Consider the following 226,852-nt stretch of genomic DNA (forward strand, 5'->3'; position numbering starts at 1 on the left):
GGGATTCCCTCAGATGCAGCCGAGCAGGCCCGAACGGCAAGGCACCGCAAGGTTAGAACCCTGACGGGCCGACCATTACAGTGGACACCAGGTACGCACTGTCGGCCCCTTTGCCGACAACGATGAAGTACCGGGCGAGGGAGAGCAGGTAACCACCGATGTTCGAAAGATTTACTGACCGTGCCCGCAGGGTGGTCGTCCTGGCCCAAGAAGAGGCCCGGATGCTCAACCACAACTACATCGGCACCGAGCACATCCTGTTGGGTTTGATTCACGAAGGTGAAGGCGTCGCGGCGAAGTCGCTGGAGTCGCTGGGGATCTCGCTGGAGGGCGTCCGCAGCCAGGTCGAGGAGATCATCGGCCAGGGGCAGCAGGCACCGTCCGGGCACATCCCGTTCACCCCCCGCGCCAAGAAGGTTCTCGAGCTGAGCTTGCGCGAGGCGCTGCAGCTCGGCCACAACTACATCGGCACCGAGCACATTCTGCTGGGCCTGATTCGTGAGGGCGAGGGCGTGGCCGCCCAGGTGCTGGTCAAGCTCGGCGCCGAGTTGACTCGGGTGCGCCAGCAGGTGATTCAGCTGCTGAGTGGCTACCAGGGCAAGGAGGCCGCAGAGGCCGGGACCGGTGGCCGCGGCGGCGAGTCGGGCAGCCCGTCCACGTCGTTGGTGCTCGACCAGTTCGGGCGCAACCTGACTGCTGCCGCGATGGAAGGCAAGCTGGACCCCGTCATCGGCCGCGAGAAGGAAATCGAGCGGGTGATGCAGGTGCTGAGCCGGCGCACCAAGAACAATCCGGTGCTGATCGGCGAGCCCGGCGTCGGGAAGACCGCCGTGGTCGAGGGCCTGGCGCAGGCCATCGTGCACGGTGAGGTGCCCGAGACGCTGAAGGACAAGCAGCTCTACACGCTGGACCTGGGATCGCTGGTCGCCGGTAGCCGCTATCGCGGTGATTTCGAGGAGCGCCTGAAGAAGGTGCTCAAGGAGATCAATACCCGCGGCGACATCATCCTGTTCATCGACGAGCTGCACACCCTGGTGGGTGCCGGTGCCGCCGAGGGCGCGATCGACGCCGCGTCGATCCTGAAGCCCAAGCTGGCGCGCGGTGAGCTGCAGACCATCGGTGCCACCACGCTCGACGAGTACCGCAAGTACATCGAGAAGGACGCCGCCCTGGAACGCCGCTTCCAGCCGGTGCAGGTGGGGGAGCCGACGGTGGAGCACACCATCGAGATCCTCAAGGGTCTGCGCGACCGCTACGAGGCCCACCACCGGGTGTCCATCAGCGATAGCGCGATCGTGGCCGCAGCCACCCTGGCCGACCGTTACATCAACGACCGGTTCCTGCCGGACAAGGCCATCGACCTGATCGACGAGGCCGGCGCAAGGATGCGGATCCGCCGGATGACCGCGCCGCCAGACCTGCGTGAGTTCGACGAGAAGATCGCCGACGCACGCCGGGAGAAGGAATCGGCGATCGACGCCCAGGACTTCGAGAAGGCCGCCAGCCTGCGCGACCGTGAGAAGCAGCTGGTCGCCCAGCGGGCAGAGCGCGAAAAGCAGTGGCGTTCAGGCGATATGGACGTTGTTGCCGAGGTGGACGACAATGAGATCGCCGAGGTGCTGGGTAACTGGACCGGTATCCCGGTGTTCAAGCTCACCGAGGCCGAGACCACCCGGCTGTTGCGCATGGAGGACGAGCTGCACAAGCGGATCATCGGCCAAGTGGACGCCGTCAAGGCCGTCTCCAAGGCGATCCGCCGCACCCGCGCCGGGTTGAAGGACCCCAAGCGTCCGTCGGGATCGTTCATCTTCGCCGGGCCCTCCGGCGTCGGTAAGACCGAGCTGTCCAAGGCGCTGGCCAACTTCCTGTTCGGCGACGACGATGCGCTCATCCAGATCGACATGGGCGAGTTCCACGACCGGTTCACCGCGTCGCGGTTGTTCGGTGCCCCGCCGGGATACGTCGGCTACGAGGAGGGCGGTCAGCTCACCGAGAAGGTCCGGCGTAAGCCGTTTTCCGTGGTGCTTTTCGATGAGATCGAGAAGGCGCACCAGGAGATCTACAACAGCCTGTTGCAGGTCCTCGAGGACGGTCGGCTCACCGATGGCCAGGGCCGCACGGTCGACTTCAAGAACACCGTGCTGATCTTCACCTCGAACCTGGGCACCTCGGACATCTCCAAGCCGGTTGGCCTGGGCTTCACCCAGGGCGGCGGTGACAACGACTACGAGCGGATGAAGCAGAAGGTCAACGACGAGCTGAAGAAGCACTTCCGCCCGGAGTTCCTCAACCGCATCGACGAGGTCATCGTCTTCCACCAGCTGACCCGCGACGAGATCATCCAGATGGTCGACCTGATGATCGAGCGCGTCGGCAAGCAGCTCAAGACCAAGGACATGGCGATGGAGCTGACCGACAAGGCCAAGTCGTTGCTGGCCAAGCGTGGGTTCGACCCGGTGCTGGGTGCTCGCCCGCTGCGGCGCACCATCCAGCGCGAGATCGAGGACCAGCTCTCCGAGAAGATCCTCTTCGACGAGGTCGGGCCGGGACAGGTCGTCACCGTCGACGTGGACAACTGGGACGGCGAAGGCACCGGCGAGGACGCGGTGTTCACGTTCACCGGAACGCGCAAGCCGCCGGTCGAGCCGGAACTGACGAAAGCCGGAGCGCACGCCGCACCCGACAACCAGTAGCACTACAGCAGGCGGGTGGTTAGTCTCTGACCGGACTAACCACCCGTTTTGCTGTGCTGAGGGCTAAGGGGCTCACCTGTGCTGATCGTCACCACGAATGACCTTCCGGGCTGGGAGATTCGGCGCGTCTGCGGCGAGGTGTTCGGACTGACCGTCCGCTCGCGCAATGCCTTCGCCCAATTCGGTGCCGGACTGAAGTCGATGTTCGGCGGCGAGCTGGCCGGAATGACCAAGAATCTCGCCGAGAGCCGCAACGAGGCGATGGGGCGGCTGATCGCCGAGGCGCGCAACCGCGGCGGCAACGCGATCGTCGCGATGCGGTTCGACACCACCGAGATCGGCGACGTGTGGACCGAGATCTGCGCCTACGGCACGGCAGTGGAGGCGGTGCCGGTCACGGATGGCGCGAAGTACACAGCCAGCCAGCTCGGCTACGGCGGACGGCCCGCGCAGCAGTAACTGTTTGTTCAATCGTGCAGTCCGTTTAGACTGACGACTGTCATCGACGGGCAACGGAATCTGGTGAAATTCCAGAACGGTCGCGCCACTGTAGAAAGTCAGACCCGGAACCCGTCACCAAAGTGGGACGCGTCATTCCCAGAAGGAGTCAGCAGTGTCCAGTTCCGAGACGACCGGCACCCGCTCGATTGATTTGTCGGCGGCAAGTGCCGCGCTCTGGTTGGCGGCAACCGCCTTCCTGGCGTTGTTGGCGATTTACTTCGTCGGCGTCGATCAGGGCGCCGTGTCGCTGTTCGGCAGCGACTCGCATGTGCACGAATTCGTGCACGATGCGCGCCACCTCCTCGGCTTCCCCTGCCACTGACCCGGCGTGGAGAAGCGTCTGATCGGACGCGGGCTGCTGGCGGGCGCAATCGGCGCCGTGCTGGCATTCGTATTCGCCCGTCTGTGTGCCGAACCCGTGATAGCCCGCGCGATCGACTTTGAACACGGCCGAACCGACGCCGAAAATTCCCACGGTGTGCACGAGCATGGCGTCGAGCTGTTCACCCGTGGTGTTCAGTCGAACCCCGGACTGGGCTTCGGTGTGCTGATTTTCGGTCTCGCCATGGGGGCACTGTTCGCCGTCCTGTTCTGCGTCGTCTATGCCCGCACGGCCGGTCGTGCGGAAAGCCCTGCGCCACAGCAACTTTCGCTGCTGCTGGCGGCGGGGGCCTTCGTGGCGGTGTACCTGGTCCCGTTCCTGAAATATCCGCCCAACCCGCCCGCCGTCGGCCAGTCCGACACCATCGGGGCGCGCACCGGCTGGTATCTGGGAATGGTGCTGGCGTCGGTGGTGCTGGCGATCGGGGCGGTATGGCTGGCCCGGCGACTGGCCGAGCGATTCGGCGCGTGGAATTCACGGCTGCTCGCGGCCGCGGCGTATCTGGTCGCCATCGTGGTGGTGATGGTGCTGCTACCGACGGTGGACGAGACGCCCGAACCGTTGCACGACGCCTCGGGTGCGATCATCTACCCCGGCTTTCCCGCCGATGTGCTCTACGAATTCAGGTTGCTGTCGCTGGGCACGCAGCTGCTGCTGTGGGTGACCATCGGCTTGGTCTTCGCGACACTCGCGGGCCGGTTGCTGACAGAGCGGTCCGAGAGCGGACGGGTATCGAGCATCGCGGCGTGACGGAGGTCGTCCGGCTGACCCTGGTGTCGCACGCGATGACCGACGCGATGGCAGCCGTACGCTTTCCAGCCGACGAGCCGCTCAACCAGACCGGCCGTCGACAGGCCGAAGTTGCTGCGGGCCTTGATATCCCCCGGGCTCGTCACCTTACCGGCCCCGAACAGCGCGCCCGCCAAACCGCGGAGCTGCTCGGCCTGGACGCCACAGTCGAGCAGCGGCTGGCCGACCTCGACTGCGGCCGCTGGCGCGGACAAACACTCGATGCCGTGGCCGCGGAAGACCTCGAGGTGTGGCTGACCGAGCCGGCCCGGGCGCCGCACGGTGGGGAGTCCATCGTCGACCTCACCGAGCGGGTGGCCGGATGGCTGGCGTCGTTGATCGAAGGACCTTCGCGAACCGTTGCGGTGACCCATCCGGCGGTGATCCGGGCGGCGATCCTGCTGGTTCTCGACATTCCGCCGAAGTCGTTCTGGCGCATCGACATTGCACCGGTTGGCCTGACGACGATGCGTTACCGCAACCACTGCTGGACCCTGCGGCTGCAGTGACTACTGCGGTGCGAACAGCGCGAACGCCCGTTTGGCGACCTGCAGCATCCAGCCGGTTACCTTCGGCCCGTGGTCGCGGGGCCAATTCAGCTGGAAACTGACGACCCACGGTTGCTGCGTCTTGTCCACGGCATACCAGCTGAAGGTCAGATCACCCGGCAAGCCACCGGCTTTCGCGCCGATGTACGGCCAAACGTTTCGGTCCAGCTGAATACCCGAAACGGCGGACAGGATCTGCTTGACGGGTGCGGCCTCGCCGACCGCGTCGGCTTGCAGAGCCGCGTGGACCCGGCAGATGTCCTCGGCGCTGCCGTACCACTCCGCTCCGTAGGCCGAGGCCGGGGTGTGGGCGCGAGTCGGATCAGGTTCGTAGGGAGCCGAATTCGCCTGTGCCAGCAGCTGGGCGCGGACCTGCGGGGTCGCGTTCTGCCACTGGCTGCGCAGATCCGGTTGGCCCCAGCCGATGGAGAACAGCTCGTACATTGTGGGGAACGGAGTCATGCTGGCCGGATCGTGATGGCCGGCCGTGGCGAGCGCCTCTTCGATGGCGTGCGTGCCCATTCTTTCGATCAGCAAGTCGGTGGCCATGTTGTCGCTGTTGGCGATCATCTTCGCGGCCGCGGTGCGTACCGAAACATGGTCGCCCGGAGCAAGTCCCAAGCCCGACGAGCCGACCGCCTTGCTCTTTTCGGTGACGGTCAACTGATCGTCCCAGGACACGGTGTGGTTCTTGACCGCGCCGGCCAGGGCGTGCAACACGTAAAGCTTGAAAATCGATGCCAGCGGCAGAGATTCGCCGGTGTTGGTGCCCATCACCGGATCGCAATGGCCGTTGTCGACCTTGGCGACCTGATAGGAGTATCGGGCACCGGTCTTGCTCAGCGTGGCGTCGATGTCATGCCATGAGGTGATCGTCGGCGCCAGCGTCTCGAGCTCGAACCGATCAACGCGTCCGACGTCGTCGGTGTGAATCCGGATGTCTTGGCGCGCGCCGTAGGACGAGGTGAGGTGCAGCGTGGCAACGCTGGCGCTGATGTCCACCCCGTCGAGGGTGAAGGGGCGATCCCACCACAGTTCTTCCATGCTGGTTTCGACCGAGTCCACCTCGTCGGACGCGGCGAGAGTGCGAACTCCGACCGGGCCGATCGGCCAGTCCGAGTTGAGCATGTCGAGGGTCTGTTGAGCCCGCAGCCCGGGGGGAGTCCGGGTGTCGATCGCCCGTCCGGCGTTGGCCGCGTTCGCCTGCGGTGACGGCGACGGGGAGCAACCCGGTGTCAGCGCCGCAACCAGTGCGGCGGCCGCGGTGACGGCCAGCGCGCGCTGCGGCGTCAAACGTCGCCTATTCAGTCGGCTTGCTCCCGGCCACGTCCATGACGACCTCGAATTCCAGCAGCGACGCGCCGGTCGCCACTGGATTGGCACGCTGACCAGCATGGGCTTCGACAGCGGGCCCACTCGCCCACGTCTGGAATGCTTCATCGGACTCCCAGTGTGTCACGACGAAATAGCGGTTCTCACCCTTGACCGGGCGCAGCAACTGAAAGCCGAGGAAGCCGGGTTGATTGTCCACGGCGTGTGCGCGGTGGGCGAACCGCTTCTCCAGCTCAGGACCAGCGTCGGCGGGTACTTCGATGGCATTGATCTTCACCACGGGCGGCATGTTCGCTAGGCTACCCCGCCCCCCTGCCCTGTCCTGCTCCTGGGCGGGACACGCAAGATGGTGCCATGCCCACCGATCTGTTGACCGCTCACGGCGGGCACGGTGAGCCGTTGATCTTGGTGCACGGCCTGATGGGCCGCGGCACCACCTGGTCGCGTCAGCTGCCGTGGCTGACCCGGCTGGGCACCGTCTACAGCTACGACGCGCCGTGGCATCGCGGCCGCGACGTCGAGGATCCGCACCCGATCCGCACCGAGCGCTTCGTGGCCGATCTCGCCGACGCGATAACCACATTGGGGGTGTCGGTACGACTGGTGGGTCATTCGATGGGCGCCCTGCACTCATGGTGTCTGGCCGCCGAACGTCCCGAATTGGTCTCGGCGCTGGTGGTCGAGGACATGGCGCCGGACTTCCGTGGCCGCACCACCGGTCCGTGGGAGCCGTGGTTGCATGCACTGCCGGTCGAATTCGACACTGCGGAGCAAGTATTCAACGAATTCGGGCCGGTCGCCGGCCAATATTTCCTGGATGCCTTCGACCGCACGGACACCGGTTGGCGGCTACACGGCCATACCTCGCGATGGATAGAGATCGCCGCCGAGTGGGGCACCCGGGACTACTGGACGCAGTGGCAGGCGGTCCGGGCGCCGGCGCTGCTGCTCGAGGCGGGCAACTCGGTCACCCCGCCGGGTCAGATGCAGGCGATGACGCAAAATGATTCACCGACAAGATATTTGGCGGTTCGCGAAGCCGGCCACCTGATTCACGACGAAGCGCCGCGGGTATACCGCCAGGCGGTCGAATCGTTCTTGACCGCACCCACCGGCTGAGGTGCTACTCCTCGCCGGCCAGCCCGAATAGGCCGTCGCTCGTCTGGGTCACCAGGCCGTCGGCGAGCAACGAATACAGCGCCCGGTCGCGCTGCGCGGTATCGGTCAGCCAGGCCACGTCCAGCTGGGCTCGGGTGACCGGAAAGTCGCTGAGGCGCAAGACGTCCAGCAATAGACCACGGACCTGACGGTCGGTGCCCGCGTAGGTTTGAGCGCGGCGCGCCGGGCCCTTTGCCGGGGGATAGCCCGCAGCTCGCCAGGCGCACTCGCTGAGCGGGCATAACCCACAGCGGGGCGTTCGTGCGGTGCACACCGTGGCACCCAATTCCATCAGTGCCACCGAAAATTGGGGCGCCGTATCGTCTTTCGGCAGCAGCGCCGAAACATCGGCATGGTCGCGTGTCGCGGACGGCGTGCCGGCGTCCGCCAGGCCGTGCACGGCGCGGGCCACGACCCGTCGCACGTTGGTGTCCACCACCGGTACCCGCTCGCGGTAGGCGAAGCACGCCACGGCCCGTGCGGTGTAGCTGCCGATACCCGGCAACCCCAACAGGATTTCAACGTCGTCGGGAACGACGTCGCCGTGATCACGCGTGATGACGATCGCGCATTCGTGCAAGCGCTTTGCTCGCCTCGGGTAGCCCAGCTTGCCCCAGGCCCGCAGCACGTCGGCCGCGCTGGCGGCCGCGGTCGCCGATGGGGTGGGCCAGCGTCGTACCCATTCCGTCCAGATCGGCAGCACCCGGGCGACCGGCGTCTGTTGCAGCATGAATTCGCTGACCAGGATCTGCCACGCGTCCACATCCGGTTCCCGCCATGGCAGATCGCGGCGCGCGCGTTCGTACCACCCCAGAAGTTCATTCGCCGGGATTTGCCCCCGGCTAGTCATCGGCGCCCGCGGCACGCCAGAATGTGACGCATGCCCAACTCCAATCCGGTATCCGCATGGAAAGCACTCAAAGAGGGTAACGAGCGATTCGTCGCCGGACAGCCTGCGCACCCGAGCCAGAGCGTCGAGCATCGCGCCAGCCTGGCCGCGGGTCAAAAACCCACCGCGGTTGTGTTCGGTTGTTCGGACAGCCGGGTGGCCGCGGAGCTCATCTTCGACCAGGGTTTGGGCGACATGTTCGTGGTTCGCACGGCCGGGCAGGTGATCGACTCGGCCGTGCTCGGGTCCATCGAGTTCGCGGTGACGGTGCTCGACGTGCCGCTGATCGTCGTCCTCGGCCATGACAGCTGCGGCGCCGTCAAGGCCGCCATCGGCGCGGTCGACGATGGTGCGATACCCGGGGGCTTCGTGCGCGACGTGGTGGAGCGGGTCGCGCCGTCGATCCTGATGGGCCGCCGCGACGGCCTGAGTCGTGTCGACGAGTTCGAGGCGCGACACGTAAGCGAGACGTTGGCGCAGCTCACGTCGCGTTCCGCCGCCATCGCCGAGCGGGTTTCGGCAGGCACGGTGGCGATCGCCGGGGTCACCTACCACCTCGCCGACGGGCGCGCGGCGTTGGTCGACCACATCGGCGACATCGGCGAGTAGGGCGGTTTCCGCCCCAGCGCGGCGGGGCCACTAACACGGGCCTAACATGCCCGAAGGCCAGCTAACATCGCGACACGCCGAGTCGGATCGGGCAAATCGGCGTGACCTGGACTTACGGTGTGAACGTGCTGGATCTGGAACCGCGTGGCCCGCTACCCACGGAGATCTATTGGCGGCGCAGGGGGCTGGCCCTGGGGATCGCGGTCGTCGTAATCGGCATCGCTGTCGCCACTGTCATCGCCTTTATGGGCCACAGCGCGGGTGCCAAACCCGCCAGCGTCAACAAGGCCGGGTCGGCGCAGAACACGCCGGCCGCCCCCCCGCCGCAAGCGCCACCACCGCCGGGGCAGGAAGGTGTCACTCCGGTACCGGCGGCGCCGGGGCAGAACCCCGAGTCCGTGACGCCAACCGCTGCGGTGCAGCCGCCGCCGGTGTTGAAGGAGGGCGATGACTGCCCCGACTCGACGCTGGCCGTCAAGGGCCTGACCAACGCTCCCCAGTACTTCATCGGCGACCAGCCGAAATTCACGATGGTCGTCACCAACATCGGGCTGGTGGCCTGCAAGCGGGACGTCGGTGCCGCGGTTCTGGCCGCCTACGTGTACTCGCTGGACAACAAGCGGCTGTGGTCCAACCTGGATTGCGCCCCGTCCAACGAGACCCTGGTCAAGACCTTTACGCCGGGCGAACAGGTGACGACGGCGGTGACGTGGACGGGGATGGGATCCGCGCCGCACTGCCCGTTGCCGCGGCCGGCGATCGGCCCGGGCACTTACAACCTGGTCGTCCAGTTGGGCAATCTGCGTTCGCTCACGGTTCCATTCATCCTGAATGTGCCGCCGCCCCCGCCGGGGCCGGTTCCGGGTCAGCCGGCGGTGCCGCAGCCCGAAGCCCCGCCCGGGGTTGCTCCCGGTCCCTCGCCCGCGGGGTAGTTGGTTCGCTAGCTGAGCGGGTCGGCGATCGTCGACTCCGCCAGCTGCGACAACCCTTCCCGCACATGGCGGGCCCACATCGAGCCGATGCCGTCGACCGATTGCAGGTCGTTGGCGCTGGCTGCCAGCAGACCCTGCAGTGTCCCGAAGTTGCGGACCAAGAGATCCACGTGGGCGAACTGCAGCCGGGGGATACCGGCCATCGCTTGGTAGCCACGCGGGCTCAGCGCCGAATCCTGCGCCTCCGTCGTCGTCGGATATCCGAAAACCTTTGCCAGCGAGGTGATTTCGAGCAGCTCGGTGTCCGACAACGAGTCCAGCTCGTCGAGCGTGGCGGTCATCTGCGCATCCGACAACGGCTCGGGGCTGGCGTGGTAGTCGCGCACGATCAATCCCCGGGCGATGTCGTTGCCACCCAGCAGCTCCTCGAGCTGCAGCCGCAGTTGACGCCCGTCGGTGCCCAACTCGACGACGTCGTAGTCGATCACCAGCCCGATCCGCCGGACCAGCTCGAGTCGCTGCACCACGGTCATCACGTCGCGCAGCGTGACGAAGTCTTCGATCTCCGCGCGTGACAGCAGCCTGCTGACCTCGTCGAGGCGGGTCTTGTAGCGCTCCAGGGTCGCGATGGCCTGGTTGGCTCGCGACAGGATGGTCGCGGAATCGGCCAGCACGTGGCGTTCCCCGCCGACGTAGACGGTGACGATGTTCATCGAGTGGCTGACCGAGATCACCGGGTGACCGGTCTGGATCGCAGCCCGTTCCGCCGAGCGGTGCCGGGTGCCCGACTCGTCGGTGGGTATCGACGGATCGGGAACCAGCTGCACGTTGGCCCGCACGATGCGGCTCGCGTCGGTGGACAGCACGACGGCGCCGTCCATCTTCGCGAGTTCGCGCAACCGCGTCGGGGCGTAGCGGACATCCAGAGCGAAGCCGCCGTCGCAGATGGCTTCGACGTTCTCGTCGTTGCCGAGCACGATCAGCGCGCCGGTACGGCCACGCAGAATGCGCTCCAGGCCATCCCGGAGCCCGGTGCCCGGTGCCAGGCGGGCGATTGTTTCACGCAGGGTCGGACGCGTCACAGCCTGTCATTCTGCTACGCCAGCGCTCGCGGCGTAGCAATGTCTAGCCGTTCAAGCCCAAAAGGCCCACTGCTGCGGTGGTCGCCGATGTCGACCATGTGCTCCAGCGCCGCGCCGATCGTGGGTGCGCTGAGCGCCCGCATACCCCGCGGAACGGCGTCGCATCCCGGCGGAATCAGGGCGATGGTGAATCCCTGCCGTGCGGCTTCGGCCAGCCGCCGGTCCATCCCGCTGACCCGGCGCAGATCGCCCGCGAGACCGACCTCGCCGACCATCACCGCGGTAGTCGGCAGCGGCAGGTCGGCCAACGCCGAAGCCAGCGCGATCGCGACGGCCAGGTCTGAGGACGGATCGGTCAACCGCATGCCGCCCACGGTGGACAGGTAGATGTCGTTGGCGGCGAGCGGCAGCTTGGCGTGCTTTTCCAGCACGGCGGTGATCATCGCGGCGCGGGAGTGATCGATCCCGCTGACCGCGCGGCGCGGTGAGCCCGCGTTCGGCGTCGCCAGCAACGCCTGGACTTCGCCGATCAGCGGCCGCTTGCCGTCCAGGGCGACCGTGATCGCGGTACCGGCGACCGGGGTGGGCCGCTGATCCAAGAACAGGTTCGACGGGTCGGCGACGCCTTCAATTCCGTTGTCGTGCAGCATGAAACAGCCGACTTCGTCGGCGCCGCCGAATCGGTTCTTGATGCCGCGGACCATCCGCAGCGCGCCGTTGCGGTCACCCTCGAAATGCAGGACGACGTCGACGAGATGTTCCAGCGAGCGTGGTCCCGCGATCGCCCCGTCCTTGGTGACGTGGCCGACGAGAATCAGCGCGACGCCGTTGGCCTTGGCCGCGGCCGTGAGCGCGGCCGTCACCGCGCGTACCTGGGTAACCCCGCCGGCGACGCCGTCGGATTCGGTGGTGGACATGGTCTGCACGGAGTCGACGATCACCAGTGCGGGCTGGACCGTCGCGATGTGCTCGAGGACGGTGTGCAAGTCGGATTCGGCGGCCAGGTAGACCTCGTCCGACCCGCAGCCGATCCGGTCCGCGCGCAGCCTGATCTGGCCCGCGGATTCCTCACCGGAGATGTACAGCGCGCGCCGCCCGGCCTGCGCCCACAGGTGGGCGACCTTGAGCAGCAACGTCGACTTGCCGACGCCCGGATCACCCGCCATCAGCGTCACCGAGCCGGGCACCACACCACCGCCGAGCACCCGGTCGAGCTCGTCGATGCCGGTCGCGCGGTGCTGGCTGGCGCCCGGCTCGATGGAACTGATCGGAACGGCGCGCGAGGCCCGGTTTATCGAACGACGGCCGCCGCCCACCGTGCTGAGCACGGCTACCTCGTCGACGGTGCCCCAGGTGCCGCATTCTCCGCAGCGGCCCACCCATTTGGCGGTGACGTGTCGGCACTCCGAGCAACGGTATTGCGAGCGCGCATTTGCCACGTCATGACGGTATCCGGCGGGGCCGACAAGCCCCGCTGTGACACGGCCGTTTAGGCCTCCGGCGGTGCCATTCCGGCGGAGATCGGCACCAGCAAGCTGGCCTGTCCGGCCTTCTCAAAGGTGAAGGTGAACTTGTAGCTGAGGCCGTTCGTGATGGGCTTGGCCAGGCTGACGGATGCCTTGGCCGCACTGTTGGGGTTGAGCGGGCCCGGCGCCACCTTCTGGCCTTCCGGCGTGCCGATGAACAGCATCCCGCTGGCAGGCAAGCTGGGGTCGCCGGTCACGGTCACGGTGCCGATGTCACTGGTGATGCCCAGCAGCCGGTCCGCGACGTCCGGCGACTGATTGACGGCCACCAGGACCAGCTCCACGTTCTTGCCGGGTCGCAGGTAGTCACCGGTCTGCGAAGCCTGGATGCGGACGTCGCGCAGCGCCACGTTGTTGATCGCGATCTTGTTGCCGTTGACGGCGGGCTCCTGGGTGGCCATCTGCGAGATCTGCCCGGCGCCGCAACCGGTGAGCACGGCGGCGACCAGCGCGGCCAGGCCGACGACGGCGACTCGGGCGCGAAGGCGGACCGCGAGGCTGGTCTTGAAGCGGTTCACTCGATGCCTCCTGGGCTCGGTCTGGCTGGTCAAGGCGAGTCGCGGCACGGTGACACCGGGGTCAACCGTGCAACTATGCACAGTAGTAGGAACGTCGTTCCAGCGGTAGCGCAGGTGGCAGACCAGCACCGCAGCCCCGCCGGCGGTGGCGCTGCGGGGGCGCTGCGGGGGCGCTGCGGCGGGCAAGAGGGGGCATTGATAGTGTGTTCTACTGCACGTCTTCTCCCGTCTGTCAACCCCTATTGAGCGCGCGTTGTGGCCCCTGACCTGCACCGTTGCTTCACGCGTGTTGGACCGCCGTGCTAGACTGAAGTAACGAAAGGGGCTCGAATCAGATGATCTTCAAGGTCGGCGACACCGTTGTTTATCCACACCACGGTGCTGCGTTAGTCGAGGCGATCGAAACCCGCACCATCAAAGGGGAGCAAAAAGAGTATCTCGTCTTGAAAGTTGCGCAGGGTGACCTGACCGTTCGAGTTCCCGCAGACAACGCCGAATATGTCGGCGTCCGCGACGTCGTCGGACAAGAAGGCCTGGACAAGGTCTTCCAGGTTTTGCGCGCCCCGCACACTGAGGAGCCGACCAACTGGTCGCGCCGCTACAAGGCAAACCTGGAAAAGCTTGCTTCCGGCGACGTCAACAAGGTTGCCGAAGTGGTTCGCGACCTGTGGCGTCGCGATCAGGAACGCGGCCTGTCCGCGGGCGAAAAGCGCATGCTGGCAAAGGCCCGGCAGATTCTGGTCGGTGAGTTGGCGCTCGCCGAGAGCACCGACGACGCCAAAGCGGAGACCATCCTCGACGAGGTTCTGGCCGCCGCTTCCTGAAGGTCCTGAGCTCACGTGGTCGGGGGCACAGTTGTCGCAGTGGTCCCGGCCGCGGGGTTGGGCGTGCGGCTGCGCGCCGGTATTCCGAAAGCATTCTGCGAACTCGACGGTCGCACTCTGCTCGAGTGGGCGGTCGCGGGTCTGCTGAAATCGGGCGTCGTTGATCATGTCGTGGCGGCGGTACCCGCCGATCACATCGAGGCGGCCAAGCAAGTCCTAGGCCCGCAAGCCACCGTCGTGGCAGGCGGCGCCGGGCGCACCGAATCGGTCAATCTGGCTTTGTCCGCCATGCCCGGCGAACCGGAGTTCGTTCTGGTACACGACGCCGCCCGCGCGTTGACTCCACCCGAGTTGATCGTGCGGGTGGTCGACACTTTGCGGGCCGGGCACAGCGCTGTCGTGCCCGCGCTGGCGCTGCATGACACCATCAAGGCCGTGGATGCCAACGGCGTGGTGCTGGGCACGCCGGAGCGGTCCGGGCTGCGGGCGGTGCAGACGCCGCAAGGGTTCGCCACCGAACTGTTGCTGCGCGCTTACCAGCGCGCTGCCGGCGCGGTTTTCACCGACGACGCATCCCTGGTCGAGCACGTCGGAGGCCAGGTTCAGGTGGTCGACGGCGACCCGCTCGCATTCAAGATCACCACTGCGCTGGATCTGCTGCTGGCCCAAGCGATTGTGCGCCGGTGAGCGAGTTGCCGCGGGTCGGTCTGGGCGCCGATGTACACCCGATCGAGCCAGGACGGTCCTGCTGGTTGGTGGGGCTGCTGTTTGCCGATGCCGACGGCTGCGCCGGTCACTCCGACGGCGACGTGGCCGCGCACGCGCTGTGCGATGCCATGTTGTCGGCCGTCGGGCTGGGCGACATCGGGGCCGTGTTCGGGGTCGACGATCCGCGGTGGAAGGACGTCAGCGGTGCCGACATGCTGCGCCACGTCGTCGATTTGCTGTCGGAGCACGGCTTTCGGGTCGGAAACGCCGCCGTGCAAGTGATCGGAAATCGGCCGAAGATCGGTCCGCGGCGCGCCGAGGCGCAGCAGGTGTTGTCGGATCTCCTGCGGGCGCCGGTATCCGTCTCGGCGACCACCACCGACGGGCTGGGCCTGACCGGGCGGGGCGAGGGTTTGGCGGCGATCGCGACTGCCCTGGTCGTCGCGCGCGGATAGCCCCGCGAGCTGCGGTCGGCCGATCTGAAGTAGCAGGTAAGCTGGCACGTCGTGACCGATCGCCCCCGCATGCGGCTACACGACACGGCAGCTGGTGCTGTGCGTGATTTCGTTCCGCTGCGCGAGGGGCACGTCTCCATCTACCTGTGCGGCGCCACCGTTCAGGGGCAGCCGCACATCGGGCACGTTCGCAGCGGCGTCGCCTTCGACATCCTGCGCCGCTGGCTGATGGCGCGTGGCTACGACGTCGCCTTCATCCGCAACGTGACCGACATCGACGACAAGATCCTCAACAAGGCCGCTGCCGCATGCCGGCCGTGGTGGGAGTGGGCGGCCACCTACGAGCGTGCGTTCGCTGCGGCCTACGACGCCCTGGACGTGTTGCCGCCGTCTGCGGAGCCGCGAGCCACCGGCCACATCACCCAGATGGTCGAGTTAATGGACCGCCTGATTGAAAATGGTCACGCGTATGCCAGCGGCGGCGATGTGTACTTCGACGTGCTCAGCTACCCGGAGTACGGCCGGCTGTCCGGCCACAAGATCGACGACGTCCATCAGGGTGAGGGCGTCGCCACCGGTAAGCGCGATCAGCGCGACTTCACCATGTGGAAGGGCGCCAAGCCCGGCGAGCCGTCATGGCCGACGCCGTGGGGCCGTGGCCGCCCGGGCTGGCACCTGGAATGCTCGGCGATGGCCCGGACATATCTGGGGCCAGAATTCGATATCCATTGCGGTGGAATGGATTTGGTATTCCCGCATCACGAAAACGAAATCGCTCAGAGTCGTGCGGCCGGGGATGGGTTCGCCCGCTACTGGCTGCACAACGGATGGGTGACGATGGGCGGCGAAAAGATGAGCAAGTCGCTGGGCAACGTGTTGTCCATCCCGGCGATGCTGCAGCGCGTCCGTCCGCCCGAACTGCGCTACTACCTCGGCAGCGCGCACTATCGATCGATGCTGGAATTCTCCGACACCGCCCTGCAGGATGCGGTGAAAGCCTATGTGGGAGTTGAGGAATTCCTGCACCGGGTGCGCGTCCGCATCGGTGGCGTCGTCCCCGGTGAGTGGACGCTGCGATTCGCCGAGGCGCTCGACGACGATCTCGCCGTCCCGATCGCGCTGGCCGAGATCCACCAAGCTCGCGCGGAGGGCAACCGGGCTCTTGACGCCGGCGACCATGAAGGCGCCTTGCGGCAGGCCGGTGCCATCCGGGCGATGATGGGCATCCTGGGCTGCGATCCGCTCGACGAACGCTGGGAATCGCGCGACGAGACGTCGGCGGCCCTCGCGGCGGTCGACGTGCTCGTCCAAACCGAACTGGAAAGCCGCAAACAGGCGCGCGAGCAGCGCAATTGGGCTCTGGCGGACCAGATCCGGGACCGACTCAAGAACGCCGGCATCGAGGTCACCGACACCGCCGACGGGCCGCAGTGGGAACTGCTGGCCGGTGACGACAAATAGATGGCCGGCAACTCGCGGCGCCAGGGGGCGATTCGTAAATCCGGCACCAAGAAGGGCCAGACCGTAGGTTCGGGCGGCCAACGACGTCGCGGACTGGAGGGTCGCGGTCCCACGCCGCCGGCGCACATGCGCCCCAACCATCCCGCTGCCAAGCGCGCCACGCAGGCCCCGCAACGCCGGCCGGCCAAACGCAGCGACGAAACAGAAACGGTGCTCGGGCGCAACGCGGTGCTGGAATGCTTGCGCGCCGGGGCTCCCGCGACGGCGCTCTACGTCGCGCTCGGTATCGAAGCTGACGAGCGAGTAACCGAATCCGTCACGCGTGCGGCTGATTTGGGCATCGCAATCCTGGAAGTGCCGCGCTCCGACCTGGACAAAATGACCACCAACCATCTGCACCAGGGCATCGCGCTGCAGGTTCCGCCGTACAACTACGCCCACCCCGATGACCTGCTCACGATCGCTCTGCAGTCGCCGCCGGCATTGCTGGTCGCATTGGACAACATCTCCGATCCGCGCAACCTCGGCGCGATCATTCGCTCGGTGGCGGCCTTCGGCGGCCACGGAGTCCTGATACCGCAGCGCCGTTCGGCCTCGGTGACGGCGGTGGCCTGGCGAACCAGTGCCGGTGCGGCCGCCCGCATTCCGGTGGCGCGGGCCACCAATCTCACCAGAACACTGAAGAATTGGGCCGAACGCGGGGTCCGGGTGATCGGATTGGATGCCGGTGGCGACACCGTAGTCGACGACCTGGACGGCGCCGATCCGCTCGTGGTGGTGGTCGGATCCGAAGGCAAGGGCCTCTCCCGCCTGGTGCGGCAGAATTGCGAACAAGTGCTGTCGATACCGATGGCCGGTGATGCCGAATCGCTGAATGCCTCGGTGGCCGCCGGGGTGGTGCTCGCCGAGATCGCGCGTCAGCGCAGGAGTTAACCGGATTGTCCGGCCGACTCGCGCGCCTGGGTGCGGTGCTGAGCGCCGTCGTGTTGCTGGTGCCGCTGCCTGTTTCAGAGGCGCAAGCACCCGGATTCGACCTGCAGGCCCACCGCGGCGGGCGTGGTGAAGCGACCGAGGAATCGCTGCGCGCATTCGCCAAATCACTCGAACTCGGTGTCAGCACACTCGAACTCGACATCGTCATCACCAAAGACGGGCAACCCCTGGTGTGGCACGATCCGACGATCGACGCCGAGAAATGCGTCGACACCGGGGCCGCGTCTCCCGGCGATCCGCAATACCCTTATGTAGGAAAGCTGGTGCATGAGCTCACCTTGGCGCAGATCCACACGCTGGACTGTGGCCGCCGACTTGCCGAGTTTCCCCACGCCGAAGTGGTGCGGGACAACAAGATAGCGACCCTGCCGGATGTCTTCGCGCTGGCCGACTCGTATCGCGCCGCGGTGCGCTACAACATCGAAACCAAAGTGGAGGCCGACAAGCCGAGCAGGTCGGCCGAGCCGCAGCAGTTCGTCGACGCGATCCTGGCCGCAGTCAGGTCGGCGGGCAAGGTCGACGCCGTGGAGATTCAGAGCTTCGACTGGCGAACGCTGCCGATGGTGCACCACGCCGAACCGTCGATTCCGTTGGTGGCCTTGTACAACGAGGAGACCTGGGGGCCCGGGTCACCGTGGCTGGCCGGCATCAACGCCGCCGCCGTCGGCGACCCGATGATCGGGGCGCTGATGGTGGGCGCGAACATCGTGTCGCCCAGATACCAGCTGGTCAACGGCAAGTCGTATGTTGATCACGCACATGCGTTGGGGCTCAAGGTTATTCCGTGGACTGTCAACGATGCCGGCGCGATGCGCGAGCAAATCGGCTACGGCGTCGACGGCATCATCACCGACTATCCCACGCTCTTGCGCGGCGTGCTGGCCGACCTCGGCATGCCGTTGCCGCCCGCCTACCACCGCGGTTAGAGGCCGAGCAACCGCGCAGAACCCCACAGCGCGATCACCGCGACCACCAGTGCAGGAGGTACCGTACACAACCCGAGGCGGGTGTACTCGCCGACGCCCGCTTCGACATCGTGCTGTCGAAGCACTCGCCGCCACAGCAGGTTTGACAGCGAACCGACGTAGGTCAGGTTGGGCCCGATGTTGACCCCAATCAAGACAGCCAGGATCGCGACCGGACCGCTGGCGGCGACCAGCGGCAACAGCACCAGCGTTGCGGGCAGGTTGTTGACGATGTTGGCCAGCACGGCCGCCACCGTAGCGATGGCAAGCAACGCCGGCAGCCCGGACCCGTGCGGCAGCACGGCGGACATCACCCTGTCCATTCCGTTCAGCGTGACGGCTTGCACCACGACACCGAGCGCCAGCACGAACACCAGAAACGAGACCTGCACCGAGCGCAGGATTTCGGACACGGTGGTGTGCCGGCGGCGCAAGCTGCGCACCGCCAGCACCGAGGCGCCGGCCAGCGCCACCCATGCGGGGGCGACTCCCAGTGGCTCGGACAACGCGAACCCGGTCAGCGTCAGCCCCACGACCACCAAGACGAAGACCGGCGGTCGCGGCGCCGGTCCGAGCTGTTCGGGGTTCGGAGCCACGCGCAGATCCCGGGCGAAAAAGCCGCGGAAGACCAGATACAGCGTGGCGACGGTGGCCAGCCACGGTAACGCCATCATCAGGGTGAACTGGGTGAAGGAGACTTTCGCGAGGTGAAACGCCAGCAGGTTGGTCAGGTTGGATACCGGAAGCAGCAGCGAGGCGCCATTAGCCAGATGCGCCGTCGCGTAGGCGTACGGGCGAACCGGGGTTCGCAGCCGGCGCACGGCGGCCAACACCACCGGCGTCAGCAACACCACGGTGGCGTCCAGGCTCAGAACGGCGGTGATGCTGCCGGCGATGATGAACACGTGGCCCAACAGCCCGTGCGAGCCGCGCGGTGTCCGGGCGATCGCCGCGCCCGCGGCCTCGAACAGGCCTTCGTCGTCGCATAGCTTGGCCAGCACCAGCACCGCGCCCAGAAACGCGACCACCCCTGACAAATCGGCGACCTGCTTGGCCGCCTGATGAACCGAGATCGCGCCGATCGCGATCACAATAAGGGCTGCCGGAACCGCCGCAAGCGCCTCCGGCCAGCCCCGGGGGCGCGCGACCGCGAACCCCAGAACCACGGCAAGCAGCAGCAGCGAAACGATCAGTGCCAACGTCTGGACCGCTTCACAACCAAGGGTTTTCGCGTCGCCACACCGTCGGCATGTGCAGCGCGACACCGTCGCGCGCGGCCAGCTCATCGAGAGTACGGATGGACACGTCCAAGTCGTCACCCGCATACGGCAAGGCCCGCAATGGCTTTGACAATGGGCGGAAGAAGTCGTCCCAGTGGATGAGGATCACTCGTCGCGCGCCCACCGCTTGCACGGTCTCGGCCCAGTAGTCGAGCAGGTATGACCGCGGCCGCAAACCCAGCTGGCCGACCGACAGGTAGACCGCATCGGCGCGGTGGGTGGCCAGCGCGCCTTTGACGAAGCCGGCGCTGCCCTGAATCAGCAGTCGCTTATCCGATGGCAGGTGGTGGATCAGCGTCGACCACGACTCCCCGCAGCGATAGGCCGACACCTTGACCGGTGGCACCAGGGGCGCGTCGATCACACCGGGGTACCGGTCGGGCGGACAGTGGTGTGACTCTACAAGTGTTACGTCGAAGGCGCCCAATCGAATTGGTTCGCCCGGGACCGCGACGACGAGGCGGTCCTCCGGTAGGCCATGCCCGCGCCCGACGTTGGCCGCCGACTCGCCGCCGACCAGCTGCGCGCCGGTGCGGTCGGCGACCAGTGCGGAATCCATCACGTGGTCGACGTGGGTGTGCACCGGTATGACGGCCGCCAGCCGCGACACCTGGGCCCGAGCCAGGCAGCCGTCCACGCGGGCCGGTGACGGCGACAGCTTGCCGGCCGCGACCTGCGCCAGGCTGGGGCGGGAGAAATAGCCGTCGGTCATCAGCGCGCACGACCCGTCGTCGATCAGCAGTGTCGCCACACCCATCCACGTCGCCGACAGCCCAACGGCTTCGGCGCCCGGCGCGTCGAACCGGTCCGAGTACCGCCCGATATCGGGGCGACCGAGTCGCAGCCGCATCAGCAGAATGCCCTGAGGTCGACGCCCGCGGCCTTGAGCTGATCGCGCACCGCGGTCGCGATCTGTACCGCGCCGGGCGAATCACCGTGCACGCAAACCGATTCCGCACTGACGGCGATCTGGGCGCCGTCCACCGCGGTGAGGAGTCCGGAGGACACCATGGTCACCACGCGCTCCGCGATCGCCGCCGGGTCGTGCAGCACCGCGCCCGGTTCGCGACGGGACACCAGCTGCCCGTCCGCTTGGTAGGCGCGATCGGCAAACGCCTCGGCCACCGTAGTCAAACCGAGGCCCGCCGCCTCGTCGAAGAACACCGAACCCGCCATGCCCAATACGGGCAGCGTGGCGTCCACCGAACGCACCGCCTCGGCGACGGCAGCGGCCTGCTCGCGGTTGGTCACGATCGTGTTGTACAGCGCGCCATGGGGTTTGACGTAGCAGACCGCCGAGCCCGAGGCGTGGGCGATCGCCTGCAACGCGCCGATCTGATACACCACGTCGGCGACGAGGTCCTCGGCAGCGACGTCGATGAAGCGCCGGCCAAACCCGGCCAGGTCGCGATAGCTCACCTGCGCGCCGATCCGCACACCCCGCTCGGCGGCGCTGCGGCACACCCGTAGCAGTCCGGCCGGGTCGCCGGCGTGGAAACCGCACGCGACGTTGGCACTGGTGACGATCCGCAGCATCGCGTCGTCGTCACCGAGACTCCAGACGCCAAAGCCCTCGCCCAAGTCGGCGTTCAGGTCGATACCGGCCACCTGCCTAGCTTATGGCGTCGATTTACGCGCTGGCCTCCCGCCGTCGGCCCAGCAGCCAGCAAAATACATAGATCAGAAACGAGATCGTTGCGACGAAAACCGACACCGGGACACCGGGCGCCAGGGACAGCACAATGCCGCCAACCGCGGCGATTTCGGCAAAGATCACCGAGGCCACGATGGCTACCACCGGTGAGGCGACGATCCGCGCGGCCGCGGCCGCCGGTGTGATCAGCAACGACATCACCAGCAGCGCGCCGACGATCTGCACGGCCTGGGCGGCCACCACGCCGACCAGCGCCGCGAACACGATGCCCAGCGCCCGCACCGGCACGCCGCGGCCGGCCGCGACGTCGGGATCGACGGTGGCGAACAGCAGCGGTCGGTAGCACGTCGCCAGCACGGCGATCACCAGCAGGCAAACGAGCGCCAGCGTCGCCAGTCCGGTGTAGCCCACGCCCACGATCTGGCCGGTGAGCAGCGCGAAACTCGTCGTCGTGCGCCCGGGGTAGAGGTAGATGAACAACACCGCCAGGCCCAGGCCGAAGGCCAGCACCACCCCGGTCACTGAATCGCGCTCCCGGGCCCGCTGACCGAGGACGCCGAACAGCGCGGCAGCCACGGCGCTGCCGATCAGCGCGCCCAAGCCGACCTGGAATCCGACCAGCAACGCGAAAGCGGCGCCGGTCAGCGACAGTTCGCTGGATCCGTGCACGGCGAACGACATTTGGCGCATCACGATGAACGGGCCGATCAGCCCGGCCACGAGGCCCAGCAGCGCGGCCGCCAGCAGTGCCTGCTGGACGAAGTCGTGGTTCAGCAGCGCCGCGGTGATGTCGAAGGAGAACAGATGATCCAGCACCTCGGAGAGCTGGTGGTTCATAAGGCGTGCCCGCTGTCGTCGCCGATCACCACGTAGCGGTCTTTGACCTTCACCACCTGGATGTCGGCCCGGTACAGCGTCGACAGCGTTTCGGTGTTCATCACCTGCTCGACGGTGCCGATCCTGAATCGGCCGTCGACGAGATACAGCACCCGGTCGACATACGGCAGGATCGTGTTGATCTCGTGGGTGACCACCATGACCGTGGTGTTGGCCTCGCGGCGGCGGCGGTCGATCAGCGCGGCGACCAGCTTGGCGTTGGCCGGGTCCAGGGCCAGTAGCGGCTCGTCGCACAACAGCAGCATCGGGTCGCTGGCCAAGGCCTGAGCGATGCGCATCCGCTGCAACTCCCCACCCGACATCAGCCCGACGCGCACATCGGCCAGCCGCTCGCCGTTGACCTGCGCCAGCGCCTGCCGAACGGCCGCGCGGCGGCGGGCCCGCTCGGCGGACCGCAATGGCATGACGCCCCAATGGTTTCCGTCGATGCCCAGCCGGACCAGGTCGCGCCCGACCAACATCACGTCGCGGTCGATCGGGCGGTGTTGCGGCACATAGCCGATGTCGCCGCTGCCCGAGGTGACCTTCCTGCCGGCTACCAGCGCCGCACCGGCGCTCAGCGACTGTTGCCCGAGCAACACCTTGAGCAGTGAGGTCTTGCCGGTGCCGTTGGGACCGAGCACCGCGATGAACTCACCGGGCGACACCGACAGGTCGAGCTCGTCCCACAGGACGCGATCGCCGAACGCCAGCCGGGCACCGGTGAGCGAGACGGCCGGTGGCTGCGGGTCGGCCGTCTCGACCGCTTGCTCAATTACGGGCATTGTTCTCACTCGAGCGCAACGCGGCTCGCAGCTGGTCGACGGTGTTGCGCTGCCAGCTCAGATAGTCGGCGCCGTCGGGCAGCGTCTCGGTCACTTGAGTGACCGGGATGCCAGCCCGTCGGGCCGCATCCTGCAGGCCGTTGATCGCGGGTGTGGATGTCTGCGGGTTGACCAGCAGCGCCGCGACTTGGTGGCGGTTGACCAGGTCGAGGACGAATGCCATGTCGGCCGGCGAGGGATCGGTTCCGTTCTCGTTGGCCGACATGAAAGCGGGGGGAGTGCGATTCACCAGGCCCGTGGCCTTCAACAGGTAGAACGCGACGGGCTCGGTCGCGACCACGGAGGTGCTGGGATACGTGTTGGCGATGGACCGTTCCGAGGCGGCGATGGCGTCGGTGTCGCGGCCGAATCCGGCGGCGTTGGCCCGATAGTCGGCGGCGTTGTCCGCGTCGGTGGCCGCGAGCCGTTCGGCGATGGCGTTAGCGACGGTCTTGGCGACGCCGAGGTCGTAGAAGACGTGCTCGTTGGGCGGATTCCCGTTGTCCGCCTTGTCGACGAACGAGTAGGCGTCGACCGACTTGATGTCGGAATGGCCGGTCAGCACCGAAGTGACCCACGGGTCGTAGCCACCGCCGTTGTAGATCAACAAGGCGGCGTCCATGACGGCGGCGGCGTCCGAGGCACTGGCCTGGTAGGTGTGCGGATCGATAGTGGCGCCGGACAAGATCGACTTGACGCTGACATGCCGCCCCGCGACGGCGTGCGCAACGCTGCCCCACACATCGGTGGAGGCCACCACGCTGGACCCCTGCAGGTGGGCAGAACCAGCGACGCCGCATCCCGTGATGACCGTCGTGCCGATCAGGCAGGCGGCCAGGGCCGGCAGGAAGCCCGAGAGCCGTCGTCCCGCATTGACTTGTGCCATTTCGTCCCGTCCGCGCCGCACGCAGGTGTGTTTCCGTCGGCCGTCCCGTTTGCCGACACATAATACTAATGAAAATCGTTTCCATTAGAAAGTAGCAGATCGCGGCCGCGTAGGCGCAGGCGAGGATGCGCTGTAGCGTCACCGAGCGTGAGTCCCACACCGCGCCGGCGTGCGACTCTGGCGTCGTTGGCGGCCGAGCTCAAGGTTTCCCGCACCACCATCTCGAACGCCTTCAACCGGCCGGATCAACTCTCGCCCGACCTTCGCGAACGTGTATTCGCCACCGCCAAGCGGCTGGGCTACGCCGGCCCCGACCCGGTGGCACGCTCGTTGCGGACTCGCAAAGCCGGTGCGGTCGGCCTGTTGATGGCCGAGCCGCTGACCTACTTCTTCAGCGACCCGGCGGCGCGCGATTTCGTCACGGGAGTGGCGCAGTCGTGCGAGGAGCAGGGGCAGGGGCTGTTGCTGGTCGCCGTCGGACCCAGCCGGAGCCAGCAGGACGGCGAGGCCGCGGTGTTGGCCGCCGGGGTGGACGGCTTCGTGGTGTATTCGGTGCGCGACGACGATCCCTACCTGCAGGTGGTGCTGCAGCGGCGCGTGCCCATTGTGGTGGTCGACCAGCCGAAGGGCCTGTCCGACGTGTCGCGGGTGGGCATTGACGACAGGGCGGCGATGCGCGAGCTCGCCGAATATGTGCTGGGGCTTGGGCACCGTGAGATCGGGCTGCTGACCATGCGGCTGGGGCAGGACCGCCGCCAAGACCTGGCGGACGCGGAGCGGTTGCGCTCGCTGACTTTCGACGTGCAGCGCGAACGCATCACCGGGGTGTGGGACGCCATGCGGGCCGCGGGTGTGGACCCGGATTCACTGACCGTGGTGGAGAGCTACGAGCACCTGCCGACGTCGGGCGGTGAGGCGGCCAAGGTGGCGCTGGAGGCCAATCCGCGGATCACCGCATTGATGTGCACCGCAGACATCTTGGCGCTTTCGGCGATGGATTACCTTCGGGCGCATGGCATTTACGTGCCTGGTCAGATCAGCGTCACCGGATTCGACGGTGTGCCCGAGGCGATCAGCCGCGGCTTGACCACGGTGTCGCAGCCGAGTCTGCAGAAGGGCCATCGGGCCGGGGAACTACTGCTGAGCCCACCGCGGTCCGGCCTGCCGGTCGTCGAGCTGCTGGACACCGAGCTGATCCGGGGCCGTACCGCCGGTCCGCCGGTCTAGCTCTGGGCGGACTCCGTGTCGCCGATCAGCAATCGCACGGCCAGGTCGAGGCGCTTGCTGACGTCGGTCGCCGAGGCGCGCCGGGTCAGCCACGCCAACAGGTTCGACAACCACACGTCCGAGATCACCCGGGCGATGTGGTACTGGTCCTCGGTCGGCTCACCGTCACTCATCGCGCGCGCGAACATGCTGTCGATCAGCTTCTCGACCTGGTCGACCTCGCTGGCCGCCGACGCGTCGGCGAAAACGTAGGCGCGCGTCATCGCCTCGGTGAGCAACGGATTGCGCTGCATCGCGCGGTTGAGCTTGCCGACCATGAAATTCAGCCGCTGGAACGGCGTGCCGCCGGCCATCGCGGAGCGGTCGGTTTTCGCGTCGATGCGGCCGAACTCCCGGCCCAGGGCCGACACCAGCAGGTGCACTTTCGACGGGAAGTAGCGATACAGCGTCCCGACCGCTACGTCGGCTCGATCGGCCACCGCACGCATCTGAACTGCCTCGTAGCCGCCCTTCGACGCGATGGCCATGGTGGCGTCCAAGATGCGCTTACGACGCTCCCGTTGTGCCTCCGAACCAAGCTCGGACTCAGCCAGAACTGCCACGTTCATGACCTCGCGTGGCTGCGAGTCAGAGACGTGGCCAGAGTTAGTGTTCGCCGGCGACATCTGACGGGTTGCTCCTCTTCCGGGCGGTTCGTTCGCAAACGATACGCAAGCCGAGTGTGAATTTCCCACCTCCGTCCTGCCGGGCCAGCGAGTTGTCCTGCTGTAATGGCGTTCGACTTGACGGTCGTTCGCTGGCACTATTAGAACACGTTCTAGTGGGCTGTAGCGCCCCTAATGGTCACGTTGAATCGAGCACGCGGAGGGCCCCAGGTGGTAGCGACCGTCACTGACGAACAGTTCGCGGCACGCGAGTTGGTGCGCGACTGGGCCCGGAACGCGACCTCCGGGCCGGGTGGGACCGCCGCAATCCGCGCGGTCGAGCAGGGCTGGGACAAGGGAGAGATCGACGCCTGGCGGCCGGTGTTCGCCCGTCTGGCCGACCTCGGCCTGTTCGGCGTCGCCATTTCCGAGGACTCCGGCGGGGCCGGCGGCAGCATCGGGGACCTGTGCGCGATGGTCGAGGAGGCGGCCAAGGCGCTGGTGCCTGGGCCGATCGCCACCACCGCGCTGGCCACGGTGGTTCTCTCCGAGGCGGGCACCGATCCCGAATTACTGTCCGCGCTCGCCACCGGCGAGCGCTTCGCCGGGCTGGCGCTCGAGGGTGACGTGCAGTTCGACAGCAAGTCTTCGCAGGCGTCGGGCACCGTCGATTTCGTGCTGGGCGCCTCGAACACGGTGCGCGGCGGGGTGCTGCTGCTGCCCTCTGACGGGCAGTGGGTCCTGGTCGACACCGGCAGCGACGGCGTTCGGGTGGAGCCGTTGCAGGCCGCCGACTTTTCCCGGCCGCTGGCACGGGTGGTGCTGACGTCGGCGCCGGCGACCCCGATCGCCGAGTCGCGGGAGCGGGTCGAGGAGCTGGCCGCGACGGTGCTGGCGGCCGAAGCGGCCGGCATCACACGGTGGTCGCTCGAGACCGCCGTCGCCTACGCCAAGGTGCGCGAGCAGTTCGGCAAGCCGATCGGTAGCTTCCAGGCCATCAAGCACCTGTGCGCGGAGATGCTCTGCCGCGCCGAGCAGGCCGAGGTGGCCGCCGCCGACGCTGCCCGCGCCGCAGCGGACTCCGGGGAGGCCGACCAGTTCTCCATCGCCGCGGCGCTGGCCGCGAGTGTGGGCATCGCTGCCGCGAAGGCCAACGTGAGGGACTGCATCCAGGTTCTCGGCGGCATCGGCTGCACGTGGGAACATGACGCGCATCTGTACCTGCGCCGCGCGCACGCCATCGGCCGCTTCCTCGGTGGCGCCGAGCGCTGGTTGCGTCGCATCACCGCGCTGACGCAGGACGGGGTGCGCCGCCGGCTGGGCATCGATCTCACCGAGGTCGAGGGTCAGCGAGCTGAGCTCGCCGCGACCGTCGCCGAAATCGCCGCACTGCCCGCCCAGAAGCGGCAGGCGGCCCTCGCCGATGCGGGGCTGCAGGCGCCGCACTGGCCGAAGCCGTACGGGCGCGGGGCGTCCCCGGCCGAACAGCTGCTGATCGACCAGGAGCTGGCCGCGGCCGGAGTGGAGCGACCCGATCTGGTGATCGGCTGGTGGGCGGCGCCCACGATTCTCGAGCACGGCACGCCAGAGCAGATCGAGCGCTTCGTGCCGGCCACCACGCGTGGCGAATTCCTTTGGTGCCAGCTGTTTTCCGAGCCAGGAGCGGGCTCGGACCTGGCGTCGCTGCGCACCAAGGCGGTACGTGGGGACGGCGGCTGGTTGCTGACCGGGCAGAAGGTATGGACGTCGGCGGCGCACAAGGCGCGCTGGGGTGTGTGCCTGGCGCGCACCGACCCCGATGCCCCGAAACACAAGGGCATCACCTACTTCCTGATCGACATGAAATCGCCGGGCATCGACATCCGGCCGCTGCGAGAGATCACCGGCGACTCACTGTTCAACGAGGTGTTCCTGGACAACGTGTTCGTCCCCGACGAGATGGTGGTCGGCACGGTGAACGACGGCTGGCGGCTGGCCCGCACCACGCTGGCCAACGAGCGGATCGCGATGGCCAGCGGGACGGCGCTGGGCAACCCGATGGAAGAGCTGCTGAAGCTGCTGGCGGAGATGGACCTCGACGTCGCCGAACAGGACCGGCTTGGGCGGCTGATCATCTTGGCCCAGACCGGCGCGTTGCTGGATCAGCGCATCGCCCAGCTGGCGGTGGGCGGTCAGGACCCCGGCGCGCAATCCAGCGTCCGCAAGCTCATCGGCGTCCGCTACCGGCAGGCGCTGGCCGAATTCACGATGGACGTCGCCGAAGGCGGCGGCCTCGTTGACCGCCGGGCGGACGGCGACCGCGCGGTGTTCGACTTCCTCAACACGCGCTGCCTCACGATTGCGGGAGGCACGGAGCAGATCCTGTTGACCGTGGCGGCCGAGCGGCTCCTGGGCCTACCGCGTTAGCGAAATTGCCGTCCAGGCTGTCGATTCCAACGATTCGCAGCCGCAGGCGCAATCTCGGCGACGGCTCGGGCCCGCGAAGGGGCTTTTGGCCGTGCAGAGCAGGACTTATGGCCGCTGACTGTCGACGCCCGTGCTCCTAGCGTTGTCATCGTGAGCCATAACGTCGTAATTTTCGTCGTCGTCGCGGCCTTCCTGGCCCTCCTCCTGTTGGGCGCCTCGATCCGGGTGGTGCAGCAGTACCAACGCGGCGTGCACTTTCGCCTCGGCCGGGTGATCGGGGTTCGCGAACCCGGTTTGCGGTTGATCATCCCGATCATCGACCGTCTAGTGCGGATTTCGATGCGCATCGTGACCATGCCGATCCAGTCGCAGGGGATCATCACCCGCGACAACGTGAGTGTCGACATCGCCGCGGTTGCCTACTTCCGCGTCATCGATGCTCGCAAGGCCGTCGTCGTCATCGAAAACGTCAGCACCGCAATCAATCAAATCGCACAGACCACCCTGCGCAACGTCGTCGGGCAGCACTCCCTCGATGAGGTGCTCTCGCAAACCGAGAAGATCAACGGCAGCATTCGCCAGATCCTCGACACCACCACCGTGGAATGGGGCGTGGAGGTCACCGTGGTCGAACTCAAGGACATCCAGCTTCCCGACAGCATGAAACGTGCGATGGCGCGCGAGGCGGAAGCCGAGCGCGAAAAGCGCGCCAAAATCATTGCCGCAGAAGGTGAAGCGCGCGCGGCCGCAGCGCTCGGTGATGCGTCCGACACCATGATGAAGCATCCGCTGGCCTTACAGCTGCGCAACCTGCAGACGCTGCTCGAGCTGGGGGTGGAGAAAAACACCACCATCGTTTTCCCCGCTCCGCTGATGACCGCGATCGGAGAACTCACCAGCTTCCTGACGCGCGAGACGAGCGCCTCCAATATCCCTGCGCCCAGCGGCTTGCCCGGCATCCCCGCCGCGAACTGACCCGAAGGGTAGGCAGGGCGCTGAGCATGTCGGTTGTGTTCTGGGCGCTACGCCGCCGCGTGGCGGCTCGCACCGTCTACAACCGCGCGATTTCGCCTCGGTCGTTAGCGGCGATCAGGAAAACGTCGTCTGGGCGCAGGTACTCGGCGAGGTGGTGTTGATCCCGCTGTAGACCACTTGGATGTGGGTGCAGACGATCACGTTGACGTCGGTCTTGGGCTGGCCGGTCGACCAATCGGTCGAGTCGATGCGGCCGGTCGTCTGGTACTTGTCCGGCGGGCCCTCACCGAAGTAGACGGTGGTGATCTCGTCGGTTCCCATTGATTTCATGACCCGCTCGTATTGGCCGTTGGCGTGGGCGTCCAGGTAGGCCATCCGGTTCGACGACCGGATCTCCATCGTCTGGCGCGCCCACAGACCGGGCGGGAACCCGGTCACACCGTCGGGAGTGCGCACGTCGGCCCCGGCGATGAAATCGCAGTGGCCATCCGATTTGAAGCAGTTGAGGAACGTATGCGTTTCCAGCTGGTTGGGGCCGTCCAGCGGGAACAGCGTGGTGGCCGTGTTGCTCGCCGCCCAGGAACTCGGAACGGGCAGCAACGTCGCCATCAATCCGACGGCTGCCAAGCCCATTACCGACCGGATCATCGGCGCTTCCTTCCGTCGGAACCCTCGATGGAGAACTTAACTCCGCGACTATTCGTCGTAGGTGACTTCTACCGAATCAGATTCCGGGTGAGATTGACAGGCCAAAATTAGCCCCTCATCCAGGTCCTGCTGCTCGAGCACGTCGTTGACCTCCATGTTCACTTTGCCGCTGCGCAGGGTGCAGGCGCATGCCCCACAGTGGCCTTCCCGGCAGGAGAACGGCGCATCCAGGCCTTTGGCGAGCAGGACGTCGAGCAGCTTGGCGCTGCGCGGCCACGACACGGTGTGGGTTTCGCCGTCCAGCTGCACCACCGCGGTGGCCGGCGGCTGGTCGCCCTCGTCGGTGTCCTCGATCGTCACCGCCGCGAACGGATCGGAATCCAGCGACTTGAACACCTCGATATGCACCTGTGGTGCAGGCACTTTCAGCGTCTCGAGGGCTTGGCGCGACGCGTCCATGAACGGGCCGGGCCCGCAGATGAAGGCCTGCCGATCGGTGAACGGCGCGGCCAGCTTCGCCAGCGCGGCCGCGCTCGGCAGGCCCTGCAGCGACTCCAGCCAGTGCAGCACCGTGAGCCGGTCGGGATACTTGGCGGCCAGCTCGCGCAGTGCATCGGCGAAGATCACCGAGCTTTCGTCGCGGTTGGCGTAGACCAGCGTCACCTGCCCGCTGCCTTCGGAGAGTGCCGACTTGCAGATCGACATCACCGGGGTGATCCCGCTGCCCGCGGCCAGCAGCAGGAAGTCCTGGTCGAGCGTCTTGGGCACGAAGTTGCCCGACGGGGCCAGCACGTGGATCCGCATGCCCGCGTGGGCGTTGTCGCACAGCCAGTTGGACGCGTATCCGTCCGCGGTTCGTTTGATCGTCACGGCCAGGGCGTCGTCGGTGAACGGCGAGCTGCACAACGAGTAGCAGCGTGCCACCGAACCGGTGCGGTCGCTGGGCACCCGCAACGTCAGGAACTGGCCGGGTGCGTAGCGCAGCCGCTGCGGCGGAATCGCGGGGTCGCCCGAGGCGTCCGGCACCGCGAACACCAGCGAGCGCGCATCGTCGGTTTCGTCGACGACCTCGGCGATCTGCAGTTCAAGGACGTGGTCGCCGAGCGGCTCGTCCAGATCCGCTTCCGTCAAGACCCACCCTCCCTTTGTTAACAACTAGAACATGTTACAGAAAACCCGATTCATATCGCTACCAGGCGCAGGAATACCCTGCTCGACACAAATCGGAACGTGTTCTAGTCTGCTGTGTAAGTCCACTGAGTAAGTCTGGCCCAGGAGGCAAAGGTAAGTGACGTCCATTCAACAGCGTGATGCGCAGTCGGTCTTGACGGGGATCGACGATCTGCTCCCGAAGATTCGGGAGCGCGCTCAGGCGACAGAGGACCTGCGCCGGCTGCCCGATGAGACCGTTGCCGACCTCGACGAGGTCGGGTTCTTCACCCTGCTGCAGCCCGAGCAGTGGGGCGGTCTGCAATGCGATCCCTCGCTGTTCTACGAGGCGGTGCGGCGGATCGCCAGCGCGTGTGGTTCCACCGGCTGGGTCAGCTCGATCATCGGCGTGCACAACTGGCACCTGGCACTGTTCGACCAGCAGGCCCAGGAGGAGGTCTGGGGTGAGGACCCCAAGACCCGGGTCTCGTCGTCGTATGCCCCGATGGGCGCCGGCGTGGTGACCGACGGCGGCTACCTGGTCAACGGATCCTGGAACTGGTCGTCGGGCTGCGATCACGCCACTTGGGCGTTTCTCGGCGGGCCCGTCATCAAGGACGGCCGGCCCGTCGACTTCGGCAGCTTCCTGATCCCGCGCAGCGAGTACCGCATCGACGACGTGTGGCATGTCGTCGGCCTGCGCGGCACGGGCAGTAACACCGTCGTGGTCAAAGACGTCTTCGTGCCGCGGCACCGCTTCCTGTCCTACAAGGCCATGAACGACGGCACCGCGGGCGGCTATCAGACCAACACCGCGCCTGTCTACAAGATGCCTTGGGGCACAATGCATCCCACCACCATTTCGGCGCCGATCGTCGGGATGGCCTACGGCGCGTACGACGCACACGTCGAGCACCAGGGCAAGCGGGTGCGAGCCGCGTTCGCCGGTGAGAAGGCCAAGGACGACCCGTTCGCCAAGGTCCGCATCGCCGAGGCGGCCAGCGACATCGACGCCGCGTGGCGTCAGCTGAGCGGCAACGTCGCCGACGAGTACGCGCTGTTGTCCGCCGGCAAGGAGATCCCCTTCGACCTGCGCACCCGCGCTCGCCGCGACCAGGTGCGGGCCACCGGTCGTGCGATCGCCTCCATCGACCGGTTGTTCGAGGCTTCCGGCGCCACGGCTCTGGGCAACGACCAACCGGTGCAACGGTTCTGGCGCGACGCGCACGCCGGCCGGGTGCACGCGGCCAATGATCCGGAGCGGGCTTACCAGATCTTCGGTAACAACGAGTTCGGGTTGCCGCCCGGCGACACCATGGTCTAATCCATGGCGGTGACTGACTCCAAGACCGAGGAATTGACGTTCGAGTCCACCTCGCGCTTCGCAGAAGTGGACGTGGATGGGCCGCTGAGGCTGCACTACCACGAGGCGGGCGTAGGTAACGAGCAGACGGTGGTGCTGCTGCACGGTGGCGGTCCGGGCGCGGCGAGTTGGACGAACTTCTCGCGCAATATCCCGGTGCTGGCGAGGCAGTTCCATGTGCTGGCCGTCGATCAGCCCGGGTACGGACACTCCGACAAGCGCGCCGAGCACGGGCAATTCAACCACTACGCGGCCCGGGCACTCAAAGGCCTCTTCGACCAGCTGGGTCTGGGACGTGTTCCGCTGGTCGGCAATTCGCTGGGTGGGGGCACCGCGGTCCGGTTTGCGCTCGACTACCCGGACCTGGCCGGACGCCTAGTGCTGATGGGCCCCGGTGGGGTGAGCGTCAACCTGTTCGCCCCCGACCCGACCGAGGGCGTCAAACGGTTGGGGAAGTTCTCATCTGCGCCCACCCGCGAGAATCTCGAGGCGTTTCTGCGGGTGATGGTCTACGACCAGAAACTGATCACCCCCGAGTTGGTCGAGCAGCGCTTCGCGTTGGCCAGCACGCCGGAATCGCTGACCGCGACCCGGGCGATGGGAATGTCTTTCGCCGGAGCGGATTTCGAGCTCGGCATGATGTGGCGCGAGGTGCATCGGCTGCGCCAGCCGGTGCTGCTGATCTGGGGCCGCGAGGATCGGGTCAACCCGCTGGACGGGGCACTGGTCGCGTTGAAGACCATTCCGCGTGCACAGCTCCACGTTTTCGGGCAATGTGGGCACTGGGCGCAGGTGGAGAAGTTCGACGAGTTCAACAAGCTCACCATCGATTTCCTGGGAGGTGCGCGATGAGCATTCGCTCTCTGGGCTACCTGCGCATCGAGGCCACCGACATGGCGGCCTGGCGTGACTACGGCCTGAAGGTTCTCGGCATGGTCGAGGGCAAGGGTACAGGCGAAGGCGCGCTGTATCTTCGAATGGACGATTTCCCGGCCCGGCTGGTGATCGTCCCCGGCGAGCAGGACCGCCTCATCGAAGCAGGCTGGGAATGCGCGAACGCCGCAGGCCTGCAAGAGATCCGGAACCGGCTCGACGTCGAGGGCACGCCCTACAAGGAGGCCACCGCCGCCGAACTCGCCGATCGCCGGGTGGACGAGATGATTCGGTTCTCCGACCCGTCCGGCAACTGCCTGGAGGTCTTCCACGGCGCCGCCCTCGAACACCGCCGGGTGGTCAGCCCGTACGGGCACAAGTTCGTCACCGCCGAGCAGGGGCTGGGACACGTGGTGTTGACGACCCGCGACGACGAAGAGACATTGCACTTCTACCGCGACGTGCTGGACTTCAAGCTGCGTGACTCCATGCGGCTGCCGCCGCAGGTGGTCGGCCGGCCCGCCGACGGGCCGCCGGCGTGGTTGCGGTTCTTGGGCTGCAACCCGCGTCACCACAGCCTCGCCTTCATGCCCGGAGAGACACCGAGTGGCATCGTGCACCTGATGGTCGAGGTCGAAGAAGCCGATGACGTCGGGCTGTGCCTGGACCGGGCGCTGCGGCGCAAGGTACCCATGTCGGCGACGCTGGGCCGCCACGTCAACGACCTGATGCTGTCCTTCTACATGAAGACCCCCAGCGGATTCGATATCGAATTCGGTTGTGAGGGAAGACAAGTCGAAGACCACGATTGGATCGCCCGGGAGAGCACCGCGATCAGCCTGTGGGGTCACGACTTCAGCGTCGGCTTCAAGGGTTGATTTCGAGGCCGACCATGACTACCGCGCCGATCGACCCGCGCACGTTCCGCAGCGTGCTGGGTCAGTTCTGCACCGGGATCACGATCATCACCACCGTGCACGACGATGTCCCGGTCGGCTTCGCCTGCCAGTCTTTTGCCGCGCTGTCGCTGGACCCGCCGCTGGTGCTGTTCTGCCCGACCAAGGTGTCGCGATCTTGGAAGGCCATCGAGGCCAGCGGCCGGTTCTGCGTCAACATGCTGACCGAGAGTCAGAAGCACGTCTCGGCGCGATTCGGATCCAAAGAGCCGGACAAGTTCGCCGGGATCGACTGGCACCCTTCGGAACTCGGCTCGCCCATCATCGACTCTTCGCTTGCCCACATCGACTGCACGGTGGCATCCGTGCACGACGGTGGAGATCACTTCGTGGTGTTCGGTGCGGTGCAGTCGCTGTCGGAGGCGCCCAAGATCAAGCCGCGGCCCCTGCTGTTCTATCGCGGCGAATACACCGGGATCGAACCGGACAAGACGACGCCGGCCCAGTGGCGCGACGACCTAGAGGCGTTTCTCACCACCACGACGCAGGACACCTGGCTCTAGCCCGGGCTCAGCCTGGCGCCCCGCGATAGGTCTCCTGCCGCACGGCTTCCGCGTTGGTCGGCGCTTGCGCCGACTCGGCCGACCATGCCTCGCTGGGGTCGGACGTGGGCTCGTCGGCCTCGCGATCCTGCTTGCCGGTCTTCGGGTCGATGCGGTCGGCGTGATCCCATCGCTCTTGGAGTTGCTCGCGTGATGCTGCGGCCGCGCTTTGATGCTGGGCTGCATGCTCCTGCAACCTGGCGGCCTCGGCGGCCTTGACCTCGGCCTCGGCTTGGGCGGCACGAGCTTTGGCGGCCGTTTCCTGAGCCAGCGCTTCACGGCGCTCGAGCTGGGCCGACTCCAACTTGGCCTGCTCACGAATCTCTTCGGCCTGCCGATGGCGGCGGCGATTCCTGGTGGTACTGACCGCCACGACCAAGGCGGCGACCAACAGAACTGCTACTACTGCGGCGATGACGATCCACATGGTGTTGCTGGACATTAGGGGGCTCCGTTATCTGTGTGGTGGCGTTTGATGACAGCCCATCTCCACTCGGTTCCCCATATTCGACATATATAAAACAAGCGGTCATCGCGCCCCGAACCCGGCGGTGTTGTGGGTGTCTCGCGCTCTAGCGCTCTCAGCCGCCTTGGCGCAGATGAATGTTTGGCGGCGCCGCAATTTGGAAAATCGATTCGGCATGCACTCGCCGGCTGCCCGGGCATTGCGCTCGCAGCTCGGTGATGGGTTCCCGGTGGCCCGTTGAGGGGGCGGGCCACCGGGCCGATCCGTTTCTACGGATCCCCATATTAGACATATATCAAACAAGCGCAGGATGCGCTGCTCCAGGCGGATTTTTCTGGGCTAATGCGCTTGATTCGCCGCCGGCAGCTGTGAGAAGTCGGTCACTACATGAAGTCGAGCGCCTCGACGGTCGCGATCGGACCCTCATGCGTGGGCCGGTTCGCGCCACCGATGACATAGATCGTGTTGCCCACGGTTGCCACCACCTCGGCGTGCCGTGGCGTCGGCATCGGGGCCAACGTGCTCCACTTCCCGTCGGCGATGTCGTACATCTCGACCACGTTCAGCACCATCGCGGGTTCTTCACCACCGACGGCCACGATCCTGCCGTCGATGTAGGTGGCGCCGTAGCTTCCCCGCGGTGTCGGCATACCGATCAACTTGGTCCATTGCCCGGATTGCGGGTCGAACCGCTCTAAAGCCGCGGAGTTCTTGTCCGAGGACAGGAACCGCCCGCCGATCGTGTACACATAAGTGCCATCCGACACCGCGGCCAGGTGTTCGCGCGGGGTCGGCATGTCGGCGGCGTCTGTCCAGGAGCTGCCGTCGAAGACTTCGGTCTGCGGAACGAGCTGCTTGGCGTTCTGCCCGCCCACGACGACGAGTTTGTCACCCACCACCGCCGCGGCCGGCGCCACCCGAGCATGCGTCATCGGCGGTAACTCCACCCAGTTGCCGCCGCGCAAGGCGAACACTTTGTTAGACCCTTGGGCGATGCTGTCGCTCGTGCCGCCGAGCACCACCACCTCGCCGCGATAGGTCGCCGCCGCCGCATGGTGCAGCGGGATGGGCAGCGGCGGGCCGGCTTCCCAGGCTCCGGTTTTCGGGTCGAAACTCTCGACCGTCTGCAGGGCAGCGCCGTTGCGCAGGCCGCCCATGATCCAGATCTTGTCGTTGAGCACGGTCCACGCCATCATCAGGCGTGCGGTCGGTGCATCCGGCAGGGAACGCCACTGCGAGGCCGGCTGGATCTTTCGTGTCGGCAGTTTCAACGCTTCCGCCGTCGAGATCGCCTGGCTATCTCCGATGGCACTCGATCCGCCGATCGCATAGACGGACTTCTCGACCGCCGCGACGGCCATGCCGTGCCGCGCGGTCGCCATGTCCGGCAAACCGCCCCACGTTTTCGTCATCAGATCGAACACCGAAACGCTCTTGAGGACCTGCCCCCCGAACACACCTCCGACGGCCACCAGCCGTCCGTCGGCAATGGCAACGCCAAGATCACTGCGTGCCTGGGGGAGTCCGGGCAGGGTCGTCCAGGTTTTCGTGGCCGGGTCATACGCCTCGACGTTCACCTGGTCGGAGTCCCCGGTGGTGCCGCCGACCGTGTAGACGAGCTTTCCGTCCGACGCTGCGGCGAGCAGCTGCCGCGGCGTCGGTATCGGTGCGCCCAGGCTCCAGGAAGTGCCGTCGAAAACCTCGGTGGTGTTCAGCAGTGCGCCGTTGGCGTCGACACCGCCCGTGACGACGAGGCGGTCGCCCACGACGGCGGCCGCCGCCGCCGCCCGGGGCTGCAGGAGATGGGGCAGCTCCACCCAGCGACTGTTGATGACCCGCCAAACCTGGTCCGTCGCAACCTTTTTGCCGCCAACGGTCTTCCAGCCACCGAGCACGACCGGGTTTCCCTGCCAGTTGACCGCCATCGCGCGCTGCACGGCAACGGGTAGATCGTCGCCACCTTTCCAGCTGTCGAGGACGGGGTCATAGCCCTCTTGTATGGCGGAGACGGCGCCGTCGCTGCGAATCCCGCCGAAGATCCAGATCGTGCCGTCGACCTGCGTGGTCGCCGCCGCAACACGCGACACGCGGTCGTTCGTGATCGGCTTCCACTCCACCGGCGCCTGGGTTGTCGGTTGGCTCGCGACGGGCTTTTTGTTGTTGTCGGGTGCAAGCCCGAAGTAGAGACCGCCGACGACCAACAGCACGACCAGGACGGCAGCACCGCCGACCATCGCGACGCGATTGCGTTTCTTGCCCGGCTCGGCGAACCACTCCCGCGCCTTGACCAGGAACGGCTTGCGCCAAGATGGCGGGACCGATCCGGATGACGCGGGTTGCCCGGGACCGCCCGGCGGGCTCATTCCTGAGCCGCCGCCCGCCATTTCCGTTACCTGTCCCGCCGGTGCCGATCCGCCGACCAACGCCTGGGTTTCTCCGTTGTACGCGCCGCGCAAGATGCTGGCCGCTTTGGAGAACTCGTCCTGGTCAGGCGGCTGCAGACCCGGCGAAGCGCCCCCGACGATGTCACTGAATGGCCTGGTGGCGCTCGCCGGATCTGCCGCCGGTGGGGCCGATTTCGGCACGGTCGACGTAGTGCGGTCCGGCACGTGCGCCGCCGTTCCGGAAGCGACCGCAGTCTCCGGGGATACGTTCGGTTGTTTGTTGCCCGTGCGTGCTGCGTCGGGCCCGGTGCTGGTGATCGCCATCGAATCGGGTCGCAAACCGTTGAGGCGCTGGGCGGCCTGCAATTCGCGGCCCCACTCCTCCGCGGACGCGGGCCGTTCCGCCGGGTCGATCGCCATCGCATGCTCGATCGCCAAGCACACCGCGTCCGGGATTCCTTCCGGACGCATGTCCGGGACCTTTGTCGTACTGATGCGCAGATACTGCGCGACCAGGTCCTCGTTGTTCTTGCGCTCGTGGGCAGCACCGCCCGCGATCAGCGCATAGATCGTGGCGCCCAGCGAGTAGACGTCGGAAACGACCGTCCCCGGGGTACCGGTCATTACCTCGGGCGCGGTGTAGTCGATTGTGCCGGAGAAGAACCCGGTCGCGGTTTCGTAGCCACCTTCGATGTGGGCAATCCCGAAATCACTGAGTTGCGGCTCGCCGTAGTCGTTGAGCAGCACGTTCGCCGGCTTGATATCGCGGTGCAAAGTGCCGCTTCGGTGCGCGGTTTCCAGTGCCCCGCATAACTTCACGGCGATCCGCAAAGTCTCCGGCCACGCGATCGGCCCTTCTCGGCGCAGCCGGACAGCCAACGAATCCGAGGCCATGTACGGCATCACGATGTATGGTCGGCCACTCGTGGTTACGCCGACGCGCAGGATGTTGACGATGTTGGGATGCCCCGAGAGCCCGCCCATCGCATAACCTTCACGCAGAAATCGCTCCTGGCCCTCAGCGTCGATATGCGTCGGCAGCACCTTGATTGCGACGTTGCGCCCGAGCGCCGTCTCGTAGGCGCAATAGATCACCCCAGCGCCGCCCCGGGCCACTTGGCGCGCGTCTTGGAACCCAGCGGAGGCCAACTCCGATATGAGGCCGCTGGGCTCCGGCGCTGGTGCGTCGGTCGGGGGTCCCACAGTCATTTTCTTGTCGCTCAGCTTCCCGGAGATTGCCGAAATTTGCGAGCTCAAGAGTATCGCTCGTCACCTACTTGGGGATACGAATCCGCGATGCGCAATCAGGCTGTGACCCGCAATGGCCCTGTTCGTGCTGAGCGCGAACGCGCAAAACGACCAGTTAACGGCAGGCGACAACAGCCGAACCAGCTGAAATCGGGGGCCTCGACCGTGGCGACGGGACCATGCGCCCGCCGTCAGCCGAACGGCACCAGTGGGGCATGAATTTGACCCAAACACCTTCGCGCGCCGTGGGTTTTCTGTCGGTCGACCCTCGGCCAGAATGGACCCATGACACTGGATCTGACCGCGTACTTCGACCGCATCAACTATCGCGGTGCCGTCGAACCGACCCTCGAGGTGCTGCAAGGTCTGATCACTGCTCACACGCAGGCCATCCCGTTCGAGAACCTCGACCCGGTGCTGGGCGTGCCGGTCGACGATCTGAGCCCGGACGCACTGGTCGACAAGCTGGTTCACCGGCGCCGGGGCGGCTATTGCTACGAGCAGAACGGGCTGATGGGTTACGCGCTGGCCGAGGTGGGCTTTCAGGTGCGCCGATTGGCCGGGCGGGTGATCTGGATGCTGCCGCCCGCCGCGCCGTTGCCGGCCCAGACCCACACCGTGTTGGCCGTGACGTTCCCCGGCTCGCTGGGGTCCTATCTCGTCGACGTTGGCTTCGGCGGTCAGACCCTGACGTCTCCCATCCGCTTAGAAACCGGCAACGTCCAGCAGACAACGCACGAGCCCTACCGGCTCGAGGACCGCGGCGACGGCCTGGTGCTGCAGGCCCAGATCCGTGGTGAGTGGCAGTCGCTGTACGAATTCACCACCCAAACCCGCCCGCAGATCGATCTGAAGATGGGTAGCTGGTACGTCTCGACAAACCCCGCCTCGCACTTCGTGACCGGCCTGATGGTCGCACTCGTCAGCGACGACGCCCGGATCAACCTGTCCGGCCGCAACCTGGCCATCCATCGCGACGGTGGGACCGAAAAGATCGTTCTCGACGATGCGGCCGCGGTCATTGACGTCCTTAGCGATCGGTTCGGAATCAATATCGGCGATGTCGGCGAACGCGGTGTGCTCGAAGAGCGCATCGCCAATATTTTCGGCAATTGAGCGCCCTCTGCGGGCGAAAATCGGGGCCCGAAAACGGCGGTCGAGCAAATCTGCCCGTACTGTTTTGGCAGCGCTAACAGGCCCCGAGCAGTGACAATTGGGCCGATAGTGGCCCGATCGTGATCTCCGCCATAGCGAACCGGTGCGGCAAATAACACATGCGCGGATTAATCTGTCCTACCGTGAGTCGGGAACTCTGCTTGGAGGACGTCGTGCCCACTTCGGGCGCTGTGGACCCTTTCGCGTTGCGCGCGGGCGCCATCGCCGTGCCCGAGGGTTTGACGTTGACCTCGTATTTTGACCGCAACCGGGCCGAGCACGGCGACAGTCCGGCATATCGCTTCCTTGACTACTCGCAGGAACCGGATGGCCGGCCGGAAGTGCTCAGCTGGAATCAGCTGTGGGCCCGGGTCTGCGCAATCGGCGCCCGGCTGCAGCAGGTCACCAAGCCGGGGGATCGCGTGGCGATCCTCGCGCCGCAGGGCCTCGATTATGTGGCGGCGTTCTTCGGTGCTGTCTATGCGGGCAATATCGCGGTCCCGCTCTTTGCGCCGACCATGTCGGGGCATGCCGAGCGGTTGGCTGCGGTGCTGGCCGACGCCCGGCCCGCCGCGGTGTTGACCACGACCGCCGTCGCGGAGTCGGTTCGGACGTTCATCCGGACGCTGGCGCCCAACGAGCGACCGCGGATCATCGCGGTGGACGCACTGCCGGAGACGCTCGGTTCGACGTTCTCCGGCGCGGCCCTCGACACCGACGACATCGCCTACCTGCAGTACACGTCGGGCTCGACGCGGTCACCGGCCGGCGTGGAGATCACCCATCGATCCGTCTACACGAACGCGATGCAGATGGTCATGACCGGTGCGCTGGATGTGGACGTCCGAACGGTGAGCTGGCTGCCCCTGTACCACGACATGGGCTTGATGATGATCATGTTCACGGCGTTCTTCGGGGCGCAGGTCACGCTCATGGACCCGATGGCGTTTTTGCGCCGGCCCTACCGGTGGATCAAACAACTTGGGATCGAGGCGAGCTACGGCCGCACCTTTGCGGCGGCGCCGAACTTCGCCTTCGAGCTGACAGCCGAGCGAGGTCTGCCGCCGGCGGGCGAGACCCTCGACCTCAGCAACGTTGTCTGCGTCCTCAACGGGTCCGAGCCCGTCACTATGCCGGCGATCGAGAAGTTCACCAAGGCGTTTGCTCCCTACGGTCTGCCCGCCAACGCCGTCAAGCCGTCCTACGGGATGGCGGAAGCGACGCTCTCGGTGGCCAGCATCTCCCAGGAGGCCGCGGCGAGCGCCATCTTCCTCGACCGCGAACAGCTCGGCGCGGGCCACGCGGTGATCGTGGCCCCCGAGGATCCGGGCGCTGTCGCACAGGTGTCGTGCGGGCAGCCGATCCCCGATCAGTGGGTGGTGATCACCGACCCGGACGGCAGCGAGGTGCCGGACGGCGCCGTGGGCGAAATCTGGTTGCAGGGCAACAACATCGGTCGCGGATACTTCGGGCGCGAGGACGAGACGCGACGCGTGTTCGGCAACAAGCTGCATTCCCGTCTCGCCGCCGGCAGCCATGCCGAGGGCGCCGCCGACAAGGGCTGCTGGTTGGCGACCGGTGATCTCGGTGTCTACGTCGACGGCGAGCTGTACCTGACCGGCCGGATCAAGGACCTGATCATCATCGATGGTCGCAACCACTACCCGCACGACATCGAGACCTCGGTCAGCAACTCGTCGCCCGCCGTCCGTACCGGCTATGTCGCCGCGTTCTCGGTTCCCGCCGACGTGCTCGCATCTCCGGATGGCGGCTCCGGCGAGCAGTTGGTGGTGATCGCCGAGCGGGCACCGGGCGCGGGCCGTACCGATCTGAGTTCGATCGCGGACACTGTGCGAGCGACCATTTCGCGCAACCACCAGGTCCGCGTAGCCGACGTGCGGCTCGTGGCCGCCGGCACCATTCCCCGCACTACGAGCGGCAAACTCGCCCGTAGCGCCTGCCGGGCCGAATACCTCGCGGGCAAGTTCAACCGCTGACCGACAGCCACGGCCCCATTCGGCGCACGGCTTCTTCGATGTCACTCGTCGGTCCGGCGAACGACAGCCGGACGAACTTGCCGCCCTGCTCGGTGTCGAAGTCGATACCGGGAGCGATCGCAACCCCGTTGTCGGCCAACAACTTCGAGCAGAACGCGAGCGAGTCGTCGGTGAATTCCGAGACGTCGGCGTAGACGTAGAACGCCCCGTCGGTCGGTGCCAGCCGGTCGATGCCGATTCCGCGCAGCCCGTCGAGCAGCAGCGAGCGGTTGACCGCGTAGTGGTTCAGGTTCCCGTCGGCTTCGGCGGTCGACTCCGGGGTGAACGCCGCCACCGCGGCGACCTGCGACAGCGTGGGCGGGCAGATGGTGAAGTTCCCGGTCAGGCGGTCCACCGCGCGAAGTAACTCGGGTGGCACCAGCAGCCAGCCCAGCCGCCAGCCGGTCATCGCGTAGTACTTGGAAAAGCTGTTGACCACCACGGAATTTCGCGATGTCTGCCAGGTACAGCTGGTCTGCGGGGCTCCCTGGTAGACCAGTCCGTGGTAGACCTCATCGCTGATCAGCCGCACGCCGGAGGCGTCACACCAGGACGCGATCGCCGCCAGCTCCTCGGGCGGTATGACGGTTCCCGTGGGATTGGCCGGGCTGGCGACGATGACGCCGCGTACCGGTGGGTCGAGTTCGGCGAGCATCTGCGCGGTGGGCTGGAATCGGGTCTCTGGACCGCACGGGATCTCCACTACCTCACATCCCAACGCGGACAAGATGTTCCGATAGCACGGGTAGCCCGGACTGGCCAGTGCCACCCGATCGCCGACGTCAAAGCACGCGAGAAACGCCAGCAGGAACCCTCCCGAGGAGCCCGTGGTGATCACCACAGCGTCGGACTCGACGGAGATACCGTGCAGGCGTTGGTAATTCGCCGCAATCGCGGAGCGCAGCTCCGGAATGCCCAAGGCCACCGTGTAACCCAGCTGCTTGCCATGCAGGGCGGCCGCCGCGGCGGCACGCACCGGTTCGGGAGCGCCCACGCTGGGCTGGCCCGCCGACAGGTTAACCAAGTCGCCGTGGCTGCGCTGACGCTCTGCGGCCGCCAGCCAAACATCCATCACATGGAATGGCGGGATGCCGGCGCGCAGCGCGACGGAGCCGTTCACGACGTCTTGAGCACCTCGGATTCCAGCCGGCGCAGCACCTCTCGCGGCGAGTCGAGCAGCTGTGCGCTGCCGTGCGCGCGTTTGAAATAGAAATGCATGTCGTGTTCCCAGGTAATCGCTATGCCCCCGTGCAGCTGGATGCCCTCGCTCGTCACAGTACACAGCGCCTCGCTGGCGGCCAGCCGAGCTGTTGCGGCGTTGGTGGGAGTGGGGTCGCTGCATGCGTCGGTCACCACGGCCTTGGCCGCGGCGATCGCGACATACAGATCGGCCATCCGGTGCTTGAGCGCCTGGAAGCTACCGATCGGCCTGCCGAACTGCACCCGGTTCTTGGCGTATTCGACGGTCAGCTCCAGACAGCGTTCGGCGGCCCCGATCTGCTCGGCCGCCAGCAGGATGGCCGCGATGTCGGCCAGGCCGGGGTCGGGGCCCAGCGTGACGCTGTCCTCGGGCTGGACCCGGGCCAGCCGGCGGGTGGGGTCCATCGTGGTCATGGGTTGCGCGTCGAATCGGGTCCACCTGCTCAGCTGGCCGTCGTCGACGGCGACGACGACGTCGGCGATGTCGCCGTTGATCACGTAGTCGGCGTCCAGGACCAGCGCCCCGATCGAGCTGCCCTCGGCGAGCGATTCCAGCGTTTGGGCGTCCGGCTCGGGTGCGGCCAGCAGTGCCAGCTCCGCCAACGTGGTGCCCAGTAGCGGGGAGGGCACCAATGCGCGGCCAAGCTCTTGCAGAACCGTTGCGGCGTCGGCTAATTCACCGCCGGCCCCGCCCAGCTCCTCGGGTATTACCAGCGCGGCGGCACCGACCTGCTCGCACAACAGCTGCCACAGCGACTCGTCATAGCCGCGCTCGGATTCGATCGCCGCGCGGACCGCCGCGGGGTTGGCGTGTTTGGTGACCAGCGCGGCGACGGTTTCGGCCAGCAGCTCCCGTTCTTCAGTCATGGCGCCGCTCCTCTCCCCCGCAAGCGGGTGGGGGTACCTCCCTCTGGGGGCGTACCCCCACATCGCTTCGCTCTGCATCGTCGACGGCGCGACTCACAATGCCTCCAACACTCGGCGCCGGTGCGCCTCCGGCGTGCCCCAGGCCGATCGCAAAGCTTGCACCCGCAGCAACCATAGTGACAGGTCGTGTTCCTGGGTGAAACCGATTGCGCCGTGCGTCTGCAACGCCGAGCGGGCGGCCAGCAGACCGGCGTCGGACGCCGCGGCCTTGGCCGCGCTCACGTCGCGCGCGGCAGCACTCGTATCATCGGCCAGTGCCAGCGCGGCGCCGTACACCAGGGGGCGAGCCAGTTCGATCGCGATGTGCACGTCGGCCAGCTTGTGCTTGATCGCCTGATACGAGCCGATCACCCGACCGAACTGGCTGCGCTGCTTGGCGTATTCGACGGTGTCATTCAGCTGCGCCTCGGCGGCACCGACCAGCTGCGCGGCGGTCGCCAAGGCCCCGAACTCGTAGGCGCGCTTGATATCTGCCTGCCAAGCCTCGCCGCTTGCAGCCACGTCATAGAGACGCCGGCTGGGGTCGACGGACCGGTGGGACTCGCCCGCGGTCGCCTCGCTGACGCCCTTGTCGCTGGCTAGCAGCACCAGTCCGGCGGCCTCGGCGTCAACGGCGCGCGGCGTGTGCGGCGGCAGCGCGACCGTCGCGATCAGTTCACCGGACGACAGCTCGGCGCTGCGTTCGTCGCCGGCGAGCAAAATCGGTGCTACGGCAATGGATTCGGTGACCGGGCCGGGCACACACCAGCGTCCGAGGCGTTCGAGCGCCACCACCAGGTCCACCGGGTGGGCGTCGAGGCCGTCGAATTTCTCCGGCACGACCAGCGCGGTGACGCCGAGGTTGGCCAGCTGCTCCCACACCTTGCGACCGGGCGCGATGTCTCCGTCCGACCAAGCGCGCAGCGCGCCGGGCAGGTCCGCCGCGCCCAGAGCGGCATCGATGCTGGCCGCGAAGTCGCGCTGCTGTTCGTCGAGCGCAAATTTCACTTCTTGCCTCCGGACTTTTCGCGCGGCAGGCCCAGTAGCCGCTCGGAGATGATGTTGCGCTGAATTTCGTTGGTGCCGGCGTAGATCGGGCCGCCCAGCGCGAACAGCAAGCCATCGGTCCACGGCCCGGCTAGCTCGCCGTCGGCGCCCCGGATGTCCAACGCGGTCTGATGGATCGCGACGTCAAGGTCGGACCAGAACACCTTGGTCACCGACGATTCGGCGCCCAGCTCGCCCCCGGCTGCCAGCCGGGTCACCGTACCGAACGTCTGCAGGCGGTAAGCCTGAGCTTTGATCCAGGCATCGGCGACGCGGTCGGCAAGGGCATCGGGGGAGCCGCTGTCCTTCCAGAGCTGCACCAGCCGTTCGGCGGCCGCCAGGAAGCGGGCCGGGCTGCGCAGTGACATACCGCGTTCGTTGCTCGACGTGCTCATGGCGGCGCGCCAGCCGTCGTTGGGGGTGCCGATGACGTCCTCGTCGGGGACAAAGACGTCGTCGAGGAAGATCTCACCGAAGCCGGTGTCGCCGCCCAGCTGCACGATGGGCCGCACGGTCACACCCTGTGCCTTGAGGTCGAACATGAAGTACGTCAGCCCGTTGTGCCGCTCCGCGGCGGGGTCGGACCGGAACAGCCCGAAGCCCATCTCGGCGAACGGCGCCCGCGAGCTCCAGATCTTCTGGCCGTTCAGCAACCAGCCGCCCTCGGTCTTAGCCGCGGTGGACCGCAACGACGCCAGGTCGCTACCGGACTCGGGCTCCGACCAGGCCTGGGCCCAGATCTGTTCGCCGCTAGCCATTTTCGGCAAAATTCGGTCCAGCTGCTCGTCAGTGCCGTGCGTGAACAAGGTCGGCGCCAGCATCGAGGTGCCGTTGGCGCTGGCCCGGCCCGGTGCTCCGGCCCTGAAATACTCCTCCTCGAAGACCACCCAGTGCAGCAGCGGCGCGTCACGGCCCCCGTACTTCTTCGGCCAGTTGATCACCGACAGGCCGGCGTCGAACAGCACCTTGTCCCAATAACGGTGCTGGGCAAAGCCTTCCGCATTGTCGTACGACTTCGTCGGGATCGAGTCGGCGTTGGCCGAGAGGAAGTCCCGCACTTCGGCCGCAAACGCCAGCGTCTCTTCGTCGAGTTCCAGATCCAATTCAGGCCAACTCTCGCAGTTGTGGTTTGAGTACCTTGCCGCCGGCATTGCGCGGCAACGCGTCGACGAACCGCACCGACCGCGGTGCCTTGAAGTTCGCCAAATGTTCTCGGGTATAAGCGATTACTGACTGTTCTTCGAGGTTTGCGCCCGGCCGGGTCACCACGAACGCGCGCCCCACCTCACCGAGGCGCTCGTCGGGTACTCCGATCACCGCGGCGTCGGCCACCCCAACCATGCGGGCCAGCACCTGTTCGATCTCGGCGGGGTAGACGTTGAACCCGCCGCAGATGTACATGTCCTTGAGCCGGTCGGTGATGCGCAGGTTGCCGGCCTTGTCGAGGACGCCGATGTCGCCGGTGTGTAGCCAGCCTTCGGCGTCGATGGCCGCGGCGGTGGCCGCCGCGTCGTCGAGGTAACCCAGCATCACGTTCGGCCCGCGCAGCAGCACCTCCCCGGATTCGCCGGCAGTCGCCGAGTCGATGCGCAATTCGAAGCCGGCGAACGGACGCCCGCACGTGGTGGCGACGGTCACGGCGTCATCGTCGGCGCGGCAACTGGTGCCCATGCCGTTGGCCTCGGTCAGGCCATAGGCGGTCAGCACGATGTCGATGTCGAGCTCGGATTGCATGCGCTCCACCAACACAACCGGAACGGTGGCCGCGCCGGTCACCGCGAACCGCAGCGAGCTCAGGTCGTAGTCGTGGCGCGCCGGGTGATCGAGCAGCGTCTGGTAAATCGTTGGTGGCCCGGGCAATACGGTGATGCGGTGCTGCTCGATTGCCTGCAGGGCGCGCAATGGATCGAAGGTGAGATGCGGAATCAGCGTCGCACCGGTTTGCAAGCAGGCCAGGATGCCGGCCTTGTACCCGAAGTTGTGGAAGAACGGGTTGATGCACAGGTAGCGGTCGTCACTGGTGATCTTGCCGTTGGCGGCCCATGACGCCGAGGCCGACAGCGATTGCCGGTGCGCGCACAGCACACCTTTGCTGCGGCCGGTGGTTCCGGACGTGAACAGGATGTCGCTGACGTCGTCGGGGACGACGGCGGAGGCACGAGTGATCACCGCGGCTTGGACCTCTGGGTCGGAGCCGCCGGCGATGAACTCGTCCCAGGTTCCGTCGTCGGCGTCGATCGGAATCCGGACGATGTGCCGCAGCGCCGGCAGTGCGGCGCGGTCCAGGTCGCCCAGGCGATCGTTGCCGAGGAATTGCCCCATCCCGAACAGCACCGGCGCACCGGTTCGCGCCAGGATGTCACTGGCCTCCGATGCGGTGTAGCGGGTGTTCAGTGGCACCATTGCGGCGCCGGCATGATGAATCGCCAGACAGGCGATGACCCAGTGCCAGGTGTTCGGCGACCACACGGCCACCCGATCGCCATGCTCGACGCCGAGTGCGATCAGGGCCGCGGCCGCGCGGTGTACCTCGTCGCGCAGTTCGGTGGCGGTGAAGGACCGGTCGTCGGTGATCAGCGCGGCCTGGTCGGGGAATTGGTCCACGAAATGATCCAACGCCGCGGGCACAGTGCGCGGATCGTCGGTCATCGGGATACTCCTAACAAAGCAAGTGCTTGGTAGGTTAGCCTACAGGGCATGCAGGACGTCGAGGAGTTCCGGGCGGAGGTCCGCGGTTGGCTCGCCGACAATCTGGTCGGCGAATTCGCAGCACTCAAGGGTCTTGGCGGCCCCGGGCGTGAGCACGAGGCATTCGAAGAACGACGGGCATGGAATCAGCATCTCGCGGCGGCGGGGCTGACCTGTCTGGGCTGGCCGGTCGAGCACGGTGGCCGGGGGCTTTCGACCGCGCACCGGGTGGCGTTCTACGAGGAGTACGCAAAGGCCGATGCTCCGGACAAGGTCAATCACTTCGGCGAGGAGCTGCTCGGCCCGACGCTGATCGCGTTCGGGACACCCGAGCAACAGCAGCGTTTCCTGCCGCGCATCCTCGACGTCACCGAGCTGTGGTGCCAGGGCTATTCGGAGCCAGGCGCCGGCAGCGACCTGGCCAACGTGGCGACCACCGCCGAACTTGACGGCGACGAGTGGGTGATCAACGGCCAGAAGGTGTGGACGTCGCTGGCCCACCTGTCGCAGTGGTGTTTTGTGGTCGCGCGCACCGAGAAGGGCTCCAAGCGGCACGCCGGCCTGTCGTATCTGCTGGTGCCGCTGGACCAGCCGGGCGTGGAAGTGCGACCGATCGTCCAGATCACCGGCACCGCGGAGTTCAACGAGGTCTTCTTCGACGACGCCCGCACCGAGGCCGGCTTGGTGGTCGGCGAGCCGGGCGACGGCTGGCGGGTCGCGATGGGGACGTTGACCTTCGAGCGCGGAGTGTCGACGCTGGGGCAGCAAATCCGTTACGCCCGTGAGCTTTCCAATCTGGCCGAGGTGGCCCAGCGCAACGGTGCCGCCGACGACCCGTTTATCCGAGAACGGCTGACTCGGGCCTGGACCGGCCTGCGGGCCATGCGCAGCTACGCGCTGGCCACCATGGACGTTGAGCAGCCCGGCCAGGACAACGTGTCAAAGCTGTTGTGGGCCAACTGGCATCGCGATCTGGGCGAGCTGGCGATGGACATCATCGGCAAGCCCGGCCTGACCCTGACGGACGGTGAATTCGACGAGTGGCAGCGGCTGTTCTTGTTCACCCGCGCCGACACCATCTACGGCGGATCCAACGAGATCCAGCGCAACATCATCGCCGAGCGGGTACTCGGCTTACCCCGGGAGGTTAAGGGATGAGTTTGGCCGAAGCACCGAAAGAGATTGCCGGACACGGGCTCTTGACCGGCAAGGTGGTGGTCGTGACCGCGGCCGCGGGCACCGGGATCGGCTCGGCGACCGCACGCCGGGCCCTGGCCGAGGGCGCCGACGTGGTGATCTCCGACCACCACGAGCGAAGGCTGGGGGAGGCCGCCGAAGAGCTGTCCGCGCTGGGCCAGGGGCGCGTCGAGCACGTGGTGTGCGACGTGACCTCGACCGCCGCGGTCGATGCCCTGATCGACTCGGCCACCGCGCGCATGGGGCGCATCGACGTGCTGGTCAACAACGCCGGGTTGGGCGGGCAGACGCCGGTGGCCGACATGACCGACGACGAGTGGGACCGCGTCCTGGACGTGACGCTGACGTCGGTGTTCCGTGCCACCCGCGCGGCGTTGCGGTACTTCCGCGACGCGCCGCACGGCGGAGTGATCGTCAACAACGCCAGCGTTCTGGGCTGGCGGGCGCAACACTCGCAGGCGCACTATGCAGCGGCCAAGGCCGGCGTGATGGCGCTAACCCGTTGCAGCGCAATAGAAGCCGCCGAGTACGACGTCCGGATCAACGCGGTGTCGCCGAGTATCGCGCGGCACAAGTTCTTGGACAAGACGACGTCGTCCGACCTGCTCGACCGGCTCTCCGCCGGTGAGGCGTTCGGACGGGCCGCCGAGCCGTGGGAAGTAGCGGCCACCATCGCGTTCCTGGCCAGTGACTACTCCAGCTACCTCACCGGTGAGGTCATCTCGGTGTCGAGCCAGCATCCATGATCCCAACTGGCCAAGCAAGCGCTTGGTTGATACTCTGATCGGGTGGACCGAGTGGCCGGACAGGCCAACAGCCGACGCGACGAGTTGCTAAAGCTCGCCGCGTCCATGTTCGCCGAGCGTGGACTGCGCGCCACCACCGTGCGCGATATCGCCGACGGTGCCGGCATTCTGTCCGGCAGCCTGTACCACCATTTCTCCTCCAAGGAGGAGATGGTCGACGAGTTGCTCCGCGACTTCCTGGACTGGTTGTTCAACCGATACCGCGAAATCGTGGACAGCGAAGCCAATCCGCTGGAGCGGCTCAAGGGGCTGTTCATGGCGTCGTTCGAGGCGATCGAGAACCGGCATGCCCAAGTCGTCATCTACCAGGATGAAGCCCAGCGGCTGCTGGCACAGCCTCGGTTCTCCTACATCGAAGACATGAATCGGCAACAGCGCAAGATGTGGGTCGAGTTGCTGAATCAGGGCGTCGAGGAGGGCTACTTCCGGCCCGACCTCGAAGTCGATCTGATCTACCGTTTCATCCGTGACACCACCTGGGTGTCAGTGCGCTGGTATCGACCCGGCGGACCGCTCACCGCAAAGCAGGTGGGCCAACAGTATCTCGCCATCGTGCTCGGCGGGATCACCAAAGAAGGAGTCTGAAGATGGCTGAGGCGTACGTCATCGACGCTGTGCGTACCGCGGTCGGCAAGCGCAACGGCGCACTGGCCGGGATACATCCCGTCGACCTGGGTGCTCACGCATGGCGCGGCCTGCTCGACCGGGTCGACGTCGACCCCGCCGCCGTTGAAGACGTGATCGCCGGCTGCGTCGACGCGATTGGCGGACAGGCAGGCAACATCGCCCGGCTCTCGTGGCTGGCCGCCGGCTATCCCGAAGAGGTCCCCGGCGTCACGGTGGACCGGCAGTGCGGTTCCAGCCAGCAGGCGGTTTCCTTTGGCGCACAGGCGATCATGGCGGGTGTGGCCGATCTGATCGTGGCCGGCGGAATGCAGAACATGAGCTGGATCCCGATCTCGTCGGCGATGACGGTCGGCGAGCAGTTCGGTTTCACCTCGCCGACCAACGAATCCAAGCAGTGGCTGCACCGCTACGGCGATCAGGAGATCTCCCAGTTCCGCGGCGCGGAAATGATCGCCGAGAAGTGGAACCTGTCGCGCGAAGAGATGGAGCAGTACGCGCTGACCAGCCACGAGCGCGCGTTCGCGGCGATCCGCGGCGGCCACTTCGACAACGAAATCATCACCGTGGAAACCGAATCCGGGCCGTTCCGGGTCGACGAGGGTCCGCGCGAGTCGACGCCGGAGAAGCTGGCCGGCCTGAAGACCCTGGTCGAAGGGGGCCGGCTGACCGCAGCGATGGCCAGTCAGATTTCCGACGGCGCCAGCGCGGTACTGCTGGCTTCCGAGCAGGCCGTCAAAGACCACAAGCTGACACCCCGCGCCCGCATTCACCACATCAGTGCCCGCGCGGCCGACCCCGTGTTCATGCTGACCGGCCCCATCCCCGCCACCCGCTACGCGCTGGAGAAGACCGGGCTCTCGATCAGCGACATCGACACCGTCGAGATCAACGAGGCCTTCGCGCCGGTTGTGATGGCGTGGCTCAAGGAGGCCAAGGCCGACCCGGAGAAGGTCAACCCCAACGGCGGCGCGATCGCCCTGGGACACCCGCTGGGGGCCACCGGCGCAAAGCTGTTCACCACAATGCTCAACGAGCTTGAGCGCATCGGCGGCCGCTACGGGTTGCAGACCATGTGCGAGGGCGGCGGCACGGCCAACGTCACGATCATCGAGCGGCTGTAGCGGCTGCGAACCACTCGGCGGGCTTCGCCCGCCTCGTTGAGTGTTGCACTGCGGCATTGAGTGTGTACCCAGGGCGGCTTTTCCGCTCATTTGCCGCCGTGGCGTCACACTCGGCGGACTATTCGATGAACGCCGAAGCCGCTTGCAGGTGCTCGACTGCCTCACGCACGATCGACTCGATCAGCTCGGCGCACGACGGCAGGTCCTCGAGGATGCCCGCGACCTGTCCGGAAGCCAGCACCCCGGCCTCGGTGTTGCCCTCAACGAGCCCGGCTTTCAACAGCATTGGGGTGTTGGCCGCCATCACCACCTGAGACCAGGTCATCTCCTTGCCGCGGCGCATCGCCAGGCCGTCGGTGATCATCGATCTCCAGGTCATCTGCGACATGTGCTTGAACTTGCCGGCGTTGCGCACCGCGGCGGTCAAACCCCGCACCGGCGAACCGCCTTCCAGCTTCTCGACCAGCCCGGTGCGCAGCACCCGGTGTGGCATGCCGTCGACGCGTGTGGTGACCACCGTGCCGTCCAGCGCAGAATCCAGGTAGCGGCGCTTAACCGCCTCGGGCACAGTGGAATCCGAGGTGAGCAGGAATCGAGTGCCCATCGCCACACCGGCCGCACCGTAGGACAACGCCGCCGCCAGCCCGCGCCCGTCGAAGAAACCGCCCGCCGCGATGACCGGGATGCCGGTGCCCTTCACCGCGTCCAGCACCGACGGCAGTAGCAGCGTGGTGGCGACGGGTCCGGTGTGCCCACCGCCCTCGCCGCCCTGCACGATCATCGCGTCGGCGCCCCAGCTCGCGACCTTGCGCGCGTGCTTGGCCGCTCCGATCGACGGAATAACCACCACCCCGGCAGCTTTCAACCGGGCGATCAGCTCCTGCTTGGGCGCCAGCGCAAACGACGCCACCTTCACGCCCTCGCGGATCATCAACTCGACTCGATCACCGGCGTCGGCGGCGTCGGCGCGCATGTTCACGCCGAAGGGCTTGTCCGTGGCGGCCTTGACCTTGCCGATGGCCGACGCCAGCTCGTCCAGCGTCATCGTGGCCGATGCCAAGATGCCGAGCCCGCCGGCGTTGGCCGTGGCCGACACCAGCCGTGCTCCGGCCACCCAGCCCATCCCGGTTTGCACCACCGGGTGCTCGACGCCGACCAGCTCGGTCAGCGGCGTGCGCAGCTTCATGACCGTATCTCGCGGTCGCGCAAGGCCTTCGGGTCGATTCTCTCGCGGATCAGGCGTAGTTCGTCGTCGGTCGGCAGCCGGGTCTCTTCGGCGCCGTCCAGGCCGTCGATCTCAAACGACGTGTTCTCCCGGACCTCGTCTGCCGAGACGCCGGGATGCAGGCTCACCGCCCGCATGGTGCGCCCGGGCCCGCCGAAGTCGAACACGCCGAGGTTCGACACCACCCGGTACGTGTTGGCGAAACGGAACGCCGGATTGTCGGTGTCCACGTTGTCCCAGCCGACTCCGCAGACGATGTCGACCTTCTCGCAGAACACCCGCTTGGAGTGGTTGCCGACCCAATAGCTGGTCGCGTGGTTGATGGCATTGCCGGGCGCACCGCGGACGCCGAACATCTGCCGCTTGGGTTGCTGCAGCGATCCGAACGCCGAGATGTTCTGATTGCCATAGCGGTCAACCTGATTGGCGCCCATCACCACGTGGCGACGGCCCCAGGCCAGTGTCTCGAAGACCCGGCTGAACGGCATCCATCCCTCGACGTCACCCGAGGCGCCGAGTGCTGGCGTGTCGGCCAGCAGCTGGGCTTCGCCGTCGGTCAGCAGGATGTCGGGGGAGAATGTCAGCCGGGCCAGCCGCGCGCCGACCGAGGCCATGTTTGTCATCGGGCTGACCATGATTTCGCCGGCGTTCCTGAACAACTCGGCGCAGGCGACCGCACACACTTCGGCTCGGGTGCTCACTTTGACGCCTCCTCTGCGAAAGTGCGTACGGCGGCCTGATATTCGGCCTCGCCGCCGGACAGGTAGGTCGCGACGAACTGCTGCCAGCTCTCTTCGGTCGAGGCGGCCTCGGCGTAGTGTCGCTGGAATTTCTCGTCGCGGCCGTAATCCGGTGCAGCGGTAGTGAAGTGGGCACCGTTCGGTGCTTCCACCACGCCGTCGACCATCATCCGGTTCACCAGCAGTGCCTGCGGCGGCACGGCCTTGATCAGCTCTTGGGTGGACACCACTCGTTCCACCGACAGGTAGCGCTTTTCGGCGGCCATCAAGAACAGGTCGTCGAAGTAGGGGTCGATGCCGGTGTATGCCGCATTACCTTGGCTGTCACCGAGATTGAGGTGTACGAACGCCGCGTCCAGGCGCAGTGCCGGCATCGCGATCAGCGTCTCGTGTCCACCGTCCGGTGCCGTATACGGGCTGGTCACCGTCGCCAGCTCGCCCTCCCAGAAGTCCAGCACCGAGCTGCCCAGCCCGGCGCGGATCGGCAGGAACGGCAGCCGCTGGGCCGCGGCTTGCAGACCGCAGCGCAGCATGCCCTCGTCCATCTCCCGGGCCTCGATCGCTCCGGCGCTGCGCGCTTTGGCGAACCACGGGTCGTAGAAGGGCGGCGAGTCCAGCGAGACGAAGCCGTAGTAGACCCGCTTGACTTTGCCCGCCGCGCAGAGCAACCCGAGGTCGGGTCCGCCGTAGGTGACGACAGTCAGGTCCTTGATGTCGGTGCGCAGCATGGCACGCACGAAGGCCATCGGTTTGCGCCGCGACCCCCAGCCGCCGATGCCGATGGTCATGCCGCTGCGCAATTGCGCGACGGCGTCGTCGAGAGTTGTTCTCTTGTCGCTCACGCGTCCTTGCCCTTCGTCGTACCGGCGAACGCGTCGCGGTGCTCGTCGGACACCCCGGCGAGGTTGAGCTCGAACGTAAAGCCTTGTTCCATACGGTAACTCGAGTTGACTCGCTGCACGTCGATCAAGTTCAGCGCCTCCTTGGCCGCGCGGATCACGCGAGTGTCCTTGGCCGCGATGTCGCGGGCCACTCGCAGGGCGGCCTCGTCCAGCTCGTCGCGGGGGACCACCTCGTGCACCGAGCCGAAGTGGTGCAGCGTCGCGGCGTCCACGGTGGCCGCGGTGAAGAACAACCGCCGCATCATGTGCTGCGGGACCAGTCGCGACAGGTGTGTGGCCGCGCCCAGCGCGCCGCGTTCCACCTCGGGCAGCCCGAAGGTGGCGTCGTCGGAGGCCACGATGACGTCGGCGTTGCCGACCAGGCCGATGCCGCCGCCGACGCAGAAACCGTTCACCGCGGCGATCACCGGAACGGCGCATTCGTAGACCGCGCGGAACGCCGCGTAGCAGCCGCGGTTGGCGTCGATCAGCGCGGTGAAGCCCTCGGTGCGCTGCATCTCCTTGATGTCGACACCGGCGTTGAATCCGCGGCCTTCGGCGCGCAGGATCACAGCGTGGGTCTCGGGATTCGCCCCGGCGGCCGTGATCGCCTCGCCGAGTTCGAACCAGCCTTGCGACGGGATGGCGTTGACGGGCGGGTAGTCAACGGTGACCGCGACTATGCCCGGTTCTGTGCTGGTGGATGTGATGGTCAATTGGCACTTCCTCGTGAAATTGAGGCCGACTACCTAAGCAAGCACTTGCTTGGTACGCTAGCATAGTGACTCGCGCCGAAGCAGCCGCCGCCATCAATTTAGGGTTGGCCGGGCGGGTGGTTCTAGTCACTGGCGGCGTTCGTGGCGTAGGCGCCGGAATCAGTGCGGTTTTCGCCGAGCAGGGCGCGACCGTGATCACCTGCGCCCGCCGCGCCGTCGAGGGATCGCCGCATGAGTTCCATGCTTGCGACATTCGCGACGAGGACGCGGTCCAGGCGTTGATCGACACGATCGCCACGCGGCATGGACGGCTCGACGTCGTCATCAACAACGCGGGCGGATCGCCCTACGTCCTAACAGCGGAGTCCAGCCCCAAGTTCAACCGCAAGATTATCGAGCTCAATCTCATTGGTGCACTACTGGTTTCGCAGTGCGCCAACGAGAAGATGCAGGACCAGCCGGGCGGCGGGTCGATCGTCAACATCTGTAGCCTGAGCGGCCGGCGGCCGTCCCCGGGCACCGGCGCGTACGGGGCGGCGAAGGCCGGCCTGGAGAGTCTGACCCAGACGCTGGCCGTGGAGTGGGGACCCAAGGTCCGGGTGAACGCTTGCGTGGTCGGCATGGTCGAAACCGAACAGGCCGACCTGTTCTACGGCGACGCCGAGTCGATCGCCGCCATCTCCAAGAATGTGCCACTGGGCCGGATGGCCAAGCCTGAGGACGTCGGTTGGGCCACAGCCTTTTTGGCGTCCGACGCGGCTTCATACATCAGCGGCGCCTCGTTGGAGGTGCACGGCGGTGGCGAGGCGCCGCACTATCTGGCCACAACGAACGCCAGCGCGATCAAGTAGAGGAGACAGGAAATATGGGCGTGGTCGACGGCCGTGTCGTCATCGTCACCGGAGCGGGCGGCGGTATCGGTCGCGCGCATGCGCTGGCCTTCGCGGCCGAGGGCGCGCGCGTCGTGGTCAACGACATCGGCGTGGGTCTGGACGGATCACCCGCGAGCGGCGGCAGCGCCGCGCAGACCGTGGTCGACGAGATCACCGCTGCCGGTGGCGAAGCCGTCGCCAACGGGTCCAACATCGCGGACTGGGACCAATCGGCCGCCCTTGTCCAGACCGCTGTGGATACCTTCGGCGGCCTGGATGTCGTGGTGAACAATGCCGGCATCGTGCGCGACAGGATGATGGCCAACACCAGCGAGGAAGAGTTCGACGCCGTCATCGCCGTGCACCTCAAGGGACACTTTGCGACGATGCGCCACGCCGCGTCGTATTGGCGCGGGTTGTCCAAAGAGGGCAAAACCGTTGACGCACGGATCATTAACACCAGCTCGGGTGCTGGCCTGCAGGGCAGCGTCGGGCAGGGCAACTACAGCGCGGCCAAGGCCGGCATCGCGGCGTTGACGCTGGTCGCCGCCGCTGAGATGGGCCGTTACGGTGTCACGGTCAACGCGATCGCGCCGTCCGCCCGGACTCGCATGACCGAGACGGTCTTCGCCGAGATGATGGCAACGCAGGACCAGGCTTTCGACGCGATGGCGCCGGAAAACGTTTCGCCACTTGTCGTTTGGCTGGGCAGCGTCGAATCCCGCGACGTCACCGGCAAGGTGTTCGAAGTCGAGGGTGGCAAGATTCGCGTCGCCGAGGGCTGGGCGCATGGGCCACAGATCGACAAGGGTGCACGCTGGGATCCCACCGAGCTCGGGCCGGTCGTCTCCGACCTACTGGCCAAGTCCCGGCCGCCGGTCCCGGTCTACGGGGCCTAGCGCGCTAACACCGAACGTGCACTGGCGGCGGTATTTTCGCTGATTTATCGCCGTGGTTCACGTTCGGTGAGAACTGGGCGGCGAGCTAGACCGGGTCGCAGATGACGACCGGGATCACCCGGTCGGTCCAGGACTGGTAGTCGTCGAAGTTGGAGTACATCGCCACCAGCTTGGGCCAGTACTCGTCGCGTTCTTCGGCGTTGGCGTCGTGCGCCTGCAGCTGCAGCACCTCGTCCTTGATCTGCACCGTCACTTTGGGATTGGCCTTGAGGTTGAGGTACCACATCGGGTGCTTGTCGCGGCCACCCTGGGATGCGACCAGAATGACGCGGTTGCCGTCGCGCAGGTAGAGCAGCGGGCTCACCCGCGGTTCACCGGTCTTGCGGCCCGTCGTGGTCAGCAGCGCGACCGGGCTGTTCTGGAAGACGCCGCCGAGTTTCCCGTTGCTGCGCTTATAGATCCAGGTGTTGCCCTTCGACATCCACTTGATGAAGAAGCCGACCACGGGCGAATTGAGGGATTTTGGTTTTTCCATGCGCTGTGCGTTCCTAACGGCGGATGAAGGGGTGAAACCGGACCTTGATGTGGTGGATTTCTGCTTGTCCGCTTGGACTTTCAGCGGGGATCACGAATGTCTCGTCAACCCGCGCGGCCACGCGGCGGCCGCCGAACGCCGCCTTGGTCAGCACCACGTAGGCGGCATGCACCTCGTCGCCGGTGATGGAATAGTCCGGCGGCGTGGTGTCGGCGAGGAAACGGTACTGCGGGCCGCGATTGAGGCTGCGCCGCAGGTGGTTTCCGGAGAAGCCGTTCTTGATCCCCTGTTCGATACGGGTGCATCCGGTCGCGAACGGAACGGCGTCGCCGTCGTGGCTGACCAGTGCGTCGATGTACGCCTGCGCCGCCGCGACGCGACTCTCGTCGGAGACCAGCACTGAGCGGTTAGATGCGCTCGATAATGGTGCCGGTGGACAGCGCGCCGCCCGCGCACATCGTGATCAGCGCGGTGGTCTGATCCGTGCGCTCCAGCTCGTGCAGCGCGGTGGTGATCAGCCGGCTGCCGGTGCTGCCCACCGGGTGGCCCAACGCGATCGCGCCGCCGTTGACATTCACCTTGTCCATGTCGGGGTTGTGCACTCGCGCCCACGACAGCACGACCGACGCAAAAGCCTCGTTGATCTCGGTGATGTCGATGTCGCCCATCTTCATGCCGGCCTTTTCCAGCACCTTGGCGGTCGATTGCACCGGGCCGTCAAGGTGGTAGTACGGCTCGGCACCGACCAGCGCCTGGCTGACGATGCGCGCGCGCGGCGTGAGCCCCAATGCTTTGGCCTTGTCCTCGTCCATCCAGAGCACCGCCGCCGCGCCGTCGGAGATCTGCGACGACGTACCCGCCGTGTGGATCCCGCCCTCGATCACCGGCTTCAGCGATGCCAGACCCTCCAGCGTGGTGTCGCGCAGGCCCTGGTCACGAGTGACGACATGACGGTCGGAGGTCGGCTGCTTCTGCTCGTCGAGCACCGGCGCCTCGATGCCACTGATCTCGCGGTCGAACCGGCCTTCGGCCCACGCCTGCTGAGCCTTGCGCTGCGAGTCGAAGCCGAGCTGGTCGATGTCTTCGCGGGTGATGCCGCGCCGCTTGGCGATCCGCTCGGCGGCGGTGAACTGGTCAGGCAGATCGATGTCCCACGACGCGGGCCGCAGGATCCCGCGATCGGGGCCGGCGTTGGCGCCCAGTCCGACGCGGCTCATCGCCTCGATGCCGCACGCGATGCCCACGTCGATGGCGCCCGCAGCGATCAGGCCCGCGATCAGACCGTTGGCCTGCTGGCTGCTGCCGCACTGGCAGTCGACGGTCGCCGCGCCGACGTGCTCGGGCAGGCCGGCGACGAGCCAACTGACGCGGGTGATGTTGTTGGACTGCTCGCCGAACTGCGTGACGCAGCCGCCGATGACTTGTTCGACGTCGCCGGCGTCAATGCCGGCCTTCTCTACGACAGCCCTCTGCGTGGCCCCCAGTAACTCGGTGGCGTGCAGACCGGATAGCCATCCGTTCCGCTTGCCGATGGGGCTGCGTGTTGCTTCGACGATGACAGGGTTACCCATTCCGTCAGGCTAGAACACGTTTCATTACTCTGACAAGCGAGGATGGTGACCTGCCTTTTATCTGCGCAGGAGCCGTGTTTTACTGGAACTAGAACACGTTGCAATTGAGGAGCGCATAGACATGGCACCCCCCAACATTCCCTCCGACTTCGACTTCCTTGACCCCGACGTCAACCTCGCCGGGCTGCCCGTTGCGGAGCTCGCCGAGCTACGCAGGGCAGAGCCGGTCCACTGGGTTGACATCCCAGGCGGTTCGGGCGGCTTCGAAGACAACGGATACTGGATCGTCACCAAGCATGCTGACGTCAAGGAGGTGTCGCGCCGCAGCGACGTCTTCTCGAGCTGGCTAAACGGCGCCATCCCGACCTGGCCGCCGGAGATGAAGCGTGAGCAGGTCGAATTGCAGCGCAGCGTCATGCTCAACATGGACGCACCGCATCACACCCGGCTGCGCAAGATCATCTCCCGCGGGTTCACGCCACGGGCCATCGGACGGCTGGAAGCCGAACTGGCCCAGCGCGCCGAAAACATCGCCAAGACCGCGGCGAGCGAGGGCTGCGGTGACTTCGTCGAGCAGGTGTCGTGCGAGCTGCCGCTGCAAGCCATCGCGGGCCTGCTCGGTGTTCCCCAGGAGGATCGCGACAAGCTCTTCCGCTGGTCCAACGAGATGACCGGAGGCACGGACCCCGAGTACGCCACCGTCGATCCCGCGCAATCGTCGATGGAACTGATCATGTACGCGATGGCCATGGCCGATGAGCGGGGTAAAAACCCCACCGATGACATCGTCACCACGCTCATCCAGGCCGACATCGACGGTGAGAAGCTCTCCGACGACGAGTTCGGCTTCTTCGTGGTGATGCTCGCGGTCGCCGGCAACGAGACCACGCGCAACTCGATCACGCACGGCATGATCGCGTTCGCGAACAACCCCGATCAATGGGAGCTCTTCAAGAAGGAGCGCCCGGCCACCACGGCCGACGAGATCATCCGGTGGGCCACCCCGGTCTCGGCCTTCCAGCGCACCGCCAACGAGGACATCGAGTTGGGCGGCGTCTTGATCAAGAAGGGGCAGCGGGCGGTGATGTCCTACCGGTCGGCCAACTTCGATGAAGAGGTCTTCGAGGACCCGCACAGCTTCAACATCTTGCGTGACCCGAATCCGCACGTCGGCTTCGGCGGCACCGGCGCCCACTATTGCATCGGCGCGAACCTGGCCCGCATGACCATCAACCTCATCTTCAACGCGGTTGCCGATCAGATGCCGGACATCAAGTCGATCGGCGAGCCCGAGCGGCTACGGTCAGGATGGCTCAACGGCATCAAGCACTGGCAGGTCGACTACACCGGAAAGAGCGCGGTTAACTCCTGATGGATTTCGATCTCACTGCAACGCAGCAGGCTGTCGCCGATGTGGCCACGTCGGTACTCGAAAAGGACTTGGGCTGGGACGCTTTGGTCAGTGGGGGCGTGACGGCGCTGCCGGTGCCCGAACGTCTCGGCGGCGACGGCGTCGGCCTGCCCGAGGTCGCCACGGTGCTGACCGAGGTAGGCCGGCACGGCGCCATCACGCCGGCACTGGCCACGCTGGGTTTCGGCGTGGTGCCGCTGGTGGATCTGGCATCCGACGAACAACAGGACCGGTTCCTGGCCGGCTTGATCAAAGGGGCCAAGGGTGCGGTGCTGACCGCAGCGCTCAACGAGCCCGGCTCGGCGCTGCCCGACCGGCCCGCCACCACAATCGCCGATGGGCGGTTGTCGGGCACCAAAGTCGGTGTCGCCTATGCCGAACAAGCGGATTGGATCATCGTGACGGCCGACAGCGGGGTCGTCGTGGTGTCGCCGAAGGCCGACGGTGTGGAGCTGGTTCGCACCCCGACGTCGAATGGTTCCGACGAGTACACGGTGACGTTCGCCGCGGTCGCGGTTCCCGACACCGACGTGCTGGCCGGTGCCACCGCGCGCCGGGTCAATGAGCTCGCGCTGGCGGCGATCGGTGCCTTCACCGACGGGCTGGTGGCCGGGGCGCTGCGGCTGACCGCGGACTATGTGGCCGGGCGCAAGCAGTTCGGCAAGCCGCTGTCGACCTTCCAGACCGTCGCCGCGCAGCTGGCCGAGGTCTACATCGCTTCGCGCACCATCGATTTGGCGGCGAAGTCAGTGGTCTGGCGCCTCTCCGAAGGCCGGGACGCAGACGACGACTTGGACGTGCTGGGCTACTGGATCACGTCGCAGGCCCCGCCGGTGATGCAGATCTGCCACCACCTGCACGGCGGCATGGGAATGGACATCACCTACCCCATGCACCGGTACTACTCGACGATCAAGGACCTGGCCCGGCTGCTGGGCGGGTCATCTCATCGTCTCGACCTGGTCGGAGCGCAATGTTCATAGATCTGACTCCCGAGCAGCGTGCGCTGCAAGCGGAGCTTCGCGAATACTTCTCGAATCTGATTTCGTCCGACGAGGCGAAAGCGATGGAGTCCGACCGTCACAACGACGCCTATCGTGCGGTGATCCGCCGAATGGGCCAGGACGGCAAGCTCGGCGTGGGATGGCCAAAAGAGTTCGGCGGTCTGGGCTTTGGGCCGATCGAGCAGTCGATCTTCGTCAACGAGGCGCACCGGGCCGACGTGCCACTGCCCGCGGTGACGCTGCAGACGGTCGGTCCGACCCTGCAGCGGTTCGGCAGCGACCTGCAGAAGAAGAAGTTCCTGCCGGCCATTCTGGCCGGTGAGGTGCACTTCGCAATCGGCTACACCGAGCCGGAAGCCGGTACCGACCTGGCGGCCTTGCGTACCACCGCGATTCGCCACGGCGACGAGTACATCGTCAACGGACAGAAGGTCTTCACCACCGGCGCACACGACGCCGACTACATCTGGCTAGCGTGCCGCACCGACCCGGAAGCCGTTAAGCACAAGGGCATTTCGATCCTGATCGTCGACACCAAGGACCCCGGCTACTCCTGGACGCCGATCATCCTGTCCGACGGTGCCCATCACACCAACGCGACGTACTACAACGACGTGCGGGTGCCCGCCGACATGCTGGTCGGCGAGGAGAACGGCGGATGGCGGCTGATCACCACGCAGCTCAACAACGAGCGCGTGATGCTGGGCCCGGCGGGACGTACCGCCGGCATCTACGACCGGCTGCACGCCTGGGCATCCAAGCCCGGTGGTGACGGTGTCACGCCGATCGATCACCAGGACGTCAAGCGAGCGCTCGGTGAGATCTACTCGATGTGGCGGATCAACGAGCTGCTCAACTGGCAGGTCGCCGCGGCCGGCGAGGACATCAACGTGGCCGACGCCGCGTCGACGAAAGTCTTTGGTACCGAGAGTATTCAGTACATCGGCCGGCTCGCTGAGGAGATCGTCGGCAAATACGGCAACCCGGCCGAGTCGGACACCGCCGAGCTGCTCGAATGGCTCGACTCGCAGACCAAGCGCAACCTGGTGATTACCTTCGGTGGAGGCGTGAACGAAGTGATGCGTGAAATGATCGCTGCGTCCGGCCTCAAAGTGCCGAGGGTGCCCCGATGACCGACGCGAACGACATCAAGGAGCGCGTCGCAGAGATCACCGCCACCGTCGTTGCAAAGTCGCGCGCGGCCCGGGATCCGGTGAACCAGCCGATCATCAACAATTGGGTCGAGGCGCTGGGTGACCGCAATCCGATCTACGTGGACGATGCCGCCGCCAAGGCCGCCGGTCACCCCGGAATCGTCGCGCCACCGGCCATGATCCAGGTGTGGACCATGTTCGGTCAGGGTGGGGATCGCCCGACCGACGATCCCATGGGCCCGATGATGAAGCTGTTCGACGACGCGGGCTACGTCGGGGTGGTCGCGACCAATTGCGAGCAGACCTACCACCGCTACCTGCAGCCCGGGGAGCAGGTCACTATCTCCTCCGAGATGCGCGACGTGGTCGGCCCCAAGCAGACCGGGCTCGGTGAGGGCTGGTTCATCAACCAGCACATCACTTGGCGGGTCGGTGACGAGGATGTCGCCGAGATGGCTTGGCGCATCCTCAAATTCAAGCCGCGCGAGGCCTCGGATGACGCCACGCCGTCTGCTGTGCCCGCCGACCTGGATCCCGACGCCATGATGCGTCCCGCGTTGTCGCGCGATACCGCGTTCTTCTGGGAGGGCGTCACTGCGCACGAGCTGCGAATCCAACGGCGGCCCGATGGCAGCCTGCAGCACCCACCGGTCCCGGCGGTGTGGCAGGACAAGGAGCAGCCGGTCGACTACGTGGTGGCCGCTGGTACGGGCACGGTGTACAGCTATGTCGTGCACCACGCGCCCAAGGTGCCCGGGCGCACACTGCCCTTTGTGATCGCTCTGGTGGAGCTGGACGAAGGCGTGCGCATGCTGGGCGAGCTACGGGGGGTGGACCCGGCCGAGGCGGCGATCGGAATGCCGGTTAGCGCAACCTATATCGACTTTCCGGCCGGCGAGTCCGGCCCCCAGTGGACCCTCTACGCCTGGGAGCCCCAAGCATGAGCGCACCCGTCATCGAAGTGGGCACGACGCTGCCCGAGCTCAAGCTCTACGGCGATCCCACGTTCATCATCTCGACGGCCTTGGCCACCAGGGACTTTCAGGATGTGCACCACGACCGGGACCTGGCGCAGGCCAAGGGTTCCAAGGACATCTTTGTCAACATCCTCACCGACACCGGTCTGGTCCAGCGCTTCATCACCGACTGGGCGGGGCCGTCGGCGCTGATCAAGTCGATCGGGCTGCGTCTGGGGGTGCCGTGGTACGCCTACGACACGGTGACCTTCTCCGGCGAGGTGACCGCCGTGGAGAACGGGTTGATCACGGTGAAAGTGGTGGGCCGCAACAGCCTTGGTGATCACGTGATCGCGACGGCCACACTCACGATTGGGGACGCTTAATGCTGTCGGGTAAGGCGGCGATCGTCGGTATCGGTGCCACCGACTTCTCGAAGGACTCCGGCCGAAGCGAGTTACGGCTCGCGGCCGAGGCGGTAGGCAACGCCCTCGACGACGCCGGGCTGAGTCCCGCCGATGTCGACGGGCTGACGACCTTCACCATGGACACCAACAACGAAACGGCGGTGGCGCGGGCGGTCGGCATTGGTGAGCTGAAGTTCTTCGCCCAGACCGGGTATGGCGGTGGTGCTGCCTGTGGGACCATCCTGCACGCGGCAATGGCCGTCGCCACCGGTATCGCCGATGTTGTGGTGGCCTACCGGGCGTTCAACGAACGGTCCGGCATGCGGTTCGGCCAGGTGCAGACCCGGTTGGCGGGAAATGCTGGCGTGCAGGCTGATTCGACGGCTGCCGACAACTCCTTCTCGTATCCGCACGGGCTGTCGACGCCCGCCGCGCAGGTCGCGATGATCGCTCAGCGTTACATGCACTGGTCCGGGGCGACCAGCCGCGACTTCGGCGCAATCTCGGTGGCCGATCGCAAGCACGCCGCCAAGAACCCGAAGGCTTACTTCTATGAGAAGCCGATCACCATTGAGGAACACCAGAATTCACGCTGGATTGCCGAACCGCTGCGGCTGCTGGACTGCTGTCAGGAGACCGATGGCGCGGTCGCGATCGTGGTGACGTCGGCGGAGCGCGCCAAGGACCTCAAGCACCGTCCGGCCGTCATCGAGGCGGCGTCGCAGGGCGCCAGCCCCGACCAGTACACGATGGTCAGCTACTACCGCCCCGAACTGGGCTTGCCCGAGATGGGTGTGGTGGGTCAGCAGCTGTGGCAGCAGTCGGGCCTCTCGCCGGCCGACATCCAGACCGCGGTGATTTACGACCACTTCACCCCGTTCACTCTGATTCAGTTGGAGGAGTTGGGTTTCTGCGGCAAGGGTGAGGCCAAGGACTTCATCGCCGACGGCGCTGTCGAGATAGGCGGACGGCTACCGATCAACACGCACGGCGGCCAACTCGGCGAGGCCTACATTCACGGCATGAACGGCATCGCGGAGGGCGTGCGGCAACTGCGGGGCACATCGGTGAACCCGGTGCCCGACGTCGAGCACGTCCTCGTCACCGCCGGAACCGGCGTACCCACGTCCGGCCTGATCCTCGGCTAACCTTCTATCGGCCGAATGCCCGGCCAGCCGGGCATTCGGGGCTCAGCGTGTGGCTAGCCGGGCACTCGGCGACTGAAGTGACGCCGATGGTATGGCATGCGACGCTGCGGCGATGGGCGAGCCGTTTGTCGGGACCGAAGCCGTTACGTTGGGATTGTTGACCAAGAGTCAGTTGGAAACGCGCCACGTCCGGCTGTTTCGAGGCGTCTACATTGATCGCGAAACTGATCTCACGGCCGCGGTGCGCGCCAAGGCCGGGTGGTTGTGGACTGGACGCCGGGGCATTGTGGCGGGGTTCTCGGCGGCCGCGCTACACGGAAGCAAATGGGTCGACGACAGAAGAGCTGTGGAGCTGATCCACGACAACCACCATTGCGCGGCGGCGATACAGCTGCATAGACACGTCGTCGAGGCGGACGAAATCGAAATGATTGGCGGCGTAGCGGTTACATCGCCGACGAGGACAGCGCTGGACCTCGGCTGCTGGTATCCGACGATGACCGCAGTGGCAGGTATCGACGCGTTGGCCGGAGCGACAGAAATCAAAGCAGCCGATGTCGAGCTGCTAGCCCTCAGGTATGCGGGACGCCGAGGCATCGCGCGCGCACGCCGGGCCGCGGACCTATTCGATGCCGGGGCGCAGTCGCCGAAAGAGTCGTGGCTTCGCGTCGTGCTGATCGAGGCCGGCCTGCCGCGGCCGCGGACACAGATTCAGGTGCTCGACGAGTTCGGCAGTGTCTTCGCGTATTTGGACATGGGGTGGGAAGACGTGAAAGTCGCCGTGGAATACGACGGCGATCACCATCGCAGCGATCGCTCGCAGTACAACTGGGACATTAGGCGGCAAGAAAGGCTGCAACGTCGCGGGTGGGTCCTCGTCCGGGTGGTCGCTGGTGACCGGCCCGGCGACATCGTTCGCCGGGCCGGTCAGCGCGTGCTGGCCGAACCCCCGGCTAGCCGGGCGTTCGAACCCTTGGGCCCGGCTGGCCGGGCGCTCGGCGAAGAAGAAGAAGGGACCCTAGGCCGGGACCAGCTCGACGCCGGACAGCACTACTGCGTTGTCGCGCGAAGGCGCGACAACACTGGCCAGGAAGCGGTTGTCGTCTTTCCAGATGCCGACCTTGAGCGTTTCGCCGGGGAACGCCACACCGGCGAAACGTGCGCCGTAAGCGGCCACGGCCGTCGCGTCGCCGTCCAGCAGCGCATCGACGATGGCCTTGCACGTCATGCCGTAGGTGCACAGCCCGTGCAGAATCGGCTGGGAAAAGCCTGCGGCAGCCGCGAATTCGGGATCGGAATGCAATGGGTTGCGGTCGCCGCACAGCCGGTATAGCAGCGCCTGCTGCGGCAGGATCGGCACGTCGACCTCCAGGTCGGGAGCCCGATCGGGTGCTCCGTCCGACGACGACGGACCACGATCACCGCCGAATCCACCTTCACCGCGGGCGAAGATCGACCGCCGCTGCGTCCAGAGCACGGTGCCGTCCGGCGCGGACGCCGTCGTCTCGCTCCAGATCACCGCGGCCTTGCCCTTGTCCCAGATATCGGTGAACCGGGTGACCGCCTTAGCGGAGCCCGACGGCGGCAGCGGCCCGGGCACTTCGATCCGCTCACTGGCGTGCAGCACCTTGCCCAGCTCGATGTCGATGCCGGGGAACTGCACCGTCGGCGGCTTGGTCATGTGAAAGGACGCCGCGACGTTGCCGAACGTCGGCAGCACCTGCGGAGTGTCGTCGATCAGGTAGCGCAACTCGCGCGGGTCCATCGGGTCGCGGCCGGCACCAAGCCCAAGGTGATACAGCTGGATATCGCTGCTGGCCCAAGAGAATTCGATGGGCTCAAGCTCAGCGGCCAGCGCGACTTCTGCGTCGATCGGCATATCAGTTCTCTCCTGCGATGTGCAGTGCGGCGAGGTACCCGAAAGTCATCGCCGGTCCAATGGTGCCGCCCGGGCCCGGGTAGGTGTGTCCCATCACCGGTGCACTGACGTTGCCCGCGGCGTAGAGGCCGTCGATGATGCTGCCGTCGTCGCGGAGCGCGCGGCCGTGGACGTCGGTGCGGATACCGCCCTTGGTGCCCAGGTCGCCGGGCACCATCTTGGCGGCGTAATACGGTGCGTGGGTGAGCTCGCCCAGGTTCGGGTTGGGCTTGTTGGTGGGGTCGCCGTAGTACTTGTCGTAGGCGCTCTGGCCGCGGGCGAAGTCCTCGTCGACACCCGCGCGGGCGAAGCCGTTGAACCTGGCCACGGTTGCGCTGAACTCGGCGACCGGCAGGCCTGCCTTCTCGGCCAGCTCCTCGAGCGTGTCGGCCCGGATGATGACGCCGGACTCCATCCACTTGGTCGGAATGCGTTGTCCGGGCTGCAATCCCGCGAAGATGTAGCGATCCCGGTACTGCTGGTCGAACACCAGCCAGGCGGGAATGTTCTCGCCCGGCCCCGGTCCCTGGCCGAATTCCCCGCCGTACATGTGGTGGCAGGCCTCGACGTAGGGCATCGACTCGTTCATGAATCGCTTACCGGACATGTTAACGATGATCGACCCCGGCGAGTTGCGCTCCGACAACGCGAACCACGGCGCGCCGACCAGCGGCACCGTCGGGCCCCACCAAGCGTCCTCCATGACATCCAGTGCGGCGCCAAGCTTTTCGCCCGCGATGATGCCGTCACCGGTGTTGGCCTTGGCGCCGACGGTCCACTCGGTGGTGATCGGTGCGCGCTGGTACTTCACCCGCATCTGCTCGTTGTGCTCGAAACCGCCGCTAGCCAGGATCACTCCGCGGCGTGCCCGAAGCAGCTGCGGCTCGGCGGATTCCGACGTTCCGGTGTCGCGGACATAGACCCCGCGCACGACGCCGTCTTCGACATACAGATCGGTCAAAGCGGTGTTGAGCACCACCGGAACCCCGGCCCGCTGCAACCCGATTCGCAACGGAGCGATCAGGGCCCTGCCCATGCCCACCAAGTTCTTACCGGTTGCCTTCGCCCACATCGTGCGAGCGCCGACCTTCAAGCTGCGCAGCACTCCCCGCGGGTGCCGCTTGAGCATGTTCAGTCGCACGTAGTCCTGCTGCATCACAACCACATTGAGTGGCACTTTGCCATAAGCAGGTTCGAGTCCGGCTTCATCTTCACCGAGCTTGCGCGCATTGAACGGCTTGGGCTCGATCGAACGCCCCTCCGCGCGGCCGCCCGGCGCCTCGGGGTAGTAGTCCGAGTAACGCGGCACCCAGCACATCTTCAACGGCGTGTGCTTCAGCACGAACGAGATCATCTCGGGACCGCGCTGCAGGTAGGTGTCGATGCGCTCCGGCTCGACGACGTTGCCGATGATGCCGTGCAGGTAAGTGCGGGCAGCCTCGGGGGTGTCACGAACGCCGTCACGCTTGAGGACCTCGTTGTTCGGGATCCACACGCCGCCGCCGGAACGAGCGGTGGAGCCGCCGAAATGCGGGGCCTTTTCGATTACTACTGTCGAAAGGCCTCGGTGCGCGGCGGCAAGGGCAGCCACCATGCCGGCTCCGCCGCTCCCGACCACGACGACGTCGTACTCCTGCGCTGTCATGTAGAACACGTTATAGAATTGCCCGGGCTGGCCGCTACCGGCCCGGTCAAACGGACGAGGGGACTTCGGTAAATGCTCAGTGTTGCAACCCGCGACGAGCTGGCTGCCGACTTGGCGCAGGCCGAACGCAGCCGTGTGCCGATCGCCCCGCTGACGTCCGCCCACCCGGACATCGATGTCGTCGACGCGTATGAGATCCAGCTGATCAACATCCGTCAGCGGGTCGCCGAGGGCGCCCGCGTGCTGGGCCACAAGGTCGGTCTGTCCAGCAAGGCGATGCAGCAGATGATGGGTGTCGACGAGCCGGACTACGGGCATCTGCTCGACGAGATGCAGGTGTTCGAGGACAACCCGGTGAAGGCGAACAAGTACCTGTACCCGCGGGTGGAGGTCGAGGTCGGCTTCATCCTGTCCGCCGACCTGCCGGGCGCCGGGTGCACCGAAGACGACGTGCTGGCGGCCACCGAAGCCCTGGTGCCGTCGATCGAGCTGATCGACACCAGGATCACCGACTGGAAGATCGGGTTGTGCGACACCATTGCCGATAACGCCTCTTCGGCGGGTTACGTGCTGGGCAAGGCCCGGGTGTCGCCGGCCGACCTCGACGTGAAGACGATCGACGCGGTGCTGACCCGCAACGGCGAGGTGATCGCCGAGGGTCGCAGCGACGCCGTGTTGGGAAACCCGGTGACCGCGGTGGCCTGGCTGGCCCGCAAGGTGGAAAGCTTCGGGGTGAGGCTGCGTAAAGGTGACGTGGTGCTTCCCGGCTCGTGCACGAAGGCCATCGATGCCCGCCCCGGTGACCAGTTCGTCGCCGACTTCGCGGGGCTGGGTTCAGTTCATTTGTCGTTTGAATAGGCTCGGATTAGTTTTGAATCAGTCGATTTAAAGCTTCGAAAAAGGGAGCATCATGCCGTCGAAGGCAAGCGTCGCCATTGTCGGGTCGGGAAACATCAGCACCGACTTGCTCTACAAGCTACTGCGATCGGACTGGCTGGAACCGCGCTGGATGGTGGGGATCGATCCGGAAAGCGAAGGCCTGGCGCGGGCCCGCAAGCTGGGTTTGGAGACCACCCACGAGGGGGTCGACTGGCTGCTGGCCCAGTCAGAGAAGCCCGACATGGTGTTCGAGGCCACCAGCGCCTATGTGCACCGGGATGCGGCGCCGAAGTACGAGGCCGCCGGCATCCGGGCCATCGACCTGACGCCGGCCGCGGTGGGCCCGGCGGTCATCCCGCCGGCCAACCTGCGCGAGCATCTGGATGCCCCGAACGTCAACATGATCACCTGCGGCGGACAGGCGACCATTCCGATCGTGTACGCGGTCTCGCGAGTGGTGCAGGTGCCCTACGCCGAGATCGTGGCGTCGGTGGCATCGGTGTCCGCCGGCCCCGGCACCCGCGCCAACATCGACGAGTTCACCAAGACCACCAGTAGGGGCGTGCAGACCATCGGTGGAGCCGACCGCGGCAAGGCGATCATCATCTTGAACCCGGCCGATCCGCCGATGATCATGCGCGACACCATTTTCTGTGCCATCCCCGAGGACGCTGACCGCGACGCGATCGCCAAATCCATCCACGAGGTGGTGGCCGAGGTGCAGACCTACGTGCCTGGATACCGGCTGCTCAACGAGCCGCAGTTCGACGACCCGTCGCTGCACTCCGGCGGGCAGGCGCTGGTCACGACGTTCGTCGAGGTCGAGGGTGCCGGCGACTACCTGCCGCCGTACGCGGGAAATCTCGACATCATGACGGCGGCGGCCACCAAGGTCGGCGAAGAGATCGCGAAGGAATCCTTATCCGCAACGGCGGGAGGAGCACAGGCATGAGTACCGACATCTTCTTCAACCCGGTCTGGGACGTCCGCATGACGGACACCTCGCTGCGCGACGGCTCACACCACAAACGCCACCAATTCACCGAGGATGAGGTCGGTGCGATCGTCTCGGCCCTCGACGCGGCCGGCGTGCCGGTGATCGAGGTGACCCACGGCGACGGACTGGGTGGTTCGTCGTTCAACTACGGCTTCTCCAAGACCCCCGAGCAAGAGCTGATCAAACTCGCCGCCGAGACGGCCAAAGAAGCCAAGATCGCGTTCCTGATGCTGCCCGGGGTGGGCACCAAAGAGGACATCAAAGAGGCACAGGACAATGGCGGATCGATCTGCCGGATCGCCACGCATTGCACCGAGGCCGACGTCTCGATCCAGCACTTCGGTCTGGCCCGCGAGCTGGGCCTGGAAACCGTCGGGTTTCTGATGATGGCCCACACCATTTCGCCGGAGAAGCTGGCCGCCCAAGCCCGCATCATGGCGGATGCCGGGTGTCAGTGCGTCTACGTCGTCGACTCGGCCGGCGCCCTGGTGCTTGACGGCGTCGCCGACCGGGTGAAGGCGTTGGTTGCCGAACTCGGCGACGACGCCCAGGTCGGTTTCCACGGGCACGAGAATCTGGGGCTTGGGGTGGCCAACTCGGTCGAAGCCGTGCGCGCGGGTGCCAAGCAGATCGACGGCAGTGTGCGCCGGTTCGGCGCCGGTGCGGGTAACGCGCCGGTCGAGGCCCTGATCGGGGTGTTCGACAAGATCGGCGTGAAGACCGGTATCGATTTCTTCGACATCGCCGACGCCGCCGAGGACGTGGTGCGCCCGGCCATGCCGGCCGAGTGCGTGCTCGACCGCAACGCGCTGATCATGGGCTACTCCGGGGTCTACTCGAGCTTCCTCAAGCACGCCGTCCGTCAGGGCGAGCGCTACGGCGTTCCGGCGCACGAGCTGTTGCACCGGGCCGGCCAGCGCAAGTTGATCGGCGGCCAGGAGGACCAGCTCATCGACATCGCGCTGGAGATCAAGCGCGAGCGCGACGGCGGCGCCGCGGTAACGCGCTGACTGCACCCGAGCACAGTCAGGGCACAGCCCGGGCACAGCTGGCCCGGGTAACCTGACCCGCATGAGCACATCCAACACACGCGGCCTTCGGCGCCGCGGACTGTACGGCCTGCTCGCCGGGGGGCTATTAACTTCCACCGCCGCGACGCTGATCGCGCTGCCTTTGGCGGGGACAGCCAACGCGGATCCGTGCAATCAGACCGTGGGTCAGTCCATCAACGCGTACCTAACGCGGCATCCCGACGTCAAAGCGCAGCTGTCCGCCAAGTCTCAGGCGGAGGGCGGCGGCCCCAACGTCATGGACTACCTGAGTCGGCATCCCGATGTGCGGCAGCATCTGATCGACCTGTCGCAGCAGTGCACCTCTTAGCGATCGGGCCTCGTCGGCAAACGTAAGCGGCGACGCGCGGGAATGTTCGCCATTGACGAAAAAGTAGAACACGTTCTAGCGTCTAGGCGTGTTCTCTGATCCCCTTACCTCCGCGATCGCCGAGGCCGAAGAGTTAGTCGCCGCCGCTCCCTTCATCGAGACCGAAGCCGACCTGCTCGAAGGACTGCAGTATCTGGCCGGTGGTATCTCGGCCTGCATCCACATGGCCGTCGACTACGACCGCGACCATCCCTTCCTGCAGTCGGGCACCGGGCCGTTCACCAAGATGGGTCTGGACAACCCCGACACGCTGTACTTCGGGACCCGTCTGCACGCCAACCATGACTACGTGGTCACAGGCCGGCGCGGTACCACCACGGACCTGAGCTTCCAGTTACTCGGCGGCGAGTACACCGACGACAACGTGCCTGTCAGCCAGGCCGCGTTCGACGACCGTGAACTCGAGATCGCCGCGGACGGCAGCTTCGAGTGGCGGGTGCGCCCGACGAGCAACGGTCAGCTGGTGATGCGCGAGGTGTACGGCGACTGGTCGGCGCAACGCGGCACGCTGGCGATCTCCCGGCTGGACACCGCCGGCACCGCGCCGCCGCCGCTGACCCGCGAGACGATCGAAAGGCGTTATGCCACAGCGGCAAAGCAGCTAGTGCAGCGAATCAAGACCTGGCTGCAATTCCCGCAGTGGTTCTATGACAATCTCCCGGTCAACACCATGGTGGCACCGCGGCTGACCCCAGGCGGACTGTCCACCCAGTACTCGTCGGTCGGGCATTGGGATCTGCGGCCCGATCAGGCGCTGGTGATCACGATCCCGGTGTCGGATGCGCCGTACCTCGGCTTCCAGTTAGGCAGCCTGTGGTACATCTCGCTGGACTACATCAACCACCAGACCTCGCTGAACAACACTCAGGCCCAAGCGGATCCGGATGGCAAGGTTCGCATCGTCGTCGCGGATGGGAATCCGGGTGTTACCAACTGGGTCGAGACCCTCGGCCACCGCCGCGGCTATCTGCAGTTCCGCTGGCAGCGGGTGTCTCGCCAGCTCACCGACGCCGACGGACCCACGGTCGAGTTGGTCGACCTCGGCGCGGTGGCAAGCAAGCTGCCCTACTTCGAGCACAACAAGATTTCTGAGGACGACTGGCGTGCGCGAATTGCGCTGCGCCACCAACAAATTCAGGCGAGGATGCTGGGATGACGAAGTTGCTTGACGGCAAGGTTGTGGTGATCAGCGGTGTCGGCCCGGGTCTGGGCACCACGTTGGCACACCGATGCACCCAACAGGGCGCCGACCTGGTGCTGGCGGCCCGCACCCCAGAACGCCTGGACGACGTCGCGAAACAGATCGCCAACGCCGGCGGTCGTGCGGTGACGGTGCCCACCGACATCACCGACGACGACCAGGTGAACAACCTCGTCGCTGCCACGCTAGAGGCCTATGGGAAAGTCGACGTGCTGATCAACAACGCGTTCCGAGTGCCGTCGATGAAACCGTTGGCCGGCACCACCTTTCAGCATATCCGCGATGCGATCGAACTCAGCGCACTCGGCGCGCTGCGGCTCATCCAGGGCTTCACCCCCGCGCTGGCCGCGTCGCACGGCTCGGTCGTGAACGTCAACTCCATGGTGATCCGGCACTCGCAGGCGAAATACGGCGCCTACAAGATGGCCAAGTCCGCCCTGCTGTCCATGTCGCAGTCGTTGGCCACCGAGTTGGGCGAACAGGGTATTCGCGTCAATTCCGTTGCACCCGGCTATATCTGGGGCGACACCCTGCAGGCGTACTTCAACCATCAGGCCGGCAAGTACGGCACCACGCCCGAGCAGATCTACGAGGCCACCGCCGCCAACTCCGACCTCAAGCGGCTGCCCACCGAGGACGAGGTGGCCTCGGCGATTCTGTTCATGGCCAGCGACCTGTCCAGCGGTATCACCGGGCAGACCCTGGATGTCAACTGCGGGGAGTACCACACCTAATGGCAGAGCGCACCGGCCTGACCAATGTAGGCACCGTCGACGACCTGCAAGCGTCGGCAACCAAGCTGGTCGGGCTCGACGACTTCGGCGTCGACGACGACAACTACCGCGAAGCGCTAGGCGTGCTGCTGGACTCCTACCAGCGTGACGCCGGCCTAACCGCGTTGGGCAGCAAGATGAATCGGTTCTTTCTGCGCGGCGCGCTAGTGGCCAGGCTGTTCTCCGAGTCCGCGTGGAAGCAGTATCCGCAGCACGCCGACGTCGGCATCGAGCGGCCGATCTTTGTCACCGGGCTGCCGCGCACCGGCACTACGATTTTGCACCGGCTACTGGGGGCGGACCCGGTCCATCAGGGCCTGCACCTGTGGCTGGCCGAGTTCCCGCAGCCGCGTCCGCCTCGCGACACGTGGGAATCAAACCCGTGGTACAGCCAGCTGAATGCGCAGTTCAACCAGCATCACCAAGAGAACCCGGAGTACACCGGCCTGCATTTCATGGCCGCCTACGAGCTGGAGGAGTGCTGGCAGCTGCTGCGGCAGTCGCTGCATTCGGTGTCATACGAGACGCTGTCGCACCTACCCACCTACTCGCGGTGGCTGTCGCAACAGGACTGGACGCCGTCGTATCAGCGGCACCGCCGCAACCTTCAGCTGATCGGGCTGAACGACACCGAAAAGCGTTGGGTGCTCAAGAATCCCAGCCATCTGTTTGCGTTGGACGCGTTGATGGCGACCTATCCGGACGCCCTAGTGATACAGACCCACCGGCCGGTTGAAACGATCCTGGCGTCGATGTGCTCCTTGGCACAGCACACCGCCGAGGGATGGTCGACGACCTTCTCCGGCGCCCAGATCGGTGCTGACGCAATGGAAACCTGGTCGCGCGGTCTGCAGCGGTTCAACACCGAACGTGCCAAGTACAACCCCGCCCAGTTCTGCGACGTCGACTACCACGATTTGATCGCCGATCCGCTCGGAACGGTCACAGGCGTGTACGGTCACTTCGGCATGACGCTGACCGACGACGCACGAAAGGCTATGGAGGACAGCCACGCCGAGAGTCAGACCGGCGCCCGGGCTCCGAAGCACAAGTACTCGCTGGCCGATTACGGACTCACCGCTGAAGAGGTCAAGGAGCGGTTCGCCGGGCTGTGAGCGACTGGTCCGTGCCGAGCTTGTTCACGATGTGCGGGCACAACGACAGTTCCTTTCGGCAGAGGCAGGTGTGGCGAGACGCCACAGGGTAGTCGGGTGCTGCCCCAGCAGCGTTGAGTCAGTCGCCGTCCGGTGTCGAATCCAAATAGCCCTCGGCGACCGCATGTTCGATGCTGTCGCTCAGCCTGGGGCAGGACCTCGTTCGTGCGGTGTCGCCGCCGGACGCGCGCACCTCGGCAAAGTGGGCACAGCGCTGCGACGCGTCAGCATTCCATTGCACCGAAGTGTGTCCCGGCCCCAGCCTGCGCACGGTCACCGTGACGTGGCAGAAGCGGCAATCCACCGGCTGCAGACCGGACGTGAGATAGCGCTCCCGGTCGGCGCGGCTGGCCTCACGGACTTCGGCCGCGCGCTGTGGGTCGTTGGCGAAATCTCTTGACTTCGACCAGATTCCAGACCCGCCGTTGCCAGCGGGCTTGTCCTCGTGGTCGTGGCCGTCACCATGCAGCAGCAGCATCGACCGAGCGAGCCGATCGACGTCGGGAACCGCCGGCTGATCGTCAGACATGTCGTCAGTGTTGTTCGACTGGAACTTCTTGTGCCGCAGGGGCTTCGGCATCCTGTGCCTTCAGGTTCTCGGCGACTTCGACGTTCCAGTGTTCAATGGCACGGGTGGTGTCCACCTCGATCTCGAAGCGCTCCACCATTTCCGGCTCGACGTCGGCGGCATCGACGTAGAACTGCTGATACCAGCGACGCAGCTGGTACACGGCGCCGTCTTCTTCGACCAGCAGCGGGTTGTCGATCCTGGTCTTGTGCTTCCAGATTTCGACGTCCTGCAGGAAGCCCTTGCTGACACCCTCGGTGAAAACCCTGGACAGCTTCTCGGTCATCTTTTCGTCCATGCCCTTGGGCTTTTCGACGATGACGCCCCACTGCAGAACGAACGAGTTCTGGGTCACCGGGTAGTGGCAGTTGATCAGAATCGACTCGGCCTTGTAGCCGCCGTAGCTGTTGTGCAGCCAGTTGATCATGAACGACGGACCGAAGTAGGACGCCTCGGAATCCAGGTGCGCCTCGCCGTAGGAGGTGCCCAGATCATTGACGTCCGGCCGACCCACGTTGTGCAGGTATTGCGAGGCGATGTGGCCCTCGAAGACGTTCTTGAAGTACGTCGGCAACCCGAAGTGGATGTAGAAGAAGTGCGCCATGTCGGTGACGTTGTCAATGATGTCGCGGCAGTTGGACCCCTCGATGAGGATGCTGTTCCACCGCCACTCGGTCCACTCGTCGCTGTGGGACTCCGGGATGTCCGGAATGCGGACGGCGGGGTCCGGCGGGTTGTTCTCGTGGTCGTGCCAGACGAACAGCAGGCCACCGCGCACATCGGTCGTCCACGACCGCGTGCGCGCCGTTTTGGGTGTCCGCTTGGCGTACGGCACCAGCTTGCAGCGGCCGTCGCCGCCCCAGCGCCAGTCGTGGAACGGGCACGCGACCTCGTCACCCTTGATGGTGCCCTCGGACAGATCCCCGCCCATGTGGCGGCAGTAGCCGTCGAGGACCTTGATGTCCCCCTGCGAGTCTGCGAAGACCACCAACTTGGTGCCGAAAGCCTCGACGGAATGCGGCTTGCCGTCCTGGAAGTCCTTTGCAACGCCCAGGCAGTGCCAGCCGCGGGCGTATCTGGTCGGCAACGCGCCGGGATCGATTTCCCGGATGCCGACCGCTTTGGTGTCGGTAGTCACCTGTCACCTCCAACTTTCTGCCCTCTAACTAGAACACGTTACAGTTTTCTGACCCGTAAGCGCAACGACAGCGGGTCTAACCACGGGATATTCATGCTGGGGTATATCTAGACGATGCCACTGTTTGCTTTCGAGGGTCGGGCGCCACGGATCGATCCGACGGCTTTCGTAGCGCCGACAGCGACCCTGATCGGCGACGTCACTGTCGAGGCCGGGGCGTCGGTCTGGTTCAACGCCGTACTACGCGGCGACTATGGGCCGATCGTCGTGCGGGAAGGCGCCAATGTGCAGGACGGGTCGGTGTTGCACGCGCCGCCGGGGATCCCCGTCGATATCGGACCGGGTGCGACGGTGGCCCATATGTGCGTCATTCACGGGGTGCACGTCGGTGCTGAGGCACTGATCGCCAACCACGCCACTGTTCTCGACGGGGCCGTGATCGGTGCGCGCAGCTTGATCGCAGCCCATTCTCTGGTGACGGCCGGCACGCAGATTCCGGCCGGCATGCTGGCGGTCGGCGCACCGGCTCAGATCAAGGGCCCGATCGCCGGAACCGGCGCCGAGATGTGGATCAACCTGAACCCGCAGGCCTACCGCGACCTGGCGCAGCGGCATCTCGCCGGGCTGGAGCCGATCTAGACGCGGGTCGGCACCGATTCGATTGCGTGCTCGGCGAATTCGCTGCTGCCCGGATCAATGCGCGAGTTCGGTCGTATGGTATCCCGCCGGCAGTTTCACCACTCGGTTGTCGAAGTCGACCACGTACACGTCTCCCTGATCGCCCACGGCTATTCCATAGGGAGCGAAGAGATCACCGAAGGGGAGCTGGGACACGGTGTTGGAGCCCGCCGTCAGTCGTAGCACCCGGTTGTTGTTCAAGTCGGTGATGTAGACGCTGTTGCTGCGGTCGACCGCCACACTGTTCGGAAAGTTCAGGCCGCCAAACGGGAGGATGACCGGGGTGGTCGTGCCCGCGGCCAGCTTCTGCACCCGATTGTTGCCGGCATCGGCGACGTAAATGCCGTCGTTGCTGTCCACCGCCAGGTCGTATGGCTGGTTCAGCCCAGTGAACGGCACCGGGAGCTGGGTGTTCGATCCGGCCGGCAGTTCGAGCACCTGGTTGCTCTTGAAGTCGGCGACGTAGACGTTGCCGCTGCTGTCCACCGTCACACCGTGCGGCTCGATCAGGCCGGTGAATGCGAGCTCGACCTGAGTCTTGGAGCCGGCGGCGAGAATCAATACCCGCTTGTTGGACTGGTCGACGACGTAGAGGCCGCCCTGCTTGTCCACCGCCACACCGGCCGGACGGTTCAGGCCGGTGAACGGCAACTCGATGGGTGTGCTCGCACCGGCCGGCAGCTCGAGCACCCGGTTGCCGCCAGAGTCGGCGACGTACACATTGCCCGCGCTATCCACCTCCACGCCTTGGGGGTCCGCCAGTCGCAGCGGCAGTACGACCGCGCTCGCGGCGGGCGGCGGGGAGCTCGACGTCACGGTCTGCGTGGACGCGGCGTTCCCTGACGACGGGCGACCGAAGACGAAGTATCCGGCCACGCCGAGGACCGCGAGCATGACAACGGCTACCGCGCCCACGATCGCCAGTGTGGGTCGGGTCCGACGCGAGTGCCGCGAATCGTCCTTCGCGGGCGCTTCGAACTCCCAGTCGTCGTCCATGGGCCGCCTCTCTGCACCACCACGGTGATCGCGACACCAGGACACTACCGCGTGGGACCGGCCGGCGCGAGAAGAGAGCTTCCTAGACCTTCCGGGTATTGGCGGCCGCTTGGTCCATCTCCCAATAAGCGCGCAGGGCAACCAGTTTGCCCTCGTCATTGGCCTTGTACGTGAAAACACCCTCGGCCGTTGTCTGGTACTCGCCGGTCGTGATGAGGATGTGGCCGACGTTCGCTTCCTCGTTGCCGCACTGGTAGGTCTCGCGGAAGAAGAACTCGATCTTCGTCGTGGGGGCGATGGCCTGGTCCCAGAACGCCGAGATCGCGTCGCGGCCCCGGTGTCCTTTGCCCTCGGGGTCGAACGCCGACGGCCCAATGGGATCCTCGACGATGGCGTCCTCGGTGAACGCCGCCAGCCACGCTTCCTTGTCCCTGGCCCCGACCGCCTCGCGCGAGCGACGGCCGGCCTCATGGGCCGGGTGCTTCGTCTTCTCGGCGTGGCTCACGCGTCTACCTTTTCGGGCTTGTCGGCACTGACCACCCACATGGAGTAGTACTGCGAACCGCCACCGTAGGCGTGTCCCAACGCTTTTCGGGCGTTAGGCACCTGGTGGTCGCCGCCCTTGCCCATCACCTGGATTGCCGACTCGGCGAAGCGAATGAGGCCCGAGGCGCCGATCGGGTTCGACGAGAGCACGCCGCCGGACGGGTTCACCGGGAGCCGTCCGCCGATCTTGGTTTCGCCGGCCTCGGTGAGCTTCCAGCCCTCGCCCTCGGGGGCAAATCCCAGGTTCTCCAACCACATTGGCTCGAACCAAGAGAACGGCACGTAGATCTCGGCGGCATCGATCTCGTCGATCGGGCTCTTGATGCCGGCTGCTTTCCAGAGAGCGGCGGCGGCGTCGCGCCCGGCTTGCGGGCTGACCTGGTCGCGGCCCGAGAACTGCAGCGGCTCGGTGCGCAGCGCGGTGGCGTGTATCCAGGCCACCGGTTGTCCTTGCGCCAAGCGGGCTTCGGCGATTTCCTCATTGCCGATGACGACTGCAGCTGCGCCATCGGAGGACGGGCAGGTCTCGTCGTAGCGGATCGGGTCCCACAGCATCGGGGACTCCATCACCTTTTCCACGGTGATGTCGGGCTGGTGTAGATGGGCCAGCGGGTTGCGTGCGCCGTTGAGCCGGTCCTTGACCGCGACGATGGCACCGATGTTCAACGGTGCGCCCGAGCGGCGTATGTAGGACCGCACGTGCGGAGCGAAATAGCCACCCGCGCCCGCGCCGACCGGCTTGATGAAGGGGATCGGAATCGACAACGCCCACATGGCATTTGATTCCGACTGCTTCTCCCAAGCCATCGCCAGCACGCGCCGGTACTTCCCGGACTGCACCAGGCTGGCGGCCACCACCGCGGTGGACCCACCGACCGAACCCGCGGTGTGCACCCGGATGAGTGGCTTGCCGGTGGCGCCCATGGCATCGGCCATGAACAGCTCCGGCATCATGACGCCCTCGAAGAAGTCCGGCGCCTTGCCGACCACGATCGCGTCGATGTCGTCGAAGGTCGAACCGGAGTCTTCCAGCGCACGGTCGATCGCCTCGCGCACCAGGCCGTTCATCGAAACGTCTTTGCGCTTGGCTACATACTTGGTTTGCCCGGTACCCAGTACCGCGGCGAGATGCGCACCTGCACCGGCCATCAGTTTTTTCCTTCCATGACCGCGACCAGGTTCTGTTGCAGCGCAGGACCGCTGGTGGCATGCGCCAGCACCCGGTTCGCCGAACCATCCCAGATGTGTTGTGCGGCAAATCCGATGCGCTCGAGACCGGCAACGAACATGGGGTTCGCCGACAGCGCACCGCCGGACGGATTTACTCTTGTCTTCCCGGGAATCCGGATGGCATCCGCCAGGATCAGGTGCTGGTGGGTGAACGGTGCATGGATCTCGGCGACGTCGAGGTTGGCCGTGTTGTCGCCGGTGGCGATCTTGGCCGCTGTCCGGGTGGACGGGGAGCTGGTCAGATCACGCGCACCGAGCACGGGGGTTTCGATGCGATGCTCGATTCCGGTTATCCAGGCCGGGTTTTCGCGCAACTCGCGGGCGCGGTCGTCGGCGGCAAGCACGATCGCGGCCGCGCCGTCGGTGATCGGTGCGATGTCGTGGCGTCGCAGCGGATCAGCGAAGAAGGGCCGGTCGAGCAGGTCCTCGACGTTGACCGCCGACTCCACCCTGTCGACTCGGCGGGCGTTGGCGAATGCATCGAACGCGACGCGGGCCATCTGGATTTCGGTCCACTTGCCGGAGTCGAGCCCCATACGGGCTTGCAGTCCGGCCATCGACACCGAGTCCGGCCACAGCGGAGCGACGGTGTAGGGGTCGGTCTGTCGCGACAGGATCTGACGCAGAATCCCGGCCGAGGACTTGCCGAAGCCGTACACCAGCGCGGTGTCGACCTCGCCGGTCAGGATCTTGATGTAGGCCTCGTAGAGGGCCCAGGCTGCGTCCATCTCGACGTGCGACTCGTTGATCGGTGGAACGGCGCCAATCGAGTCGATAGCGGAGATGAACGAAAATGCCCTCCCGGCAAGGTAATCGGACGATCCCGAACACCAGAAGCCGATGTCGGTCCTGGCGATACCCAGATCTTCGTAGAGCTGGGCGAAGCACGGTATCAACATCTCGACACCGTTGGTGGTGCCGTCGGTACGGCGGACATGCGGGGCGTGGGCAAAGCCGACCACCGCAACATTGCGTTCGCTCATGTGTAGGCAGGCCCTTTACAGGTGGTGCTTGTAGGTGTCGTACTCGGCGTCCGGCTCACCGGTAGGCCGGAAGTACTCGATGTTGTCGATACCGAAACCCCACTCCTCGCGGGGCCTCCAAATCGCTTCCACCCGCATGCCCATCCGCACCTCGTGCGCGTCGATGTCGGCGACGAGATGCAGGAACGGGATGTCGGCCCCGTCGAGCAGCACATAGGCCGCGACGTACGGCGGCTTGATGCGCTGGCCCTGGAACGGGATGTTGATGATGGCGAACGTCGTCACGGTGCCCTTGTCCGGCAGCTCGACGAATTCGGTGGTGGGCTGGCCGGTGGCCGGGTCCGCGCCGTGCGGCGGGAAGTAGACCTTGCCATTCTTGCCGGTCTTGGCGCCCAGCAGTTTGCCTTCCGCGATGGCCCGCAGGTAGGCGCTTTCCTCGTGCGAGGCGGTGTGCTGAATGGTCAGCGAGACCGGTGTGACGATCATCGTGACCGGGTCCTGGTCGCTGGCGGGTCCCTCGGGCTCGGCGTCCTCACCGAGCGCGAAGTAGGCGATGTCGGTGATAGCGCCCACCGTCTCGTCGGCCCAGTGCACATGCACCCGCGCGCCGGTGTTGATCTTGTCCGGTTCGCCGGCGTCGACCGCGTGCATCAACGGGGTGTCGGCACCGTCCAGCTTGATCAGTGCCCAGGCGAATGGCCGGTCCAGCGGCTGGCCCTCCAGCGGGTCGGGCTGCCAGGTCCATGACACCACGGTGCCGACTGACGACACCGGTACCATCTCGCCCAGCGGTTCGTAGGTAACCGGGTCGTACTCCGCCGGTGGCACATGCACCCGGCCATCCGATCCGCGCACCCCGAGGACGCGGCGGTCACGCAGTGCGGTGAAGAACTTGCCTAGCGTGGTTCCGACTGAACGGGTGTAGTCGAAGGCCAGAGTTAACGGCGCTGAGAGAGGCGGCTCGGAGTGATCGATCGTGGTCGGGCCGCTCGAAGTGGCTGTCACGCCATCGAGTAGAACAGGTTCTAAGAACCGTTTCAATATCGGGTCCGGTTCGGCCAGGAAAGGCGGAGAAATGAAGCTGGGTTTGCAGCTGGGATATTGGGGCGCTCAGCCTCCGGATAACCATGCGGAGCTCGTCGCCGCGGCCGAGGATGCTGGATTCGACGCCGTGTTCACCGCCGAGGCGTGGGGCTCCGACGCCTACACACCGCTGGCCTGGTGGGGCTCGTCGACGCAGCGGGTGCGACTGGGCACGTCGGTCGTTCAGCTCTCCGCGCGGACCCCGACGGCGTGCGCGATGGCCGCGCTGACGCTCGACCACCTGTCCGGTGGCCGGCACATTCTCGGACTCGGGGTGTCCGGCCCGCAGGTCGTAGAGGGCTGGTACGGCCAGACATTCCCCAAGCCGCTGGCCCGCACCCGCGAGTACATCGACATCATCCGGCAGGTGTGGGCCCGCGATGCGCCGGTGACCAGCGATGGCCCGCACTACCCGCTGCCGCGGACCGGGGAGGGCACCACGGGCCTGGGCAAGCCGCTCAAGCCCATCACCCACCCGCTGCGCGCCGACATCCCGATCATGCTGGGCGCCGAGGGGCCCAAAAATGTGGCGCTGGCCGCTGAGGTCTGCGACGGCTGGCTGCCGATCTTCTACACGCCGCGGATGGCCGACACCTACAACGAGTGGCTGGACGAGGGCTTTGCCCGCCCGGGCGCACGCCGCAGCCGCGAGGACTTCGAGATCTGCGCGACGGCCAACATCGTCATCACCGAGGACCGCAGCGCTGCATTCACGGCCATGAAGCCCTACATCGCGCTCTACATGGGTGGGATGGGCGCCGAGGACACCAACTTCCACGCCGACGTCTATCGCCGGATGGGTTATGCCGAGGTGGTCGACGACGTGACCAAGCTGTTCCGCAGCAACCAGAAGGACAAGGCCGCGGAGATCATCCCCGACGAGGTCATCGACGACGCCGCGATCGTCGGTGATGTTGACTACGTGCGTAAGCAGATCAAGGCATGGGAGGCCGCCGGCGTCACGATGATGGTGGTCTCTGGCCGCTCTTCCGAGCAGGTCCGGGACCTCGCCGCGCTGATCTAGCGATTTGCTTGCCCCGTCAATAGAACGGGTTCTAGATTGACCGGATGACAGCCTCGCAGTACACCATCGCCGGCACGGTGATCACCATGCCGGTACAGATCCGCAAGGCAAATCAGCACATGGCGATGTTCTCGGTGGATGCCGACGCCGCTCAGCACCTGATCGACTACAGCGGCCTGCAGGTCTGCCGCTACCTGCCCGGGCGCGCCATCGTGGTCCTGATGCTGATGCACTACATCGACGGAGACCTGGGCCAGTACTACGAATTCGGCACCAGCGTGATGGTCAACCCACCGGGCACAGCGCCTGGATCAAAGGCGAGCCCGCGGGCCCTGCAATCGGCCGGCGCGTTCATCCACCACCTGCCCGTCGACCAGCCGTTCACGCTGGAGGCGGGAACCAAGATCTGGGGCTACCCGAAAGTCATGGCGGACTTCGTCATTCGAGAGGGCCGTCAGTTCGGGTTCGACTGCACGGTCGACGGGCAACTGGTGATCGGCATGGACTTCCGTCCCGGCCTGCCGATTCGACTGACCCCGCGCCAGCAGGCGCAGCGCAGCTACTCGCGCCGCGACGGAATCACCCGCGAGACCGCCTTCGAGCACACGCTGGACGGTGTGCGGACGCGGCTGGGTGGCGTGCGCGTCCGGCTGGGCGATCATCCATACGCGAAAGAGCTTGCGTCGCTGGGGCTTCCGAAGCGCGCGATGTTGTCCAGCTCCGCTGACCAGGTACAAATGACATTCGGCGATGCCCAGGAGATCTCATGACGATGACCAAACCCGACGTCGACTTGACCGACGGGACTTTCTACGCCGGCGACTCCCGGTCCATCTATCGCTGGATGCGGGAGAACGAGCCGGTCTTCCGGGATCGCAACGGGCTGGCAGCGGCCTCGACGTATCAGTCCGTGATCGAGGCCGAGCGCAACCCCGAGTTGTTCTCGAACGCCGGCGGCATCCGACCCGACCAGCCGGGCGTCGAGATGATGATCGAGATGGACGATCCGCAACATCTGTTGCGCCGCAAGCTCGTCAACTACGGGTTCACCCGTAAGCGGGTGAAGAACCTGGAGTCCTCGATCACCTCGTTGTGCGACACGTTGATCGACGCGGTGTGCGAACGCGGTGAATGCGACTTCGTCTGGGATCTGGCCGCGCCACTGCCGATGGCGGTCATCGGGGACATGCTCGGTGTGCGCCCGCAGGAACGCGAGATGTTCCTCAAGTGGTCCGACGATTTGGTCAGTTCCTTGAGCAGCACCGCGGCCGAGGCGGATGTCCAGGTGACCATGGACGCCTTCGCCGCCTACAGCCAATACATGATGGGCATGATCGAGAGCCGCAAGAAGGAGCCGACCGACGACCTGGTCAGCGTTCTGGTGCACGCGGAGGTCGAGGGTGCGCGGCTGGAAGACCACCAGATCGTCACCGAGGTGCTGCTGCTGCTGATCGGCGGCGACGAGACCACGCGGCACACGCTGTCCGGCGGAACCCGGCAACTGCTGCTGCACCCCGATCAGCACAAGCGTCTCGGCGGCGATCTGAGCTTGCTGCCCAACGCAATTGAAGAGATGCTGCGGTGGACGGCGCCGGTGAAGAACATGGCGCGCACGATCACCGCCGATACCGAGTTCCACGGCACCCAGCTGCGCGAGGGCGAAAAGATGATCCTGCTATTCGAGTCGGCGAACTTCGACGAGAAGGTCTTCGAGAAGCCGGAGAGCTTCAACATCGAGCGCTACCCGAACAACCACCTCGCGTTCGGCTTCGGCACGCACTTCTGTCTCGGCAACCAGCTTGCGCGGCTGGAACTGTCGATCATGCAGACCCGGCTGCTGGAGCGGCTGCCTGACATGCGGCTGGCATCTCCAGACGAGGCTCTGCCGTTGCGGCCGGCCAACTTCGTGTCCGGCCTGGAGAAGATGCCGGTGGCGTTCACCCCGAGCGCGTCGCTTTCTTGATTCCTTGCGTCGAATGTGCTCTGAGGGCGGGATTTAGGCGATTTTCTCGCCCTCAGAGCACGTTCGGCGAAGGGGGCGCCGCCAGGCAAAGGGGGCGGCGTCAGGCGAAGGGGGTAACCGTTAGGCGAAGGGGCAGGCGTCGCGCCGGGAACGTTAGCGGTTCTGGAAGTTGGGCTTGCGCTTCTCGGCGAATGCCCGCGGGCCTTCCTTGGCGTCGTCGGACAGGAACACCTTGATACCGATCTGGGTGTCGATCTTGAACGCGTCGTTCTCGTGCATGCCCTCGGTCTCGCGGATCGCCCGCAGGATCGCTTGCACGGCCAGCGGCCCGTTGTTCTCGATGAGCTCCGCGATCTCGAGCGCCTTGGTCAGCGCCTGCCCGTCGGGCACCAGGTGCCCGATCAGCCCGATCTCCTTGGCCTCGGCGGCGGTGATGTGCCGGCCGGTCAGCAGCAGGTCACAGGCCACGGTGTAGGGAATCTGGCGCACCAGCCGCACGGCGGAGCCGCCCATCGGGTAGAGGCTCCACTTGGCCTCCGAAATCCCGAACTTGGCGCTCTCGCCGGCGATGCGGATGTCTGTGCCCTGCAGAATCTCGGTGCCGCCGGCGATCGCGGGGCCTTCGACGGCCGCGATCAGCGGTTTGGTCAGCCGACGGCCCTTGAGCAGGGCGTCGATGCGTGACGGGTCGTAGCTGCCATCTTTGAACGAATCGCCCGGCGGCTTTTTGGTTGCTGACTTGAGGTCCATCCCGGCGCAGAAGTAGCCACCGGATCCGGTCAGGATGCAGCAGCGGATGTCGTCATCGTCGTCGACGCGGTCCCAGGCCTGCACCATGATTTCCATCATTTCCGTGCTCAGCGCGTTGCGGGCATGCGGTCGGTTCAGGGTGACGATCAGCGTGTGACCGCGCTGCTCAACCAGCGCGTCGGGTCCGGATTCAACGTTTGCTGGCGCCTCGGCCACGGCGACCGCCTTTCCCTCCACATCGGGCATGAACTTGTCAAGAAATGTAACACGTTCTAATTTGGTGGCCGTGGCCCTGAATATTGCCGATCTTGCCGAGCACGCCATCGACGCCGTGCCTGACCGTGTAGCACTCATCTGCGGCGATCAACAGCTGACCTACGCCGAGCTGGAGGAGAAGGCCAACCGTCTCGCGCACTACCTGGCCGAACAGGGCGTGCAAAAGGACGACAAGGTCGGGCTCTACTGCCGCAACCGCATCGAAATCGTCATCGCGATGCTCGGCATCATCAAGGCCGGCGCCATCCTGGTGAACGTCAACTACCGCTACGTCGAGGGAGAGCTTCGCTACCTGTTCGACAACTCCGACATGGTCGCGCTGGTCCACGAGCGCCAGTACTCCGACCGAGTGGCCAACGTGCTGCCCGAGACGCCCAACGTCAAGACGATCCTGGTCGTGGAGGACGGCAGCGACGACGACTTTGCGCGCTACGGCGGTGTCGAGTTCTATTCCGCGATCGCGCAGAGCTCACCCGAGCGCGACTTCGGCGAACGCAGCGCCGACGACATTTACCTGCTCTACACCGGCGGCACCACCGGCTTCCCGAAGGGCGTGATGTGGCGCCACGAGGACATCTACCGCGTGCTGTTCGGCGGAACCGATTTCGCGACAGGCGAATTCATCTCCGACGAGCACGACCTGGCCAAGGCCGCAGCGGAGAACCCGCCCATGGTCCGCCACCCGATTCCGCCGATGATCCACGGCGCCACCCAATCGGCCACCTGGATGTCGATCTTCTCGGGTCAAACCACCGTTCTCGCACCGGAATTCAACGCCGACGAGGTCTGGCGCACTATTCACAAGCACAAGGTCAACCTGTTGTTCTTCACCGGCGACGCGATGGCGCGGCCATTGCTGGACGCGCTGCTGGCGCACCAGGAGCAGGGAAACGAATACGACCTGTCGTCGCTGTTCCTGCTCGCCTCCACCGCGGCGCTGTTCTCGCCGAGCATCAAGGAGAAGTTCCTCGAGCTGCTGCCCAACCGGGTCATCACCGACTCAATTGGCTCCTCGGAGACCGGGTTTGGCGGTACCAGCGTCGTCGCCAAGGACGCGCCGCACAGCGGCGGCCCGCGTGTGACGATCGACCACCGCACCGTCGTTCTCGACGACGACGGCAACGAGGTCCAGCCCGGTTCAGGCGTGCGGGGCTTCATCGCCAAGAAGGGCAACATTCCCGTCGGCTACTACAAGGACGAGAAGAAGACCGCCGAGACGTTCAAGACCATCAACGGCGTGCGCTACGCCATCCCCGGGGATTACGCAACGGTCGAGGAGGACGGCAGCGTCACCATGCTCGGCCGTGGCTCGGTGTCGATCAACAGCGGCGGCGAAAAGATCTACCCCGAGGAGGTCGAGGCCGCGCTGAAGGGGCACCCCGACGTCTTCGACGCACTGGTCGTTGGTGTGCCCGATCCCCGGTACGGGCAGCACGTGGCCGCCGTCGTGCAGGCGCGGCCCGGGACGCGGCCGTCGCTGTCGGAGCTGGATGCCTTCGTGCGTTCCGAGATCGCGGGATACAAAGTCCCGCGCAGCCTTTGGCTGGTCGACGAGGTGAAGCGCTCGCCGGCAGGGAAGCCGGACTACCGGTGGGCCAAGGAGCAGACCGAGGCGCGGCCCGCCGACGACGTGCACGCGGCTCACGTATCTGCGTGATCCGCACCTAGCCGCGGTGTGACCGACTTCGTCAAACACCACTCGGGCGCGCCTGCCGGCTACTTCGCCTGGGAAGCCGCGGGGCTGCGCTGGCTTTCGTCGGTCGACGCGGGCGTGCCCTGTGCGCAGATCGTTTCGGTTGACGCCGCGAGCCTGACCCTGCGGCGTCTCGAATCGGTGAACCCCGACCCGGACGCGGCGCGGATCTTCGGCAGTCAACTGGCCGTCACGCACGACGCGGGCGCTTCGGCGTTCGGCCTGGGGCCCGGCGGCTGGGACGGGCCGGGGTTCTTCGGGCCGTTGTCGCAGCCGTTGCCGATGTCGCTGCGGCCCCATCAACGCTGGGGCGACTTCTACGCCGAGGAGCGGCTGGCCCCGATGCTCGAGCTCGCGGCGGCTCAGCTCGGTGCGCCGGCCCGTGCCGCTATCGATTCCGTCATGGCGCGTTGCCGCGCAGGCGATTTCGACGACGACGACCGGCCGGCCCGGCTGCACGGCGATCTATGGAGCGGCAACGTGATGTGGACACAAGACGGCGTGGTGCTGATCGACCCGGCCGCGCACGCCGGTCACCGCGAGACCGACCTGGCGATGCTCGCGCTGTTCGGCTGCCTGCACTATGACGATGTCGTCGCGGGCTACCAGGAGGTGCGACGGCTGCAACCCGGCTGGCGCAATCGCATGGGGCTGCATCAGCTCTTTCCGCTGCTGGCCCACGTCGTGCTGTTCGGCGGCGGGTACGCGGCGCGGACGCATGCTGCCGCCCGCGCGGCGCTGGCCGTCTGAGGGCACGCGGCTAATGTTGAGTTGCGATGACGATCGATGTGTGGATGCAGCACCCGACTGCGCGGTTCCTGCGCAGCGACATGCTGGCGTCCCTACGGCGCTGGACGGGTGAGTCCATACCGGATACCGACATCCCGATCGAAGTCACGATCGCGGCGATGGACGCGGCCGATGTCGGCTTCGGCCTGCTCAGTGCCTGGCGCGGCCCCAATGGTCAGGACCTCGTCTCCAACGACGAGGTTGCCGAGTGGACCCGGTTGCACCCGAACCGATTTGCCGGTCTGGCGACCGTCGACCTCGATCGTCCGATGCAGGCGGTCCGTGAGCTACGGCGCCGGGTCGCCGAAGGGTTCGTCGGCCTGCGGGTAGTGCCCTGGCTGTGGAACGCGCCGCCCACCGATCGCCGTTACTACCCGCTTTTCGCCGAATGCGTCGAGGCCGCCGTCCCGTTCTGCACCCAGGTCGGTCACACCGGCCCGCTGCGGCCCTCGGAGACCGGACGCCCGATTCCCTACATCGACCAGGTCGCCCTGGACTTTCCCGAGCTGGTGATCGTGTGCGGACACGTCGGCTACCCGTGGACCGAGGAGATGGTGGCCGTCGCGCGCAAACACGAGAACGTCTACATCGATACCTCCGCCTACACCGTCCGGCGGCTTCCCGAAGAACTGATCCGGTTCATGAAAACCGGTACCGGACAACGCAAAGTCTTGTTCGGCACCAACTACCCGATGATCACTCACGAGCACACGTTGGCCGGGCTCGACGAACTCGGGCTCGGCGACGAGGCTCGTCACGACTTTCTCCACGGCAACGCCGAACGCGTATTCAGACTGGAGGCCAACAGGTGAACGGTGCGCAGGCTCTGATCAACACTCTGGTCGACGGCGGTGTCGACGTGTGCTTCGCCAATCCCGGAACTTCGGAGATGCACTTCGTCGCCGCCTTGGACACCGTTCCGAAAATGCGTGGCGTGCTGGCCCTTTTCGAGGGCGTCGCCACCGGCGCTGCCGACGGTTATGCCCGGATCGCCGATCGGCCGGCGGCGGTGCTGTTGCATCTCGGCCCCGGATTGGGCAATGGTCTGGCCAACCTGCACAACGCGCGCCGGGCTCACGTGCCGATCGTGGTCGTGGTCGGTGACCACGCCACATATCACAAAAAGTACGACGCCCCACTGGAATCGGATATCGATGCGCTTGCGGGCAGTGTCTCGGGGTGGGTGCGCCGCACGGGTGCCGCCGCCGACGTCGCGCTCGACGCCGTCGAGGCCATCGCCGCGAGTCGGGCCGGCTCACAGATCTCGACGCTGATCCTCCCCGCCGACGCATCCTGGTCGGACGGCGCCCAGCCCGCCGCTGCGCCGCCAGCGCAACCGACGGGCGCCGACCCACTGCTGGTGCCCGAGGTCGCGGAGCTGCTGCGATCCGGAGAACCGACGGTGATCATGGTGGGCGGCGATGCCACCCGCGCCCGCGGGCTGGCCGCGGCGGTGCGGATCGCCGAGGCGACCGGGGCCCGCGTGATCTGCGAGACCTTCCCGACCCGCCTGGAACGCGGTGCCGGCATCCCCGCCGTCGAGCGGTTGGCGTACTTCGCCGAGGCCGCCACCGCGCAACTGGACGGCGCCACGCATCTGGTGCTGGCCGGCGCCAAGTCGCCGGTGTCCTTCTTCGCCTACCCCAACATGCCCAGCGACCTGGTACCGGCCGGCTGCGAGGTGCACATGCTCGCCGCGCACAGCGGTGCGGCCGACGCTCTCGTCGCGTTGGCCGACGAGATCGCGCCCGGCACCGTTGCCCCGGTGGCCGCAGCGTCACGCCCGCAGCTGCCGACCGGCGCACTGACCTCCGCGTCGGCGGCCGACGTGATCGGCGCGCTGCTGCCGGAACGGGCGATCGTCGTCGACGAGTCGAACACCTCGGGCCTGCTGCTGGCGCAGACCACCGCCGGGGCGCCCGCCCATGACTGGCTGACGCTGACCGGCGGGGCGATCGGCTACGGCATCCCCGCCGCGGTGGGTGCCGCGGTGGCCGCCCCCGACCGCCCAGTGCTCTGCCTGGAATCCGACGGGTCGGCGATGTACACGATCTCCGGATTGTGGACTCAGGCGCGCGAGAACCTCAACGTGACCACCGTGCTGTACGACAACAGTGCCTACGACATCTTGCGGATCGAGCTGCAACGCGTCGGCGCCGGGTCGGCTCCCGGCCCAAAGGCGCTGGACCTGCTCGATTTATCGCGTCCCACAATGGATTTCGTCAAGATCGCGGAAGGTATGGGCGTACCCGCGCGGCGCGTGAGCACCGCCGAGGAGTTGGCCGATGCGCTGCGCGCCGCCTTCGCCGAACCCGGGCCGCATCTGATCGACGCCGTGGTGCCGTCAATCACGGGTTAAGGCGCGGTGATCGTCAATAGCGGGCCAGCACGGGAAGCCGGCTGACGAGCCAGTCCATTACCGTGTTGACGACTTCGACTCCGGTTTCGAAGCCGCCGTCGTGGACTTCGGCCGCCAATGCCACACCCCATTGCCCCGACGACGTGGACAAAAGTCCGAACTGGCGGACCAGGTACTCGCCGTTTACGCCGGGCCCCCAACCCCCTTTTGCCGCAGCGCCGTTGGCGGCCAGGCCCCATCGCTGATCGGGAGCCAGCGCGCCCATGAGCTCGATCACGTCCGCCGCGTCGGGGATCAGAGGCAGCTCCGCGGCGAACCGCGCTTGCCGCTGCAAAGTCCACTCCGTCTGGCCGAATGCGGTGAAACCGCGCCGCAGCCGCCGTGATTCGACCACCGTGGCGGTGTCGCCACCTTCGGCGACCACGCCTTGAACCTTGCGTGCCGCCTCGACCGGCTCGCCCAGCAGTGACCACAACTGTTCGGATGCGCGATTGTCGGATTCGGTGATGGCCTTGACCGCGAACTCGCGGGCACCGAGCCAATCGCTGCGCAACGCCGCGATCGCCAAGGGCACTTTGATCGTCGACCAGGCGACCCCCGACCACCACCTGCCCAGTGAATAGGTCCGGTCCGGACGCGCGATGGCGACACCAATGTTGGCCGGGACGGTATCGGAAAGCTGTTCGAAGCTCGCCTCCAGCGCGAGTTCTAGGGGCCGCGCATTCATCGGGTTATCGGGGTATCGGCCATACCCGATCATCGCAGTCGACACCTTCGGCTGCCAACTGGCGCTTGAGAACCTTGAATGTCACCGTCCGCGGGAGCTCCGCACTGATCCTGACCTGCGACGGCCACTGCTTGGGTCCCAGGTCGGGCTGTTCGGCCAGGAACGCCCGAAATTTCTCGGCATCGAACTCGGCACCCCGCGCCATCACCAACGCGGCCATCACCTGGTCGCCGACCACGGGATCGGGGATCGCGTACACGGCGACCTCGGCCAGGTCGGGGTATCGCAGCAACACCCGTTCGATCGGGGCGGCGCCGAGATTCTCGCCGTCGACCCGCATCCAATCGCCAAGCCGTCCAGCGAAGTACGCGTATCCGGCCTCGTCGCGATAGGCGAGGTCGCCGCTGTGGTAGACCCCGCCGGCCATTCGCTCGGCCTCGGCGGCCGCGTCGTTGTAGTAACCCTCGAAACGGCCCGGTCCGGCGGTGTTCACCAGCTCGCCGACCACTCCCACTCCGCAGGGCTTGCCGGTGTCGGGGTCGACGATCTCGAGCCCCTCGGTCAGCGGTCCCAATGCGCCCGGCGGCGTATCGGGCGTGCGAGCGATCGCCACCCCGCCTTCGGTCGATCCGAATCCGTCCTGGACGACGCAGCCGAATCTGCGGCCGAACCGTTCGATGTCGGCGGGAACACCCTCGTTGCCGTAGACCGCGCGCAGCGGGTTGTCGGCGTCGTCGGGTTGTTCCGGCGTGGCCAGCACATAGGACAGCGGCTTGCCCACGTAGTTGGCGTAGGTGGCGCCGTAACGTCGCACGTCCGGCAAGAATCCAGACGCAGAGAACTTACGCCGCAGCGCCATTGAGCCCTGACACGCGGCCGCCACCGCCCAGCCGACCAGAACCGCGTTCGAGTGGAACAACGGCATCGACACGTAGCAGACGTCGTCGCGGCCGAGGTCGAACCGCTGCGCCATCGTCGTTCCGGCGATCGCGACCTTGCCGTGGCTGCACTTCACCGCCTTGGGCTCGCCGCTGGTGCCCGAGGTGAAGATCAGCATGAAAAGGTCTTCGGCTGAGGCGGACTGGAAGCTCAGTTCGACGCCGCGATGCGCGTCGACCTCGGCAGCCCAGTTCGCGGAATCGACGTTCAAGTGGTCGATATCATCCAGCGGCGCAGCAGATTTCGAGTCGGCCAATACCAGCTGGCAGTCGGCCCGGCTAATGTCGCGGACCAGTGCCTCGCCGCGGCGCACCGGGTTGAGGCCAACCGGCACAATCCCCGACATCCCGGCCGCCGTCAACATCGCCGAGAAGAACGGCGTGTTTTCCAGCAGCACGCCGACGTGCGGTGGCTTGCCGGGGTCGAGGCGCTCGCGCAGCGTCGCCGCAATCGCGGCACCGTGTTGCAGGTGATCGCGCCAGCTGGTGAACGAATCCTCGAAGTAGACGCCCCGGTCGTCGATCTCTGCCAGTGGCTCCAGCAGTTTGGTGACCGTGGGATCGGGAGGAATCACGAAGCTAGGCAGGAGTTTCCGCCAGCTCACGACCGATCCGGCGGAGCTGCCCGGTGGCACCGCCCAACGCGAACTCGGTCTCCTTGGCGGCCAGGAAGTAGCGGTGCGCCGGGTGATCGGTGTCGACGCCGACGCCGCCGTGCACGTGCACGACGGTGTGCGCGACCCGGTGTCCGGCGTCAGCGGCCCAGAACGCGGCGCTGGCGACGTCGATCTCGGCGGGGATGTCTTCCGAGACCTTCCAGGCCGCTTGGGTGAGCGTCAACCGCAGCCCTTTGACGTCGATGTAGCCGTCGGCCAGCCGTTGCGACACCGCTTGGAAGCTGCCGATCGGGCGGTCGAATTGCTCACGCTCGCGGGCGTATTCGGCCGTCATCTGCAACCCGCGATCGAGCACCCCGAGTTGATACGCGGTGCGGCCCAGAGTGCCGAGGGTGCCGAGCCAGGCGGCGACCTCGCTGCCGCCGACCTTCCGCGCTTCGCCCACCGCGACGCCGTCCAGCGCCAAGTGCCCGATGCTGGTGCGGCCGGTGGTCGCCAGCGAGGTCACACTGACGCCCGGGTCGTCGGCGGCGACAAGGAAAACAGCTGTGCCGGAATCGGTTTCGGCGGGAACCAGGAAGGCGTCCGCGACGGGGCCGAAGCCGGCCTGGGTGCGGGTTCCGGTCAGCTGGTAGCCGTCGCCGGAGCGGGTGGCCTGCACGGGGCCCTCGCCCATCTCGCCGTCGAGGGCGACCGTCAGGATCTTCTCCCCCTTGACGGCCGGCACACCCCAGCCCTGCTGCAGCTCTTCGGAGCCGAACCGGGCCAGCACTCCGGCGCCCAGCATCACCGACTCCAGGTAGGGCACCGCGGCCAGCTGGCGGCCGAGCGCAACGAGGATCGCGATCTGCTCGAGCGCACCGAAACCGTCGCCGCCAAGCGCGGACGCCGATGCGCTGGTGAGGATGTCGGCCTCGACCAGCTTCTGCCACAGGACGCGGTCAAACCGTTGCTCGAGCCCGTCGAGTTCGCGTTGATGCTCGGGCGTGCACACCGAGTCCACGATCGTGTCGACCAGGCCGCCGAGGTCGTTTGCCGCTTCGGTTGTCGTGAAATCCATTCCGATGCTGTCCTTTGAAAGTAGAGAGCTGCTCAGCGGTTCCGGGGCAGGCCGAGGGCGACCATGCCGATGATGTCGCGCTGCACCTCGTTGGTGCCGCCGCCGAAGGTCAGGATCAGGCAGGCCCGGTGCATCCGCTCGACCCGGCCACGCAGCAACGCGCCCGGCGAATCCTGGCGCACCGTCGCCGCGGTACCCAGCACCTCCATCAGAAGCCGGTAGGCCTCGGTGGCCAGCTCGGTCCCGAACACCTTGGCCGCCGACGCGTCTGCGGGCGACAGGGCTTCACTTGCCGCCGATGCCAGTTCCCAGTTGATCAGCTTGAGAACCTCGACCTTGGCGTGCACCCGGGCCAGGTTCAGCTGCACCCACTCCGAGTCGATCAACCGCGCCCCACCGGAATCCTTGGTGTTTTGCGCCCATTCCCGAACCTCGCGCAGGGCCAGGAAGATCGGTTGCGCCGACACCAGGGCGACCCGCTCGTGGTTGAGCTGGTTGGTCACCAGCTTCCAGCCGCCGTTCTCCTCGCCGATCAGGTTGGTCACCGGGACTCGCACGTCGGAGTAATAGGTGGCGCTGGTGTCCACACCGGCCATGGTGTGCACCGGTGTCCAGGAGAAACCCTCGGCGGTGGTCGGCACGGCCAGCATCGAGATGCCGCGGTGCTTCTTGGCTTCGGGGTTGGTGCGCACCGCCAGCCAGACCCAGTCGGCGTAAGCGATCAGACTGGTCCACATCTTCTGGCCGTTGATGACATAGTCGTCGCCATCGCGCACCGCGGTGGTGCGCAGGTTGGCCAGGTCGGTGCCGGCACCGGGCTCGGAGTAGCCGATCGAGAAGTGCAGATCACCGGCGGCAATCTTGGGCAGGAAGAACTTCTTCTGCTCGTCGGTGCCGAACGCCATGATGGTCGGCGCAACGCTGTTGATCGTCAGGAAGGGCACCGGCACGCCGGCGACCGCGGCCTCGTCGGTGAAGATCAGCGAGTCCATCGGGGAGCGGTCCTGGCCGCCGTACTCCTTGGGCCAGTTCAGGGTGAGCCACCCGTCTTTGCCCATCTGCGCAACGGTGTCGCGATACGCGTTGCCGGTTCCGACCTCTCCCTGTGCGGAGCTAAGCGCCTCGCGGCGCTCGGGCGTCATGAGCTTGGTGAAGTACGACCGCAGCTCGCGACGCAGCTCCTCCTGTTCAGGGGTGTAACTGATGCGCATTCCAGCCGTCCTTTTGGTTAAACGTGACAAGCGGCTATTCGACCAACGGCTACCCATTCGTCTTCCCGGTTGTAACACGTTCTAGTCTGGGAATCCAGCGACCGTTTCCTCAGGTGCACGTGAGCCCTATGGTGGAGCTACATTCTGATGGGACATGGAGCCAGATCCGGGCCAGCTTCAAGGAGGATGCCGTGCGGGTGATCGTGGATCGTGACCGGTGCGAAGGTAACGCGGTGTGCTTGGGAATCGCGCCGGATATCTTCGACCTGGACGATGAGGACTACGCCGTCGTGAAGCTCGATCCGATTCCGTCCGACGAAGAAAATCTCGCCGAGCAGGCGATCGCCGAGTGCCCGCGCGCGGCGTTGCTGCGCGAAGACTAGCGGCGAGGGACTCCGAAACTAGAGGTATTCATAAATTGACTAGCAGCACGAACGCGACCGATCTATCCGGGAAGGTCGCGGTGGTGACCGGTGCGGCCGCGGGACTGGGGCGCGCCGAAGCGCTGGGCCTGGCCCGCCTGGGCGCCACCGTCGTCGTGAACGACATCGCCGCCGCGCTGGATGCCTCGGACGTCATCGACGAGATCAGCGCCGCCGGCTCGAAGGCCGTTGCCGTGACCGGTGACATCAGTCAGCGCTCCACGGCCGACGAACTGGTGTCCTGCGCCGACGGGCTGGGCGGACTCGACATCGTGGTCAACAACGCCGGCATCACCCGTGATCGGATGCTGTTCAACATGTCCGACGAGGAATGGGACCAGGTCATCGCCGTCCATCTGCGTGGGCACTTCTTGCTCACCCGCAACGCGGCGACCTACTGGCGCAGCAGGGCCAAAGACGCCGGGGGATCGATCTTCGGCCGGATCGTCAACACCGCGTCGGAGGCCGGACTGGTGGGTCCGGTGGGGCAGGCCAACTATGGCGCTGCCAAGGCGGGCATCATCTCGCTCACCCTGACCGCGGCGCGGGCGCTCGGTCGCTACGGGGTGTGTGCCAACGCGATCTGCCCCCGCGCGCGCACCGCGATGACGGCCGACGTGTTCGGCAGCGCACCAGATACAGAGGAAGGCGGTGTCGACCCGCTGTCGCCCGAGCACGTGGTGAACCTGGTGCAGTTCCTGTCGTCCCCGGCGGCCGCAGAGGTCAACGGCCAGGTGTTCATCGTTTACGGGCCTCAGGTGACATTGGTCTCGGCCCCGACGGCGGAACACAGGTTCATCGCCGACAGCGCCGCGTGGGACCCGACTCAACTGAGCGGCGCCTTGCAGGACTACTTTGCTGGTCGTGATCCAGAACGTAACTTTTCCGCGACCGCGTTAATGGAGCAATAGCGGCATAATACTGTTTCTCGGGGGGGAAATCCGCTAGTAGAACGTGTGTCAGATTGGGAATACCGCAAGGGCGCTGACCAGGACAAATTAACGCTTCGGACAGAGATAACCTGTTCATTGACACGGTGAACTTCTTCTGAGTTAATATGATCCGGCTCACACGCAGCCGGGTGCGACCGAAGACAACGCAAAGGCGACGCACAGGCTTCGCCGTGAGCAGCAAAGGGGGGGCCCGCGTTGATCGAACAACTTGCGGTTCCGGCCCGTGCTGTCGGCGGGTTTTTCGAAATGATGATCGATACGGCCCGCGCATCTGTCCGGCGGCCGTTCCAATTCCGCGAGTTCCTGGATCAGACGTGGATGATCGCGCGCGTGTCGTTGGTCCCGACGCTCTTGGTGTCCATCCCATTCACCGTCCTGGTGGCATTCACCCTGAATATCTTGCTGCGCGAAATCGGCGCGGCCGATTTGTCCGGCGCCGGAACGGCATTCGGCACCATCACCCAGCTGGGCCCGGTGGTGACCGTGCTCGTCGTCGCGGGGGCCGGCGCCACCGCGATCTGCGCCGACCTGGGCGCCCGCACCATCCGTGAAGAAATCGACGCGATGCGGGTACTCGGCATCGATCCGATCCACCGGCTGGTGGTACCCCGCGTCCTGGCGTCGACCGTTGTCGCACTGTTGCTTAACGGTTTGGTCTGCGCCATCGGTCTGTCCGGTGGGTACGTATTCTCCGTGTTTCTGCAGGGCGTCAACCCGGGCGCATTCATCAACGGCCTGACCGTATTGACCGGACTGCGCGAGTTGATGCTTGCGGAGGTCAAAGCGCTGCTCTTCGGCGTGATGGCCGGCCTCGTCGGGTGTTACCGCGGCCTCACCGTCAAGGGTGGGCCGAAGGGCGTCGGCAATGCGGTCAACGAAACCGTCGTCTACGCGTTCATCTGTCTGTTCGTCATCAACGTGGTGATGACGGCCATCGGCGTGCGGTTCTCGACGAAGTGAGCACGCGATGAGCTACGACCTCACTTACCGGTTCCGCAACATCGCGGCCAGACTGCAAGGCCCGATCGACGACTTCGGCGAGCAGGCCCTGTTCTACGGCCAGACAGTGCGCTACGTCCCCAATGCGCTCACCCGGTACCGCAAGGAGACGATCCGGCTCATTGCCGAGATGACCCTGGGCGCGGGCGCTTTGGTGATGATCGGAGGCACGGTCGGCGTCGCGGCATTCCTGACCCTGGCCTCCGGTGGGGTCATTGCCGTCCAGGGCTACTCGTCCCTGGGCAACATCGGCATCGAGGCATTGACCGGCTTCCTGTCGGCGTTCCTGAACGTGCGCGTTGTCGCGCCGGTCATCGCCGGCATCGCGCTGGCGGCGACGATCGGTGCCGGTGCCACCGCCCAATTGGGTGCCATGCGGGTGTCCGAGGAAATCGACGCGGTGGAATGCATGGCTGTGCACTCGGTGTCCTACCTGGTGTCGACTCGGCTGATCGCCGGCCTGGTGGCGATCATCCCGTTGTATTCACTGTCGGTGCTCGCGGCGTTTTTCGCCGCCCGGTTCACCACGGTCTTCATCAACGGACAGTCGGCCGGTCTCTACGACCACTACTTCAATACGTTCCTCATCCCGTCGGACCTACTTTGGTCGTTCCTGCAGGCCATCGTGATGTCCATCGCGGTGATGCTGGTCCATACCTATTACGGCTACAACACCAGCGGTGGGCCGGTAGGCGTGGGCATCGCGGTCGGGCAGGCGGTGCGGACCTCGCTGATCGTCGTGGTCGTCATTACTTTGTTCATCTCGCTGGCCGTTTACGGTGCGTCCGGTAACTTCAACCTCTCTGGATAAGGGGACCGCTTAAAACACATGTCAGATACCGCATCACGACGTTCAACTGTACGGCTGGCAGCGGCGCTGCTGGCCAGTTTGTTGGTGGCGTTTGCGGTGGGGACTTACCTCTCGTACACGGCGGCTTTCGCGTCGGTCGACACGGTTACCGTCGCGGCGCCGCGGGCCGGGCTGGTGATGGACAAGGGCGCCAAGGTCAAGTACCGCGGCATCCAGATCGGCAAGGTCACCGACATCAACTATGCGGACGACCAGGCACGGCTGACGCTGGCGATCAACAGCGACGACATGCACTTCATCCCGTCCAACGCGACGGTGCATATCGCGGGCAACACCATTTTCGGCGCCAAGTCGGTCGAATTCATTCCGCCCCAAGCGCCTTCGCCGACCTCCCTGCGTCCTGATGCGCACGTGCAAGCCTCCGCGGTGCAGCTGGAAGTCAACACCCTGTTCCAGTCGCTGATGAATCTGCTGCACAAGGTCGACCCGGTCGAATTGAACGGGACGTTGAGTGCCTTCGCCGAAGGCCTGCGCGGTCATGGCGACGACCTGGGCGCGCTGCTTTCAGGTCTGAATACCCTTACGCGACAAGCGAACCCGAAGCTGCCGGCGCTGCAGGAGGACTTCCGCAAGACCGCCGTCGTCACCAACATCTACGCCGACGCCGCCCCGGACCTGAACACCATCTTCGACAACCTGCCCACCATCAACAAGACCGTCGTCGACGAGCAGAAGAATCTCAACGACACGCTGCTGGCAACGATCGGCCTGTCCAACAACGCCTATGACACGTTGGCGCCGGCCGAGCAGGACCTGATCGACGCCCTCAACCGGCTGCGGGCCCCCATCAAGGTGGCGTCGGATTACTCGCCGGAATTCGGTTGCCTGTTCGCCGGTATCGAGCGAGGCATCAAGGAGTTCGCCCCCTTGCTCGGTGTTCGCAAGGCGGGCCTGTTCACGTCGTCGAGCTTCGTGTTGGGCGCGCCGTCGTACACCTTCCCGGAGTCGTTGCCGGTCGTCAACGCGTCCGGCGGTCCAAACTGCCGGGGATTGCCGGACATTCCGACCAAGCAGACCGGCGGGTCGTTCTACCGGGCACCATTCCTGGTCACCGACAACGCCAACATCCCTTACGAGCCGTTCACCGAATTGCAGTTCGACGCACCCTCGACGCTGCAGTTCTTGTTCCACGGCTCTTTCGCGGAACGGGACGACTTCTGATGGCGAGTTCGGAACTGCCGTCGCACCGGTCGATGGTGATCAAGGTCAGCGTCTTCGCGGTGGCGATGTTGTTGGTGGCCGCGGGGTTGGTGGTGGTCTTCGGCGACTTCCGGTTCGGCGACGAAAACACTTACCACGCAACGTTTATTGACGCGTCTAAGTTGAAGGCCGGCCAAAAGGTTCGCATTTCCGGGGTGCCGGTCGGTTCGGTGGACGGCATCAAGCTCAACCCGGACAACAGCGTCGACGTGGCTTTCGGAATCGACAGCCGCTACACCCTCTACTCGTCGACGCGGGCCTTGATCCGCTACGAAAACCTGGTCGGTGACCGGTTCCTCGAGATCACGTCGGGTCCCGGGGAGCTACGCAAGCTGCCTCCGGGCGGGACGATCAACTCCCAACACACCCAGCCCGCACTGGATCTGGATGCGTTGCTGGGTGGGCTGAAGCCCGTGCTCAAAGGCCTGGATGCCGACAAGGTCAACACGATCAGCAGCGCTGTAATTGAGCTGTTGCAGGGCCAGGGCGGAGCGTTGTCGAACGTGCTGGCCGACACCAGCGCTTTCTCGACGGCGCTGGGCCAGCGCGATCAGCTCATCGGTGACACGATCACCAACCTGAACACGGTGCTGGGCACCATCGACCAAAAGAGCGCGCAATTCTCGGCCAGCGTGGACCAACTGCAGCAGTTGATCAGCGGACTGGCCAAAAACAAAGACTCGATCGCGGGAGCAATTCCGCCACTGGCGTCGACAACGACGGATCTTACTGAGTTGCTGAAGAATTCACGCCGGCCGCTGCAAGGCATCCTGGAAAATACCCGGCCGCTGGCCACCGAGATCGACAACCGCAAGGCCGAGGTGGACAACGACGTCGAGCAACTGGGCGAGGACTATCTGCGCCTGGCCGCACTCGGCGCCTACGGGTCGTTCTTCAACATCTACTTCTGCTCAGTGACCATCAAGATCAACGGACCGGCCGGCAGCGACATCCTGCTGCCCCTCGGTGGTCAGGTGGATCCCAGCCAGGGGAGGTGCGCTTTTGTCAAATAGCCCAAAGCGTGAACGCGATCCATTGCGCACCGGGATCTTCGGCGTGGTGCTGGTTGTCTGCGTCGTGTTACTCGCATTCGGCTACGCCAACTTGCCGTTCTACCCGCAGGGCCGGGTGTACGACGCCTACTTCAGCGACGCCGGCGGGATCTCGCCCGGCAACTCCGTTTACGTGTCGGGCTTCAAGGTCGGCAAGGTGGCGTCCGTCGGTTTGGCCGGAGACAGCGCAAAGGTGACGTTCTCGGTGGACCGGCACGTCGCGGTCGGTGATCAGTCGCTGGCCGCGATCCGCACCGACAGCATCCTTGGCGAGCGCTCGATTGCGGTGACTCCGGCCGGTCATGGCAAGGCGACCACGATTCCGCGGAGCCGCACGACCACCCCGTACACGCTGGCCGGCGCGCTGGAGGACCTGGGTCAAAACTCAAGCAACCTGAACAAGCCCCAGTTCGAGCAGGCTTTGAACGTGCTCACCGACACGCTGCACGGCGCCACCCCGGAATTGCGCGGCGCGCTGGACGGGGTGACTTCGCTGTCCCGCACCCTGAACCGCCGTGACGAGGCCCTGCAAAGCCTTCTGGCACATGCGAAGTCGGTGACATCGGTGTTGTCCGACCGCGCCAACCAAGTCAACAAGCTGGTCGACGACGGCAACGAGCTGTTCGCCGCGCTCGACGAGCGCAGCGCCTCGCTGGGCCAATTGATCTCGGGCATCAACGGTTTGTCAGCACAGATTTCCGGCTTCGTCGCCGATAACCGCAAGGAATTCGGCCCCGCCCTGAGCAAGCTCAACGATGTACTGGGCAATCTCAACGAGCGCCGCGATTACATCACCGAGGCCCTGAAACGACTGCCCACCTATGCGACAGAGCTCGGCGAGGTGGTCGGTTCCGGACCGGGATTCAACGTCAACGTCTACGGCGTGATCCCGGCGCCGCTGCTTGCGGCGATGTTCGACTTCTTCTATCAGCCGGGCAAGCTGCCCGCCAGCCTTTCCGACTACCTACGCGGATTGATCCAGGAACGCTGGATCATCCGGCCGAAGTCACCATGATCAAGCGAATCGCCGGCAGCCGCGGGCTGCGCAACACCACCATCATCGCGCTGGTCGCGGTGCTGGTGGGGGGCGTGTATGTGCTTTCCACGCAAGCGAATAACCGGACCATCATCGGCTACTTCACGTCTGCGGTCGGGCTCTATCCCGGCGATCAGGTCCGCGTCCTCGGCGTGCCGATCGGCAAGATCGACTCGATCGAACCGCGGCCGTCGGACGTCAAGATCACCATGACGGTCCCCAAGGACGTGAAGATCCCGAAGGACGCCAGGGCCGTCGTCATGTCACCGAACCTGGTGGCGGCGCGGTTCATTCAGCTCGCCCCGGCATACACCGGCGGGGCGGTGTTGCCCGATGGCGGCAGCATCGACCTGAACCGCACCGCGGTCCCGGTGGAATGGGACGAGGTCAAGGAAGCGCTGACCCAACTAGCCGTCTCGCTGGGCCCGACGAGCGGATCGATGCACGGGCCGTTGGGCGCGGCAATCAACCAGGCCGCTGACACGTTCGACGGCAAGGGCGAGTCGTTCCACAACGCACTGCAGGAGCTTTCGCAAGTCGCTGGGCGGCTTGGGGATTCGCGCAGCGACATCTTCGGCACCGTCAAGAACCTGCAGGTCCTGGTCAACGCGCTATCGGCGAGTAACGAGCAGATCGTGCAGTTCGCCGGAAACGTCGCCTCCGTCTCGCAGGTCCTCGCCGACAGCTCGCGGCATCTGGACAACACCCTGGGCACTCTCAATCAGGCACTGTCCGACATCCGCGGCTTCCTGCACGAGAACAACTCGACGTTGATCGATACGGTCAATCAGCTCAACGATTTCAGCAAGACATTGAGCGACCAGAGCGACAACATCGAACAGGTGCTGCACGTGGCGGGCCCCGGTATCGCCAACTTCTACAACATCTACGACCCGGCGCAGGGCACGCTGAACGGTCTGCTGTCGATACCCGAATTCGCCAACCCGGTGCAGTTCATCTGCGGCGGTTCCTTCGAAACCGCCGGCGGTCCGCGAGCACCCGACTACTACCGGCGCGCGGAGCTGTGCCGCGAGCGGCTGGGGCCGGTGCTGCGCCGGCTGGCAGTGAACTACCCGCCGATCATGTTCCACCCGCTCAATACGATCACGGCGTACAAGGGCCAGATCATGTACGACACCCCGCAGACCCAAGCCAAGGCGCAGACGCCGATTCCGCAGCTGACCTGGGTACCGGCCCAGGGTGCTGCGCCGGCCCCCGCCCAGAACCCGGCCGATCTGCAGGCCCTGCTGGTGCCGGGTGCTCCGCAGGCCGTGCCACCGCCGGGGGCGCCGGCTGGTGCTAACGCACCCGCTCCGGGTCCAGGCCCGGGCTCCGCGTTCGGGCCCCTGCCGGGTCCGGCGCCCAACCAGGGGCCTTCCGCCGGGTTGCAAAATGGTCAGGGGTCTGGCGGATGAGGCGAATCTTATTGCGCGGCAGCGCATTGGTGGCGGGCGTCGCGCTGTTGGCCGGTTGTCAGTACGGCGGACTGAACTCGCTTTCGATGCCCGGCACCGCGGGTCACGGCGGCGGCGCATTCTCGGTTACCGTCGAAATGCCCGACGTGGCGACCCTGCCGCAGAACTCACCGGTGATGGTCGACGATGTCACCGTCGGCAGCGTCGCCGGTATTTCGGCCGAGCAGCGCAGCGACGGGTCTTTTTATGCCGCAGTGAAATTGGCACTGAACAAAAATGTCGTGTTGCCGGCCAATGCGACTGCAACCGTCGCGCAGACATCGCTACTGGGTTCGCTGCACATCGATCTGGCTGCCCCGAAGGGCAAGCCGGCGACCGGCAGGCTGACTAACGGATCCAAGATCTCGGAGTCCAACACCGGCCGCTTCCCCACCACCGAAGAGGTGTTTTCGGCTCTCGGTGTCGTGGTCAACAAGGGCAATCTCGGTGCGCTGGAAGAGATTACCGACGAGACTTACCAGGCTGTGGCAGGCCGGCAAGACCAGTTCACCGGCTTGATCCCGCGGCTGGCGGAACTGACGTCGGGACTCAACCGGCAGGTCGGCGACATCATCAACGCGGTCGACGGTCTGAACCGATTTTCCGCGAACCTGGCGCACGACAAAGACAACCTGGGCCGGGCGCTGGACACCCTGCCTGAAGCGTTGCGTGTGCTCAACAAGAACCGGGAACACATTGTCGAGGCGTTCGCCGCGCTGAAGAAGCTGGCGACCGTCACCTCGCACGTGCTGTCAAAGACTAAGGTGGACTTCGCCGAAGACCTCAAAGGGCTGTATTCGGTCGTGAAGGCGCTCAACGACAACCGGAAGAATTTCGTCACGTCGCTGCAGTTGTTGTTGACGTTCCCCTTCCCGAACTTCGGTATCAAACAGGCGGTGCGCGGCGACTACCTCAACGTGTTCACCACCTTCGACCTCACCTTGCGCCGGCTCGGTGAGACGTTCTTCACCACCTCCTATGCACTTGATCCGAACATGATGCACATGAGCGAGATCCTCAATCCGCCCGACTTCTTGATCGGCGAAATGGCCAACCTGTCCGGACAGGCGGCCGACCCGTTCAAGATTCCGCCCGGCACGGCAGGTCAGTAGGGGCCGCGCGAATGATAGACAAACTCACCAGAATTCAGCTCTGGATATTCGCGGTGATCACCGCGATCACGCTGACGATCATGGCGATTTTCTACCTTCGGCTGCCCGCCACATTCGGTCTCGGCACCTATCTGGTCAATGCCGACTTCGTTGCCGGCGGCGGCCTTTACAAAAGCGCCAACGTCACCTATCGCGGCGTCGCGGTCGGCCGGGTGGAGTCGATCGGGCTGAACCCCAATGGCGTGACGGCCGAAATGCGGCTCAACAGTGGCACTCCGATTCCGTCGAATGTCACCGCGACCGTGAAGAGTGTGTCGGCCGTCGGTGAGCAGTACATCGACCTGGTGCCGCCGAACATCCCGGCATCGGCCAAGTTGCACAACGGGTCTCGGATCGATCGTGCCAACACCCGGATCGGTCAAGACGTCGCCGATCTGTTGAAGCGGGCGGAGACGCTGGTCAACAGCCTGGGTGACACCAAGTTGCGAGAACTGCTGCACGAGACGTTCCAGGCGGCCAACGGGTCGGGCCCAGAGCTGGCCCGCCTGTTTGAATCGGCCCGGTTGCTGGTCGACGAGGCCAACGCCGACTACCCACAAGTCTCGCAGTTGATCGATCAGGCGGGCCCGTTCCTGCAATCCCAGATTCGCGCCGGCGCTGATGTCAAGTCGCTCGCCGACGGGCTGGCTCGGTTCACCTCCGAGGTGCAGCACGCCGACCCGCAGCTTCGTTCGACACTGTCGGTCGCGCCGGGCGCCACCGACGAGGCGAGCACCGCGTTCTCCGGTATCCGGCCGGCATTCCCGGCGCTGGCCGCCAACCTGGCCAACCTGGGCCGGGTGGGCGTGATCTACCACAAGTCGATCGAGCAACTTCTGGTGGTCTTGCCCGCCTTGTTCGCCGCGATCACCACGGCCGCGGGCGGTGCCCCCCAGGATGAAGGCGCCAAGCTGGACTTCAAACTCGACCTCAACGACCCGCCGCCGTGCGCTGTGGGCTTCCTGCCGCCGCCGTTGATGCGAACGCCGGCCGACGAGACGGTGCGCGAGCTCCCGAGAGACATGTACTGCAAGGTCGCTCAGAACGATCCCAGTACCGTGCGTGGCGCACGTAACTATCCCTGCCAGGAGTTCCCCGGCAAACGGGCCCCGACAGTTCAGCTATGCCGCGACCCGAGGGGTTACGTGCCGGTTGGCCGTAACCCGTGGCGCGGTCCGCCGGTCCCGTACAACACGCCGGAAACCAATGGGCTAAACACCCTGCCGCCCAACAAGTTCCCCTATATTCCACCGGAGGCGGAGCCGGATCCAGGTACTCCGATCGTCGGGCCGCCCCCGCCGGGTGTGGTGCCGGGGCCGGGGCCGCTGCCCAACCATCAGCCCGCCTACGCTCCGCCGCCACCCAACGACAGCGGGCCGCCGCCGGGCAACCCGTCGTGGATGCCGCCGGGCGTTCCGCCGGTGCCGCCGCAGATCCCGTATCCGAAGTGGCTGCCGCCACCGGCAGCGCCGGAAGCCCCCGCGCCGGCACCTGGACCGGGTCCGCAGGCCAGCGGTCCCGCGTACACCACCTATGACCAAACCACGGGAGCCTTCAGGGACCCGGCAGGAGGCACTGGTATCTTCGCGGCCGGCGCGAACACGTCCAGCGCCGAGAATTGGGTGGACCTCATGCTTGATCCAAGGCCGATGTAGTGGCCTCTGCAGTCAGCGGCGAACAGACCACGACTCAGCGTGCTCGGCGCCGGGCATCGCGCGCGGCGGGCCCGGCGACGGGCGAGTCGAGCGCGGCCACCGCGGTTGCGCTCGAGGCTCCGGCCGGGCCGAAGAAGCCAGCGGCCAAACGCGCCAAAACCCTCAAGACGGTCAAGCCGCCACCACGGCGCCGGCCGAGCGGTGTCAAGGTCGCCTGGGTTGCGTTCGCCGCCGCGTTGTTGGCGATTGGCGCGCTGGCCGGCTGCCTGACCGCCTTGATCATCCAGCAACGGCACGCCGAAGCGGGGCGGGCCCGCGATCAGCGCTTCGTCGACACCGCCACACAGACGGTGGTCAACATGTTCAGCTACAAGCAGGACAACATCGACGACAGCGTGAACCGGTTCTACAACGGCACCAGCGGACCGCTGCGAGGCATGCTCGGCGCCAACAACAACATCGAAAACCTGAAGGCTCTGTTCCACTCCACCAACGCGACCTCAGAGGCAGTGATCAACGGGTCGGCTCTGGAAGGCATTGACACAGTTACCGATAACGCTTCGGTGCTGGTGTCGGTGCGTGTCACGGTGGCCGACATCGACGGAGTTCATAAGCCGTCCATGCCCTACCGGCTCCGGGTCATCGTGCACGAGGATGAGCAGGGCCACATGACGGGTTACGACCTGAAGTACCCCGACGGGGGCAACTGATGCGATTGCGGCGGTGGCTCATCGCCATCACGGGATACCTTGCGGTCGCAGGCATTGTCGGCTTGTCCGCGGCGGCTGGCTGGTTCTACTGGGAGCGGGTGGAGATCCGCGGCGAGCAGGCGGCGCGGGCGGTGCTGCCGCAGCTTGCCGCCAAAGAGGTGCCCGCGGTTTTCGCCTACGACTACCAGACCGTCGAACGCAGCCTCGCCGACGCGTATCCGATGCTGACGCCTGACTACCGCCAGGAGTTCCAGAAGAGCGCCAATGCCCAGATCATTCCCGAGGCGAAGAAGCGCGAGGTGGTCGTCCAGGCCAATGTCGTTGGCGTTGGGGTCATGTCGGCCAAGCGGGATTCGGCGTCGGTGATGGTGTACATGAACCGCACCGTGACCGACAAGTCGAGGCAGCCGCTTTACGACGGCAGCCGATTGCGGGTGGACTTCAAGAGGATCGGCAACAAATGGCTGATCAACTACATCACGCCGATCTAAACCCGATCCGCTCAGTAGCAGATCGCAATGTTGTTGCACTGCAGGGGATAACGCTGGACCGGGCTGGGCGGCGGCCCGGCCATCTGCAGCGAGAACGGCGTCTTTTTCATCGCCGGTTCCATCCCGCAGACGGCACCGTGCATGGTGGTGTGGGTGCCGCTCATCGTTTCGTCACTGAACGCGAAGGTTTCGGTGGATGGAGCGGTGCCACCACCCGGACATGAGACACCGTCCGCCTTGTCGACCTTGAAACTCCATAGCATGCTGGACATCCGGGCCCGGCCGCTGAAGTTCTGCAGCTTGTCGGCAGCGCTGATCTGTTCGGGCGTCGAACTCACGATGTTCAGCGCACACTGCATCGCGAAAACGATCGGGTCGGAATAGTCGTTCATGTTTCGGGTTCCGGACGGCTGATCGCACAGTGCCGAGATTGTCCAGGTAGCTCCCGAGACGCCCGCCTCGTTGTAGGTGTAGGTGCCGTCGGCCGGTGGTCCGGTCGCGCGCGCCGGATTACCCGACTCCAGCGCGATTCCGATTGCCACTGCCGAGAAGACGCCGGCCCCTGCGGCCAACGCGCGACGGATTCTCACAGTGCCCTCCCTTCGGGCCTTCCCTGCACGCTGCATCGAGTATCACAGCGTTTCGACGTCAACACCATGGGTCTGCCGCCGCTATTTCGCGTCCGGCGGATGAGCCTCGGCGAGCGCATCGAGAAATGACCGCGCCCAGCGGTCCACGTCGTGAGCGAGCACCTGACGTCGCAAAGATCGCATCCGGCGGCGGCCCTCGTCGGCCGGCTGATTGAGTGCCGCTTCGATCGCGTCCTTGACGCCTTCGAGGTCGTGCGGGTTGACCAGGTAGGCCTGCCGCAGTTCGGCTGCGGCGCCGGTGAATTCGGACAGAACGAGCGCACCACCCAGATCGCTGCGGCAGGCGACGTACTCCTTGGCCACCAGGTTCATCCCGTCCCGCAGCGGGGTGACCAGCATGACGTCACTGGCCACGAAGAATGCGATGAGTTCGTCGCGGGGAACCGCGCGATGGATGTAATGCACCATCGGATGGCCGACTTCGGCGTATTCGCCGTTGATGTGGCCGACTTCGCGTTCGATGTCGTTGCGCAGAATCTGGTAGCTCTCCACACGTTCACGGCTCGGTGTGGCCAGCTGGACCAGTACCGTGTCGTCGCGTTTGACGCGCCCCTCGGCAAGCAGCTCCGAAAAGGCCTTCAACCGCACGTCGATGCCCTTGGTGTAGTCGAGCCGGTCGACGCCGAGCAGGATCTTGCGCGGGTTGCCCAGGTCTGCGCGAATCTCTTTGGCGTGGCGGCGGATATCGCGGTGCCGCGCTGTCCGGTCGAGAGCGCCGGAGTCGATGGAGATGGGAAAGGCACCCACTCGAACGGTGCGGGATTCCAGCTGCACCTCGCCGAATCGTGACCGCACGCCGACGGCTCCACGCGAGGTGTTGGCGCCCACCAGTTGCCGGGATAGGAACAGGAAATTCTGTGCGCCACCGACCAGATGGAATCCGACCAGGTCGGCCCCGAGCAGGCCCTCGATGATCTCGGTGCGCCACGGCAACTGCATGAACAGCTCTACCGGTGGGAACGGGATGTGCAGGAAGAAGCCGATGGTCAGGTCCGGCCGCAGCGTGCGCAGCATCTTCGGGACCAATTGCAATTGGTAGTCCTGGACCCAGACGGTGGCGCCGTGGGCGGCCGCGCGGGACGTGGCTTCGGCGAAACGTTGGTTGACCTCTACGTAGCGATCCCACCATTCGCGGTGGTAGATCGGCTTGACGATGACATCGTGGTACAGCGGCCACAGGGTCGCGTTCGAGAACCCCTCGTAGTACTGGGCGACGTCGTCGGCGGACAGGCGCACCGGGTAGAGGTGCAGCTCGTCTTGGGCGATGGGCTCGTCGTCGAAGTCGATCTCATGGTCGACCACGCCCGGCCAACCGACCCAAGCCCCGCTGCGGCGTCGCAGTAACGGCTCCAAGGCTGTGACCAACCCCCCTGGGCTGCGCTTCCAGGTTGTGGTGCCGTCGGGCAGCCGCTCCAGATCAACCGGCAACCGGTTGGCGACCACGACAAAGTCGGAATTCCCGAAGTGTGAAGCCTTCTTCGAGTTCTGGCCGCCCCGGGGAGCCATTTATGCGTCGAGCTTCGCCGGTCCAATACCAAGCATGGACAAGAAAACGCGGCACTCGTCAGCGTCGCTCGCGTATGCGGCGACGACTCGCCTGGCCTGGCTTGCGGTGCTGTCGGCCAGGGGCTCGACATCGCCGATTTCGCCAGGGTCAGATTTGGTAGGCATGACACAACTCTATGCGACGCGGGGATTCGCCCGCAGCCGTCTGGGGCGGGGCGGGCTCAGCCCCGCCGGCGGGACCCGGTTTGTCGCTACCCACACCTGACGGAAACCTATGCGCAGCGAATCGTTCATATAAACAAACGGAGTTGTTAACGAATTCGGAATTAATCTCGGACGAGATTCGGTCTTCGGCATTGCGCCCGATGCCAAGCAAAGGGCTGGATTTAAATCAGCAGATACGAACTCAACACATTCCCGGAGGCGATTCTGCAGGGCGTCCTGGCGAACGTTCGCGGTGGCTCTGGCGGCAGGCGTCCGGCGGGGTGCGTGCCCGGTCCCAATTGGCGGCCGGGTAAGACCCTTATGTGGGCCAACGCAATTCGCGGTTAGGATCGCGAAGGGAGAAGATGTCGTCACACGGTGGTGTGCGGCTGGATCGGTTGGCCGTAGCCCGCGGCGCGTCTACCCTGGCTGTCTACTGGCTGCTGTCCAGTTGTTCAAAGGTAAACCGGAATGCCATCGCGACACAGGCATTATCCTGAGTCGCAGTGCACGAGATTTTGACGTTGCGCTATGTCGAAGACTTCGGGAGAGGAACAATGGCTCTCACGCCGGCCGATGTTCACAATGTTGCGTTTTCCAGGGCGCGTGTCGGTAAGCGTGGCTACAGCGAGCAGGAAGTCGATCTGTTCATCGACCTGGTTGAGCAAGAGCTGATTCGCCACATCGAGGAGGACGCAGAGCTTCGTCACCGCAACGCCGAGCTGCGCAACCGGGACGGGGGGCTCAAGAAGCGGGAAGCCGAGATTGCCCAGCGGGAAGCCGCGCTGCACGAGCACGAATCCGAAGTCCGCAGGCACGAGGCAGAAATTCGCAAGCTCGAAGACCAGATCCGCCACCAGGAAGCTCAGCCGGCCCACCGGGGGACGCCGCTTCCTCAGCAGGTCGCCCAGCTGCGCTATCGGGAAGCCCAGGTTGCTCAGCGCGAATCCGAGGTTCGCCACCGGGAAGCCGAGCTCAACCGGTGGGAGTCTGAGCTTCGCCGGGCGGCGACCGTGATCCAGCAGCAGCAGGCGCAGCTCGCCGAGCGGGGATCGGAGCTCGAACGCCAGGAAGCCGAACTGAACCACCTGCTGGAGCAGCCGCACGCGGTCGCTTCCGGTGCCGAGGCCGCAACCGGCCAGATGGCGCGACAGCAATTGCGGGCGGTGCCGGCGCCCGCCGCGTTCAACGGGGCGGCGGACCTGGGGGAGACGCGTACGGTCGCGGCGGTGCACGGGCGCCACGACATGGAACGGATGGCCATCCGGGCGGTCACCGACACGCTCGGCAATACGGTGACGGAAACGGTGCACGAGCGGACCCGCCGAAGCGCCGTCGAGAATGCCATCCCCGCCGTCGCCTCCGAGCGGTCCACCGAACTCGACCAATTGAGGGAAGAGAACGCGGAACTCGCCCGCTCGCTGGGTCTGCTCAAATCCGCTGCCGCGCTGCTGGCGGCGGCGCTCGACCGCCCGTAGCTCGGCTGGAGGCGACCAACCCAACTCGGACCCGCTTACACACTCGCCGTAATGTGTAAACAAGGCGATTCAACGACGAACGAGGTGGGCGGAATGACAGTCTCCGAACAAGCCGACGCCGCGGCGGCCAACTCCAGCTCCAACTCCAACGAGCTGGTGGCCTACGAGACCCTCGACGAGGGTCGCATCGCCCGGATTTGGCTTAACCGGCCCGATGCGCACAACGCGCAGAGTCGCGGACTGCTGGTTCAGCTCGACGAGGCTTTCGGCCGCGCCGAGGCCGACGACACCGTTCGCGTGGTGATCCTCGCGGCGCGTGGCAAGAACTTCTCAGCCGGTCACGACCTGGGCTCCGAGCAGGCCCTCGCGGAACGCGCGCCCGGACCGGGGCAGCATCCGACCTTCCGCTCACACGGCGCGACCTACGAACCGATCATGGAGAAGCTGTACCACCAGGAGTGGCATTTCTTCTTCGAAAACACTTGCCGCTGGCGCGATCTGCGCAAGATCACGATCGCCCAGGTGCAGGGCAACGCGATCTCGGCCGGCCTGATGCTGATCTGGGCGTGCGACCTGATCGTCGCGGCCGACAACGCGAAGTTCAGCGACGTGGTCGCCGTCCGGCTAGGCATGCCGGGCGTCGAATACTACGCTCACCCATGGGAATTCGGTCCGCGCAAGGCCAAAGAGCTTCTGCTGACCGGTGATTCGCTGGATGCCGACGAGGCGTATCGGCTGGGGATGGTGTCCAAGGTTTTCGCAGTCGACGAATTGGAGGAAAAGACACTTGAATTCGCACGGCGCATCGCCGAGCGTCCCACGATGGCGTCGCTGCTGATCAAGGATTCGGTCAATGCCGCCTCCGACGCGATGGGTTATACCGAGGCGTTGCGGCACGCATTCCATGTCCATCTGTTGGGGCACGCGCACTGGGCGGCGTTCAACGAGAACAGGTGGCCGGTCGGCCAGCCGCCGCACGTCGAGGACTGGCGCAACGCGAAGCCGACCAAGGTCGCTCGCCGCGATACGCCGTAGCACCTACCGCACTCATCGGAGGCGATGCTCGATCTGCCCGCCTCAAAGCGACAAGTTCGTCGTTGCGGTGTGGGCCAACCCCTTTGTCGCTCGGAGGCGGGCACATCGGTGTCCGTCGTAACGAGACCGGGGGTAGCGATATTCACCGTGGGTGCTGCATGCTTCTATATCTAGAACCTGTTCCAGTTTGAGAGGGCCCTCGTGCAGCTAACTTTCGAAGACCGGACGTATTTGATCACCGGCGGCGGCAGCGGCATCGGGAAGGGCGTGGCCGCCGGGCTGGTCTCGGCCGGGGCCTCCGTAATGATCGTCGGCCGCAACCCGGACCGGCTGGCGGGCGCCGTCGAGGAGATCAAGCCGCTGGCCGCCAACGGCGGCGCGATCCGCTACGAGCCCACCGACGTCACCAACGAGGACGAGGTGGCCCGGGCGGTCGACGCGGCTACGGCGTGGCACGGCCGGCTGAACGGCGCGGTGCACTGCGCGGGCGGCTCGCTGACCGTCGGGCCAATCACCCATACCGACTCGGAGGCGTGGCGAAACACCGTCGACCTCAACGTCAACGGCACCATGTACGTGCTCAAGCACGTCGCGCGTGAACTGGTGCGGGGCGGCGGCGGCTCGTTCGTCGCGATCTCGTCGATCGCGGCCAGCAACACCCACCGGTGGTTCGGGCCCTACGGCGTCACCAAGTCGGCCATCGACCACATGATGATGCTGGCCGCCGATGAACTCGGGCCGTCGTGGGTGCGGGCCAACAGCATCCGCCCGGGCCTGATTCGCACCGATCTCGTCGACGCGGCCGTTATTCAGTCGCCGGAGATCAGCGGTGACTACGCGCTCTGCACGCCGCTGCCTCGGGTGGGTGAGGTCGAGGACGTCGCCAACCTGGCCATGTTCCTACTCAGCGATGCGGCGACCTGGATCACCGGGCAGTGCATCAATGTCGACGGCGGCCACATCCTGCGCCGCGGCCCGGACTACTCCTCGATGATGGAGCAGATGTTCGGCGCCGACGCGCTACGCGGAGTGGTCTGACCTAGGAGGAATAGATGAACAGACTCGAGGGCAAGCGGATCCTGGTGACGGGCGCCGCGTCCGGGATCGGCCAGGCGACCGCGCTGCGGTTGCTGAGCGAGGGCGCCAAGGTGGTGGCCGCCGACATCTCGGCCGACGGTCTGAACAACACCCAGGCCCGCGCCGTCGAGGCCGCGACGGCGCTGCGGCTCACCACCATGCCCCTCGACGTGGGCAACGAGGACTCGGTGATCGACGGTGTTTGCTTGGCCGTCGAGAACCTCGGCGGCCTGGATTCGCTGGTCAACGCGGCGGGCATCCTGCGCGCTTGGCACACCCACGAGACCACCCTCGACCAGTGGAATCAGATCATCGCCGTGAACCTGACCGGTACTTTTCTGGTGGTCCGGGAAGCGCTGCCGGCGCTACTGGCGAATTCGCGCAGCGCGATCGTCAACTTCAGCTCGACCTCGGCGTCGTTCGCCCACCCGTACATGGCTGCCTACGCCGCGAGCAAGGGCGGAATCCAGGCCTTCACTCATTCCCTGGCCCTGGAATACGCGAAGGACGGTCTGCGCGCGGCATGCGTGGCACCCGGCAGTATCAAGTCCGGGATCACCGATGCCACCGGCGGATACATCCCGAAGGATGCGGATTGGTCGCTGTTCCCCCGGCTGATGCCGATCCTGCCGACCACGACGGAATCCAGCGGCGCGGGGATGGCCGAACCCAACGCGGTCGCCGGTGTGATCGCCATGCTGGTGTCCGAGGATGGAGCCTGGATCACGGGCACCGAAATTCGGATGGACGGCGGCACGCACGCCTGAGGCGTGCTAGTTAACGCACGGCACCCCGCCGCCGTCGATCGGCTTGCCTTGATCGGGCGTCGGGTAGGTGCTGGTGCCGTAGCCGGAATAGCTGCTGCTGCTCTTGCTCGACGTCGTGGTGGTGGACGACGAAGACGTTAAGGAATCGTCCATGGATGCGTCGATCGTCGGCATCGAGTAGTTGGTGTCGACGGTCACGCGGATGTGTCCGGGCTGCAGACTGGAATCGGGTTGTTTGGGTGTATCCAGGCCGAGCAGGCCAGCGATGTTCTGGGCGTCGGATTCTGCGCCCGCGCCGTACTGGATGGTCGTGGAGTTCGGATCAAACCAGTTGCGGTCGCGGGCTTGAACCGAGGTGTAGCCATACTTTTTCAGCGCGCGCGACACCTGGCTGGCGAGACCGCTCATGCTGCCGACGTTGACCACGTCGACGGCGGTGGACGGATTGGGTTTGGCGGCCGTCGTCGGGGACGAGCTTGTCGAGCTGTCGACGCCGATCGCCGCCGCCACCTCGGCCTTGATCGCGACCGGGTCGATGATGTTGACGTCCTGCCCGTTGATGTTGTCGTAGCGGACCACCGGCAGGGTCCGGAATTCCACCTGGTTTGCCGCTGCGCTACCGGCGATTTCGCCAATCCGGCGGAACATGTCCTCGTCCCAACCGGACGACAGCACGACGTCTTTGCGAGCCACCGCCATCAGGCTCTTCATCTTGTCCAGGTTGGTGAACGTGCCCGAATCCTGCAGTTCCCGCATGACCGACGAAATGAAGGCTTGCTGGCGGTGGGTACGGTCCAAATCGCCGTTGTCCAGGCCATGACGTTGCCGGACGAACGCCAGCGCCTCCGAGGCGTCCAGCCGCTGCGGGCCGGCGGGGAAATCGGCGCCGGAGTAGGAGTCGGTGACGGCGTGGTTGAGGCATACGTTGACCCCGCCCAAGCTTTGCGCCAGATCGTAAAAGCCCGCCAAGTTGACCTCGGCGAAATAGTCGATCGGAACACCGGTCAGGCTTCGCACCGCGCGCAAGGTCGCTGCCCGGGCGGCTTCGCGGCCCTTCGTCTCCAGCTCCTTTTGGCTGCCCACCCCCTGGTTGACCAGCTTTTGGGCGACGTACTGCTTGGTCAGGCCGTAGGCCTCTTTGATCTTGATGTGGTTGTACCCCGGTACACCGTTGAACGGCACCCAGTCGTCGCGGGGGATCGAGAAGGCGACCACCTTGTTGTCGGCGCTGACGTGCACGAGGATCAGCGTGTTGGTGTTGTAGCCGCCGTCATCGGAATCGCCCGCATGCAACTGCTTGAGGATCGAATTGGGGAGGTCGTTGCCCTCCTGGTCTTTTCGCGAGTCCAGGCCGATCAGCAGGATGTTCATGTTGTCGCCGCTGGACCGCGGATCATCGGGGCTCAGGGCTTGCGAGACGGTGATACCGCCCAGCGCCCCGTGCGCCACGTAATACCCCGCTCCGGTCATCAGCACCGCCGCCGTGGACACCAGCGTCATGAACGCCCGCGTCACCCCCCTGCGGAGAGGCGACGTTCGGCGAACCGCTCGATGGCGGTGATGCGCACCGCCGGAGCGTGCCATCAGAGACCTCGACCCTTAATCCGCGCACCACTGGATACCGCATCAGCGGTTTGCGGCGATGACGCGAAAAGCATGAGGTCAAGTATGCGATAGCTTGCTGTGAAGCCCCCAATCAAGACCGCCCGGAACCGGTCACTGTGGCCCTTCTCACCCCCGAGAATCGATGGAAGCGCCGACGGCAATCTTTCCGCTACCAGCATGTTTTGGCTAAGATGCCCCGAGCTTGGGGTCCGGAAGCGTCGCGGGCAGGTCTCAGGAGGAAAACGTGGCTGACGAGATCGGTCCCAACCCGTCACCGGACGGAGACAATGCCGATCCAGAGGAGCCTGAGCACGGGTTACGGCGAACCTGGCAGCGGCTCCCGCCAGGTCTACGGACGGTATTACCCCTCGCATTGTTGGTGGCCGTCGTGGTCGTCGGCTTCTACAACTGGGTACGGCCGTCGCCGGATGATTGGTCGCACCTGCCGGACCGACTCGTTTGCCAGGTGCAGTCCGGGACCCTCCCGCCGCCGGCAACAAAAGTGGCCTCGGTCGGTGTCAGCCATCCCCGGGCCAACGTGCTGCAACTCGCGGTTCGATTCGCCGAACCGCTGCCGGCATCGCCGGCCTACCAACTGACCTACAGTCTCGCCAACAACGGCACCGCGTTCGCCGTGCTGAACCAGCAGCCGGGCAACGACGACGTGACGATCCGCAACGCCCGACACAACGCCGCCGACATCCGGACGGACCTCGGCTCACACGCCAGGCGCACAGCACCCGACACCGTCGAGATGACGCTGAACCTAACGAAATTCGGTATCAACAACGAGTTCGTGAACCCAGCGCTCACGGTTTCATCTGAGCTCGGCGCGCCGTCCGGCGAACCGGTGAATTACGCGTTGCAGGTCTGCCACGGCTGACGAAAGCTGTTGCAGCCGAACGGCTAACGCACCTTTTCGAGGTCCTCGCCCGAGTGGTAGAAGATACGAATATTCGACCCCGTGATGATTTCTGCGAGGTACACGCCGACCGGTTCGACTTCGTAGTAGTAATGAACGTAGCCGTGCTTATCCAATGCCGTCGCACACGTCAGGCCCGGTGCACCGCACCTTTGCTTGGTCGGCAGCGCGAGCACTGTGATCACGAGCATTACGACGATTCCGGCCAAGACGTGGGCTCTGTTCACTTTGTGCCTCGTTTGCACGGAATTCGTCACCGATGGAGTCTAAGCGCAACATCGAGCAATCCCGGGGAAGTAGGGTCTCACAGCTATGACGCGTGCAACCTCTGGTGACCCGCCGCCGCCGACGCGGGTTGAGGTGCTGGGCAACATCGGGCCCAATTGGTTCGCCTCGGTCATGGGCACCGGGATCGTTGCGATCGGCGGTGCCACGCTGCCGGTCCACGTGTTGGGGCTGCGCGCATTTGCCGAAGTGGTGTGGGTCATCGCCGCCGCGCTGCTGGTGGTGCTGATCGTCTTGGTCGGTGGTCACTGGCTACGCCACCCGACGGTGGCCCGGGGCCACGCCCGCAATCCGCAGATGGCCCATTTTTACGGCGCGGCGCCCATGGCGCTGATGACGGTCGGTGGGGGAGCGATCGTGGTCGGCAAGGATCTGATCGGCGAGCGCATCGGCGTCGACCTGGACTGGGTGCTGTGGACCGCCGGCACCCTCGGTGGGCTGTTCACCGCGGTCAGCATTCCGTTTCTGATGTTCACCCAGCACGACGTCGAACCCGATGCTGCATTCGGCGGTTGGCTGATGCCCGTCGTTCCGCCGATGGTGTCGGCCGCGATGGGGGCGTTGCTGCTGCCGCACATAGCGGCCGGCACCGGCCGTCAGACCATGCTCTACGGCAGCTATGCGATGTTCGGGTTGTCGTTGCTGGCCTCGTTGAACATCATCGCGATGATCTGGAGCCGACTGGTGCTCTACGGCACTTCGGGCACCGCGCGGGTGCCGACGCTGTGGATCGTGTTGGGTCCGCTTGGCCAATCCATCACGGCCGCAGGACTTCTCGGGACGGCAGCGTTGCGCGGCTCCATCGACCACGACGTGGCCGAGGACATGAACACGTTCGCGATTCTGTACGGAGTGCCGGTATGGGGCTTCGCGTTGTTGTGGATCGCGCTGGCCACCGCGCTCACTATGCGTACCTTGCGACACGGGATGCCGTTCGCCCTGACGTGGTGGAGCCTGACGTTCCCGGTCGGCACCTTCGTGACCGGAACATCGCAACTCGCCGCTCACACCCACCTGCCCGCCTTCAAGGTGGCCGCGGCCATCGCCTACGCCGGCCTGCTCTTCACCTGGGTATTGGTGGCCGTCCGCACCACCCGGGGCAGCCTGCGCGGCAATCTGCTCACGCTGCCGCCGAGCAGCGCACCGATCAAGGCCAGCAAGGGGCACGTGTCCTGAGACGAGAGAGCGCCCTGGCGTGTTGAGCCGGATGCGCGTGGCCCGACCCCGTTTTGATACACCCGCCGCGCGGGTAGGCAACGGTGAACCGATCGGAGGAGCGAACATGTCGGATCCCGGGCCGCCGGAGCGTAAGGATTTGGCCCGCAACGGAACGGAGACAACTCATGCGTGCTGAAGAAGGCGATGAAACCGTCGGCGATTACGCCAGAGAAGGCAAGCAAACGCACGACCGGATCAAGGAAACGCAACGCGCGGGCAGCCCGCTGGGACGGGTCGTCCAGTCGATCGCCAAGCTGTTTCGCGGCGGAGACGAATCCCCAGGTGGCAACAGCTGATCTGAGGCGTCTTACGATCCTTTGATGACGACGGCTCCTGAACAGTTCTCCACGGCAGGCACGGGCGGCGTTCGTATCGTCGCCGACCGCCAGGGCGATCCGCTTTCGCGGGCCGTGGTGTTCTTGCACGGCGGCGGGCAGACCCGACGTTCATGGGGTCGGGCGGCTGCGGCGGTCGCCAAACGTGGCTGGCAAGCCGTCACGATCGATTTGCGGGGTCATGGCGAATCGGACTGGTCCAGCGACGGTGACTACCGCGTCGTCAGCTTTGCCGCCGACGTCCAAGAGGTGCTGCGGGGCCTGCCCGAAAAGCCAGTGCTGGTGGGCGCGTCGCTGGGCGGATTCACCTCGATGCTGCTGGCCGGGGAGATTTCGCCCGGCATCGCCAGTGCCGTCGTTCTGGTCGACATCGTGCCCAACATGGAGCAATCCGGGGCGAATCGTATTCACAACTTCATGGCCGACCGGGTGGAATCGGGATTCGCCTCCCTTGAAGAAGTCGCCGACGCGATCGCCGAATACAACCCACATCGGCCCCGGCCCACCGATCTGGAGGGACTGACCACCAACCTGCGCCGCCGCGGCGATCGTTGGTATTGGCACTGGGATCCCCAATTCATCAGTGGCACTGCGGCTTTTCCGCCGTTCGAGGTCACCGACGCCGATCGCATGCACACCGCCGTCGAGGCGATTCTGGGTAGCGGCGTGCCAATGTTGCTGATTCGTGGTCAAGTCAGCGATCTGGTCAGCCAGGAGCGCGCCGACGAATTTCTCGCACGCTTTCCTCAGGTTGAGTTCACCGACGTCCGCGGCGCGGGACACATGGTCGCCGGCGATCGCAATGACGTTTTCGCGGGAGCGGTGCTGGATTTCCTCTCCCGCCGCGTCGACGCGGGATAACGCCGCCGCCGTTTTGCCTACTGCGCCTACACCATTGCGGACGGCCCGTTGGAGTCCCTAATATTTGTTCCATACGGAAAGCCGCCGACATCGGATCGTCGGCACAACCGAATGGATGGCCGATGACGACCGACGCCGAACTGCGTGACCGGGTGGCTCGCCTGGAAGCCCGAGCCGAGATCTTCGACTGTGTGCAGCGCTACGCGCGGGGCATCGACCGGCGTGATCGGGAGCTCTTGCGCGCGGCTTATCACGACGACGCGGTCGACGATCACGTCGGATTTGTCGGCCCCGTAGAGGATTTCATCGACTGGGCGCTGGCGTATCACTCCACTCAGACGCGGCATCAGCACTACCTGCTCAACCACATGGCGGACATTGACGGCGACCAGGCGCACGCCGAGACCTACTACCTGTTCGTCGGGACCGATCGCGAGCCGGCCAACCACATGACCATCTCCGGCGGCCGCTACGTGGACCGCCTGGAGCGGCGTGACAGCCGCTGGGCGATCGTCGACCGAGTGTGCGTCGCCGAGTGGATCGTCGAGTCGACGAATCTGATCAGCGAGGAGGTCCTCGCCATGCTCACCGGCGTCAGGGGAGCCGCGCACGACCGCAGCGACCCCTCCTATATCCGCCCGTTGAAGGCGGCCCGGGCCAGCGCAAACACCTAGCAGCGCCCGTCGCCGCTGTGACCTGCGACAAGCCGTTTATGGGCTGGTAGCATCCTGGCCCGACAAGAGGAGAGCGGCGTGGTTAGAGCGCGGTTGCGGGGGCTAGGGGTGTTCGCCGCCATGGTGATGGCGGCGACGGTGTTTGCGAATACGGCTGCGGCAGAGGCGCCGCCGATGCCGGGCGTGCAGGTTGATGATGAAAGTGGCAGGTGCACGGCGGGTTTCGCAGCGCAGGGCGACGATGGCGGCTATTACTTGCTGACCAGTGGACACTGCGACGCGCACGACGGGTCGGTATGGACTTACGGTGAGAGCGTCCCGCTCGGGACCATCACCGCCAGTGAGAAAGAAGGCGACAAGCGCGACGCCGCCATGATCCGGCTTGTCCCCGCCATCGGTGCGCCGGTAGGCGGCGTCGGCGGAAGGCCGGTTCGGGATGTGTTGGCCCGCAACCAAATTAAGAAGGGTGCGCCGTTCTGCAAGTTGGGTGCGGTCACGGGGGAGACCTGCGGCACGATCACCGGCATCGACGGCGACGTGGTCGAAGCCAGCGTGTTCAGTCTGGGCGGCGACAGTGGCAGTCCCGGCTACGTGGAGAACGACGACGGCACCGTCAGTGCCGTTGGGATCTTGATGTCTTCGCCAGACGGTGACGACAACACCACGTACTTCACCCTGGTGCAGCCGCTGCTGGGCAAGTGGGGAATCCGCATTCTGCCCTGACCCGCGCCCGGGCAAACGGGCCCGTACGAGCGATGGTTTCAGCGAGGTTGGTACGGGGTACAAGCCGGGTCGGTGTCTTGCCTACGGACGGGTGACGACCGGTAGGGTCCGTAGGGGTTGACACAGACGAACGTCGAAGGTAGCGGCACCAGCAACACGAAGGAGTGGGCGGTGAAACGTGGGATCGTGATCGGCGCGGCTGGCGTGGCCATGGTGGTCGCAAGCTGTGTCGGCTGTTCCAGCAACAAGTCCAATACCGGCGCGTCGAGCACGGCAGCAGCGCCGTCCGGCCCGCAAGTCATCGTGGACGGCCAGAAACAGAATGTGACTGGTCCGATCACGTGCACGCCGGCCGGCGACAACATCAACATCGGCATCGGTGACGCCAGCGCCGGTGTTGGCGCAGTAATCAGCAACGGCAACCCGCCCATCGTTCACGCGGTCGGACTGGGCAACGTCAACGGCATCGCGTTCGGTTTCTCCGACGCCGCGCCAAACCAGGGCAGCAACGCCGGAGCCGCGGTGGACGGCAAGAACTACGCCATCAAGGGCACCGCGACCGGTACCGACATGACCAATCCGCAGCAGCCGCAGGCGGTAACCAAGCCGTTCGAGCTGGACGTGACCTGCCCGTAGCGCGGGCCAACCAGACATCATCGGGGCCAAAGCCCCAGAGGGGACGCAGCTATGTCTTCTAGGAAGCGTGTCAGCGCGGTGGCGGTCGCGGCGGGGCTCAGCATCTCCGCGCTGACGTTGAACCAGGGATTGGCCAACTCGGCCCCGCTCGACCCGCCGCCTTGCCCGAATGGCAGCTGCCAGGGTGGCCCCGGTGGCCCCGGTGGACCGCACAGCCCGCAAGCACCAGAGACCACGGCGCCCCCGCAGACCAGCGCCGCGCCCGCAACCACCGCTGCGCCGCAGACGACGGCCGCGCCGCAGACCACTGAGCAGCAGAGCCCGCAGACCACCGCGCCGCAAACCACTGCGTCGCAGAGCGCGCCGACCACGACCGCCCCGGCCACGCAGACCACGACCCCGCCGGCTACCCAAACGACGACGCCGGCCGAACAGACCACGACTCCGCCGGCCACTCAAACGACGACGCCGGCCGAACAAACCACTACGGCACCGAGTGCGCAAACCACGACGCCGGCCGGCAGCCAGACGACGTCGCCGTCCGGACAGCGGCCCACCCGGGCGTTGGTGGCACCGAGCACCCAACCGCCGCACGAGCCCTACCAGCCGCGCGGCACCTACCTGACGGCCACCGCCGACATCGGTGGTCCGATGGACTCGTCCGTCGGCTTCAGCATCGTCGGCCACGGTGCGCCGCCTCCGCCGCCGCCGCGGGGCTGGGGCTGGAACGATGGCCCGCCTCCGGGCCACCCGCCGCCGCACTGGGAGGGCCCGCCGCCTCGGGGTGGTTGGGACGGTCCCCCGCCTCCGGGTGGCTGGAACCGCCCATGGGCCGGGCCGCCGCGTGATGTGGCTTATGCACGCGCCGACTTCGGGCCGTTCGCCTACAACACCTTCACCGTCGTTCCGGTCTTCAACTGGCAGTTCGGCGGTTGGGGTTACTGGTTCTTCGGTGTGTGGGTCCCGCTTTACTGACGGCACCAGGGACATCCCTTAGTTGGAAAGACGATTCGTCGGGCTGGGCCGCGACGGCGGCCTGGCCACCGTCGAGTTGATCAATTCCAAGACGCTCAACATCTTGGGTAGCGGCGCCATCGAGGAACTGACCGGCGCTTTCCGCACGATCAGCCAAGACAGCGACGTCCGGGTCGTGGTGCTGCGCGGAGCGGGTGAGAAGGCGTTCATCGGTGGCGCCGACATCAACGAGATGGTCGACCTGGACCGGTCCACCGGCGAGGTTTTCATCCGCCGGCTCGCGGGCTTGTGTGAGGCGATCCGCGAATGCCCCGTGCCCGTCATCGCCCGCCTTGCGGGTTGGTGCCTCGGCGGCGGCCTGGAAGTCGCGATCTCCTGCGATCTGCGAATCGCGGAGGAGGGGGCCAAATTTGGAATGCCGGAAGTGGCCGTCGGAATCCCATCGGTGATTCATTCGGCGCTGTTGCCCGCGCTGATCGGGGCGTCGCACGCGGCCTGGCTGTTGCTGACCGGCGAAACGATTGACGCCAAGACGGCGGCCGGCTGGGGGCTGGTCCACGAGGTCGTCGCCGCCGAAGAACTCGACGGCCGCATCGGCGAACTGACCACGAAACTCAGCGGATTCGGCACGCACGCGGTTCGCCAACAAAAGCGCCTCCTCAACAAATGGTTCGACATGACCCTGCACGGGGCGATCGAAGACAGCATCGAGCAGTTCGGCCTGTCATTCCTGACGGGGGAGCCGCAGCAACACATGCGGGCGTTCCTGTCGCGCAAGAGCGGCAAAAGTTAGTCCCGACGTTTGTTGACCGCGTGAAAGCGCGTCCGGGGTCGTGCAGCGCTAGCCACGCAAAAGTAAGGCAAGCGCTCTGCCGAACAGTATGTCCAGCAACGTATGTGGGAGAGCGCTGCAGAAATCTTCAGCTGGGTGCTGGACGGTGCGTCGCGGCTTGGTCTGGATCTGATAGCGATCGCCGCACATCAATGTTTTTGGTTTGCAGAGTAATCAAGGCACACGGTGGTGCCGTCGGGGCGAGAGTCGATGGTGCAGTGGTCTGCCAGGCCTGCATCAACATGATGCCGCGGGACGCGCGGGGGTCTTGGGGTTGGCGCGGCGAGCGTCGACGCCAAGTTCCGCGATCGCTGACTACATAGGCTTTAGCTGGCGATACCATCCATCGGCGGACCCTCACCATGTCCCACATTGTGGTTGCTCAGGCTGGTAGCAAATGTCCGGCCGCCCTGGACGGTCCCGACGATGTCGACAGCATCGTTTACCGTGAAATGTGAAGTGGCCGTGACGGGTTGGCTGGCGCCACCCGTGACTACGGTGGTGTCGGGGGTGAGGAAATAGGTCTGGGTGTACCCGCTGGCGCTGCGCGCGGTTATCGAGTCCGCCGACACCGCGATCAGGATTCCCTCTTGACTCACCGGCTGCGTCGCCGATGCAGACGGTGTGGCAGCAGTCACATGCTCAGGCGCCGTTGGCTTTTCGGTGCTGATCGTTAGTACCGTGAAGCTCGCCGCACACAGAATGGAGATGGGAGCAGCGCCACAGACGAGTAATCGGCGTCGGCTCCGCGATCCGGCCAGTCGGTGCTTGGCGCCCACGATCAGTCCCTCTTTCCGCAGCACGGCACCGACGGGCATCAATACCTAGCGAGTCAGCTGCATTGAGTGGGAAGTTACCCGGGGCGCCGCGCGGGTGAACCCGGCGCTGTTGCCGCGCCGGTTCGCGGCCTAGAACGCTCAACGCGCGCTGATCAGCTCGCGTTGAGCGTTGGACAGTCGTCGTAGCGTGCGGCGTCGATGTAGGCGTCGGCGCGTTCTGCGGCCTCGTCAACACCTAGCCCGGTCAGGTCGGAGTTATTCGCATTTTCGGCGGTATTGACGATCTGGCGGCGTGACCAGCCCTGCGCCAGGGCACTACAGATCGTCTTTTCCGTCTGATGGCGATGGTTGGGCCAGTCCGGAGCGAAGATAATGGCGTCGGCGTGAGCCGTGGCGATTGTGTCAGGCATTGCAGCCGCACCAGTTAGCGGAATCATCAGCGACATTGCTGTAAATAGCAGTTTCATCATGCGGGCTGACCGTACGCACGTTAACCGAGTGTTCACTGTGCTGTCACTGTGTAGAACTTCTGTGCGCGAACGTGAATTGCGCTCCATTGAAACGTAGTTCAGTAAGAATTCGTCGTTGGCCTTATGTCCGGGCGTGAGGTCCTAAGTGGTTCAACACTTCACCCGAGTGCGGCACCGGCGTCAATCTTCAATTCCTGCCCCGTACTGAAGCCCGCTCGCCTCCGGCTGCTGACCGAACATCAGGTGGCGGCCGTGTTGCTCGAACTCGTCCTTTCTCGGGCCCATCGCGCGCAACCCACACGTCGAAATCAATGCCGGCCCCGCTTAGCGCCTTCTCGATCAGGATGCCGCGGATTCGACCGAAGGTCCAAGCAGTTAGGCGCCGGGTTTCACATGGTCGTTGCCGCGGTGTCGACCAGGACTTGTCACAATGTCGTGACACTCGCAAACTGGTTGATATGCGGGACCGCGAGGCGATCGAGTCGGAATTGCGGCGGATCGCTGCGCAGGGCGGTCAGCCGTCGTCCCGCGAGGCCGACGAACTGCTCGACGAACTCCTGGCCCACAGCGCAGGGGAGCTTAACCCCGAACCGGTGCCGGCGGTTGAACCCGTGTTTGTCCCCGACGCCTGGTTGCGCGAAACCAAGACCGCCAAAACCACGCCTGCCCGGCGTCATGGTGCGCGGCGCCGCTTTGGCTTTTTGGCGGCGTTGCCGCTGTCTCTGATAGGCCTCGCCGCCGCGGTGGTGGTGATGTTCGCGGTGCACCACCAGAGTTCACCGCAGCAGTCGGCGGAAACCCCGCCATCGGCCGCGCCACCGTCGGCCGCGACGCCCAAACCGGTTGCGCCTAAACCACCCGCTCCGCGGATCGACATGGCCGACGTGGCACTCATCACGGCGTTGAAGCAGGAAGGTGTACCGGTTCCCAGCCAGGAATACGTGATGGCCCAAGGGCATGCCGTCTGCGACTTCCTAGCACGCCAACCGAAATTCGCAGATGCGGTCGGATTCGTGCAGCGCTCGACGATATGGGATGCCAATCAGAGCGCCAGCGTCACCGCGGGTGCCATCGTCGCGTACTGCCCTCAGTCTCAACCTTCCATGGTGAACGAGGAGCAGCCGGCGTATCAGAACACGCTTTCCGATCTGCAGGCCATCGAAGGAAGACTGCAAGGCATCCAAGATGATCTGCACGGTATCCAGGGAGGTCTGGACGGGCTCCCGGGCCACCCGTAAACCGGATCACTAGGCCGGTTACCGCGTTGAGCCCCCTGTCAGGTTTGAACTGACGACCGCTCGCTTACAAGGCGAGTGCTCTACCACTGAGCTAAGGAGGCCGGGTAAATCGGCTGCAAGTTTAACGGCTCACGAGTCGCCGTCGATGATGCGTTGTGACGGCACCGTCCGCGACGGCGAGCGACGCGGTCGACGGCCGGGCAGCGGGATGCGGTCGGCGATGTTGCTCAGCGGGTTGACCACCATCGTGAGTGCCATGACGGCGTCCTGCAGAGTGGCGATGGCAGGCTCCAGCGCCTCCATCCCCGGCGTCAACCGGGCCAGGGTGTCGGCTACGTCGGCGAGTTGGTCGAGCGGACCACGTTTGGCGGTGAGCTTGTCGATCAGGCCGCCTTCGGAAAGCAGCCGGTCCGCCAAACCATCCTCGGACAGCACTCTTTCGATCAACCCGTCCTCGGACAGCAGCTGATCGGCCAGCCCACCCGGCTGCAGCGCGCGCTTTAGGCCGCCACCCTCCGCGGTCAGGCGATCGACCAGACCGTCTTCCGACATCAACAGATCCACCACCCCGCCCGGGCGCAGCAGGCGGTCGACCGGCCCGTCGGGCGCCATGGCGCGTCCCAGCGGTGCGTCGTCGTCCATCAGCCTGGCCAGTCGATTGGCGCGGATGATCGCATCATCGATCCCCAGCATGGAGGTCATGGGGTTCGTTCCGTCGGCTCCGCCGTCGCCCAGCGATCGCTTCGCCACCCCGACCGCCACGCTGGCGAGGTTCAGGCTCGCCTCTGCCGCGGCAAGGCCGACTCGCGCGGGTGCGGTCGCGACGGAAACCATGCTTCTGGCGAAGTCCATGACTTCGAGTCTATGCACCACGCGCCCGAAAACACGGGGACCGGTCCAAGCCGATGCGATGATTCCTGGCAGACTACTAGCAGATGATGCGCACCGGGCTCACAGGAACTACACAATGATTGCAAAGACAACGTTCAGGCAAGGGACGGATGTGACCAGATGACGTCGGCAACCCAAGGTGAAACGAGACCGGAGGCGCGTGTCCTTGTCGTTGACGACGAGGTCAACATCGTCGAACTGCTTTCCGTGAGTCTGAAGTTCCAGGGGTTCGAGGTGGCCACGGCGACCAACGGAGCCCAAGCCCTGGATCGCGCCCGCGAAGCACGGCCCGACGCAGTGATCCTCGACGTGATGATGCCCGGGATGGACGGCTTCGGGGTGCTGCGCCGGCTGCGTGCCGACGGCATCGATGCCCCGGCGTTGTTCCTGACCGCGCGCGACTCCCTGCAGGACAAGATCGCGGGCCTGACGCTGGGCGGCGACGACTACGTGACGAAACCGTTCAGTCTGGAGGAGGTCGTCGCCCGGCTGCGCGTCATCTTGCGGCGCGCCGGCAAGGGTGGCGCCGAAACGCACAACGCCCGCCTGACATTCGCCGACATCGAGCTGGACGAAGAGACCCACGAAGTGTGGAAAGCCGGCGAACCGGTGTCGTTGTCGCCCACCGAATTCACGCTGCTGCGGTACTTCGTGATCAACGCGGGGACGGTGCTGAGCAAGCCGAAAATCCTCGACCACGTCTGGCGCTACGATTTCGGCGGCGACGTCAATGTCGTCGAGTCTTATGTATCGTATCTGCGTCGCAAGATCGATACTGGGGAGAAGCGGCTGCTGCACACCTTGCGCGGGGTGGGCTACGTTCTTCGGGAGCCGCGCTGAGCACGCACTCAGCCATTCGGCGAAAGTAGCAATCGGTGGCGAGGAATACGGAAACAGCAGCCACACAGGTTCGGCGTGGATTGCCCCTACGGGTGGGGCTGGTCGCGGCCACCCTGGTTTTGGTCGCCTGCGGTCTGGCGGCCTCGGGCATCATGGTCACGTCGATCCTGCGGCACAGTCTGATCAGCCGAATCGACCAGACGCTGCTGGAGGCGTCGCGCGGCTGGGCGTTGGCGCCGCGGCGGCAGCTGACGGCGTCCTCTTTCGAGGGCCCTGACCCGGGCCGGCCGCCGTCGAAGTACTACGTGCGCGGCGTCGGCACCGACGGCAAACCGTTCACGGCCATCAATGATCGCAATGCCGAACCGGCCCTGCCGCCCGACAGCGACGTGGGCCCCAACCCGACGACGCTGCCCTCGATTAGCGGTTCGGATATTCAGTGGCGTGCGGTGTCGGTACGAGGGCCCAACGGCCTGACGACCGTCGCGATCGATCTGTCCGATGTTCAGCACACGGTGCGCTCCCTGGTGTGGTTGCAGTTCGGGATAGGGGTGGCGGTGCTGGTGGTGGTCGGTATCGCCGGCTTCGCGGTGGTGCACCGCAGCCTTCGGCCATTGATCGAGGTCGAACAGACAGCGGCCGCGATCGCGGCGGGACAACTGGATCGTCGTGTTCCAGAACGCGATCCCCGGACCGAAGTGGGCCGACTTTCGTTGGCGCTCAACGGAATGCTTACCCAGATTCAGCAAGCGGTGGCGTCCTCGGAGTCCTCGGCCGAGACGGCCCGCGGTTCGGAGGAACGGATGCGCCGGTTCATCACCGACGCCAGCCACGAACTGCGCACCCCGCTGACCACCATTCGCGGTTTCGCCGAACTCTATCGGCAGGGCGCCGCGCGTGACGTGGCCATGTTGCTGTCGCGCATCGAAAGCGAAGCCAGCCGGATGGGCTTACTGGTCGACGACTTGCTGCTGCTGGCTCGGCTCGACGTGCAACGCCCGCTGGAACACAATCGCGTCGACCTGCTGGCGCTGGCCAGCGACGCCGTGCACGACGGGCGGGCGATCGATCCCAAACGCACCATCTCGATGGAAGTTCTCGACGGCCCCGGCACCCCCGAGGTGCTCGGCGACGAGCCCCGGATCCGCCAGGTGCTGAGCAACCTGGTGGCCAATGCGTTGCAGCACACCCCGGCAACCGCGGACGTCATCGTTCGGGTCGGCACCTCCGGTGACGACGCGGTGATTGAGGTGGCCGACAAGGGCCCCGGCATGAGCCAACAGGATGCGTCGCGGGTGTTCGAGCGGTTCTATCGCACCGACTCGTCCCGGGCCCGGGCCAGCGGCGGTACCGGGCTCGGGCTGTCCATCGTCCACTCGTTGGTGCAGGCACACGGCGGCAGGGTGACCGTGCGAACCGCGCCGGGGGAGGGCTGCTGCTTCCGCGTCAGCCTGCCGCGCGTCAGCGACGTACCCGCCCAGGTTGGCTGACGCCTACGCCAGCTGCTCCAGGGCCGCCTTGATCCTGGCCTGTGCTTGATCGAGCGATTCCGCCGACGGGTTGCGGTCGACGTTGGCGAAGCCGAAGTCGCTCAGGCTGCGGGTGGGGAACACATGAACGTGTAAGTGGGGCACTTCGAGTCCCGCGATGATCACGCCGGCACGTTCGGCCCGGAACGCCTTGCACACGGCCTTGCCGATCAGCTGGCTCACCGACATCACGCGGGCGAACGCCGGGTTGTCGACGTCTTGCCACTGATCGATCTCGGCGCGCGGTACCACGAGCGTGTGGCCTTGTGTCATCGGCTCAATCGTCAGGAACGCGACGACGTCGTCGTCCTCATAAACAAATCGGCCGGGGAGTTCACGGTTGATGATCTTGGTGAAGATCGACGCCATGGCCCCAGCATAGGGTCGGCGAGATTGCCGCCATAGCTGTGGTTGCCGACGACTCCACAACCGTGACTGCAATCTCGGCGATCGGCCGATGAGTTTGGCCAGTGTTGATGGTCAATCCTGCAGGGACGCAACGCGGGAATGCTTAGGAGATTTCGCCATGTCACAGGTGCGCGTGCACAACTTTTCGGTTTCTCTCGACGGTTTCGGTACGGGTGTTGGCCAAAGTATGGATGCGCCGTTCGGGCACGCTGGCGGTCGGTTGCACGAGTGGTTCTTCGCTACTCGCACATTCCGCGCAATGCACGGCGAGTCGGGTGGGACTAGGGGCATTGACGACGCCTTAGCCAACAATTGGGCGCCGGGCATCGGCGCCGAAATAATGGGGCGCCACAAGTTCGGGCCGCAGCGCGGCCGATGGACCAGCCAAGCGAGCGGTGAAGAGTGGAAAGGCTGGTGGGGCGCCGACCCGCCATTTCATACGCCCGTCTTTGTGCTCACCCACCACCCTCGACCCTCGATCGAGATGGAAGGTGGCACGACTTTTCACTTCATCGACGCAAGTCCGGCGGAATCCCTCGAGATCGCCCGAAAAGCCGCCGGAGACCTTGATATTCGACTCGGTGGCGGGCCCACGACCGTCCGCCAATTCCTCGCCGCGGACCTCGTCGACCACATGCACATCGCGGTGGTGCCGATCATCTTGGGCCGCGGGGAGTCGTTGTGGAGGGGGCTAGAGGGCCTCGAGCGGCGATTCGCGCTGGAATCGGTGAGCAGCCCCGGCGGCGTCACACATCTGAGCTTTACGCGCCGCTAGGCGAATCCAGAAGAAACGAGCGGACCATGGGGCCAAGCATGCGTTCGTCAAAATTGCCGCCACGGCCCTGGTTGCCGTGGACTGCGCCCCGTCTCGCATGCGCTACCGGCTCAGTCCTCCTGGCCGAACTCCATCACGTCGAGGTTCCAGTACCCACGCATGTTGGTGATCAGGCCCGCCTCGTTGACCTTGTAGGTGAACACGCCACGGACCTTGCTGGTCATCCCGCCCTCAAACTTGCTCTGCAGCACCAGAATATGAGCGATCTCGTCGGGTGTGCTCGACGGGAAGGTCTCCTCGCAGGTGATGGTGAGCTGGTTCTTGGCGATGTTGTTGTCGAAAAACTCGCCGACAGCTGCCTTGCCGCGCACACCGGTGCCGTCGGGATTGGTGACGGACTTGCCGATCGGGTCCTCGATGACTACATCGTCGGTCATCAGTGCCAGCCAGCCATCCCGGTCTTTTCCTTGTGCGCAGCGCCACGACGACTGCGACGCGGTCAGCGCCGGGGATTGGGCGGTTTGGGTCATGCGAATTTCTCCTGTCACTAGATCGCGCACGCGGCGCGTGCGCCCTCTTCGGTTGCCTTACGAATGAGCCCCAGGCCGCTGCAATCGCCGGCGGCATGCACGTCGGCGCCGGGCATCGCGGCTTTCAGGTTGTCGAACAGCGCGGTGTCGGGTTCGACTGATCCTGCGATCACGACGCTTTCGGCGGGCAGTTCTCGGGGGGTTCCACCGACGGGTGTGAATGCCACGGCGTCCGTAGTGATGTTGTCGACCGCGGCGCGGACGTGCACGGTGACGCCGAGGCGGTCGAGTCGATCCATGTGTTCGGTCTTGCGTTTGTTGCCCACTTCCGGGGCGATGTCCTTGCCGGCCTCGAGGATCGACACCAGCCGGCCCCGGCCGGCCAGAAACTCTGCGAGCTCCAGGGCGACCAGGTCGCCGCCGATGATGACGACCCGACGGCCGATCGGCATCCAGGCGCGGGTGGCAAGCCGGACCGCGGCGGGGCGCACCAGCCGCTGCCGCCAGCCCGCCAACAGCGAGGCGCCCAGCCGCTGCCAGGCCGGATCGGTGGATTCGGCGTGGCCGCCGAGCAACTCACGCAATCCCGGTCCGGTATGCACGTGTGGCAGGTCGGCTCCCGGAATCGCCGGCACCGCGACGTGGCCACCGGTGGCTACCACCACCGCGTCGGGTGCATGCGCGACGACGTCGTCGGCCGAAATAGTATGGCCTAGATGCACTTTGGTGCCGCTCAGCCTGATCTCGTCGCGCAGATAGGTCAGGAACGGCTGGTTTTCCGGATGTAGCACGGATGCCCAGCGCAACGCGCCGCCGAGTTGGCCGGCGCGTTCGAAAAGCGTGACGCGATGGCCGCGCTCAGCGGCCACCCGGGCGGCCTCCAAGCCGGCCGGTCCGCCGCCGATCACCACGACGCGTTTGGCGCGGCCAGTGTGGGGGGCCGCTAATTCGCGCTCCTTGCCGGTGCGGGGGTTGACGGCGCAGTCGACGGAAAAGCGCTGTTCCATTGCGTCAATACAGTTTTCGCAGGAGATGCACTTGCGGACGCGGTGCGCCTGGCCGGATTGCAGTTTGCGCGGCAGGTCGGGGTCGGCCAGCAACGGTCGTCCCATCGCGATGAAGTCCGCGCGCCCGTCGGCCAGGATCCGCTCGGCCCGTCCCGGGTCATGGATCCGGCCGACGGCGATCACCGGCACGTCGACCACCTGCTTGACGGCGGCTGCGGCGCCGACGTTGACCGCGTCGCCGTCGTCGGCGCCGTTGACCATCCCGGTGACCAGCCGGTCGATCACCCCACCGCTGACGTGGAAAGCGCTCACCCCGGCGGCTACGAGTTCGGGTGCCATTCGGGCGGTTTCGTAGATCGGCCGTCCACCGGCGACCCGCTCGTAGCCGGAGATGCGCAGGGTGATCGGCAGCGCGTCGCCGACCTCGGACCGAATTGCGGCCAGCGCCTCGAGCACCACGTGCAGCCGGCCGCGCGTCGAGTCGCCCCGATAGTCGTCGGTTCGCCGATTGCGTTGTGGGGCAAGGAAAGAACCCAGCAGCATGTAGCCGTGCGCGGCGTGCAGCTCGATACCGTCGTATCCGGCCTCGGCGGCGCGGCGCACCGCGGCCTTGAACAAGTCGAAGACCTCGCAGAGCTGTTGCTTGCTGATCTCGCTCGACGGCCGCCCGGTGAGATACGACGGGATCACCGATGGCCCCAACGACGCGACGCCGAAGATCTCGGGTCCTAGGCCGTCGGGCCCGGCGTGCACGATCTGGGGCTGGATCTTGGCGCCGTGTTCGTGCACGACCTCCACCAGCGCCCGATGGGCGTCGACCGCAGCGTCGGTACCCAGATGCAGGCCACCGGGAGTCTCGGGGTGGTGATGGTCAACTCCGGTGGCGCCCAACGTGATCAGCCCGACCCCACCACGGGCGCGGGCCGCGAAGTAGTCGCGGGTGCGCTCGGAGGGCAGACCGTCCGAGGTGCCATACATCGTCTCCATCGGAGACATGACGACCCGGTTGCGCACCGTCATGGCGCCGATTCGTCCCGGCGCCAAAAGGTGCGGAAAGGCGGTCACCCAGGACCACGCGCCGCGCAGCGGGTTGGCTTACCGATCGGCGTCGGTGAACCGGATGACGCCGCGAATGTTCTTGCCGTCCAGCATGTCCTGGTAGCCGTCGTTGATCTGCTCCAGCTTGTACTGGCGGGTGATCATGTCGTCCAGGTTGAGCTTGCCGGCCTTGTACATCGACAGCAGCTGCGGGATGTCGTACTGCGGGTTGCCGCCACCGAAGATGGTGCCCTGCAGGTTCTTCTGCATCAGGGTCAGCATCGCCAGGTTCAGGGTCACGTTGGTGTCCAGCAGGCTGCCGATGGCGGTCAGCACGCAGGTGCCGCCCTTTTGGGTGATGTTGAGGTAGTTGTCGATGTCGGCACCGAGCAGCTCACCGACGGTGACGACCACTTTGTGGGCCATGAGGCCGTAGGTGACCTCGGCCATGCCCATCAGCGCGGCGTTGATGTCGGGGTAGACGTGGGTGGCGCCGAACTTGAGCGCCTGATCGCGCTTCCACTCCACCGGGTCGATCGCGAAGACGTAGCGCGCGCCCGCGTTGACCGCACCCTGCAGCGCTGCCATGCCGACACCGCCGACGCCGACAATGGCGACGTCTTCACCCGGCCGGATGTTGGCGGTACGGACCGACGAACCGTAACCCGTGGTGACACCGCAGCCGACCAGGGCGGCCACCTCGAACGGCACCGACGGGTCGATCTTCACCACCGAGCTGCGGTGCACGACCATGTACGGCGAGAAGGTGCCCAGCAGAGTCATGGGGAAGACGTTCTGGCCGCGCGCCTGGATGCGGAAGGTGCCGTCGGAGACCGCGGCGCCGCCCAGCAGGCCGGCTCCCAAGTCGCACAGGTTGCGCATGCCGGCCTGACAGGTCGGACACTGCCCACAGGACGGGATGAAGGACAGCACCACGTGGTCGCCCGGGGCGATGTCCTCGACGCCGGGTCCAACTTCGGTGACGATGCCCGCACCTTCGTGCCCACCGAGGACCGGGAACCCGGCCATCGGGATGCCGCCGGTAACCAAGTGATGGTCGGAGTGGCACATGCCCGCCGCTTCCATCTGGATCTTGACCTCGTGCGCTTGCGGGTCGCCGATTTCGATCTCTTCGATGGACCACGGCTGGTTGAATTCCCAGATCAGCGCGCCTTTTGTCTTCACGTTGGACCTGACCCCATTTCGCCTTTGAAATTAACTGCCCGACCGATCTTGTCCGGCAGCGGTGGTGAGAAGTGCCACACGGCACCCTTGTCGCGCCAGCATAGCGCTTACAACAAATCAAATGCTTGGTTGGGTGCGCTCCGGCTCACCAGATCGGAGACGGCGCCTCCCCAATCGGGTAGTAGCCCGGCAGCCGCTCGCCGGCGATGCTGCGTTCGATGCGCTTCTGCATGCCGGTACTGAGATCGCCGGACTCGATGAGCTTCCCAAACATCTTCGCGACGTGACCGAAGTCGAAGAAGTCACGCTGCCACTCGATGAGCCCTTCGCCGTTGAGGCGGAACCAGCTGCCACCGATGCCGTAGATCTCGTCCTGGGTGCCGTCGGTCTTGTTGACGATTTGCTTCCAGAAGCCGACGATCTCGCCCTGCTTCTCGTCGATGAGCACCTTCTGGTACTCGTAGACCCAGTTCTCCAGGCCCTCCATCTCGAGGCCGAGCGCGACATCGCGGATCTCGTCGACGCCAACGCACATCACATCTTCCTTGGGGCCGATGTTCCAGCCGTAGGTCGCGTCCTTGGTGTAGAAATCTGCCAACGGCTTCCAGTCGCCGGCCTTTTCACAGTCCTTGTTGGCCTGCAGCCAGCGGTCAACCCATGCCTCGAGGTCTTCGCGCGAGTGTGACGCCTGTGATGTCATGGGGTCAGTCTTCCTTCTCTTTGATGAATAGTGCTTGCGTTGGGCACATATCGACCGCGCGCTCGACTTCATCGCGGGCGTCTTCGGGCGGTTCGGGGTCGAGAATCTCGACCTTGCCCCGCTTGGGCACCCGGAAGTAGTCCGGCGCCTCCAGTTCGCACATGGCGTGGCCCTGACACAAATCCAGATCCGCTTCGACTCTGAATGCGCCCATCGGACTTACTCCTTACGCGTTGCGCTTGCGGTAGCGCGCCTTGGCCGGCCGGGCAAGCTGCACGACCATCTTGGAGTGGTCGTTGTGGTAGCTGTCGGCGGGCTGGGCCATCTCAAACTCATACTCGCGCAACAGAACCGAGAAGATTGCCTTGATCTGCATCTGCGCGAACGCGGCGCCTACGCAGCGGTGCCGCCCCGCGCCGAACGGAATCCAGGTCCACCGGTTGACGATGTCGGCTTGCTCGGGCTTGTTGTAGCGGTCCGGGTTGAACCCGTCGGGGTCGGGGAAATCCTCCGGGATCCGGTTCGAGATCGCCGGCGACGCCGCCACGAAGTCACCCTCGTGGATAGGAAAGCCCTGCACCTCGAATTCGCCCTTGGCGACCCGCATCAGGATGATCAGCGGCGGATGCAGGCGCAGGGTCTCCTTGACCACGTTGTCCAGCTTCGGAATCTGGCGCAGCGCATGGAAACTCACCTCCTGGCCGTCGGCGTAGAGCTCCTCGAGCTCGGCCAGCACCTCGGCGTACACATCGGGATGGCGGATCAACTCGATCAACGTCCACGCCGAGGTCCCCGAGCTGGTGTGGTGCCCCGCGAACATCAGCGAGATGAACATCCCGGTGACCTCGTCCGCGGAGAATCGTGGATTGCCCTCCTCGTCGCGGATCGACACCAGCACGTCGAGCATGTCGCGGTCGGCCTTGTCCTTCGGCGGGTTCGCGATTCGCTGATCCATGATCTCCTGCACCAGCGCAACGAGTTTGACGCGCGCCTCGTCGCGAAGACGGAAGCTTTCGATCGGCAGGTACGGGTCGACGTAGCAGAGCGGATCGGTGCCGCGCTCGAGCATGTGGTAGTACTCGGCGAACCGGTGGTCGAGCTGTTCGCGGAACTTCAGCCCGATCAGGCAGGCCGTCGAGGTGTAGATGGTCAGCTCGGCGAAGAAGTCGAGCAGCTCGATCTCGCCCTCGTCGCCCCAGTTGGCGATCATCTTCTTGACCTCGCCCTCGATGGTGGCGGCGTGGCCCTTCATCTGCTCGCCGCGCAGCGCCGAGTTGTGCAGCATCTCCTTGCGCCGTTCGGGGCTGGCGTCGAACACGACGCCCTTGCCGAAGATCGGCGTCATGAACGGGTAGGCCTCGGCCTGGTCGAGATCCTCGTCGGCGGAGCGGAAGAAGAACTCGTTGGCTTCGGAGCCCGACAGGAAGATGACGTGCTTGTCGACCAGCTGGAACCAGCCGACGTCGCCACACTCGTCACGGATGCGCTGCATCAGGCCGATCGGGTCGGTCCGGAACTCCTCGAGGTGTCCGTGTTCTTCTTCGCCGCCGGACACCCGGGGCACGATGGCGGTGGTCATTTGCTCACTCCTCACCGGCGCGCGGGTCGCGCGCCGCATCGTCGTTTCGCGAAGTCATGACGGCATCCCATCTTCGCCGAGTGCGAGCTTCTGGCGATCTTTGTTGTCGGCCAACGGGGCTTCGGGCTGAAGCTCCATGTTCGCGATGTAGCCACCGCGCGGTGTTTCGGCGACGAAGGTGATGGCGCGTCCCAGGTCCGCCGCGCGCAGGAAGTAGTCATGGCGGGCCTGGCCCCACTTGGCCCAATCTTCGAGCGCGGGGCCGATCTTGTCGGCCGGCAGGCTCCAGCCCATCGACGTCTTCGTCGGGCCGGGGTGCACGATCGAGGCGCGCACGCCGGTTCCCTCGAGCTCCATCTGGAAGTTGGTGACCATCGCGACCAGCGCGGCCTTGGCCGCTCCGTAGGCGCCCATGTGCGGCCGTTGGCGCAGGGCCACATCGGAGCCGACGAAGATGAGGTCGCCGCGCTGGCGTTCGAGCATGCCCGGCAGCACCGCGGTGGCGAGCCGGTTGGCGCCGACGACGTGGATCTGCAGCTGCGACTCGAACTCGTCGGTGGTGATCTCGGCTAGCTTGCCGAAGTAGGTGTCGCCCGCGCCGGCCACCAACACCTCGATGTCACCGAGCGCATCCACCGCTTGTGCGACAAAGGATTTCACTGAGTTCGGGTCGGTGACGTCCAGGTGGAATCCGACCGCCTCGCCACCTTCGGCGTTGATCTTGCCGACGATGTCGTCGAGCTTCTCGACCCGGCGGGCGCCCAGGGCGACCGGGAAGCCATGCGCCGCGAGTTCGATGGCAGTGGCTTCTCCGATGCCGGAGGAAGCGCCGGCCACTATCGCCGGTCGACGTTCGGGCAGGGGAGCAAAGCGGGGCATCTAGGAGACCTCCAGGGCCATCGGTAGGTGTGCGAACCCGCGCACGTTACTGGAATGGACACGAACCGAGTTGGCCTCATCGACCTCGTAACCCTTGATTCGCTTGAACAGTTCGGTGAGTGCCACTCGGGCCTCCATCCTGGCCAGGTGGGCGCCCAGGCAGAAGTGCGCACCGCTGCCGAAACTCAGGAGTTTAGGCCCGATTTCGCGCCCGATCACATAGTCGTCGGGGTTGTCGAACACCCGCTCGTCGCGGTGCCCGGAGCCGGGCAGCAGCAGCAGGATGTCCCCGTCGGGGATCGTGGTGTCGTAAAGCGTGAGCTCGCCGGCCACGGTGCGGGCCAGGATCTGGCTGGAGGTGTCGTAGCGCAAGGTCTCCTCCACCCACGACGGCACCAGCTCGAGGTCGGCGTAGACCGGGGTGAGCTGATCGGGGTTCCGGTGGCCCCAAAACGCAGCGTTGGCAAGGAGTTTGGTGGTCGTCTCGTTGCCGGCGATCACCATCAGGAACATGAATCCGATGATTTCGTCGTCGGTCAGCCGATCGCCGTCGATCTCGGCCTCGAGCAGCGCAGTCGTCAGGTCGTCGGTCGGCTTCTCGCGGCGCTCGGCGACCATCTGTTGGTAGTAGACGATGAGGTTGATCGACGCGTCGACCGCCGCGGCCGGCACGTCGGTGACGCCCTCGTCGCGGTGCATGACGCCGTCCGCCCAGGCACGCACCTGGTCGCGGTCCGGTTCGGGAACCCCCATCAGTTCGGAGATGACGTCCATGGGTAGCTTGCCGGCGAATTCGTCGACGTAGTCGACCGCTCCGTCGGCCGCCTTCTCCAGCATGATGTCCAGGTGCTGGTGCGCGATCTCGGTGACCCGCGGCTCGAGTTCGCGGATCCGCCTGGGCGTGAACCCTTTCGACACCAGAGTCCGCAGCCGCAGGTGGGCCGGGTCGTCCATCGCGAGGAAGCTCATCGTCTTGCTGGCGTGCGGGCCGCGCGACGCCGGGTCCAACGAGACGCCGAACTTGTTGGAAAGCGTTGTGCTGTTGCGGAATCCTTGCAGCACATCTTGATGCCGCGACAGCGCCCAGAACTTCAGTTCTTCGTTGCGATACAGCGGCGCGTCGTCGCGTAGCCGTTGGTAATACGGATACGGATCTTCGTGGAAGTCATAGTCGTAAGGATCGAGGACCAATTCGTGGTCTCCAACGTGGACGGTCATTCGGATCTTGTCTCCTGGCTCGTCTCCCCGGTGCCGGGCAGGATCAGACTCACTACATAGGCCAGCCGGTCGGCGATCTGGTGATAGGTGAACTGGCCACTGGCTGCCTGCACCAATGCGCCGAAGAACGTCATCTCGAGAGCGGACACCGTGCTGGCGTCGGCGCCGGGCCCGATGGCCGTCGCGATGCGGCGGTGGATCTCCGCGCCGATCCGATCACGCGCGGCGCCCACCGCGGGATCGGCGCCCCCGCCGAGCAGTGCGATCGTGCAGGCCGCCCCGACCTCGGGCTCATCGGCGACGACCAAGGCCAGATGGCGCAACACCTTGTCGACCCGGACCGGCATGGGGTCGTTGACGTCGGTGAAGAACGGGACCTGTTGGACCAGGTCCAGGTACACCTCGGCGATCAAGTGGTTTTTCGACGAGAAGTAGGTGTAAGCCGTGGCCGGGGCAACTTTGGCCCGGGCCGCGACGGCACGCACCGTCAGGTCGGCGTAGGACTTCTCGCGCAGGGTTTCGATGCCGGCGGTGAGCACCTTGCGGAAGGTCTCCTCTTGGCGGCGATTGCGCGGCGCCTGACCGGTAGGTTGCTCGGCCTGGGCTGTGACCGTAACCAGGGCATCGCTGGACACATGTCCAAGCTATCCGACGGATGGGATGTGAAGCAAGCCCGTCCGATAAATATGCCGCTTAATAAGCAGTTTTGCCGCGCGCTGGGGCCTGTTGCGAGATCGGCTCTTGCACCGTGGATGGCCCGGCGGCTATGGTGCGATGGGACATTATCGGACAACTGTCCATTCTGCACACGAATGGATTTTGCCCCATGTATTTGCCACCCCATAGACGGGAGCGAGAGATGGCCTTGTTGGCCGACGGCGTGAGTGAACTCTTCATCGACGGCAAGATGTCGGCCGGCAGTGCCGGTACCTTCCCGACCGTCAACCCGGCGACCGAGGAAGTACTGGGAGTCGCGGCCGACGCCGACGCCGAGGATATGAGCCGGGCGATCGATGCCGCGCGCCGCGCATTCGACGACACGGACTGGTCTCGCAACATCGAGTTGCGGGTTCGGTGTGTGCGGCAGCTGCGCGAGGCGATGCAGCAGCACCTCGAAGAGCTGCGCGACATGACCATCGCCGAAGTCGGTGCGCCTCGGATGCTCACCGGAATCGCTCAGCTCGAAGTGCCGGTCAACGATCTGGCGTTCGTGGCGGATACCGCCGAATCATACGAATACAACCAGGATCTCGGCCAGGCATCGCCGATGGGCATTCCCACCCGGCGCACCATCGCCCGCGAGGCCGTTGGTGTCGTCGGCGCCATCACACCGTGGAACTTTCCCCACCAGATCAACCTCGCCAAGATCGGGCCCGCGCTGGCCGCCGGAAACACCGTCGTGTTGAAGCCAGCCCCCGATACCCCTTGGTGTGCTGCCGTGCTGGGTGAACTCATCGCCGAGCACACTGACTTTCCGCCCGGTGTGATCAACATCGTCACGTCCAGCGATCACAGCGTGGGCGCGATGCTGTCCAAAGACCCTCGGGTGGACATGGTTTCGTTCACCGGGTCGACTGCCACCGGCCGCGCCGTGATGGCCGACGGCGCCGCGACCATCAAGAAGGTCTTCCTCGAGCTGGGTGGGAAGTCGGCCTTCATCGTCCTCGACGATGCCGACCTGAGCGGCGCGGTGGGCATGGCCGGGTTCTCGGTGTGCATGCACGCCGGGCAGGGTTGCGCGATCACCACCCGGCTGGTGGTGCCGCGGGCGCGGTATGACGAAGCCGTCTCGATCGCGGCCGCGACGATGGGCGGCATCAAGGCCGGCGACCCCACTGACCCCAGAACCATTTGTGGGCCAGTGATTTCAGCGCGCCAGCGCGATCGGATACAGGGCTATCTCGACTCGGCGATCGCTGAGGGCGGGACGTTTGCGTGCGGAGGAGGCCGGCCGCCCGACCGCGAAGTCGGTTTCTTCATCGAGCCCACCGTGATCGCGGGGCTGGGCAACGACGCTCGGTGCTCACGCGAGGAGATCTTCGGCCCGGTCCTGACGGTGATCCCGCACGACGGCGACGACGACGCGGTGCGCATCGCCAACGACTCGCCATACGGGCTGTCGGGCACGGTATTCGGCACCGACCCGGAGCGGGCGGCCAGGGCTGCCGCGCGGGTCCGCGCCGGCACGATCAATGTCAACGGCGGCGTGTGGTATTCGGCCGATGCGCCGTTCGGCGGGTACAAGCAATCCGGAAACGGTCGCGAGATGGGTCTGGCCGGTTTCGAGGAGTACCTGGAAACCAAGACCATTGCGACAGCGGTTAACTAGAGGAGCTCGCAAGCATGAGATTTGAAAACAAGGTCGCCGTCGTCACCGGATCGGGCGGTGGCATCGGCCAGGCTTACGCCGAGGCGCTCGCGCGTGAGGGCGCGGCGGTCGTAGTAGCCGACATCAATGCGGAGGCGGCCGAAGGCGTGGCCAAGCAGATCTCCGCCGACGGCGGCACCGCGCTGAGCATCCCGGTCGACGTTTCCGATCCGGAGTCGGCCAAGGCGATGGCCGATCGCACGCTGGCCGAGTTCGGCGGGATCGACTACCTCGTCAACAACGCGGCGATCTTCGGGGGCATGAAGCTGGACTTCCTGCTCACCATCGACCCCGAGTACTACAAAAAATTCATGAGCGTCAATCTCGATGGCGCGCTGTGGTGCACCCGCGCGGTGTACAAGAAGATGTCCAAGCGGGGCGGCGGCGCGATCGTCAACCAGTCATCCACCGCGGCCTGGCTGTACTCGAACTACTACGGTCTGGCCAAGGTCGGCGTCAACGGGCTGACTCAACAGCTCTCGCGGGAGTTGGGCGGCCGCAACATCCGGATCAACGCGATCGCACCCGGTCCTATCGACACCGAGGCCAGCCGGACCACCACGCCCAAGGAGATGGTGGACGACATCGTCAAGGGGCTTCCGTTGTCGCGCATGGGAACTCCCGAGGATCTGGTCGGCATGTGCCTGTTCCTGCTGTCGGATGAGGCCAAGTGGATCACCGGGCAGATCTTCAACGTTGACGGCGGACAGATAATACGGTCATGACAGATCTGAAGCTGGGGTATATCGGGCTGGGGAACATGGGCGCGCCGATGGCCACGAAGATGACCGAATGGCCGGGCGGGGTAACGGTTTACGACATCCGGACCGAGGCGATGACACCGTTGGTCGAGAAGGGCGCCAGCCTGGCCGACAGCGTCGCCGACGTTGCCGCCGCCGACATCATCCATATCACCGTGCTCAACGACGCCCAGGTGCGCGAGGTCGTCGGCGAGCTGGCCGCCAATGCGAAGCCCGGCACCGTCATCGCGATCCACTCGACCATCAGCGACACCACCGCCGTCGAGCTGGCCGCCGAGCTCAAACCGCAAGGCATCCATGTTGTCGACGCGCCCGTCAGTGGCGGGGCAGCCGCGGCGGCGAAGGGCGAACTCGCCACCATGGTGGGCGCCGAGCGCGAGGTGTACGAGCGGATCAAGCCGGCATTCAAACACTGGGCGGCGATGGTCATCCACGCCGGCGAGCCCGGCGCCGGGACGCGAATGAAGCTGGCGCGCAACATGTTGACGTTCACCTCGTACGCGGCGGCGTGTGAAGCCATGAAGCTGGCCGAGGCGGCGGGGCTGGATCTACAGGCGCTGGGCCGGGTGGTGCGCCACACTGACGCGCTGACCAGCGGGCCGGGGGCCATTATGGTGCGTGAGGACATGAAAGACCTTGAGCCGGAGAACTTCCTGTACGAGCCGTTCTTGCACACCCGCGGCCTGGGGGAGAAGGATCTGAGCCTTGCGCTGGGTCTGGGCGAAGCTGTATCGGTTGATCTGCCGCTTGCCCGGCTGGCGTATGAGCGGCTGGCGGCCGGCCTCGGGGTACCGCACACACGGAAAGAGACGTAAATGGACGAAGTGCGCCGCAAGGGCCTCGAGAAAATGAACGAGGTCTACGGGTGGGAGATGCCCAACATCGAGGGCGACGCGTACTTCGACCTGACCGTCGATCACCTGTTCGGCGACATCTGGAACCGGCCGGGTTTGTCGATGCGCGACAAGCGCATCATGACGTTGACGGCGGTGACCGCGGTCGGAAGCCGCGACCTGGCCGAGATCCAGATCAATGCGGCCCTGCTGAACGGGGAACTCACCGAGGACGAGCTCAAGGAGATGGCCGTCTTCCTCACGCACTATCTCGGGTTCCCGCTCGGTTCTGCGCTCAATGGGGCGGTCTCCGCCGTCGTGGCAAAGCGCAAGAAGGCCGCCGCGAAGGGTGCCGGCGAGGACAAGAAGGCCAACGTGGATGCTGCGATCAAGATGAACAGCGGAAAGACGCCCGACTAGACCTCAGTAGGGCTGGCCGCCTTTGGGCATCACGTATTCGGAAGGCGGCCCAAACACCCCGTTGACCGATGTTCCGCCCTGGATGATGCCCGGCGCCATTGCCATCATGCCTTGCGGGAAGCCGAGCCTCGGCTTGGTCAGTGAGGTGAGCCGGGCCACTTCCTCGGCGCTGAGGCTGACGTCGACGGCGCGGAGGTTGTCGTCGAGCTGCGAGAGTCTGCGGGCCCCGATGATGATCGATGAGACCGCACGCTGTGCGTGCACCCAGGCCAGTGCCACGCTGGCCACGTTGGTCTCGTGCGCTTTGGCGATGGCCTCGAGTTCGTCGATCAGCGCGTAGGTCTTGTCGTTGAGGAAGGAATCGACCATCACACCGCGATCGGCGTTGTGCTGTCCCGCATTTCGCCGGGTGTACTTGCCGCTGAGCACGCCGCCTTTCAATGGCGACCACGGCGTGATGCCGAGGCCGAATTCACTGGCCATCGGAACAAGCTCCTGTTCGACGGTGCGTTCGAGCAGCGAGTATTCGATCTGCAGTCCGATGAATGCCGACCAGCCGCGGAAGCGGGCGATCAGGTTGGCCTCGACGATCTTCCATGCCGGGGTGTCCGAGACGCCGATGTAGCGAACCTTGCCGGCCGCCACGAGGTCGTCGAGGGCCCCCATCGTCTCCTCGATGGGGGTGTTCGTGTCCCACATGTGCAGCCAGTACAGGTCGATGTAGTCGGTTTGCAGGCGCCGCAGCGAGTTGTCGCACGCGTCGATCAGCGATTTGCGGCCCGAGCCGCCACCGTTGGGATCGCCGGGATACAGATTGCCGCTGAACTTGGTGGCGATCACCATGCGATCGCGTCGGGCAGCGTGGCGCCCGATGTGGTCGCCGATGATTTTCTCGGAGTGGCTCCGGGTGTAGAAGTTGGCGGTGTCGATGAAGTTGCCGCCGAGTTCGGTGTATCGATCGATGATCTGTTGGGACTCTTCCACGCTGGTGCCCCAGCCGAGGTCCTCTCCGAATGTCATCGCGCCCAGACACAGGGGGCTGACGCGCAAACCGGACCGTCCGAGTGTCACGTATTGATCCAGCGGCATGATGCCCACTTCCTGGTAGATTGTTCGAATATGAGGTTGTTCATTCCTAAACTAGTTCACGACTGAACGACCTGGCAAGTCGATGTCTGTAGTTGATGCTGCCAAGATCTGGTCACTGAATTATCGCGTGCTGCTCTCGGTCATCTCGTGCGCCGAGGCCAATATCTGCGCGCTGGGACTCGAGTCCAAGGAACTGTTCCTGCTCGCCGAGATCGACGAACATCCCTACCCGGCCGAATTGGCCGCGACGCTGAGCATGCCCAAGGCGACGGTGACGCTTTACCTGAAACGGCTTGAGGCCGCGGGTTTCGTGACGCGCGAGATCGACGCGTCCGATTTGCGGCGCCATCGACTTCTGCTGACCGCGCCCGGGCGTCAAGCCGCCAAGAACGGTCTGGCGCTGCTGTCCGATGAGTTCAACAAGCGTCTGGGACGTCTGAGCGCAGCGCAGCAAAAGGACCTCAAAAACCTGCTCGAGAAAATCCTGTAACGCGGTGACGCTAGTCTGACCTGTCGTGCGCGTTCTGGTGATCGGCTCCGGTGCCCGTGAACATGCCCTGCTACTGGCCCTCAGTAGAGATCCGCAGGTCACGGGGCTAGCCGTTGCTCCCGGCAACGCCGGCACCGCCCGGCTGGCCGAGCAACACGACGTGGACATCGCCTCCGGCGAGGCTGTGGTCGCTTTGGCACGTGAGGTGCGCGCCGACCTGGTCGTCATCGGCCCCGAGGTTCCCTTGGTGCTCGGGGTGGCCGACGCCGTGCGCGCCGCCGGCATCGTCTGCTTCGGGCCCAGCAAGGATGCGGCTCGCATCGAGGGCTCGAAGGGATTCGCCAAGGAGGTCATGGCGGCCGCCGGGGTGCGGACCGCGTCCAGCGAAATCGTGGACAATCCCGCGCATTTGGACGCAGCCCTCGATCGCTTCGGCCCACCCGCCGGGGACCCGGCTTGGGTGGTCAAGGACGACTCCTTGGCGGCCGGCAAAGGCGTGGTGGTGACACCGGATCGGGACGCCGCCCGCGCCCATGGTGCCGGCCTGCTCGAGGCTGGACATCCGGTGCTATTGGAGTCCTTTCTCGACGGCCCCGAGGTTTCGCTGTTCTGTGTGGTCGACGGCAAGACCGTGGTGCCGCTGCTGCCGGCACAAGATTTCAAACGGGTGGGTGACGGCGACGCGGGCCCGAACACCGGTGGCATGGGAGCCTACGCGCCGTTGGCGTGGCTTCCCGACGACGTGTATCGGGAGGTGCTCACCGAAATCGTGGAACCCGTTGCGGCCGAGATGGTTCGGCGTGGATGTCCATTCTCTGGATTGCTCTATGTCGGCCTCGCCATCACCTCCAACGGGCCGGCGGTGGTCGAATTCAATTGCCGCTTCGGCGATCCGGAGACCCAGGCCGTCCTGGCGCTGCTGGATTCGCCGCTCGGGCAGCTGCTGCATGCCGCCGGCGCCGGGGAGCTCGCCGACTTCGGCGAGTTGCGCTGGCGGGACGGTGCCGCCGTGACCGTCGTGCTGGCAGCAGAGAACTACCCAGGGCGTCCCCGGGTAGGCGACGTGATCGCCGGGTCCGAAGCCGATGGTGTGCTGCATGCCGGAACAACGCGTCGCGACGACGGTGCGATCGTCTCTTCGGGCGGCCGGGTGCTGTCGGTGGTGGGCACCGGCGCCGACCTGTCCGCGGCGCGCGAGCACGCCTACGAAATCCTGCGGTCAATTCGGTTGCCGGGCAGTCACTTCCGCAGTGATATCGGATTGCTGGCGCAAGAGGGCAAGATCCACGTCTAAAAGGCCACAGCTTGGCCGTCGCGACGCGGATCACTGGCCGCAAGGTACCCGTCCTCGAGGCGCCAGATCGCCTGGCAGCTGCCGAATGCGTTGTAGTCGTCCACGGTGAGCAGGTCGTGCCCGCGCTGTCGCAGCTCGTCGAGCGTTGACGGCGGAAAGCCCTGCTCGCAACTGACCTGCATTCCCTGCACCCAGCGGAACCGCGGGCCATCGCAGGCCGCCTGTGGGTTCTGGCCATAGTCGGCGATGCGAACCAATACCTGCACATGGCCTTGGGGTTGCATCGGACCGCCCATCACCCCGAAGCTCATCACCGGCTCCCCGTCCTTGGTCACGAAGCCGGGGATGATCGTCTGGTAGGGCCGCTTATTCGGCCCGACTTGATTTGGATGTCCTTGATCTGCAACGAAACCCGCTCCGCGGTTTTGCAGTGAGATGCCCGTGCCCGGCACCACCACACCGGATCCGAATCCCATGTAGTTCGACTGGATCATCGACACCATCACGCCCGAGGCGTCGGCAGCGGTGAGATAGACGGTTCCCCCGGTCGGGCTGCCCGCCGACGCGGGCTTCGCCCGATTGCGGTCGATCAGTGCAGCCCGCTGCTTCAGATACTCCGTGTCCAGCAGGTCCTCGGGGCGCAGCGGCATGTGGTCGATGTCGGAGACGTAGACCTGCGCGTCCGCGAAAGCCAGCTTGAGCGCTTCGATCTGCAGATGCACACTGTCGGCGGAATCGACCGGCAGCGAGGACATGTCGAACTGCTGGAGGATCCCGAGCGCAATCAACGCCACAATGCCCTGCCCGTTGGGCGGTATCTCGTGGACGGTGTAGCCGCGGTAGGTTCCGCTGATCGTGCCGACCCAATCGGCGCCGTGGGCGGCGAGGTCGCTGGCCCGCATCGCGCCGCCGTTCGCCGTTGCGTGCGTTTCGAGTTGGGCCGCCAGTTCCCCGCGATAGAAGGCCTCGCCGCTGGTGGCCGCGATCTCTTCGAGTGTGACCGCATGCGCGGGAAGGCGAAAAAGCTCACCGGCTTTGGGCGCCCGCCCATCGGGCAGGAACGCCTCGGCGAACCCAGGCTGAGATGCGAACAACGGCACCTGCGCGTCCCACTGCTGCGCGATCGTCGGTGAGACTGGAAAGCCGTTGCGGCCGTAAGAGATCGCCGGCTCGAAGACGCGCTCGAACGGGAGTTTGCCGAATTTGGCGTGCAACTCCACCCATGCCGACACCGCTCCCGGCACGGTCACCGAGTTCCAGCCCAGCGCGGGAACGCCCTTGTCGTCGAAGAACTCTGGCGTCCACGCCGCCGGCGAGCGGCCAGATGCGTTCAGGCCGTGTAGCTTCTTGCCGTCCCAGACGATGGCGAAGGCATCCGAGCCGATGCCGTTGGATACCGGCTCCACGATGGTCAGCGTGATGGCGGTGGCGATGGCCGCATCGGCGGCGCTGCCGCCCTGGGCGAGCATCCGCAGACCCGCTTGGGCCGCAAGCGGCTGCGATGTGCACACGACGTTTGGTCCGAGAACGGGCTTTCGCGGCCAGGCGTAAGGGAAGTTCCAGTTGAACGGTGTGCTCACGTCCGCGAGCGTAACGCTCAAGCCGTCAGCAGCGGTGCCATCCAGGTCAGTTCGGCCGGCAGCTGCGAGCTCCAGAACGCCGGGTTGTGCCCCCCGGGCGAGAAACCACCGGCGGGCGGGTTGGGCAGCTGAGCGATGAACTGCTTGGTCGCGTCGTAGAACGGATCACTGTCGCCGCAGTCGATCCGGATCGGAATCGACGCCAGCGCCGGCATTCCGAACACCGAATTCGCCGCGAAGTCGTCGGGGCCGTCGAATGCACCGGGCGCGGCCGCTCCCGAAGACATCCACAGCGCCGGGCTCACCGCGCAGATCGCTGCGGTGCGTGCGGGTCCCAGCCGGCCGCCGAGCAGCAATGCGCCATAGCCACCCATCGACCAACCCAGGAACGCCACCCGCGAGGTGTCCAAGCGCTGGCTGTCCAGCATCGGGATCAGCTCGCTCAGCACCATCGCACCGGAGTCTTCGCCGGAAGCCCGCTTGTGCCAATAACTACCGCCGCCGTCGACGGCGACGACCGCGAATGGCGGTAGTCCGGCATTGACGGCCTGAGCCAGTCCCTGCTCGACACCGCCCGCCATCACGGTGGCCGCATCACTGCCCTTGCCGTGCAGCGCGATCACCGGCCGCAGCGGTTTGGTCTGGCCCGGCGGCCGTGCGATCGCCCAGTTGGTCGAGATCCCGCCGCGCGCGGCGGACACGAAGGAGCCGGTCGTCATGGTCGGCGCCGGGTCCCCCGAGGGAGCCGGCGCGAGCGGTGCGGTGGGCGGCGCCATCGGAACCTGCGTGCTGGCCCTCGATACCGGAATGCTGCGAGATGTTCTGGTGTGTAATAGGTTGTCGAGCGCAAAAGCGCCCGCTGCACCTATAGCCGCGCTGGCACCAAGACCGAGCACGGCGCGGCGGCTCAAGTCGGGCATGCGGGCCATCATGCCATGGGCGTTTGGCGGAAATGGCAATGCAGTACCACTTTGGCTGGCACGATGGCTACTCGTGACTGCAGCGGTGACTCCGAAAGGAGAACGTCGACGGTATGCGCTGGTGAGCGCTGCCGCCGAGCTGCTTGCCGAGGGCGGGTTCGAAGCGGTGCGGCACCGAGCGGTCGCACAGCGGGCCGGTCTGCCCTTGGCGTCCACTACGTATTACTTCTCGTCCCTGGACGACTTGATCGCACGGGCGGTCGAACACATCGCGATGATCGAGGTGGCTCAGCTGCGCGCGCGGGTCAACGCGCTGTCCCGCAGGCGCCGCGGGCCCGAGACCACCGCCGAGGTACTGGTTGACCTGCTGGTGGGTGACCTCTCCGATCAGACGCTCGTCGAACAGCTGATATCGCGCTACGAGCGGAACATCGCCTGCACCCGCCTGACCGCGTTGCGCGAAACCATGCGCCGCAGCTTGCGGCAGCGTGCCGATGCCGTCGCCGAGGCGATCGTGCGATCCGGCCGCGCTGTGCGTATCGAGTTGATCTGCACACTGATCTGCGCGGTCGACGGTTCGGTGGTCTCCGCACTGGTCGAGGGCCGCGATCCCCGCACCTCGGCAATGGGCACCGTGATCGACATCATCGACGTGCTCGCACCCATCGACGAACGACCGGTGCGGATCTGACCCGTTACTGCCCGATCAGCTCGGCCGGCAGTGACGGCGTCACGATGTACCCGCTGGCGGCGTCACCGTAAATCGTGATGCGGGCCGGGCAGCGCTGGGAGTACAGCGCCACGTAAGCGCAGACCACGGCATCGACCGGGTCTTCGGCGCGACGCAAGTCGCTCTTGCGCTGCGCCGTCGTCACCTGTTTGCGCAGTGCGATCCAGTCGTGGTGATCGGCGACGCGCAACGGCACGTCGGCGTCGGCGAGCCGCTCGATGCCGTCGATCAGCAGCAGCAGCTCGGATTTGAGCCGCTCGAGGGTGCGGCCGGGCTTGGCCTTGTATTTCAAGGTCCGCTCCAGCCGGAACAACGCGACGGTCGCCGCGTGCGGATAGACCTCGATCGCGCGCCGCGCGGTCGCCGACTGTGGATCCATGTCGAGGCCCAATGCCTCGGCCAGCCGCGCTCCGCGCGGACCGTTGGCGAACTCGGGCTTTCCGGTGTTGGCCGGATGTGCGCCGGCTTCGAACCTGCGGAAGTCACGGTTGAGCGCGGTCTCGGCCGGGCGCTGACCAGTGGGGTTGTTCACCACCAGCGGGGCGTCGAACCCGACCACGCAATCGCCGTGCAGGTAAGGCCGCAATGCCGCCAGGATCTCGTCGTCGTCGCGGACCGCGCCGGCGCTCACCAGGTCACCCCCGGAGTCGACGACGGCGACACCGGTCGGGTTGCGGGTGCCCCACGCGAGGTCGACGCCGGCGAAGTACATCGGGACAGGGTATGACTTGGCGCTCGCCGCATGGGGTGCGGCGTTTCGTCAGGGTGACAATCAACGCGGCGTAGTCGGCCAGCAGTGTCTTCCGCGAGGACGCCGACCGTAAGCTGTGTGCTTGTGAGCATTCCGAATGTGCTGGCTGCCCGGTACGCCAGCGCCGAGATGGTCGCGATCTGGTCGCCGGAGGCCAAGGTCGTCGCGGAGCGGCGCTTGTGGCTAGCCGTGTTACGGGCGCAGACCGAACTCGGCGTTCCGGTGCCCCCGGAAGCGGTCGCCGACTACGAGCGAGTCCTCGACGACGTGGACTTGGCTTCGATTGCGGAACGTGAACGGGTGCTGCGTCATGACGTGAAGGCCCGCATCGAGGAATTCAACGCGTTGGCCGGTCACGAGCATGTGCACAAGGGGATGACCAGTCGCGATCTGACCGAGAATGTCGAGCAGCTGCAGATCCGGCGGTCGCTGGAATTGGTCTTCTCGCACGGGGTGGCGGTGGTCGCGCGGCTTGCCGAGCGGGCGGTGAACTATCGCGATCTGGTGATGGCCGGACGCAGCCACAACGTCGCCGCGCAGGCCACCACGCTGGGCAAGCGGTTCGCCTCGGCAGCCCAGGAGACGCTGATCGCGTTGGCCAGGCTCCGCGAGTTGATCGACCGCTATCCGCTGCGCGGCATCAAGGGCCCGATGGGCACCTCGCAGGACATGCTCGACCTGTTGGACGGCGACGCGGCCAAGCTGGCCGAGCTCGAGCGTCGTGTTGCTGAATTCCTGGGCTTCGCAAACGTTTTGACCAGTGTCGGGCAGGTGTATCCCCGTTCGCTGGACCACGATGTGCTCTCCGCGCTGGTGCAGCTCGGTGCCGGGCCGTCGTCGATGGCCCATACCATCCGGCTGATGGCCGGGCACGAACTCGTCACCGAAGGCTTCGCGCCGGGGCAGGTCGGTTCGTCGGCGATGCCGCACAAGATGAACACCCGAAGCTGCGAACGGGTCAACGGCCTACAGGTTGTGCTGCGCGGCTACGCCTCGATGGCCGCCGAGCTGGCCGGCGCCCAGTGGAACGAAGGTGACGTGTTTTGTTCGGTGGTACGCCGAGTTGCGTTGCCGGACAGCTTCTTTGCCGTCGACGGCCAAATCGAGACGTTCTTGACGGTGCTCGACGAGTTCGGCGCTTACCCGGCGGTGATCGAGCGTGAGCTGGATCGCTATTTGCCGTTCCTGGCCACCACCAAGGTGTTGATCGCGGCCGTGCGGGCGGGCCTGGGCCGCGAGGCCGCGCATCACGTGATCCGCGAACACGCGGTGGCAACGGCGTTGGCGATGCGAGAACGCGGTGCCGAACCCGATCTGCTGGACCGGTTGGCCGCCGACGAGCGGCTGCCGCTGGACCGTGCGGCGCTGGACGCCGCGCTGGCCGACAAGAAGGCATTCACCGGCGCCGCCGGCGATCAGGTCGACGAGGTCGTTGCGACGGTCGACACGCTGGTGGGCCGCTACCCGGACGCGGCCAAGTACGCACCGGGTGCGATCCTGTGACTCTTGCTGCCGCGCTCTCCGGCATCGACTTCACCGATCTGGACAACTTCGCCAACGGTTTTCCGCACGAGTTGTTCGCCGTGCACCGCCGCGAGGCGCCGGTCTATTGGCACGAGCCGACCGACAACACCCCCGACGCGGAGGGCTTTTGGTCCGTGGCGAGCTACGCGGAAACGCTTGCAGTGCTGAAGGATCCGGTGACGTACTCATCGGTGACCGGCGGCGCTCGGCCGTTCGGCGGGACGCTGTTACAGGACCTGGCCATCGCGGGCCAGGTGCTCAACATGATGGACGACCCGCGGCATTCACAGATCCGGCGACTGGTCAGCTCCGGGCTGACGCCGCGAATGATTGGTCTCGTCGAGAACGATCTGCGGGCCCGGGCGCGACGGCTGCTGGATGACGTGGTGCCGGGCGAACCGTTCGACTTCCTCGTCGACATCGCCGCCGAACTGCCGATGCAGATGATCTGCATCCTGCTGGGAGTGCCGGAGTCCGAACGGCATTGGCTGTTCGAGGCCATCGAGCCCCAGTTCGACTTCGGCGGCTCGCGCAAGGCGTCGCTCTCTCAGCTGTCGGCTTCGGAACGAGACGCCGCGGCCGGCTCGCGGATGTACAGCTACGGCCAGGAGCTGATCGCGTCGAAACGTGCCAACCCGACCGACGACATGTTGTCGGTCGTCACCAACGCCGCCCTCGATGACGTTGACGCGCCTGCCTTGTCGGATCTCGAGCTGTATCTGTTCTTCAGCCTGCTGTTCAGTGCCGGCGCGGAGACGACCCGCAACGCGGTCGCCGGTGGAGTGCTGTCGCTGGCCGAGCATCCGGACCAATTGCGCGCGCTGCGAGCGGATTTCGACATGCTGCCGACGGCGGTCGAGGAGATGGTGCGGTGGACTTCGCCGTCGCCGTCCAAACGGCGCACCGCCACCCGCGACGTCGTCCTGGGCGGGCAGTCGATCGAAGCCGGGCAGAAGGTACAGATCTGGGAAGGCTCGGCCAACCGCGACGCCGGTGTGTTCGACCGCGCAGACGAGTTCGACATCGGGCGAAAACCCAATCCGCACTTGGGCTTCGGTCAGGGCGTGCACTACTGCCTGGGGGCCAATCTGGCGCGCCTGGAGCTGCGAGTCCTGTTCGAGGAGCTGCTGTCGCGCTTCGGCGCCGTGCGGGTGGTGCGGCCCGTCGAGTGGACGCGAAGCAACCGCCACACCGGCATTCGGCATCTGGTCGTGGAACTACTCGAGGAGTCGTGAGGTTCCGGCTCGCCGACATCGAGCCGTCACCAGATGTGTTCGCCGCGGTGATGGCGACCGGAATTCTGTCCATCGCCGCGGGTAACCACCACTACGTGGTGATCAGCCAAGCACTGGGCGTCCTCGCTTCGCTCGGCCTATTGGTCCTGGTTGCGCTGGTCATCGCGACCCGCGGGCTTGCGCGCTGGGATTTGCGCGATCCCGATGTCACGTTGCGGCTGTTCACGTTTGTCGCCGCCTGCGCGGTGCTGGACAGCCGGCTGGCAACGCAGCCGGCATTGGTGTGGGTGCTGGGACTGGCCGCCTTGGCATCGTGGCTGGCGCTGGTCGCACTCAGCGCTCGCAACATGTCGGCGCGAGGGTGGTCGGCGCTGCGAGATCAGGCGCACGGCGCGTGGGAGCTGGCCAGCGTGGGGACCTCCGGTTTGGCGATCGTCGCCGGCAAGGTCGCCCGGTACACGCCGCAGCATTGGTGGCTTGCAGCGGCGCTGCCGGTCTGGGTGGCGGCGCTGTGCATCTACGCACTGATGACCTGGCTGATCCTGGGGCGCACGGTCGCCGAGCGGCAGGACCGGGAGGGGTTCGAGCCCGACACCTGGATCCTGATGGGCGGCTTGGCCATTGCGACGTTGGCCGGCGACAATATCCACCGCCTGGCGCCCGCGTGGCTTTCCGGTCCGGTGCTCGTCGTCACGGTCGTGACGTGGGTGGCGGCCACGCTGTGGATACCGCCGCTGATCTACTTTGGATTGCACCGCATGAGTCATCGCCCCGAGATGCTGCACTTCGCCGGTGTGTGGTGGGCGTTCGTGTTCCCGCTGGGCATGTATTCGGCGGCCTGCTACACGATGGCGGCGGAGCTCGGGCATCGGTCGCTGATCACCGTGTCATTGGTCTTCTTCTGGGATGCGTTGGCGGCGTGGCTGATTGTGGTTGTCGCCGGACTCCTGCGCACCTGGCGCGGGCTCGTAGGGGATTAGCGCGCGCGAAGCGCGATCCCTGCGGAGCGCAGTTCGAGGGCCGCCAGCGCACGGATCGTGAAGGGATCCTCGCGACGCCACCCGCCGACGGGATCCGCGCTGACGGCGGCCAGTTTCCCCGGCGCACGATTGGTCAGTGCCCGCAGCGCGAGCAGCTGTTCGCCGGCCGGGGTGGCCGCCAGGGCGGTCACGGTCAACTTGCGCCGGAAGAACCGGAGCCGCAGGTAAAGCCACGGCGCGGTCGCGACGAGGATCGGCGGTGCGACGACGGCCAACGCGAGCAGCACCGCGAGCCAGCCGGCCGTGGTGTCCAGCTCGTGCAGGGCGCCCGCGATGTCGACGGCGGCCTGGCTGGCCGAATTGAGTGGCTTGCTGACGGTATCGCCGACGACCGGGATGTGTTGCGCGCCATGACCCGCTGAGGCGAGGTTGCCCGCGATGCTGTGGGTGCCGTCCTCGACTTTCCGGCCGGCTTCGGCGATCGTCGAGATGGCGTCGTAGACGGCGGTGCCGACAAGCAACCAGATCGCCGTCCACACGACGATGACGGCATCGCTGAACAGCTGGGCCAGCAATCGGCCGGGCGTGGTGGCGTAGGGCAAAAAGCGCGATCTCATAACCTTGATCCCAGCACAGCTCCCGGCCCGGGGTGGGCTTCCCGATAGGCTGGCCCGATGCGCCCTGCACTGTCCGACTACCAGCATGTGGCCAGCGGCAAGGTCCGCGAGCTTTACCGCGTCGACGAGGAGCACCTGTTGCTGGTCGCCAGCGACCGGATCTCGGCGTACGACTTCGTCTTGGACAGCACAATCCCGGACAAAGGCCGCATCCTGACCGCGATGAGCGTGTTCTTCTTCGGCCTCGTCGACGCGCCCAACCATCTGGCCGGGGCGCCCGACGACCCACGCATCCCCGACGAGGTGCTGGGTCGCGCTCTGGTGGTGCGCCAGCTGGAGATGATGCCGGTGGAGTGTGTGGCCCGCGGTTATCTGACCGGCTCGGGACTGCTGGACTATCAGGCGACCGGCAAGGTCTGCGGCATCACGCTGCCGCCTGGTCTGGTCGAGGCCAGCAAGTTCGCCGAGCCGCTGTTCACTCCGGCGACCAAGGCCGCGTTGGGTGACCACGACGAGAACATCGCCTTTAACCGGGTGATCGAGTTGGTGGGCGCGGTAGCCGCCAACCAACTGCGCGACCGCACGCTGCAGATCTATGTCCAGGCCGCCGATCATGCGTTGACGACTGGAATCATCATCGCCGACACCAAGTTCGAATTCGGCACCGACCGCGACGGCAATCTGCTGCTGGCCGACGAGATCTTCACCCCCGACTCCTCGCGGTACTGGCCTGCCGAGGATTACCGCGTGGGGGTTGTTCAAACCAGTTTCGACAAGCAGTTCGTCCGCAATTGGCTGACCAGCCCCGAATCCGGCTGGGACCGCTACGGCTCGGATCCCCCACCGCCGCTGCCGGATGACATCATCGCCGCCACTCGCGACCGTTATATCAATGCCTACGAACGGATTTCCGGTTTGAGCTTCGGCGACTGGATCGGCCCGAGCGCATGACGGGGTCCGACACCCAAACCCCGTCACCACCGGTAGCCAAACGAGTCGAGACCATACGTGAGCATCACGGCGACGTGTTCATCGATCCGTACGAGTGGCTGCGCGACAAGTCGAACCCCGAAGTCATCGCCTACCTCGAGGCCGAAAACGACTACGTCGACCAGAGCCTCGCGCACCTTGAACCGTTGCGGCAAAAGATTTTCGACGAGATCAAGGCACGCACCAAGGAAACCGATCTGTCGGTGCCGACCAGGCAGGGCGACTGGTGGTACTACTCGCGCACCTTCGAAGGAAAGCAATACCGCGTCCAGTGCCGTTGCCCGGTAACAAATTCCGATGACTGGGACCCGCCGGTTCTGGACGAGAACACCGAAATACCGGGCGAGGAGATTCTGCTCGATTCGAACGAAGAGGCGGACGGACATGACTTCTTCGCCCTCGGCGCCGCGCTGGTCAGCCTGGATGCCAATCTGTTGGCTTACTCCGTCGACATCATCGGTGATGAACGGTACACGCTGCGGTTCAAAGACTTACGCACCGGCGAGAAATACCCCGACGAGATCGCCGACATCGCGGGCGGGGTGACGTGGGCGGCCGACAACCGCACCGTGTACTACCTCACCCTGGACGACGCCCACCGCCCGGACAAAGTGTGGCGCTATCGGCTGGGCTCCGGGGACCCGTCGGAATTGGTGTATCACGAAGCCGACGAACGGTTCTGGCTCGGGGCAGGTCTGAGCCGAAGCGAGGCGTACGTCTTCATCGCCTCAGGTTCGTCCATCACCTCCGAGGTCCGCTACGCCGCCGCCGCCGACCCGCAGGCTGAGTTCACTGTCGTGCTGCCACGCCGAGAAGGTATCGAATACTCGGTGGAGCACGCGGTGGTCGGAGGACAGGACAGATTCCTGATCCTGCACAACGACGGTGCGGTGAACTTCACGCTCACCGAAGCGCCGGTCAGCGATCCCACGCAGCAACGCACCCTGATTCCGCATCGCGATGATGTGCGGCTCGAAGCTGCGGATGCCTTTGCCGGTCATCTGGTGATCAGCTACCGGCGGGCGGCATTGCCACGAATCCAGTTGTGGCCCATCGGTTCCGACGGCGACTACACGGAGCCCGAGGAGATCGCGTTCGATTCGGAGCTGATGTCGTCGGGCCTGGGCGCCAATCCGAACTGGGTCTCGCCCAAGCTGCGGATCAGGGCCGGGTCTCTCGTCACGCCGTTGCGGGTCTACGACATCGACCTGGGCACCGGTGAGCGCACCCTGCTCCGTGAACAGCCGGTGCTCGGTGACTACCGCCAAACCGACTACGTCGAACGGCGCGACTGGGCACTCGCCGCCGACGGCACCCGGGTCCCGGTGTCGATCGTGCACCGTGCCGGCCTCGAATTTCCGGCGCCCACACTCATCTACGGCTACGGCGCCTACGAGATATGCACAGATCCAACCTTTTCCATCGCGCGGTTGTCGTTACTGGACCGGGGCATGGTGTTCGCCATCGCCCACGTCCGCGGCGGGGGAGAGATGGGCCGGCTGTGGTACGAGCACGGAAAACTGCTGGAAAAGAAGAACACATTTACCGACTTCGTCGCGGCGGCACAGCATTTGGTGGACGCGGGAGTGACGCGCCCACATCAGCTCGTCGCATTGGGCGGCAGTGCGGGCGGGCTGCTGATGGGTGCGGTGGCCAACCTGGCCCCGGATCTGTTCGCCGGAATTCTCGCCCAGGTCCCGTTCGTCGACCCGCTGACCACGATTCTGGATCCCTCGTTGCCGTTGACCGTCACCGAGTGGGACGAATGGGGAAATCCCTTGAGCGACAGCGAAGTCTACGCATACATGAAATCATATTCGCCCTACGAGAACGTCGAGACCAAGAATTATCCCGCCATCCTGGCGATGACGTCGTTGAACGACACCAGGGTCTACTACGTGGAGCCGGCCAAGTGGGTTGCCGCGTTGCGGCATGCCAACGCAGGCGGCAACCCGGTGCTGCTCAAGACACAGATGGCGGCGGGCCATGGTGGCGTCAGTGGTCGCTACCGGGGTTGGCAGGAAACCGCATTCCAATATGCGTGGCTGCTAGCAGCTGCCGCCGGCAACCGTTACGGCGGCGGGCAGGGGTAGCCGCGTCGTCATCGACTTTGGCGGATTGGGCATCCGGGACGCGTAGACGTTGGCCGGGAACATGGCCAGCATCAGTAGCAGCAGGCACCCGGCCGCCGCGGCCCGGGTGGCGGGAAGCAGCAGCCCCGCGGCGCAAAATGCGCGATCCCGGTCACGATGCGGATCGCCACGACGCTCTTCGAAAAATAACCCGGATCAGTCAGCCAGTGCCTCGGCGGGTTCCGGGTCTACTTCTGGCTCCGGCCGTTTCGTCGGCAGAAACGATGCCGGGATGATCGTCAACGCCAGCAACGCGACGGCCACCACGAACACCGCCGTGTAGGCGTGTGAGAAGGCATGCGTCACGCTATTCGCGAAATCGGGGCCAAGGGCTTTCCACGAGGATGCCGAAGCCTCAACCGGCACAGGATGCCCGCTGGCTTGTTGTTGCGCTGCGACCATCTTGTTCGCTGTGACCAGGGCTTGGTTGTGATTGAACAAGTGGGTCAAGACCACCGCCATCAGCGCGGCCCCTATCGATCCGCTCACCTGCTGGTTGACGGTCACCAGCGTGGTGCCTCGCGCGACCTGATGCGGGGCCAGCGACTGCAGGACCGCCGCGGACAGCGGCGTCGTGGTGCAGCCGATACCCAGGCCCATGACGGCAAGTCCGATCAGCAGTATTGGCTTATAGCTGGCCTGCGTCGCGACGCCATAGGTGAAGATGCCCAGACCCGCCGTCATCACCGGGAGGCCGATCAGCACAATTTTGCCGGGTCCGTGCTTGTCCATGAACGCCCCGGCGAGCGGCATCGTAATGACGGCACCGAGACCGACCGGCACCAAATGCATCCCGGACTGCATCGGTGTTTGGTGCATCACGAGTTGGAAGTAGCTCGGGATCAGCAGCCCGATCCCGATAAAAGGCGCGCCGAATACCAGCAGGGCCAGATTGGCGTTTGTGACCACGCGGTTGTGGAAAAGCCGCAGGTCGATGAGCGGGTGGTCGGTGCGAAAGGAATGGAAGACGAATGCGGCTATCAGCGCCAGCCCGGTGATCGTCGGTACCAACACGACGTGGTCGACGACCGTGCCCCGCGCCGGGATGGACGACACTCCGGCCAGGAACAGCGTGACGCCGGGCGGCAATAGCAGCACGCTGACGATGTCGAGTGCTTCCGCCGGGGCCGGGCGATCTTTGGGAAAGGTGATTGCGGCGAGCACCAACGCGATCAGCCCGATCGGCAGATTGATCAGGAAAATCCACTCCCAGCCGTAGGCGCCGACCAGCCAGCCGCCCAGGATCGGCCCACCGATCGGACCGAGCAGGATCGGGATTCCCCCGATCGCCATCAAGCGGCCAACCCGCTTCGGGCCCGCCTCGTGAGTCAGGATCACGAAGCTCAGCGGCATCAGCATGCCGCCGCCGACACCTTGTATGACCCGAAAGATGATGAGCAGCATGATGGTTGGCGATATCGCGCACAGCAGCGAGCCCAGCATGAACAGCAGGACCGAACCCATGAAGAGCCGTTTGGTGCCGAACCTATCCGCCGCCCAGCCGGTTATAGGGATCACGGTCGCAAACGCCAGCATGTAGCCGGCGACCGTCCAGGAGACGACCGCCTGGGTGGAATTGAAATGAGTGACGAAGGTGCCTTGTGCGACCGCGACGACCGTGCTGTCCAGAATCGCCATCACGCAGGCCAGCCCGCACACGAAGACGGTACGCAGCAGCTTGGCGTCGACCTTGTCGGGATAGTCACGACCGCCCGCAGCCCTATGTCCGGTGGAACCGATGGGCACCGCGACGTTGGGAGCTGCGGAACGCGCTTCTTCCAGGGCGTCGCTGAGCATGCGGCCGAGCATATCGAGACGGCCCCGCGATTTTGTGGCTTTGCCGGTATTCCCAATATGTAATTTCCAGGCAAAAACGCTTGTCGACGCGTCAGCGGCTTGCGATGTGCGCGCACCCGTCGTCTTCTCGACACCTGACGAATGAATGCTCGAGATCATTTCTACGACACCGCGCGCAGACTGCAACGGTGCTGTTCAGGGAGAAATCGCGGCTATTCGGCGACTGTTTGAATCGCCGGCTTTTTTGGCAGAAATGACGCCGGGATGATGGTAAATGCCACCAAAATCACCGCGACCACGAATACGGATGTATAGGCGTGCGAAAGGTCGTGCAGCAGATTAGCGGAAAAGCCGGGGGTGAGTGACTGGTGTGGTATTTGTGACGGATCAATCGGAACGCCGCTGACTGCGGCCTTCTGCTGTAGCGCCGCAAGCTTGTTTGCCGCGACGATGTCTTCGCTCCGGTCGAATTGCTTGGTCAGGATCATCGCCATCAGCGCGGTTCCCACCGACCCGCCCACCTGATGGCTGACGCTCATCAGCGTTGTACCGCGGGCGATCTGATGCGGCGCCAATGCCTGCACCGTTGCCACTGAGAGCGGCATCATGGTGCAACCCATCCCCAGGCCCATGATCGCCAGCGCGATCAGCAGGGTGGGTGCATACCCGGCGTGCCTGGCCACACCGAAAGCGAACGTGCCCAGGCCCCCGATGATCAGCGCGATACCGACCAGCACGAACTTGCCCGGTCCCTGCCTGTCCACGAGCGGACCGGCCAGCCGCATGGTCAGCATGGCGCCGAGCCCCTGCGGGATCAAGTGCACTCCGGCTTGCATCGGCGTCTGGTGCAGCACCTGCTGGAAATAGCTCGGGAGCAGCAGACCCGCGCCGAAGAACGCGGCGGCGAACAGCAGCATCGTCACATTGGCCCGGGTGAGCACAGGGTTTTCGAACAGATGCAGGTCGATGAGCGGGTGATCCGCGCGGCGCAACGCGTGCACGACGAACGCGGCGATCAGCGCCAAGCCTATTGCCGCGGGGATCAAGACGCGCCGATCGGCTACCGTCCCGTAGCGCGGGACCGACGACACCGCGAACAGGAACGTCGCCAGTCCGGGCGAGAGCAGCAGTCCGCCGATGACGTCGAACGTTTCCGACCGGGCGGGGTGATCTCTGGGGAACACAATGCCCGCGGCGACGAATGCGGCCAGCCCGACCGGCAGGTTGATCAAAAAGATCCATCTCCAACTGGAGGTGTCGATCAGCCAACCGCCCAGGATTGGGCCGGCGATCGGGGCGAGCAGCATCGGGATGCTCAAAATCGACATCAACCGGCCGAGTCGCCCGGGGCCCGCTTCGCGCGTCATGATCATGAACCCCAGCGGCATCAGCATGCCGCCACTTACGCCCTGCACGACGCGAAATATAATGAGCTGCAAGATGGTTGACGCTATCGCGCATAGCAGTGAGCCCAGCATGAAGGCCACCACCGAGCCCATGAAGAGACGTTTGGTGCCGAACCGGTCGGCTGCCCATCCGGTCAGTGGGATGACGGTCGCCAATCCGAGTGTGTAGCCGGTCATCGTCCACGCGACGACGGCCTGGTTGGATCCGAACTCGGCGATGAAGGTGCGTTGCGCGACGGTGACGACCGTGACGTCCAGGATCGCCATGATCGTGGCGAGCAGGCAAACGCCGGAAATCCGCAACAGCTGGGCGTCGAGTTTGTCGGGATAAATACGTTCCTCGGCGCCCAACAGCGCGGCGGGTGCGGTGTGCAGCGCGGCGTCACCCGCTGCGGAACGGGCCTTCTCCATGGCGTTGCTTAGCATATCGAACCGATTTCCCCACCCGGCGCTGGTACGCGTTTGCCATCGGCGTGCCGGTGTGCGGCGGTCGCCCGGTGGCGTGTCGCGCCGTCCGCGCTGTGATCCGACGGCCCAACTCCGTTGCGCGAAGGCCGTATTCCAGCCTTGAGTGACATCTGGCATACGCGTCGATATACGCCTGCCGTCTGCGTGTCCTTCACCATCCTGAAACCTGCGCTCGTCAAAATGCGGTTGTGTCTGGAAAATTGATCGTCTCGGTCTCAGGGATAGGCGAGCGCACCCTGGACGACGTCGAGGCGTTCTGCGCACAAATGGATTCCCGCAAAGTGCCTGTTTCGCTGCTGGTGGCTCCGCGCCTATCCGGCGAGTACCGGCTTGACCACGATCCGCGCACCGTCGAATGGTTGACTGCCCGGCGCGCCGGCGGCGACGCCATCGTGCTGCACGGCTACGACGACGCCGCGACCAAGAAGCGGCGTGGTGAGTTCGCCATCCTGCGGGCACACGAGGCCAACCTTCGGCTGATGGCCGCCGACCGGGTGCTCGAACACCTCGGACTACGTACCCGGCTCTTCGCCGCCCCGGGCTGGACCGTCTCGCCCGGTGTGGTTACGGCATTACCGAACAATGGTTTTCGTCTTCTGGCTGACCTACATGGGATCACCGATCTGGTCCGCCACACCACAGTGCGCACCCGCGTACTCGGCATCGGAGAGGGTTTCCTCACCGAGCCGTGGTGGTGCCGCATGGTGGTGCTGTCCGCCGAGCGGATCGCCCGTCGCGACGGCATCGTGCGGGTGGCGGTCGCGGCCCGTCAGTTACGCAAACCGGGTCCGCTGCAGGCGATGCTGGACGCCGTCGACCTCGCGTCGATGCACGGGTGCACGCCGACGGTGTACCGCTGGCGACCTAACAAGGCGATTCTCGACGCGGCCTGACCAAGCCATCGAGATCAATCGCTTGGTCCGGGGCACTACCCTGATGCGACATGAGCGATTCTTCGGCGGCAGGCTTCGCCGCTGACGCGATTATTGTCGGGGCGGGACTGTCTGGCCTGGTGGCCGCCTGTGAGTTGGTGGACCGCGGCTTACGGGTGCTCATTCTCGATCAGGAGAACAGCGCCAACCTCGGTGGGCAGGCATTCTGGTCGTTCGGTGGTCTGTTCTTTGTCGACAGCCCCGAGCAGCGGCGGCTGGGCATTCGGGACAGCCACGAGCTGGCATTGCAGGACTGGTTGGGCACAGCGGCTTTCGACCGGGAAGAGGACTACTGGCCACGGCAGTGGGCGCACGCCTACGTGGATTTCGCGGCCGGGGAGAAGCGCAGCTGGCTGCGTGACCGGGGTCTGAAGATCTTTCCGTTGGTCGGCTGGGCCGAGCGCGGCGGCTACAACGCACAGGGGCATGGCAACTCGGTGCCGCGGTTCCACATCACCTGGGGCACCGGGCCGGCCCTGGTCGACATCTTCGCGCGTCAGCTGCGCGATCGCTCGACAGTCCGTTTCGCCCACCGTCACCAAGTCGACGAATTGATCGTCGAGGGTGACGCGGTGACCGGCGTTCGGGGCACCGTGCTGGAGCCCACGACCGAATCGCGCGGCGTGCCTTCGTCACGAAAGGCACTGGGGCAATTCGAATTTCGTGCGTCCGCTGTGTTCGTCACCAGCGGTGGCATCGGCGGCAACCACGATTTGGTGCGCAAGAACTGGCCAACGCGGATGGGCCGCGTGCCCGAGCAAATGCTGAGCGGGGTGCCGGCCCACGTGGACGGCAGGATGATCGGCATTTCCCAGCAGGCCGGGGCCCGGGTGATCAACCCCGACCGCATGTGGCACTACACCGAGGGCATCACCAACTACGACCCGATCTGGCCGCTGCACGGCATCAGGATCATTCCCGGGCCGTCCTCGCTGTGGCTGGACGCGGCCGGCAACCGGTTGCCGGTTCCGCTTTATCCCGGCTTCGACACGCTGGGCACCTGCGAGTACATCACCAAATCCGGCTACGACTACACCTGGTTTATCCTCAACGCCAAGATCATTGAGAAGGAATTCGCGCTTTCCGGGCAAGAGCAGAACCCCGATCTGACCGGGCAGAGCGTGCGCGCGCTGCTGCGTAACCGGGCCAGTTCCGGCCCGCCCGGACCGGTTCAGGCCTTCATCGATCGGGGTGTGGACTTCGTCAGAGCAGATTCGTTGCGCGAGTTGGTAACCGGCATGAACAAGCTGCCCAATGTGGTTCCACTGGACTATGCGACGGTGGAGGCCGAGGTCACCGCCCGCGATCGCGAGGTGGCCAACAAGTTCAGCAAAGACGGTCAGATCACCGCGATCCGGGCTGCCCGTGGATATCTGGGCGACCGGCTGGGCCGGGTGGTGGCGCCGCACCGGTTGACCGATCCGAAAGCCGGGCCGTTGATCGCGGTCAAGCTGCACATCCTGACGCGAAAGACGTTGGGCGGTATCGAGACTGACCTGGGTGGGCGAGTTCTCAAGCACGACGGCACCCCGCTGACCGGGCTCTATGCGGCCGGCGAGGTCGCCGGGTTCGGCGGTGGCGGCGTGCACGGTTACCGGGCCTTGGAGGGCACGTTCCTCGGTGGCTGCATTTTCAGCGGTCGGGCCGCCGGCCGCGGCGCCGCCGACGACATCACCTAGCCACATGGGGGGCGAGCAGACACAGAATCGCATCGTTGGGCCCGAAATCGTGCGATTCTGCGGCTGCTCGCGCATGCGTCGGCCTCTAGAAGGTGACGCCACTTTCTTCGGGCAACACCTGGAAGTCGGTGTCGGTCATCTCGGTGAGACGGCCGTAGTAGATACCCCGCGCATCGGGAGCGACGATGCCTTGATGGATGGGTACCGCGCGCGTCGGAGCCACCGCGCGCAGGTAGTCGATGGCCTCGGAGATCTTCATCCACGGGGCTGCCGCCGGCGCGGCCAATACATCCACCGGCTCGTCGGGCACGAACAACGCGTCGCCGGGGTGCATCAACCGGGCGCGGTGGTTGCCGTCGCCTACCAGATACGAAAGGTTCTCTATCACAGGGATTTCGGGGTGAATCACCGCGTGTCGCCCGCCGAGCGCCCGAATCGTCAATTCGCCGATCGTCAGCTCGTCGCCCGCGTGAACCGTCTGGAAGGGCGCGTCCAGTTGGGCCGCGGTTTGCGAGTCGGTGTAAAGCGCGGCACCGGGGTTGGCCTCAATGAGCGCCGGCAATCGCGCCGGGTCGACATGATCCGGGTGCTGGTGTGTGATCAGGATGGCGTCCAGCCCGGTGATTCCTTCGAAACCATGCGCGAAGGTGCCGGGATCAAAGAGCACGCTAGTGTGGTCGAACTCGGCAAGAAGGCAGGAATGCCCGAAATGCGTCAGTTGCATGTTTACGATTCTGCCCTGACGGGGGTGGTCGTGTGCGGGTAGTTTTCGCGACGATAGTGGTCGCGGGCGGCCTGGTAGCCGCCCTTGTCTTGGTCGGCCCGGCACCGGCCGAACCGGAGACCTGCCCGCCCGTCTGTGACCAGATCCCGGCCACCGCGTGGATACAGCAGCGCGCCGTGCCGCTGAACTCGACATACAACTGGCCCGCTCTCGCGGGCCTGGCGGTACAGGTGACGGGGGTCGGGGCGGGCCCACGTTTCCGGTTCGAGGAGCTGTGTGGCACGCAGCCACTCGCCCAGGACCCACGCGCCTCGGCGGTCGCGGCCCGCGTGACGGTGGTCCACCCGGACGGCCAATGGCAACTGCAGGCCCAGATCGTGCACTGGCGCGGCGACACGGCCCGGGGAGGCTCGATCGCGGCCTCGGTATTCGGCAATGCGGTCGCGGTGCTGCGTGGCTGCCAGCAGGGGGTGCCGTCGCAGTCGCCGTCGATCACCACCGACGAACCGAACCGAATGGCGGCCGTCGTCAGCGGGCCGGTGATCATGCATACCTACCTGGTCGCACACGTCGCGAGCAGCACGATCAGCGAGCTGACGCTGTGGTCGTCGGGCCCGCCGCAGGTGCCCTGGCCGTCGATGGCAGACAACCAGGTCCTGGACGCGCTGACGGCGCCGCTGTGCGAGGCGTATATCGCCTCGTGCCCGTGAGCCGCACCCGGTACTTGCCGCCGGTAGAGTTGGCGCCGACAGAGATCCGACAGGAGGAATGCCGGTGGCGCGGGTGATCGTTCATGTGATGCCCAAAGCGGAGATTCTCGACCCGCAGGGTCAGGCGATTGTCGGCGCGCTGGGCCGGCTGGGACATCCCGGGATTTCGGATGTCCGTCAGGGCAAGAGGTTTGAGCTCGAAGTCGACGACACCGTCGACGACACCGCGCTCGCCGAGATCGCGGAATCGCTGTTGGCCAACACCGTGATCGAGGACTGGACGATCAGCCGGGAAGTGTTGTGACTGCGCGGATCGGCGTTATCACCTTTCCCGGGACGCTGGACGACGTGGACGCCGCGCGTGCGGTGCGCCGCGTCGGTGCGGAGGCGGTCAGCCTGTGGCACGCCGACGCCGACCTCAAGGCGGTTGACGCGGTCGTGGTGCCGGGTGGGTTTTCCTACGGCGACTATCTGCGGGCCGGTGCGATCGCCCGATTCGCCCCGGTGATGTCCGAGGTGGTGTACGCGGCGGGCCGCGGTCTGCCGGTATTGGGAATTTGCAACGGTTTTCAGGTGCTTTGTGAGACCAGGCTGCTGCCCGGGGTGCTGGCCCGCAACGCGGGTTTGCACTTCATCTGCCGCGACGTGTGGCTTCGGGTGGCATCGAATTCGACGGCGTGGACCTCGCGCTTCGAGGCAGACGCCGACCTGCTGGTCCCGCTGAAATCGGGCGAGGGCCGCTACGTGGCACCGGAGAACGTGCTCGACGAACTCGAGGGCGAGGGCCGGGTGGTGTTTCGGTACCACGACAACGTCAACGGCTCGATGCGCGGCATCGCCGGCATCAGCTCGGCCAACGGCCGCGTCGTCGGGTTGATGCCGCACCCCGAGCATGCCATCGAAGCTTTGACGGGCCCCTCCGACGACGGTCTGGGGTTGTTCTATTCAGCGCTGGACGCCGTCCTCGCCGCCTGACGTACTTTGCGCGGGAATTCCTGCGGCACTGCGTAATTCGGCGAATGCTTTGGTCATGGCTTCGGTCGCCTCATGCGGGTCTTTGAACGTCTGGTCGTCGGTGAGCACCGCGATCCCGAGCCCGTCGGCGTAGCTCCACACCGTGATATTGACGGGTGCGCCCGGTGAGAGCACGCCGGTGGAGTAGATCTCGGTCACCGTGGCGCCGCCGAAATGCCCGCGCTCGCGCGGTCCGATCACGCTGGATACCGCCACGTTCATCAGCTTGTTCGGCACGTCGTGACGGCCGAGCCAGCGGAACGCGGCCGGGGCGAACGCTGTCGGCAGATAGGCCATCATCCGCCCGTAGAGTTCCGGGCCCATGATTTCGTGGTCCTCTTTGGCGATCCGGGTCGCCAAAGAGACCAGTCGCGCCCGCTCGGCGGGGTCGGCGATGTGTACCGGCAGCGAAATCATCAGGCCGCTGATCTCGTTGCCGGTGACGCGATCCGATTTGTCGGTGGCGGTGGGCACCGACGCAATGATTGGGCGTTCGGCTTGGCCGTCATAGTCCAACAACAGCGTGCGCAATCCGCCGGCGGCTATGGCCAACACCATGTCGTTGACGGTGATGCCCAACGCCTTGGCGGTCGCTTTGACCCCGGCCAATGGCAGGGTCGTGCTCGCGAATCGCCGCTGCGGGGACACCACGTGGTTGAGGAACGTCGATGGTGCGTCGAACGCGTCGGCCAGATCCGGGTGATCCCCGCGCTCCTTGGACCGGCGGCGTACCCGGCTCATTCCCACCGCGGCGTCTTTGAGCAGCCGGGGCAGCTCGGCGATTTGCCGCGCATGGTCGCGCGCGGCCGCGCGCAGCAGATCGCCGTTTGTCACGGGGATGCCCGCCTCGTCGTTGTCGCGCTCGTCGGTCACCGGGCCCTCGAGATCCATCGCGCGCGCCAGCAGGTTGACCGAGGCGACGCCGTCGGCCAACGCGTGGTGCACCTTGCCGATCAAGGCAAAGCGGCCGCCGGCCAGCCCTTCGGCGAAGTGAAACTCCCACAGCGGGCGGCTGCGGTCCAGCGGTGTGGAGGCCACCCGTCCGATGACCTCGTCCAGTTCACACCGGCCACCGGGGGCGGGCACCTGCATGCGTCGCAGGTGGTAATCCAGGTCGACGTCGCAGTCCTCTTGCCACATCGGGTGGTGGAGCTGCCATGGGATGTCGACGAGCTTGTAGCGCAACGGTTCTAGCAGATGCAGCCGACGGCGCACATGGTGCCCGAAGGCCTCGAAGTCGAAGTCGCCGTCGAAGTCGGACGGGTCGAGTATCGCCACTTTCAGCGTGTGCGTGTGCAGGTTGGGCGTCTCGCTGTACAGCAGCATGGCGTCCATGCCGTTGAGTCTTTTCACACGCCACCTCGCCGTGTCGACGCGACCTGAAAACAAACCATGCCGCAGTGATTCTGTGTTTGCTACGGGTCAGCCCAGAATGGGGAACCGGCGTTGGCCGGCCAGGCGCTTGAGCGCGGCTTCCATCACCGAACGCACGTGTGCGTCCACGTCGTCGATGTCGGGTTCCTTCCCGAACCGGGCGACGATGTCGATCGGCTCGAGCACCTCGGTGACGATTTTGGACGGCAGCGGTAGGTTCGGCGGGAAGATGACGCTGAGGCCGAACGGGAAGCCGAAGCTGACCGGCAGAATGTCCATGCGGGCTTTGGTGATTCCCAGTTTGCGGGCCAGCCAGTTGCCGCGGGTGAGGAACAGCTGGGTCTCCTGGCCGCCGATCGAGACGGTCGGCACGATCGGCACTCCGGCCTCGATGGCGGTCCGCACGTAGCCGGTGCGCCCGTTGAAGTCGACGTTGTTCGCGCTCAACGTCGGCCGGTAGGAGTCGTAGTCACCGCCCGGGAAAACCAGCACCACCGCGCCCGAATGCAGTGCGGTGGCAGCATTTTCGCGACTGGCTTCGATAACCCCCACTCGACGCAGCCAGCCGTCCAGTGGCCCCATGAATACGCCGTAGTGGGCCAGGGTGTACACCGGACGGTCGTACCCGAATTTGTCGTAGAAGGCCGACGAGAAGATCATTACGTCGGGCGTGAAGATGCCGCCCGAGTGGTTGGACACCACCAGCGCCCCGCCGGCCGGCGGAATGTTTTCGACGTTTCGCACTTCGGCCCGAAACCAGCGGTTGACCACCGGGCCGACCGTGTTCTTGACCTGTTCGGTAAACGCCGGATCCCATTTGGCGGCTTCGCGATTTTCTGCCTCAGCGTTGCCCATGCAATTCCCCCGCGGTCGTGTTCCTGCCAGTATTTGCCAGCGTGAAGCCGTTCCCCCGGGCACACCGCTTGCGACATAGGGTACTCTCTGTTTGGGAGAATATCATATCCGTTTGCTGTGGGCGACCACGCATCGGGGGGGAAATGACCGAAGATGTTCTGGTTACTGGTGGTTTCGGGTTGGTCGGCTCGCAGACCGTGCGTCAGTTGGTTGCCGACGGCCACCGGGTGGTCGCGACCGACCTCGGCACGTCTGCCCAGCGCAAGGCGGCCAGGTCGTTGCCCGCAGGAGCCGCGCCGTACTGGGCGGACCTGACCGACCCGGCTGAGGTCGACCGCCTCGTCGCCGAAACGGCCCCGGCGGCGATCATCCATCTGGCCGCGATGATCCCACCCGGGATCTATCGCCACCCGAAACTGGCCCGGCGGGTCAACGTCGACGCGACCGCCGCACTATTGACCGCCGCGAAGGCAAGCCCGCGCCCGGTCCGTTTCATCCAGGCCTCGAGCAACGCGGTGCACGGCTCCCGCAATCCGCGCCGGCACCGCGAGTGGTTGCGCGCCGATACCCCGGTTCGACCATCGGACCTCTACGGCGCCCACAAGGTCGAGGCCGAGCAGCTTGTCCGGGCCTCGGGTCTGGACTGGGTGATCCTGCGTCTCGCCGGTGTGATGAGCGTCGATCTGGGTGCCATGCCGCTGAGCATGGACGCACCCTTCTTGGAAAGCGCGTTGCCGACCGACGGACGTATTCACACCGTCGATGTCCGCGACGTAGCGGTCGCGTTGTCGGGTGCGACGACCGCGGATGTGATCGGTGAGGTCCTGCTGATCGGGGGCGACGAGTCGCATCTGCTTCGGCAGTCGGATGTCGGCAAGGCGCTGGCGGCCACCAGGGGTCTGGTGAACGTTCTGCCCGAGGGCCGGCCGGGTGACCCCGACAGCGAAGACGACTGGTACGTGACGGACTGGATGGATACCGCACGCGCGCAACAGGCTTTGCGTTTCCAGCGCCATCCCTGGCCGGCCATGCTGGCCGAGATGCGCGCGGCGGCGGGATGGCAGCGCTATCTCATGCGGCTGATCTCTCCGATCGCGCGCCAGTTTCTCAAACGCCGTGACGCCTACCGGAATTCGCCCGCAGGCTATGCGGACCCATGGGGCGCGATCCGGGCCGAATTCGGTGAGCCCCGGCCCGACGGGAACTGACGCCGCTGCGCCCCTCAGCCGGCGTCCAGCAGCAACGGCGGCGCCGCGCACTCGGCAACCGAGCCCAGGTCGGCGAAGAACTCGATCGCGGCGGCGATGCTGTGGTCGATGTATGTGGCGAAGTCGTCGAAGGCGACGGGCTCGCGGATCTTCCGGGAGCTGCGCGCGACGACACCGATCCGCTGGGGGTCAGAGGAGCCGCGGACGGTCACGACGACGTCGCGGTTGGCGTGATTCCACGCATCGGCATGTTCCGCCAGCTCCGTGCTGTCGGCGGCGGGGAAGAAGCAGCCGGGAGTGACTTGAATCGTGAACTCGTCCCCGTGCCAACGGGAGATCCCGAGGTGGACGTGCAGCCGCCGCGGACGGGTGTTGGCGACGTAGAAGAATTCGCCGTCGTGCTGGCCGCGGAAATACCGGCTGCCGCGGGTGCACAGGTAACGTTCGATCAGGTTTGCGGACAACGCTTCAGTCGTCATGAAATAAATGATGAGGCCTGCGGCTTTATGCAGCCTTTGAACCGAGCAATGCGTCGTCCAAGAATCTGGTGAGAATTCGCTGAGTTTGTCACGGTCCGGTCACGCGCTGGCAGACGAGCGGTATCGCCATGGATTCAGTGCCCAGCAACGGAATACGGTCGAACCGTTGCCGCGCTCAGGTCATGGCGGTTTTTCTCAGGGAAGCACACGCACCGGAACGTTCGACCAGCCCGCGACATTCTGCATACCGCGGAGCGAAGACCAGCGGTCTCGTCGATTGTTCGCGCTAGCCTTCAGCTGTGACGCTCGAGTGGTCGGCCGGCCGCTTACCAGCGGCCCCTCGACGAGAATGCGGCCGATGTAAACGCCAGGAGGGCGGAGATGGAGTTCGCGGTGCAACGGTTCGACCATATTGTGGTCAATTGCGACAATGTTGAGGCCACCGCGACGTGGTACGAGCGTGTCCTCGGCATGAAGCGCGAGACGTTTGGCCCGGCCAACAGAACTGCGCTGAGCTTCGGAAATCAGAAGATCAACCTGCGACCCCTCGGCGCGCTGGCCGACGACCCCGATTGGGTCACCGGGTCGGTGGAAGCGGCGGGTTCCGAAGACCTGTGCTTCATCACCGAATCCAGTCCCGACGAGGTCCGTGCCCACCTGCAAGCCTGCGGAGTCGAGATCACCGCGGGGCCGGTGACCAAGACCGGTGCTCTGGGGCCGATGACCTCGCACTACTGCCGGGACGTCGACGGCAACCTCGTCGAAATCGCCGTCTACTGACCGCTTTCGAGCGGATGCAGCCCGGGCAGGTTGACCACGATGGCCTCCTGGCTGCTGCGCGCGATCACGACTTCCGCAATCGTCTTCGGGTCGGGGTTCTCTTCCCGGTGCGGCAGATACGGCGGGATGAAGACGTAATCACCGGGCGCGGCCACGATGCGAACTTCTTGGGTACCGTCGTGAAACACGAACTCCGGGTGGCCGCTTCGCACATAGATCGCGGTCTCAGATTCGCCGTGATGATGGTTGGACGAGACGGTTGCCGGTAACGCGTGGGTCTCACCCATCCACAGTTTCTCGGCGCCGACCGACTTGCCGCTCAGCGCCGCAAACCGCCGCAGTCCTTCCGATTGCGCGGTGTCGGAGCTGATGTCCGACGCCTTGATGTGGTGTACCCGGCTCCGCGTCACCTGCTGTTCGGCGTCGGCGAAATCAGGGTGAAATCCGTCGGCGGTGGCCACTCGCTCCCCTCTCGCAACTATCGTTCGCCCGAATCTCGGTAGGCCTCAAGGAGTCTCAGCCACAGCTCACTGATCGTCGGGAAGCACGGCACCGCGTGCCACAACCGAGCGACGGGAACCTGGCCGGCGACGGCGACGGTGGCCGAGTGCAACATCTCGGTGGCACCCGGACCGACCAAAGTCACACCGAGCAGATAGCGCTGATCCTCATCGACCACCATACGCGCCCGGCCGCTGTAGCCGTCGGCATACAGCTTGGCCCCCATGACGACATCACCGATCTCGATGTCCACAATGCGCACCCGATGACCGGTCTGCATAGCCTGCGCAGCCGTCATTCCGACGGCTGCTGCCTCGGGATCGGTGAAGAACGCCTGCGGCACTGCATGGTGATCAGCCGTTGTGACATGCGCGCCCCAGGGCTCGGTGTCCAGCGGCGTTCCGGCGGCGCGGGCCCCGATCGCCGCGCCGGCAATGCGTCCCTGATACTTGCCCTGATGGGTCAACAACGCCCGCTGATTGACGTCACCCGCCGCATAGAGCCAATCATCCTCGACGGCTTTCACCCGGCAGGTGTCGTCGATGTCAAGCCAGCTTCCCGGGGCCAACCCCACCGTGTCCAAGCCGATATCGTCCGTCAGCGGCGCCCGGCCCGTCGCGAAAAGTACTTCGTCAAACTGTAATTCGCCGCCGTCGTCCAGTTCGACGGTCACCGGTCCATCCGGCTCGGGCCGGCGCAGCGCCCGCACCGAGACACCCATGCGCACATCCACACCCGCGTCGATGAGCCCGCGCCCGATGAACTCGCCCACAAAGGGTTCCATCCGTGGCAACAGGCCGGACCCACGCACCAGCAGCGTCACGGAGGACCCCAATCCCTGCCATGCCGTCGCCATTTCGACCCCGACTCCGCCGGCTCCGACAACCGCGAGGCGGCCCGGGACGCAGCTGCTGTCAGTTGCTTGACGGTTAGTCCATGGTCGGGCCTCGGCGACGCCGGGCACGTCGGGCAGCGCGGCCCGGCTCCCGGTACAGACAACCACCGCATGCCGGGCACGGAGTGTGACTTCCTCACCGCTTGCCGTCGAAACGGTGACCCGCCGGACACCATTCAACCGGCCGTGCCCGCGCACCAGCGTTGCTCCGATTCCGGCCACCCAGTCGGCCTGACCGGTGTCGTCCCAGTTGCTCACATAGCGGTTGCGACGGCCGAATACACCGGCGGAGTCGATCGACCCGGTGACCGCCTCACGCGCGCCGTCGACGCGCCGCACGTCGGACAGGGCGAGGACCGGGCGCAGCAGCGCCTTGCTGGGGACACAGGCCCAATACGAACATTCGCCGCCGACCAACTCGCGTTCGACGACCGCGACCCGCAGGCCCGCGGCCCGGGCGCGCTCCGCGGCATTTTGTCCGATCGGACCTGCGCCGAGTATCACTACGTCGACTTCGTTGCTGGACAACATAGTTCGAATTGCTCGCTTTCGGCTTAGTCTATCGAGCTGCTCGGGCGGTCACCTGAGCGCGGCCGAGTGGTCAGTTGTGCGGCGAGCTGTCGTAGGTCGCTTGCTACGAGGGTCGGTTGCGGCAGGCCCTCAACCGGCAGCGGGGGATTGCCCGGCCGCGTGATAAGGGCAGTGCCGAACCCGATGTTGTGCGCGCCGAGGAGATCCCACACGTGCGCGGCCACCATCATGCAATCGTCGGGAGCCACACCGAGCACCTCGCACGCGTGCAGGTAGACCGATGGTGACGGCTTGAAGGCGCGACACGATTCCACGCTGAGCTGCTGCTCGAAAAGCTCGCCGAGCCCGGCGTTGTCCAGCGGCGTCGGCACGCCGGGGCGGTGTGGTGAGTTCGTCAGTGTGACAAGGCGAAAACCATTGTCGCGCAGTGATGTGAGTGCCTCTACGGCATCGGGGTGTGCCGGCATCGTGCGCATCTGTTCTTGGAGACGACCGACGTCGGCGTTGGTGATCTGGACCCGATGGATATCGGCCAGCATGTGCAACACCCCTTGGCCGAGTGTGAAGAAGTCCACGTAGCAGTCGGCCAGGGTCACCGTCATCGAGTAGAGGACGAGCTGGCCGAACCACTCGCGCAGCACCCGCTCGTCACCGAACAACTCCCCGAAAAGGGGTGCTATCGACTCGATATCGATCAGTGTTTCGTTCACATCGAATACAAGTACGGATGGCGTCGTCATGGCTGATGCTCTCCCAACACCTCGTCGGTGTCGAGTCCGCGGTCCACGCCGTGCGGAATGACGGTTTGACCGGGCTCGAGCCGCAATGGTGTGCCATCGAGGTAGACATCGATCTTGTCGGGTTCGAAGGACACTAGGTTGCTCACCCGACACACCTCCGTCCAGGCGTTGACGTAGGACCAGGCCGCACGTTTGCGGTCGCCGATGTCATAGTAAGAAGCGATGCCTTTGTATGGGCAGAAAGTTTGTCCCTCAGCGGGTTTCAGTGCTGATGTGTGGATATCCTCGCGTGGTACATACCACCTGGGCGCGAAGCCGGATTCATACAGCGCCATTGGGTGCTGCGTGTCCGCGATCACCTGATCGCCATCTCGGACCACGAGATGCCGCGAGGTAGAACGGATATCGATGCGATGGTAGGCATCGGCGGCGTGCCCGACGATGCGTTCGTCTTCTTCGTAGAAGGCCTCCATGGCGCGCCAGGCGAACGCCAGCCGTCCGTCCAAGACCGTGGCATGGTGTGGCAGCCCGGTGTGCTGCCATGCGCCGTGGTTGGCCTGTTGCTCTCCGGCCGTGACGGTGAACCACTGGGTGTCGCCGAGGTCTTTGTGCTGCGTTATCCGGTCCTCAGTGAGGAGAGTTCCCTCGTCGATGTCACCTCTGGGGAAGTAGGCCACCGGATAGCGCCCCGGCTCGTGCAGCAACACCACGTCGTCGCTGTCGGCGATCCACCGCCCTGCGAAGCGCACCCGCATGCGGCGGCGCAACGGCTCAGCGAACAGCAGCCGGGGCGGCAACGGCTGCTCGGTGAGGAAGTGCCCCACCGATCCGGTAGCCAGCGGACCTTGTTGCCATGCCAACCCCATCGTCATGTCCATTCTGCAGCGAAACCAGCTGTCCGAGAGCGTGTTTACGCCTAGTCCATGACCACGACGATCTTCCCGGCGGCTTCGCCGGACTCGGACACCCGGTGCGCTTCGCGGATCTCGTCGAACGAGAAGACGCGCGCGGGCTTCGCATCGAGTCTGCCGTCGGTGATTTGTTGGGCGATGTCACTTAGCGGTATGCCGGACACCTCGAAACCCGGGGTTCCAAAAACGGGACTGGCGAAGAAGCTGAAGTTCACGCCGCTGGCCATGCGCGCCAACGGGTTGAAATCCCCGATAGGGGCGAGGCCGCCCAGCCATCCCGCCAGGCAGGCAGTGCCCCCGACGCGCAGCATGTCCAGCGAATCGAGGATGGTGCTGTTGCCGACGAGGTCGAGGACCGCGTCGATCTGCTTGGCCTCGGCGATGTGAGCGGCCAGGTCCGGCCGCTCAACCTCGACGCGAGCGGCACCGAGTCTTTCCAGCATGGCAAAACGGTCCCGGCTGCGCGCGGTGGCAATGACGTGGGCTCCGGTGATGACCGCCATCTTGAGGGCGGCCTGGCCCAATGCCGATGTCGCGCCGCGGATTACCAGTGTCTGCCCCGCAGTCAGCTTGAGATTGCGGAACAGGCACGTCCACGATGTCGCATAGGTCTCCGGCAGCGCCGCCAGCTGCGACCAGGGCAGGTCGGATTCGATGAAGGTGACATTCGCGGCACGGACTCGCGTGTATTCGGCATAGCTGCCGTTGATCGTTCGGCCCAGGCCACCCATCAGCGCGGCCACCTTGGCACCGACCGGAAACTCTCCTCCCGGGCACGAGTCGACAATGCCGACGCATTCGATGCCGCTGACTTCGGCCGCTTCGGCCCACTCGCCTCGGCGCATGTGTATTTCGGCGTGGTTGATTCCGAAGCCCTTGACTGCGATGACCACTTCGCCGTCTTTGGGCAGCGGCTTGGGGATTTCGGTGTAGACCAAGCTGTCCAGTCCGCCGAACCCCTTCAGGATGATTGCCCGCATGCTCTCCCCGCCGGGTTGTTCGCGGACGACGGCGGGGGAGGTGGGCAGTGCGGTGGCATTGCTTGTGGTGCTCATGACCTGCCTCTTTCCAAATCGTCAGTCCGGGTCTGGCTATCGACACACTCGGCAATTATGGGCCGCATGACCCATAATTATGGGCTAGTTGGCCCAAAAATGTCCAGAGTGCCTGATCGAGCAGGTCAGGACTCGCGGTGTTGCCGAGCTGGCCTGGAACGCCGTTTGCTGGTCCTCGGATCGGCTACGAAGGAGCGCACGTAGTCGACGGCGGCATTGACTGCGACCCGCAAGGGCTCGGCGTCACCAGTGGCGTGCGTGATCATCGCGCCGCCCTGGTGTGCGATGACCAGCGAGGCTGCCAGGTGCCGCGCGTCGGCGTCGGGGCGCAGACCGCCGCGCCGGCGCATCGCGGTAAGGCCGGTGTGGAACAGCTCGAGCCATTGGTCGTAGCCGCGCGCGAGGTCGTCGCGAACTTCGTCGTCGGCATCGATCAGTTCACCGGCCAGTGAGCCATAGACGCATCCGCCCAGCCGATACACGGTGTCGATGTCCGCGACACATGCATCTGCCCACGCTTGCAGCGCCTCGATGCTGTCGAGTGCGCCGAGCCGCGGTTGGGTGTGAAACTGGATGACGTCGTCGCGGCGCGCGGCGATGACCTCGCGGGTCAGGTCGCGTTTGTCGCGGAAGTAGTGCGAGATCTGCGATCCGCCCACCCCGGCGCTGCTGCGCACTTCGTCGATGCTGGTGCTGGCCACGCCGCGCTCGAACATCAGCCGGGCGGCGACATCGATGATGCGGGCCCGCGTCGCCTGTCCTTTGCGGGTGAACCGCGGCTTGCCGTGTTCAGTCACGTTGCCGCCCTTGGCTTCGCGCGTCGGCCCCGGGAACGTCGTGGGGGCCGCGGCGTGCGCTCATCGGGTTCGGCGGCAAACATTCGCAGGTAGTTGACCGCGAACCGGGTGGCGTCGGCGTGCGGCCACGCCGCTCGGTAGGTGAAGGCCAGTGTTGCTCCGCCTTGGTGAGCGCCGATGATGACGAGTGCCAGCTGTCGCGGATCGGCGTTCGCGATCAGGACGCCCGTGTCCTTCATCCGCTGGATGGCCGACTCGAGCAACTCCGCCCATTGCCAGTAGCCCGCGGCCAGGGTCGCGCGGGTTGCGTCGTCGGACTTGGCCAGCTGCGCGGTCAGCGCATGGTAAGTGGGTGTGCCACTGGAGGTTCCGATGCGTCGCAGGTAGCGCATGTTGAGATCGATCCATCGCTCGAAGTCGTCGAACGAGTCAAGGTCCCGTAGCTGGGGCTGGCGATGGAAGTCGAGCACCACGCCGATCTGGCGCCTGATCACCGCGCGAATCAGGGCACTCTTGTCGGCGAAATAATGGGCGAGCTGTGAGCCGCTGACCGACGCGGCTTTGCGCACGTTCTCCATGTTCGAGGCCGACAGGCCTTCGGTGACGATCAGCTGGGCGGCGGCCTGCACAATCCTGTCGCGGGTGGCACGCCCCTTGGCGGTCAACCGTTGTTCGTCTTGAACATCGGGATGGGCCATCGCGTCAGGCTAACCCGCGAGCACCTCCGTTTATGGGATATCCAGCCCATTGCTGGATGTGCCGCGCGGGCACCGGTCAGGCGGCCACGCGGCACTCAAGGAAGTTACGGATCAGCTCGGCGACCTCGTCGAGAGCGGACTCCAGCAGGAAATGCCCGCCGTCGAGCAGATGAATCTCCGCGTCGGGGAGGTCCTCGGCGAAGGCTTCGGCCCCGGCGGGTCCGAAGATCTCGTCACCGCGGCCCCACACCGCAAGCAGCGGTACCCGGGTGGCGCGAAAATACTCGTGCACTTGCGGGTACATCGGTGCGTTGGTGGCGTAGTCGCGGAACAGCTTTAGTTGCACCAGGTGATTGCCGGGCCGGGACAGCAACGCGTAGTCGTGATGCCAGCACTCGGGGTCGACCAACGTCTCGTCGGCCACGCCGGTGAGGTACTGCCAGCGGGTCGCGTCCAGGCCGAGGAATTGGCGTACCGGAGCCTCGGTCTCGGCGGTCGGCTCGGACTGGTAGGCGCGCACGACCTTCCAGAAGCTTTCCACGAAGCCGGCGTCGTACCCGTTGCCGCTTTGGCTGATGATCGCCGTAATCGCGGACGGGTCGCGCAGCGCCAACCGCCAGCCGATCGGGGCGCCGTAGTCCTGCACGTACATCGCGTAGCGGTCGACACCAAGGCTGCGCAGCAGGCCCGCGGTCAGGTCGGTCAGCGCATCGAAGGTGTAGTCGAACTCGTCGACGCCTGGCGCGTCGGAGAGCCCGAAACCCAGGTGATCGGGCGCGATCACGTGATAGCGGTCGGCGAGCCTCGGAATCAGATGCCGGAACATGTACGAGCTGGTCGGAAATCCGTGCAACAGGACCACCGCGGGGGCCGCCGCGTCGCCGGCTTCCCGGAAGAACAGCCGATGGCCGTCGACGGTGGTGTAACGATGGTGGACAGCGGGCATTGGATTCCTCCTGCGCCACGTGGGTCTGGACAACCGCCAACCCACCTGCAATTTTGGGATGTACATCCCAGTATGCATCAAAACCACCGGCTCGCAATAGCCCCCGCTGTGGTTGACCGACGGGGCTACCCGGGAATATTCTGGGTCGAATATCCCAATCCTGTGCCGCGCCGTGGAGCGTTCATGACCGGTATGACGCTGCAAGTCGACGGCGGCGAGCCGCTGATTTAGGCTCTCTCACACAGCCAAAGGAGAAGCGATGGGCAGGCTTGTTTCGGTAAACGTGGGCATGCCCAAAAATGTGCGATGGCGCGACAGGACCGTCTACACCGGGATCTGGAAGACGCCGGTCGAGGGTCCGGTCATGGTGCGACGTCTCAACATCGACGGTGACGGTCAAGGCGATCTCGGCGGCCATGGCGGCGAACAACGCGCGGTCATGGTGTACCAGTCCGAGTCGTACGATTTCTGGAAGGCGTACCTGAATCGCGACGACCTGCGACCCGGTCACTTCGGCGAAAACTTCACCATCACCGGATTATCCGATGATGAAGTCTGCATCGGTGACCGCTACCGAATCGGCGATGCGGAATTCGAAGTCACCCAGCCGCGCGTCACCTGCTTCCGGATCGGGTTGCGGCTCGACGAACCGGAGATGCCCAATCTGCTTGTCGCCCAGCACCGTCCAGGCTTCTACTTCCGCGTCATCACCGAGGGTCGCGTCCAGGCCGGCGACGATATCGTGCGGACCCGCCGCGGCCGTCACGAACTCAGTGTCGCCGACGTCGACGCCCTGCTGTATCTGCCAAACCGCAACGCCGAAACGCTTGGCAAGGTCGTCGACGTTCCGGCGCTGAGCCCGGGCTGGCAGCAGTCATTCCGCGACATGCTGGACGCGGGGGACCAACCGGCGCCGACCGCCGCGGTCGAACCGGGGTGGACCGGATTCCGCCCGTTACGGGTCAGCGCAATACGCCGGGAAAGCACGCAGGTGATGTCTATTCGCTTGCAAACCGATGACGAGGCCGCGCTGCCGCCGGCGCTGCCGGGGCAATACCTCACGGTGCGAATCCCCGGGGCCGGTGATCCGGTACCGCTGCGCAGCTATTCCCTGTCCTGGGCGGCGGAGGATTACCGCATCAGCGTCAAGCGCGAAGACCACGGGTTAGTGAGCCGGTGGCTGCACGCGCACATCGAACCCGGGTCGATCATCGAAGCCGCGGCCCCGCGTGGCGACTTCTACCTCATCGACGACGACCGGCCGGTGGTCATGATCTCGGCGGGAATCGGCATCACCCCCGTCTTGGCCATGCTGCACGCGCTGGCCGCAGCCCGCAGTAGCCGCGATATCTGGTGGCTGCACACCACCCGCAGTCGCGAAACCCAAGCTTTTGCAGCCGAAGTCACGAGTCTGCTCGAGTCGTTGCCACAGGCCCGACAACAGGTGATCTACACCCAGACCCAAGGGCGCGCGGGCCAGCCGGCCATCGCGGCTCTCGGGCTGCCGACTGACGCCGCAGCATACCTTTGCGGCCCAACCCAATTCATGACCGAGATGCGCGCCGCCCTGACCGCCGCCGGACTCGACGGCACGCACATCCACACTGAACTCTTCGGCGCACTGCCGGCCATCAATCCGGGCGTCGTCGGCGGGGCCCCGCGGACCCCACCCCACCCGCCTGCCGGAACGCCGGGGACCGGACCGTCGATCACCTTCGCCCGTAGCGGACTCACGGTGAATTGGTCCGCGAACTACGGCAGCATCCTGGATTTCGCGGAAGCGTGTGACGTGCCGACCCGGTTTTCGTGCCGAAGCGGTGTCTGCCATATCTGCGAGACGGGAGTGGTCGCCGGTGCGACCACCTACGTGCAGCCGCCATTGGAGGCACCTGGCCCGGGCAGCGTGCTGATCTGCTCGGCGGCTCCAGCAAGTGACCTGGTGCTCGATCTCTGATCGACCGACACCAAAAGCCTTGCTTCAGTCCGAAATCGACTGAGATCGCGACTGCTTCCAGCATGCCCGATGCGCTTTATTCCTAGGTGCCCAGCGCCACCGATGCCTCGGCGGTGTAGCACAGGAACGTCAGGGTCTCCTGCAGATACAGCTGCACGGAGTCGGCGTCATGGCTGGTGTAACCAATGGAGACGTCGGTACCCAGCTGCAGATCGAAGTCACCGCCACGGGTGGTCAGCACGAACGCACCGTCGATGGCGGGCGCCCAGATGATGTCACCGTTGACCAGGCGATTGATGTGCTCGAGGATCGGATACCCGTGCTCGGTCGTCTCGCTGACCTTCGTGTAGATATCGGCAGACAGCAGAACCGAATAGGGGCCGTCGACGCCGGATAGCCGCAGCTCGGACAGCGCCTGGGTGATGATGTCGGGAATCGCGCGAGGGTCGTCGGGCAACATCAGCGCGGGGTTCGAGCTGCAGCTGCGGATCCCGTCAATCGACGCGGCGGGGTAGCCCTCGAAGATGGCGCGATCCTCGACGAAGGCCAGCTTCTTGGCGGCGGCTTTGACCGGATCCCAGTCGGAGTCTTGCGAGCCGCGCTCGACGTCGTCGATCTCGTCGCGAGACAGGGTGAATGGAACCCGCAGGCGGACAAGCGGTTTGCTGGCGCGCAGGTGCGCGACCACGCCGTCGGTGGGCGCCTGCACGTCGACCAGACGTCCCGTGCTGACGGCCGCGGTAACCGGACCGCCGGGCTCGCTGACGTCGACCACCCGACGCCCGGCGATGTGCCGTTTGAACGTCCGCGTCGCCTCCAATTCGATTTCTGCCCAGGCGACGTCGGTGATCGGTGCCAGATCGCGATAGAGGTTGTTCTTCACTGGGTGGTTCCTTTCAGACTGCCGATCGAAAGCGCGCCGTCATCAGCGGCGGATGGGGCCGGTCGCTCCGTCTCGAGTGGTGCGGGAAGAGGTGGTGGATCGTCGAGGAAGTCGACGGTGGGGGAGAAGAACAGTCCGCCGGTAACGGCGGTGGAGAAGTCCAGGATGCGGTCGGTGTTGCCGGGCGGGTCGCCGATGAACATGTTGCGCAGCAGCCGCTCGGTGACTTCCGGTGTGCGCGAGTAGCCGATGTAGTAGGTGCCGAACTCGCCGGCACCGAGTTCGCCGAACGGCATGTTGGCCCGCACGATCTTCAACTCGTTACCGTCGTCGTCTTCGATGACGTTGAGCGCTACGTGCGAGTTGGGCGGCTTCACGTCGTCGCCGAGTTCGATGTCTTCCAACTTGGTCCGGCCGATCACCCGTTCCTGCTCGGTAACCGACAGAGAATCCCACGACGACATGTCGTGTACGTATTTCTGTATGTGCACGTAGCATGATCCGGCGAAGTCGGGATCCTCGTCGCCGATCGCGGTGGCGCTCAAGGCGATTGGGCCGTCGGGGTTCTCGGTGCCGTCGACAAAGCCGAGCAGGTCGCGGTTGTCGAAGAATTTGAACCCGTGCACTTCGTCGACGACGGTCACCGCGCCGGCCATCGACTTGAGGATGCGGCCGGCCAGTTCGAAACAGACGTCCATCGTCTCGGCCCGAATGTGCAACAAAAGATCACCGGGCGTGGCGGGTGCGGTGTGGCGCGGCCCGCTCAGCTCGATGAACGGATGCAGTTCGGCGGGCCGCGGACCGCCGAACAACCGGTCCCACGCGTCGGAGCCGATCGAGGCGACCACCGACAGATGCTTGGTCGGGTCGCGAAAGCCGATGGCACGCACCAGCCCCGAGAGGTCCGGCAGTGCGTCGTGCACGGTCGCTTCACCGCCGTCGTCGATGGTGACCACCAGAAATATCGCGGCAGGCGTCAACGGCGCGAGGATGGGCTGTGGCTGAACCGGAGGCACTCTGGTGACCTTAGCGTGGCGACGGCGAGCGCGGGAGGGCGCGAGCAAGGAGCCGCGCAATTGGGCCCAGCGTGGCGACGGCGAGCGCGGGAGGGCGCGAGCAAGGAGCCGCGCAATTGGGCCCAGCGTGAACTGCATGGTCACGGACAGCCATGATGGTGAACATGTCGGCCAGCGCCGCAGGCCTCTGCGAATTCATCGACGCTTCTCCATCGCCGTTCCATGCCTGCGCCACGGTGGCCGCTGCGCTGCTCGCCGCCGGGTACACCCAACTCCGGGAAACCGACCCGTGGTCCGCTGAACCGGGTCGCTACTTCATCGTTCGTGCCGGCTCGCTGGTCGCCTGGAACGCCGCCGACCCCACCGGCGCCTTCCGGATTGTCGGTGCGCACACCGACAGTCCCAACCTGCGGGTCAAGCAGCATCCGGACCGGGTGGTGGCCGGCTGGCGGGTCGTGGCGTTGGAGCCCTATGGGGGAGCCTGGCTCAACTCGTGGCTGGACCGCGATTTGGGGATCAGCGGCAGGCTGTCTTTGCGTGACGGGTCCGGAGTCGGCCACCGGCTCATCCGGATTGACGACCCGATCCTGCGGGTGCCGCAGCTGGCCATCCATCTGGCCGAGGATCGCAAATCGCTGACGCTGGACCCGCAACGACATGTCAACGCGGTGTGGGGCGTTGGCGACGAAGTGAGTTCGTTCGTCGGCTACGTCGCCGAGCGCGCCGGGGTGGCGGCGGACGACGTGCTGGCGGCCGACCTGATGACGCACGATCTCACGCCGTCGTCGGTCATCGGTGCCGACGCCAGCCTGTTGAGCGCTCCCCGGCTGGACAACCTGGCGAGTTGCTACGCCGGCCTGCAGGCGTTGCTCGCCGCCAAGCCGCGAAACTTCGTGCCCGTGCTGGTCCTCTTCGACCACGAGGAGGTCGGCTCGTCATCCGACCACGGTGCGCAATCCGACCTACTGAGCACGGTCCTGGAACGCATCGTGCTGGCGGCCGGCGGTAGCCGGGAAGACCTGCTGCGGCGGCTGCCGGCGTCGATGCTGGCGTCGGCCGACATGGCGCACGCCACCCACCCCAACTACCCGGAGCGCCACGAGCCGGGTCATCTGATCGAGGTCAACGCCGGACCGGTGCTCAAAGTGCACCCCAATCTGCGCTACGCCACCGACGGACGTACCGCGGCCGCCTTCGCGCTGGCTTGCCAGCAGGCCGGGGTGTCGCTGCAGCGCTACGAGCACCGGGCCGACCTGCCCTGCGGTTCCACGATCGGGCCGCTGGTGTCGGCTCGCACCGGGATCCCCACCGTCGACGTCGGCGCCGCGCAGCTGGCCATGCATTCCGCGCGGGAGTTGATGGGTTCCCACGACGTCGCCGCCTATTCGGCTGCGCTGCAAGCATTTTTGTCGCCGCAATAGTCGGCTAGCTCGGTCAGGCATAGAGTCGACCGGTATGACACTCAAAGTGGAGATGGTCACGTTCGACTGCGGCGATGCCGCGAAGCTAGCCAGTTGGTGGGCCGACCAATTCGGGGGCACCACACAGGAACTGATCCCGGGTGAGTTCGTTGCGGTTATGCGGCCGGACGGGCCGCGGTTGGGATTTCAGAACGTCCCCGATCCCACGCCGGGAAAGAATCGCGTGCACCTCGATTTCGGTGCCGAGGACGTCGACCGCGAAGTGTCGCGGCTGACGGCAGCGGGAGCCACCGAGGTGGGCCGTCACCAGTTCAGCGAGAACTTTCGCTGGGTAGTCCTGGCCGACCCCGAAGGCAACGCGTTCTGCGTGGCGGGTCAGTAACTCGATATCCCGTCCAGCAGCGCGTGGACGAGCCCGTCGAATCCGCCCACGCTGTCGCCCGAGCGCGTGAGCGCGTGCAAGAGCAGCGTGCCGACCAGTGCATGAGCGACGGCATCGACATCCGCACCGGCGCGCAACTCTCCGTCGTCGACGGCTTGGCGCAGTCGCGTCGTCAACCCGGCGAGCTGCGGGGCGCTCAATTGCTGATAGAGGTCCTCGCCGTCGCCCGGGCGCGCGGCGGCCGCGGCAACGAGAGCTCGCACCAAGGCGGCATTCGGTGGCTCGGCCAAGAACTCGGCGTGTTCGTTGAGCCAGGCCCGCAGATCGGCGCGGACATCGCCGGTCTGGGCGACCGGAAACGAACCTGATCGCCCGTAGGCCTCCAACACCGCCTCGGCGACCAGTGGTGCCTTCGACGGCCAACGCCGGTACAACGTCTTCTTGCCCACCCGGGCGCGGGCCGCAACGCTTTCCATCGACAGCTCGGCGTAACTGCCGCTGGTCAGCAGCTCGCGGGTGGCATCGAGAATCGCGTGATGCACCCGGCTGTCGCGTGGACGGCCGATCCGCTCGGGGGGCGCTGGCGGCTGATGGCCGGGTTGGGCTACCTTCATCGCGAACAGCTTACGATACGATACGTGTCGTTTCTATGAAAGGACTCGCCGGTGAGTGCTCCTTCGTTGTCCGTGCCGAAGACCTGGGACGAGATCACCCCCGAGTGGATGTCGACGGCACTGGCCGCGGACTTTCCGGGCGCGGTGGTCGACGCGGTCACCGTCGAGCTCCGCGACGACGGCACCAACCGGCGTGCCCGGCTGGGCGTCAGCTACCAAGCCGGTGCGGGCCCGGCGACGGTTTTCGTCAAGGCTGCCGATCCGGCGCACAAGATGCTGATCCGCCTGACCAGCGGCATGTTCCACGAGCCTCGACTGTTCACCCGCGGGGTGGATTTGCCGCTGCAGCACCCCGCCGTCTACACCGCGCTGATCGACGAGGCCGATTACGACTTCATCCTGGTGATGGAAGATCTCCGAGCCAAGGGAGCAGACCCCCGCGACGGGACCCGGCCTTACACCGTCGAGCAGGCGGCGACCGGGGTGCGCGGCCTGGCCCGGATGCATGGCCGGTTTTGGGGTGAACGAGTGCTGCGTGAGCCGGCGCTGGACTGGCTGGAGCCGTTTGTGGCCTGGAAGGGCATGGAGGCGGCACCGTTGCCGGCCGCCCTCGAACGCCTCGGCGCCGACGCGCCCGCCGAGGTGATGTCGTTGACCATCGACGAGCTCATCGACTCGATCTGGAAGCCGTATGTCGCGACGCTGACCACATCCCCGCAGACACTGCTGCACGGTGACCCTCACATCGGCAACACGTACCTGCTGCCGAGCGGCGAAGTCGGCTTTTTGGACTGGCAGGTGGCCCGGCGGGGCAATTGGTCGCTGGATCTGGGCTATTTCCTGCAGGGCGCCCTGACCGTCGAGGATCGGCGCCGCAGCGAGCGCGACCTGCTTGCGGAATACCGGGACTCACTGGGGTTGCCGGCCGACGAGCTGCCCAGCGCCGAGGAGATCTGGTTGCGCTACCGGGCCTCCGTCGCCCACGGGCTGACCCTGTGGCTGGTCACCGCCAGCGCCGGCGAGTGGCAGCGTACGGATGTCTCTGTCGCACTGGCGCAACGGTATTCGTTCGCCTACGCAGACCTCGACCCCTTGTCAGCGCTGGCCGAGATCGCCGGTTAGACGCAGCTCTGCGGTTTCGTGTGGCCGCCGGGGTGCGACGTCGCCCTAGACTGTCTGCGTGACTGCCTCCGGAACAGGCGCGCGTACCCACGTGGCGGATACCGTGGAACTCGCGGCGACCACCCCCGACCAGCCGCAGCCCTTCGCTGAGTTGGGCCTTAAAGACGACGAGTACCAGCGGATTCGCGAGATTCTCGGCCGCAGGCCCACCGACACCGAGCTGGCGATGTACTCGGTGATGTGGAGCGAGCACTGCTCGTACAAGTCGTCGAAGGTTCATCTGCGCTACTTCGGCGAGACCACGACCGACAAGATGCGCGCGGCCATGCTGGCCGGCATCGGCGAGAACGCGGGCGTCGTGGACATCGGTGACGGTTGGGCCGTCACGTTCAAGGTCGAGTCGCACAACCACCCGTCCTATGTCGAGCCCTACCAGGGCGCGGCCACCGGCGTGGGCGGCATCGTGCGCGACATCATGGCCATGGGCGCACGACCCGTCGCCGTGATGGATCAGCTGCGATTCGGTGCCGCCGACGCGCCGGACACCCGCCGGGTGCTCGACGGCGTGGTCCGCGGTATCGGCGGCTACGGCAACTCGCTCGGCCTACCCAACATCGGTGGCGAGACCGTCTTCGACGCGTCCTACGCGGGCAACCCGTTGGTGAACGCGTTGTGTGTGGGGGTGCTGCGCAAGGAGGATCTGCACCTGGCTTTCGCCTCGGGCACCGGCAACAAGATCATCCTGTTCGGTGCGCGCACCGGCCTCGACGGCATCGGTGGTGTGTCCGTGCTGGCGTCGGAGACCTTTGGCGGCGACGAGGGCGGTGGCCCCGGCCGCAAGAAGCTGCCCTCGGTGCAGGTCGGCGACCCGTTCACCGAGAAGGTGCTCATCGAATGCTGCCTCGAGCTGTACGCGGCCGGGTTGGTGATCGGCATCCAGGACCTAGGTGGTGCCGGATTGTCTTGTGCGACTTCAGAACTCGCATCTGCGGGCGACGGCGGCATGCGCGTTGAACTGGAGACGGTCCCGTTGCGGGCGGCCAACATGACCCCCGCCGAGATCCTCTCCAGCGAGTCCCAGGAGCGGATGTGCGCGGTGGTCGCTCCCGAGAACGTCGAGGCTTTCCTGGCGGTGTGCCGCAAGTGGGAGGTGCTGGCGACGGTCATCGGCGAGGTCACCGATGGTGATCGGTTGCGCATCACCTGGCACGGCGAGACCGTCGTCGACGTGCCGCCGCGCACCGTGGCGCATCAAGGCCCGGTGTACGAACGCCCGGTGGCTCGCCCCGAATCGCAGGACGTCCTGAACGCCGACCGGTCCAGCAGCCTGCCCCGGCCGGTTACCGGTGAACAGCTGCGTGCGACTTTGCTTGCGCTGCTGGGCAGCCCGCATCTGTGCAGCCGTGCCTTCATCACCGAACAGTACGACCGATATGTGCGCGGCAACACCGTACTGGCCGAGCACGCCGACGGTGGTGTGCTGCGCATCGACGAGTCCACCGGCCGCGGCATCGCGCTGTCGACCGACGCGTCGGGCCGCTACACCAAGTTGGATCCCTACACCGGCGCCCAGCTTGCGCTGGCCGAGGCCTACCGCAACGTCGCCACCACCGGTGCCGTCCCGGTCGCGGTGACCAACTGCCTCAACTTCGGGTCGCCAGAGGATCCCGGGGTGATGTGGCAGTTCGCTCAAGCGGTCCGAGGACTTGCCGATGGCTGTGTGGCCCTGGGGATTCCAGTGACCGGAGGCAACGTCAGCTTCTACAACCAAACCGGATCGGTTGCGATCCTGCCCACCCCGGTGGTTGGAGTGCTGGGCGTGATCGACGACGTCGATCGGCGCATCCCGACCGCCCTGGGCACCGACCCGGGCGAGACCCTGCTGCTGCTGGGCGACACCCGCGACGAATTCGACGGCTCCATCTGGGCTCAGGTGACCGGCGACCATCTGGGCGGGCTGCCGCCCGCGGTCGACCTGGCCAGGGAGAAGCTGCTGGCAGAGGTGCTGAGCGCGGCATCACGCGACGGGCTGGTGTCCGCTGCCCACGACCTGTCCGAAGGCGGGCTCGCCCAGGCCATCGTGGAATCGGCGCTGGCAGGTGAAACCGGCTGCCGCGTAGTGCTTCCCGAGGACGCCGATCCGTTCGTGACGCTGTTCTCCGAGTCGGCGGGCCGGGTGCTCGTGGCGGTGCCACGCACCGAGGAGAGCCGGTTCCGTGCCATGTGCGAGGCGCGGGGCCTTCCTGCCGCCCGCATCGGCGTCGTCGACCAGGGCTCGGACGCGGTGGAATTTCAAGGCTTGTTCACGGTGCCACTGGCTGAACTGCGCGCGACGTCCGAAGCGGTGCTGCCGCGATTCTTCGGTTCAGCGGCCGTCTGATCGGGCCCGGGCTGTTCAGGGGTTGATGGTGTTGTCGCCCAGTTGGCGGCCCCACACGTAATCCACCACAAGCGGTGAACCGACCTCAAAGTGGTTGTAGGGAGCCATGCTCGCGCCGGTGTCCATGACGAGATAGGGAGCAGGCCAGAGCTCGCGGGTAATCGATTGCCAGCATCCCGGTCGCCCGCCTGGTCCACCCCTGGCGTTGGTCCGCGGCAGGTTCTCCGGATAGATGTACGGATTAGTCGCTCCCGCAATGGAACCCGACGAGTGAGCCCCCAATGCATAGCCGTTGTCTCCGAGCGCGTTGTGGATCTTGGGCGCGACATCGTTGAAATTCCGTATAGTGCAAAAGATCTCGGGGCTGTACTCGTCCAGCAGCTGAGCGCTGGGAACGAGATCGGCCGCACCGCGCGATAGGTACGGCCCGCTTCGGCTGAACACGTCGGCGCCGCTGTTGCCCAACCCCGCCGCCGCCAGCAGCGCCGCATCCAGATCGCCAAGCTGGCGGTTGAGTGTCCGCGCGGTGGCCACCGCGTGCTCGAGCGCATTCAACAAGTCCGGCGCGGCGTCGGCGTACCTGTCGCCCAGCGCCGCCAGGCGCGCGATGTCGAAGTGGATCTGGGGCATTTGTGGGTTCAGGTCGTCGAGGATCGCGTTGCCGTTGACCAGCGAAGCGCCGAACTTCTCGCCTAACCCGGTCAGCGCCTGCGCCGCCGCGGACAGCGTCAGGTTCACCTTGACAGGGTCGACCTTCTCGGCGATCGAGGTAATCGTCTCGAACAGGGAGTTGAACTCCGTCGTCACCGACGTCGCGTCGATCACGATGGACGGTGTGATCGATTGCCTAGCAGGGTGTTTCGGAGAGCTCAACGCAACGTACTTATTGCCGAACACCGTGGTCGCCTTCACTTCGGCCGCCACATTGGCCGGAATCATGCTGACGTACTTCGGCGTTACGTCCAGCACCACTTGGGCGGCCGGCTTGCCGTCCCGGGTGATCTCGGAAATGCCGGACACCCGGCCGATCTCGACACCGTTGTAGGTGACCTTGGAGCCGGGATCCATCACCAAACCCGCCCGGGCAGCCACCATGGTCAACTTCGTTTTCGGCGTGAGGTCGCCACGAAACTGCGAGTACAGCACCAACCCGAGGAGCCCCATGACCACGATCGTCACGAGGCCGACGGTCTTGTACGGTGGCCCGCGGCGCGGATCCATGATTCTGAGACCCTAAGGTATGGCCGCCCGTGATAGTGCCGATCCGGCCAAGACGCGTCAGGTCCTGACGGCCGTTGCGGACTGGCTGCGCGACGAGACCCGTGAGGCACCGGACCGCACCACACTGGCGACCGCGGTGCGGCTCACCGCGCGCACTCTGGCCGCGGTGGCGCCCGGTGCCAGCGTCGAAGTCCGCATCCCTCCGTTCGTCGCGGTGCAGTGTGTGTCCGGGCCCCGGCATACCCGCGGTACGCCGCCCAATGTCGTGGAGACCGATCCGCGGACCTGGCTGCTGCTGGCCACCGGAATGTTGACGCTCGCCGACGCACAGGCGAACGGATTGCTAAGGCTATCGGGCTCTCGAGCGGGTGAAATTGACCACTGGCTGCCGTTGTTCGATGTGGGCTGAATATAACTCTGAACTGCAGGTTTAGGGTGACACGCCGAGAACTTCGGCGCTCAACACGCCCAACAGATTCGTGCGCGGACCTTACGTGGCCGTAAACTCCGTAGCGTCACTACCCCTCGCTAGGGAGCCGCCCACCGTGACCGTCCAGGAATCCGAGCAGGACCTGAACTCGCCCCGCGAAGAGTGCGGTGTATTCGGGGTTTGGGCCCCGGGCGAGGAAGTCGCCAAACTCACCTACTACGGCCTCTACGCGCTGCAGCATCGCGGCCAAGAAGCCGCCGGTATCGCCGTCGCCGATGGATCTCAGGTATTGGTCTTCAAAGACCTCGGCCTGGTCAGCCAGGTGTTCGACGAGCAGACGCTGGCGGCCATGCAGGGCCACGTCGCCATCGGACACTGCCGCTACTCGACCACGGGCGATACCACCTGGGAAAACGCCCAGCCGGTGTTCCGCAACACCGCGGCCGGCACCGGGGTTGCCTTGGGGCACAACGGCAATCTGGTCAACACCGCTGAACTTGCCGCACGCGCGCGCGACGCGGGGCTGATCGCCAAGCGTTGCCCGGCTCCGGCGACGACGGACTCCGACATCCTGGGCGCGCTGCTCGCCCACGGCGCGGCCGACTCCACCCTGGAACAGGCGGCGCTGGAACTGCTGCCTACCGTGCGCGGGGCCTTCTGTCTGGTCTGGATGGACGAGAACACGCTGTACGCCTGCCGCGATCCCCATGGGGTGCGGCCGCTTTCGCTTGGCCGCCTGGACCGCGGCTGGGTGGTGGCCTCCGAGACTGCCGCGCTCGACATCGTCGGTGCCTCGTTTGTCCGCGACATCGAACCGGGCGAATTGCTGGCGATCGACGCGGACGGCGTGCGGTCCACCCGCTTTGCCAGCCCCACACCCAAGGGTTGCGTCTTCGAATACGTCTACCTGGCCCGGCCGGACAGCACCATCGGCGGTCGGTCCGTGCACGGCGCCCGGGTGGAGATCGGCCGACGGTTGGCCCGCGAATGCCCGGTGGACGCCGACCTGGTGATCGGCGTGCCGGAATCGGGCACCCCGGCCGCGGTGGGATACGCGCAGGAGTCCGGCATTCCCTACGGGCAGGGCCTGATGAAGAACGCCTACGTCGGGCGAACATTCATCCAGCCGTCGCAGACCATCCGTCAGTTGGGCATCCGGCTGAAGTTGAACCCGCTCAAAGAGGTGATCCGCGGCAAGCGGCTCATCGTCGTCGACGACTCGATCGTGCGGGGTAACACTCAGCGCGCGTTGCTGCGAATGCTGCGCGAGGCCGGCGCCGTCGAGGTGCACGTGCGGATTGCGTCGCCACCGGTGAAGTGGCCGTGCTTCTACGGCATCGACTTCCCGTCGCCGGCCGAACTGATCGCCAACGCCGTCGAGGACGAGGACGAGATGCTCGAGGCGGTACGGCATGCCATCGGCGCCGACAGCCTGGGCTACATCTCGTTGCGGAGCATGATCGCCGCGACCGAGCAGCCGGCCACGCGCCTTTGCTCCGCCTGCTTCGACGGCAGGTATCCGATCGAGCTGCCCAGCGAGACCGCGCTGGGCAAGAACGTCATCGAGCACATGCTCGCCAATGCGGCACGCGGCGTCGAGCTGGGCGATCTTGCGGCCGATGAAGTTCCCGTCGACCGCTGACGGAATCCACTTCAGGTGCTTCAAAGACGTTTGATACCGGCGCGAAGCGCCTACCGGTAGCCTTTATCGCGATGACCGATCCCGGAAAGAGCCCCGGAGAAGAACCGGGCAGCCAGGGCATTACCTACGCGTCGGCCGGGGTGGATATTGAAGCCGGTGACCGCGCGGTCGATCTGTTCAAGCCACTGGCGGCAAAAGCCACCAGAGCCGAGGTGCGTGGCGGGCTGGGCGGATTCGCCGGACTGTTCGCGTTGCGCGGCGACTACCGCGAACCGGTGCTTGCCGCCTCCACCGACGGCGTCGGCACCAAGCTGGCGGTTGCGCAGGCGATGGACAAGCACGACACCGTCGGCCTCGACCTGGTGGCGATGGTGGTCGACGACCTTGTGGTTTGCGGCGCCGAGCCGCTGTTCCTGCAGGACTACATCGCGGTCGGCCGAACCGTGCCGGAGCGACTGAGCGCGATCGTCGGCGGCATCGCCGAGGGATGCGTGCGGGCGGGGTGCGCGCTGCTGGGCGGCGAGACCGCCGAACACCCCGGGCTGATGGAACCCGACCATTACGACATTTCGGCTACCGGGGTCGGCGTGGTGGAGGCCGACAACGTGCTGGGACCCGATCGGGTCAAGCCCGGCGACGTCATCATCGGGATGGGGTCCTCCGGCTTGCACTCCAACGGATACTCGCTGGCCCGCACGGTGCTGCTCGAGATCGATCGGATGAACTTGGCCGGCTATGTGGAGGAGTTCGGTCGCACCCTGGGCGAAGAGTTGCTGGAGCCCACCCTGATTTACGCCAAAGACTGCCTGGCGCTGGCGGCCGAAACCCATGTCAGCACCTTCTGCCACGTCACCGGTGGCGGACTGGCGGGCAACTTGGAGCGTGTCATCCCGCACGGGCTGACCGCCGAGCTCGACCGGGGCACCTGGACGCCCGCTCCGGTGTTCGCGATGATCGCCCAGCGCGGCCGGGTGACCCGCGAGGAGATGGAAAAGACCTTCAACATGGGCGTCGGCATGATCGCCGTCGTCGCGCCCGAAGACACCGACCGCGCCTTGGCGATATTGACCGCACGGCATCTGAGCTGCTGGGTGCTCGGGACCGTCTGCAAAGGCGGAAAAGAAGGTCCACGGGCAAAACTGGTGGGACAGCACCCGAGATTTTAAAAGCCTGCGTCTAACTGGGGCCAACATTGTGCCGATGCACGCGGCATCGGCACAGAGCGAGTTCTAGCGGCGCCAGTCGTCTTCGTTGTCCAATGGGCCGTCGGCGTCGTCCAACTCGTCGGATTCGCCCTCACCCGTACCGGACAGCTCTTGCTGAAGCCGCTGAAAATCGGTCTGCGGGGAGCTGTATTTAAGTTCTCGAGCAACCTTGGTCTGCTTTGCCTTAGCCCGGCCGCGGCCCATGGGGGAACCCCCTCGCGCAATAAACGGAGCGGCCTAACAAGTTAGGCGGCTCCGATCTCTTGGTGATTTATCGTCCTGCCGACAGTTTACCGTGCCTCGCGGCTAGGCGTCGGAAGGCCCCCGCCCGCTGTGGCGGACTTCGCCGCCATTATCTCGTACCGCCCCGCAGCCGCTCGACGGCCAGACGCCCTGCGCCGATCTGCTCGGTCGGCGGCAGGGAATCAGGGTCGATGACGGCCGCGACCGAGGCCGCCGCGCCGGTCGCCAATTCGGTGTCGGCCGGTATCCCGCGCTTGAGCAACGCGAGCGCGATCGGCCCCAGATCCACATGGTCGACGACGGTGCCGAGGCGTCCCACGGCGCGCCCGCCGGCGAGCACCGCGTCACCCGTGGACGGCCGGTCCACCGAGCCGTCGAGGTGCAACAGCGCCAGCATCCGGGGCGGTTTGCCTAGGTTGTGCACCCGGGCGACGGTTTCTTGCCCGCGATAGCAGCCCTTGTCCAGATGGACGGCCCCGACACCGGGACCACCGATCCAGCGCACCTCGTGCGGAATCGTGCGCTCGTCGGTGTCGACGCCGAGGCGCGCACGCACCGCCGCGACCCGGTGGGCTTCGTAGGTCCACACCCCGGACGGTCGCACGCCCGCCTGCGTGAAGCGGGTTTGCCAGTCCGCCACCTGGCCGCGCGGCACCAGCAGCTCCAGTTCGATCTGACCGGCGGTAGGGGCGGGCATCCGCCGCACAAAGCCACCACCGGCGAGCGGAATTGCGATCAGCTCGTCGGGCAGGGCGTCCAGGCCAAGCGCGTCGAGCACCGCCCGGTCGGCCAACCGCGGCCCGATCAGCGACAAGACCGCTGTGTCGGCGGCGGCCGGCGTGACGTCGGACCAGAACACCATCTTGCTCAGGTAGCTCAGCAACGGTTCACCGCGCCACGGTTCGGTGTCGAGGTAGGTGACCCCGCCCAGCTCGGTCTGCATCCAGTGGTCCTCGACCCGGCCCTGTCCGTCCAGGCTGAGATTCTGCGTGCTGGCCCCGTCGGGGAGCTCGCTGACGTGTTGGGTCGAGATGTTGTGTAGCCAGGTTTGCCGGTCCGCGCCGGTCAGGGTGAGGACCGCGCGGTGCGAGCGGTCCACGAGCACCGCGTCGGTCTCGGCGGCGCGCTGCTCGCCCAGCGGATCGCCGTAGTGCCAGATCGCGCCGGCGTCGGGTCCGGAATCGGGTGCGGGTACTGCGTTCACAGGTCAACTCTACGGAGGCGAGTGCGGCTGCCCGGCTAGGCTCTTTCGGCATGGCGGGTCAGACGGGTGTGATCGTCACTCTTGACGGCGAAATACATCCACCCGGTACGCCGCTGCTGCACGCCGACGATCTCGCCGCGGTACGCGGTGACGGCGCCTTCGAGACCCTGCTGGTCCGCGATGGCGGGCCCTGTCTGGTCGAGTCGCACCTGCAGCGCCTGACCCAGTCGGCCAAATTCATGGATCTGCCCGCGCCGGACCTGCCGGGTTGGCGGCGCGCGATCGACCTCGCCACCCGGCAGTGGACCGCCGGGTCCGCCGACGAAGGCGCGTTGCGGTTGATCTACAGCCGGGGTCGCGAGAGCGGTTCGGCACCCACCGCGTATGTGATGGTCAGCGATGTGCCCGAAAGGGTGGCCGCGGTTCGCCGCGACGGGGTTGCCGCGATCATGCTCGACCGAGGGCTACCCGCGACCGGTGTCGGTGAGATGCCGTGGCTGCTGGCCGGCGCCAAAACCCTGTCCTACGCAGTGAATATGGCCGCTTTGCGGCACGCCGCTCAACAGGGCGCCGGTGACGTCATCTTCGTCAGCTCGGACGGCTATGTCCTGGAAGGCCCACGCTCGACGGTGGTGATCGCCACCGATTCCGACGCGGGTCCCTGCCTGCTTACGCCGCCGCCCTGGTATCCGATTTTGCGCGGCACCACGCAGCAGGCCCTGTTCGAGGTGGCGCGGAGCAAAGGCTACGACTGCGACTATCGCGCGCTGCGGGTCGCGGACTTGCAAGCTGCCCAAGGGATCTGGCTGGTATCAAGCATGACCTTGGCCGCCCGTGTGCACACGCTCGATGGTCGCCGACTACTTCGATCGCCAATCACCGAGGAGTTCGCCGAGCTGGTCGACGCGGCCATCATCATCGATCGCTGAGCGCTGAATTGTGTTGTCGGCTCGCGGAACGGCGGGTACGGTCGGCCGTACACAGGGAAGGAGGTGGTCCGCGAAATTGATAGCTTCATGGACGTGTGAGGTGGCTACGCGCTAGCTGCAATGGCTCGGAAGAGCTAGCGATTACGCGCGCTGGCGAATTCCCCGTAGCCACCCGGCCCCCGAGCTTCCTGGTCCGTCCAACCAGGAGCCTTGCTCGGGGGCCGCTCCATGTCAGGATGCAAGTTCGGCGAAACCCGGGCTATTGCTTGACGTTTGCCGCCATCTGGTCGGCGATCTGTCCGCCCTGGCCCTCGATGTTCGGTGCGCACGCCCGGACGTCGACGACTATGTCGGATACCGCGCTCAACACACGCTGGCAGGTCGACCGCCCATCATTGCGCGTGCGTAGCTGCTCGATCTTGGGCGCGGCTCCAGTCAGGTTCCCGAAGGTCCAGTGACCGATCTCGCCCGCAGATACGGTCAGCGTCACGGCCAGGCCGTTGCAAGACCGCCATTTGTCCGCCTGAGCCGCCACGAAGGCCCGCGCCGCATCCGGGGTCGGAAAGCTCACCGCGCCTTCGTAGATCCGATATGCAGTGTCGCTCGTATCCAACTCCTGGCCACGCACTCCGGTGAGACCGCTGCCCGCGTACACGGTATTTTGCAGGGCGTCGAACGCGCCGAGGCAGTCAAGGTCAGACAAGTTCAGATCAGGGCGAGTCTGCTGGGTCTGGTCGGCGATCTCCATAGCCGGTGTGCCCATGATGGTGCCGACCTGCGGCGCGCCCAGCAGAACTGAGTACAGGCCCCCGGTGTGCGCAGGCCCGGGCGCCGCCTGATTGGGCACCACCTGACCAGGCGCCGCCGCCTGACTGGGCGCCACCTGCTCAGGAGTACGTGTGCTGGCCGGCGTTTTGGTGGGGCCGGGACTCTCGGTGGCGAAGATGACCGCGACACCAGTCGCGACGACCACCGCCAGGGCGGTGCCGGCCACGATGATGAACCGTCTGGAGGACACCTGCTTGCCCGGACCGCGGGGAGTGGTTGTCGTGGCGGAGTGCGAGGGGGATTGCTGGGGGCCGTTGACAGGCGGGGGCCCAGCGCCGGGGCCTGCCGTCGCATCCGGCAGTGCCGCCGCGGAGAGCGTCGACTGATCTGACGCGGCGGGCGTACCGAACTGCGCCACGGTGGCAAGCGATTCAGCATCGAGTCGGGTCGCGGTCAAGTCCGATGCGTTGGGCGAGGGATCCGGTGCTGTGTCGTGCCCGCGCGCCAAAGCCGGTTCGGTCGGTGTCGGATCAGGTGTCGGTCGCGCGATGGGCTCGGTGATCGCGTCGCGGGCAGCTTGGGCTAGCTCCAGTGTGGTGGCATACCGCTGGCCGGGCTCTTTGGCCATACCGCGCGCGATGACCTCGTCGAGCTGTGCGGGCAGGTTCGGTTGGGTTTTCGAGGGTTGAGGCGGCGGTGTGTTCAGGTGCGCGGCAAGTACCTGCCCAATCGAGTCAGCGGCAAAAGGCGGGCTGCCGGTCAGGCATTCGTACAGCACGCAGGCCAACGAGTAGATGTCGGCACGGGCATCCTCTTCTGTACCGGCGCCTAGCCGCTCTGGTGCAATGTATTGCAGGGTGCCGATCGTGTTGCTGGACTTGGTCATTCGCGTTTCGTCGAGGGACCGGGCGATCCCGAAATCAATCAGGTAGGCGAAGTCGTCACCATCGAGCAAGATGTTGGACGGTTTGACGTCGCGGTGTAGCAGACCAATCTGGTGGGCGGCATGCAACGCGTTTGCGACCTGTTCAATGATGAGCACGACACGCGAGGGATCCAGCGGCCCGTCGGCCAGCACGGCGTGCAGGTCTCGGCCCTCGATCAGCCGCATATCGACGTAGAGCTGGCCGTCGATTTCGCCGTAGTTGTGGATTGGAATGACGTGCGGGTTGTTCAATCGGGCGGCCGCGTGGGCTTCCCGGCGGAAACGGCGATGAAACTCATCGTTCTCCGACAAATGAGGAGGCAAGAGTTTGACGGCTACGATCCGGTCGGTCTCGGTGTCGAAGGCTCGCCACACCTCGCCCATGCCACCGCGGCCAAGCAACTCGATCAACCTGTAGCGCCCAAACGGCGTCCCGTCCACATCAGCCTCCCGCCGGCCACGGTTCAACACACGATAAGACCGGCGAAGGCGTCACACCCAGGGATCCCGACAAGCGCGCATCATGCGGCGCGGACGACGTGAACAGTCACTTCACGTTGGCGGCTATCGCGTCGGCGATCTGATCGCCTTGGCCAGTGACGCCCGGACCGCACGCGCGGATGTCGACGACTACGTCGGACACCGCGTTCAGGACGCGTTCGCACGCATTTCCATCTTTCCGCGTGCGTATCGTCGTAATTCTTGGAGCGGCCCCGCCGAGGCTTCCAAAGGTCCAGTGAGCTGACCCGCCCGGGGTGGTCAGCGTCACCTCTACGCCGTCGCAGGCACGCCACTTCTCCGCTTGCGCTGCCACGAAGGCCCCTGCCTTTTCCGCGCTGGGAAAGCTCACCGCTGCTTGATAGATCCGGTAGGCCTTGTCCGACGAGTTCAACTCCTGGCCGAGCACCCGGGTAAAGCCGCTATTCGCATAGGCCGTGCTTTGTATGGCATCAAAGGCGCCAACGCACCTCATGTTTGACAGGTTCACGTCTGCGCGGATGTCCTCAGTCTGGTTGGCGAGCTCCATGCTTGGCGTGCCCATGATGGTGCCGACCTGCGGCGCGCCGAGCAGAATGCTGTCCAAGCGACCCCGCCCTGGCGCGGGCGCCGGCTGCTCGCCGGTGCCAGGTGCGGCCGCAGCCGGCGTGGCAGTTCGCGCGCCGGCCGGAGTCTTCTTCGGGCCCGACCCCTGAGTGGTCAGCAGCACGACGACCGCGATCGCTGCGATGACCGCGACTGCCGCACCGCCGATGACGATCAGCCGCTTGTTGGACCCGCCGCTGCTGGCCGCGCCGCCGCTCAGCTCGGTCGGTACGGTGGCCGCGGTTGAGCCGCCGGGCTGTGTGGCGGTGGTCGACCCCGCGGCCGCCGGAGCCTGGGCCGCAGCGGCGCCTCCCGGCGAACCGTCTTTGGCTTCGATTTCGGCCAGCACGTTGTCGATTTCGCTTCGGGTGCGGTACGTGACGTCGTGCCGCAGGCGCAGCATGCGCAGAAGTTGCGCGATATCGCCGCGGGCGCTGGGATCGTCACCGTCCTCGTCGAACCCGGACCTCAGCTCGACCAGGAGCTGGAGCTGCTGCTGCGGGCTGAGCTCTTTTTCGGCGAGAGTGTTCCCCAACCGGGTGATGTAACCGAACGGCACCGGCGGCTCTTCGGGCAGCGGGTCGGGCAGCGGCACCGGCTTGCTGCGGAGCCCGTGCACCGCGGTGACCAACTGAATGCCGGCGTCGACCGTCGGTTCCCGGTAGTCGATGATCTGCAATGCGGCAAGGGGATTCACGCGCATGCTGTCGACCTCACCGATCCGAACGGGAAGGATCGGACGGCCCAACGCCTGGGCGTAGCGCAGCTCCGCCTGACTCGGCTTGGATTGCAGCCAGTTACTCGACAGCGCGACGACGAACACTTCGCAGTCGCGGATCTGCTCGAGGATCTTGGCCCACCAGGAGTCGCCGCCGCCGAGCTCTTGGTCGAACCACACCTGATTCTGTCCGCGCCGCAGGGCGGTGGTCAGGGCGTCGACCGTCATCCGATCTTGGCTCGAGTAGCTGATGAACAGCGCCATCGCAGTCTCCTAGGGTGCAGCGGAGCGAACCAACTGTGAGCGAAAGCCTGCCTGCGCGACCCGTACCCACGTGCGCCGATACCGTATCAGTGTTGGGGCCCTTCAGGATGCGCAAATTTTCAGCGGAATTCGGCGTAGCGCCGCGGGAACTCATCACCGGGAACCGGCCACTGCTCGCCGCTGGATCCTCGTACCACCCAGTCGCCTTCCGCGGCGGTGGTGGGGCCCTCCAAGGTGTCGACCGTCTCGCCCGGATAGGCCGGGCGAGCTTGCACCCGCCCCTTGCGCTGCCACTGCCCGTCGCCCGCCGGCTCATAGGTGTCGCGGAAGATGTCGTCGCGTACCGACCACACCTTTCCGTCCTCGTTGATCGCCCAGTCGCCGGCGTCGGCGCGCATCGTGTGCCCCGAGTCCGACGTCCATGTCCATGGCGCGCTTCGTTGTTCGGCGGTGACCGTCCCCACCCGCGTGTAGGACTGCCACAGCGGGCGCGACCGGAAACCCAGCTGGCGCAGGCTCCACAGCGTGCCCGCCAAACTTCGCACCGCGGCATTGAGCAGATCCGGGTCGTTTTCCACCACCGACCAGTCGACGAGCTTGTTGTGAATCTTGCGTGAGTCGTCCCGCGGCGAACCGAACTTCCAGCCGTTGTGGCGGTAGTAGCGGCACCAGTCTTCGTGCTCTGCCCGGGCCATGCGCAGCGCCGAGTCATGGTCGAAGCCCATCAGCGCAAGCTGTTCGGCCGGAGCCAATTCCGCCATTTCGCTACCGGACAGCTGGACGGGCGCGCTGCCCCACGTATTCCAGGTGTGTCCCGCGATCTGCTCCACCATCCACAAGGCGTTGCGGACCTGGCGCCGATTGGAGCCACGGTAGAACTCGCTGAGCTCGGCCCACGGCATCGCGGCCGCGGACCTGGGGCCTTCCGGATCGATCGTCGAGACATAGCGCTGGTGGATCAACCGGGCCGCACGCTCCCACGCGTCCTGAACCTGACCCTCCTGGGTGTCGAGCACCAGCGAATAGGACTGCAGTCGGCCGACGATCTGGATGGAGTCGTCGCTGATGCTGGTGTTGAGATCCGAAGCGAAGATAGGCATGTCGGGGTGCCGGGCGGCCAACCTGGCGGCGGTCGTCCCGGCGTGGGCGTCCACGAAGACGACCGCGCTGGTTGCGGGCTCGGTGTCGCTGATCAGCTTCAGCATGGTCGGTATCGTCGGCGCCTCGGCGACCGCGTCGATCGTCGGCCCCTCCGAGGCGAATCCCGCTTGCTGACGGTGGAATTCGTGATCGCGCAGGTATTCTTCGGCGTCTCGTTCGACGAGGGTCAGCGTAGGCAACGCCACCGCACCGGGCGGAGTGTAGAACTCGCGTTCCAGGGCCCGCTGGGTCAGGTCGGCGCACAGTGCCAGAGTCAATTGCGAAGTGCCGCAGACGAATACACGCTTTGTCCGCCCCGTTGCGATGATGCTGTCGAGGAGCCGGCCCGCGGTAACCTCGTACTTGCCGACGACGTCGGCCGCCCACCGGGTATCGGACCCGCCGAACTGCTGGGCACGCCACGCCTGGGCCAGCCAGGGATCGTCCATGCGCACGATCAGGGGCAACCGCTGCTTGTGGGCGACCTCGGAGAGCCGACGACCGATCAGGTCCAGCCACAACAGGTTGATCGCCGGGTCCGGCGCCATCAGGTAGAGCCGAGACAGGTGGCGCCACAACCGAAGTGACACCAGGGTAGACGGGGTATTGAAGTCCACCAGCACCACCCGGGCGCCCTGCCGGCGGGCCCGCTGCACGCGGTCGTCGCTGGCGCCGGTGATCACGACCAGTGTGCTGCGGCGGTCCAGTGTGCGCGCGACGGCGCTGATCATCGATTGGGTGTCATTGTCGACGCCGACGATGGCCGTGACGGACTCGGCGAGATTGGCGCGCACCCGGTCCACCTGGGCCCGAAACACGCCGACCACGACGCCACCCAGTCCGGTGAAGATCGCCGACAGTGCGGCGATCCGGGCCAGTTCCAGGCCGACCGGGGTGGGGTTCGGGCAGGTGTGCCCGCTCACGGAGAAGTCGCTGGTGCCGCCCTTGACCAGGCTGGCCGTCGCCATCAGCGGCGTGAAGAAGGCCGGATGGTTGGCGTCGTGGCAACCCCAATAGGAGCTGAGTCCCAGCACCGCGCTCATGCCGATGAGCACGGCGATCACGGTGAACGACATTCCCACCACCCGGTGGCCACTGCTCGACCGAAAGGTCACCACGCACACCGCGATCAGCACCGTCACCACGATCGCCAGCGTCGGCATCGATCCGGGCCGGCCGAACCACCCCAGCCAGGCTGGAAACGAGTCGTCGATGGAAGGGCGCACTGCCAGCACCGCCAGATAAACGACGAGCACCAGGCCGACCGCCGTTACGGCCCATCGCAGGGCAGGCCGGGGGGTCCTGGTGGGACGCATCCGCCGATCTCCCTTCGCGCGGTATCGGCTGCTCGGACGTCGAACAGTACACGCGAAAGATCGGCCGAAGGCAATGGTTTGGTGCGAGCGCCGAATTACCTACGCGGGCAACAGCACCGGGCCGTTATCCGACGAATCGTGACAGCCGCGCCGACAGGTGCGGGACCAGTCCGCCGTCGGCGTCCACCCGCTCCTCGACGTAGGCCAGGTCGCCGCCCTCGACGATGCCGTAGAGCCGCTTGGCGCCGCCCACCAGAACGCCCGACCGGCTGCGGGCCAAGGCGTCGGTCACCAGCTCCCACGACGACTGGTTGCGCGGGCGCCCGTAGAACAATTCGACGTAGCCGGACGAGTGGGCGAGCAACAGCTCGATGGCCTGAGACTCGTTCAGGTCGTCGGGATCGAGGACGAAACGCCAGAAGCCGGTCTCGCGCAGGCCCGGTTCCTGGTAGTTGCCGTCGCTGTCGAGCCGCCAGGACCTGGCTTCCCAATTCAGGTAATCGCCTCCGTCGTGCGAGACCACGATCTGCTGGCCGAACCGGTAGTCACCATAGGGTCCGCGGCCCTCGCCCTCACCGCGCCACACGCCGACCAGTGGCAGCAGCGCCAGCAGCGCGTCGTTGAGGTTGGCGCCTTCGCGCAGGTTCGCGGTGTCGGCCGGGACGGGCAGATCGTCGAAGGCCGGGATATTGCGGGCCGCGGTCACCTTGGCGCGTTCTGCGGCGGCAGCCACTGCGCGGTCGCCGGATACTGCGGAACCGGCCGGTCCCTCAGGGTCCTCGTCGTAAGTCACGACTCGTCGGTGATGAGTCGGTAGAGGGTGTACAACGCAAACCAGGAGATGACCACAACTGACGCGACCAGCATGATCTCGAAGAAGAGCACCACGATAGCGAGTCTATTCGCCTCGCCCCGCCCGCGGCTCGTCCGGGGATCCCGGTCACGGCGTGGGCGGTCAGGCGATCTTGACGTCCACCTCGTGGATGCCCGCGCCCGACGGCGCGACGACGGCGTCGCCGTTCCCGGCCTTGGACAGCGCACGCAGCGTCCACGATCCCGGCGCCGCGAAGAACCGGAAGTCGCCGGTGGCCGATGCGACCACCTCGGCCGTGAACTCGTCCGACGAGTCCAGCAGCCGGACGAACGCGCCACCGACGGCCTGGCCGTCGCGGTCCACGACGCGGCCGGTGATCACCGTTTCCTTCTCCAGGTCGACGCTGGCGGGCAACGTCTGTCCTTGCCTAGGTGCAGAGCACATATCAGCTTCCCAACTCGATCGGGGCGCCCACCAGGGAGCCGTATTCGGTCCAACTGCCGTCGTAGTTCTTGACGTTCTTATGCCCGAGTAATTCCTGCAGAACGAACCAGGTGTGCGACGAACGCTCTCCGATTCGGCAGTACGCGATGGTTTCCTTCGTGCCGTCCAGACCGGCGTCGGCGTACAGCTTGGCCAACTCCTCGTCCGACTTGAAGGTGCCGTCCTCGTTGGCGGCTCGGCTCCATGGCACGTTTATCGCTCCCGGAACGTGTCCGGGTCGCTGGCTTTGCTCCTGCGGCAGGTGCGCAGGCGCCAGGATCTTGCCGGAGAACTCGTCAGGAGAGCGCACGTCGACGAGGTTCTTGGCGTTGATGGCCGCGATGACCTCGTCCCGGAACGCCCGGATCGTGTTGTCCGGTGGTGCCGCGGTGTACGAGGTGGCCGGCCTGTTGACGGCGTCGGTGGACAGCGGGCGACCGTCGAGCTCCCACTTCTTGCGGCCGCCGTCGAGCAGCTTGACGTCGGCGTGGCCGTACAGCTTGAAGTACCAGTAGGCGTAGGCGGCGAACCAGTTGTTGTTGCCGCCATAGAGGATCACGGTGTCGTCGTTGGAGACGCCGCGGTCAGAGAGCAGTTTGGAGAACTGCTCGGCGTCGACGAAGTCGCGCTTGACCTGGTCCTGCAGGTCGGTGCGCCAGTCGAGCTTGATCGCGCCCGCGATGTGGCCTCCGTCGTACGCGCTGGTGTCCTCATCGACCTCGACGAACACGACGTTCGCGGCGTCGAGATTTTTCTCAGCCCATTCGGCGGAGACCAGGACGTCGGAACGTGCCATGGTGGAGATCCTTTCGATTACTTGCGATGAACTTCGGTTACGCCGGACCGGCGGTCGGTCGGAAGCGAACCACGAGGGGATAAAGCTGGCAGCCCAGGCAGATGCCGAAGGCCGCGTTCAGGAAGGCCGCCACCAGCGCGAAGGCCGTCGCGATGACGCCCGCCAGGGGCGCGCCGCCGACGAATCCGGCGGCACCGACGATCGCGAAGATCAGGCCGACCAATTGGGCGAACTTCAGCGGCGGCACCGGTTCGCGCTCTTTGACCGGACTAAGCCGGGGTGCCACCAGGGTGGCGAACAGCCGGCCGTAGGGGTGCCGGCGCGGACCGGCGAGAGCACCGATCGCGAAGACCACGGCCTGCAGACCCAGAATGATCGCGGCGGCCAGCGGGCTCACCGCCGAGACGATCAGCGTCGCAACCAGGACCGCGGTGGTGACCCAGGCGGCGAATCTGGGTCCACGAACGTCGACGCGGTCCAGCTCGGCGCTGGTATTGCTGCTTGACACGAAAGACTCCTATTTGCCTGTTGCACGGAAAAGGTGGAGACACGCCACGGTGGGGCTCCGGGCTGCTCCGAGTACTGCGCGGGCGGGCGCGGCTACTCAGCAGCTACAGCAACAGCAACAACAACAACCCGCGATGCGGCACAGATCAACTGCGCGACGCTTGGTGAGCATGGGCTCCAGGCGGGATGACACGTCGGTCAGCTTACCCAATGACATCGCGATCAAGCCAACAGCGGTTCGAGGGCGGACCGCAGGTCGGCGGGCTTGGGGACACCCGATGTCCGGTAACGCTGCCGTCCGTCGACATCGAAGATCAGGGTGGTCGGCAGCGACAGCACCGAAAAGCGGCGTGCGGCCACCGGGTTGGCGTCGATGTCCACCTCGACGTGAGCCACATCGCCCATGTTGTCGCACACCTGGTCGACGACCCGGCGTACGCGATCACAGGGTCCGCACCACGGTGCGCTGAAATGCACGACGGTCGGTCCGGTCCTGGACAAACCCAGGTCTGCGGCGTCGGCATCGGCGCCCTGGCCCGGGTCTGAACCCACTTCTTTGATGCTTCCGGAGCGCCGGGTCAGCAACCAGCCGACGACTGCCGCTACGGCGAGGGCCGCAACGATCGCGACGACGACACTAGTCATTGGCGCCGCTCCTCCCCGTTGCTCCGCGCCGCATCGTCGACGGCGCGGCTCATGACTGCTTAAACCCCTCGAGGGTCACGGTTACTCCCGTCGTGATGCCCTCGATGATGACGTCCGAGCCGCGCGCCCCCACAGTGCGGGGCGCCACGCCGAACGGAAGTCGCTGATTGGGCAGCCTGGCGGTAAAGGCGCGCAGCACCGCGTCGCGCTTGTCATCGGGAACGGCTTGGTTGGCGGTGTCCGGTCCGGTGAGGACACCGGTCGGGGTGAACACCAGCGTCGCCTGGTCGTCGGGAGCGATCGACAAGTCCATCGAGATGCTCACCCGGTGGTCGAAGCCGGCCGATTTCGGGGTGCCGCTGAAGACGAGTCCGTGGTTGCCGGAAATCCCCGATTCGGTGGTGCCGCCGGTGGCGTCGTTGGTCTCGGCGGGTGGTGCCTCAACCATCAGGTCGCCCATCCCCAGGTATCGGCCCAGGTGCATCGAGCCGATGATGATGCGGCTTTCCAGCTTGCCCACCGGAAGCTTCGCATTGGGTCTGATCAGCCATGATGCGTCGGTCAGGTCGATCGAGTGCATGGTCGCTTCCAGCGTGGCCTTCCCCGTCATCGCGTGGTCGACGCCGTTGGCCTTGATCTCCAGCTCGTTGTAGTGCCGATGCATCGCCTGCGGAATGAACGGGAAGGCCAGGATGGCCACGAAGGGGTCTGACCCCAGATTTGCCGCCTTACGCACGGTGCGCGAGAGCTGGTACTCGGCGTAGATACTGACTCCATAGTCCGCTCCGACGGCACCGATCACGATCACCGCCACGGCGGACACCGCGGCGATCACACTGATCAGCACCCTGCGCATCCGCATATTGTGGCGCAGTCCTCCTCGGCGCGCGGCGGGGGATTGCGGACCGGATCGCCTCGTGGTGGGGCTCACAGTAAATAACAACGGCAGGCACAAGGGCCAGGCAGCACGTTATCGTTAGATGACCTGGCCACTAACGCGACGTGGCTGCGTGAACCTGGGAGATGCCTTTCCCACGAGCTGGAGGGGCTGTTGGAGCTACTACTACTGACCTCGGAGCTGCATCCCGACCCGGTCCTGCCGTCGTTGTCGCTGCTCCCCCACACCGTGCGCACGGCGCCGCCCGAGCCCTCCTCACTACTAGAGGCGGGAACCGCGGACGCTGTGCTGGTTGACGCGCGCACCGATCTGTCGGCCGCGCGCGGGCTTTGCCGTTTGCTGAGCACGGCGGGCCGGTCGGTGCCGGTCATTGCGGTCGTGGCCGAGGGCGGTCTGGTTGCGGTCAGCGCCGACTGGGGGCTGGACGAAATCCTGTTGCCCGGCACCGGGCCCGCGGAGGTCGACGCCCGGATACGGCTGGTGGTGGGTCGCCGCGGCGGCCTGGCCGACCAGGAAAGCGCCGGCAAGGTCAGCCTCGGCGAGCTGGTCATCGACGAAGGCACCTACACCGCGCGACTGCGGGGCCGCCCGCTTGACCTCACCTACAAAGAGTTCGAGCTGCTGAAGTACCTGGCACAGCATGCCGGCCGGGTGTTCACCCGCGCTCAGCTGCTGCACGAGGTGTGGGGATACGACTTTTTCGGGGGCACCCGGACCGTCGATGTGCACGTGCGTCGGTTGCGGGCCAAGCTCGGCCCCGAGTACGAGGCATTGATCGGCACCGTGCGCAACGTGGGTTACAAGGCCGTCCGGCCGGCGCGTGGGAGAGCGCCGATCGCCCCGTCCGACGGGGTGGCCGAAAGCGACGAGCCGGACGCTGAGAATCTTGAAGACCCGCTGGCCGACCCGCTCCACAGTCAGTGACACCGCCCGAATGGCGCTCCGCACTGACGGCCGAAGAGCAACACGGTGTGCGTGAACTGGTCGCGGCGGCAACCGAATTCGATGGGGTAGCACCCGTCGGCGAGCAGGTGCTGCGGGAACTCGGGCACGACCGCACGGATCATCTGCTGGTCACCAGCGCCCCGGGCCACACGGTCGAGGGCTACCTCAATCTCAGCCTGCCGCGTGACGACGGGGACGGGATGGCCGAACTGGTCGTGCATCCGCAGGCCCGTCGGCGCGGTATCGGCACGACGATGGGACGTGCGGCGATCGTCAAAACCGGTGGAAATAACCGGTTCTGGGCGCACGGCACGCTGGAGCCGGCCCGGGCGACCGCATCCGCGCTGGGTCTGGTCCCAGTCCGTGAACTCGTTCAGATGCGACTCTCGCTTCGCGAGATCCCCGATCCGGTAAGCCCGATACCCGGCGTGCGGGTCCGCACGTACGCGGGAACCGGCGATGACGCAGAGCTGTTGCGGGTCAACAACGCCGCGTTCGCCGAACATCCGGAACAGGGCGGGTGGACCGCGGCCGACCTGGCGGAGCGGCGCAGCGAGGCGTGGTTCGACCCCGAGGGTTTGTTCTTGGCGTTCGGCGACACCGAAACCGAAGAAGCGGGCCGGCTGCTCGGCTTTCACTGGACCAAAGTGCACCTCGATCAACCGCGCCTGGGCGAGGTGTACGTCCTTGGTGTCGACCCTTCGGCGCAGGGCCGCGGGCTCGGGCAGATGTTGACGGCCGTCGGCATCGAGTGGCTGGCTCGACACCTGTCTGGACCACCAAACCCGGATGGCCCCGCAAGCGAGGTCACCGTGCTGCTCTACGTCGAGTCGGACAACGTCGCTGCGGTGCGGACCTACCAGCGCCAGGGATTCATCACCTACAGCGTCGATACCGCATACGCGCCGGCGCCAACAGCGAGTTGACAGAAAGCGCAGGCAGAAGTGGCGTGCCCGTTGACTATTCACCGCACGTTCACCGCGTAGGCACTCTTGTGAAAGGAGCCTCAGCGCATAGTTTCGAGCGGCGGCCGCAGGCGTCGAAACTGCGTCGGAAAGCGAGATCGGTGAGGCTCCACAACGTGGGCAAGACGCTGGCGGCAGCGGTCTTGGCCATCGCGATGACCAGTGCGGGATTGACGGCCTGCGGCAACGACAACAATCACGGCGACCCCGCGTCGCAAGCTACCTCCGGACCCGCTGGCACGGTGACCTGTAGCGGCAAGAGTGAACTGACAGCGGAAGGGTCGACGGCTCAACAGAACGCGGTCGCGGTGTTCAGCCACGTCTGGGGCGAGTATTGCCCCCGCAAGTCCGTGTCGTACAACCCGACGGGGTCGGGCGCGGGCCGCGAGCAATTCATCGCCGGCCATGTCGACTTCGCGGGATCGGACTCGCCGCTGATCGCCGACCAGATCCTGCCCGCTACCAAACGCTGCAACGGAAACCCGGCATGGGACCTGCCGCTGGTGTTCGGACCGGTGGCCCTGGTCTACAACCTGCCCGAGATAAAGACGCTGACCGTCAACAGTGATGCGCTGGCCAGGATTTTGACCGGCAGGATCGCCGTGTGGAACGACCCGATCCTGGCGGCACTGAATCCCGGGATAGCGCTGCCCGACACCAAGATCACGCCGATTTACCGGGTCGACTCCTCCGGTACCACCGACAACCTGCAGAAGTACCTGACGGCTACCGCGCCCGAGAGCTGGTCCAAAGGAGTTGGCACCGAATTTCAGGGCGGTGTCGGCGAAGGGGCAGCGAAGTCATCCGGTGTAATCCAAGCGGTGCGTACCACCCGCGGTGCCATTGGATATGTCGAAAAGGGCTTCGCCGACCAGTCGGGCCTTCCGTACGCGCAACTTGACACGGGCAACGGTGTGGTTCCCCTGACCGCCGAGACGGCCACCAACGCCGTCAACACAACCACCTTCCTGACAAGCGGCAACGACCTGGTGGTGAACCTGAACTCGATGTACGGCACCGCGCAGCGGGGTGCCTACCCGTTGATTCTGGCCACCTACGAGATCGTCTGTTCGAAGGGCTACGACGCAGCGACCGCAAGGGCAATCAAGTCGTTTCTGACCGTGGCCGCGAACACCGGTCAGGCCAACCTTTCATCGGTCGGCTACATCCCGTTGACCGATAAGGTCAAGGAGCGACTGGTCGCCGCGATCGATGCGATGCAATAGCCCTCGGGTCCAAGGAGCGACACCAAAACCAGCAGTGATGGATTCACAGTGACTACGCCAGATCCAGCCCGGGCGCGTTCGGGTGCGGTCGTTGCCGCGCGCTATGCGGGGGCACCGGTCCTACCCATCCGCTCCTGGAACGGCGCCCAACCCCGCTTCGGGGACCGGATATTTCGCAAGTTGGCGGAGGCTTCGGGGGTACTGATCGCCGTCGTGGTCATTGCGATCGGCGGGTTCCTGCTGTTGCGCGCGGCGCCGGCGTTCAAGCGCAACCAAGAGGACTTCTTCACCTACCGCGGCAACTGGATCACGACCAACACCTCGGCGATGCACTTCGGCATCCTCGATCTGCTGCAGGTGACGGTGTTCATCTCGGTGTTCGCCTTGATCCTGGCCATGCCGGTCGCGCTGGGCGTCGCCATCTTCCTCACCCAGTACGCACCGCGCCGGCTCGCCTTGCCGTTGGCCTACACAGTCGATCTGCTAGCCGCGGTTCCCTCGATCATCTACGGCGTATGGGGTCTGTACGTACTTGCTCCGCAATTAGAACCCGTCGCGACCTGGCTGAATCAGTCTTTGGGCTGGTGCTTCCTGTTCGCCGATGGCACGGCGTCGGCGGCCGGCGGCGGCACCATCTTCACCGGCGGGATCGTGCTGGCGGTGATGATCCTGCCGTTGATCACCGCGGTCACCCGCGAAGTCTTCGTGCAGACACCGCACGACGAGGTTGAGGCCGCACTGGCGCTCGGCGCCACCCGCTGGGAGGTGGTCAAGACGACGGTCCTGCCGTTCGGGCGGTCGGGGTACGTCAGCGGCGCGATGCTGGGTCTGGGCCGCGCCCTGGGGGAGACGGTCGCGCTGCTGATCATCTTGCGCGGCACTCAAAAGGCGTTCGGCTGGTCGCTATTCGATGGTGGCTCGACCTTCGCGACCAAGATCGCGGCCACCGCGTGGGAATTCAACGACCGGTACAAGGCCGGCGCCTACATCGCGGCCGGACTGGTGCTTTTCGTGCTGACGTTTGCGGTCGACGCCCTGGCACGCGGTGCGGTGGCCGGCACCAGAAAGGTCAGGCGATGACCTCGATCTTCGACCGGCCCGTCAAAGCGCGTCGGCTGTCCGGACTCGGCCGGCGGCGCCGGGTATCGAACATCGTTGCGACCGTGCTGGTCTCGCTGTCCATGCTGATCGCACTGGCACCGTTGCTGTGGGTGCTGTGCGCGGTTGTCGCCAAGGGTTTCAAGGCGGTCGCGTCCAGCTCATGGTGGACGCATTCCCAAGCGGGTACGACGGCCTTTGTCGCCGGGGGAGGTGCCTACCACGCGATTGTCGGTACCCTTCTGCAGGGATTGGTGTCCGCCGCGATCTCGGTCCCGATCGGTGTCATGCTCGCGATTTATCTGGTCGAGTACGGAGGTGGTACGCGACTTGGCCGACTGGCGACATTCATGGTGGACATCCTGTCCGGTGTGCCCTCAATCGTTGCCGCATTGTTCATCTACGCGTTGTGTGTGGCCACGCTAGGTTTTCCCCGTTCGGGGTTCGCGGTGTCGTTGTCATTGGTGTTGTTGATGCTTCCGGTGATCGAGCGGTCAACCGAGGAGATGTTGCGGATTGTTCCGACAGATCTCCGCGAGGCCAGCTATGCGTTAGGAGTGCCGAAGTGGAAAACCATTGTCAGGGTGGTGATTCCGACGGGGTTGTCGGGCATCGTCACCGGGATCATGCTGGCGCTGGCCAGAGTGATGGGCGAGACGGCTCCGCTGTTGATCCTGGTCGGCTATTCGCAGGCTATGAACTTCGACCTCTTCAAGGGGTTTATGGGGACGCTTCCTGGCATGATGTTCAATCAGACAGCGGCGGGCGCGGGCGTCAACCCGGTCCCCACAGATCGGCTGTGGGGCGCAGGGTTGACACTGATCCTGATGATCGCCGTGATCAATGTCGGAGCCAGGGTGGCCTCGATGATGTTTGCTCCCAAAAAGTCCTAGGGAGGAGTGCTGGGTGGCAAAGCGTTTGGATCTGAAAGACGTCAACATCTACTACGGATCGTTCCAGGCGGTCGCCGATGTGACGCTGTCGATTCTGCCCCGGAGCGTGACGGCGTTCATCGGTGCGTCCGGCTGCGGCAAGACGACCGTGCTGCGAACATTGAACCGGATGCATGAGGTCATCCCGGGCGCTCGGGTCGAGGGCACCGTGTTGCTCGACGATGAAAACATCTATGCCCCCGGTATCGACCCGGTTGGCGTGCGCCGGGCCATCGGCATGGTGTTCCAGCGGCCAAACCCGTTCCCCGCCATGTCTATTCGTGACAACGTGGTGGCGGGCCTGAAGCTGCAAGGGATGCGCAATCGCTCGCTGCTCGACGACGTTGCCGAACACTCACTACGCGGGGCCAACCTGTGGGATGAGGTCAAGGATCGGCTGCACCGGCCCGGTGGCGGGCTATCCGGCGGGCAGCAGCAGCGGTTGTGCATCGCACGGGCGATCGCCGTGCAGCCCGACGTGTTGCTGATGGACGAGCCGTGCTCGGCGCTGGACCCGATCTCGACGATGGCGATCGAGGAACTGATCAGCGAGCTGAAGCAGGACTACACCATCGTCATCGTTACGCACAACATGCAGCAGGCCGCCCGCGTCAGCGATCACACGGCGTTCTTCAACCTCGAAGCGGCGGGGAAGCCGGGCCGGCTCATCGAGATCGATGACACCGAGAAGATCTTTTCCAATCCCTCTCAGAAGGCCACCGAGGACTACATCTCCGGTCGCTTCGGCTAAGTCGCGACGGCCGGGGGCGTCGCTTCGTCTTCGGGTAACTTGCCGGTCGCCTGGAAGATGACGCGCCTGGCCACCTCGACTGCGTGATCGGCAAAGCGCTCGTAGAAACGACCCAGCAAGGTCACGTCGACGGCCGCGGCGACGCCGTGCCTCCATTCGCGGTCCATCAGCACCGAGAACAAGTGCCGGTGCAGATCGTCCATCGCGTCGTCTTCTTCGCGAATCCGGGCGGCTTTCTCCGGGTCGCGGGACAACACCACCTCTTGTGCGCTGTTACCCAATTCGACTGCAACTCGGCCCATTTCGGCGAAATACCCATTGACCTCTTCGGGCAATGCGTGCTGAGGATGGCGCCTGCGGGCGATCTTGGCGACGTGCAGCGCCAGCGCGCCCATCCGGTCGATGTCGGCCACCATCTGGATGGCACTCACAATTGACCGCAGGTCGCCGGCCACCGGCGCCTGCAGCGCCAGCAGGACGAAGGCGCTCTCCTCGGCCTCGGCGCTCAGCTTCGCGATCTCTTCGTGGCCGGAGATCACCTGTTCGGCAAGGACGAGATCGGCCTGCAGGAGCGCCTGGGTTGCCCGCTCCATGGCTACCCCCGCTAGCCCGCACATCTCGCCAAGGCGCTCGGATAATTCCGAGAGTTGCTCATGGTAGGCGGTCCGCATGCCGCCAAGCCTACTTACTCGTCGTCGGAAACGGCGGTCCATGGCAGCGAAATACGGTTATTCACAGGTGGTATCGGCGGCGTTAGTCACCGTCAGGTCGTCCGGCAATTTGGTTGGCGTGCTGACCGGGCTGCGGTCGATCTGGACGCTGAGCGACGAGCCGCTGGGTGCGGGAGCCGTAACCGACTTGAAGTCGGGGCCCAGCACCACCTGAACGACCTGACCGTAGCCGGAAACCCGCGCGACCTTTGAATTGGCGAACGCCGATGCCACCGTCGCGGCCGCTTGCTCGTTGCCGGGCGAGAAGAACACCGTCGTGGCGGTCAGCGAACTCGGATAGTCGTCGGGTGACATGACGTTGAACCCGCTGCGCTTGAGCTGGCCGGTGGCGGTCGCGGCAAGCCCGCTCTGGGGGGTCGCATTGGAGACCCGCACGGTGACTTCGTCAGGCGAGGTCGTCGTCACCTGCTCGCGTCGCGCCTCGGACGCCGCGTTCGGCGGCGGCGATTTCTTGGTGGTCGGTGCACTTGACGGGCCCGAGGTCGGCGTAGTCTCCAGGTTCTGCGCGTTCTGGTCGTTTTCCTCCGGTAGCGGATCGTCGTTGATGATCGCGCTGAAAAGCGCCTTCATGTCGGACGTGCGCGGTGGTTCGTCGCCGTTCTGGTCTGTCACACCGGTGGGCACCGTGACAAACGTGAAGTGCCCGGCCGCCATGCCCTGCAGCGACTGGCCCAGCTGAACAAGGTCTTTGGTCCCGATGTTGTCCACGTAGCTGTTGCTGATGAACATGTTGACCACGTTGTTGAGCTTGTTGAGGTCGGTCAACGTGTCCTCGGAGATCAGCGAGCGCAGCAGCGACGACAAGAACAACTGCTGGCGCTTGATGCGGCCGTAGTCGCCGTTGAACTCGGTGGTGACCTGGCGGGCCCGCACGTAGCTCAGCGCCGTCGGGCCGTCAATGAGCTGGCGTCCCGAATGCTCGAGGATGGTACCGAGCTCGTAGTCGTGCAGCGGTGTCTTGCTACACACCTCGACACCGCCGAGCGCCTCGACCATCTTCGCGAACCCGGAGAAGTCGACGGCGATGAACCGGTTGATGCTCAAACCGGACAACTTCTGGATTTCCTTCACCAGACACTTCGGGCCGCCGAAGGAGAACGCCGAGTTCAACTTGGTCTCGGTGTAGACATTCTTGGAGCCCCAGGTCCTGGACTTCTCGTCATAGAGGGGTCCGTACTCTTTGGTATCGGGATTCCAGGCTTCGCACTGCATGGGCGTGATCGCCAGGTCGCGGGGGAACGAGACCGCCACCACGCGTTTGCGATTCGCCGGGATGTTGACCAGCATCACGGTGTCCGACCGCGCGCCGCCGGCGTCCTCGGTGTCGCCCGCGCCCATGTCGGCGTTCGCGCCTGAGCGGGAGTCCATGCCGACGATCAGGAAGTTTTCATCGCCGTACTGCCCCCCAGGGTCCACGATGTCGCCGGAGTGCGGGTCGAGCGCGCTGATCATGTTGAGCCGGTGGTTCTTTGACGCGCTCCACTGCCACGCGGCACCGGTCAGGGCCAGCGCCAGTCCGGCACACAGTGCGGCCAGCGAACGAAGCGCCAGCAGGATCGGCCGACGGCGGGACTTGATCGTCGGCGCCAGGCTCGCCGGCGATTCCGGTCGGCGGGTCCGCTTCGGCTTGACCGGGTGTGAGGTGATCGCCGGCTCGACCATGAGCTCGGGCTCGGGCTCGGGCTCGGGCTCGTCGCCGTTCGGGCAGCTCGTGAGCTCGAGGTCGGGAATCTCCGACACGACGTCGAGGGAGTAGGCCGGGATATCGATGACCTGGGTGTCCTGCTGGTCGACGAACATCTCCGGATCGGGCTCGACGGGTTCATCGGCGAGGGCCCTGCGGCGGTGACGCGTGCCGGTGTTGCTGGCGCCGACTTTGGCGATCAGGTCGGCGACGCTGAGCGCGCCGGAGGCATGGCTTCCGCTGCTTTCCGCGCTGCGTGCCGGGGGTTCGACGGTCTCGGCGGGCGGTTCGATCTGCCATCGGTGGATGCTGTCGTCGGCGGGTGGCTCGGAGAACCGCTCCCACGGCGCGGCGCTCAGTGCGACGGGAGAGGTCGGTGTGACCGGTTGGCGGTCGCGAGAGCGGTGGCCAAGAGCGGCGTCTACCTCGCCGTCACTCATGTTTCACCCGCCTTCGAAGCCCAGATGCCGCCGTCAGTGATGTCCGTGCGCCAATTCACCGCAGCGCCGCGCTAACCGCGCTGCAACTTCGCTACCCGCTGGTTCGCGCTGTACTCAGTAGCCCCTGTGCAGCGGGTTAAACCAACCGCCACCCAAGCGCAATCCAACAAGGTCCACATCGTACTGACTTATCGCCCCGGACGCGATTTCGAGCGGGGTTCGCCTCAGCCGCCGGAGTGCATGACATCAGCCCCCGCCGGCACCGTGCAGTCATCGGGATCGTTCAGCCAGCCTTCGGGCAGGCTGACGCGGGCCGGCGAGCCCTGCCGGCCGCGCGGCCCGGTCGCCGCGTCCGGGAATTCGATGGTGCCGTCCAGCCGGCCCAGCAGTTCGTCGAGTTCGTCGAGCGTCGTGACCAGAGCCAGTGCTCGCCGCAGATCCGATCCGGCCGGGAAGCCGTGCAAATACCAGGCGACGTGTTTGCGGATATCGCGCATGCCCTTGTCCTCGCCGAAGTGCGCGGCCAGCAACTCGCCGTGCCGGCGCACGATGTCGGCGACCTCGCCGAGCGTCGGCGGGGTGGGGGCCGGGCTGCCGGTGAATGCGGCCGACAGTTCGGCGAACAACCAGGGCCGGCCCAGGCAGCCACGGCCGATGACAACCCCGTCGCACCCGGTGCTGGCCATCATGGTCAGCGCGTCGCTGGCATCGTAGATGTCGCCATTGCCGAGCACCGGAATCGTTTGCACCTGCTGCTTGAGGAGCGCGATCTGCTCCCAGTCGGCGGTGCCGGAGTAGCGCTGCGCCGCCGTGCGAGCGTGCAGGGCGACGGCTGCCGCGCCTTCGGCTTCGGCGATGCGGCCGGCGTCCAGGTGTGTGCGGTGTTCGTCGTCGATGCCGATGCGGAATTTGACCGTGACCGGGATGCCGGTGCCTTCGGTGGCGCGCACTGCCGCGGCCACGATCTGGCCGAACAGCCTGCGCTTGAATGGCAGCGCCGCGCCGCCGCCGCGCCTGGTGACCTTGGGTACCGGGCAGCCGAAGTTCATGTCGATGTGATCGGCCAGGTCTTCGTCGGCGATCATCTTGGCCGCCGCGTAGGTGGTGGCGGGATCGACGGTGTAGAGCTGCAGCGAGCGCGGCGATTCGTCCGGGGTGAACGTCGTCATGTGCATCGTGACCGGATGCCGCTCGATGAGGGCACGCGCGGTGACCATCTCACAGACATAGAGCCCGCTGACCGTACCGACCTTCGACTGCTCTAGTTCACGGCACAGCGTCCGGAATGCAACGTTGGTCACGCCCGCCATCGGGGCCAGCACCACCGGGCTGGCGAGCGCGATGGAACCGATATGCACCGCTTGGTTACCGCCGGCTCATTACGAGCTTGCCCGCGGTTTGGTGCAGCTCGCTGGCGGTGGTCTTCTTGCCGGTACGGATTTCCCGATCGAGCTGGCGCTGCTTGGATATCTCGAATTTGTCGCAGGCCTCTTCGAGTTCCTTGATCAGCAGGGCAAGGTCGTCGCGCAAGGCAGCTGCCTTCCCGGTGAAGTCCTCACGCTCGAAGATGCGCCATTTCTTCAGCACCGGCATCACCACCTCGTCGAGGTGGATGCGGGGATCGTAGACGCCGCCGACGGCGATGAACACGGCCTTGCGCCGGAACTCGGGTACCTGATAGCCCGGCATCTGGAAATTGCGCAGGATCTTGTGCAGCGACTTCATCGCCTGGTTGGGGTAGACCTCGAACCCCGCCTCGCTGACATCACGGTAGAAGATCATGTGCAGGTTCTCGTCGGCCGAGATCTTGCCGAGCAACTGGTCGGCGATCGGCTCGTTGCAGGCTCTACCCGTGTTGCGGTGCGAAATTCGGGTCGCCAGCTCCTGGAACGTGACATAGATGACCGAATCGAAGAGGCTATCGGCGAACAGGTCGGCTCGAACCTGGTGGTTCTGGCCCGGGCTGAAGCCCCGGTTCACCACCTCGAGGCGCAGCTTCTCCAATTCGACCGGGTCCACCGCGCGGGTCACCACCAGATAGTCGCGCAGCGCGATCCCGTGCCGGTTCTCTTCGGCGGTCCAGCGGTTGACCCACGTGCCCCAGGGGCCGTCCAGGCTGAAGTTCATCGCGATCTCGCGGTGGTAGGACGGCAGGTTGTCTTCCGTCATCAGGTTCTGCACCATCGCCACCTGGGCGAGGTCGGAGAGCTGGCTCTGCTCCGGGTCCCAGTCCTGCCCGCCGAGCGCATAGAAGTTCTTCCCGTCTGACCACGGGATGTAGTCGTGCGGGTTCCAGGGCTTGTGCATGCTCAGGTGTCGGTTCAAGTACTTCTCGACGGCCGGCTCAAGCTCATGCAAGAGCTGCAGGTCGGTCATTTCGGCTGACATGACGCTCCCAGTTATCTGTGTCTAATGGTTGCAGTCAATATATCTGTGTCGGTCAGTAGCATCAAGTTCCTACTCGCGCGCGCCAAGTCACAACTTGGTGTATTCGGTGCGGGTGCTACCAGCCGGGTGACAGGCTGTTACTCGGATACCCCTTCTTGGGGCGCTACATACGGGGCGGCCGTGTTGAAAAGCATGTTGACGCAGTAATCGATGAATTGCTTGCGGGTGGCCCCGAGCTGCCTGTTCAGGTAGGCGGTAAACAGGCTCGTCAGACCGCCGACCAGGCTGGTGGCGATCATCTTCTGCAGCACGGGATCGCCGATGTTGGACAGCTTTTTCTGCAGCAGATCGATGAAACTGGGCATCCACTCCGCGCCCGACTGGGTCAGGATCGGCTCAACGGCCGGAGCCAACAGCAGCACGCGCCCGCGTACCGGGTCGTCGACCATCAGCTCGACGAACTGCTCGACCGCTTCCCGTGGGGTGTCCGACGTGGTGAGGGCCGTCATAGCCCGCGCGCAGACATCGTCGTACACCGCACGCACGAATTCGTCGCGGTCCGAAAAGCTCTCGTAGAAATACCGTTCGGTCAGCGCGGCCTTGCGGCAGACGGCACGGACGGTGAGCGCGGGCCCGCGCTCGCTGCCCAGCAACTGCACGCCGGCGGCGATCAGGTTGTCGCGGCGAAGGGCGTGGCGACTTTCCAGGGGCACACCTGACCAACGGCCTCGTCGTTGACCGGACTGCACATCGCTCCTAAGCTTCAAATTGACAACGTACGTAGTCAGAATTTCGGCTAGCTACAGGGAACCCAACAGTGACCAAACATACGTCCGGAGCCTGCCCACTGACCAGCGCCGAAGCTGGTAGCGACGGGACCACTGTCGGCGAGGTGGCAATTTCTGTCGATGGGCCTGACGGTGTCGCCAGCGGGTGTCCGGTGTCCCCGTCGGGGTATGAGGCGCCACCGCTCGGTCCGGATTCTCTGACGTGGCGGTACTTCGGGGATTGGCGTGGCATGTTGCAGGGTCCGTGGGCGGGCTCGATGCAGAACATGCATCCGCAACTGGGCGCGGCGGTCATCGATCATTCGACGTTCTTCCGGGAGCGCTGGCCCCGACTGCTGCGGTCGCTGTATCCGATCGGCGGAGTCGTCTTCGACGGAGACCGCGCCCCGGTCACCGGCGCCGAGGTGCGCGACTATCACGTCAACATCAAGGGCGTCGACGAACAGGGCCGCCGCTACCACGCGCTGAACCCCGATGTCTTCTACTGGGCGCATGCCACGTTCTTCGTCGGGACAATCCATGTCGCCGAACGGTTTTGCGGCGGGCTGACCGAGGCGCAGAAACGCCGACTGTTCGACGAGCACGTCGATTGGTACCGGATGTACGGCATGAGCATGCGGCCCGTGCCGGCGTCCTGGGAAGAATTTCAGACCTACTGGGATCACATGTGCCACAACGTCTTAGAGAACAATGAGGCGGCCCGTGCCGTCCTGGATCTGAGCGAGCTGCCCAAACCCCCATTCGCCCGAAGGGCTCCGGACTGGTTGTGGGCAGTGCAACGCAAACTACTGGCGCCGTTCTTCGTCTGGTTCACGGTCGGCCTCTACGATCCGCCGGTGCGCCAATTGATGGGCTACCAGTGGTCGCACCGCGACGAATGGCTACACCGGCGGTTGGGTGACTTCGTTCGTCTCTTTTTCGCTTGTGTGCCAGCACGATTCCGCAAGCACCCGCGGGCCAGGGCCGGTTTGGATCGTGCGTCCGGACGGATCCCGGTCGATGCGCCGCTCGTGCACACACCTGCGCGCAACCTGCCTCCGCTGGACGAACGCGGCAACCCAATGCACTACTGCCCCAAGGTTTCCTAGGCGGCGCTATCAACCTGGCGGGACGACGGTCGATTTGCGTTCGCCGCCGTTGCGTTCATTCCACAGCCGGTAGACCTCGACCGCGGCGTCGTGGGGCTGGTATCGCATGGGCAGCCGCCGCTGGTCCCAGCTCTTCGAGAACTCGTCGTAAAACGTTGAGACCTCAAAGTATTTGCGGTCGTCGAGGTAGTACTGCTCGTAGGACTCGCGCGTGATCAAGAAGACGACTTCCTTGGGTGAGCAGTAGTACAGCGAGCCCAAGCACATCGGGCACGGATGGGCCATCACGTAGATGGTGGTGTCGACGAGGTGCTCGGTGCCCAGCTTCATGCACGCCTCTCGGATCGCGAGGATCTCGGCGTGGGCGGTCGGATCGTTCGTCTGGGCGACCTTGTTGGCGCTCTCGGCGAGCACTTCGCCACCTTTGACGATCACCGTCGCGAAGGGGCGGCCGCCCTCGGCGACGTTCTGGCGGGCCAGGTCGATGGTCCGTTGGGCAAAATCGGTCACGGGTCCTCCGGCGCGCGGGCATCAGATAATTCGGAGAGTAGTCCCGACAGGTCCGGGCGCCGGCGCTGTGGTAATAACTAGCTTATCTATATTTGTTTGGGATTCGGAGTAGGGGAGCACCATGGCGCGCGCCGATAGTGATCGCTGGGATCTCGCGACGAGCGTCGGGGCGACGGCGACCATGGTCGCCGCCCAGCGGGCGTTGTCTAACGACGAGAAGTTGATCGACGACCCGTATGCGGCACCGTTGGTGCGGGCGGTCGGAATAGATGTGTACGTCCGGTTGGTCAACGGGGAGATTCCGGTCGGTGGGGATACCGAGTTCGACCCCCGCCGGATGGCCGAGGGGATGGCCTGTCGCACCAGGTTCTACGACCAGTTCTTCCTTTCAGCCGCACAAGGCGGCGTACCCCAGGCGGTGATTCTCGCCTCGGGTCTGGATGCCCGTGCCTACCGCTTGCCGTGGCCGGCGGGCACCACCGTCTACGAGGTCGACATGCCCGCCGTGATCGAGTTCAAGACCCTGACTCTGGGCGATCTCGGCGCGGCGCCGACCGCCCAGCGGCGCACCGTCGCGATCGATCTGCGCGACGACTGGGCCACCGCGCTTGTAGCCGCGGGATTCGACGCGAAGGCTCCCTCGGCGTGGAGCGCCGAGGGCTTGTTGGTGTACCTGCCGGACGAGGCTCAGGACGCGTTGTTCGACAACATCACCGAGCTCAGCGCCCCGGGCAGCCAGCTGGCTTTCGAATTCGTGCCCGACACAGCGATTTTCGCGGACCCACGATGGCGTGCGCATCACGACCGGATGAGCGAACTCGGCTTCGAAGTCGATTTCAACGAACTGGTCTACCACGGCCACCGCAGCCGCCTCGTCGACCACATCAAGCAGCGTGGTTGGGAAGTGTCATCGCACACGGTCAAGGAGCTGCACGCGGCCAATGGATTTCACTATCCCGACGACGAGGTCGCGCAGGCCTTCGCGGATGTGACGTACAGCAGCGCGGTGCGCAGGGGATAGCAGTCGGCCTCAGCCGAGCAGGCTGTCCCTCAGGCGGTTGGTGAGCATTTCCTGAAACACCGCACTGGCCGGTTCGTCGAGATTGTGAAAAGTCGCACGAACCGCATCCCGGTTGTATTCGGGGATCGACGCCACCGGGGTCCAGAAGCTGTCGATGTCCAACTGGAAAAACGGCCCGGGCTGCGCCGGCAGGGTCCGGCGCAGGTAGTAGTTGGGGTCCAGCGCCTGACCCATGCCCGGGCCGTAGCGCACGATCATTGATTTGCCTGGTTGCTGCTCGCGGTAGACGGCGGCGCCCTGCCATTCGGTCAGGGCCAGCCCGCCGGGAGCGATGCGTTGCGGGCCGAGCAGGGACTCAGCGATCCATTCGGCCCAGTCGATGCGACCATCGGCGCCCAACGGAACGCGGACCTCCAGGAGGTAGCGCAGACCGATGCGCTCCACCCCGACGATCGACGACACCTGTGAGCGTGCGTCGACGACGCGCATTGCGACGTCGGACAACGCCTCGAAGGTGGAGTGGGCGGTCGTCTCGATGACGACGGCCTGGCTTCTTATCGAGGCGGCCAGCGTGCCGTCGCGGTTGACGTAGCGAACGAACTGCTCAGCCGCTGGTGCCGGACCTCCCGCCGGGCCCACCCCCCAGGCCACGTCCTGAGCTTGGCGTTCGATGGGTAGGTCGTCGCCCAGGAGGCGCTTGAGCTCTCGGCTCGACGATTCGGTGAGGGAATCCGTTGCGGGGTGACGGATTTCCATCGTTACCAGGGCTGCGGGCGCGTTTTGCCAGGCCGGATCGACACTCACGTCGCGAAGCATAGCCAAGTCGCCTGGTGGCCAAACGAGGGCCGTTCCGGACGTGAATCGCCCGTTTTGGTGCCCCCACTAGGACTCGAACCTAGGACCTGCGGATTAAAAGTCCGTAGCTCTACCAACTGAGCTATAGGGGCGGCGAAGAATCAGGATACTTGGGCTCCAAACACGGCTCGAACGGCGCTCGTTTGAGGATTAGGCCTGCGGTGACCTAAGCTGGCGTGGCTCCCAACGGTAGTTGGACTTTGGCCCCCATCGTCTAGTGGCCTAGGACGCCGCCCTTTCACGGCGGTAGCACGGGTTCGAATCCCGTTGGGGGTACGAGCAACGGCGGCAACGTCGGAGCGAGCAGTACAGCAAGGCCCTGTGGCGCAGTTGGTTAGCGCGCCGCCCTGTCACGGCGGAGGTCGCGGGTTCGAGTCCCGTCAGGGTCGCCAAAACGGCGAGGCACACATTGCCTTCCGGCCAGGTAGCTCAGTCGGTACGAGCGTCCGCCTGAAAAGCGGAAGGTCGGCGGTTCGATCCCGCCCCTGGCCACCACGTTGAACTGAGCTATTTCGGCGGGAAACCGCCAGTGGCGACCGGCCCCCAGCGGCGCGGCGTGATACGAATCAAACACTTGCCCTGATCCACCATGGCGCGGCGGTATTGAGCCCAGACGGGGTGCTCTCCGGCGATCACCCGGTAGTAGTCGACGAGCAGTTCCACCGCTTCGGGCAAGTCGATTACCTCGGCCTCCCCATCGACTTGGACGTAGGCCCCGTTGAACTCATCGGAGAAAACGACCACGCTCGCCGACGGGTTGCGACGGAGGTTTCCGCATTTGGCGCGTTGGGGATAGGTCGCGATCACTATGCGGCCCTGCTCGTCCACACCACCGGTCACCGGCGAACTGTGCAACGACCCGTCCGAACGGAAAGTGCTCAGCAACATCTTGTGTCGCGGCCGGACGAAGTCGAGAAGTTCGGGAAGACTGACCACATCCGCGGTCGCCGTTTTGGGAGCCATGAAGTCCATGGTAGCGACCCGTGAAGGTTATCTGCGATTTCTTCGAACACGTTGTAGCGCAACGCATCCCGGTATCGCCCAGGTGGCGCGATGTCGACTAGATCGGCGTGACGATTTCTGATGTGTAGAAGTCAACCGGTGTTTGCGAGTGCGCCGATGGGCGGTCAACGAAAACCCAGACGCCCGTGGAATTCGCAGAGATCGCGCTTTCCAACGTCAGCGTGCCTGCACCGCTGCCATCCGTGTCAATACCGCCGGCGGTGACCCCGGTATCTCCGGCACCGCAGCCTGCGGAAGTCCGGGGCGACTGGATCAGCCTGACGTTGTAGTGGGCTTGCGGCTCGGCGGCAATTAATTGCACCTGCGCGACGACCTTGTTGGATGCCGCCTTGCTAATGACGGCCTGGCCGCTGCCCTTTCCGTTTGTCGGCACATTTATCGCCCAGGTGAAGTCGCACGCTCGAAACTTTGGAGTCAACGGTACGACGGAGCTTGGGGAACGCGCATCTGCCGCCGCCTCACCCGCGCCGCCCCAGAATGTCGCCGTCACAAGCATATTGGCGCCAACGAACAACAGCGCGGTGATTCTTCGCATTTATTTCCTGACGCATGGTTTCTGCACAAATAGTGTTGAGAACGTACCAAGGTAGTGAACGAACGCGGCTATAAATACGCTGACAGTTAGACAAATCACATACCACGTAATTGTGAAGCCCAGCTCACACGCGCTGGTCAGGGTAGCCTTTCCTTTCGGGCATTAGCCCTCGGCGACAAGGCCTTTCACTTGCTGGTAGTAGATGACCTTGCCGCCGCCACCCCAATTACCTTCGGGGATTTCGTGAATCAGCGTCCAGACGTGAAATGCCCGCGGGCCCTGCGGCTCGATTCCCGCCGCGGTACACACCGCGGTGTGCACGTCGGCGGTGAGCTGTTCTTTGCGGTCCTTGTCGAGTGCGCCCGCGAATACCGTCAGGTCGACCCTGAACCGGGGTTCGCCGGGTCCGCGGCCACCGACCGAGAGCTCGGCCGGCTCCATCGGATGCAAGTACACCAAAGTGTTGTCGCGCAGAAACGGTGTGTCAGGGGCACGTTCGGCGCGTAGCAGCGCGGTGACCAACTCGTCGGTGAGCCGGCTCAGCGCCTGCTCGTCGACGGAGTCACGCACGAACGTGAAATCGATCATCGGCATTGCCAACCGCCTCCTTGCTCAGAGCTTCCGCAGGCCTCGCACGACCTTGACGTAGGGCGCGGTCGCGGCCGCGCTTTTGCGCATACTTGGTTGAATCGCACCGGCATTGCCCACCACGAGGTAGCGCAGACCGTGGTCGCGGAACTCCGCTATCTGTTCGATGACCTCATCGGGCATGCCGACCGCGAACAGTTCCTGGACGAGCGACCGCGGAACCTTCGCCGCGTAGGACAGCGCGGTCTGCTCGTCGATCAATTGCGGAATCAGGTCTTGGACTCCGGTGAAGTCTGCCCCCAGCGGATGCTGCGCACCGTGGCGTTCCCAGTCTTTGGCGGGGGAGTTGAGCGTGAACACCTTGGCGATATCGGAGTCGACGACCTCATCGATTTCGTCGCGGGACCGTCCGGTCACGATGAACCGAATGAGGGCTGGGGTGATGGCCTGCGGGTCGCGCCCGGCGTCCGAGGCCGCAGTGCGCACGATCTGGAGTTGCTCACCATATTCGGTTGCACGGGTCGTTCCGGGGAACCAGCCGTCGGCATATTTGCCGGTGGCGCGCATCATGCGGGGCCCGTGCGCGGCGATCCAGATCTCGGGCCACTTGCCCTTGTACGGCGGAAGCGCGAAAGTCGCGTTGTGCAAAGGGAAGAACGGCGAGTCGCGGTTGACCAACTCGCCGCCGGAGTCCCAGAGCGCTCGGATGGTGGCCACCCCTTCCTCGAAGCGTGCCACTGGCTTCGACCAGTCGACGCCATAGGGCGCGTTGCTTTCCCGCTCACCGGTTCCGATGCCCAGGACCGCCCGGCCCTTCGTCAACAGGTGCAGCGATGCAACGGCCTGCGCGGTGACCGCGGGATTGCGGCGGCCGGTGTCGGTGACGGCCACGCCCAGCCGCATCCGGCCCTTGTTGCGCCCTGCCAGGTAGCCCAGCATCGTCCACGGTTCCAGGTGGGCGTCCATCTTGGGGATCAACCGGGCCGCGCCCACGTGCTCGGGCTTCCACATCGATGGCGGCAGCACCGAGTTGAGGTGGTCGGCCACCCAGAAGGAGTCGGCGCCGCAGGCCAGCCCGGTCAGATAGTCGGCGTGGATCAAAGGCTTTGGGCCGAAACGCGAATTGATCGTGTTGTGCATGACGCCCACGCCGAAACTGCCCATCGATATTCGCTCCTTCGGGCCGCCGGCCACAGACTAGCCGATCGGCTACCCTGGACGATAAATGATCGATCGCGGTTCATCAATGGCGTGTTTCTGCGATCGCCTTACCGGGTTAATCGACGATCAGCCGCGACAATGGTTTGATGCGTCGTCTGCGCCTGGTTCTCTCGCTGGTGGTGGCCGTCGGACTGATCGCGATTCCCGCGGCGGCAATCGCGCAGGGCAGTCCCGACGTGCCGCCCGTCAGCGACGCGGCGCGCGCGGCCGGATTCGTTGACGTCCGCACCGTCGTTCCCGACGCCGTGATCGACCTGCGCTACGCGACGACGAACAATTTCACCGGCACGCAGTTGTATCCCTCCGACGCCCGGTGCCTGGTGCACCAATCCATGTCTGGCGGCCTCGCGAATGCCGCGTCGGCGCTGCGGCCCCAAGGACACCTACTGGTGTTCTGGGACTGCTACCGGCCGCACGACGTTCAGGTCAGGATGTTCAACGTGGTCCCCAACCCCGCTTGGGTGGCCCGGCCCGGTCCGTTCGCGCACAGCCATGAGTCCGGGCGGTCGGTCGACGTCACATTCACCAGCGTGCAACCACAGTGCCCGCCCGAACGTCACGCGGGCGGACTCTGCCTGGCTGATATGGGCACCGACTTCGACGATTTCTCCCCGCGCGCAACAGCATTCGCAACTCAGGGCGTCAGTGCCGACGCTCAGGCGAACCGGGCTCAGTTGCGCGACGCGATGAAGTACGGCGGATTGTCCCCGTACTCCGGTGAGTGGTGGCATTTCGACGGTCCCGGCGCCGGCGTCGACCGTCCGATTCTCGACGTCCCGGTCGATTAGGCGTCCCATATATTGAGACAACAGTTTCATATTGTGACCAACCGCCGGTAGGCTTTGCGCCATGAACGCCGAACGCCAGGCCAGCTACACGCACGGACACCACGAGTCGGTGCTGCGCAGTCATCAGCGGCGCACCGCGCAGGATTCCGCGGGCTACCTGCTGTCGTATCTGGAGCCGGGGCTGTCGCTGCTCGACGTGGGGTGCGGCCCCGGGACGATCACCGTGGACCTCGCCGCCAGGGTGGCGCCCGGATCGGTCACGGCCGTCGATCAATTCGGCGATGTGCTCGACCGGGCCCGCGCGGAGGCCGAGCAGCGCAATCTGTCCAACGTCTCGTTCGCGACCGCCGACGTGGAGCGGCTCGACATTCCCGACGACACGTTCGACGTCGTGCACGCACACCAGGTACTCCAACACGTCGCGAATCCGGTGCGGGCACTGCGGGAAATGCGCAGAGTGTGTAGGCCCGGCGGAATCGTGGCGGCTCGCGACGCCGACTACTCGGGGTTCGTCTGGTATCCCCGCCTGGCGCCACTGGACGTTTGGCGCGACATCTACCAACAGGCCGCCCGTGCCAATGGCGGCGAACCGGACGCCGGCCGGCAGCTGCTGTCGTGGGCGCTGGAAGCGGGGTTCGACGACGTCACACCCACCGGGAGCCTGTGGTGCTATGCGACTCCCGACACCCGCGAATGGTGGGGCGGAATGTGGGCCGACCGAATCCTGCATTCCGGCATCGCCCGAGACATGCTGCGGTTTGGCCTCGCCACCACCGCGCAGCTCGAGGAGATCTCCGAGGCATGGCGGGAGTGGGCCGCGGCGAAAGACGGTTGGCTAGCGATCCCGCACGGCGAAATCATCTGCCGCGCATGACTTAACGCTCGGGTATTCAGTCCAGGAACAGGTCCGGAATGGGCTGCTCCCCGCCGCCGTACCGGGACAGATCCGCCACCCCGGCCGATTGCAGCACGTCGGCGTCGATGTGGCAGTTGCCGGTGGCTTCCCGGGCGGGCCGAGAGATGATTTCGACGGCGGCGTCGGCCATGATCTCCGGGCTGCGCGACGACTCGGCCAACCGGTCACCGTCGGCCATGTTCGCCACCGCCGCTGTAGCGATATACGTCTGCGGCCAAAGGCAATTCACGCCGATCCCGTCGTCGGCGAATTCCGCCGCCCAGCCCAGTGACAGCAGCGTCATCCCGTACTTGGACAGTGTGTAGGCCGGGTGGGCGCCCAACCAGCGTGGGTTCATGTTCACCGGTGGCGAGATGGTGAGCACATGCGGGTTGACCGATTTCTGTAGATGGGGCACGCACGCCTTGGTCAGCAGGAACGTGCCGCGCAGGTTGACTTCCTGCATTAGGTCGTACTTCTTGGCTGACAGGACGGCGGTGGGTTCGGTCGCGATGGCGCTGGCGTTGTTGACGCAGACGTCGATGCCGCCGAACCGCTGCACCGCGGCCTCGACCACCCGCTGCACGTCCTCTTCGCGGCGCACATCGCCGACGACCGCCAGCGCCTTGCCGCCTGCGGCTTCGACCGCCGCGGCCGCGGTGTGCACCGTTCCGGGCAGGCGGGGATGCGGGGTGTCGGTCTTGGCCAGCAGTACCACGTTGGCGCCCTGCCCGGCGGCGCCGATTCCGATCGCGAGCCCGATGCCCCGGCTGCCGCCGGAGATCACGACGGTGCGGTCGGCGAGCTTCTTGTCAGCCATTCGTATCCCTTTGTCCAGGTCAGACCACCGTTTGGCCTGGTCAAACGGTGGTATTGGCATTCTCTTTTTTTGCAAGTACGTTATTCATCGATGGATAATACGGCCCACACTCCCTCCGGTATCCCGCTGCAGCCCGTGTACGGGCCGGCGGATAGGAGCGCGGAGCCTCCGGCACCCGGGGAGTTCCCCTTCACGCGGGGCAACTTCGCGTCCGGCTATCGCGGCAAGCTCTGGACCTTCCGGCAGTACTCGGGATTCGGCACCGCCGAGGAATCCAATCGCCGTTACCGCTACCTGCTGGATCAGGGCGGGACCGGGTTGTCGGTGGCGCTCGACCTGCCCACCCAGTGTGGGTACGACTCCGACGACCCCGAGTTCGGTGAGGAGGTCGGCCGGGTCGGCGTCGCGGTGGACACCCTGGCCGACTTCGAGATCTTGTTCGACGGCATCCCGTTGGACAAGCTCAGCACGAGCATGACGATCAACGGAACGGCGGCGATCCTGCTGGCGTTCTACGTCGCCGCCGCCGAGAAAAAAGGGATACCGCGGGCGAAGCTCACCGGGACCATCCAGAACGACATCCTCAAGGAGTACGCCTCGCGCGGAACCTGGATCTGGCCGCCGGAGCCGTCACTGCGGTTGATCGCCGACACCATCGAGTTCTGCGCGGCCGAGGTTCCCAGGTTCAACGCGATTTCGGTGGCCGGTGCGCATTTCCGCGATGCCGGGGCCAACGCGGTGCAGGAGATGGCGTTCACCTTGGCCGACGGGGTGACCTACTGCGACACCGTGGTGG

At 65.7% G+C, this 226,852-nt stretch carries 224 protein-coding genes, 5 tRNA genes and 5 pseudogenes (1 of these 234 cut by a window edge); 122 read left to right on the forward strand and 112 right to left on the reverse strand.

The features are described 5' to 3' along the window. The first annotated feature begins 158 nt into the window (after positions 1-158). From clpC1 to ACZY0B_RS01335, 5 genes are all read left to right on the forward strand, one after another. On the forward strand, positions 159-2,693 hold the full coding sequence (gene clpC1 / locus ACZY0B_RS01315; protein ID WP_463762124.1) for an ATP-dependent protease ATP-binding subunit ClpC: 2,535 nt from the start codon (positions 159-161) through the stop codon (positions 2,691-2,693). A gap of 78 nt (positions 2,694-2,771) precedes the next feature. Beyond that, positions 2,772-3,152 carry a YbjQ family protein gene (locus ACZY0B_RS01320; RefSeq protein WP_463762125.1) on the forward strand — a complete coding sequence of 127 codons (381 nt, stop codon included), beginning with the start codon at positions 2,772-2,774 and terminating at the stop codon, positions 3,150-3,152. A gap of 154 nt (positions 3,153-3,306) precedes the next feature. Further along, a complete protein-coding gene (locus tag ACZY0B_RS01325) occupies positions 3,307-3,516 on the forward strand; it encodes a CbtB domain-containing protein (RefSeq protein WP_463762126.1) in 210 nt (69 codons plus the stop codon). 6 nt (positions 3,517-3,522) lie between these two features. Beyond that, a complete protein-coding gene (locus ACZY0B_RS01330; protein ID WP_463762127.1) occupies positions 3,523-4,326 on the forward strand; it encodes a CbtA family protein in 804 nt (267 codons plus the stop codon). Further along, on the forward strand, positions 4,323-4,874 hold the full coding sequence (locus ACZY0B_RS01335; RefSeq protein ID WP_463762128.1) for a histidine phosphatase family protein: 552 nt from the start codon (positions 4,323-4,325) through the stop codon (positions 4,872-4,874). The genes ACZY0B_RS01330 and ACZY0B_RS01335 overlap by 4 nt, the downstream gene beginning before the upstream one ends. Here ACZY0B_RS01335 and ACZY0B_RS01340 read toward each other — a convergent pair whose 3' ends face one another. Continuing rightward, positions 4,875-6,290 (reverse strand): Cpe/LpqF family protein, encoded by a 1,416-nt coding sequence (locus ACZY0B_RS01340; RefSeq protein WP_463762372.1) that lies wholly within the window; start codon positions 6,288-6,290, stop codon positions 4,875-4,877. It lies immediately after the preceding gene. Then, the gene (gene mhuD, locus ACZY0B_RS01345) at positions 6,214-6,534 is read right to left on the reverse strand and encodes a mycobilin-forming heme oxygenase MhuD (protein WP_463762129.1); all 321 of its coding nucleotides are present in this window, start codon (positions 6,532-6,534) and stop codon (positions 6,214-6,216) included. The genes ACZY0B_RS01340 and mhuD overlap by 77 nt, the downstream gene beginning before the upstream one ends. 65 nt (positions 6,535-6,599) lie before the next feature. On the opposite strand from mhuD, the gene ACZY0B_RS01350 reads away from it, so the two are divergent. Further along, positions 6,600-7,364 (forward strand): alpha/beta fold hydrolase, encoded by a 765-nt coding sequence (locus tag ACZY0B_RS01350; RefSeq protein WP_463762130.1) that lies wholly within the window; start codon positions 6,600-6,602, stop codon positions 7,362-7,364. A gap of 4 nt (positions 7,365-7,368) precedes the next feature. On the opposite strand, the gene ACZY0B_RS01355 is transcribed toward ACZY0B_RS01350, so the two are convergent. Next, complete coding sequence (locus ACZY0B_RS01355) at positions 7,369-8,253, reverse strand: HhH-GPD family protein (protein ID WP_463762131.1); 885 nt, start codon at positions 8,251-8,253, stop codon at positions 7,369-7,371. A gap of 30 nt (positions 8,254-8,283) precedes the next feature. Here ACZY0B_RS01355 and ACZY0B_RS01360 point away from each other — a divergent pair, with 30 nt between their 5' ends. Continuing rightward, a complete protein-coding gene (locus ACZY0B_RS01360; protein WP_463762132.1) occupies positions 8,284-8,901 on the forward strand; it encodes a carbonic anhydrase in 618 nt (205 codons plus the stop codon). Between the two features lie 125 nt (positions 8,902-9,026). Next, positions 9,027-9,833: a hypothetical protein gene (locus ACZY0B_RS01365; RefSeq protein ID WP_463762133.1), complete on the forward strand. Its 807-nt coding sequence runs from the start codon at positions 9,027-9,029 to the stop codon at positions 9,831-9,833. Positions 9,834-9,841: 8 nt separating this feature from the next. On the opposite strand, the gene disA is transcribed toward ACZY0B_RS01365, so the two are convergent. The 3 genes from disA to ACZY0B_RS01380 are packed head-to-tail and all read right to left on the reverse strand — an operon-like array spanning position 9,842 to position 12,959. Continuing rightward, positions 9,842-10,915: a DNA integrity scanning diadenylate cyclase DisA gene (gene disA, locus ACZY0B_RS01370; RefSeq protein ID WP_463762134.1), complete on the reverse strand. Its 1,074-nt coding sequence runs from the start codon at positions 10,913-10,915 to the stop codon at positions 9,842-9,844. Between the two features lie 14 nt (positions 10,916-10,929). Further along, positions 10,930-12,354: a DNA repair protein RadA gene (gene radA / locus ACZY0B_RS01375; protein WP_463762135.1), complete on the reverse strand. Its 1,425-nt coding sequence runs from the start codon at positions 12,352-12,354 to the stop codon at positions 10,930-10,932. A 50-nt stretch (positions 12,355-12,404) separates the two neighbouring features. Then, entirely contained in the window at positions 12,405-12,959 is a 555-nt protein-coding gene (locus ACZY0B_RS01380; RefSeq protein ID WP_463762136.1) for a copper chaperone PCu(A)C domain-containing protein, read from the reverse strand. Between the two features lie 335 nt (positions 12,960-13,294). On the opposite strand from ACZY0B_RS01380, the gene carD reads away from it, so the two are divergent. The 6 genes from carD to ACZY0B_RS01410 are packed head-to-tail and all read left to right on the forward strand — an operon-like array spanning position 13,295 to position 18,326. Next, positions 13,295-13,783: an RNA polymerase-binding transcription factor CarD gene (gene carD, locus ACZY0B_RS01385; protein WP_007166539.1), complete on the forward strand. Its 489-nt coding sequence runs from the start codon at positions 13,295-13,297 to the stop codon at positions 13,781-13,783. A 15-nt stretch (positions 13,784-13,798) separates the two neighbouring features. Beyond that, on the forward strand, positions 13,799-14,470 hold the full coding sequence (gene ispD, locus ACZY0B_RS01390) for a 2-C-methyl-D-erythritol 4-phosphate cytidylyltransferase (RefSeq protein WP_463762137.1): 672 nt from the start codon (positions 13,799-13,801) through the stop codon (positions 14,468-14,470). Further along, the gene (gene ispF, locus ACZY0B_RS01395; RefSeq protein ID WP_463762138.1) at positions 14,467-14,946 is read left to right on the forward strand and encodes a 2-C-methyl-D-erythritol 2,4-cyclodiphosphate synthase; all 480 of its coding nucleotides are present in this window, start codon (positions 14,467-14,469) and stop codon (positions 14,944-14,946) included. The genes ispD and ispF overlap by 4 nt, the downstream gene beginning before the upstream one ends. 51 nt (positions 14,947-14,997) lie before the next feature. Beyond that, a complete protein-coding gene (gene cysS / locus ACZY0B_RS01400; protein ID WP_463762139.1) occupies positions 14,998-16,407 on the forward strand; it encodes a cysteine--tRNA ligase in 1,410 nt (469 codons plus the stop codon). Beyond that, on the forward strand, positions 16,408-17,340 hold the full coding sequence (gene rlmB / locus ACZY0B_RS01405; RefSeq protein ID WP_463762140.1) for a 23S rRNA (guanosine(2251)-2'-O)-methyltransferase RlmB: 933 nt from the start codon (positions 16,408-16,410) through the stop codon (positions 17,338-17,340). Positions 17,341-17,345: 5 nt separating this feature from the next. Beyond that, entirely contained in the window at positions 17,346-18,326 is a 981-nt protein-coding gene (locus ACZY0B_RS01410) for a glycerophosphodiester phosphodiesterase (protein ID WP_463762141.1), read from the forward strand. On the opposite strand, the gene ACZY0B_RS01415 is transcribed toward ACZY0B_RS01410, so the two are convergent. The 6 genes from ACZY0B_RS01415 to ACZY0B_RS01440 are packed head-to-tail and all read right to left on the reverse strand — an operon-like array spanning position 18,323 to position 23,885. Then, positions 18,323-19,564, reverse strand: a complete 1,242-nt coding sequence (locus tag ACZY0B_RS01415; RefSeq protein ID WP_463762142.1) for an SLC13 family permease — start codon at positions 19,562-19,564, stop codon at positions 18,323-18,325. The two genes, ACZY0B_RS01410 and ACZY0B_RS01415, sit on opposite strands and share 4 nt — an antisense overlap. Before the next feature lie 13 nt (positions 19,565-19,577). Next, complete coding sequence (locus ACZY0B_RS01420) at positions 19,578-20,495, reverse strand: MBL fold metallo-hydrolase (RefSeq protein ID WP_463762143.1); 918 nt, start codon at positions 20,493-20,495, stop codon at positions 19,578-19,580. Continuing rightward, positions 20,495-21,253, reverse strand: coding sequence for a LamB/YcsF family protein (locus ACZY0B_RS01425; RefSeq protein ID WP_463762144.1), 759 nt, complete (start codon positions 21,251-21,253; stop codon positions 20,495-20,497). Before ACZY0B_RS01425 ends, ACZY0B_RS01420 begins: the two co-directional genes overlap by 1 nt. Positions 21,254-21,275: 22 nt before the next feature. Next, the gene (locus ACZY0B_RS01430; protein ID WP_463762145.1) at positions 21,276-22,136 is read right to left on the reverse strand and encodes a metal ABC transporter permease; all 861 of its coding nucleotides are present in this window, start codon (positions 22,134-22,136) and stop codon (positions 21,276-21,278) included. Beyond that, the gene (locus tag ACZY0B_RS01435) at positions 22,133-22,960 is read right to left on the reverse strand and encodes a metal ABC transporter ATP-binding protein (RefSeq protein WP_463762146.1); all 828 of its coding nucleotides are present in this window, start codon (positions 22,958-22,960) and stop codon (positions 22,133-22,135) included. Before ACZY0B_RS01435 ends, ACZY0B_RS01430 begins: the two co-directional genes overlap by 4 nt. Beyond that, positions 22,947-23,885 carry a metal ABC transporter solute-binding protein, Zn/Mn family gene (locus tag ACZY0B_RS01440; RefSeq protein WP_463762147.1) on the reverse strand — a complete coding sequence of 313 codons (939 nt, stop codon included), beginning with the start codon at positions 23,883-23,885 and terminating at the stop codon, positions 22,947-22,949. The genes ACZY0B_RS01435 and ACZY0B_RS01440 overlap by 14 nt, the downstream gene beginning before the upstream one ends. Positions 23,886-24,032: 147 nt before the next feature. On the opposite strand from ACZY0B_RS01440, the gene ACZY0B_RS01445 reads away from it, so the two are divergent. Next, entirely contained in the window at positions 24,033-25,112 is a 1,080-nt protein-coding gene (locus ACZY0B_RS01445) for a LacI family DNA-binding transcriptional regulator (protein ID WP_463762148.1), read from the forward strand. Here the strand turns inward: ACZY0B_RS01445 and kstR are convergent. Next, positions 25,109-25,714, reverse strand: coding sequence for a cholesterol catabolism transcriptional regulator KstR (gene kstR, locus ACZY0B_RS01450; RefSeq protein ID WP_463762149.1), 606 nt, complete (start codon positions 25,712-25,714; stop codon positions 25,109-25,111). The two genes, ACZY0B_RS01445 and kstR, sit on opposite strands and share 4 nt — an antisense overlap. Positions 25,715-25,987: 273 nt before the next feature. Between kstR and ACZY0B_RS01455 the strand changes: the two genes are divergently transcribed. Both ACZY0B_RS01455 and ACZY0B_RS01460 read left to right on the forward strand, forming a co-directional pair. Then, positions 25,988-28,162 carry an acyl-CoA dehydrogenase gene (locus ACZY0B_RS01455; protein WP_463762150.1) on the forward strand — a complete coding sequence of 725 codons (2,175 nt, stop codon included), beginning with the start codon at positions 25,988-25,990 and terminating at the stop codon, positions 28,160-28,162. A 168-nt stretch (positions 28,163-28,330) separates the two neighbouring features. Next, complete coding sequence (locus ACZY0B_RS01460) at positions 28,331-29,137, forward strand: slipin family protein (RefSeq protein ID WP_463762373.1); 807 nt, start codon at positions 28,331-28,333, stop codon at positions 29,135-29,137. Positions 29,138-29,251: 114 nt separating this feature from the next. Here the strand turns inward: ACZY0B_RS01460 and ACZY0B_RS01465 are convergent, their stop codons facing one another. Together ACZY0B_RS01465 and ACZY0B_RS01470 are read right to left on the reverse strand one after the other, a co-directional pair. Then, positions 29,252-29,785, reverse strand: coding sequence for a hypothetical protein (locus ACZY0B_RS01465; RefSeq protein ID WP_463762151.1), 534 nt, complete (start codon positions 29,783-29,785; stop codon positions 29,252-29,254). Between the two features lie 48 nt (positions 29,786-29,833). Beyond that, positions 29,834-30,916 carry a 2Fe-2S iron-sulfur cluster-binding protein gene (locus tag ACZY0B_RS01470; protein WP_463762152.1) on the reverse strand — a complete coding sequence of 361 codons (1,083 nt, stop codon included), beginning with the start codon at positions 30,914-30,916 and terminating at the stop codon, positions 29,834-29,836. 157 nt (positions 30,917-31,073) lie between these two features. On the opposite strand from ACZY0B_RS01470, the gene hsaA reads away from it, so the two are divergent. From hsaA to hsaB, 4 genes are read left to right on the forward strand one after another with little or no spacing between them, the layout of a single operon-like run. Then, the gene (gene hsaA / locus ACZY0B_RS01475; protein WP_463762154.1) at positions 31,074-32,258 is read left to right on the forward strand and encodes a 3-hydroxy-9,10-secoandrosta-1,3,5(10)-triene-9,17-dione monooxygenase oxygenase subunit; all 1,185 of its coding nucleotides are present in this window, start codon (positions 31,074-31,076) and stop codon (positions 32,256-32,258) included. 3 nt (positions 32,259-32,261) lie between these two features. After that, a complete protein-coding gene (hsaD, locus tag ACZY0B_RS01480; protein WP_463762155.1) occupies positions 32,262-33,149 on the forward strand; it encodes a 4,5:9,10-diseco-3-hydroxy-5,9,17-trioxoandrosta-1(10),2-diene-4-oate hydrolase in 888 nt (295 codons plus the stop codon). Beyond that, positions 33,146-34,048, forward strand: a complete 903-nt coding sequence (gene hsaC, locus ACZY0B_RS01485; RefSeq protein WP_463762156.1) for an iron-dependent extradiol dioxygenase HsaC — start codon at positions 33,146-33,148, stop codon at positions 34,046-34,048. Before hsaD ends, hsaC begins: the two co-directional genes overlap by 4 nt. A gap of 14 nt (positions 34,049-34,062) precedes the next feature. Then, complete coding sequence (hsaB, locus tag ACZY0B_RS01490; RefSeq protein WP_463762157.1) at positions 34,063-34,629, forward strand: 3-hydroxy-9,10-secoandrosta-1,3,5(10)-triene-9,17-dione monooxygenase reductase subunit; 567 nt, start codon at positions 34,063-34,065, stop codon at positions 34,627-34,629. Positions 34,630-34,636: 7 nt separating this feature from the next. Here hsaB and ACZY0B_RS01495 read toward each other — a convergent pair whose 3' ends face one another. Then, the gene (locus tag ACZY0B_RS01495; protein ID WP_463762158.1) at positions 34,637-35,110 is read right to left on the reverse strand and encodes a hypothetical protein; all 474 of its coding nucleotides are present in this window, start codon (positions 35,108-35,110) and stop codon (positions 34,637-34,639) included. Positions 35,111-35,517: 407 nt separating this feature from the next. Then, positions 35,518-38,727: a Kelch repeat-containing protein gene (locus ACZY0B_RS01500; protein ID WP_463762159.1), complete on the reverse strand. Its 3,210-nt coding sequence runs from the start codon at positions 38,725-38,727 to the stop codon at positions 35,518-35,520. A 324-nt stretch (positions 38,728-39,051) separates the two neighbouring features. Between ACZY0B_RS01500 and ACZY0B_RS01505 the strand changes: the two genes are divergently transcribed. Beyond that, positions 39,052-39,882, forward strand: coding sequence for an arylamine N-acetyltransferase family protein (locus tag ACZY0B_RS01505; protein WP_463762160.1), 831 nt, complete (start codon positions 39,052-39,054; stop codon positions 39,880-39,882). A 158-nt stretch (positions 39,883-40,040) separates the two neighbouring features. After that, a complete protein-coding gene (locus ACZY0B_RS01510) occupies positions 40,041-41,918 on the forward strand; it encodes a fatty acyl-AMP ligase (RefSeq protein ID WP_463762161.1) in 1,878 nt (625 codons plus the stop codon). Here ACZY0B_RS01510 and ACZY0B_RS01515 read toward each other — a convergent pair. The 5 genes from ACZY0B_RS01515 to fadD3 all read right to left on the reverse strand — a co-directional run bounded on the left by ACZY0B_RS01515 (position 41,908) and on the right by fadD3 (position 47,759). Continuing rightward, positions 41,908-43,029, reverse strand: coding sequence for a pyridoxal phosphate-dependent aminotransferase (locus ACZY0B_RS01515; protein WP_463762375.1), 1,122 nt, complete (start codon positions 43,027-43,029; stop codon positions 41,908-41,910). The two genes, ACZY0B_RS01510 and ACZY0B_RS01515, sit on opposite strands and share 11 nt — an antisense overlap. A 44-nt stretch (positions 43,030-43,073) precedes the next feature. Continuing rightward, the gene (gene ipdE2 / locus ACZY0B_RS01520) at positions 43,074-44,024 is read right to left on the reverse strand and encodes an acyl-CoA dehydrogenase IpdE2 (protein WP_463762162.1); all 951 of its coding nucleotides are present in this window, start codon (positions 44,022-44,024) and stop codon (positions 43,074-43,076) included. A 93-nt stretch (positions 44,025-44,117) separates the two neighbouring features. Then, positions 44,118-45,071, reverse strand: a complete 954-nt coding sequence (locus tag ACZY0B_RS01525; RefSeq protein ID WP_463762163.1) for an acyl-CoA dehydrogenase family protein — start codon at positions 45,069-45,071, stop codon at positions 44,118-44,120. After that, the gene (locus ACZY0B_RS01530) at positions 45,068-46,213 is read right to left on the reverse strand and encodes an acyl-CoA dehydrogenase family protein (RefSeq protein WP_463762164.1); all 1,146 of its coding nucleotides are present in this window, start codon (positions 46,211-46,213) and stop codon (positions 45,068-45,070) included. Before ACZY0B_RS01530 ends, ACZY0B_RS01525 begins: the two co-directional genes overlap by 4 nt. 1 nt (position 46,214) lies before the next feature. After that, positions 46,215-47,759: a 3-((3aS,4S,7aS)-7a-methyl-1,5-dioxo-octahydro-1H-inden-4-yl)propanoate--CoA ligase FadD3 gene (gene fadD3 / locus ACZY0B_RS01535; protein ID WP_463762165.1), complete on the reverse strand. Its 1,545-nt coding sequence runs from the start codon at positions 47,757-47,759 to the stop codon at positions 46,215-46,217. Positions 47,760-47,807: 48 nt separating this feature from the next. On the opposite strand from fadD3, the gene ipdE1 reads away from it, so the two are divergent. Genes ipdE1 through fadA6 form a run of 4 tightly spaced genes read left to right on the forward strand, consistent with a single transcriptional unit; the run spans position 47,808 to position 51,549 of the window. Next, positions 47,808-48,956, forward strand: a complete 1,149-nt coding sequence (ipdE1, locus tag ACZY0B_RS01540) for an acyl-CoA dehydrogenase IpdE1 (protein WP_463762166.1) — start codon at positions 47,808-47,810, stop codon at positions 48,954-48,956. Further along, positions 48,953-49,741 carry a (5R,7aS)-5-hydroxy-7a-methyl-1-oxo-2,3,5,6,7,7a-hexahydro-1H-indene-carboxyl-CoA reductase gene (gene ipdF / locus ACZY0B_RS01545; protein ID WP_463762167.1) on the forward strand — a complete coding sequence of 263 codons (789 nt, stop codon included), beginning with the start codon at positions 48,953-48,955 and terminating at the stop codon, positions 49,739-49,741. Before ipdE1 ends, ipdF begins: the two co-directional genes overlap by 4 nt. A 42-nt stretch (positions 49,742-49,783) precedes the next feature. Next, the gene (gene kstR2, locus ACZY0B_RS01550) at positions 49,784-50,386 is read left to right on the forward strand and encodes a TetR family transcriptional regulator KstR2 (RefSeq protein ID WP_463762168.1); all 603 of its coding nucleotides are present in this window, start codon (positions 49,784-49,786) and stop codon (positions 50,384-50,386) included. Between the two features lie 2 nt (positions 50,387-50,388). Next, on the forward strand, positions 50,389-51,549 hold the full coding sequence (gene fadA6, locus ACZY0B_RS01555; protein ID WP_463762169.1) for a steroid 3-ketoacyl-CoA thiolase FadA6: 1,161 nt from the start codon (positions 50,389-50,391) through the stop codon (positions 51,547-51,549). A gap of 118 nt (positions 51,550-51,667) precedes the next feature. Here the strand turns inward: fadA6 and ipdC are convergent, their stop codons facing one another. The 4 genes from ipdC to echA20 are packed head-to-tail and all read right to left on the reverse strand — an operon-like array spanning position 51,668 to position 55,111. Further along, a complete protein-coding gene (gene ipdC, locus ACZY0B_RS01560; protein WP_463762170.1) occupies positions 51,668-52,735 on the reverse strand; it encodes a (3aS,4S,5R,7aS)-5-hydroxy-7a-methyl-1-oxo-octahydro-1H-indene-4-carboxyl-CoA dehydrogenase in 1,068 nt (355 codons plus the stop codon). After that, positions 52,732-53,475, reverse strand: a complete 744-nt coding sequence (gene ipdB / locus ACZY0B_RS01565) for a cholesterol ring-cleaving hydrolase subunit IpdB (RefSeq protein ID WP_463762171.1) — start codon at positions 53,473-53,475, stop codon at positions 52,732-52,734. The genes ipdC and ipdB overlap by 4 nt, the downstream gene beginning before the upstream one ends. Further along, positions 53,472-54,356, reverse strand: coding sequence for a cholesterol ring-cleaving hydrolase subunit IpdA (gene ipdA, locus ACZY0B_RS01570; protein ID WP_463762172.1), 885 nt, complete (start codon positions 54,354-54,356; stop codon positions 53,472-53,474). Before ipdA ends, ipdB begins: the two co-directional genes overlap by 4 nt. Then, positions 54,353-55,111, reverse strand: a complete 759-nt coding sequence (echA20, locus tag ACZY0B_RS01575) for a (7aS)-7a-methyl-1,5-dioxo-2,3,5,6,7,7a-hexahydro-1H-indene-carboxyl-CoA hydrolase (protein WP_463762173.1) — start codon at positions 55,109-55,111, stop codon at positions 54,353-54,355. The genes ipdA and echA20 overlap by 4 nt, the downstream gene beginning before the upstream one ends. Positions 55,112-55,176: 65 nt before the next feature. Here echA20 and ACZY0B_RS01580 point away from each other — a divergent pair, with 65 nt between their 5' ends. Together ACZY0B_RS01580 and ACZY0B_RS01585 are read left to right on the forward strand one after the other, a co-directional pair. Continuing rightward, positions 55,177-55,962: an SDR family oxidoreductase gene (locus tag ACZY0B_RS01580; RefSeq protein WP_463762174.1), complete on the forward strand. Its 786-nt coding sequence runs from the start codon at positions 55,177-55,179 to the stop codon at positions 55,960-55,962. 14 nt (positions 55,963-55,976) lie between these two features. Continuing rightward, positions 55,977-56,882, forward strand: a complete 906-nt coding sequence (locus tag ACZY0B_RS01585; protein WP_463762175.1) for an SDR family oxidoreductase — start codon at positions 55,977-55,979, stop codon at positions 56,880-56,882. 85 nt (positions 56,883-56,967) lie between these two features. On the opposite strand, the gene ACZY0B_RS01590 is transcribed toward ACZY0B_RS01585, so the two are convergent. Genes ACZY0B_RS01590 through ACZY0B_RS01600 form a run of 3 tightly spaced genes read right to left on the reverse strand, consistent with a single transcriptional unit; the run spans position 56,968 to position 58,988 of the window. Then, entirely contained in the window at positions 56,968-57,417 is a 450-nt protein-coding gene (locus tag ACZY0B_RS01590; RefSeq protein WP_463762176.1) for a nitroreductase family deazaflavin-dependent oxidoreductase, read from the reverse strand. 13 nt (positions 57,418-57,430) lie between these two features. Beyond that, positions 57,431-57,817 (reverse strand): DUF8021 domain-containing protein, encoded by a 387-nt coding sequence (locus ACZY0B_RS01595; protein ID WP_463762177.1) that lies wholly within the window; start codon positions 57,815-57,817, stop codon positions 57,431-57,433. Between the two features lie 7 nt (positions 57,818-57,824). Continuing rightward, on the reverse strand, positions 57,825-58,988 hold the full coding sequence (locus tag ACZY0B_RS01600) for a steroid 3-ketoacyl-CoA thiolase (RefSeq protein ID WP_463762179.1): 1,164 nt from the start codon (positions 58,986-58,988) through the stop codon (positions 57,825-57,827). Between the two features lie 121 nt (positions 58,989-59,109). On the opposite strand from ACZY0B_RS01600, the gene ACZY0B_RS01605 reads away from it, so the two are divergent. From ACZY0B_RS01605 to ACZY0B_RS01635, 7 genes and pseudogenes are all read left to right on the forward strand, one after another. Next, positions 59,110-60,360: a cytochrome P450 gene (locus ACZY0B_RS01605; RefSeq protein WP_463762180.1), complete on the forward strand. Its 1,251-nt coding sequence runs from the start codon at positions 59,110-59,112 to the stop codon at positions 60,358-60,360. Then, positions 60,360-61,382, forward strand: a complete 1,023-nt coding sequence (locus ACZY0B_RS01610) for an acyl-CoA dehydrogenase family protein (protein ID WP_463762181.1) — start codon at positions 60,360-60,362, stop codon at positions 61,380-61,382. The genes ACZY0B_RS01605 and ACZY0B_RS01610 overlap by 1 nt, the downstream gene beginning before the upstream one ends. Then, positions 61,373-62,536 (forward strand): acyl-CoA dehydrogenase FadE29, encoded by a 1,164-nt coding sequence (gene fadE29 / locus ACZY0B_RS01615; protein WP_463762182.1) that lies wholly within the window; start codon positions 61,373-61,375, stop codon positions 62,534-62,536. Before ACZY0B_RS01610 ends, fadE29 begins: the two co-directional genes overlap by 10 nt. Beyond that, complete coding sequence (locus ACZY0B_RS01620) at positions 62,533-63,501, forward strand: bifunctional MaoC family dehydratase N-terminal/OB-fold nucleic acid binding domain-containing protein (RefSeq protein WP_463762183.1); 969 nt, start codon at positions 62,533-62,535, stop codon at positions 63,499-63,501. Before fadE29 ends, ACZY0B_RS01620 begins: the two co-directional genes overlap by 4 nt. Next, a complete protein-coding gene (locus tag ACZY0B_RS01625) occupies positions 63,498-63,899 on the forward strand; it encodes a MaoC family dehydratase (protein WP_463762184.1) in 402 nt (133 codons plus the stop codon). The genes ACZY0B_RS01620 and ACZY0B_RS01625 overlap by 4 nt, the downstream gene beginning before the upstream one ends. Next, on the forward strand, positions 63,899-65,068 hold the full coding sequence (locus ACZY0B_RS01630) for a lipid-transfer protein (protein WP_463762185.1): 1,170 nt from the start codon (positions 63,899-63,901) through the stop codon (positions 65,066-65,068). Before ACZY0B_RS01625 ends, ACZY0B_RS01630 begins: the two co-directional genes overlap by 1 nt. Positions 65,069-65,180: 112 nt before the next feature. After that, a pseudogene (locus ACZY0B_RS01635) lies at positions 65,181-66,025 on the forward strand (endonuclease domain-containing protein). Positions 66,026-66,086: 61 nt separating this feature from the next. On the opposite strand, the gene ACZY0B_RS01640 reads toward ACZY0B_RS01635, so the two are convergent. Both ACZY0B_RS01640 and kstD read right to left on the reverse strand, forming a co-directional pair. Further along, a complete protein-coding gene (locus ACZY0B_RS01640) occupies positions 66,087-66,947 on the reverse strand; it encodes a MaoC/PaaZ C-terminal domain-containing protein (RefSeq protein ID WP_463762186.1) in 861 nt (286 codons plus the stop codon). 1 nt (position 66,948) lies between these two features. Next, positions 66,949-68,631, reverse strand: coding sequence for a 3-oxosteroid 1-dehydrogenase (gene kstD, locus ACZY0B_RS01645; RefSeq protein WP_463762187.1), 1,683 nt, complete (start codon positions 68,629-68,631; stop codon positions 66,949-66,951). A 72-nt stretch (positions 68,632-68,703) separates the two neighbouring features. Here kstD and ACZY0B_RS01650 point away from each other — a divergent pair, with 72 nt between their 5' ends. The 7 genes from ACZY0B_RS01650 to ACZY0B_RS01680 all read left to right on the forward strand — a co-directional run bounded on the left by ACZY0B_RS01650 (position 68,704) and on the right by ACZY0B_RS01680 (position 75,036). Further along, positions 68,704-69,489, forward strand: coding sequence for a 2-keto-4-pentenoate hydratase (locus tag ACZY0B_RS01650; protein WP_463762188.1), 786 nt, complete (start codon positions 68,704-68,706; stop codon positions 69,487-69,489). 52 nt (positions 69,490-69,541) lie between these two features. Then, a complete protein-coding gene (locus tag ACZY0B_RS01655; protein WP_463762189.1) occupies positions 69,542-70,462 on the forward strand; it encodes an acetaldehyde dehydrogenase (acetylating) in 921 nt (306 codons plus the stop codon). Next, positions 70,459-71,517 (forward strand): 4-hydroxy-2-oxovalerate aldolase, encoded by a 1,059-nt coding sequence (dmpG, locus tag ACZY0B_RS01660; protein ID WP_463762190.1) that lies wholly within the window; start codon positions 70,459-70,461, stop codon positions 71,515-71,517. The genes ACZY0B_RS01655 and dmpG overlap by 4 nt, the downstream gene beginning before the upstream one ends. Before the next feature lie 61 nt (positions 71,518-71,578). After that, positions 71,579-71,887: a hypothetical protein gene (locus ACZY0B_RS01665; RefSeq protein WP_463762191.1), complete on the forward strand. Its 309-nt coding sequence runs from the start codon at positions 71,579-71,581 to the stop codon at positions 71,885-71,887. A gap of 88 nt (positions 71,888-71,975) precedes the next feature. Beyond that, on the forward strand, positions 71,976-73,103 hold the full coding sequence (locus ACZY0B_RS01670; RefSeq protein ID WP_463762192.1) for a hypothetical protein: 1,128 nt from the start codon (positions 71,976-71,978) through the stop codon (positions 73,101-73,103). Beyond that, entirely contained in the window at positions 73,100-73,882 is a 783-nt protein-coding gene (locus ACZY0B_RS01675) for an SDR family oxidoreductase (RefSeq protein WP_463762193.1), read from the forward strand. Before ACZY0B_RS01670 ends, ACZY0B_RS01675 begins: the two co-directional genes overlap by 4 nt. Continuing rightward, a complete protein-coding gene (locus ACZY0B_RS01680) occupies positions 73,882-75,036 on the forward strand; it encodes a sulfotransferase family protein (protein ID WP_463762194.1) in 1,155 nt (384 codons plus the stop codon). The genes ACZY0B_RS01675 and ACZY0B_RS01680 overlap by 1 nt, the downstream gene beginning before the upstream one ends. A gap of 118 nt (positions 75,037-75,154) precedes the next feature. On the opposite strand, the gene ACZY0B_RS01685 is transcribed toward ACZY0B_RS01680, so the two are convergent. Continuing rightward, positions 75,155-75,604, reverse strand: coding sequence for a hypothetical protein (locus tag ACZY0B_RS01685; protein ID WP_463762195.1), 450 nt, complete (start codon positions 75,602-75,604; stop codon positions 75,155-75,157). A 4-nt stretch (positions 75,605-75,608) separates the two neighbouring features. Next, positions 75,609-76,781, reverse strand: coding sequence for a Rieske 2Fe-2S domain-containing protein (locus tag ACZY0B_RS01690; RefSeq protein ID WP_463762196.1), 1,173 nt, complete (start codon positions 76,779-76,781; stop codon positions 75,609-75,611). 114 nt (positions 76,782-76,895) lie between these two features. On the opposite strand from ACZY0B_RS01690, the gene ACZY0B_RS01695 reads away from it, so the two are divergent. Further along, the gene (locus ACZY0B_RS01695; RefSeq protein WP_463762197.1) at positions 76,896-77,420 is read left to right on the forward strand and encodes a gamma carbonic anhydrase family protein; all 525 of its coding nucleotides are present in this window, start codon (positions 76,896-76,898) and stop codon (positions 77,418-77,420) included. 54 nt (positions 77,421-77,474) lie between these two features. On the opposite strand, the gene ACZY0B_RS01700 is transcribed toward ACZY0B_RS01695, so the two are convergent. From ACZY0B_RS01700 to ACZY0B_RS01720, 5 genes are all read right to left on the reverse strand, one after another. After that, on the reverse strand, positions 77,475-78,455 hold the full coding sequence (locus ACZY0B_RS01700; protein ID WP_463762198.1) for an NHL repeat-containing protein: 981 nt from the start codon (positions 78,453-78,455) through the stop codon (positions 77,475-77,477). A gap of 82 nt (positions 78,456-78,537) precedes the next feature. Then, on the reverse strand, positions 78,538-78,960 hold the full coding sequence (locus ACZY0B_RS01705) for a nuclear transport factor 2 family protein (protein WP_463762199.1): 423 nt from the start codon (positions 78,958-78,960) through the stop codon (positions 78,538-78,540). Then, positions 78,957-80,150 (reverse strand): thiolase domain-containing protein, encoded by a 1,194-nt coding sequence (locus ACZY0B_RS01710; RefSeq protein ID WP_463762200.1) that lies wholly within the window; start codon positions 80,148-80,150, stop codon positions 78,957-78,959. Before ACZY0B_RS01710 ends, ACZY0B_RS01705 begins: the two co-directional genes overlap by 4 nt. Then, a complete protein-coding gene (locus ACZY0B_RS01715) occupies positions 80,150-81,214 on the reverse strand; it encodes a thiolase domain-containing protein (protein ID WP_463762201.1) in 1,065 nt (354 codons plus the stop codon). Before ACZY0B_RS01715 ends, ACZY0B_RS01710 begins: the two co-directional genes overlap by 1 nt. 15 nt (positions 81,215-81,229) lie before the next feature. Continuing rightward, positions 81,230-82,219, reverse strand: coding sequence for a Zn-ribbon domain-containing OB-fold protein (locus tag ACZY0B_RS01720; RefSeq protein WP_463762203.1), 990 nt, complete (start codon positions 82,217-82,219; stop codon positions 81,230-81,232). 70 nt (positions 82,220-82,289) lie between these two features. Here ACZY0B_RS01720 and ACZY0B_RS01725 point away from each other — a divergent pair, with 70 nt between their 5' ends. Genes ACZY0B_RS01725 through ACZY0B_RS01735 form a run of 3 tightly spaced genes read left to right on the forward strand, consistent with a single transcriptional unit; the run spans position 82,290 to position 85,284 of the window. Further along, positions 82,290-83,321: an LLM class F420-dependent oxidoreductase gene (locus ACZY0B_RS01725; RefSeq protein ID WP_463762204.1), complete on the forward strand. Its 1,032-nt coding sequence runs from the start codon at positions 82,290-82,292 to the stop codon at positions 83,319-83,321. Between the two features lie 44 nt (positions 83,322-83,365). After that, a complete protein-coding gene (locus tag ACZY0B_RS01730; protein ID WP_463762205.1) occupies positions 83,366-84,091 on the forward strand; it encodes an acetoacetate decarboxylase family protein in 726 nt (241 codons plus the stop codon). Continuing rightward, on the forward strand, positions 84,088-85,284 hold the full coding sequence (locus ACZY0B_RS01735) for a cytochrome P450 (protein WP_463762206.1): 1,197 nt from the start codon (positions 84,088-84,090) through the stop codon (positions 85,282-85,284). Before ACZY0B_RS01730 ends, ACZY0B_RS01735 begins: the two co-directional genes overlap by 4 nt. A gap of 153 nt (positions 85,285-85,437) precedes the next feature. Here ACZY0B_RS01735 and ACZY0B_RS01740 read toward each other — a convergent pair whose 3' ends face one another. After that, entirely contained in the window at positions 85,438-86,280 is an 843-nt protein-coding gene (locus ACZY0B_RS01740; protein ID WP_463762207.1) for a crotonase/enoyl-CoA hydratase family protein, read from the reverse strand. Positions 86,281-86,314: 34 nt separating this feature from the next. Between ACZY0B_RS01740 and ACZY0B_RS01745 the strand changes: the two genes are divergently transcribed. Genes ACZY0B_RS01745 through ACZY0B_RS01760 form a run of 4 tightly spaced genes read left to right on the forward strand, consistent with a single transcriptional unit; the run spans position 86,315 to position 91,151 of the window. Then, the gene (locus ACZY0B_RS01745) at positions 86,315-87,967 is read left to right on the forward strand and encodes an acyl-CoA synthetase (RefSeq protein ID WP_463762208.1); all 1,653 of its coding nucleotides are present in this window, start codon (positions 86,315-86,317) and stop codon (positions 87,965-87,967) included. Between the two features lie 18 nt (positions 87,968-87,985). Continuing rightward, positions 87,986-88,753: a fructosamine kinase family protein gene (locus ACZY0B_RS01750; RefSeq protein ID WP_463762209.1), complete on the forward strand. Its 768-nt coding sequence runs from the start codon at positions 87,986-87,988 to the stop codon at positions 88,751-88,753. Between the two features lie 26 nt (positions 88,754-88,779). Beyond that, positions 88,780-89,604 (forward strand): amidohydrolase family protein, encoded by an 825-nt coding sequence (locus ACZY0B_RS01755; RefSeq protein WP_463762210.1) that lies wholly within the window; start codon positions 88,780-88,782, stop codon positions 89,602-89,604. Continuing rightward, positions 89,601-91,151, forward strand: coding sequence for an acetolactate synthase large subunit (locus tag ACZY0B_RS01760; RefSeq protein ID WP_463762211.1), 1,551 nt, complete (start codon positions 89,601-89,603; stop codon positions 91,149-91,151). The genes ACZY0B_RS01755 and ACZY0B_RS01760 overlap by 4 nt, the downstream gene beginning before the upstream one ends. Positions 91,152-91,164: 13 nt before the next feature. Here ACZY0B_RS01760 and ACZY0B_RS01765 read toward each other — a convergent pair whose 3' ends face one another. From ACZY0B_RS01765 to ACZY0B_RS01780, 4 genes are read right to left on the reverse strand one after another with little or no spacing between them, the layout of a single operon-like run. Continuing rightward, positions 91,165-91,878: a serine hydrolase gene (locus tag ACZY0B_RS01765; RefSeq protein ID WP_463762376.1), complete on the reverse strand. Its 714-nt coding sequence runs from the start codon at positions 91,876-91,878 to the stop codon at positions 91,165-91,167. Positions 91,879-91,882: 4 nt separating this feature from the next. Then, positions 91,883-93,391 (reverse strand): long-chain-fatty-acid--CoA ligase FadD17, encoded by a 1,509-nt coding sequence (gene fadD17 / locus ACZY0B_RS01770; protein WP_463762212.1) that lies wholly within the window; start codon positions 93,389-93,391, stop codon positions 91,883-91,885. A gap of 4 nt (positions 93,392-93,395) precedes the next feature. Continuing rightward, positions 93,396-94,493 (reverse strand): acyl-CoA dehydrogenase family protein, encoded by a 1,098-nt coding sequence (locus ACZY0B_RS01775; protein ID WP_463762213.1) that lies wholly within the window; start codon positions 94,491-94,493, stop codon positions 93,396-93,398. 32 nt (positions 94,494-94,525) lie between these two features. Then, positions 94,526-95,704 (reverse strand): acyl-CoA dehydrogenase, encoded by a 1,179-nt coding sequence (locus ACZY0B_RS01780; RefSeq protein ID WP_463762214.1) that lies wholly within the window; start codon positions 95,702-95,704, stop codon positions 94,526-94,528. 191 nt (positions 95,705-95,895) lie between these two features. Here ACZY0B_RS01780 and ACZY0B_RS01785 point away from each other — a divergent pair, with 191 nt between their 5' ends. The 12 genes from ACZY0B_RS01785 to ACZY0B_RS01840 all read left to right on the forward strand — a co-directional run bounded on the left by ACZY0B_RS01785 (position 95,896) and on the right by ACZY0B_RS01840 (position 107,698). Further along, positions 95,896-96,087 (forward strand): ferredoxin, encoded by a 192-nt coding sequence (locus ACZY0B_RS01785; RefSeq protein ID WP_463762377.1) that lies wholly within the window; start codon positions 95,896-95,898, stop codon positions 96,085-96,087. A gap of 35 nt (positions 96,088-96,122) precedes the next feature. Continuing rightward, positions 96,123-97,037, forward strand: coding sequence for a 3-oxoacyl-ACP reductase (locus tag ACZY0B_RS01790; protein ID WP_463762215.1), 915 nt, complete (start codon positions 96,123-96,125; stop codon positions 97,035-97,037). A gap of 237 nt (positions 97,038-97,274) precedes the next feature. Further along, the gene (locus tag ACZY0B_RS01795) at positions 97,275-98,039 is read left to right on the forward strand and encodes an MlaE family ABC transporter permease (protein WP_463762216.1); all 765 of its coding nucleotides are present in this window, start codon (positions 97,275-97,277) and stop codon (positions 98,037-98,039) included. A 7-nt stretch (positions 98,040-98,046) separates the two neighbouring features. After that, positions 98,047-98,889 carry an MlaE family ABC transporter permease gene (locus ACZY0B_RS01800; protein WP_108920397.1) on the forward strand — a complete coding sequence of 281 codons (843 nt, stop codon included), beginning with the start codon at positions 98,047-98,049 and terminating at the stop codon, positions 98,887-98,889. Positions 98,890-98,907: 18 nt separating this feature from the next. After that, on the forward strand, positions 98,908-100,110 hold the full coding sequence (locus ACZY0B_RS01805; protein WP_463762218.1) for an MCE family protein: 1,203 nt from the start codon (positions 98,908-98,910) through the stop codon (positions 100,108-100,110). After that, the gene (locus ACZY0B_RS01810) at positions 100,110-101,162 is read left to right on the forward strand and encodes an MCE family protein (RefSeq protein ID WP_463762219.1); all 1,053 of its coding nucleotides are present in this window, start codon (positions 100,110-100,112) and stop codon (positions 101,160-101,162) included. Before ACZY0B_RS01805 ends, ACZY0B_RS01810 begins: the two co-directional genes overlap by 1 nt. Continuing rightward, positions 101,152-102,216 carry a virulence factor Mce family protein gene (locus ACZY0B_RS01815; protein WP_463762220.1) on the forward strand — a complete coding sequence of 355 codons (1,065 nt, stop codon included), beginning with the start codon at positions 101,152-101,154 and terminating at the stop codon, positions 102,214-102,216. Before ACZY0B_RS01810 ends, ACZY0B_RS01815 begins: the two co-directional genes overlap by 11 nt. Further along, positions 102,213-103,652: a virulence factor Mce family protein gene (locus ACZY0B_RS01820; protein ID WP_463762221.1), complete on the forward strand. Its 1,440-nt coding sequence runs from the start codon at positions 102,213-102,215 to the stop codon at positions 103,650-103,652. Before ACZY0B_RS01815 ends, ACZY0B_RS01820 begins: the two co-directional genes overlap by 4 nt. Further along, positions 103,649-104,803: an MCE family protein gene (locus ACZY0B_RS01825; RefSeq protein ID WP_463762222.1), complete on the forward strand. Its 1,155-nt coding sequence runs from the start codon at positions 103,649-103,651 to the stop codon at positions 104,801-104,803. The genes ACZY0B_RS01820 and ACZY0B_RS01825 overlap by 4 nt, the downstream gene beginning before the upstream one ends. An 11-nt stretch (positions 104,804-104,814) precedes the next feature. Continuing rightward, complete coding sequence (locus tag ACZY0B_RS01830; RefSeq protein ID WP_463762223.1) at positions 104,815-106,497, forward strand: virulence factor Mce family protein; 1,683 nt, start codon at positions 104,815-104,817, stop codon at positions 106,495-106,497. Then, positions 106,497-107,207, forward strand: coding sequence for a mammalian cell entry protein (locus ACZY0B_RS01835; RefSeq protein ID WP_463762224.1), 711 nt, complete (start codon positions 106,497-106,499; stop codon positions 107,205-107,207). The genes ACZY0B_RS01830 and ACZY0B_RS01835 overlap by 1 nt, the downstream gene beginning before the upstream one ends. Beyond that, a complete protein-coding gene (locus ACZY0B_RS01840) occupies positions 107,207-107,698 on the forward strand; it encodes a mammalian cell entry protein (protein ID WP_463762225.1) in 492 nt (163 codons plus the stop codon). The genes ACZY0B_RS01835 and ACZY0B_RS01840 overlap by 1 nt, the downstream gene beginning before the upstream one ends. An 11-nt stretch (positions 107,699-107,709) precedes the next feature. On the opposite strand, the gene ACZY0B_RS01845 is transcribed toward ACZY0B_RS01840, so the two are convergent. The 3 genes from ACZY0B_RS01845 to ACZY0B_RS01855 all read right to left on the reverse strand — a co-directional run bounded on the left by ACZY0B_RS01845 (position 107,710) and on the right by ACZY0B_RS01855 (position 110,019). Next, positions 107,710-108,288: a hypothetical protein gene (locus ACZY0B_RS01845; protein ID WP_463762226.1), complete on the reverse strand. Its 579-nt coding sequence runs from the start codon at positions 108,286-108,288 to the stop codon at positions 107,710-107,712. 81 nt (positions 108,289-108,369) lie between these two features. Then, the gene (locus ACZY0B_RS01850) at positions 108,370-109,854 is read right to left on the reverse strand and encodes an alpha,alpha-trehalose-phosphate synthase (UDP-forming) (protein WP_463762227.1); all 1,485 of its coding nucleotides are present in this window, start codon (positions 109,852-109,854) and stop codon (positions 108,370-108,372) included. Continuing rightward, complete coding sequence (locus ACZY0B_RS01855; RefSeq protein ID WP_463762229.1) at positions 109,855-110,019, reverse strand: hypothetical protein; 165 nt, start codon at positions 110,017-110,019, stop codon at positions 109,855-109,857. Positions 110,020-110,564: 545 nt separating this feature from the next. Between ACZY0B_RS01855 and ACZY0B_RS01860 the strand changes: the two genes are divergently transcribed. The 4 genes from ACZY0B_RS01860 (at position 110,565) to ACZY0B_RS01875 (ending at position 114,415) form a co-directional block, all read left to right on the forward strand. Beyond that, on the forward strand, positions 110,565-111,536 hold the full coding sequence (locus ACZY0B_RS01860; protein ID WP_463762230.1) for a DivIVA domain-containing protein: 972 nt from the start codon (positions 110,565-110,567) through the stop codon (positions 111,534-111,536). Positions 111,537-111,629: 93 nt separating this feature from the next. Continuing rightward, complete coding sequence (locus ACZY0B_RS01865; protein WP_463762231.1) at positions 111,630-112,571, forward strand: enoyl-CoA hydratase; 942 nt, start codon at positions 111,630-111,632, stop codon at positions 112,569-112,571. Between the two features lie 201 nt (positions 112,572-112,772). After that, positions 112,773-113,609 carry an SDR family oxidoreductase gene (locus ACZY0B_RS01870; RefSeq protein WP_463762232.1) on the forward strand — a complete coding sequence of 279 codons (837 nt, stop codon included), beginning with the start codon at positions 112,773-112,775 and terminating at the stop codon, positions 113,607-113,609. Positions 113,610-113,623: 14 nt separating this feature from the next. Then, positions 113,624-114,415, forward strand: a complete 792-nt coding sequence (locus ACZY0B_RS01875; protein WP_463762234.1) for an SDR family NAD(P)-dependent oxidoreductase — start codon at positions 113,624-113,626, stop codon at positions 114,413-114,415. A gap of 6 nt (positions 114,416-114,421) precedes the next feature. On the opposite strand, the gene ACZY0B_RS01880 is transcribed toward ACZY0B_RS01875, so the two are convergent. Next, positions 114,422-115,999 carry an LCP family protein gene (locus ACZY0B_RS01880; RefSeq protein WP_463762235.1) on the reverse strand — a complete coding sequence of 526 codons (1,578 nt, stop codon included), beginning with the start codon at positions 115,997-115,999 and terminating at the stop codon, positions 114,422-114,424. A 265-nt stretch (positions 116,000-116,264) separates the two neighbouring features. On the opposite strand from ACZY0B_RS01880, the gene ACZY0B_RS01885 reads away from it, so the two are divergent. Continuing rightward, positions 116,265-116,903 (forward strand): DUF2510 domain-containing protein, encoded by a 639-nt coding sequence (locus ACZY0B_RS01885; RefSeq protein ID WP_463762236.1) that lies wholly within the window; start codon positions 116,265-116,267, stop codon positions 116,901-116,903. 23 nt (positions 116,904-116,926) lie between these two features. Here ACZY0B_RS01885 and ACZY0B_RS01890 read toward each other — a convergent pair whose 3' ends face one another. Continuing rightward, a complete protein-coding gene (locus tag ACZY0B_RS01890) occupies positions 116,927-117,133 on the reverse strand; it encodes a hypothetical protein (protein WP_463762378.1) in 207 nt (68 codons plus the stop codon). A 121-nt stretch (positions 117,134-117,254) separates the two neighbouring features. On the opposite strand from ACZY0B_RS01890, the gene ACZY0B_RS01895 reads away from it, so the two are divergent. The 8 genes from ACZY0B_RS01895 to ACZY0B_RS01930 all read left to right on the forward strand — a co-directional run bounded on the left by ACZY0B_RS01895 (position 117,255) and on the right by ACZY0B_RS01930 (position 123,442). After that, positions 117,255-118,403, forward strand: a complete 1,149-nt coding sequence (locus ACZY0B_RS01895) for a TDT family transporter (protein WP_463762238.1) — start codon at positions 117,255-117,257, stop codon at positions 118,401-118,403. 167 nt (positions 118,404-118,570) lie between these two features. Continuing rightward, the gene (locus ACZY0B_RS01900) at positions 118,571-118,741 is read left to right on the forward strand and encodes a hypothetical protein (RefSeq protein WP_463762239.1); all 171 of its coding nucleotides are present in this window, start codon (positions 118,571-118,573) and stop codon (positions 118,739-118,741) included. 24 nt (positions 118,742-118,765) lie between these two features. Further along, on the forward strand, positions 118,766-119,641 hold the full coding sequence (locus tag ACZY0B_RS01905) for an alpha/beta fold hydrolase (RefSeq protein ID WP_463762240.1): 876 nt from the start codon (positions 118,766-118,768) through the stop codon (positions 119,639-119,641). Between the two features lie 122 nt (positions 119,642-119,763). Continuing rightward, positions 119,764-120,315: a nuclear transport factor 2 family protein gene (locus ACZY0B_RS01910; protein WP_463762241.1), complete on the forward strand. Its 552-nt coding sequence runs from the start codon at positions 119,764-119,766 to the stop codon at positions 120,313-120,315. 120 nt (positions 120,316-120,435) lie between these two features. Next, complete coding sequence (locus ACZY0B_RS01915) at positions 120,436-121,038, forward strand: S1 family peptidase (RefSeq protein WP_463762379.1); 603 nt, start codon at positions 120,436-120,438, stop codon at positions 121,036-121,038. A 171-nt stretch (positions 121,039-121,209) separates the two neighbouring features. Beyond that, positions 121,210-121,674: a lipoprotein LpqH gene (locus ACZY0B_RS01920; protein WP_463762243.1), complete on the forward strand. Its 465-nt coding sequence runs from the start codon at positions 121,210-121,212 to the stop codon at positions 121,672-121,674. Positions 121,675-121,725: 51 nt separating this feature from the next. After that, entirely contained in the window at positions 121,726-122,649 is a 924-nt protein-coding gene (locus tag ACZY0B_RS01925; protein WP_463762244.1) for an MAP_0585 family protein, read from the forward strand. Positions 122,650-122,671: 22 nt separating this feature from the next. Beyond that, complete coding sequence (locus tag ACZY0B_RS01930) at positions 122,672-123,442, forward strand: enoyl-CoA hydratase (protein ID WP_463762245.1); 771 nt, start codon at positions 122,672-122,674, stop codon at positions 123,440-123,442. Between the two features lie 188 nt (positions 123,443-123,630). Here ACZY0B_RS01930 and ACZY0B_RS01935 read toward each other — a convergent pair. The 3 genes and pseudogenes from ACZY0B_RS01935 to ACZY0B_RS01945 form a co-directional block, all read right to left on the reverse strand. Beyond that, positions 123,631-123,797 (reverse strand): annotated as a pseudogene (locus ACZY0B_RS01935) (ATP-binding protein); the annotation flags it as partial. 10 nt (positions 123,798-123,807) lie between these two features. After that, positions 123,808-124,299, reverse strand: coding sequence for a hypothetical protein (locus ACZY0B_RS01940; RefSeq protein ID WP_463762247.1), 492 nt, complete (start codon positions 124,297-124,299; stop codon positions 123,808-123,810). Between the two features lie 113 nt (positions 124,300-124,412). Beyond that, a complete protein-coding gene (locus tag ACZY0B_RS01945; protein ID WP_463762248.1) occupies positions 124,413-124,730 on the reverse strand; it encodes a hypothetical protein in 318 nt (105 codons plus the stop codon). 458 nt (positions 124,731-125,188) lie between these two features. Here ACZY0B_RS01945 and ACZY0B_RS01950 point away from each other — a divergent pair, with 458 nt between their 5' ends. Continuing rightward, positions 125,189-125,968: a DUF732 domain-containing protein gene (locus ACZY0B_RS01950; RefSeq protein WP_463762249.1), complete on the forward strand. Its 780-nt coding sequence runs from the start codon at positions 125,189-125,191 to the stop codon at positions 125,966-125,968. A 29-nt stretch (positions 125,969-125,997) separates the two neighbouring features. Here ACZY0B_RS01950 and ACZY0B_RS01955 read toward each other — a convergent pair. Both ACZY0B_RS01955 and ACZY0B_RS01960 read right to left on the reverse strand, forming a co-directional pair. Beyond that, positions 125,998-126,069 (reverse strand) — tRNA-Thr (locus ACZY0B_RS01955). A gap of 28 nt (positions 126,070-126,097) precedes the next feature. Beyond that, positions 126,098-126,820, reverse strand: coding sequence for a hypothetical protein (locus ACZY0B_RS01960; RefSeq protein WP_463762250.1), 723 nt, complete (start codon positions 126,818-126,820; stop codon positions 126,098-126,100). Between the two features lie 159 nt (positions 126,821-126,979). On the opposite strand from ACZY0B_RS01960, the gene ACZY0B_RS01965 reads away from it, so the two are divergent. After that, positions 126,980-127,699, forward strand: coding sequence for a response regulator transcription factor (locus tag ACZY0B_RS01965; protein ID WP_463762251.1), 720 nt, complete (start codon positions 126,980-126,982; stop codon positions 127,697-127,699). A gap of 35 nt (positions 127,700-127,734) precedes the next feature. Continuing rightward, a pseudogene (locus ACZY0B_RS01970) lies at positions 127,735-129,221 on the forward strand (sensor histidine kinase). Here ACZY0B_RS01970 and ACZY0B_RS01975 read toward each other — a convergent pair. Continuing rightward, the gene (locus ACZY0B_RS01975; protein ID WP_463762252.1) at positions 129,193-129,597 is read right to left on the reverse strand and encodes an HIT family protein; all 405 of its coding nucleotides are present in this window, start codon (positions 129,595-129,597) and stop codon (positions 129,193-129,195) included. The pseudogene ACZY0B_RS01970 and the gene ACZY0B_RS01975 sit on opposite strands and share 29 nt — an antisense overlap. A 157-nt stretch (positions 129,598-129,754) precedes the next feature. Here ACZY0B_RS01975 and ACZY0B_RS01980 point away from each other — a divergent pair, with 157 nt between their 5' ends. After that, complete coding sequence (locus tag ACZY0B_RS01980; protein WP_463762253.1) at positions 129,755-130,411, forward strand: dihydrofolate reductase family protein; 657 nt, start codon at positions 129,755-129,757, stop codon at positions 130,409-130,411. A 110-nt stretch (positions 130,412-130,521) separates the two neighbouring features. Here ACZY0B_RS01980 and ACZY0B_RS01985 read toward each other — a convergent pair whose 3' ends face one another. The 9 genes from ACZY0B_RS01985 to ACZY0B_RS02025 all read right to left on the reverse strand — a co-directional run bounded on the left by ACZY0B_RS01985 (position 130,522) and on the right by ACZY0B_RS02025 (position 139,182). Beyond that, positions 130,522-130,941: a ketosteroid isomerase family protein gene (locus ACZY0B_RS01985; protein WP_463762254.1), complete on the reverse strand. Its 420-nt coding sequence runs from the start codon at positions 130,939-130,941 to the stop codon at positions 130,522-130,524. A 17-nt stretch (positions 130,942-130,958) separates the two neighbouring features. Continuing rightward, positions 130,959-133,013 carry an FAD-dependent oxidoreductase gene (locus ACZY0B_RS01990; protein WP_463762255.1) on the reverse strand — a complete coding sequence of 685 codons (2,055 nt, stop codon included), beginning with the start codon at positions 133,011-133,013 and terminating at the stop codon, positions 130,959-130,961. A gap of 30 nt (positions 133,014-133,043) precedes the next feature. Then, on the reverse strand, positions 133,044-134,171 hold the full coding sequence (locus ACZY0B_RS01995; RefSeq protein WP_463762257.1) for an NDMA-dependent alcohol dehydrogenase: 1,128 nt from the start codon (positions 134,169-134,171) through the stop codon (positions 133,044-133,046). Between the two features lie 145 nt (positions 134,172-134,316). Beyond that, positions 134,317-134,871 (reverse strand): nuclear transport factor 2-like protein, encoded by a 555-nt coding sequence (locus tag ACZY0B_RS02000; RefSeq protein ID WP_463762258.1) that lies wholly within the window; start codon positions 134,869-134,871, stop codon positions 134,317-134,319. Positions 134,872-134,875: 4 nt separating this feature from the next. Beyond that, the gene (locus tag ACZY0B_RS02005; protein ID WP_463762259.1) at positions 134,876-135,085 is read right to left on the reverse strand and encodes a ferredoxin; all 210 of its coding nucleotides are present in this window, start codon (positions 135,083-135,085) and stop codon (positions 134,876-134,878) included. A gap of 12 nt (positions 135,086-135,097) precedes the next feature. Then, positions 135,098-136,450, reverse strand: coding sequence for a cytochrome P450 (locus tag ACZY0B_RS02010; protein ID WP_463762260.1), 1,353 nt, complete (start codon positions 136,448-136,450; stop codon positions 135,098-135,100). Between the two features lie 54 nt (positions 136,451-136,504). Then, positions 136,505-137,329: an SDR family oxidoreductase gene (locus ACZY0B_RS02015; protein WP_463762261.1), complete on the reverse strand. Its 825-nt coding sequence runs from the start codon at positions 137,327-137,329 to the stop codon at positions 136,505-136,507. Further along, positions 137,330-138,547 carry a cytochrome P450 gene (locus ACZY0B_RS02020; protein ID WP_463762263.1) on the reverse strand — a complete coding sequence of 406 codons (1,218 nt, stop codon included), beginning with the start codon at positions 138,545-138,547 and terminating at the stop codon, positions 137,330-137,332. Further along, positions 138,544-139,182, reverse strand: a complete 639-nt coding sequence (locus ACZY0B_RS02025) for a TetR family transcriptional regulator (RefSeq protein ID WP_463762264.1) — start codon at positions 139,180-139,182, stop codon at positions 138,544-138,546. Before ACZY0B_RS02025 ends, ACZY0B_RS02020 begins: the two co-directional genes overlap by 4 nt. A gap of 224 nt (positions 139,183-139,406) precedes the next feature. On the opposite strand from ACZY0B_RS02025, the gene ACZY0B_RS02030 reads away from it, so the two are divergent. Genes ACZY0B_RS02030 through ACZY0B_RS02045 form a run of 4 tightly spaced genes read left to right on the forward strand, consistent with a single transcriptional unit; the run spans position 139,407 to position 142,929 of the window. Then, the gene (locus ACZY0B_RS02030; protein WP_463762265.1) at positions 139,407-140,876 is read left to right on the forward strand and encodes an aldehyde dehydrogenase; all 1,470 of its coding nucleotides are present in this window, start codon (positions 139,407-139,409) and stop codon (positions 140,874-140,876) included. 14 nt (positions 140,877-140,890) lie between these two features. Then, on the forward strand, positions 140,891-141,640 hold the full coding sequence (locus tag ACZY0B_RS02035) for an SDR family oxidoreductase (protein WP_463762266.1): 750 nt from the start codon (positions 140,891-140,893) through the stop codon (positions 141,638-141,640). Further along, positions 141,637-142,491 carry an NAD(P)-dependent oxidoreductase gene (locus ACZY0B_RS02040; RefSeq protein ID WP_463762267.1) on the forward strand — a complete coding sequence of 285 codons (855 nt, stop codon included), beginning with the start codon at positions 141,637-141,639 and terminating at the stop codon, positions 142,489-142,491. The genes ACZY0B_RS02035 and ACZY0B_RS02040 overlap by 4 nt, the downstream gene beginning before the upstream one ends. Further along, on the forward strand, positions 142,492-142,929 hold the full coding sequence (locus ACZY0B_RS02045; RefSeq protein WP_463762268.1) for a carboxymuconolactone decarboxylase family protein: 438 nt from the start codon (positions 142,492-142,494) through the stop codon (positions 142,927-142,929). It begins immediately after the preceding gene. A 3-nt stretch (positions 142,930-142,932) separates the two neighbouring features. On the opposite strand, the gene ACZY0B_RS02050 is transcribed toward ACZY0B_RS02045, so the two are convergent. Continuing rightward, the gene (locus tag ACZY0B_RS02050; RefSeq protein WP_463762269.1) at positions 142,933-144,027 is read right to left on the reverse strand and encodes an aldo/keto reductase; all 1,095 of its coding nucleotides are present in this window, start codon (positions 144,025-144,027) and stop codon (positions 142,933-142,935) included. Between the two features lie 118 nt (positions 144,028-144,145). On the opposite strand from ACZY0B_RS02050, the gene ACZY0B_RS02055 reads away from it, so the two are divergent. Together ACZY0B_RS02055 and purD are read left to right on the forward strand one after the other, a co-directional pair. Continuing rightward, complete coding sequence (locus ACZY0B_RS02055; RefSeq protein ID WP_463762270.1) at positions 144,146-144,508, forward strand: MarR family winged helix-turn-helix transcriptional regulator; 363 nt, start codon at positions 144,146-144,148, stop codon at positions 144,506-144,508. Positions 144,509-144,533: 25 nt separating this feature from the next. Then, complete coding sequence (gene purD / locus ACZY0B_RS02060) at positions 144,534-145,802, forward strand: phosphoribosylamine--glycine ligase (protein WP_463762271.1); 1,269 nt, start codon at positions 144,534-144,536, stop codon at positions 145,800-145,802. On the opposite strand, the gene ggt is transcribed toward purD, so the two are convergent. Together ggt and ACZY0B_RS02070 are read right to left on the reverse strand one after the other, a co-directional pair. Next, positions 145,799-147,382 (reverse strand): gamma-glutamyltransferase, encoded by a 1,584-nt coding sequence (gene ggt / locus ACZY0B_RS02065; RefSeq protein ID WP_463762272.1) that lies wholly within the window; start codon positions 147,380-147,382, stop codon positions 145,799-145,801. The genes purD and ggt overlap by 4 nt on opposite strands. 17 nt (positions 147,383-147,399) lie before the next feature. Further along, positions 147,400-148,314, reverse strand: a complete 915-nt coding sequence (locus tag ACZY0B_RS02070; protein WP_463762380.1) for an alpha/beta hydrolase-fold protein — start codon at positions 148,312-148,314, stop codon at positions 147,400-147,402. Between the two features lie 61 nt (positions 148,315-148,375). Between ACZY0B_RS02070 and ACZY0B_RS02075 the strand changes: the two genes are divergently transcribed. Then, on the forward strand, positions 148,376-148,993 hold the full coding sequence (locus tag ACZY0B_RS02075; protein ID WP_463762273.1) for a TetR/AcrR family transcriptional regulator: 618 nt from the start codon (positions 148,376-148,378) through the stop codon (positions 148,991-148,993). A gap of 4 nt (positions 148,994-148,997) precedes the next feature. Here ACZY0B_RS02075 and ACZY0B_RS02080 read toward each other — a convergent pair whose 3' ends face one another. Next, the gene (locus ACZY0B_RS02080) at positions 148,998-149,744 is read right to left on the reverse strand and encodes a DUF429 domain-containing protein (protein ID WP_463762274.1); all 747 of its coding nucleotides are present in this window, start codon (positions 149,742-149,744) and stop codon (positions 148,998-149,000) included. 123 nt (positions 149,745-149,867) lie between these two features. Here ACZY0B_RS02080 and purB point away from each other — a divergent pair, with 123 nt between their 5' ends. The 3 genes from purB to ACZY0B_RS02095 are packed head-to-tail and all read left to right on the forward strand — an operon-like array spanning position 149,868 to position 153,522. Continuing rightward, entirely contained in the window at positions 149,868-151,286 is a 1,419-nt protein-coding gene (gene purB, locus ACZY0B_RS02085; RefSeq protein ID WP_463762275.1) for an adenylosuccinate lyase, read from the forward strand. After that, complete coding sequence (locus tag ACZY0B_RS02090; protein WP_463762276.1) at positions 151,283-152,542, forward strand: cytochrome P450; 1,260 nt, start codon at positions 151,283-151,285, stop codon at positions 152,540-152,542. Before purB ends, ACZY0B_RS02090 begins: the two co-directional genes overlap by 4 nt. Continuing rightward, positions 152,539-153,522, forward strand: coding sequence for a tellurite resistance/C4-dicarboxylate transporter family protein (locus ACZY0B_RS02095; protein ID WP_463762277.1), 984 nt, complete (start codon positions 152,539-152,541; stop codon positions 153,520-153,522). The genes ACZY0B_RS02090 and ACZY0B_RS02095 overlap by 4 nt, the downstream gene beginning before the upstream one ends. Here the strand turns inward: ACZY0B_RS02095 and ACZY0B_RS02100 are convergent. Continuing rightward, complete coding sequence (locus ACZY0B_RS02100) at positions 153,519-154,139, reverse strand: hypothetical protein (protein ID WP_463762278.1); 621 nt, start codon at positions 154,137-154,139, stop codon at positions 153,519-153,521. The genes ACZY0B_RS02095 and ACZY0B_RS02100 overlap by 4 nt on opposite strands. Before the next feature lie 57 nt (positions 154,140-154,196). Between ACZY0B_RS02100 and ACZY0B_RS02105 the strand changes: the two genes are divergently transcribed. Continuing rightward, positions 154,197-155,090 (forward strand): phosphoribosylaminoimidazolesuccinocarboxamide synthase, encoded by an 894-nt coding sequence (locus ACZY0B_RS02105; RefSeq protein ID WP_463762279.1) that lies wholly within the window; start codon positions 154,197-154,199, stop codon positions 155,088-155,090. After that, the gene (locus ACZY0B_RS02110) at positions 155,087-157,222 is read left to right on the forward strand and encodes a S9 family peptidase (protein ID WP_463762280.1); all 2,136 of its coding nucleotides are present in this window, start codon (positions 155,087-155,089) and stop codon (positions 157,220-157,222) included. The genes ACZY0B_RS02105 and ACZY0B_RS02110 overlap by 4 nt, the downstream gene beginning before the upstream one ends. Here the strand turns inward: ACZY0B_RS02110 and ACZY0B_RS02115 are convergent. The 3 genes and pseudogenes from ACZY0B_RS02115 to ACZY0B_RS02125 all read right to left on the reverse strand — a co-directional run. Further along, positions 157,178-157,354 (reverse strand): annotated as a pseudogene (locus ACZY0B_RS02115) (DoxX family protein); the annotation flags it as partial. The gene ACZY0B_RS02110 and the pseudogene ACZY0B_RS02115 overlap by 45 nt on opposite strands. Positions 157,355-157,417: 63 nt before the next feature. After that, positions 157,418-159,058, reverse strand: coding sequence for a DHA2 family efflux MFS transporter permease subunit (locus ACZY0B_RS02120; RefSeq protein ID WP_463762281.1), 1,641 nt, complete (start codon positions 159,056-159,058; stop codon positions 157,418-157,420). A 212-nt stretch (positions 159,059-159,270) separates the two neighbouring features. Next, positions 159,271-160,890 carry a DHA2 family efflux MFS transporter permease subunit gene (locus tag ACZY0B_RS02125; RefSeq protein ID WP_463762282.1) on the reverse strand — a complete coding sequence of 540 codons (1,620 nt, stop codon included), beginning with the start codon at positions 160,888-160,890 and terminating at the stop codon, positions 159,271-159,273. 230 nt (positions 160,891-161,120) lie between these two features. On the opposite strand from ACZY0B_RS02125, the gene ACZY0B_RS02130 reads away from it, so the two are divergent. Both ACZY0B_RS02130 and ACZY0B_RS02135 read left to right on the forward strand, forming a co-directional pair. Continuing rightward, positions 161,121-161,825, forward strand: coding sequence for a DUF2334 domain-containing protein (locus ACZY0B_RS02130; protein WP_463762284.1), 705 nt, complete (start codon positions 161,121-161,123; stop codon positions 161,823-161,825). A 50-nt stretch (positions 161,826-161,875) separates the two neighbouring features. Then, complete coding sequence (locus ACZY0B_RS02135) at positions 161,876-163,543, forward strand: FAD-binding dehydrogenase (protein WP_463762285.1); 1,668 nt, start codon at positions 161,876-161,878, stop codon at positions 163,541-163,543. 85 nt (positions 163,544-163,628) lie between these two features. Here the strand turns inward: ACZY0B_RS02135 and ACZY0B_RS02140 are convergent, their stop codons facing one another. Beyond that, positions 163,629-164,267: an MBL fold metallo-hydrolase gene (locus ACZY0B_RS02140; RefSeq protein WP_463762287.1), complete on the reverse strand. Its 639-nt coding sequence runs from the start codon at positions 164,265-164,267 to the stop codon at positions 163,629-163,631. Between ACZY0B_RS02140 and ACZY0B_RS02145 the strand changes: the two are divergent. The 3 genes and pseudogenes from ACZY0B_RS02145 to purQ all read left to right on the forward strand — a co-directional run bounded on the left by ACZY0B_RS02145 (position 164,244) and on the right by purQ (position 165,952). Next, positions 164,244-164,977 (forward strand): annotated as a pseudogene (locus tag ACZY0B_RS02145) (ATPase). The gene ACZY0B_RS02140 and the pseudogene ACZY0B_RS02145 overlap by 24 nt on opposite strands. 64 nt (positions 164,978-165,041) lie before the next feature. Further along, a complete protein-coding gene (purS, locus tag ACZY0B_RS02150) occupies positions 165,042-165,281 on the forward strand; it encodes a phosphoribosylformylglycinamidine synthase subunit PurS (protein ID WP_108920465.1) in 240 nt (79 codons plus the stop codon). Then, on the forward strand, positions 165,278-165,952 hold the full coding sequence (gene purQ / locus ACZY0B_RS02155) for a phosphoribosylformylglycinamidine synthase subunit PurQ (RefSeq protein ID WP_463762288.1): 675 nt from the start codon (positions 165,278-165,280) through the stop codon (positions 165,950-165,952). The genes purS and purQ overlap by 4 nt, the downstream gene beginning before the upstream one ends. Here the strand turns inward: purQ and ACZY0B_RS02160 are convergent. Further along, on the reverse strand, positions 165,923-167,344 hold the full coding sequence (locus tag ACZY0B_RS02160; RefSeq protein ID WP_463762289.1) for a WS/DGAT/MGAT family O-acyltransferase: 1,422 nt from the start codon (positions 167,342-167,344) through the stop codon (positions 165,923-165,925). The two genes, purQ and ACZY0B_RS02160, sit on opposite strands and share 30 nt — an antisense overlap. 69 nt (positions 167,345-167,413) lie before the next feature. After that, positions 167,414-168,220, reverse strand: a complete 807-nt coding sequence (locus tag ACZY0B_RS02165; RefSeq protein ID WP_463762290.1) for a lysophospholipid acyltransferase family protein — start codon at positions 168,218-168,220, stop codon at positions 167,414-167,416. Positions 168,221-168,363: 143 nt separating this feature from the next. Here ACZY0B_RS02165 and ACZY0B_RS02170 point away from each other — a divergent pair, with 143 nt between their 5' ends. Then, the gene (locus ACZY0B_RS02170) at positions 168,364-169,428 is read left to right on the forward strand and encodes an NAD-dependent epimerase/dehydratase family protein (RefSeq protein ID WP_463762291.1); all 1,065 of its coding nucleotides are present in this window, start codon (positions 168,364-168,366) and stop codon (positions 169,426-169,428) included. A gap of 14 nt (positions 169,429-169,442) precedes the next feature. On the opposite strand, the gene ACZY0B_RS02175 is transcribed toward ACZY0B_RS02170, so the two are convergent. Then, entirely contained in the window at positions 169,443-169,907 is a 465-nt protein-coding gene (locus tag ACZY0B_RS02175; RefSeq protein ID WP_463762292.1) for a hypothetical protein, read from the reverse strand. 381 nt (positions 169,908-170,288) lie between these two features. On the opposite strand from ACZY0B_RS02175, the gene ACZY0B_RS02180 reads away from it, so the two are divergent. Beyond that, complete coding sequence (locus ACZY0B_RS02180; RefSeq protein ID WP_463762293.1) at positions 170,289-170,687, forward strand: VOC family protein; 399 nt, start codon at positions 170,289-170,291, stop codon at positions 170,685-170,687. Here the strand turns inward: ACZY0B_RS02180 and ACZY0B_RS02185 are convergent. The 8 genes from ACZY0B_RS02185 to ACZY0B_RS02220 all read right to left on the reverse strand — a co-directional run bounded on the left by ACZY0B_RS02185 (position 170,681) and on the right by ACZY0B_RS02220 (position 177,761). Further along, positions 170,681-171,148, reverse strand: coding sequence for a cupin domain-containing protein (locus tag ACZY0B_RS02185; protein WP_463762294.1), 468 nt, complete (start codon positions 171,146-171,148; stop codon positions 170,681-170,683). The two genes, ACZY0B_RS02180 and ACZY0B_RS02185, sit on opposite strands and share 7 nt — an antisense overlap. Before the next feature lie 17 nt (positions 171,149-171,165). Next, a complete protein-coding gene (locus ACZY0B_RS02190) occupies positions 171,166-172,614 on the reverse strand; it encodes a dihydrolipoyl dehydrogenase family protein (RefSeq protein WP_463762295.1) in 1,449 nt (482 codons plus the stop codon). Positions 172,615-172,637: 23 nt separating this feature from the next. After that, positions 172,638-173,354 carry a haloacid dehalogenase type II gene (locus ACZY0B_RS02195; RefSeq protein ID WP_463762296.1) on the reverse strand — a complete coding sequence of 239 codons (717 nt, stop codon included), beginning with the start codon at positions 173,352-173,354 and terminating at the stop codon, positions 172,638-172,640. Next, complete coding sequence (locus tag ACZY0B_RS02200) at positions 173,351-174,220, reverse strand: DUF427 domain-containing protein (protein WP_463762381.1); 870 nt, start codon at positions 174,218-174,220, stop codon at positions 173,351-173,353. The genes ACZY0B_RS02195 and ACZY0B_RS02200 overlap by 4 nt, the downstream gene beginning before the upstream one ends. A gap of 50 nt (positions 174,221-174,270) precedes the next feature. Continuing rightward, a complete protein-coding gene (locus ACZY0B_RS02205) occupies positions 174,271-175,320 on the reverse strand; it encodes a zinc-binding dehydrogenase (RefSeq protein ID WP_463762297.1) in 1,050 nt (349 codons plus the stop codon). A 125-nt stretch (positions 175,321-175,445) separates the two neighbouring features. Beyond that, positions 175,446-176,117, reverse strand: coding sequence for a TetR/AcrR family transcriptional regulator (locus tag ACZY0B_RS02210; RefSeq protein WP_463762298.1), 672 nt, complete (start codon positions 176,115-176,117; stop codon positions 175,446-175,448). Beyond that, positions 176,114-176,815 (reverse strand): TetR/AcrR family transcriptional regulator, encoded by a 702-nt coding sequence (locus tag ACZY0B_RS02215; protein WP_463762299.1) that lies wholly within the window; start codon positions 176,813-176,815, stop codon positions 176,114-176,116. Before ACZY0B_RS02215 ends, ACZY0B_RS02210 begins: the two co-directional genes overlap by 4 nt. Positions 176,816-176,891: 76 nt before the next feature. Then, positions 176,892-177,761 (reverse strand): alpha/beta fold hydrolase, encoded by an 870-nt coding sequence (locus tag ACZY0B_RS02220; protein ID WP_463762300.1) that lies wholly within the window; start codon positions 177,759-177,761, stop codon positions 176,892-176,894. Positions 177,762-178,020: 259 nt separating this feature from the next. Here ACZY0B_RS02220 and ACZY0B_RS02225 point away from each other — a divergent pair, with 259 nt between their 5' ends. Continuing rightward, complete coding sequence (locus tag ACZY0B_RS02225; RefSeq protein WP_463762301.1) at positions 178,021-179,715, forward strand: MOSC domain-containing protein; 1,695 nt, start codon at positions 178,021-178,023, stop codon at positions 179,713-179,715. 82 nt (positions 179,716-179,797) lie between these two features. Here the strand turns inward: ACZY0B_RS02225 and ACZY0B_RS02230 are convergent, their stop codons facing one another. Together ACZY0B_RS02230 and ACZY0B_RS02235 are read right to left on the reverse strand one after the other, a co-directional pair. Continuing rightward, positions 179,798-180,598, reverse strand: coding sequence for a family 1 encapsulin nanocompartment shell protein (locus ACZY0B_RS02230; protein ID WP_463762302.1), 801 nt, complete (start codon positions 180,596-180,598; stop codon positions 179,798-179,800). After that, positions 180,595-181,614, reverse strand: coding sequence for a Dyp-type peroxidase (locus ACZY0B_RS02235; protein WP_463762303.1), 1,020 nt, complete (start codon positions 181,612-181,614; stop codon positions 180,595-180,597). Before ACZY0B_RS02235 ends, ACZY0B_RS02230 begins: the two co-directional genes overlap by 4 nt. Positions 181,615-181,778: 164 nt before the next feature. Between ACZY0B_RS02235 and ACZY0B_RS02240 the strand changes: the two genes are divergently transcribed. Both ACZY0B_RS02240 and ACZY0B_RS02245 read left to right on the forward strand, forming a co-directional pair. Next, a complete protein-coding gene (locus ACZY0B_RS02240) occupies positions 181,779-183,035 on the forward strand; it encodes a M18 family aminopeptidase (RefSeq protein WP_463762304.1) in 1,257 nt (418 codons plus the stop codon). A 34-nt stretch (positions 183,036-183,069) separates the two neighbouring features. Next, positions 183,070-183,417: a VOC family protein gene (locus ACZY0B_RS02245; RefSeq protein WP_463762306.1), complete on the forward strand. Its 348-nt coding sequence runs from the start codon at positions 183,070-183,072 to the stop codon at positions 183,415-183,417. Here ACZY0B_RS02245 and ACZY0B_RS02250 read toward each other — a convergent pair. After that, positions 183,411-184,031, reverse strand: a complete 621-nt coding sequence (locus ACZY0B_RS02250; protein WP_463762307.1) for a TetR/AcrR family transcriptional regulator — start codon at positions 184,029-184,031, stop codon at positions 183,411-183,413. The genes ACZY0B_RS02245 and ACZY0B_RS02250 overlap by 7 nt on opposite strands. 51 nt (positions 184,032-184,082) lie before the next feature. Between ACZY0B_RS02250 and ACZY0B_RS02255 the strand changes: the two genes are divergently transcribed. Beyond that, on the forward strand, positions 184,083-185,153 hold the full coding sequence (locus ACZY0B_RS02255; RefSeq protein ID WP_463762308.1) for a phosphotransferase: 1,071 nt from the start codon (positions 184,083-184,085) through the stop codon (positions 185,151-185,153). 91 nt (positions 185,154-185,244) lie between these two features. Then, entirely contained in the window at positions 185,245-187,533 is a 2,289-nt protein-coding gene (gene purL, locus ACZY0B_RS02260; RefSeq protein ID WP_463762382.1) for a phosphoribosylformylglycinamidine synthase subunit PurL, read from the forward strand. A 15-nt stretch (positions 187,534-187,548) separates the two neighbouring features. Here the strand turns inward: purL and ACZY0B_RS02265 are convergent, their stop codons facing one another. Continuing rightward, on the reverse strand, positions 187,549-188,754 hold the full coding sequence (locus ACZY0B_RS02265) for an MCE family protein (protein ID WP_463762309.1): 1,206 nt from the start codon (positions 188,752-188,754) through the stop codon (positions 187,549-187,551). 19 nt (positions 188,755-188,773) lie between these two features. Here ACZY0B_RS02265 and ACZY0B_RS02270 point away from each other — a divergent pair, with 19 nt between their 5' ends. From ACZY0B_RS02270 to purM, 3 genes are all read left to right on the forward strand, one after another. Next, complete coding sequence (locus ACZY0B_RS02270) at positions 188,774-189,163, forward strand: sterol carrier family protein (RefSeq protein WP_463762310.1); 390 nt, start codon at positions 188,774-188,776, stop codon at positions 189,161-189,163. A gap of 136 nt (positions 189,164-189,299) precedes the next feature. Continuing rightward, complete coding sequence (purF, locus tag ACZY0B_RS02275) at positions 189,300-190,826, forward strand: amidophosphoribosyltransferase (protein ID WP_463762311.1); 1,527 nt, start codon at positions 189,300-189,302, stop codon at positions 190,824-190,826. A 71-nt stretch (positions 190,827-190,897) separates the two neighbouring features. Beyond that, positions 190,898-191,992 (forward strand): phosphoribosylformylglycinamidine cyclo-ligase, encoded by a 1,095-nt coding sequence (gene purM, locus ACZY0B_RS02280; protein ID WP_463762313.1) that lies wholly within the window; start codon positions 190,898-190,900, stop codon positions 191,990-191,992. A 63-nt stretch (positions 191,993-192,055) separates the two neighbouring features. Here purM and ACZY0B_RS02285 read toward each other — a convergent pair whose 3' ends face one another. Next, on the reverse strand, positions 192,056-192,235 hold the full coding sequence (locus ACZY0B_RS02285; RefSeq protein WP_463762314.1) for a DUF3073 domain-containing protein: 180 nt from the start codon (positions 192,233-192,235) through the stop codon (positions 192,056-192,058). Between the two features lie 148 nt (positions 192,236-192,383). Next, positions 192,384-193,478 carry a CAF17-like 4Fe-4S cluster assembly/insertion protein YgfZ gene (ygfZ, locus tag ACZY0B_RS02290; protein ID WP_463762315.1) on the reverse strand — a complete coding sequence of 365 codons (1,095 nt, stop codon included), beginning with the start codon at positions 193,476-193,478 and terminating at the stop codon, positions 192,384-192,386. Positions 193,479-193,546: 68 nt separating this feature from the next. Between ygfZ and ACZY0B_RS02295 the strand changes: the two genes are divergently transcribed. Next, positions 193,547-194,407: an aminodeoxychorismate lyase gene (locus ACZY0B_RS02295; protein ID WP_463762383.1), complete on the forward strand. Its 861-nt coding sequence runs from the start codon at positions 193,547-193,549 to the stop codon at positions 194,405-194,407. A 259-nt stretch (positions 194,408-194,666) separates the two neighbouring features. Here the strand turns inward: ACZY0B_RS02295 and ACZY0B_RS02300 are convergent, their stop codons facing one another. The 10 genes from ACZY0B_RS02300 to lmeA all read right to left on the reverse strand — a co-directional run bounded on the left by ACZY0B_RS02300 (position 194,667) and on the right by lmeA (position 204,728). Further along, positions 194,667-196,541, reverse strand: a complete 1,875-nt coding sequence (locus tag ACZY0B_RS02300) for a serine/threonine-protein kinase PknH/PknJ (RefSeq protein ID WP_463762316.1) — start codon at positions 196,539-196,541, stop codon at positions 194,667-194,669. A gap of 106 nt (positions 196,542-196,647) precedes the next feature. Beyond that, positions 196,648-198,165, reverse strand: a complete 1,518-nt coding sequence (locus tag ACZY0B_RS02305) for a sensor domain-containing protein (RefSeq protein ID WP_463762317.1) — start codon at positions 198,163-198,165, stop codon at positions 196,648-196,650. A gap of 119 nt (positions 198,166-198,284) precedes the next feature. Continuing rightward, a complete protein-coding gene (locus tag ACZY0B_RS02310; RefSeq protein WP_463762318.1) occupies positions 198,285-200,621 on the reverse strand; it encodes a hypothetical protein in 2,337 nt (778 codons plus the stop codon). A gap of 124 nt (positions 200,622-200,745) precedes the next feature. Continuing rightward, positions 200,746-201,414: a heme-binding beta-barrel domain-containing protein gene (locus ACZY0B_RS02315; RefSeq protein WP_463762319.1), complete on the reverse strand. Its 669-nt coding sequence runs from the start codon at positions 201,412-201,414 to the stop codon at positions 200,746-200,748. Positions 201,415-201,576: 162 nt separating this feature from the next. Continuing rightward, complete coding sequence (locus ACZY0B_RS02320; protein WP_463762320.1) at positions 201,577-201,879, reverse strand: DUF1416 domain-containing protein; 303 nt, start codon at positions 201,877-201,879, stop codon at positions 201,577-201,579. Position 201,880: 1 nt separating this feature from the next. Continuing rightward, the gene (locus ACZY0B_RS02325; RefSeq protein ID WP_463762321.1) at positions 201,881-202,714 is read right to left on the reverse strand and encodes a sulfurtransferase; all 834 of its coding nucleotides are present in this window, start codon (positions 202,712-202,714) and stop codon (positions 201,881-201,883) included. A gap of 37 nt (positions 202,715-202,751) precedes the next feature. After that, complete coding sequence (locus tag ACZY0B_RS02330) at positions 202,752-203,222, reverse strand: DUF4395 domain-containing protein (protein WP_463762322.1); 471 nt, start codon at positions 203,220-203,222, stop codon at positions 202,752-202,754. Positions 203,223-203,318: 96 nt separating this feature from the next. Beyond that, positions 203,319-203,438: an Ms5788A family Cys-rich leader peptide gene (locus ACZY0B_RS02335; RefSeq protein WP_463762323.1), complete on the reverse strand. Its 120-nt coding sequence runs from the start codon at positions 203,436-203,438 to the stop codon at positions 203,319-203,321. A 5-nt stretch (positions 203,439-203,443) separates the two neighbouring features. Continuing rightward, a complete protein-coding gene (locus ACZY0B_RS02340) occupies positions 203,444-203,866 on the reverse strand; it encodes a thioredoxin family protein (protein WP_463762324.1) in 423 nt (140 codons plus the stop codon). Between the two features lie 49 nt (positions 203,867-203,915). Then, positions 203,916-204,728 carry a mannan chain length control protein LmeA gene (gene lmeA / locus ACZY0B_RS02345; RefSeq protein ID WP_463762325.1) on the reverse strand — a complete coding sequence of 271 codons (813 nt, stop codon included), beginning with the start codon at positions 204,726-204,728 and terminating at the stop codon, positions 203,916-203,918. Positions 204,729-204,914: 186 nt separating this feature from the next. Here lmeA and ACZY0B_RS02350 point away from each other — a divergent pair, with 186 nt between their 5' ends. The 6 genes from ACZY0B_RS02350 (at position 204,915) to pstB (ending at position 210,681) form a co-directional block, all read left to right on the forward strand. Then, a complete protein-coding gene (locus ACZY0B_RS02350) occupies positions 204,915-205,688 on the forward strand; it encodes a winged helix-turn-helix transcriptional regulator (protein ID WP_463762384.1) in 774 nt (257 codons plus the stop codon). Further along, positions 205,685-206,635 carry a mycothiol synthase gene (gene mshD, locus ACZY0B_RS02355; protein ID WP_463762326.1) on the forward strand — a complete coding sequence of 317 codons (951 nt, stop codon included), beginning with the start codon at positions 205,685-205,687 and terminating at the stop codon, positions 206,633-206,635. Before ACZY0B_RS02350 ends, mshD begins: the two co-directional genes overlap by 4 nt. A 194-nt stretch (positions 206,636-206,829) precedes the next feature. After that, positions 206,830-207,900 (forward strand): phosphate ABC transporter substrate-binding protein PstS, encoded by a 1,071-nt coding sequence (pstS, locus tag ACZY0B_RS02360; RefSeq protein WP_463762385.1) that lies wholly within the window; start codon positions 206,830-206,832, stop codon positions 207,898-207,900. Between the two features lie 48 nt (positions 207,901-207,948). Next, on the forward strand, positions 207,949-208,980 hold the full coding sequence (gene pstC, locus ACZY0B_RS02365; protein ID WP_463762328.1) for a phosphate ABC transporter permease subunit PstC: 1,032 nt from the start codon (positions 207,949-207,951) through the stop codon (positions 208,978-208,980). Beyond that, the gene (gene pstA, locus ACZY0B_RS02370) at positions 208,977-209,891 is read left to right on the forward strand and encodes a phosphate ABC transporter permease PstA (RefSeq protein WP_463762330.1); all 915 of its coding nucleotides are present in this window, start codon (positions 208,977-208,979) and stop codon (positions 209,889-209,891) included. The genes pstC and pstA overlap by 4 nt, the downstream gene beginning before the upstream one ends. A 13-nt stretch (positions 209,892-209,904) precedes the next feature. Then, on the forward strand, positions 209,905-210,681 hold the full coding sequence (gene pstB / locus ACZY0B_RS02375) for a phosphate ABC transporter ATP-binding protein PstB (protein WP_463762331.1): 777 nt from the start codon (positions 209,905-209,907) through the stop codon (positions 210,679-210,681). Here the strand turns inward: pstB and phoU are convergent. From phoU to ACZY0B_RS02400, 5 genes are all read right to left on the reverse strand, one after another. Further along, on the reverse strand, positions 210,678-211,352 hold the full coding sequence (gene phoU, locus ACZY0B_RS02380; protein WP_463762333.1) for a phosphate signaling complex protein PhoU: 675 nt from the start codon (positions 211,350-211,352) through the stop codon (positions 210,678-210,680). The genes pstB and phoU overlap by 4 nt on opposite strands. 57 nt (positions 211,353-211,409) lie before the next feature. After that, on the reverse strand, positions 211,410-213,455 hold the full coding sequence (locus ACZY0B_RS02385) for an LCP family protein (protein WP_463762388.1): 2,046 nt from the start codon (positions 213,453-213,455) through the stop codon (positions 211,410-211,412). A 305-nt stretch (positions 213,456-213,760) separates the two neighbouring features. Beyond that, a complete protein-coding gene (gene dusB / locus ACZY0B_RS02390) occupies positions 213,761-214,894 on the reverse strand; it encodes a tRNA dihydrouridine synthase DusB (RefSeq protein WP_463762334.1) in 1,134 nt (377 codons plus the stop codon). Between the two features lie 7 nt (positions 214,895-214,901). Further along, a complete protein-coding gene (locus tag ACZY0B_RS02395; protein ID WP_463762335.1) occupies positions 214,902-215,924 on the reverse strand; it encodes an acyl-ACP desaturase in 1,023 nt (340 codons plus the stop codon). 137 nt (positions 215,925-216,061) lie between these two features. Next, positions 216,062-216,673 (reverse strand): TetR/AcrR family transcriptional regulator, encoded by a 612-nt coding sequence (locus ACZY0B_RS02400; protein ID WP_463762389.1) that lies wholly within the window; start codon positions 216,671-216,673, stop codon positions 216,062-216,064. Positions 216,674-216,741: 68 nt separating this feature from the next. Between ACZY0B_RS02400 and ACZY0B_RS02405 the strand changes: the two genes are divergently transcribed. Then, a complete protein-coding gene (locus tag ACZY0B_RS02405) occupies positions 216,742-217,800 on the forward strand; it encodes an oxygenase MpaB family protein (protein ID WP_463762337.1) in 1,059 nt (352 codons plus the stop codon). Between the two features lie 9 nt (positions 217,801-217,809). Here the strand turns inward: ACZY0B_RS02405 and ACZY0B_RS02410 are convergent, their stop codons facing one another. Further along, positions 217,810-218,310, reverse strand: a complete 501-nt coding sequence (locus ACZY0B_RS02410; protein WP_463762338.1) for a nucleoside deaminase — start codon at positions 218,308-218,310, stop codon at positions 217,810-217,812. Positions 218,311-218,431: 121 nt separating this feature from the next. Here ACZY0B_RS02410 and ACZY0B_RS02415 point away from each other — a divergent pair, with 121 nt between their 5' ends. Next, positions 218,432-219,331 carry an SAM-dependent methyltransferase gene (locus ACZY0B_RS02415; RefSeq protein WP_463762340.1) on the forward strand — a complete coding sequence of 300 codons (900 nt, stop codon included), beginning with the start codon at positions 218,432-218,434 and terminating at the stop codon, positions 219,329-219,331. 9 nt (positions 219,332-219,340) lie between these two features. On the opposite strand, the gene ACZY0B_RS02420 is transcribed toward ACZY0B_RS02415, so the two are convergent. Continuing rightward, positions 219,341-220,135 (reverse strand): TIGR04255 family protein, encoded by a 795-nt coding sequence (locus tag ACZY0B_RS02420; RefSeq protein WP_463762341.1) that lies wholly within the window; start codon positions 220,133-220,135, stop codon positions 219,341-219,343. A 67-nt stretch (positions 220,136-220,202) separates the two neighbouring features. After that, positions 220,203-220,278: transfer RNA gene (locus ACZY0B_RS02425), tRNA-Lys, on the reverse strand. A 111-nt stretch (positions 220,279-220,389) separates the two neighbouring features. Here ACZY0B_RS02425 and ACZY0B_RS02430 point away from each other — a divergent pair. The 3 genes from ACZY0B_RS02430 (at position 220,390) to ACZY0B_RS02440 (ending at position 220,681) form a co-directional block, all read left to right on the forward strand. Further along, a tRNA-Glu gene (locus ACZY0B_RS02430) sits at positions 220,390-220,462 on the forward strand. A gap of 39 nt (positions 220,463-220,501) precedes the next feature. Continuing rightward, positions 220,502-220,578: transfer RNA gene (locus tag ACZY0B_RS02435), tRNA-Asp, on the forward strand. Positions 220,579-220,604: 26 nt separating this feature from the next. After that, a tRNA-Phe gene (locus ACZY0B_RS02440) sits at positions 220,605-220,681 on the forward strand. 12 nt (positions 220,682-220,693) lie between these two features. Here the strand turns inward: ACZY0B_RS02440 and ACZY0B_RS02445 are convergent. The 4 genes from ACZY0B_RS02445 to ACZY0B_RS02460 all read right to left on the reverse strand — a co-directional run bounded on the left by ACZY0B_RS02445 (position 220,694) and on the right by ACZY0B_RS02460 (position 223,496). Then, on the reverse strand, positions 220,694-221,149 hold the full coding sequence (locus ACZY0B_RS02445; RefSeq protein ID WP_463762342.1) for a PPOX class F420-dependent oxidoreductase: 456 nt from the start codon (positions 221,147-221,149) through the stop codon (positions 220,694-220,696). Positions 221,150-221,246: 97 nt separating this feature from the next. Continuing rightward, positions 221,247-221,744 carry a hypothetical protein gene (locus tag ACZY0B_RS02450; protein ID WP_463762343.1) on the reverse strand — a complete coding sequence of 166 codons (498 nt, stop codon included), beginning with the start codon at positions 221,742-221,744 and terminating at the stop codon, positions 221,247-221,249. A 162-nt stretch (positions 221,745-221,906) separates the two neighbouring features. Next, a complete protein-coding gene (locus tag ACZY0B_RS02455; RefSeq protein ID WP_463762344.1) occupies positions 221,907-222,338 on the reverse strand; it encodes a tautomerase family protein in 432 nt (143 codons plus the stop codon). Positions 222,339-222,356: 18 nt separating this feature from the next. Then, entirely contained in the window at positions 222,357-223,496 is a 1,140-nt protein-coding gene (locus tag ACZY0B_RS02460; protein WP_463762345.1) for an LLM class flavin-dependent oxidoreductase, read from the reverse strand. 143 nt (positions 223,497-223,639) lie between these two features. Here ACZY0B_RS02460 and ACZY0B_RS02465 point away from each other — a divergent pair, with 143 nt between their 5' ends. Continuing rightward, positions 223,640-224,341 carry a M15 family metallopeptidase gene (locus ACZY0B_RS02465; protein ID WP_463762346.1) on the forward strand — a complete coding sequence of 234 codons (702 nt, stop codon included), beginning with the start codon at positions 223,640-223,642 and terminating at the stop codon, positions 224,339-224,341. A gap of 61 nt (positions 224,342-224,402) precedes the next feature. Then, positions 224,403-225,215, forward strand: coding sequence for a methyltransferase domain-containing protein (locus ACZY0B_RS02470; protein WP_463762347.1), 813 nt, complete (start codon positions 224,403-224,405; stop codon positions 225,213-225,215). A 16-nt stretch (positions 225,216-225,231) separates the two neighbouring features. Here ACZY0B_RS02470 and ACZY0B_RS02475 read toward each other — a convergent pair whose 3' ends face one another. Continuing rightward, positions 225,232-226,056 carry an SDR family oxidoreductase gene (locus ACZY0B_RS02475; RefSeq protein WP_463762348.1) on the reverse strand — a complete coding sequence of 275 codons (825 nt, stop codon included), beginning with the start codon at positions 226,054-226,056 and terminating at the stop codon, positions 225,232-225,234. Between the two features lie 90 nt (positions 226,057-226,146). On the opposite strand from ACZY0B_RS02475, the gene ACZY0B_RS02480 reads away from it, so the two are divergent. Next, a protein-coding gene (locus ACZY0B_RS02480) for a methylmalonyl-CoA mutase family protein (protein ID WP_463762349.1) crosses the window boundary here: on the forward strand, positions 226,147-226,852 show its start. It continues 872 nt past the right edge of the window; 706 of the gene's 1,578 nt are visible here — the first part of the coding sequence; it begins with the start codon at positions 226,147-226,149; its stop codon lies beyond the right edge, outside the window.

It is taken from the genome of Mycobacterium sp. IDUB_19, assembly GCF_055419445.1.

Coding starts and splice junctions, on each gene's coding strand:
- clpC1 (WP_463762124.1), top strand. CDS start 159: ATGTTCGAAAGATTTACTGACCGTGCCCGCAGGGTGGTCGTCCTGGCC.
- mhuD (WP_463762129.1), bottom strand. CDS start 6,534: ATGCCGCCCGTGGTGAAGATCAATGCCATCGAAGTACCCGCCGACGCT.
- ACZY0B_RS01350 (WP_463762130.1), top strand. CDS start 6,600: ATGCCCACCGATCTGTTGACCGCTCACGGCGGGCACGGTGAGCCGTTG.
- ACZY0B_RS01355 (WP_463762131.1), bottom strand. CDS start 8,253: ATGACTAGCCGGGGGCAAATCCCGGCGAATGAACTTCTGGGGTGGTAC.
- ACZY0B_RS01360 (WP_463762132.1), top strand. CDS start 8,284: ATGCCCAACTCCAATCCGGTATCCGCATGGAAAGCACTCAAAGAGGGT.
- carD (WP_007166539.1), top strand. CDS start 13,295: ATGATCTTCAAGGTCGGCGACACCGTTGTTTATCCACACCACGGTGCT.
- rlmB (WP_463762140.1), top strand. CDS start 16,408: ATGGCCGGCAACTCGCGGCGCCAGGGGGCGATTCGTAAATCCGGCACC.
- ACZY0B_RS01420 (WP_463762143.1), bottom strand. CDS start 20,495: ATGCGGCTGCGACTCGGTCGCCCCGATATCGGGCGGTACTCGGACCGG.
- ACZY0B_RS01430 (WP_463762145.1), bottom strand. CDS start 22,136: ATGAACCACCAGCTCTCCGAGGTGCTGGATCATCTGTTCTCCTTCGAC.
- ACZY0B_RS01435 (WP_463762146.1), bottom strand. CDS start 22,960: ATGCCCGTAATTGAGCAAGCGGTCGAGACGGCCGACCCGCAGCCACCG.
- ACZY0B_RS01440 (WP_463762147.1), bottom strand. CDS start 23,885: ATGGCACAAGTCAATGCGGGACGACGGCTCTCGGGCTTCCTGCCGGCC.
- ACZY0B_RS01465 (WP_463762151.1), bottom strand. CDS start 29,785: ATGATCCGGTCGGTAATGGGCTTGGCAGCCGTCGGATTGATGGCGACG.
- hsaD (WP_463762155.1), top strand. CDS start 32,262: ATGGCGGTGACTGACTCCAAGACCGAGGAATTGACGTTCGAGTCCACC.
- hsaC (WP_463762156.1), top strand. CDS start 33,146: ATGAGCATTCGCTCTCTGGGCTACCTGCGCATCGAGGCCACCGACATG.
- hsaB (WP_463762157.1), top strand. CDS start 34,063: ATGACTACCGCGCCGATCGACCCGCGCACGTTCCGCAGCGTGCTGGGT.
- ACZY0B_RS01495 (WP_463762158.1), bottom strand. CDS start 35,110: ATGTCCAGCAACACCATGTGGATCGTCATCGCCGCAGTAGTAGCAGTT.
- ACZY0B_RS01500 (WP_463762159.1), bottom strand. CDS start 38,727: ATGACTGTGGGACCCCCGACCGACGCACCAGCGCCGGAGCCCAGCGGC.
- ACZY0B_RS01505 (WP_463762160.1), top strand. CDS start 39,052: ATGACACTGGATCTGACCGCGTACTTCGACCGCATCAACTATCGCGGT.
- ACZY0B_RS01510 (WP_463762161.1), top strand. CDS start 40,041: ATGCGCGGATTAATCTGTCCTACCGTGAGTCGGGAACTCTGCTTGGAG.
- ACZY0B_RS01515 (WP_463762375.1), bottom strand. CDS start 43,029: ATGGATGTTTGGCTGGCGGCCGCAGAGCGTCAGCGCAGCCACGGCGAC.
- ipdE2 (WP_463762162.1), bottom strand. CDS start 44,024: ATGACTGAAGAACGGGAGCTGCTGGCCGAAACCGTCGCCGCGCTGGTC.
- fadD3 (WP_463762165.1), bottom strand. CDS start 47,759: ATGACCGACGATCCGCGCACTGTGCCCGCGGCGTTGGATCATTTCGTG.
- ipdE1 (WP_463762166.1), top strand. CDS start 47,808: ATGCAGGACGTCGAGGAGTTCCGGGCGGAGGTCCGCGGTTGGCTCGCC.
- ipdF (WP_463762167.1), top strand. CDS start 48,953: ATGAGTTTGGCCGAAGCACCGAAAGAGATTGCCGGACACGGGCTCTTG.
- fadA6 (WP_463762169.1), top strand. CDS start 50,389: ATGGCTGAGGCGTACGTCATCGACGCTGTGCGTACCGCGGTCGGCAAG.
- ipdC (WP_463762170.1), bottom strand. CDS start 52,735: ATGAAGCTGCGCACGCCGCTGACCGAGCTGGTCGGCGTCGAGCACCCG.
- ACZY0B_RS01585 (WP_463762175.1), top strand. CDS start 55,977: ATGGGCGTGGTCGACGGCCGTGTCGTCATCGTCACCGGAGCGGGCGGC.
- ACZY0B_RS01590 (WP_463762176.1), bottom strand. CDS start 57,417: ATGGAAAAACCAAAATCCCTCAATTCGCCCGTGGTCGGCTTCTTCATC.
- ACZY0B_RS01600 (WP_463762179.1), bottom strand. CDS start 58,988: ATGGGTAACCCTGTCATCGTCGAAGCAACACGCAGCCCCATCGGCAAG.
- ACZY0B_RS01605 (WP_463762180.1), top strand. CDS start 59,110: ATGGCACCCCCCAACATTCCCTCCGACTTCGACTTCCTTGACCCCGAC.
- ACZY0B_RS01610 (WP_463762181.1), top strand. CDS start 60,360: ATGGATTTCGATCTCACTGCAACGCAGCAGGCTGTCGCCGATGTGGCC.
- fadE29 (WP_463762182.1), top strand. CDS start 61,373: ATGTTCATAGATCTGACTCCCGAGCAGCGTGCGCTGCAAGCGGAGCTT.
- ACZY0B_RS01620 (WP_463762183.1), top strand. CDS start 62,533: ATGACCGACGCGAACGACATCAAGGAGCGCGTCGCAGAGATCACCGCC.
- ACZY0B_RS01625 (WP_463762184.1), top strand. CDS start 63,498: ATGAGCGCACCCGTCATCGAAGTGGGCACGACGCTGCCCGAGCTCAAG.
- ACZY0B_RS01630 (WP_463762185.1), top strand. CDS start 63,899: ATGCTGTCGGGTAAGGCGGCGATCGTCGGTATCGGTGCCACCGACTTC.
- ACZY0B_RS01640 (WP_463762186.1), bottom strand. CDS start 66,947: ATGCCGATCGACGCAGAAGTCGCGCTGGCCGCTGAGCTTGAGCCCATC.
- kstD (WP_463762187.1), bottom strand. CDS start 68,631: ATGACAGCGCAGGAGTACGACGTCGTCGTGGTCGGGAGCGGCGGAGCC.
- ACZY0B_RS01650 (WP_463762188.1), top strand. CDS start 68,704: ATGCTCAGTGTTGCAACCCGCGACGAGCTGGCTGCCGACTTGGCGCAG.
- ACZY0B_RS01655 (WP_463762189.1), top strand. CDS start 69,542: ATGCCGTCGAAGGCAAGCGTCGCCATTGTCGGGTCGGGAAACATCAGC.
- dmpG (WP_463762190.1), top strand. CDS start 70,459: ATGAGTACCGACATCTTCTTCAACCCGGTCTGGGACGTCCGCATGACG.
- ACZY0B_RS01665 (WP_463762191.1), top strand. CDS start 71,579: ATGAGCACATCCAACACACGCGGCCTTCGGCGCCGCGGACTGTACGGC.
- ACZY0B_RS01675 (WP_463762193.1), top strand. CDS start 73,100: ATGACGAAGTTGCTTGACGGCAAGGTTGTGGTGATCAGCGGTGTCGGC.
- ACZY0B_RS01680 (WP_463762194.1), top strand. CDS start 73,882: ATGGCAGAGCGCACCGGCCTGACCAATGTAGGCACCGTCGACGACCTG.
- ACZY0B_RS01685 (WP_463762195.1), bottom strand. CDS start 75,604: ATGTCTGACGATCAGCCGGCGGTTCCCGACGTCGATCGGCTCGCTCGG.
- ACZY0B_RS01695 (WP_463762197.1), top strand. CDS start 76,896: ATGCCACTGTTTGCTTTCGAGGGTCGGGCGCCACGGATCGATCCGACG.
- ACZY0B_RS01700 (WP_463762198.1), bottom strand. CDS start 78,455: ATGGACGACGACTGGGAGTTCGAAGCGCCCGCGAAGGACGATTCGCGG.
- ACZY0B_RS01710 (WP_463762200.1), bottom strand. CDS start 80,150: ATGGCCGGTGCAGGTGCGCATCTCGCCGCGGTACTGGGTACCGGGCAA.
- ACZY0B_RS01715 (WP_463762201.1), bottom strand. CDS start 81,214: ATGAGCGAACGCAATGTTGCGGTGGTCGGCTTTGCCCACGCCCCGCAT.
- ACZY0B_RS01725 (WP_463762204.1), top strand. CDS start 82,290: ATGAAGCTGGGTTTGCAGCTGGGATATTGGGGCGCTCAGCCTCCGGAT.
- ACZY0B_RS01730 (WP_463762205.1), top strand. CDS start 83,366: ATGACAGCCTCGCAGTACACCATCGCCGGCACGGTGATCACCATGCCG.
- ACZY0B_RS01735 (WP_463762206.1), top strand. CDS start 84,088: ATGACGATGACCAAACCCGACGTCGACTTGACCGACGGGACTTTCTAC.
- ACZY0B_RS01740 (WP_463762207.1), bottom strand. CDS start 86,280: ATGCCCGATGTGGAGGGAAAGGCGGTCGCCGTGGCCGAGGCGCCAGCA.
- ACZY0B_RS01755 (WP_463762210.1), top strand. CDS start 88,780: ATGACGATCGATGTGTGGATGCAGCACCCGACTGCGCGGTTCCTGCGC.
- ACZY0B_RS01765 (WP_463762376.1), bottom strand. CDS start 91,878: ATGAATGCGCGGCCCCTAGAACTCGCGCTGGAGGCGAGCTTCGAACAG.
- ACZY0B_RS01775 (WP_463762213.1), bottom strand. CDS start 94,493: ATGGATTTCACGACAACCGAAGCGGCAAACGACCTCGGCGGCCTGGTC.
- ACZY0B_RS01780 (WP_463762214.1), bottom strand. CDS start 95,704: ATGCGCATCAGTTACACCCCTGAACAGGAGGAGCTGCGTCGCGAGCTG.
- ACZY0B_RS01800 (WP_108920397.1), top strand. CDS start 98,047: ATGAGCTACGACCTCACTTACCGGTTCCGCAACATCGCGGCCAGACTG.
- ACZY0B_RS01805 (WP_463762218.1), top strand. CDS start 98,908: ATGTCAGATACCGCATCACGACGTTCAACTGTACGGCTGGCAGCGGCG.
- ACZY0B_RS01810 (WP_463762219.1), top strand. CDS start 100,110: ATGGCGAGTTCGGAACTGCCGTCGCACCGGTCGATGGTGATCAAGGTC.
- ACZY0B_RS01820 (WP_463762221.1), top strand. CDS start 102,213: ATGATCAAGCGAATCGCCGGCAGCCGCGGGCTGCGCAACACCACCATC.
- ACZY0B_RS01825 (WP_463762222.1), top strand. CDS start 103,649: ATGAGGCGAATCTTATTGCGCGGCAGCGCATTGGTGGCGGGCGTCGCG.
- ACZY0B_RS01830 (WP_463762223.1), top strand. CDS start 104,815: ATGATAGACAAACTCACCAGAATTCAGCTCTGGATATTCGCGGTGATC.
- ACZY0B_RS01840 (WP_463762225.1), top strand. CDS start 107,207: ATGCGATTGCGGCGGTGGCTCATCGCCATCACGGGATACCTTGCGGTC.
- ACZY0B_RS01850 (WP_463762227.1), bottom strand. CDS start 109,854: ATGGCTCCCCGGGGCGGCCAGAACTCGAAGAAGGCTTCACACTTCGGG.
- ACZY0B_RS01855 (WP_463762229.1), bottom strand. CDS start 110,019: ATGCCTACCAAATCTGACCCTGGCGAAATCGGCGATGTCGAGCCCCTG.
- ACZY0B_RS01865 (WP_463762231.1), top strand. CDS start 111,630: ATGACAGTCTCCGAACAAGCCGACGCCGCGGCGGCCAACTCCAGCTCC.
- ACZY0B_RS01875 (WP_463762234.1), top strand. CDS start 113,624: ATGAACAGACTCGAGGGCAAGCGGATCCTGGTGACGGGCGCCGCGTCC.
- ACZY0B_RS01880 (WP_463762235.1), bottom strand. CDS start 115,999: ATGGCACGCTCCGGCGGTGCGCATCACCGCCATCGAGCGGTTCGCCGA.
- ACZY0B_RS01890 (WP_463762378.1), bottom strand. CDS start 117,133: ATGCTCGTGATCACAGTGCTCGCGCTGCCGACCAAGCAAAGGTGCGGT.
- ACZY0B_RS01895 (WP_463762238.1), top strand. CDS start 117,255: ATGACGCGTGCAACCTCTGGTGACCCGCCGCCGCCGACGCGGGTTGAG.
- ACZY0B_RS01900 (WP_463762239.1), top strand. CDS start 118,571: ATGCGTGCTGAAGAAGGCGATGAAACCGTCGGCGATTACGCCAGAGAA.
- ACZY0B_RS01905 (WP_463762240.1), top strand. CDS start 118,766: ATGACGACGGCTCCTGAACAGTTCTCCACGGCAGGCACGGGCGGCGTT.
- ACZY0B_RS01910 (WP_463762241.1), top strand. CDS start 119,764: ATGACGACCGACGCCGAACTGCGTGACCGGGTGGCTCGCCTGGAAGCC.
- ACZY0B_RS01915 (WP_463762379.1), top strand. CDS start 120,436: ATGGTGATGGCGGCGACGGTGTTTGCGAATACGGCTGCGGCAGAGGCG.
- ACZY0B_RS01925 (WP_463762244.1), top strand. CDS start 121,726: ATGTCTTCTAGGAAGCGTGTCAGCGCGGTGGCGGTCGCGGCGGGGCTC.
- ACZY0B_RS01940 (WP_463762247.1), bottom strand. CDS start 124,299: ATGCCCGTCGGTGCCGTGCTGCGGAAAGAGGGACTGATCGTGGGCGCC.
- ACZY0B_RS01945 (WP_463762248.1), bottom strand. CDS start 124,730: ATGATGAAACTGCTATTTACAGCAATGTCGCTGATGATTCCGCTAACT.
- ACZY0B_RS01950 (WP_463762249.1), top strand. CDS start 125,189: ATGCGGGACCGCGAGGCGATCGAGTCGGAATTGCGGCGGATCGCTGCG.
- ACZY0B_RS01960 (WP_463762250.1), bottom strand. CDS start 126,820: ATGGACTTCGCCAGAAGCATGGTTTCCGTCGCGACCGCACCCGCGCGA.
- ACZY0B_RS01965 (WP_463762251.1), top strand. CDS start 126,980: ATGACGTCGGCAACCCAAGGTGAAACGAGACCGGAGGCGCGTGTCCTT.
- ACZY0B_RS01975 (WP_463762252.1), bottom strand. CDS start 129,597: ATGGCGTCGATCTTCACCAAGATCATCAACCGTGAACTCCCCGGCCGA.
- ACZY0B_RS01980 (WP_463762253.1), top strand. CDS start 129,755: ATGTCACAGGTGCGCGTGCACAACTTTTCGGTTTCTCTCGACGGTTTC.
- ACZY0B_RS01985 (WP_463762254.1), bottom strand. CDS start 130,941: ATGACCCAAACCGCCCAATCCCCGGCGCTGACCGCGTCGCAGTCGTCG.
- ACZY0B_RS02000 (WP_463762258.1), bottom strand. CDS start 134,871: ATGACATCACAGGCGTCACACTCGCGCGAAGACCTCGAGGCATGGGTT.
- ACZY0B_RS02005 (WP_463762259.1), bottom strand. CDS start 135,085: ATGGGCGCATTCAGAGTCGAAGCGGATCTGGATTTGTGTCAGGGCCAC.
- ACZY0B_RS02010 (WP_463762260.1), bottom strand. CDS start 136,450: ATGACCACCGCCATCGTGCCCCGGGTGTCCGGCGGCGAAGAAGAACAC.
- ACZY0B_RS02015 (WP_463762261.1), bottom strand. CDS start 137,329: ATGCCCCGCTTTGCTCCCCTGCCCGAACGTCGACCGGCGATAGTGGCC.
- ACZY0B_RS02020 (WP_463762263.1), bottom strand. CDS start 138,547: ATGACCGTCCACGTTGGAGACCACGAATTGGTCCTCGATCCTTACGAC.
- ACZY0B_RS02030 (WP_463762265.1), top strand. CDS start 139,407: ATGGCCTTGTTGGCCGACGGCGTGAGTGAACTCTTCATCGACGGCAAG.
- ACZY0B_RS02035 (WP_463762266.1), top strand. CDS start 140,891: ATGAGATTTGAAAACAAGGTCGCCGTCGTCACCGGATCGGGCGGTGGC.
- ACZY0B_RS02040 (WP_463762267.1), top strand. CDS start 141,637: ATGACAGATCTGAAGCTGGGGTATATCGGGCTGGGGAACATGGGCGCG.
- ACZY0B_RS02045 (WP_463762268.1), top strand. CDS start 142,492: ATGGACGAAGTGCGCCGCAAGGGCCTCGAGAAAATGAACGAGGTCTAC.
- ACZY0B_RS02070 (WP_463762380.1), bottom strand. CDS start 148,314: ATGATGGCCCGCATGCCCGACTTGAGCCGCCGCGCCGTGCTCGGTCTT.
- ACZY0B_RS02080 (WP_463762274.1), bottom strand. CDS start 149,744: ATGTACTTCGCCGGCGTCGACCTCGCGTGGGGCACCCGCAACCCGACC.
- ACZY0B_RS02100 (WP_463762278.1), bottom strand. CDS start 154,139: ATGAGATCGCGCTTTTTGCCCTACGCCACCACGCCCGGCCGATTGCTG.
- ACZY0B_RS02105 (WP_463762279.1), top strand. CDS start 154,197: ATGCGCCCTGCACTGTCCGACTACCAGCATGTGGCCAGCGGCAAGGTC.
- ACZY0B_RS02110 (WP_463762280.1), top strand. CDS start 155,087: ATGACGGGGTCCGACACCCAAACCCCGTCACCACCGGTAGCCAAACGA.
- ACZY0B_RS02120 (WP_463762281.1), bottom strand. CDS start 159,058: ATGCTCAGCGACGCCCTGGAAGAAGCGCGTTCCGCAGCTCCCAACGTC.
- ACZY0B_RS02125 (WP_463762282.1), bottom strand. CDS start 160,890: ATGCTAAGCAACGCCATGGAGAAGGCCCGTTCCGCAGCGGGTGACGCC.
- ACZY0B_RS02135 (WP_463762285.1), top strand. CDS start 161,876: ATGAGCGATTCTTCGGCGGCAGGCTTCGCCGCTGACGCGATTATTGTC.
- ACZY0B_RS02140 (WP_463762287.1), bottom strand. CDS start 164,267: ATGCAACTGACGCATTTCGGGCATTCCTGCCTTCTTGCCGAGTTCGAC.
- ACZY0B_RS02165 (WP_463762290.1), bottom strand. CDS start 168,220: ATGGGCAACGCTGAGGCAGAAAATCGCGAAGCCGCCAAATGGGATCCG.
- ACZY0B_RS02170 (WP_463762291.1), top strand. CDS start 168,364: ATGACCGAAGATGTTCTGGTTACTGGTGGTTTCGGGTTGGTCGGCTCG.
- ACZY0B_RS02175 (WP_463762292.1), bottom strand. CDS start 169,907: ATGACGACTGAAGCGTTGTCCGCAAACCTGATCGAACGTTACCTGTGC.
- ACZY0B_RS02180 (WP_463762293.1), top strand. CDS start 170,289: ATGGAGTTCGCGGTGCAACGGTTCGACCATATTGTGGTCAATTGCGAC.
- ACZY0B_RS02190 (WP_463762295.1), bottom strand. CDS start 172,614: ATGTTGTCCAGCAACGAAGTCGACGTAGTGATACTCGGCGCAGGTCCG.
- ACZY0B_RS02195 (WP_463762296.1), bottom strand. CDS start 173,354: ATGACGACGCCATCCGTACTTGTATTCGATGTGAACGAAACACTGATC.
- ACZY0B_RS02200 (WP_463762381.1), bottom strand. CDS start 174,220: ATGGGGTTGGCATGGCAACAAGGTCCGCTGGCTACCGGATCGGTGGGG.
- ACZY0B_RS02205 (WP_463762297.1), bottom strand. CDS start 175,320: ATGAGCACCACAAGCAATGCCACCGCACTGCCCACCTCCCCCGCCGTC.
- ACZY0B_RS02215 (WP_463762299.1), bottom strand. CDS start 176,815: ATGGCCCATCCCGATGTTCAAGACGAACAACGGTTGACCGCCAAGGGG.
- ACZY0B_RS02220 (WP_463762300.1), bottom strand. CDS start 177,761: ATGCCCGCTGTCCACCATCGTTACACCACCGTCGACGGCCATCGGCTG.
- ACZY0B_RS02225 (WP_463762301.1), top strand. CDS start 178,021: ATGGGCAGGCTTGTTTCGGTAAACGTGGGCATGCCCAAAAATGTGCGA.
- ACZY0B_RS02240 (WP_463762304.1), top strand. CDS start 181,779: ATGTCGGCCAGCGCCGCAGGCCTCTGCGAATTCATCGACGCTTCTCCA.
- ACZY0B_RS02245 (WP_463762306.1), top strand. CDS start 183,070: ATGACACTCAAAGTGGAGATGGTCACGTTCGACTGCGGCGATGCCGCG.
- ACZY0B_RS02250 (WP_463762307.1), bottom strand. CDS start 184,031: ATGAAGGTAGCCCAACCCGGCCATCAGCCGCCAGCGCCCCCCGAGCGG.
- ACZY0B_RS02265 (WP_463762309.1), bottom strand. CDS start 188,754: ATGGATCCGCGCCGCGGGCCACCGTACAAGACCGTCGGCCTCGTGACG.
- ACZY0B_RS02270 (WP_463762310.1), top strand. CDS start 188,774: ATGGCCGCCCGTGATAGTGCCGATCCGGCCAAGACGCGTCAGGTCCTG.
- purM (WP_463762313.1), top strand. CDS start 190,898: ATGACCGATCCCGGAAAGAGCCCCGGAGAAGAACCGGGCAGCCAGGGC.
- ACZY0B_RS02285 (WP_463762314.1), bottom strand. CDS start 192,235: ATGGGCCGCGGCCGGGCTAAGGCAAAGCAGACCAAGGTTGCTCGAGAA.
- ACZY0B_RS02305 (WP_463762317.1), bottom strand. CDS start 198,165: ATGGCGCTGTTCATCAGCTACTCGAGCCAAGATCGGATGACGGTCGAC.
- ACZY0B_RS02310 (WP_463762318.1), bottom strand. CDS start 200,621: ATGCGTCCCACCAGGACCCCCCGGCCTGCCCTGCGATGGGCCGTAACG.
- ACZY0B_RS02320 (WP_463762320.1), bottom strand. CDS start 201,879: ATGTGCTCTGCACCTAGGCAAGGACAGACGTTGCCCGCCAGCGTCGAC.
- ACZY0B_RS02325 (WP_463762321.1), bottom strand. CDS start 202,714: ATGGCACGTTCCGACGTCCTGGTCTCCGCCGAATGGGCTGAGAAAAAT.
- ACZY0B_RS02335 (WP_463762323.1), bottom strand. CDS start 203,438: ATGTCATTGGGTAAGCTGACCGACGTGTCATCCCGCCTGGAGCCCATG.
- ACZY0B_RS02340 (WP_463762324.1), bottom strand. CDS start 203,866: ATGACTAGTGTCGTCGTCGCGATCGTTGCGGCCCTCGCCGTAGCGGCA.
- lmeA (WP_463762325.1), bottom strand. CDS start 204,728: ATGCGGATGCGCAGGGTGCTGATCAGTGTGATCGCCGCGGTGTCCGCC.
- pstS (WP_463762385.1), top strand. CDS start 206,830: ATGACCAGTGCGGGATTGACGGCCTGCGGCAACGACAACAATCACGGC.
- pstA (WP_463762330.1), top strand. CDS start 208,977: ATGACCTCGATCTTCGACCGGCCCGTCAAAGCGCGTCGGCTGTCCGGA.
- phoU (WP_463762333.1), bottom strand. CDS start 211,352: ATGCGGACCGCCTACCATGAGCAACTCTCGGAATTATCCGAGCGCCTT.
- ACZY0B_RS02395 (WP_463762335.1), bottom strand. CDS start 215,924: ATGTCAGCCGAAATGACCGACCTGCAGCTCTTGCATGAGCTTGAGCCG.
- ACZY0B_RS02415 (WP_463762340.1), top strand. CDS start 218,432: ATGGCGCGCGCCGATAGTGATCGCTGGGATCTCGCGACGAGCGTCGGG.
- ACZY0B_RS02445 (WP_463762342.1), bottom strand. CDS start 221,149: ATGGCTCCCAAAACGGCGACCGCGGATGTGGTCAGTCTTCCCGAACTT.
- ACZY0B_RS02450 (WP_463762343.1), bottom strand. CDS start 221,744: ATGCGAAGAATCACCGCGCTGTTGTTCGTTGGCGCCAATATGCTTGTG.
- ACZY0B_RS02455 (WP_463762344.1), bottom strand. CDS start 222,338: ATGCCGATGATCGATTTCACGTTCGTGCGTGACTCCGTCGACGAGCAG.
- ACZY0B_RS02460 (WP_463762345.1), bottom strand. CDS start 223,496: ATGGGCAGTTTCGGCGTGGGCGTCATGCACAACACGATCAATTCGCGT.
- ACZY0B_RS02465 (WP_463762346.1), top strand. CDS start 223,640: ATGCGTCGTCTGCGCCTGGTTCTCTCGCTGGTGGTGGCCGTCGGACTG.
- ACZY0B_RS02470 (WP_463762347.1), top strand. CDS start 224,403: ATGAACGCCGAACGCCAGGCCAGCTACACGCACGGACACCACGAGTCG.
- ACZY0B_RS02475 (WP_463762348.1), bottom strand. CDS start 226,056: ATGGCTGACAAGAAGCTCGCCGACCGCACCGTCGTGATCTCCGGCGGC.